This is a genomic window from Mesorhizobium australicum WSM2073, assembly GCF_000230995.2.
GTDB lineage: Bacteria > Pseudomonadota > Alphaproteobacteria > Rhizobiales > Rhizobiaceae > Mesorhizobium > Mesorhizobium australicum.
On the sequence record NC_019973.1, the window covers coordinates 2,766,972 to 2,994,426 of the forward strand.

Below are 227,455 nucleotides of genomic sequence, written 5' to 3' on the forward strand. Positions count from 1 at the left end.
AGTCCGACCCCGTCCAGACGACCAAAACCAGCGTTCATGGCGCGATCAATATGCTCGGACTGGCCAAGCGGGTTCGCGCACACATTCTGCAGGCGTCCACCTCCGAAGTCTATGGCGACCCGGAGGTTCATCCGCAGTTGGAAGACTATTGGGGCAGAGTGAACCCGATTGGCCCTCGTTCCTGCTATGACGAAGGCAAGCGATGTGCCGAGACCCTGTTTTTCGACTATTGGCGACAGCACAAGCTGAAGATCAAGGTAGCCCGTATTTTCAATACCTACGGTCCAAGGATGCGTCCCGACGACGGTCGTGTCGTTTCCAATTTCATCGTGCAGGCGCTGCAAAACAAACCGATTACGGTCTACGGCACTGGCCAGCAGACGCGTTCATTCTGCTACGTCGAGGACCTCATCGACGGTCTGGTACGTCTTATGCAGACGGCCGACGATATCACCGGTCCTGTCAATCTCGGCAACCCGGCGGAATTCACGATGCTCGAACTCGCAAATCTGGTGATCGAACTTACCGGAAGCCGATCGAAGATCAGATTTTCGCCGCTACCGGTCGACGATCCAAAGCAGCGGCAGCCCGATATCCGATATGCTTCCCGCGAACTCAAATGGAAGCCAAGAACTGCATTGCGTGCTGGCCTTGCCAAGACAATTGCGTATTTCGAGGACGTGGTTTCATCTGGGCACATTCGGCCCGCCGCAGCCGAATGAAGACGGTCCTGGTAACTGGCGGGGCCGGCTACATCGGGTCGCACTGCTGCAAGGCATTCGCGGAATCCGGATGGTCGGTTGTTGCCTTTGACAACCTTTCGCGCGGCTGGCGCGACGCGGTGAAATGGGGACCGTTGATCGAAGGCGATATTTCCGACGCGGCGGCTGTGGCGGCCGCCCTGGACCAGTATCGGCCGGACGCCGTGGCGCATTTCGCTGCCTACGCTTACGTTGGCGAGTCAGTCGAGCGGCCCGAACTTTACTACCGAAACAATAGTTTCGGCACCCTGGTCCTGCTCGAGGAAATGCTGAAAGCCGGTCTGGACAAGCTGATCTTTTCGAGCACCTGTGCAACTTACGGGATCCCGACGCGGTCGCCGATAGACGAGACGCATCGACAGTCGCCCATCAATCCCTATGGCTGGTCCAAATTCATCATAGAAAGGATGATCGAGGATATCTCACTTGCTCATGGTCTCAACGCGGTCGTGCTTCGGTATTTCAATGCAGCCGGATGCGACCCCGACGGCGAAATCGGAGAAAAGCATGAACCGGAAACACATGTCATTCCGCTCGCCATAGAGGCGGCAGTGAGGCCGGGCCGCATTTTTAGAATCAACGGCACCGATTTTGACACCCGCGACGGAACCGCCGTGAGGGACTACATCCACGTTGTCGATCTCGCGCGCGCCCACGTCCTGGCAGGGGAGAAGCTTCTCCGCGACAAGGGCGTCCACGTCTACAACCTCGGAACCGGAGCGGGTACAACGGTGAACGAACTGGTCGATGCCGTCAGCCGGGCTTCGGGAATGCGGGTTCCGCTGGTTTACGGGCCGCGCAGACCAGGGGACCCGCCGGGGCTTGTTGCTGAGGCCGGCAAGGCCAAGCGGGAACTCGGTTGGGCGGCCGAGCAATCCGCCATCGACAGGATCGTCGAGACGGCACTGGCTTGGTATCGCAGTCGATTGTAACAGATATTGCGCAAGTGACGCTACCGCGCGGTCAGCAAGCGATCGAGAGCGCCAGCCACCGCGCCGAGCGAGAAACTTCCCTCTATCCGCTTTCGCGCCGCCTGTCCGAGGCGGTCTCGCATGGTTGGATCGTCCTTAAGTTTCTTCAGCGCGTGTGCAATTTCCGCCGACTCGTCCCTTCGAACAATGAGGCCGCCGGATGCCTCGCCGTCTGCCAAGATGTCGGGTAGGCCCTGTGCGTCGGTAGCAACGATCGGAAGGCCGCAGGCCATCGCCTCCAACGGTGCGACGGGCATACCTTCGGTGCGGGACGCAGTGACATAGGCATCCGCCGCCGAAAGCCAACGCCGTATCAAGGACCGGTCCGTGGTATAGTCGCAAAGCCATCTCACATTCGGCAGTGCGGCCTCTCTCAGCAGCCTGGCAAAAACGTCTCGGTCCTGCCCCGAGCCTATGATGACCAGTTCGGACGAAGCATCACCGGAAAAGAAGGACCATGCTTTCAGGAGCACATCCAGCCCCTTACGGCGAACGTCGATGCGTCCGTGGTTGACGACGACGAAATTCCCGCGCGCCAGACAGAGGTCTTGCCGCGCCTGCTGACGTTCGATCGCTGTCCACTCGCTGGAATCGATGGGGTTGGCAATATTCGCTACCTTGAGGGCTATACGCGGGTAAGCTTTGGCGAGGCGTTCACGCTCCGCAGCCGATGCGACGATTAGGCCGCTGCAGGCACGGAGAGATGCCTGCCTGGCAATTGCCTCTATCCAGGAGAGCGTCCGGTCGCCGCCCTGGAACGTTGCATAGAGCGGAATGCGGTTACGGACTGCCAGCCAGGCAAGCGCATCAAACCGGGTATATTCGTATTCCTGAACGAGAATTGCATCACACTGGGATCGAGCGAGCACCTCCCGGAACGCCGGGAGCGGCGTCGCGGACCAGCGCCGCAGACTGTGACCCGCTGCGGAGTGACCTTGACGCGCGCGCGCGCCGGGAACGACCCAGATCGGCGCGCCCGTGCCGGCATGGTAGTGGCATTCTATCTGCGAGGCATGCTCGGAAGCGCACACAATGACCGGCCTGTGGCCGGCCAGTTGCAGGGCGGAGACGTAACCGAACAGCCAGCCGCCGGTCATCTGTTCGACGAAATCCTTAAGCCGCAATCCTATCGGATCGAGGAATTCCTCCACGACGTCGCCCCATGGAAAGAGGGCGATGACGAGGGAAGCGCGGCGGCCCATCAAATGCCCCAAAATTCATTTACGCCAGGAAAAAGCCGTCTCCGTGCCGCGTGTCGAGCGGTGGTGCAGCACGTAGCCGACAGCCGTGATCGGCGCCGCAAGAGCGTAAAGTATCTTGCGGCGACGGCGTCCCAGACGAGAAAATGCGACGTCGTGAAAGAGTGCCGTCACCGGGTTGATAAATGTGGCGCGGCGTTCCGGCGCACGGTCGAAGAGCGCTGCGAGTTCGGGATCCCAATAGCCGCGACGAACGTGACCCCATTCCTGCATCAGTTCGCTTTCATGCGGGCAATAGGGCTTCATGACGCGAAAATACGGGTAATGCCACTCCGCATGCGGCGTCGAGACAAGAACATACCCGCCTGGGCGCACGACCCTCAAGGCCTCTTGTGCGGCACTACGGTCATCCTCAATGTGTTCAAGCACGTCGAAGAGCGTCGCCACGTCGAAACTGTCGTTCGCGAAGGGGAGGTCACAGGCATCGCCGCAGACGAAGGTCGACTTCGCCCAATCTGGCTGGTGGTTGCCCAACTCGGGATCGAGATCGAGGTTAACGACTTCAGCGTTCGGATAGAGGATACTTGCCATCCCGCTGCGCCCGCCTCCAATTTCGAGTATCCGGCCGGGCCCGTCGATCGCCGCGGGCGCGACGCGATGAATTGCGCGCATCTTCTCACGGTAGAAAAGGCCGTCCGTCAGACCGTTTGGAAAGGGATTTCGAGACAGGAATTGTCCGAGCGGCGCCTTGCGGATCATCGATTTTCTTCCTCAACCAATTTGATGTTCGCCGTTTTCGCCAGCCGAAACGGACGAGGAATTGAAGACCAGCCAGCCAGCCTTCGACTTCTGCCGCGAGGATACTGGTCCTGCCGGGGGGGCCTTCGAAAAGCGCCTTGACGAATGTTCTCAAGAAATATGCGGGCAGCTGCTTCCAGATGCGATCGATGTTTCCGCGATTGCCAAAATTGTCATATTGCGTGACAAGAGCTGCGACGTGGCCCTTCATGTAGGCTCTTATTTGCCGTCGGAAGCCCGGCCAATCGCGGCGATGATGATGGAAGACAACGGCGCGAGGTTCATACAGGCAAGTCCCTCCTGCGGCCAGCAGCCGGTACCATAGCTCCGAATCTTCGGAACATCCGGCAGCACCGGCGCCGAGGCGCTCGTCGAACGAGCCTACCCGATCGAAGGCCGATCGCCGGAAGGCCATGTTGGCCCCGGCGCCGATTTTCCAAACATGCGCTCCGCTTGGCCGGGTCTCTTCGAAGAAGCGGTGGTCGAAGAGAAGCGGCACGAAGGTGGACCCAAAACCGCCCATGTCGAACTGGAAACGGCGTTGGGCGATCGTATCGAGCCGGGCTGGCAGCACCAAGCCGGTCAGTGCCTCGATGTCCCGTTCTTCGAAGGCGCGCGCGATTTCGGCAGTCCAGCCAGGATGAACCTCGACGTCGTCATCCGTGAACGCGATGATGTCTTGACGGCTTTCCCGGATGCCGGCGGATCGGGCAACACTCAATCCGGGCCGCGGCTCATGAACGAAACGGACCTCAGGAAAGCCGACACATACCGGCCGAGCGTTGCCGTCGCGGGAGTTATCAACGACGATGACTTCGCCCGGGGCGCTGCGTTGCCTTGCAACGCTTTGAAGGCACTCCGCCAGGGCGGGGCCGCGGTCGCGCGTGCAAATTACGACTGAGATGTGCTGGGCCGACGCTGAAGACGCGGTTGCAAGTTCATCAAGGCGGTCGACAAGGTCGTCGGCCCCGAGCGCCGCCGTCAAACAGAGCGCGGACTTTGGCGATCCTTCATAGGTCGCCCGCAAGGGGGCGCCCAGCGGGATGTTGCGGGCAGCCAATTGTGCTGCCGAAAACTCCGCCGCGAACTGCCGCAGACTTGCCTCGCTGTAGGGCAATTCGTCAGGCAAGGACGCTCGCATTCCCAGCGGCAAGTCCTTCCACCAGAAGATCGATAGCGAAGGGGTATCTCCCACATCGGCGTCCGCACAGGCGGAGCCGAGATCGATTTGCCTGACACGGAAGGCCTCGCCATTCACCGGTTTTGCTCCCGGATTCTCTGCACGCGGATACGTGAGCGATCATATTCGCCTGCCAGGCCGCAGATTCCACCCCACAACTCTGCAATGCCGAAACGAAAATCACGACCTTGAAGCTTGCGCGCGGCCCGTGCCAGCGCTTTCAGCCGATCGAAAAACCACCAGCAAACCATGGCACGGTGACGTGCCCTGAGCTCTCCGTCGGTCCGACGGCTTTTGACAAGAAAGGCCATCATACCAAGTCCCCATGTCCAATATTGCCGTCTCAATTGGTCGATCGTCTCGCGATGCTCGTGGTAAACGGCATACTCCGGTTCATAGATCATGGGCCGGCCTGAACGCAGCACGCGATAGAAAATGTCGAGATCGCCACCGCCAGGCAGCGGTGCTCCGGTATCGAGCGCTTCGTCGAAGCCGCCCAGCGATACCAGCAGCGTGCGGTCGAAAGCCATGTTGCAGCCGGCGCCGAGAATACCAGACCCTACCGGGTGCAGCGCATTATCGAATCGGGTGTTGTGGAATTCGTTGCGCCTGAAGCCGCGGCCAAATCCGCCCCTTCGTTCGAAAAAGATCTGCGCCTCGGTGTCCAGGCGAAGCGGCAGCACCAAACCCGTGAAGCCACCGGCACCCGGATTATCCCGGCAGGCTTTGGCAAGCCCGTCAAGCCAGTTGCGGTCGACGACCACGTCATCGTCCAGATAGGCAATCAAGCTGCCCGTGACCGAGCGAAGAGCGGCGTTTCGTGCAAAATCAAGCCCGGGCCTCGGTTCGAACACGTAACGAACGTCCTCGAAGCGCTCGACTGCTTCGCGTGTGGCTGAATCCACAGACGCATTGTCCACCACGACGACTTCGACGCTCGGAAAAGCGGTTGTGCGTCGGACGCTGTCGAGCGAACCCAGCAACCTCGAAAGACGTTCGGCGCGGTCTTTCGTACATATCGCGACGGAGAGGCTCGGCAGGGGCGATTGCCCAACCGGTCTTAGCCGCAGCAATTCCTTATCCATCTTCGCAACCAGGATGCGATCGGCAAAACGTTCATCGGCAACGGATTTCTGTCGCTCCGCCGACAGGATCGCTGCGGAGGCGAGCGCGATCATCTCAAAGCCGACAAGCCGGCCCTGCCAGCGGGCAATGAGACCAACGCCATCGTGCTCTGGCGCAAGCTCAATCGGGGCCAGCGGAATTGACAGTTCGACGTCGACGATCTTGTAGCCCATCGCCTTAGTTCGCACCCATGGCAACACGACCGAGCTGAAACTCGTGAAGTCTTGAAAAATGGCCCGCCCGCTTCAGGAGTTGATCCGGCGGACCAATCTCGATCACCCGTCCTTTCGACATCACGATGATCTGGTCAGCGGCCTGGACGGTGGACAGGCGATGCGCAATGACAACCACGGTGCGATTGTGCGAGTATTGCTCGAGGGCGATCTGGAACGCCTGTTCCGTCTCACCGTCGAGCGCATTCGTGGCTTCGTCCAAAAGGAGAATGTCGGGATTGCGAAGTATGGTCCGGGCCAGCGCGATCCGCTGCCTCTGGCCCCCCGACACGCGCATTCCCTGGTCGCCGATCTGCGTCTCGTAGCCCTCCGGAAGCGAACGGATGAAATCGTCCGCCTTCGCAATGCGGGCCGCTTGGCGCAGTTCGTGCTCACCGGCGTCGAAATCGCCGTAAGCGATGTTGGCCGCGATGGTATCGTTGAACAGGTATACCTCCTGAGACATCAGCGACAGCCGCTTGCGCCAACTGCGCAACTCGAAACCTAAGAGCGGGATACCGTCGGCGAGGACTTCCCCCGACGTCGGGTCCATGAAGCGAAAGAGCAGGGCCATGAGGGTGGATTTGCCGGCACCCGACTCGCCAACGATTGCTGTGGTCTTGCCGGCGGGGATACTGAAGGAGACATCCTGTAGCGCCAAAGGCTGATCGGGCGCATACCGAAAGCAGACATCGCGAAATTCGACGGCCGTCTTGAGGGCGGGCGCCGGCAGATAGCCTTGGCTGAGAAACGGCGTTTGCGTTGTGCGCAGGAACTCGTCCACATCCTCAATCGCGCCCGCAAGCCCGTCCAGCGCAATCTTCGACTGCAGCAATTCCCGTGTGGGAGCCTGGAGACGATAAAGCAGCGACAGGAAAGCGGCGAGAGCCGCGATTCCTATGCTTGCTGATTCCGCAATGAGAACCAGTGCACCGATCAGGATCGTGATCGAGATCTCCGAGACAGGCCCGGGGGTCGCCCAAAGCATGTCGAGCCTCAACAGACGACGCCTTACCCTGTCCGATGTCTGAACGAACCGGTCATGCTCGTAGGATTCCTGTGCGAAGGCACGGATCAATTGCAATGAATTGATGCTTTCCCACATCCTGAGGCCGAACTGCTTGTTTTCCTCGACGACGGCCTTGCCGGTCTCGTCAGCGCGTCGCGTTGCCAGACGAATGGCCATTGCTCCGAAAAGCAGGAAAATCATCGAAAAAGAGGTCAATCGGACTGAGATCAATAGCATCAAGAGAACGAAGACGACGAAGGTACAAAGGCAGATCATCAACCGGTAGGCCAGGCTCAGCCCTTGGCTGACCTTCCAGGTATTGTTGGCAATTGTCGTGATGATGTCCGTTCGCCTGTTCTCGACACGGTAGTCGATGCACGAACTTATCGTCTGATCGAAAACCCTGGATCGCAACCGGTGCGCGACGAGGCCGTCAATGTATCTGGTTACCCAGGTGTTGATGAGATGGACCGCGTTTTTGAGGACGATGCTGACGCAAAGCGCTCCGACCAGGAAGGCGGTCAGGTGTTGATGCGGGATGGGTGACAAGATCCTGTCAAACACCGGCTGCCATCTGCCGGGCTGAGGCGGCGAGGCTCCGAGGCTCTGCAGCAGGGGAATGAACAGGACGAGACCCGTACCTTCCAGAACCGCTGCGATCAGTCCAAGTCCCACCACGGTCGGCCCAGCCCAGGCTGGCGCCGCCGCCAGGCGAAAGAGCCGCCGCAATCGCGCGACCAGACTCACCAGATGCCCTCTGCGTAGGGGGGCTGGAACTCGGCGTTTTTGTTTCGGCTCCTTTTCACTCGGATTTTGACCCACCGAGGCACCAGTCGGGCTCGGCAGTAGATGTCCACCATTCTTGGCAGGCGAGAAATCGCCGTCCCTGGCTCCATTAGGAAGAGTTTCTTCATCAGGCCATACGCTGCCGAAAGCCGCCCGCAGATCAAGGCCCTTACGGCGAGCCAATGCAGCATGTCGATCAGATGATCGTCGAGATCGTCCCCGAACTGCGGGTACTTCTGGCGAAACTCGGCAAGGACAATTTCACAAGAACGAAGCATCTGCATGACATCGCTCGACATGTTGGCGTTCGTCATCCGGTAACCCACGAGGTACTGAGGGACGACGCGAAACTCGTAACTTTCGGCTATTCTGAGGCACATCAGCAGGTCCTCGCAGCCTTGTGCGTTCCTGGCCCTCAAGGAAGGGTCGAAGCCTCCCGCTCGCTCGAACGCGGCGCGTCGGACCAGCATTGAACTTCCGTTGCCAACAAAGTTCGTCCTGCACATGCGTTGGAGCACGCGACCCTCCGCATCGGGCCGGTTATGCAATGAGAATACCCGGCCGTCGCCGTCTATATCGGCGAACCAGCAATATGCCAGGCCTGCGGAAGAGCCGCCTTGCTGTAAGGTGCACATCTGAAGCGCGATTTTGGATGGGGCCCAAAGATCGTCGGCGTCCACAAACGCCAGGAACTCCGCATCGGTGGAAGCAACTCCACGATTGCGCGCATTCGCAACGCCGCCGTTCGACTGCCTTATCAGGCGGATACGGCTATCCTGTTCAGCATAGGAGGCCACAATCGAGGCAGAAGGGTCCGTCGACCCGTCGTCGACGACGACAATGTCCAGCGCCTGGTAGTGTTGCCCGCAGATGCTGTTCAGGGTCGCGCGAATCGTTCGTTCCGCATTGAACATCGGCACCACGACGCCCACCGTGGCATTGTCTTTGATCATGGGCCTCTGTTGTCTCCGCAAAAAGTTGGCTAGACAGGCAACCGGCGCCCGGCGAGCCTCTCCGCGACACGCACCCCCCGGCCTCGATGGCTCTGCCGACTACGCCGTCGTGCGGGAACCTGGAAGTGTGAGTCACGGCGGCATGCTGCACTGCAACACAAATTACACCGCAATGCGCAATATTGCTAATTTAATCATCTCTAAAGTCCGGTTTGCAGGATCAGATTTTCTTACGGCCCGAAACAGCGCTTGAACCGCCAGCGCGCGCCGTTACCGTCAACGCCGCCGTCCGGCGCGGCGTCCCGCCCACCGCTAAGCTGAGATTGGCTGTTCAAGAGGCGGGCGTCTTACTACGCAGCCTTTAATCTGACCGGGATCCTGATGAGGTACTGGCGCGTCTTCACGAACCAACCTCAGCGACCGACATAAAGCTCCGACCTGCCTTGCGACGCCAATGCGCGACGGGGAAGAGATCGGCACGGCTGCAATGAGAGACAGGACTCACCCGCAGCCGCACTCAAGCCGCGACGGTTAGCCGAGAGAGGAGGAGAGGGCGCTACTGGTTATGTGCCTATCCTGCGGGCGAAGGCGATCGCCATAGCATTGTGGCTGTGTGGACTGGCGTCATTCGAATAGACGGGTAGGGTTCGCCATGGCACCGCATCAAGCAAACCCGCCGCGTGGCCATCGTTTCTGCGCGAGAAACGCGTGCGCCAGGGGGCAGCGAGGTGCGGGGCCTGCACCTAGGAGAGAGAAGGCTCGAGCCGGCCAAGCTGTCCGCGTGGCTAGAAGCGCGGAGACATCTGAGAGCGCTGCATTCGCCCGAACGAGCCGAACCATCGGATGGCGACCATCCACCCCCGGATGACGGTGGTCCTGGCGTCGCCCTGCGTGACCCTATGAAGGACCGGCGTTGGTTCACATCGAGTTCCTGAGATCGTTCCGCGGACCTATGTCACGCAATGTCATTCACGATTCCTATCCGGCGATAGATGAAACCTTCGTCCCCTGCGGCATTGGCGACGTTGCGCCGGGTTTCATCGACCAGCGCAGCCATGCGGGCGTGTGCCTCCGACTTGATGCAGACCGGATCTGTCGCAGCGGCATCGCCGACAATCGCCAACGCCTGACATCTGCAGCCGCCCCAATCGATCTCACGCCGCTCGCAGCTTCGGCATGGCTCCTGCATCCATTCGGTGCCGCGAAAGGCATTGAATGCGGGTGAAGCGGCCCAGATGTCGGCCAGCGGTTTCGCTCCAAAACGTTCGAAGCGAAGCGAAGGAATCGTCTGCGCGGCGTGGCACGGCAATACAGTACCGTCCGGGGTAACCACTAACGCGTCGCGCGCCCAACCGCCCATGCATGGCTTGGGATATGTGGCGAAATAATCCGGCGTGACAAAATCGATGTTCATAATGCCGGCGAGCCTTTCGCGCGCGGCTGCGACGATGTCCGCCTGCCGGTCTATCGCGCCACATTCGGGCATCAGCATATCGCGATTGGCCAGCGCCCAGCCGGCATACTGCACGTTGGCGATCTCGAGCCGGTCGGCGCCCAAGGAAAGAGCCAGATCGATGAATTCGGGTACCTCCTCGATGTTGTGACGATGGATCGGTGCGTTGATGGTGAGTGGCAGCCCGGCCGCGCGGGCGCGGTGTGCCGTCTTCAGCTTCTTTTCGTGGCTGCCGCTGTGGTTGGCGACACGGTCGGTGGTCGGCTGACGGGCACCCTGAAAGCTCAGTTGCAGGTGGTCGAGACCGGCTTCGGCAAAGGCTTCGATACGGCCTTCGGCAATGCCAACACCAGCGGTGATGAGGTTGGTGTAGATACCGCGCGACGAAAGCGCGGCGATCAGTTGCTCAAGGTCGCGGCGAAGCGTCGGCTCGCCGCCAGACAGGTGCACCTGGAGAACGCCCAGATCGGCGGCCTGCGAGAACAGATCGAGCCAGGTCCGCGTGTCGAGCTCCCGATTGGCCTTCAGCAATTCGAGCGGATTGGAGCAGTAAGGGCATTGCAGCGGACAGCGATGCGTCAGTTCCGCCAACATGCCGATCGGAGGCAGGAGAGGCTCGGTCATAGTTTCACCAGAAGGTTGTCCGACCATTCCTGCAGGAAGGCGATGACGTCGGCCGCCACCGCATCCTGACCGGCGTCATAGTCGGCCGCAAGGTCGGCGATGATGTGGCCGACCGTGGATCTCCCGTCGCAGCGGCGCAAGATGTCGAGGCTGACCTCGTCCGGCCAGAAGACTTTCTCCGGCGAAAGCACGGCGAAGGCGCGCCGCACAGGGTCGTACTGGATTCGGACATGCTTCGGCAGTGACGGCGCCGATCGCAACGACACGATGGCTCTTTCGCGCAGTCCCGTCATGAGGCCGCCTTCGGGCGGAAGGCGCCGGGCGGTATGTTTCCAGGCGCGCCATAGGCATGTTGAAGTGCGTCGAGCATCGCCCACAATATGTCGCATTTGAACACCAGCGCATCGATCGCCTGCTGCTGACGTTCGGCCGTGTCGGCATGTTCTAGCACGTAGGCGAGCGCGAAGTCCGCGTCGCGTGATGCCTGTTCGGGCCGCCAGCTGAAATAGGCCAGCGTGTCTTGCGTAATGTAGTCGTATCTGGCCAGCATCGCCGGCACTCGTTCGCCGATGATGCGGGGTGAGAACATCTCCGTGAGTGACGATGCGACCGCCTCGAGCAGCGTACGGTTGGTGCAGAAGGAAAGGTAGGCGCCCACCGCGAAACGGGTCGCCGGCAGCGCCAGACGCTCGCTCCTGACCGCTTCGGCGTCGAGCCCCAGTGCGGTGGCCAGATGCAGCCAGCGCGCGATGCCGCCGCTCCAGCCGTCGTCGCCGTCATGATCCTCAATGCGTTTGCGCCACGCGGCGCGAAACGCCGGATCTTCGGCACGCGCCAGGATCATGGCGTCCTTGCGCGGAATGACGGCCTGGTAGCAATAACGGTTGAGCGCCCAGGCCTGCATTTCGGCTTTCGACAGAGCGCCACTGGTCATACTGTGATGGAAAGGATGTCGGTTGTGATAACGTTCTTCACCGACCTGCCGCAGCACGGCTTCGAACTCGCTCCTGGACAGGCCATCTTTCGCAGCCTCGTGGAAATCGCTCAAAATTCCATCTCCATCCCATCGCTGGCGACTTCCCAACCAGCCACTCTGACCGCCGCGTGTTCGGCGGAATTCTCGTCGAGAATAGGATTGGTGTTGTTGATATGGACGAAGATACGACGGCCGATTTTTACATCGGCTAAGCCGGCAATCGAGCCCTCCTCTCCAGAGATTGCGATGTGCCCCATGCGCGCGCCGGTTTTCTGGCCGACGCGGGCAATAATCATCTCGTCGTCCGTGTAGATGGTGCCGTCGAACAGCAGGCAGGCGGCATCAGCAACACGAGTGCGCAGGGCGGCATCGATGCGCGCGCAGCCCGGAATGTAGAAGATGGCGCCGCACCTGCCGGTCGCAGTGATGCGGACTCCGATTGTGTCACCCCTGTCGGAACTGAAATCGGGGCTGGGATCGGCCTTTTGCTCGAGGTAGAGCGCGATCTTCCCAGGTACGGGAAAGCTGTCGACCACCACGCCAGTTTCGCGGCCATACGCGTCGCGGATCGCCAGTTCGCCCGTTGGCCCCAGCAGGCGCCGAGATACGATCGACGGATCGAGAACGTTGAAAATCGAATTCGCCTCCAGCGTCTCCAGCACCTGTGCTGTTCCATAGATTGCGAACGGCTGTCGTTCACGCAGGCTGAGCAGGCCGGCGACATGGTCCACGTCGGCGTTGGTCAGCACCACGGCGCGGATTGGCGTCGAGCGCGGCGGCGCATCGGCTGGCGGCTGCAGTTCAGGCGTTTGCGCAATCTGCTGGCGAATGTCGGGCGACGCATTGAAGAGAACCCAGCCTGCCCCGTCACCCGACACGGCAATGGATGATTGTGTTCGTGGACGAACGCCGGGCATCCCGCTGCGAGCCGCGCGGCTCAAACGATAATTGCAATTCCACTGCGGAAAGCCACCTCCCGCCGCCGATCCGATGATCTTCACGAGCATACCATCGCTCCGAAGCCCTATGGAACTAGCAGGACGTTCTCAAAAGCAACCGCGTCCAATTTTCCTACGGACAAGGAATTGCATGCCGCCGTTGAAGGGCACATGCAATTGCAGCCTACTTCTTGGGCGGATTTTCTGCGGGCAGGTATCGCGAAATCTCTAAACCGGCGGCGACCTGACACATGATCGGTTTCTTCCAGATCTTCTTCATCGCGTTCTCCTCTTGCGCCAGCCGAACGGGCCGGTCACGCTATCGATGCCATTACCTGAAAATGGGCACTCTTGGAGGATACAACGTGTTGCAGCTTCAGTTGTTCCTTCATCACCAGCCCGGTTTTCCAAATGAACCAGCCTTAACTTTCCTCGAACAGGCGTGAAATGTCGAGCCGCAACCGGTAATCCGATCGTCAAATATGAATGCGGTCACGCCTCGTGCGTTCATAGTGATGCATGCCAAAGGCCCGAGCTAGTCGGGCGGCTGGCGCATCGGTCCCCGCCAAAGAATCGCGCAATGCGCGTGTCAAAGCTTCAGGCCGGGTGGCCAGATTTCAAGCGCGCCGTAATCGCGCGTTGCCACCGTGTCGTAGCGACCGGTCAAAAGCACCGTCGACCGACCGGTGCCGAGAAGGAGCATCGCCACGCTTCATGATCGTTCCTGATAGAAGCTAGACCAGCTGGGCGCTGGCCCGCCGGTAGCCGCAAGCGAGAAGCGGTGAGAGCAGGCGTGCCGCTCAGGGGGCCGGCTGCGACTTGGGAAAGAGCGCGGCCAAGAAACGATCAGAATTTCCAGCAGTTGGGGTCGGGGTCGGTCCTCCCTCTACCGGTCCAAGGCATGGAGCCCGCCCCAAATGCGGAAATGGGGCGGGCTCACTTTGTTGGAATCCAGGAACATTCCTTTGTCCAAAATATTAGGGTCGCTTCCATCCTGGAGCGCACATGCCGATTTTTGACGTCCCACTTGGCTTGCCCGCCTTGGGCCGAATGAGGCTGGCGCTGACGTTTCTCGTGCTGCTCGCTTTGGTCGCGCCCGGGCTTGGCGAGCCCCAGACGATGGTGATCGGCTATCTCGGCGAACAGCGCAAACCGCCTCTACCGCTCGGGCCACTGGACGAGGTCGTCACCGACGACGGCCTGCAAGGTGCCCGGCTCGGCATCGCCGACAATGCCAGCACCGGCCGCTTTCTCGGTCAGCAATTCCGGTTGCAGGAAATCACCCTCAAGCCCGGCGAGATGCCAGCCGAAGCGGTCAAGGAATTCGCGGCCGCCGGCATCAACTTCCTCATCGCCGATCTCGATGCCGCCCGTTTGCTGCAGGCGAGCGACGCTCCAGGCGCCGAGAGGATGACGCTGTTCAACAGTCGCGCTCCTGACGAGCGGCTCCGCCAGGAGGATTGCCGCAAGAACGTGCTACACACCATTCCGAGCCGCGCGATGCTCGCTGACGGGCTGGCGCAATATCTCGTCTGGAAGCGCTGGCAGCACTGGTTCCTGCTGGTCGGGGCGCATCCCGAGGACCGGGCGATGGCGGTCGCCTTTCGACGCGCGGCGACGCGTTTCGGAGCAGAGATCACCATCGACCAGCCCTGGACGTTCAGGCCGGCCAACGGGCGCGCCGACACAGGACATGTCACGCTGCAGACCGAGATTCCCGCTGCCACGCAGGTCAGCGACTATGATGTGCTCGTCGTTGCCGACGAGGCGGACGAGTTTGGCGCCTATCTCGAAGGCCGAACCGCATTTCCGCGGCCGGTCGCCGGGACGCAGGGTCTCGTCGCGACCGGCTGGAGCGCGGTCAACGAAGAGTGGGGTGCCACGCAACTCCAGGATCGCTTCCACAAGCAGGCCGGGCGCTGGATGCTGCCCAGCGACTACGCCGCCTGGCTCGCCGTGCGAAGCATCGGCGAGGCGGCAACGCGCCTGCACAGCCTCGATCCGATTGCGATCGGAAAGTATCTCCGCAGCAACGATTTCCTGCTCGCCGGATTCAAAGGACAGGGGCTGAGTTTCCGTCCGTGGAACGGCCAGATGCGCCAGCCTGTCCTGATCGCGGGCCCTCGGCTGCTCGTCTCCAACTCGCCACAGCCCGGTTTCCTGCACCAGCGAACGCCACTCGATACTCTGGGGATCGATCTGGAGGAGAGCACATGCAAGTTCTGATTGATCTTGTCCTTGCAATGTTGATTCTCGTTCCTCCCGCCTCGGCTGAGACGATCTACGTCTCCAATGAACAGGACAACACCGTCGCGGTCGTCGACGGGGCGGCCATGACCCTGCAGACAACCATCGATGTCGGGCGGCGTCCGCGCGGGATGGCGCTTTCGATCGACAAGAAGACGCTATTCGTTGCCGAAGGCGACGACAACCGCATCGATGTGATCGATCTCGCCAAACGGCAGGTGGTTGGTCGGTTGCCTTCGGGCGCCGATCCGGAATTCTTCGTTGTCCATCCGGACGGCAAGCGGCTCTTCGTGGCCAATGAAAATGACAATCTGGTTTCGGTCGTCGATATCGCGGCAGGTAAGGTCACAGGCACCATCGACGTCGGCGTGGAACCAGAAGGCATGGCAGTCAGCGCCGATGGCCGCACGGTCGCCTGCACTTCGGAGACGACGAGCATGGTTCATCTCATCGATGCCGGCACACTCGAGCTCATCGACAATCTGCTGGTCGACACGCGGCCGCGCGCGGCGGCGTTTTCGCCGGACGACAAGCAATTGTGGGTGTCGTCCGAAATCCGGGGCACCGTCGCCGTCTTCGATACCGCTACACGCGCTGAAACTGGCAAGATCGAATTCGAGGTGCCGGGTATCCGGCGCGAGGGGGTGCAAGCGGTTGGCATTGAGATGTCGCGCGACGGCACGACCGCCTATGTGGCGCTCGGCCCGGCCAACAGGGTTGCAGAGGTCGACACCAAGACGCTGGCGGTGCGGCGCCTCTATCTCGTCGGCCAGCGTCCGTGGCATGTAGCGCTATCGGACGACCAGAAGCGTCTGATCAGCGCCAACGGCAACTCGGGCGACATCTCCTTCATCAACCTTCACGATCAGGAGGTGGTGAGATCACTGCCGGTGGGGCGCGGTCCGTGGGGCGTCGTGATTGGCCCATGAACGCCCTGTCAGTCGAGGATCTAGGTCACAGTTTCGGAAGCCGGCGGGTTCTCCAGGGCGTCTCGTTCGCGGTGGCTGAAGGCAGGATGTGTATCCTGCTTGGACGCAACGGCGCCGGCAAGACGACCTTGTTCTCGCTGATCACCGGTCTCTACCACGCGCGCGTAGGATCAGTGCAGGTCTTCGGCCAAGCCATGAATGCCAATCCTTCCGCCGCGCTCGCGCAAATGGGCGTCGTCTTTCAATTGCCGACTCTCGACCTCGATCTGACGGCCGGCGAGAACCTGCGATACCATGCGGCTCTGCATGGGCTTCCCACGGAGCTGAGCAAGGAGCGCTCCAGGGAGGAACTCAGCCGCCTGGAGGTGCTGGACAGGATCGACGATCCCGCCCGCGCGCTGTCCGGCGGCCAGCGCCGGCGCGTGGAGATCGCACGGGCGCTGATGCATGGTCCGCGCCTGCTGCTGCTCGACGAGCCTACCACCGGGCTCGACGTGCCAGGACGGCGCGCGCTTGAACAGCATATGAGAAAGCTTTGCCGAGAGCGTCGCATTGCCGTTCTGTGGGCAACGCATTTCCTCGAAGAGGTGGCGGCCGACGATGATGTCGTGGTGCTGGATCAGGGCAGGGTATGCTGGGCCGGCGGCGCGGATCGCATCGCGCCCGAGCTTAATGTCGAAACCATCGCGGGGGCATTCGCCGTGCTGACGGGCTCGCCATGAAAGTCCACCACGCATTGCGCGCGCTCGACGGCATCTTGCGGCGGGAGATGTTGCGAACGCTTCGGCAGCGCGGCCGGCTGCTCTCGGCGATCATACGGCCTTTGGTCTGGCTCGCCATCTTCGCCGCCGGCTTCCGCTCGGTGCTTGGCCTGTCAATCACGCCGCCCTATCAGACCTACGTGCTCTACGAGGTCTATGTCGTCCCCGGGCTGGCGGCCATGATGCTGCTCTTCCATGCCATGGCAAGCTCGCTGGCGATGGTCTACGACCGTGAGATGGGCAGCATGCGCCTGTTGCTGACGGCGCCGCTTCCACGCTGGTATCTGCTTGCCGCGCGGCTGCTGGCGAGCGTCATCGTCGGTCTGCCGCTGGTCTATCTGTTCTTGCTGATCGCGCGTTATTGGGACGTGCGCCCGCCGTTTCTAGGCTACCTCGCCGTGTTTCCGGCGCTGGTCCTGTCAGGCCTGATGCTGGGCGCGTTCGGGTTGCTGGTATCGTCCGTTTCGACGCAGATGGAGAACTTCGCCGGCGTGATGAACTTCGTCATCTTCCCGACGTTCTTCGCCTCGACGGCGCTTTATCCTATATGGCGGCTCGCCGAGGCGGGGCCGGTGCTGGCTACGATCGCCGCATGGAACCCGTTCAGTTCGGCGGTCGAACTGATACGCTTCACGCTCTATCTGCGCTTCGATCCCGTTTCCGCCCTTGTCGTTCTCGCCTGCCTCGTCGTGTTTTTCCTGGCGGCAGTGGTCGGCTACGACCCCGGCCGCGGCCTGTGGTCCCGGCGCGGCGGCGAGGGCTGATCATTTCAGGGCGTAGAGGTAGGCAGCGATATCACGCGCCTGCTGCTCTGTGATCCCCGTCGATGGCATGGCCGTGTGCGGATTGATCTCCCTGGCCGCTCGTATCCAGCGGATCAGGTTCTCCGGATTGTTCGCCAGCACGCCGGCGATAAAGACCCGGTCGGCAGGGCTGGAATCGAGGCGCGGACCAACCTGGCCTTGTGCCCCCGGCACGCCGGGGATCGTATGGCATCCAGAGCAGCCGTTCGCGATCATGATCGGAATGGCGCGCGCTTCCAAGCCGCCGGTCGCCATGTCCGATTCGTGGCGACCACGATCGCGCCGGTCGGACCACAAGGTCGGACCCGTGTGCAGTGACGTGAAGAAGAGATGCATGACCGCGCTGCCATAGGCCTGCTGGCGGCCGGAACGCGGCAGAATCCCCCACCAGAACAGCAGGGCTGTGCCGAGACGGGCACGTGCCAGATCCAGATCGCGATACCGTGGATGACGGTTGCGTTGAGGGGGCGGCTGGCCACGGTCCAGATCGCCTGGAGAATCCTGCCGTGCGTGAGCCTTCCCGTCCCTCGGCGAAGTCCGGCCGGCAATGCCCATATCAGGGCTGCGCCGGGGCAGGCGGCGACAAGGAGCGGCGCCGCTACCGCCATCAGCAGTTCATGCTCGATCATGTGGGCCGATGATGCCGACTTCGCTTTGCCGCCCTCCGGTCATGGCGGCGACAACCGACGCGATGCCCGTCTCGGGAAAATAGACATGCTCGATCGGCTGATACGCGATCTCCCAGCCGGGCTTTGAGGGCCATTTCGACGTGATGCATCGATGGCCATAAAAGCCCAAAATCCTCAGGAGTCGGGGTCTTCAAGACATGGTTGCGAAGCGTGGATTGCCGCCCTAACGGGCAAGAGCACGTACTTTTATCGTCGGCTGCACCCGCATAAACGGCGGCCGATGGCAGAGCCTGCCCGCCATTGACGCGCTTAGCAAACGATGACGCATAAAGTTCCCAACGGCTCGTTAAGGAAGGAGAGACCACGACATACAGGCTAACGGATCGTGAATGAACGAACCGGATTGGCGTCGGTTAACAGGTGCTTCCATGAGGGACCACATTTTGTTCGCGACCGCCTTCGCTTTGCTGATCTCGTTCTCGGTCAGCGTTGCCCTCGTTTCGTGGGCGGCGCCGATCACCGCGCAAGCCATTTCGCTCGACGTGCAGAAGTACATCGACGGGTGGCAATTGTGATCGCTATGATCGCTGGACCGGAATGACCGTCCTGGCCATGCTGGAAAACCCGCCCGGCGTCAGCCGAGACGAGCTCTCTCCGTTCCAGTGCTTTGATTGGGCAATCGACAGATGTCGAACTCCACAGCGCGGGGAATGTTCCTGCGGTTGCACAGGCCGGCGTGGCGACCCAGCATCGCCAGCAAAGCGATCCATTAAAAGGCAACGGCACAGCCCGAAAGGGACCTGAGGCCAACAGGAGCGCTTAGGGCCAATTGCAATTTCTGTGCGAATCGCCTCTATTTCTTCAAGGACCAATCGCAACGCAGTTTGCTGAATTCATGGTCCCTATCCTTGATGGCGACCGGCGTGTACCCCGCCCCCCAACCCGGCGTCGGTCGCCTACTCTCAGGGCAGCTCCAAATGTTAGCTAAGTTTCGAACGCGCTGCTCCTGGTCACGGGCAGAAGTTACGGAGTGGCCATTAACGCAGGTTAATGCGTCAAGTTGGTGACGGGCTAGGGTTTGTAGTTGGTGCTTCCGATCCACTCTTCGGCAGCTTCGTCGGACACGCGGAGAGAAGCATATGAGACACAAGCGTCCCCTGATCTCAGCCTTTGATTTCGACGTCATAAAAAACGCTCTGAAAGTCATAATCGCAGCGGGCGACATCCCCGAATGCGAATGGGACAAGCAAGCTCGCAACCTCGCGAAAACTTTTTCGGGCACCAAAGCAGATGAGACAATGATCAGATTTCTGCTTGAGACCTGTCGGACGACCAACGCGTCCGAAGAGGAGCGTCTTGCCACGCTTGCGCGTGGTGCTCACGTCGAAGGCGGGCGGCGCAATATTCAGCGTTCACGCGAACTGCTTGCCCGTAGCGGTCATCCTTTGTGCAAAGGAGAAGCCGAGCGTACGGGCCCAGATGGCTCGAAACGCGAAGTTCTTTCCGATTAGATCATCAGGCGTGTTGGAACGCCCACGACCTATGACTCTCTTCGTCGATGGCGATGTCCACAACCATGTACTTTGCTCGGAGAACCCATGCCAACAGCCGAGAATGAACACGCGTGGGCTGACATCGGCACGTAAATGCGGCGTCTGGCCAGCAGCCGACCGGTGCGGCTCTTCAGAGACTTGGCAGGAGGTAGACTCGCACACTTGGCGGCGCGGCTTGGCGCCCACCCATTAGCCGGGACAACAAGATGGCGCCTTTCCCGATCTTTTTCGCAGAGGAAGTCTTTCGCTTTCGGCGATGTCGCTTAGAAAGCCAACCACTATCTTCGCCTGCTCCGACGTACAGGCATAGAAGCGCTGTTTACCTTCGGTGCGGGATCGGACGATTCCGAGTTTGGCCATGCCGCTCAATGCTGTGAAAGGGCGGTCTGTGTCCCGCCCACCAGAGAAAGTAGGTCCGACACGGATTTCTTACCATTCATCAGGTGAACGACGATCAACAATCGCTGCACGTTCGCGGCCGTACGAGCCGCAACGGATTTATGCAAATCCATCATAAATCGCATGCTCATATCTCGTTTGCGGCGATCGTGGTCGCATGGTTACGCTTGGGCATCAAAACAAAAACGAGGCGATTGAGCCTCGGGGAACCTTCATCATGCGCGAAATTGGGAGCGCTGAACCGGCACATTTCGTGATCGTGCCGCGACGCAAGACTGGGACGAAAATCCTGGGTCTCCTTGTCATTGTCCTGCTTGCAATGCTCGTCAGGGCTTTCTGGGTCGGCGACATTGCCTGGAGTTATGTCAGCACCAACCTGTTTTCGCCAAGCGTGCTCAAGGGCGTCGTCAACTCCATTATCATGACATTCTGCGCCATGGCGCTGGGCATCGTGCTAGGCGTGGTGGCCGCCGTTATGCGCATGTCGGACAATCCGGTGCTGAGGAATGTCTCGATAGGCTACGTCTGGCTCTTCCGCGGCACGCCGGCGCTTCTGCAACTGCTGCTGTGGTTCAACCTCGCGCTGATTTTTCCCACGATCGGAATTCCGGGACTGTTCTCGTTTCGAACCGTCGACATCATGACGCCCTTCGTCGCCGCGTTCCTTGGGCTGGGCATCCAGCAAGGCGCCTATACCGCCGAGGTGGTCCGCGCCGGCATTCTGGCCGTGGACAAGGGCCAGACCGAGGCCGGCCTTTCAATTGGTATGACGCCTCTACGCGCTATGCTGAGGATCGTCCTGCCGCAGGCCATGCGCGTTATCGTTCCGCCTATCGGCAACGAAACCATCGGCATGGTCAAGCTCACGTCGCTCGCCAGCGTCATCCAATATTCCGAGTTGCTGAGAAGCGTCGAGGACGTCTACTACGTCAACTCTCGCGTCATCGAACTGCTGATTGTCGCCGCCATCTGGTACATGGTCGTCGTCACTGTACTGTCCATTGGCCAGATCTTCGTAGAGCGCTACTTTTCGAAAGGCTGGGGCGGCCACGGTCAGCCCGCCGGCCAACCTCTCACCGAGGAGGCGGCGTGATGGACGCGCTGATCACGGCTGTCGGTCTGCAGAAATATTTCGGTTCTTTCCATGTCCTGCAAGACATCGACTTTGCAATTGCCAAGGGCGAGGTCGTCTGCATCATCGGCCCATCCGGCTCTGGCAAGAGCACCTTTCTGCGCTGCATCAACCAGCTTGAAAAGATCGATGCTGGATATGTCGCCATCGAGGGCGAAATCGTGGGCTACCGCCGTGATGGGAACAAACTCCATCCGTTGAGCCAAAGCGAGATCGCCCGCCAGCGGCAGTCCGTGGGCATGGTGTTCCAGCGTTTCCATCTTTTCCCGCACAAGACGGTGCTGCAAAACATCGTCGAAGGGCCGGTGGGAGTGCAGAAACGCCCCAAGAGGGATTGCATCGATGAAGCCAAGACCCTGCTCAACCGCGTCGGGCTTTCCCTCAAGGCCGATGCTTACCCGGGCGAATTGTCGGGAGGCCAGCAGCAGCGTGTGGCGATCGCTCGCTCACTCGCGATGAAGCCGAAAGCGATGCTGTTCGACGAGCCCACCTCGGCGCTCGATCCGGAGCTGGTCGGCGAGGTGCTGAGCGTGATGAAGGAGCTTGCGGCGTCCGGCACCACTATGATCGTCGTCACGCATGAACTGGGCTTCTGCCGCGAGGTGGCCGACCGTGTGCTGTTCATGGACGCCGGTCGCATCGTCGACTGCGGGACACCCGCCGAGATTCTCGAAAATCCACGAAATCCCAGAGTGAAGAATTTCATCTCTGCGGTGCTTTGAAAAACAACCTTCAGGAGGAAAAAGCCATGAAATTCATACGCATTGCCGTTTCGGCGATGGCCTTGGTCGCGGCCGGTGCTGCGCACGCCGACACCAAGCTTAACCTTGTCAACCAGGGTGAACTGCGCGTCCTGACGAACCCGATCTACCCGCCCATGGAATTCGTCAATCCCGATCAGGGCACGCTGGATGGCTTCGACGTAGACCTGATCAACGCCATTGGCAAAAAGCTCAACCTTGACGTGCTTTTCGTCACCTCCGCATTCCAGGAGCTGCAGAGCGGGCTCCAGACCGGGCGCGGCGATATGATCATCTCCGGCATGAGCGACAACGTGAAGCGCCAAGCCAGCATGGACTTCGTCGACTACATAACGAGTGGCCCAATCCTCTTCACGATGAAGGCCAACGCCGCCCAATATAAGGAAACGACGGATTTCTGCGGCAAGACCGTCGCCGGCAGCCGTTCGACCTCCTTCGGCGAAAACGTCACCGGCTGGAGCGACGCCAACTGCGTGGCCAAGGGTAAGCCTGCGATCAAGTTCGAGGGAACGGCCGATTCCAACGCCGCCCGTCTCGGCATGAAGCAGGGCCGCTACGACGCCGTGGTGCAGGGCATCGAAACGATTGCCTACCAGATCCGCCTCGAGCCGGACACCTATCAACTCGTCGGCGAACCCCTGCTCAGCAACGATACCTTCGGCATGGGCTTCAAAAAGGACAATACCAGCCTTCGCGATGCCGTGGCCGGCGCATTAGACGAACTGATCAAGGACGGCTCTTACGACGCCATGCTCAAGAAGTGGGGCTTGGTGCACAACGCGGTGCCGAAGGCCGTCATCAACGGCGTGAAGTAAGCACCGAGGCGCACCTAAATCTCCTCACTTCGCGATTTGACCGGTCATCCGGCCGGAGCGGAGAGCTTTTGTCTTTCACAATCCGCGCCCGGCTTTGCCGGGCGCGGATGAATCCCCAAACAGAATGACCACGCCATGCCGCAGTCGCCTCTTATCATCGGTTCGCTTTGGCCAGCCGGAAGACAATCCGCAGTCGGTCTCGCTTTCGACGTCGATGGGCCGACGGGAGACGCGATGCTCGACGGATCGCTGCTTTGCAACCCGCGCTATTTCACGCAGGGCGCCTATGGCCCATGGCGCGCGCTGCCGAGATTACTCGACCTGCTCGCGGCCTATGACCTCAGGGCCACCTTCTTTATCCCAACCTGGGTTGTGGAGCACTGGACCGACCGGTGCGAGCGCATCGTGGCCGGCGGGCACGAAGTTGGCTATCACGGTCACCGCCACGAGGTGTTCATTGACCTCACGGCGGAGCAGCAACGGGACGTGATGGCGCGGTCGCGCCGGATTTTTCGCGACCGGCTCGGCGTGACCCCTATCGGGTTCAGAACACCATCGGGCGATTGGAGCCACGAAACGGTGGCGCTTCTCCAGGATTTCGGCGTCATCTACTCGAGTTCCATGCGCGGCGACGACCGCCCCTACTTCCATCCTTCCGATGAGGGTCCCGGGCTCGTTGAAGTCCCGGCGCGCTGGGACATCGACGACTACACCGCGCTTGCCTACACGGAGAGGCCGGATTTCCCCGTCGGGCTTGACCGGATTGCAGACTATCGCGTCGTGGAGCGCAACTGGTGCGCGGAGTTCGAAGGCTATCACCGCGAAGGGCTGTGCTGGACGACGATCCTGCATCCGAAGGTATGCGCCAAGCCAGGGCGTCTTTCCATTCTCGAAGGCCTGTTCAAGGTGATCGCCAGCAAAGGCGACAGCGTCTGGACGGCCCGTCTCGGCGACATCGCCCATTGGTGGATCGAACGCTGGTCCGAGGCCGACAATCGAAAGCCGACGCCATGACCCCGCCACAGCCTACAATCTGGCCCAAGGGCAAAAACTGCGCCGTGATGATCGCGGTGCCGTTCGACGACGGAGCCGACGCGATAGCCGCCGCTCCCGATCTTGCCAACAGATCGAAGAGCCTGTCGGTCTGGCAATTCGGCGCAACCCGTGGCGTCGAACGGCTTTGCCGGACATTCGCCACATCGAGCGTCAAGGCAAGCTGGTTCCTGGACGCCCAAACGGCGGATCGCCATGGCGACCTGGTGCGTCGGATCGCCTATGCGGGGCACGAGATCGCAAGCAGCGGTCTTGCCTTCGATCGCTACGATGCGCTCACGCCTGCCCGGTCGCTCGACAGCCTCAAGCGCTCGAGGGACGCACTGGAAACGCTGGCGGGGAGGCACACAACCGGGTTTCGCCTGCCGCAGGGCAATTGGCCCCCAGGGTTCGACAGACTTCTGATGGAAGCGGGCTACAGTTGGTCGGCCAGCCTCAATGGCGACGACGTGCCCTACACTCATCCGTCCGGCCTTGTGGCAATTCCGGTTCACATCGAGCTGGAAGACCGGCCCTATTTCCAGTTCAATTTCGCGCCCGCCTTTCCGAAGGGGCAGGGCCGGATACCCGACTACGAAGGCGTCCTTCACAACTGGGTCGCCGAGTTCGACGCATATCGCCGCTTCGGCCTCTGCTACGTTATCCAGCTTCGACCGGAATGGAGCGGAACACCTGGGCGCATCTCGCTTGTCGAGGACCTGCTGCGTCACATCCTCAGCTTCGACGATGTGTGGCTGGCGACTGGCGCCGAGATAGCGGAGCGCCAGAAGGCGCTTGGCTCGACCGTCACGAATGATCATCCGATCCAGGTCTTCGACGCCTACCGCAAGGAGCAGGGCGTCGATGACTGAAACCATTCTGACTGCACTTGCCGACAAACTCGCTGCCACGGACTTTTCGGACTTTCCTGAAAACACGGTGCGAAAAGCCAAGCTCCATATCCTGGACACGGTGGGCGTTTCGATCGCGGGCGCGACATCCCTCGAGACGAAGCTCGCGGTCGACGCAGTTGGGTTGAAGGGCGACATAGGAGAGGCGAGCGCCTGGGGACTGCCGCTCAAGACCGACGCCCGCACCGCCGCCTTTATCAACGGCGTGTCCGCGCATGCCTTCGAACTGGACGACTCCGGCGGCTGCGACCACTCCGGCGCCGTCGTTCTGCCGGCCGTCATCGCAGCACTCGAGACGACCGGACGGGCGGTGGACGGTCGCCTGTTCCTCAAATCGGTGCTGCTTGGGTATGAGGTGGGACGCCGCGTCCTGGAGGCCTGCGGCGGCTATGAAACCCACAACGGCAAAGGCTGGCATTCTACTGGCACCTGCGGGACCTTCGGCGCTGCGGCGGCCGTGGCGACACTGTTGGGGCTGGATCGAGACGGCATAGCCTCGGCGCTAGGCTGCGCGCTCTCCTATTCGGGCGGGACCTGGGCCTTCATCCATGATGGCGGCCCTGCCAAGAAGCTTCACGCCGGCCGTGCCGCGGAGGGCGGCTACGTTTCGGCCCGGCTCGCTCGGTCCGGTTTTCGCGGGCCAATTTCGGCTTTCAACGATGTTTGGGGCGGATTTTTCCGAACCTTCGGTGACGTGCGGGCGGCGCCGGAAGAGCTCAGTCGCGATTTCGGCCAGAACTGGCGGCTCAACCGCTGCTCAATCAAACCGCACGCGACGTGCCGCGGCACGCATTCAGCCATCGACGCCATCGATTTGATGCTCGGGGACAACGGGCTGGCGAGTTCGGATGTCGCTTCGGTCTCCGTCGAGATGAGCGGCTTCCAGTTCGGCATGTGCGGCCACAAGACTGTAACCTCGCGAGCGCAGGCGCAGATGAGCCTGCCTTATGCGGTCGCGGCGCGGCTGCATTACGGCAAGGTCTCGTTGGCCGAGCTCGAGGAGAAAGCCTGGCGTGATCCAGCGATCGGCAAATGGCTGGACCGTGTGACGGTTCGCGTCGACCAGGCGATGCGCGATGAGGAAGAGCCGTCCGTGCACATCCGTACCCCTGATGGGAGCGCGTTCTCGGCGAAGGTGGAAGATCCGCTCGGCGGACCGCTCAATCCGCTGAGCGATGAACGCATCATTGCCAAATACACCGACCTTGCCGGGGCAGTGCTGCCGGAAACTCGCATTGCCGCGCTCCGCGATGAGATCCTCGGCATCGATGCCCTCGCCGATGTCCGCCCTTTCACCAACCTGCTCCAACCGTGAGATGACAATGTCCGCACTTTCGAACGCAACATGGTCGCCCCTCTTCAAGGAGGCAGTCTCGACCGACTTTCGCGACTTTCACGAATGCCTCGACCAGGACAAGCGCATCGCCATCTATGACGTCGCCGCCTCCAAGGTTCATGCCCGGATGCTAATGCGCGCAGGCGTCCTGACGCCCACGGACCACGATGCCATCCAGGTCGGTCTCGACACGATCGCTGGGGAAATCGGATCGGGTGCTTTTGCGTGGAGGAAGGAGCTCGAGGACGTCCACATGAACGTCGAAAGCCGCCTGACGGCGCTGGTCGGCGACGCCGGCAAGAAGCTTCACACCGCCCGCTCGCGCAATGACCAGGTCGCGACGGATATTCGCCTTTATGCACGAGCCGAACTCGCAGCGCTCGGCCTTGAGTTGCAGGCGCTTATCCTCGCCTTCGTCGATCTCGCGGAACCCCATGCGGCTACGATCATGCCGGGCTTCACCCACCTTCAGATCGCGCAACCGGTTACGTTCGGCCATCACTTGATGGCTTATGCGGAGATGTTCAGCCGCGATGTCGAGCGCGTTGGCCAGGCGCGCGAGCGCCTCAACGTGTCACCGCTGGGCGCCGCGGCGCTCGCGGGAACAAGCTATCCCATTGATCCTGATTTCAGCGCGCAGCAACTCGGTTTTTCGCGCGCCTTCCGCAATTCGCTCGACGCGGTGTCCGATCGCGATTACGTGGTCGATATCTGCTCGGCCGGGGCAGTCATCATGGGCCACCTGTCGCGCTTTGCCGAGGAGGTCATCCTGTGGTGTACGCCAATGGTCGATTTCATTGAGCTCGGCGATCAGTTCTGCACCGGCTCGTCGATCATGCCGCAGAAGCGCAATCCTGATCTTGCCGAGCTTGTCCGTGGCAAGGCCGCGCGTGTTATCGGCAACCTGACGACGTCGGTGGCCCTGATGAAATCTCAGCCTCTCGCCTTCAACAAGGACCAGCAGGAATCCAAGCCGCCGCTGACCGATACGTTGGAGAATGTGCGTGGCGCGGTTACCGTCACGACGCAGATGCTGCCGACGATTAAGGTCAAGGCCGCCAACATGCGCGCGGCTGCGGAAAAAGGCTATTCGACGGCGACAGACCTCGCAGATTATCTCGTGCGCGCCGGCATGCCCTTCCGGGATGCCCACCATGCGGTGGCCGCGATCGTGGGCGCGGCACGAGACCAGGGTTACGCTACACTTTCCGCGATGCCGCTTGCTGCCATGCAGGCTTTTGCTCCCATTATCTCGGAGGACGTGGTGGATGCCCTGACGACGGAAGGCTCCGTTGCCAGCCGCAACCATCGCGGCGGCACCGCACCCGTGCAGGTTCGCCGCGCCGCGGCCGAACTGCGGGTCATGCTCGGGTAATTAGGCGAGCTATTTACCTACGCGAGAACGCCTGTTTAATGACGGGTCCATCGCGGAGAATGGTTTTGAAACTGGCGTTCCAACAGAATCGGTTGCCGCCGCTGCAGACATTGCAGACCTTTTCCGTCGTCGCGGAAACCGGAAGCTTCACGCTGGCTGCCTCCGAGCTCAATCTCAGCCAGAGCGCCATCAGCCGCCAAATACAGCAGCTCGAGCATTACTTCGGCTGCAGCCTGTTCCAGCGCCACACGCGCAAAGTGGTGCTGACGGAGCAAGGAGAGGCGATCGTTCCCATCGTCAACGGATTGCTTATCTCGCTGCGCAACTCCTTCGAGGCAACACGGACCAGGGGGCGGTCGCTCACGGTGCGCATGCCGCCGACCTTCGCCCGGCGCTGGCTTCTGCCTCGACTGACGGACCTTCATGGTCGCCATCCGGGTCTGAACATCACGATCGACACTGCCTGGTTCGCCCGCCCGACCTTCGGGACCGGCGACATCGACCTGCTGGTCCTCTATGGCAACGGCCATTGGCCGGGCATGCATGTCGAATTGCTTTTGCCCGAAAAACTGACCCCGATGTGCTCGCCCTCGTTTGCCACCTCGCTTGGCAACCCAGCGCGGATCGAAAGCCTGGCCGACTGCGTGCTGCTGCACTCCAATGCGCGACAGAGCGACTGGACGCTGTGGCTGCAGGCCGAGGGCGCCTATGACCTGACGGCGGTGCGCAACCAGATATTCGACACCCAGGATTTCGCGATGACGGCAGCGGCAAGCGGTTATGGCGTCACGATGGGCGACATGCATCTTGCACGACAGGATCTGGAAAGTGGCACGCTTGTCACCCCCTTTCGGCGCATCATCGAAAGCGGCTATGGCTATTACGCGATCTGCCCGGCGCGAGAGGACGCCAAAGCACGCGTGTCCGACCTGCTAAACTGGTTGGTAAGGGAGCGGCCAACGTAAAATCCCTGCAGCATCGGTGCGGCACTGCCGGCCCCGCTCTTGTCCGCGGCGTTGATGAGATCGTAGACCGCGCGCGTCGAGGCGCCCCCGGTACCGAACATGGGACGGGAGCGACCCACCGGCGTCACCTATGTCTATGCGCCGGACCGAACGGCGGAGCGACCGGTCGCTCATCTGGGCCGGAACCCTGCAGGTCGACGGAGATGGTGGCTGTGTCGCCATCTATGACGGACGCGACCCCAGCGATCCGAATCCGGCTTTAGGCCGATCAACTTCGATAGATTGACATCGGGCATATCACCGCCGCGCTGCATGACGAACTGCGCGGTCAGTGCGGCGACTGCGGCAACCGTCCAGAGGACCAGCCGTTTCGGCGCGCCTGCCAGCAGACGCGCCCGCCGCCGCTGTGCGCCTTGCCGCTTGCGCCATTGTTTGGATTGATTGTCGTAGCGAGATCGATCCATAGCAGTCCCCGACGCCGACCACCCTGGCCAAGTGCTGTCGATCATGGGCTCCCATTGCAATAGAAGTCGTCGACGAACCGGCCGGTGGCCTTGTCCCGGCACCGCCACATTAGCGCATAGTTCTGTTCATAGAATTGATCCCAGGCCACGCCGTAGGCCGTGCGAGGTGGGCGGTAATATCCCCCGCCGTAGCCGTTGTTGGCCGCAACAGCAACGGCCGCGCTATTCCAGTCGCTACGCATTGTCAGCCTCTACAAGCCGCATGCACTTGTCCGCCGTCGCCCCGCGGCGGACTAGCAGGGCCGCTACTCTGCTTCGATATTGTTCGTCCGTGGAGGCCAATGTATGGCACAAGGCCACGGTATTCATTGCCGTGAGATCGCCATCAGATACAACAGGAGTGGTTGAGCAACCGGCCAGAAACAGCGCGGTGCTCGCAAGAGCTTGCAGTCTTTTCATTTGATTTTCCCCCACGTAAAATAATGGGGAAACTACGTCCCAGGAGTCCAGAGCTTGTTTTCTTCTGCTCAAGCATTGAATGCATAACCATTCGATGCGCAATCAAATATCAACATCCGCGTCGGGGGCGCATGTCACGCCGAGCGGGCTCAATACCACAGGCGAAGCAGCCATCACCAATGCGAACTGGAAGCTTATTGTACGGGCGTGGGCTTAAAGTGGTAGCCGACAAAATCATCAATAGGTCCCGTTAAGGCGTCGGCCTCTTGTCGAATTTTCTCATCATCCCAGTTCCACCAAGCAATGGCCAGCATCTTGGCAATGATCTCATTGGGGAAGCGGTATCGGATGATCTCGGCGGGCGTTCCCCCAACGATGGCATAGGGCGGGACATTCTTGACCACAGTCGCATGCGCAGCGACGACGGCACCGTCGCCGATAGTCACTCCTGGTAGAATGAGTGCTCTTCTGCCGACCCAGACATCGTTGCCGAATCTTGATGCCGCCCTTGCCGCCATGTCCTCCAGGGTTAGGCTTTCCAAGCATTTTTTCATGGATGTAGCAGGTCGTCGCGCAATCTGTTGGATGATTGCCGCTGCACACGAAGACCGTTTCATCGGCAATTGAACAGAATGACCCAATGCGGAAGGGGGCGTCTGGTTCGCACCCAAAAATCTTTCTGCCGTCCTCGATCCCGCCAGTCCAACGCCCGACTTCAGCATGCTTCGGCAATGGATGGCGTCTCTTCCGCAGCCAGATAGTCAATCTTGACATCAGTGGTGTTCTTTCCCCCTGAAAACCCACCTCATCGTTTTACCTGTCCTCACAGAATGGTCTCAGATCATGACAAAATATTTCGTTGACGCAAATGCGCGTACACAGGCGCCTTCGACGGTGCGGAGCCGCCGCCTGATGCCGTTGAAGTTTCTTCAGCGCAGACGACGCACGCCAGACATGGGACGGTACATCATGGAGTGCCGTGCCGGCAGTGCACCAAACAGTACCGAAATCCACTATCCAGGCCCGCATCATCGACGCCGGAAAGATGGGTGACGCATAAGCGGCACTGACGGCGAACCCGGTCTATTTCGCCCGCTGGTTCGCGCCGGACCACCCATCCGTCTATTGCGACGATCCCGACGCGTTGGCCTCGTCCAGGCCCTGGGCCTCGACCCGTCCGTCATCCTCGCGCCCTAAGCAATCCCACACTCCACCGAGGGAAACACCATGGAGCCCAATTTCAGGGGCGCTGCCAAGCGCCTTGACGAATTTAATTTGCCCAAGCTCGGCGCAACCATCGGAGTAGGAGAGGACGAAATTCATGCTTTGCTAGACGTTGAAACACGCGGTCAAGGGTTCGATAGCCAGGGGCGGCCCATCATCCTTTTCGAGCCGCACGTCTTCTATCGCAATCTGGCACCGGGCGCGCGTTTCTTGGCGGTAAAGCAGGGGCTGGCGTATCCAAAATGGGGTGACAAGCCATATCCGGCCGACAGCTATCCCATACCCCAACTCGAATTCGAACACGTGCTGGGTTGGAATGATTGGAACGAAACCCAAGACGTCTATCAGCGTGAGCGGGGCGCCTACCAACATTCCATATCTTGGGCCGAGCAAGGCTGTAGAAAGAAGGCCGAGCAGAGCCGGAACCACAAACACGACCACATTTACATAGTTCATTTCCGCGCCCGTCTGCTCGCGTGCGGACGCTACCCGTGACCTTTCATTCTAGCAAGGGCGCCGCAAACACCGAAGACAATGCCCCGTTGCCGAAAGGTGGCGGGCTTTTTTGCTTTTCGCTGGAACAGCCTAATCGAATGCAAGTTTGGGCCGACGCAGCGCACTCCAACGTTCCTTCGCGCTGCTGGCCAAGGGCAAACTTGGTCGGCCCGCGCTTTTCTGCCGAGGGGCGCGGGCTTCTGGTTGACAACACTCGCTTGCGCAAGGCAATTTCGCCGCCGAGGGTAAAGCGAGGGGAACACCCACATGAAGAAGACCTATTATAAGCCTGTTCTCACCAAGCGTGAACGTCTCTCGGCAGTCACGGCGATCGGCCCCGGCCCTTCCGTGCCGGTGCTAAAAGAATAGATCAGCTTGCCCCGAACAGGGCATGCTTGCTGTTGACAGACAGCACGGACGCAAGGCACTTTCCCTCCCGAGGGTAAAGCGAGGAGCACCACTGTGAAGAAGACATACGAAAAGCCAGAACTGAAAAAGCGCGAGCGCCTGGGCAGCATCGCAGCCCAGGTGGTCATCGTATCCGGCCTGAGCAAGACGTGATCTGCGCGATGAAAACTTACGAGAAGCCCGTTCTGACCAAGCGCGAACGACTTTCGTTTGTAACGGCTGGCCCCGGTCCATCGGTACCGCCGCCACCGCCACCGGTCCCCTGAGATCAGCCGAATGTGTTCAAGACCCGCTGGCTCACGCCGGCGGGTTTTTCTCATTCCGCTTTGGAAATTCGATCACCTTCGCCTCAGGATCCGGCTCCAGCGGTTCATGACCAGGACGTTCATGCCAGAAGACTTGCCGCAGATCGCGTTGATCGACCCGCTGACCGCAGTGCGGGCAGTTGTAGTAGTGAAGATGCTCTTCAATGTGCTGCCCTCCATGCAGTTTGCCGGGAACCGGAGGGCCAAGGTCAGATAGCTTTGTCATGCGGGTGGCAACATCCGGCCGTGCTAAATGTTCCGGAACTATTTTAGCTAAAGCTAATTGAATCGTGGTTGCGGAACAATCGCGGGGAGATCGGGTGCCGCAGTATCGGGTTGAGGTCATGGCCGCCGGATCGGCTATGTCATCGAGCATAGTCACAGCACAGTTGCCTTTCAAAGCGGCGGAGGCACAGGTTGGGATGCCTGTCACGTTCCGGCGCCAGGAAGAAAACCGGCTACGTGTCACGGAGTTGAAGGGCGAGAAGCGGACCTTCGCTTACATTGTTCGGATGAGGGCCACATGAGCACACGCGGCACCAATTTCCTCGACCGGTGAATGGCAGAGCATCTGCCGAATGCGATCACGGACGATCCGATCGCGGCGAGCGACCTCGCCAACGAGGCGATGCGAGCGGCCGAGCGCGACGGCATCGACCCGGCGGAGATCACCGACGAAGTCGGCAGCGCCTTCGAAGTCATTCTGAAGGCGATGCAGCACCGCGATGCCAGCTTGGCCGATTGACGATAGGGCTTGCCAACTATTCAAAGAAGGGGAATATAATCCTCCCTGTTGCGGCGAACCCCCTAAAACGGAGTTTGCCAATGGCTAGGTCCAAACCATCAAAACAGCTTTCCCAGGCTGAAATCGAGCGCTTTCTCATGGCGGCGGAAGCGCTGCACAAAAGCATCATAAAGCCGTTTATATCGCCACACTGCGACCATTACCGCGCGACGCGCACCCTGCATGATGCGCTGTTGAAGTCCGTGCGGGAAGTGACGGGGAAGGAAGTCGAGTTCATCCAGTGGAATACCACCGGGCCTGTGCGGCCTGCGCCTTCCTCAAGCGATTGATGTGGACGGCCCAGTTGCCGGGGGTGTGCTTGGCCTGGGGCCGGCAACCGAGGAGATCACCCCTAAGCCATGAAGCGCTAACGGGCTCGGCGCAGTCGGCGACACAGCCTGTGATAGATTGGCGAGCTATGGAGGTCTCGGGCTGCGTGCGTGAATAGCAGGACGACAAAAAGAACCACCACTGCGGATGCGAACCCGGTAACGAGAGCCATCCGCGCAAACGTCGCTGACGTCGGGATGTTCCTTACGAATCAGTAAGTCGTTGATCCGTGCAAAGGCGGCTAACCATCGGGGCCGGGTGCGAACAGCACATTTGCAGCCCGGTGGGCCTCCACCACCGAAACTAAAGGGCCGCTGCCCGCTCACCAGTAGGCAGAGGGTTTTACTAGCCGCCACTGTATGTCCCGCCGCCACCTCGCTTTCAGCCTCACACCAGCGCCGCGCGCGACCATCTCGCCTTTGTCAAGCAATTGATGTGGGCGGCCCGGCTGCCGGGGGTATACTTAGGGCTTTGGGGGCCGCCAGCCGGGCCATGCCGGCGATCCCCCACCGGCAGAAAGGGATCATGGCTTAGTATTAGCATGAGTGCAAATACGAGCGGATCAACCCGCTACGGCGTGACCTATAGCGATTCCTAGGCCGATTGCGAAGCGAACCGATCGGCCGACGCGTCTTTGCCGTCATGGCGGAGGCTGTCAGCAATCGGGAGGGTGGCGCGATTGAATAGCCGTCCCGACGTAGACTCTTGCTTTTCGGGTCCCTATCTCTGGTGCATGTGCGGACGCGTTTTCGTAAAGACCACAATCCCCGACATGGTTCGTCGGTTCGAATTCGCCCACCCTGGCGAGGTCGAACGGCTGGGCAACAGCTTCCCGCTGTGGGACGGTGCGCCAAGCCTGACCTATCCGATCATCATTCGTGAAGAGCTCTCGACCAGCATGGCCGGATTCGTCTCGGCGCGCTGGGGACTGGTCCCCGGTTGGGCTCGGGATGGTGGCGGGCGGCCGCCACCTGTCAACGCCTGCTGCGAGACCATCGCCAGCAATGGCTTGTTCCGCAAGGCTTACAATGCGCGCCGCTGCCTGGTGCCGGTCGACGGCTATTTCGAATGGCAGAAGCTGGACGCGTCGGGGAAGAAAAAGCAGCCCTACGCCATCGCGATGAAGTCTGATGAGCCCTTCGCCATGACGGGCATCTGGGAAGAGTATGCCGACAAGGTCACCGGCGAACTTGTGCGGACCTTTGCCATTGCCACCTGCGAACCGAATTCGCTCATGGCGACCATCCACGACCGCATGCCGGTGATCCTGGCGCCGGCCGACTACATGCGCTGGCTTGGGCCGGAGCAAGACCCTCGCGACCTGATGAAGCCTTTTCCGTCCGATCTGATGAAAATGTGGCCGATCGACAGCAAGGTGGGTTCGCCGCGCAACAACACCCCCGATATCATCGACGAGATCGGTCGCGGGCCTACTGATCTGTTCGACGTATAGTTTCCGGACTTTGTAGGCCGCTGCCACGACACATAGGGCATCTGATCGTAGACCCTTTGCACCCGGCTCGGTGCACTCCGCGCGGGCAACAAGTGCCGTTTGAGCTCAGCCACTTCGCGCATTGAAAAACCTTGCCGGCGCCGAGACATTGCCGGCACCCGAACTTCCTAAATCCTGCCAAGCACCACCTGCCCGCCTACCCTGAGACGGCAAGAACGTCAGCGGCATAGAATAGTTTCACCGGCTAATCGAGGTTCGAGATTTTCCCCTTCGTGAGGTGCGTCTCGATCTTGCTGAGCGCCTGCCGAATGACTTCGACCGCCTGCAGATTGAGTGCGAAGTCGAAATTACCTTCCGCCGTCTCGAAAATCAGGACGCCGATCTTCGTTGCGTCGTCCCCCAGCATGCCAATGCCAATTCCTGTGGGCATATACGGTGGTCTATCTACCATGGGTTTCCTCCTTCAGAGATAGCGTTCGCCATCATCCCGGTGCTCGAAGCAGAACCAATGCGGCTCTTGGCGATGCCGAGCAAAGCCGAATCCTCCGTGCTTCGCGCAACCCGTGTGCTCGCACAGGTGCCCTAGCACTCTGGCGCGCTCGCGCGGCACGGGCGTTATGCGTCGGGAAGCCTGATTGGTTCGTCGCTCATCTGCGGAAAGATTCCATAAGACCGCTTGACGGGCAAGAAATTTGTTCCTTTTCTGTTCTCGTGGCGCACGACCCGATCGACACGCTGGGGAAGGCGACCCGGCACAATATGCTTGTGAAGGTGGAATGCAGTTGCGGCAACGTCCGTTACTGCAGATCGGCCGATCTCATGATGGTCTATGGCGGCGGCGCTGATCCGTTGAAGCTGAAATTCGACTGCAACCGGTGAATCGATCAAGATTACGCTCCACAAGCTCGCTGCCATCGGAGTAGCTGCCCAGATCGAATGGGCGAAGGGTGTCTCGGAACCGCCTTCCCAATTTGTGTCAATTGTGAACGTCAATACGTAGCGGGCTGCATCTTGCCCGAAGGCGCCAGCTCAAAAGACGAAATGCGTGCGCCTAAGCCCGGTTTTTACCGGTTGGCTCGTCAAACCTTCCCCACCTGCTGGAATGTCCAGTATCGATTGGAACCTCCCGAGCTGCTCCGGGAAATCCCGCGCAAGGTGTCTGACCACCCGTGCATTTTCCATCAGACGGTCGAGATAGAGCCTTGCCGCCATCAACTCCAGCGCCCAGGTGCCACGAAGGCTTGCGCAGTACAGAAATTCTTCGTTCAGCAAATCAAACTCAGTTTCCATGGCGGCCAGCTGATCGGCTGTCACCCCGACAAACTTCTTTCTCGGCACGGAGGGATCCGCCAACTGCGACGCCGGAGTGAGCGTTGAGAGGAGTTGCGCATAGTGGAAGCCCATCCTCTTCAGGGCGATCATGAGCCTTGCCGCATTGAACTGCCTTTCCGGAACCATCTTGCGCAAGGACGCGAAGACCTGCGGAGGCACATTCCAATCCTGCAAAAGATCGAGAGCCTCGGGAGAAACTCCATTGACCAACGGCCTTGGCGCTGAACTGTCCGCGAGCAGGTTCAAAGTAGGCCCTTCGGTTAGGGCCTTCGGCACAGAGGCCAGGCTTTCGGCCGATAGCAGGCGACGGAACGATTCCTGCTTAATCGGATGTCGAAACACCTCTGTGATCGTCTCCAACAGATGCCGAGAGATACTCGCTTCGGCGATCATGTCCCGCGTTCTTTGGCATTCAGCCTGATAGGTTTTGCACAGCCATGGACCGGTGAACCATCTGTTGGGCTCATGCATCTTTTCCAAAAGCGCTGCGTGTCTTGTGCGGTTATTTTGCAAAATGTGGTCGGCGGCTTCCAAGCCTAAAACTACGCGGCGCACCTTCATGCGGCGTTCCCTACGAATGCTCGCTCAGCCAGCGCAACGAGCGGATCTAGTGATCGGAAAAGAAACGCATCCAGCTTCATTCCATTGTTGACATGGAAATCTCCTTTGAACCCCACGATTTCATGCATCGGAGCGATCAGGTAATCGCGAATGATCAGATTGCCCGGCTGCATGCGGATCAAGACGAAAATATCCGCCATGGCCTCTCGCACCGCCCTCGAAGACCAGCGGGGATAGGCACAATGCGAAACGCGACACCGGGCGATCGCGAGCGCTACGGTCAACTCGCCATTGATGCGGATGAGCTCCGTTTCAGGGTCCTGGGAAGCGCGGCCGCCTACCTGTTCGATCGCGACCAGCAGGTCTTCCATTGCGCGATGGCGGATAGCCTTGAGGCGCCCGTCAATTTCAATGAAATGAGACTTTCTGGGCGGCAGGCAACCGATCAGCCTGTATGCACCGAGCAGGCCTCCGAAGTGCGCGCTGTAGCGATAGCTCGAAGGGCATTCGGGCGCTGCGTTAATGATGTCGGACGACAGTTTCCCATGCCGTTTGTAGAGTTTTCGTAGGGCTGACAGCATCTCTTCATCGCTCATGTGAAGGTAGAGCGCTTTTAACGTCTGCTGTGCTTTGTCGAATAGTTGGCGACTGATGATAGGTTCAAAGGCGTTGTCCGCCCTGACCCATTGATCCGGAGGATTGTACACAGCCTTGGTTTTGAGTCTGGTGCAGCGTCTATTCCAAACGTTGTTGCCGATATACTTCTCATTGGTCAGGACACGGCGCACGCCATAGGCCTTCCAAGGCCGGCCGAAGTCGTTCAGGATCCCCCGGGCATTCAGATATTTCGCGATTTGAGGTTCGTTCTTGCATGACCTGACGAAAAGGCGAAAGATCAATCGAACAGTAGCTATCTCTTCCGGTGGCCCCGGTACGATGATCACCCGGTCTGTCTGGAAGTTCTTGTGTTCGTAGCGGGCGAGGATGAGTTTGGGCTGTCCGAACTGGTCAACCATCAGACGCCTTAGTCCAAGCCCCTGCATGCCGCCTACGTGGAAGCCCATGCGGGCCATCCTCACCTGGCCCAAAAAGACCCTCTGTGACAACATCCGGCTGTACTCTGCAGCCATGCTGCGCTTTATGGCCTTGAGTACATCGGATCCGACGGTGCCATCATTCGCGAATTGCTCGGCGCAAAACTCGATCCGTACACCCGCCATCTGACATCGATATTCGTAGGAAGCGCTTTCATCGACGCTTTGGAACCGGCCCCATCTGCTCACGTCGTAGACGACGACCGTCTCGTAATCGGCGAGTCCGTGTTCAATGTCGAACAGCAGCTTCTTGAGGCCGGGACGGCCTTCTATGTGCAGCCCGCTACGGCCGGGGTCTTCATAGGTGGCGACGATGTCGTACCCCATGACCTCTGCATAACCGCGGATTGCATCCTTCTGATTCTCAAGGGAATAAGTCTGGTGCTCGGTGGACATTCGTACGTATTGAGCCGCGCGAACCCTTCTCCTCTCCTTAGGAGGTTCGCGGGCCGCAGCAACCTTGTCCATCGCCTTGCACCATTGGGACGATTGCCAATCCTAGCGCTCAGCGCATAGCAATTCCAGTCCAGTTTAATCGAATCGTCCGTCCGGCTGGCTTCGCGCTTTGAAAACCATGGCTTTCAACTCATGGGAAACCCTGACTCACTTCGTGAGAGCCCGTGCCCCCGTTCCGCCGCAATGCGCCCGCACGGGACCGTTGATAGGGATTTCAGAGTTTTAAGGGAGATATTACATGACCTTTCACAAAGCCATTGCCGCCGTGCTGTTGGCTGGCGCTGTCGCCGGCTGCCAGTCGCAGACAGAGGGCCAGCAGCGCGCCACGACAGGCGCGCTCCTCGGCGGCGCCGGCGGCGCGCTCGTCGGCCAGGCGATCGGCGGTAACACCAAGAGCACGGTCATCGGCGCCGCCAGCGGCGCGCTGCTCGGAGCCGTCGTTGGCTCTGCCACCACCCCGCAGCGCCGCGAGGACCAGCTCTGCCGCTACCAGGACCGCTACGGCCGCATCTACACCGCGCCGTGCGACGACCGCTATTACAACGGCAATTATTGAGGCCCGCGGGCGCTGCGGAGGCCAATATACGGGCGGCTTGCCGGCTGTCCGCCGAATTGAGGAGCGTGCCGGAACCTTCAGCGCCGGAGCGTCCTAACGCCTCGCCAAACCCGATCGTGGCGCTGCTGTTGCGACGTCGCCCGCTTCGTGATCGACGTTCCCAGCGACCTGGCCAAGCCAACGCAAGGCCGACTAGATGAGGAGGTCGAGAGCGTTTTTCCCGTCACGCTCGCGCCGGACAAGGCAGTCATGATAGCGTTCCAGAACGAAAGGGACACCGGAATACGTGCCTCAAACGCGACTAGCCCTTGGACGGACAGGCGGTTGTCCGCGGACAACTGAAGTGTGGCAGACAAGGCCCGACGCGGGGTTAGGGAGGCGGACGCGTTTGCTTGGTCATGCAAGATCTCAACAGGGAGGGGCGAAGAACGCGTGCTGGTCGGCCTGACTCGACGTCTCATCGCTGACGGGTAGACGGAGGACGAGTCCACTGATTTCGCCTGCGAGCAGCTACTGCCATCTGATTATCTGGGAACTGGCTTCGGTTTCAGAAGTTCGCCCTTGAGGCATAGGCGTTGACTTCATCCGGAGCGCTGACAACGATGCCCGTTCGAATCCGTGTGGTGGAAGGCAGGACGGTGCGTCTTGAAACCATTCCGGAAATTATCGCCAAGAAGGTCTTTATCGCGGATCGCAAGCCAACCCGCGCGACATCTCCGATATCGCCGCTGCAGGCCGGTCGCAATTGGGCGAGAACCTCAACGCCCCGCGCGCGCTTCCCGAACAGGTCGCTCGCACCAAAGAGCGAATGGAAAGCCCAACCCGGAATTCGTCAGTCGCTCCATTGCGCAACTGATGATAATGCCCGACTACGAAGCATCGCCCGCCGACAGCCTGGTCGCAGCGATTGCTTTGCTCGACGACGTGTTGTCATCACCTCAAGCACTTAACCGCCTCACGGCAGCGAACAATCGGGAGCGGTCTTTCAGAGCCCGGATGCCTTGGTGCGGTTAACCCGAACGATCGCGACGCCGCTGGTACTTGCGGGTCATCTCGGCGCTGGCGTGGCTAGCTGCCTTTGCACATGGCGTTCATCAATCTCCGCCGAGGACGCGAGGCCTGCGCGCAGCTAGGCGTTGGCAACAGCTTGAATTGGTTCAATCCTTGAAAGTTGTCGAGAACTGCCATACCTTTTGCACAGGAAATATGACTCTCGATATGGTATGGTGAATATTGTGGCCCATGCACTCAAGAAACCCGAGCAGAACGGATCTCTCATCTTGTCCTATATGGACCGGAACGGGAAGATTGCGATCGAGCAGGTCGCGGACGGTTTTGGCATGTCCAAAGGCCAATTAGCCCAGACCGCCGGTCTTGCGCGCGAGACCCTTTATCGATCAGAGCGTAGCGCCACGGTAAAGACCCAGGGGCGTCTACGGGAAATGCTCGAGATCATCAGCCGCGTGTCGGATTGGGCGGGCGGCAAGGAGCAGGCGATGGCTTGGTACCGGGCTCAGCCGCTTCCAGCGTTTGGGGGACGCACCGCTGAGGCGCTGGTGAAGGACGGCAAGGCAGCAGCGGTCCGTGATTATCTCGATCACATGGCCGTTGGCGGGTTTGCATGAAGTTCGTCAGAACCTGCTACCGCGCACACGATCCACGTTGGGCATTCAAGCCGACTTCCGGCGAAGGAGCGGCGAGCCGAGGCGCCCGATTCAATCCCAAAGGCGTGCCGGCACTCTATCTGGCACTGACCATCATGACTGCGATCAAGGAAGCCAACCAGGGCTTCGCACAGCGTATCGATCCGTGCGTGCTTTGCTCCTATGAGATCGATTGTGACGACATTGCCGATCTGACAACGCAAGAGGGGAGGGAAGAGTTTTCTGTAACGCTCGAAGAGATGGCCTGCGCCTGGGCAACGGCTCTCAGCGACGGAGAGCGCCCGGCGTCCTGGTCCATTTACGACCGGTTGCGCCCTCGAAATATTGCCGGCATTGTGGTCCCAAGTTTCGCGCCGGGCGCAGAGATTGAGGATCGCAACCTCGTCCTTTGGAACTGGGGTCCGGATCTGCCGCACAAGATAACCGTATTCGACCCGAGCGGCCGGTTGCCGAAGGACCAGCTGTCCTGGCCATAACGCAGTCTCGGCATCCCAAGGCAGGGGAGGACGCTTGCGCCCTACAGTCCACTGGCCTCGGTGAGATTGACACGGAAACGATCGCGCCGGCGCTGATAGCGGCGAGTCATTTCAGCCGAGGCATGGCCGAGTTGTTTTTGCACATAGCGCTCGTCGACTTCAACCGAGGAGGCAAGCCCTGCACGTAAGGAATGGCCCGAGAATTTTGTCGCGCGATCACCTTCGGACAGGTCGCCGCGGACACCAGCGGCCAGAGCGGTGCGCTTGACCAGTCGCGCCACTTCCTGGTCGTTGAGCCGCTCGGCGCCGACCGTCTTGCCTTGGCCGGTGACGCGCCGGAAGAGGGACCATGGGCGATCCGCGCCAGCTTCAGCCAGGTCTGCAGGGCGACAACCGGGCAAGTGGCACCGGACGAGCCGCGGCCGATTTCGACCTCGCGCCAGCCGGTCTTTCCGCGCAAGGTCACCAAAATCCCTTTGTCGGGAAAGAACTCGATCCAGCCGGAAGAATCCTCGGTCTGATCGCGGCCGACGTCGAGCCAGACGATTTCGGAGCGGCGCAGAAGCCGGGGTGTCTATTGAGCGCGACTGGAATGCGTCAGCATTAGCTCAGGAATGAAATGGGGGCGCACGTGCTACCTTCACCTGGCCTGGAAAGGCTGAACGCATTTTCCGATGGCGTGTTCGCCGTACTGATCACAGTTCTAGTTTTGGACCTGCGCCCGCCGGAAGTGCCGACTCTCAAAGCCCTTCTGGCATCATGGGAAACCTGGCTTAGCTACGGTGTAAGCTATCTCTTCATTGCGATTGTCTGGGCGACCACCATCATCTCTTGCGCTACGCGAAAGAGAGCACGGCATCCTTAATGTGGTACAATTTCGCGCACCTGTTCTCAGTCTCGCTGCTCCCCCTGGCCATGGCATGGATGGCCGCAAGCGAGTTGGCACCGCAGCCGGTCGCCTTCTATGCGACCGTATTCTTCCTGGTTAACCTGACATATCTATTGTTGATCCGCGAACTCATTGATCCGTTGCCAGAGGAGGAGGTGTCACCACAAGTGCGGCGGCTCATGCGCCTACGTGCCATGATTACGCTCAGCCTTTTTGGGCTCGCCGCTATCTTGGCATTGAGCTACCCGATCGTCGGACTGGGGATCTGTAGTTGTTGCCTGGCAGTCTATCTGAAGCCCCAGGCGCGCGGGTGATAAGGAACGGACTGAATGCGGCGCGGCCACGCGACGACCTTTTGTACGGCGTCGCGCGGTGCCGATCAAGTTTCAACTCGAAAAGCCCCCCACCTTGCGGCATGGAGAGTTCTGGAGGGTGCTGGATCAAACAGTAAAGGCTCAACTTGCCGGCGCCTGTTTCGACGCGATCACGCTGGCGGCGTTCGGGACTGGGGCAGGCGACAGCTCTCGGGCGCTGCGTCGGCCTCCATCATTCCTTTACAATCTTTGCCGGAACCCGCCTGCAACTTTGCAGCGGCCAAAGAATGCTATCCGGTACCGGATCGGGGAGGATCGGCCTTTTCATGGCCTGCGGCTAATTGCCGAAAGACGGAAAGACCTAAATCTCTTTCATCACCCTGGCTGCTCGCACGAGCGATGTCCAGTCAGCGCCCATCGCTGCGACAAGGTCACGAGCATCCTCATCGGATATTCCAGTGTGGTCTACTAGCTTCCGTGCCAGCAATTCGAATGCTAATTCTATAATTGTCACAGGTCGGACCCTTCCGAAAACAGCACGACGATAGCATGCGAAAAGGCCTTCCGCATTTGCACATGTTAGATGGCCATCATGGATGTCTCATGTGCCACAGAATGTCTGTAGGACGCGTTCATCCGGGCGTGGCGGGTCAGCATAGCGTTCCATTTCCGGCTGCTCATCGAAGGGATGGCTCACGACCCCCAGAATCTCATCGAAGGGTGTGAAGTCGCCGTCCAGTGCCGTCTGTATCATCGCCTCAATGCGATGGTTGCGAGGGATGAATTTGGGATTGACGGCATGCATGACCGCCCGGCGCGTGGCTGTATCGGCTGTTTCACTGGCGATCCGCTCGCGCCACCGCACCGACCAGGCGTCGAATGCGGCTGGATCCCTAAACAGCTGCCGCGCCGTGCCCTGCCCTTCCGAGGCGTCGAGATCGTCGCCTAGGCGTCGAAAGCCGAGGGTAAAGTCGGCTTCGCCGCGAGCCAGCACATCGAGGAAATCAGCCGCGAGCTGCAGGTCCGCCTCCGCCTCGGTCAGCAATCCGAGTTTTCTGCGGAACCCGCGCTGCAACATGGCCTCATAGGAGGGCTGAAACGACCTCAGCACCTCTTCGGCTTCTGCGACGGCTTCATTCTCATCCGTGCTCATGAGCGGCAGCAGCGTCTCGGCAAGGCGCGCAAGGTTCCATGTGGCGATGCGAGGCTGGTTGGCATAGGCATAGCGGCCGACGCGGTCGATCGAGCTGAACACCGAGCCGGGGTCATAGGCGTCCATGAAGGCGCATGGGCCATAGTCGATGGTCTCGCCCGAGATCGCCATGTTGTCGGTGTTCATGACGCCGTGGATGAAGCCGACCAGCATCCAACGCGCCACCAGATCCGCTTGTGCTGTGACCACGGCGTCCAGCAAAGCGCGGTACCGCCGTGCTTGCCCTAACAAGTGCGGGAAATGACGCTCAATGGCATAGTCAGCGAGGATCTTGAGCCCCTCAGTGTCGTGGCGCGCGGCGAAATATTGGAAGGTGCCGATCCGGATATGGCTTGCCGCCACTCGTGTCAGCACGGCGCCGGGCAGCCGGACCTCGCGATGCACGGGGTCGCCGGTGAGCACCGCCGCCAAGGTTCGCGTCGTCGGGATGCCCAGCGCCGCCATCGCTTCGCTGACCACATACTCACGTAGGACAGGACCCAGTGCGGCGCGGCCGTCACCGTTGCGCGAGAACCGCGTCGGCCCCGATCCCTTCAGCTGTATGTCGCGGCGGATGCCGTTGACGTCCACCACTTCGCCAAGCAGGAGGGCGCGACCGTCGCCGAGCTGAGGCACGAAATTTCCGAACTGGTGGCCCGCATAGGCCAAGGCGACTGGCTGCAGGCCTTCCGGAAATCTGCTGCCGGCAAGCATCTCCACTCCGTCCGGGCTGGTGAACTGGTCGGCGTCGAGCCCTAGTTCCTCGGCGAGGGGTCGGTTGAAGCGGATCAGCCGAGGTTCGGACACCGGCTGCGGACCTGTTTGCGCGAAGAAGCGCTCGGGCAATTGTGCATAGCTGTTGCGCAGGGCGGGAAGCTGCATCTGGGTGCCTCGGGATTGTTCAGCAGTGGCAGGCAAGGTCACGGCGAGCTGGCTCTCAAGTGAAGGGGCCGGTCGGCCCCGTTCGGGGGGCATTCGTCGATATAGGGACGCAACGTCGCTGGTGCCATCGGATCCTCGGCTCGGCACCGGATAAGAGTTGGAATCAGACCCGGCCCTTAACAACCCGAGGCGAGGCCTGGGACCAGCATGCTGCCCCAACACGGTCGCAGCAACCCGAACATCCCGCCGAGCAGCTGAGAGCCATTGTTTCAAAGTCCAGGCCACCGTCCAATGATCGCATTCTCAACGCATTGTCGTACCGCGCCTCGAGCGGTCCCGGTCGGCGCGATCGGTTGCCGAAGGCACGTGAGATGGTGGTGGTAAGCGAACTCGGGCGCATCGGTTTGAGGTACCGGTCTGCGAGATCACGGTTTGAGTTTGGTGTTCTGATTTCATGAAGGGGTTAGCAATGCGGGGTTGCCTTACAATCGAATGCTATAGGGTCTGCTGCATGCTTTGAATTCGCCTAAAAGCCGTTCATTCAGCCGCGTCGAGGGTGAGGCCTTCGGCCTGCAGCCTCCACATGCGGGCAAATAGACCGCCCTGAGCTCTGAGCTCCGCCGCGTCTCCATCCTCGACAACGCGCCCTCCATTCATAACCAGAATGCGGTCGAAGCTGGAGAGCGTCGAAAGGCGATGCGCGACGGCGATCACGGTGCGATCGCGGAACATCTTGACCAACGATGCCTGTATCACCAGTTCGGACTCTGTATCCAGGGCAGACGTGGCCTCGTCGAGAACGATCACCGGAGCGGCTTTCAGGAACGCCCGGGCAATGCCGATCCTTTGCCGCTGCCCACCGGAGAGCTTTATCCCCCGTTCACCCACCAGAGTGTCATAGCCCTCGGGCAGCCTTGAAATGAAGGCTTCGCAGTGAGCGGCGCGGGCAGCGGCGTGGACTTCTTCATCGCTGGCCTCAGGCCGGGCGAACCGGATGTTCTCCATGACGGTCCGGTGAAACAGCAGGATTTCCTGCGGCACCACGGCCAGCGCTTCGCGAAGGCTATCCTGCGTGACCGACGCGATCGGCTGACCGTCAACCAGGATCTGGCCGCCCTGAACGTCGTAGAGCCGTTGAAGCAGGTGGACGAACGTCGACTTGCCCGCTCCGGACGGACCGACGATCCCGACCTTTTGACCAGGGGGGATGGACAGGTCAAGATTGTGGATCGCCTCGACATCGGTGCCGTAAGTGAAGGACACCTGCCGGAACTCGATGGCCCCGCCACGCGGACGAATGGCCGGCGCCTGCGGCCGGTCGACGACAGTTTGCGGCTGGCCGATGATGCGCAGCGTGTCCTCGATGAAGCCGAAATGCTGGACCATGTCAACGAGCGACAACGCCATATCGCGGGACCCGTGAAGGATGCGGAACGTCAAAGCGCTGACCAGGACCACGTCGCCGGGCGTGATTTCCCCCCGGCTCCATTGCCGGACCGCCCAGGCGAGCATGCCGCCGGCCATGACCCAAAGTGCAATGTCGTGGATGAGGCGCGCTTTTTCCGTGTACATCCAGCTGTCACGCTGGGCATCGGCTTCGGCTCGAAAGCTCGCCGCCAGCCTTGCGTGCTCGCGTGACCGGGCTGAGAACGCCTTGATGGACCACATGTTGGTGATGACATCGATCAGGCTTCCACCGACTTCGTTCGCATAAGATGCATATGTGCGGTGCAGGTGCTTTCCACGTTCCCCGAAGGCAAGCAGGCCGCCCATGATAACGACGACCGCGGACGCCAGGGCCACCGCCATCCACCAGTCGACGACCGTGAACACGATGACGGTGCCGATGAAGTCGACAGCCGGCGGCGCGACCCGCCAGATGACGATGTTGGTCAGGGCGCCGAAATTGCCCGCGGTCGCGGTAACCCGCTGGCCAAGCGAGCCCGCGAGGTTCTCGGCGAAGTACTTCATCGGCTGACCGTTCAGGAAGTCGAACAGGTCGAGCCGCATCTGAACGCCGATCGCGAGCGTCGCTTTGCAGCCGAGCCAGCCGCAGAGACGCCAGAGGATGCTCTCCACCGCGATGAGGCTGATGAAAATGGCGAGCGCTGTCTGCGCGGCCGAGCCTTCGCGTGGGCCCGCCATCGCGTCGACGAGCACCTTCATCACGTACTGGATGGCGACAGCGCAGGACGCGGCCGATATCACCAGCACGGCGAGGATGATGAATTGCGGCAGCTGCCTGCGCACATAATGCCTTATGAAGGCAGCCGACCCCTCCAGGAACGGAGGCAGCGGGCTACTTGCTTGTGGCTTCAGATACCGCATAGGTCCCTCCGGCATATGGCCCTGACGTGAGTTCGCGCTGAAGCGCCAGCAGTTTTCGGCTCTGCTCGGCCAATTCATCCTCCATGCGCTTGCAAACTGGACGCCTGCCGTGCTCCCCCCTCGGGCCGAGCAGGCCGACATCGCACATCCGTCCATTGTCCCATCCGGGGTAGTCGATGATTGGATAGAGGCAGATTCCCTCTATCTGGACGCCCCGCTGCATGGCCTCGAGGACTTCGGCCACGACATAGTGAACCCACGATGGCCTGGCCGTGCGCTCGGCGCCCGTTTCGGACATCGAGAGGGGTCGATTGTAGCGTTGTGCGACTTCAACGAGCATGTCGGCCAGAGGCTTGTAGGCGTGATGTCCGAACGGGATCGTCGGGCCGTGCAGGAGCCATTGATTGTCGGGATAGAAGTTCAAGCCGACGATATCGAGGTATTCGGGCCGGCCGCCCAGCTCCGGTTCCTGAAGCCCGGCAAGCATGTCGAGCGCTTCGAACTGACAGAGCCTGTAACGCTCCGCCTCGAGCTGATGCCCGACATCGTGAGGATAGCCGACCACATTGATCAACGGTTCCGCGGTGATGAAGCGGGCCCGGGAATCGATTCGTCGGATCGCGTCTATGGCAGCGATGGCGGCTCTTACCAGGATGCGCTTCAATTTGCCTCCAAGGCCGTTCGCGAATGGGTTGATCCGGCCGGTATCGCCACCCGCCCATGACCAGTATGAAATCTCGTTCACCGGACAGAAGTACGGCACCGAGCCGATCTCGGCGTGGATGACCAGGGCAGCGGCTTCCGCGAAGCGGGCGAAGCGCTCGACGAATTCCGGTGAGAAGATGTCGATATGGTCGGGCCATCCGTAGTGGCAGAGATCCCAAACCACCTGTGTCCCTGTGGCGTCGGCGGCGCGCAGCATTGGCAGAAAGCTCGACCAGTCGTAGTTGCCGGGCTCTTTCTCGATGAGGTGCCAGCGCAGCCCGTCGCGCACGGTGCGGATCCCCCGACGCTGGAGTTCGCGATAGTCGGTCTCGGACGCTTCGTCATGGCTGGTGGCGCGAAGCAGATCGAGGCGGACGCCATCGGCCCGGCGATGGCTCGAGCACTCGAATCCACCAAGGAAAAAGCTGTTAAACGCTGTCGGTTCTCTCATCTCGGCCTCTAGGACTTCAGTCGCTTTCTCAGCTGCCGAGGGCAGCCGAGGTCTTGTTCCAGCGAACATCACACTCCCGGAGGAAGCGTCCCATGCCGCTTGCCAGGGAGGGCATGAGTTGACCCCGTTCGCTTGCCAGGGCGGCAGGGGCGAGAACCCCGCGGCCATGATCGCCCAGCACCAGGCGCGCATCGAGACCGGCCGACTGGGCGACCTCTCTTGCCCAATCGGACCAACTGACCGCGCCGTCATTGGCGAGGTGCCATATTCCCGTCTCGCCATCGATCAACAGGTCGAGCGCGGCGTGAGCCAGGTCCGGCAGGTAAGTGGGGGAGCACACTGCGTCCGCCGGCAAGCGGAGCGAACGGTCGGCTGCGATTTCGTCCAGCAGCTGCGAAAGCACGTCTGCGGTGTTCCAGGGTCCGAAGACGGCGCTCGTGCGGATGACCAGCGCGGCGGGATGATGCTTCATCACCATCGTTTCGGCTGCCGCGTTGAGATTGCGTATGCCCGATGCCGGGGTGATGGGGCTGCTCTCGACCAAACGGTCCGTGAGCGTCTTGCCGACCAACGCATCCGACGTCACGGTCATCAACGCAACACCGGCGGCGGCACAGACCGACGCCAGCACCGCGCAATCTGCCGGCCCGTTGCCCGTCCCAATCGAGCCGACAGGACCCGCTTCGGCCCGTTGCGGAGTGGCGGCGTGGACGAAGGCCCAAGGCCGATACTTAAGCAGCAGGCGGCGCATGGAATGAGGCTCGGTGATGTCCAGCTGATTGGCGGGGAAAGCAATGAATTCCAGCCCTCGGTGGGCAGCGATCCGGCAAAAGGCGTTACCCAGCGCCGCATCCTTGCAGAGGATGAGCACCTTGCGCGCGTCTCCGCCCCCGCTGCGTTCGGCGGTGGTTTCGAAAGGTGGGCTGAAGAACCGCGTGTCCCGGCGCCACCAACCGGGACTGTCGAGAACCGGATGCTTCAGGCCGGCGCCCCCGGCCATTTCCCGTACCGCACTTCCCAGGGCGGTCATGCGCGGCGATGGACTGCGGACGTCGAAGGCTCCCGCCTCATAGGCTCCATCTTTGCGCAGCAGCAGGCTGTTCCAGTCGACGCATCCGAGCAGGGCCCAGACGGTGACGGCGGCAATGTTCTTGCCTTCGCCAGCGAGCCGATTGGCAGCGCTCCAGACTTCGTTCAGCCAGCGAAGCTGTTCGTCGCGGCTGCAGCCATGGTGAACTTCGGTTACGGCGACCGGCCGGTCATAACGCGCACAGACCTCGCGCAGGCGGGGTTCCGGCCCGTCCGATCCAAGCGGAAGATGCATCCGCACGGCGTCGAGGTCGGCATAGTGATGCCGGCCATTGCCGCCGACCGAGGCTCCAGCTGGGAGCTTGGAGCAGCGGTGGTCAAGGAAACGCTCGCTGGTCGGATAGTAGTTGACCCCCACAATATCGGGAGGGCAGGGCTCGTCGACAAAGGCCTGGAGCTCCTGCTCCGGTATCCCATGATCGATCAGGCGGGAGAACCATGGATGGCCGCGGTCGACACGGCCAAACAGCAGGTCGAACGTCAGCCAGCGGCGTTCGTTCTCATAATCCGCCTGGTAACCAAGCAATGGCGTGCTGAACGTCTTGCCGAGATCCTCGGTCTGGACGAGAGCCGCGTGCGGCGTCACCTCGCGGATCGCCCGCATGGCAAGCGCCACACCGCGGCACTGGTTGATCAGCGCACGTGCGAAATCTGGCAAGTGCCGGCGGTGGGGATACCAATGTCCATACAAAGCGCTGAAACGGGCTGTGGTCAGCGGCTCGTTCACGGGGGTGAAGCGGCGGATCTCGGGGTAGCGTTCGGCGACGCGCCGGGCATGCCGAGCCAGGAGCTCGGGAAAAGCCGGATCGAGCAAATTGGTGTAGCGGGGGCCGCTGCCATGGTGTAGCAGTCCGGCGATGACCTCGATGCCTAGCTCTTTCAGCCGCGGCATCCGTTTGTCGTGCCAGGCGAAATCGGCGGTTTCGATATTGTCCGGCGAGATCGATTCCCACAGCAGCGGGTACCGGAGCGTTCGTATGCCAAGCTGCCGGATGCGGTCCAGATCGTCCAGCCTGCCGGCATGTCCCGTCTCCGATAATTCGTCACGCCATCGGTTCCTCAACCGAATGATGCTGCACTCGACGCCTCCCCAGATCTCCGGCGTGGCCTGCATGGTCTCGGTCCGCATCGTCGCCGCCAATCATTAAATCGCTTGCAGAATGCCGCTCATCTTGGACACCGCGGTCTCAAGAGGGGCGCGGTTGTCACTGGGAACCGAGGCTTCGATTCTCCGGTAGGTGGCGAGGGCCTGACCGACGACCTGGTCCATATTGTAGTAGCGGTAGGTAGCCAGCCTGCCGACGAACCAGACGTCTTCCGTGGTACGCGCCAGGGCCTCGTACCTCCGATAGCGATCGGCGTTCTCCGCCGTCGGTACGGGGTAATAGGGGTCGCCGTCCGCCGTTGGGTATTCAAAGGTCAAACTGGTCCAGGGATGCTGCTGACCCGTTAGGTGCTTGTACTCAGTGACGCGCGTGTAGTCGTGCTCCATCGGGTAGTTCACGACGGCCACCGGCTGGTGCCATTCCTTTTGCAGCGTCTTGTGCTCGAAGCGCAGCGAGCGATAGGGCAGCCGGCCGTAGCAGTAGCCGAAATACTCGTCGACCGGTCCCGTGAAGATCAGCCGCTTGTAGGCGAACTCTTCGCGCATCTGCGAATAGTCGGTCTTGAGCATGACCTGGATGTTCGGGTGATGAAGCATGCGCTCGAACATGCGAGTATAGCCGGCGGCAGGCATGTACTGAAGCTTGTCAGTGAAATAGCGGTCGTCGCGATTGGTCCGGGTCGGCACGCGCGCGGTCACCGACTTGTCCAGTTCCGAGGGGTCGACGCCCCATTGCTTGCGGGTATAACCGCGGAAGAATTTCTCGTAGAGCTCACGCCCGACACGACTCACCACCACGTCTTCGGACGATCTGATTTCCTTGACCGGCTCGGCGCGCGCAGCGAACCACTCCTCGAGCTGCTCCGGCGTCAGATCCAGCCCGTACAGTGTGTTGATCGTTTCGAGATTGATCGGGACCGGCACCAGCTTCTTGTCGACTTCGGCCAGGACCCTGTGCTCATACGGACGCCATTCGGTGAACTGCGAAAGATGATCGAAGACCTGCTCGGAGTTGGTGTGGAAGATGTGTGGTCCATATTTATGGATCAGCAGGCCGGCCTCATCGTAGCAGTCATAGGCATTGCCGCCGACATGCGGACGCCGGTCGACCACCAGGACCCGGTCTCCCCGCTGGGAGGCGAGGCGCTCGGCGAGCACACTCCCGGCAAAGCCGGCGCCGACAACCAGCCAATCAAACATAGCTGCTCTCCGACGCATGTATCGCTTGGGGACCGGACGTGCGCCGCTCTCGCGTCTCCGTGATAAGCGAAAGCATTTCCTGCCAGGTCGACCTCCAGGACATGCCCGACAGGTGTCGATCCACCTTTCGCAGCCACTCGTCCTTCGGGCGAGCCAGCAGATGTTCGGCACGCTCTATGAATTTCTCCGCAGTATCAGCGATTTCGACCAGGCCGAGCTGTCCGTACGGCCGGACAACATCCCGGACCGAGGTCGAAATCACCGGTACGCCGGCGGCGAGGAATTCCGGGGTCTTGGTCGGGCTGATGAACTGGGTCGACTCGTTCCTGGCGAACGGCATGATGCCGACGTCCCACCCGGACAGATAATGAGGAAGCTGGTTGTAATCCCTGCCGCCCAGCCAGTGAACGTTCGGCCGGCGCGGAAGGTCTGCCGGGTCGATCTTGACCACCGGGCCGATCATCACGAACTGCCAATCCGGCCGCAAGGCTGCCATGCGATCCACCAGGTCCAGATCCATGCGCTCGTCGATGACGCCGAAGAAACCAAGCCTGGGGCCGGGGATCCTGTCCTGATCGAGAGACGGCGTACCGGCAAGGCGGGCCTTGCCGAAATGAGCCTTGTCGATGCTGCTTGGAAATGGGTGGATGTTGCGATGACGATGCTGCTTGGCCTCATAAAGGCTCTGACCACCGGTGAAGACGACATCGGCGCGCCTGAGAAGTTCGCGCTCCAGCGCCATCATCCGGGGCGGCGCCGCGCGGAAGCTCGAAAGCTCATCCATGTTGTCGTAGACGCAAAGCTCAGCGGAAATGTGCCGGCTGAGAGGCAGGGCCATGGGCGTATAGTACCACAGCAGTGCTGGCGTTGCTTCGAGGCTTTCCACCAAGCCGTCAACCAGCTTGCGTTGCGCACGCGTGATCTGCGGTCCGTTGAGATGTCTGGGAATGTGCGGCACGACCACCGTCACCCCGTCAGTGCTCGTATAGCTTTTCTGGTAGGCAGTGGTTTCTTCCGTAAAAATCGGCTCTTCGAAGAAAAATACATCGTAGCATTGGCTTGCCTGGGTTAGAATGTGCTGCGGTCTTTGAAAAACGAAGTTCCATCTAAGGTGAGAGAAGCACAATAAGCTTCTGCGGATTTGTGGCAGCCTGTGGTTGTTTTTACGCTGAAGATCGATATCCATCTTGGTCCTTAGAAATATTATGAGAGGCGTTCAGTGCCAGCCAAACCTCGCCGTCGCGCGGATGTTCCGCACGATGTATTAAATGATGCTGGCAGTGATGTTGAATTATGGTTTGCAGCCGGCATACCGCGCCGGCAGCTCTATCTCCTGACGTTCTGAGGTGGTACTCACAGAGCGGCCCCGGCCGAACGTCCCATGCAGCCGTTCGCCCGTGTTCAGGCGAGGCATCGAGCCGTAAAACGTCCAGCGCCCATGAAACATGTTCGCTCAGTCCCTCCGGATGAACTCGCCGAACAATAGCAAGCGTTGCGGCGGCGGGTGTACTGCAGGCAGAGCGAGGGGCAGAGCCAACAATAAGGGTAGCAACCCAGCTGATCTGGACGCAAGCAAACACGCGCAAGTGGCTGCAGTACACCGGCGTTGGAGCGCTGCCCTGAGATAATCCTGGCGCGACCGTCACGCCGGATGCAGACACTGCGGTGCTACCACTCCGGCACCGCGGAGATTTGTGGATGGTTGCGTGCCGCGTCCGCGATTTCTGGAATGAACTTCGTCTCGTCGGGTCGTGTCCCATCGGGTGGTGTAGCTCGGCGGTTACGAGGCCACTCACGAGCGCGGTTAGTAGCGCTGTAGCGAGTGAGCGGCGTGTCGGTGGTCATCGGCGCTTTCCGGTAGAGTTTGGTTGTTGACACCAACCCCACTTCGGAAGGACCACCGATGACCGACGACATGATGAACCTGCGCACGCTCGTGGAGAAGACCCCGGATGCCGATCTGCTGCGGGAGATGATCGGCTTTGCCGCCGAGCGGCTGATGGAAATGGAGGTTGGGGCTGCCACCGGAGTGGCTATGGCGAGAAGAACCCGCTGCGGCTCGCCCAGCGCAATGGCTACCGCGACCGGGACTGGGAGACGCGGGCCGGCACGGTCGAGCTGCGCATCCCGAAGCTCAGGAAGGGAAGCTACCTCCCGGGTTTCCTCGAACGCGCCGCATGGCCGAGAAGGCGCTGACCGCCGTTATCCAGGAAGGTTATGTGCAAGGCATCTCGACCCGATCGGTTGACGACCTGGTCAAGGCCATGGGGATGAGCGGCACTCTCCAAGAGCCAGGTCTCGCGGCTGTGCGAGGAGATCGACGGCAAGGTGAAGGCCTTCCTCGAGCGGCCGATCGAGGGCGATGGTCGGAGCGCGTACGGAACGTCAATAAGGCTCCGGCTTTGGCGCGCACAATCACGAACCCTCGACCATTCCGACACATCGAAGCGCTGCCGGAGGAGGAACTTAGCGGCGAGGTTGCAGTTCGGCCCGGGGACCTGAAGTCCTGAGGCCTAAGTGAGCAGCAGAAAGACCATGCCCGTACGATCATCCGGCATTAAACTGGCTCCGTCGGACACCTGCCTGAGTTCCGCCGCCGCGTTGCTCCTGTTGTTTTCTATCAGTCTCGCCCAAAGCTGGGCAGCGCTTGCCGGGGACACGGACACCGCGCTCATCAACTGGGCAAGAGCGAAGACCCTTCTTGTCGAGCAACTCGACCGGGAGCCGCGATCGGTAGATGCCCAGTTCAATGAGCCGACCCTGATCAGTCGCGCCGTGACACCGGTCGTTGCGCCATCAGCTGACGAGCGCGCGCGGAATGCGGCGACTAGCGACTTATACGTGCAGATATATGGGCGGCCGTCGCTTAAGAGCTTCCTCTGGACGGGTGTCGAATCCGGCAATCCCTTGACCCGCGACGAAAGCTACCGCTGGGATTCCCTCGACGACCAAGGCCTCTTTGACCACGAGCGGCGGCGTGTCTTAGCTGCCCGTCTGCTTTATCTCGGGATCCTGAACGTCAGGCTTGGCCTCTCGAACCACTTGATTGATCCGGAGCGGGACGAGACCTGGCTGGCGCATGACGGGCTGATCGACGACCTCGACCGCGCCGGCCTGCGGGTCAGCCTCGACCTGCACCATTTCGGCATCGAGGATCGGTTCCGGGTCGCCGGACCGGACGGTCGCACCAAGGGCCGGGCCAGCTACTACCTCAATCAGGACTGGCCAGCCTATTTCGCCGCCTTCTCGCGGGCGGCGATCAATCGCTATGGCCCAAGGATCAAGGCAGTGACCTTGATCAACGAGCCGGAGACGACCATCGGCTTCAACAGCGAGATGTGGAACGGGGCATTTCCGCGTTGGCAAAGCCCGTTGCACACCACCTACTACATCGAGCGTGCCGTGCAGGTCGCCAAGGCCGCCGTGCTGGCGCGGCTTGCCATAGAGGAGGAACTGGCGCCAAGCAAACGGCGCATGCTTTACATCCACCCCGAGGCAGCGGTCTTCAAGCCAGGATGGGATGAGTTCAACCGGCACATACGCTTTTTCGGCAGCGACCTGATTCTTGGAGAGGACTGGCTGCTCGAAGCGGATTTCGAAAAGCTGGAGCTAATGACGCCCGCCGAGCACCTCGCGAAATGGAACGCGACCGCGCCCTCGTCGCGCACATCCCTGGATTGGGCCATCAAGCATTATCTCGACGGCAGCCCGGCGACCGGCCGGCCGCTGCCGGACAGCCTGCAGCGGGTCCTGCATATGCTGAAGGAAGTCCAGGACCTGCATCGAAAACTAAACAGGGAGTTCAAGGTAACGATGAAGAGGGACACCGTTTTCGGGGTCGACTATTACGCTCACAACGAGGACTTCGACACGAAAGGAAAACACCTCAGTGCCGAGCCCCAGAATTATGCCGGCGAGGTCAGTTCAGGCGCGCGCGCGGGCCTCGAGGCGGTGATCACCGACTACTACAATCGCTACCACCTGCCTATGATGGTCACCGAAACCGGAACGCCCTATTTCAACTATGGCGCGCGCTGGCACCAGGAGATGCTGCTAGAATGCGCTGCGGCTGCATCGGCTGGCGTCCCGTTGCTTGCTTACTCCATCTACCCGCTGCTCGATAGCTGGGGGTGGGAAACAGCCCTGTCGGTGTCCAGGCCGCAAACCCTCCTCAACCCCTCCGGCATTTTCACGCTGGCTCTTGAACCACGACCGTTTGCCGGGCGTCTCCTGAGATCGCTGAAGGCTGGTTTTCAACCCTGAGCGCAGCCCGGTGAGCCCCGAACGCACGCGCTATAATCTCATGGTGGCGCGCGGACAATGCCGGGGAGGGCGCCCGCATCCCTGGCAACGCCTCTCTCGGGGTTGGCTGTTCCGCGACGGGCGACGATGGTGAACCCGGTTCAACCCGTTCCTCGGCGATCAGCCTGGCGCCGCAACGCCTCGCCGGTATCCACCCGGCGTGCCAGTGCCCTGCCGAGGTGCTCGCCCTCCTGCTTGGCGCCCTGTGAAAGGTCCGGCAATGGCTGGCCGTTCTCGTCGAGGAACAGCGCCACGTCGCCAAGCGCGAAGATGTCGGAACGGCCGATTACCTGCAGGTCGGATGCAACCTTCACCCGGCCGCCGCGGTCGAGCCCGAAACCAAGCCGGGCGGCCAGCGGCGAAGCGGCCACTCCGCGGCCCAGAGCGTCAAGGCCACCGGGATGACCTTGCCGCCTACCGTGATCTTCTGTGCTTCGACCGCCTCGACGCGATTGCCGAGGGGCGACCTCGACGCAGAGCCTTTCCAGGCGCAGAATCCGCCAGCTGCAGACGGTCGCCGGCATCGGCGAGTATGATGCTTGTCTTCTCCGGCCGGATGTTACGGAAGTCGCGCGCCAGGGTGTGCCGGCTGAGTTCTGCGATCGAGCCCGCGAGTTCCACGCCGGTCGGGCCGCCTCCGATGATGGCGATCGTCATTAGCCGGGATTGCTCGACTGGATAGGTTATCCGTTCCGCAAGCTCGAACGACAGCAGCAATCGCGACCGGATCGTGCCGGCATCCTCGATGGTCTTCAAGCCCGGACAACCTGAGCCCAGCTGTCCTGGCCGACATAAAACGGCTGCGAACCGGTTGCCGGGACCAGTATGTATAGGGAACCGTGGTTCCATCGGCCAGCACAAGCATCCCGCCCTCGGTGCCGATCTCAGCGACATCGCCGAAGAGGAACTGAACCGAGGGACAGCGGCCCAGTATCTTGCGGATTGGCTTGGCGATGTCAGGCGCCGACAGGGCGGCGGTTGCAACCTGATAGAGCAAGGGCTGGAACAGGTGGTGATTGTGGCGGTCGATGATCGTCACCCCCGATCTCCGCCTTCCGAGCGCCTTGGCAACCTTCAGACCGGCAAAGCCACTGCCGACCACGACGATGCGCGAATTCAAGATTCGCCCATGCCTGCTCTTGGCGAGTTGCATGCTTGATGCTCCTGTCCGGTTCGAAAGTCATAGGCTGTCAGGTATGGCTCGCAGCGATCTGAACTCAGGGCTCGCTCCGGCGGGATCGGTCCAGGCGAGGCATCCGGCAATAATTGGCGTCGTGCTGACGACTAGGGCGCCGCGCACATAAAGGATCACCAACCCGCGCCACGAGACGCGGTCGACCGCCCAGACGGTGCCGCTGCCGTCGACCCATTTCAGACGGGCGTCGGCGACTTGAATGGCCCGCATCATCGTCGCTGGTTCCATGCCGCCCCGAAAGACGATGACCGAATTGGCGGCACCGTTGAAGAGCGGGCCGGCGCCCGCTGCCAATCCTGCAAGCAAGACGATGCTGGTAAGCGCTGCCGACGCGCCGCGTGCCGGTCCGCCGCGGTTGGGCAGCACCACCACCATAAGAAGGGGCACAATGCCGAAGATGACGAGCCACGCCATATCCCAGGCGAGCGGCATGTCGCTGTTCATCTTGATCCGATGCAGCCCTAGCAGCCAATGGGACAAAACGGCATCAAAAATATGCCAGACGCCGAACCCGACCAAGGCAACCCGCAGGATCTCAGTCGTGGTCCCAGGCCGCGCGCCGGCCGCCCTCGCGGCCACAAGCAGCACTGCGCCGGCCACCGCGAGCACATACATGAAAAGGTGAAAGAGGCCGTCGGCCATGATCTGGAAGCGCAGGTTGGAGCCCGCCGGGTCGGCGAGGCCCGAGAGAAGATGATGCCATTGCAGGATCTGATGCAGGACGATGCCGTCGAGAAACCCACCGAGCGCGAAGCCGAGCAGCAGCCACCCTGCTCGGATTCTCCGATCGAACGTCTCGGCAATCGCATCCATGTCAGGACCACTGCCTCCAGGCCGGGGTGGGCCGTCGCGTAGGCGTGGACTGGTCTAGCGTGGGGTCGTGGAGGCCGTGACGCGCCTCGATCGAGAAGGCGGATATCAGCCCACCAACCACCGTCGTCAGAACCATTGCCGCAGCAATTATCGCCAGCATGAATGCTGATCCTCCTCCGCAGGGTGATGCTGCGCTAAGCCAAACCATGGCTTCCGTTGAATGTTCCAGACGCAGGTCTGTGGGGGGAACATTCAACTGCCAGCACGGTTCGGGTGCTGGTTGACGGACGGCCCAAGCGGAGACGGTCATGAGTGAACATATCGCAACAGATCTGGGCAGTCGCGACGACCACAGGCCAAGCGGCATTACCCGGTGGCTGTTCTCGACCAACCACAAGGACATCGGTACACTCTATCTGATCTTCGCTTTCCTCGCGGGCGTCATCGGTATGCTTTTGTCGGTGAGCATGCGAATTGAGCTGCAGCAACCCGGGATCCAGTTTTTCCCCGGACTGGCGTCGATGATCTACGGCTATCAAGGCGACGAGGCCATCGATGCGGGCAAGCAACTCTATAACGTCTTCACGACGGCCCACGCGCTGATCATGATCTTCTACACCGTGATGCCCGCCCTGATCGGCGGCTTCGCCAACTGGTTTGTTCCGATCATGATCGGCGCCCCCGACATGGCGTTCCCACGTATGAACAACGTTTCGTTCTGGCTGCTGCCACCGGCATTCATGCTGCTTTTGTTGTCGATCTTCGTGCCCAGCGTGCCGGGCGGCTATGGCTCCGGGACCGGCTGGTTTCTCTACCCGCCACTGTCGACCTCCGGCCATCCCGGTCCCGCGGTCGATCTGGTTATCTTGTCGCTGCACATTGCGGGTGCCTCCTCTATACTGGGGGCTATCAATTTTATTACGACCATCTTCAACATGCGCGCGCCGGGGATGACGCTGCACAAGATGCCCCTGTTTGTGTGGTCGATCCTCATCACCGGCTTTCTGCTGCTGCTAGCTCTGCCGGTGTTGGCCGGCGCCATCACCATGCTCCTGACCGACCGCAATTTCGGAACCACGTTCTTCGCGCCGGACGGCGGAGGCGACCCGCTGCTTTACCAGCATCTCTTCTGGTTCTTCGGCCATCCGGAAGTGTACATCATGATCCTGCCCGCCTTCGGCATCGTAAGTCAGGTGATCTCGACTTTCTCGCGAAGGCCGATCTTCGGGTATCTCGGGATGGTATACGCAATCGTGGCGATCGGGGCGATCGGCTTCGTCGTCTGGGCACACCACATGTACACAAGCGGAATAGGCCTCGACACTCAGCGCTACTTCACCTTCGCGACAATGGTGATCGCAGTGCCGACCGGGATAAAAGTGTTCTCCTGGATCGCGACTATGTGGGCCGGTTCAGTCAGCCTGCGGACGCCGATGCTCTGGGCGCTCGGCTTCATATTCCTCTTTACTGTTGGCGGGGTGACGGGCGTCCAACTCGCAAATGCCGGCCTCGACCGTGAATTGCACGACACATATTTTGTCGTCGCGCATTTCCACTACATACTTTCACTCGGAGCGATCTTCGGCATATTCGCGGGCTGGTATTACTGGTTCCCGAAAATGACGGGATATCTGTACAACCCACTCGTAGCTGGAATCCATTTCTGGACGACCTTCGTCGGTGTCAACCTCGTCTTCTTCCCCCATCACTTCCTTGGCCTGGCGGGCATGCCGCGTCGCTATATCGACTATCCCGACGCATTCGCCGGCTGGAACATGATTTCATCGTACGGATCATATTTGTCGGCCGCGAGTGTCGTGGTTTTCCTCTTCGGCATCTTGGAGGCTTTCTCCCGGCGAAGGGCGGCCGGCATGAACCCATGGGGAGCAGGAGCCACCACATTGGAGTGGGAGTTGACCTCTCCACCCCCTTTCCATCAATGGGACAAGCTCCCGAGAATCGAATGATGGCGGCTGCCGCGCGCGACAGGTGACGGGACGGTGCTGAGTTGGAAGGCGCGCCGCGCAGGCCGTGATCTTGAAGGGAGAACCTCCGCCTATCGGAAGCTGATCACGAGCACGGCGAAACAGCTGACGAGGGCTACCGCCCAGCAAAACAACCAGTTGGCGATCAGCAGAACCGATTTCAGCACGGTCGCGTGGCAGTAGTCTTCGATGATCGATTGCATGCCCAGCCGCATGTGGATGCAGTTGACCAAAATGAAGGCGATGAGGGCGGGTGCGACATAGATCGACCCGATGACGCGCACGACGACATCTCGAGGCTCTCCGATCAGCCTGATAACGACCGCGACGATGTAAATGACCAGGATCAACAGTGCAGCAGATGTCAGCCGTTCCAGTATGAACGCTTCGGTTCCATGTTTAGCCGATCCAAGGCCCCGCACTCGAGCCAGCGGAGTTCTGATTGAGCGCCTGTCAGCCATATTGCTTCCCGCAAATCACTTGGTGCGTTGCGCATCACCCGAGCTGTTGCTGTCCAACGCCCGATGGGTGCATAGGTTGCAAGCACGCTCTCAAGTCCAGCGAGGCGGGCTTTATAGGCTGTTAGCTGATACCCTGAACGCCATCAAATGTTCCTGCGACTGCCAGCTTTCCACAACTCGCTTTCAAGCAGCGAGATGCTGAGGCGGACCCGCATCGGTCTGCTTGACCAGCGGGGCCTTCACCGGTTCGACTCTGCGCGGCTGTAGTTCCGTTGCAACGGTGGCGCCAAACACAGGAATTTCAGCGAAACTTGGAACGGGGGAGGGGCATCGCCTGATGCGGACGGGCAAAACGAAACCGGGGTCTAGCCCGGAACAAATCATCGACGATCCGGTTCGGCAGGGTCCGACGATACTCATTCCAAATGTCGGTCATGTTGGCAGACGAAGGGAAGCTAAAGATGTCGAAATCTCTCGACTGCGCCGTTCCGAACAAAGGCAAGATGGAAACCGGCCCGAAAACATCTCCGCAACAGGATCCGGTGGAAGGCTCGCGCGAGACAATCGATCGCGAACTTGAGCGGACTGACGACGAAAACAATTCCGACGAAGCGGAACGCTTGCGCCGAGATCTGCGAAAAGAGGTGGCGGAAGAGACCGACTTGCCCGAACGCGGCTCGGCCTGAGGATCGCCGGAACCTTGCCAAGAGACATTGCGGGCTACCGTGCCCCGATGCTTCCGACGCACAGAACGGCCACTCGACGGTCATGATCACGGCCTAGCCTGTTCTATCAACGTAGGGTCGCCGAGACCAACCCCCTCTGGGACACGACCTGTCGCGGGTCGCATGCCGCCACGGTTTCGGCAACTCTGTCAGGCTGCGCCGGCCTCCCGGCCGCGCTGCGAGCGGGCAAGGTCTCGGGCTACTGCAGCGCCTCGGGGAAAGCCGCTGCGATCGCTGTAGTCGCGTGGCTTGGTTCCGTTGCGTGAGTGGCGCCCGGTCACGCCTTTCGCACCGATGATGTCGAGCAGTGCAAGACCGGCGACCATGGCAAGCGCAAGGCCCACATTGTCGCGCTTTGGGTTGTCATCCCGATACGCCGTCAGCAATGTCGCGATGTCCAGGCCGTCGCCAGCTACCCGACTCCACAACGCGGCCTGCTTGTCCACCGAAAGCGAGAGTATGCCGCTGCTTATTTCTCGCGCCCCATACGCGCGGATCAGCCCTTCCTTGCCGCTCATGCCGAGCGCGCCGGCAATCCGCTCGGCGCCAAGCAACTCGACGGCACCAAGCACGATGCTGAACCAGCCGAGCTTGCGGGCAAGGCCGTCGGAGGCGCCGACCACACTCGGCCCAGCCTTCAGCACTTTGGGATCGCCAGGCGATCGGGTGATGTTGGAAACTTTAGCAACCACGGTCATGACGATTTCCTACGGTTTCAGTACAACCTTGATGCAGCTGTCCTGCTTGTCGCGAAACACCTTGTACATTTCGGGTCCCTGCTCAAGCCCGACGGTATGGGTGATGACGAAGGACGGGTCGATCTGGCCATCTTCGATGCGGCGTAACAGATCCTCGGTCCAACGGTTGACATGGGTCTGCCCCATGCGGAACGTGAGCCCCTTGTTCATTGCCGGTCCCATCGGGATCTTGTCGACCAGGCCGCTGTAGACGCCGGGGATCGAGATCACGCCGGCCGGCCGGCAGACATAAATCATCTCACGCAGAACGTGCGGTCGATCATTTTCCATGAGCATCAACTGCTTTGCGCGATCGTAGAGGGTATCGGGCTGGGCCAGCGAGACGTGGCTTTCCATCCCGACGCAATCGATGCACTTCTCAGGACCCATACCGCCGGTGAGTTCCTGCAGCCGTTCAACGACACTTTCCTCGGCGAAATTGATGGCAATGGCGCCGCCTGCTGCGGCCATCGACAGCCGTTCCGGCAGGCAATCGATCGCCACCACCTGTTTCGCGCCGAGCAGCAGGGCGCTGCGTATCGCCATCTGCCCAACTGGGCCGCAGCCCCACACCGCAACGATATCGGTGGGCTCTATTTCGCACTGAGCCGCGGCTTGCCATCCGGTGGGAAAGATGTCGCCGAGGAAGAGGACCTGCTCGTCGGTAAGGCTGTCGGGCACCTTCACGTGCGTGGCGTCGGCGAACGGCACCCGCATGTACTCCGCCTGTCCCCCGGGATAGCCGCCGGTCAGATGAGTGTATCCAAACAGACCCGCGGTGGTGTGCCCGAACACCTTGTCACCGAGATTTTTCTTACGGTTCGTGCGTTCGCAAACCGAAAAGTTCTGTCGCTTGCACTGGTCGCACTCACCGCAGATTATGGTGAACGGCACGACGATCCGGTCGCCTTTCTTCAGAGCGCCGTTGACCCCCTTCCCGACCTCCACGACCTCCCCCATCATCTCGTGGCCCATGATGTCGCCGGGCAGCATGGCCGGCACAAAGTTATGGTAGAGGTGAAGGTCGGAGCCGCAAATCGCACAACTCGTCACCCTGATGATGGCGTCACGCTCATTCCACAATTTCCGGATCGGAAACCTGATCGCAGCGTATGTCTTCCTTGCCGTGCCAGACCAATGCCCGCATAGCTTGCTCCTCCGTCCCGGGCGCCTGGGAACGATCCGTCGAGGCAAGCAGCGGAGCGCTTAGATTGGAGCGAACAGCGTGGTGAGGCCTCTGGAGCGCTTGCAAGCGCACGTTGCGCAATTGCTCAATTGGACAACGTCTTCATCTGGGGTTCTCTACAGTGAAATCTCGCGGATCATGTCTCATCTGCTGAATGTGACAACTCAGGAGTTCTCCTGCTATGGCCGAGGCTGCATTTAAGCGCACATCTAAGCGTTAGTCAGAGCCGACATGTGGGGGCACCAATTTTCGGCGATGGGCCCGGAAGCTGACGACTGCAGCGGAGCTACCGGAGAACGGGCTTCGACAGGCGCGCTGAATGCGGGTGAAAACACACATGGTTACAGCCGCACCACCACCAGGTTCAATGCGTGCGCGGCAGCCGGAGGGGGCGCCCCGGTTGCGAGCCCTGACATAACACAAGCCCAGGCAACCACGAGCTCATTTCGGTACAGTCCTCAAGGTACCGGGCTGGCGGCGATTGCTTGGCGGAGACCATAATCCCCCACAGAGACAGCATGGGAGGGTTGTGGAATCTGCTCTCTCTAAGAGAGGCTTTGGGCCGGCGGCCGCTGGCTCGCGCCCGCGAGACTTCTTCGGCAACGAGGCAGATGCCACAAACGGCAATTGGCGATTGGACCCGTGCGGCGCTCATACGTCACCTCTCGTTCCGGGCCGGGTGCCGCGCCTTCCGGTAAGCCGCGCCTGAAGCAGCACTACGACCAGCAGGAAGAGCCCCCGGATTACGGACTGCCAGTAGGCCGAGAGGGAGATCCAACCCATCCCGTTTTCAAAGTTCAGGATGTTGAAAAGGATGCCGAGCAGGAGGACGCCGGCGAGCGTGGTCAAGACCGATCCGGACCCGCCGGTAAGCAGCGTGCCGCCCACAACCACGGCAGCGATGGCAAACAACTCCCAGCCGACGCCCTCGATCGGCTGGCCGGCCCCGAATTGCGAAGCAAGAACGACGCCGGCGAGCCCGGCCAGGCACCCGCTTGCGACATAGACGAGAAACTTGACGCGATCTGTGCGCAGGCCCATCAGCCGCGACGCATCCTCGCCACCGCCGATTGCCAGCACCGTCCGTCCCGTGCTGGTGTAGTTCAGGACGACCGATCCGAGCACGTACGCGACCAGGGCGATGATCGCCGGAATCGGGAAGATCCAGAAATTTCCTTGGCCGATGGCGGTGAAACCAGACTCGTAGGAAACCGACACCGTCTGGTTCCCGGCAAGAAGCAGCGCGGAGCCGCTTGCGGCCAGCATGGTGGCAAGCGTGGCGATGAACGGCATCAGGTTCCCGCGCGTAACCAAAAGCGCGTTGATCAGACCGGCCGCCAGCCCGGCGCCCACACCCGCCGCAAGGCCGGCCGCTATGCCGTGCGGGCTAGCCAGGGCCGAAGCGACGCTGCCCAGGGCAGCAACCGAACCCACGGACAGGTCAATGCCGCCCGTCATGATGACAAAGCACATGCCGAGCGCGACGAGCGCGAACATCGAATTGTAGCGCAGCACGCTCACCACATTGAAGAAGCCCAAGAAGCGGTCGTAGCGCAGGAATCCGAAGAGGACGAGCGCTGCAAGCGCGATGACAACACCGTAGGTGCCGATGATGCGGACCAGTCGGGCGCTGTTCATGGATTACACTCTGTGTTGCTGCTGCAGCCAGACGGCGAACGCGATGATGCCTGCCTTGACCACGAGTGCAGCGGCGTCGGGCACGCCATTGGCAAGCAGCGTGTAGCGCACCAGCTGGATGGTCAGCGCGCCGAGCAGCGTGCCGAAAATCGTTGCCTTGCCGCCGCTGAGCAGAGTGCCGCCAACCGCGACGGCCGCGATGGCATCGAGTTCCATGCCGAGCCCGACCAGATTTGCGTCGCTGGAGGAGTTGATTGCGATGACCACCAGGCCGGCCAGCCCTGCGCACAGGCCGCTGATCGCATAGACCGCGAGCTTGATCTTCGATACCGCGATGCCCGCGAGTTCCGAGGCCTCTTCATTGCCGCCGACCGCCAAGATGCTTCGTCCAAACACCGTGCGGTGAAGCGCCCACGCCGCCGCCGCGACCAGCACCGCCATTATGATGACCTGCGCAGGGATGCCGAGCGGACGGGCAAGCCCGATCCATTGGAATTGCGGCACGCGGAAGGTCTGCAGATTGCCGTTTGTCATCACCTGGGCGATCCCGCGCCCGGCGATGAACAGCACCAGCGTTGCGACGATAGGCTGGATGCGGAAGCGGGAGACCAGCCAGCCATTGAACAGTCCGAACAGGCCGGCAACGAGGATCGAGGTGATCATCGCGACGGCCACCGCCAGATAGATGTTCCCGACCGGGAAAATCGTCCCCAGGAAGATCATCGGTGCCAATGCGCCGGAAATCGCCATCAGCGACCCAACCGAAAGGTCGATCCCGCCTGTGGCGATTACCAGCGTCATCCCGACCGCGACGATAACTATCGTGCAGACCTGGGTCAGGTTGACGTTGAGCGTCTGCAGCGTCGCGAAATTGCGCGTATAGGCAAGATTGAAGGCGATGAGCACCACCAGCGCGATCACCGTGCCGTAGCGCGCCAGGAAGCCGAACAGATTGAAGCCGCGGGTTCCGGCGTCGTGGGCTGCGGATGGCCTGGTCAGATCGCTCACGCTGCCGTCCCTTCCGCCGAACTCCCATGCGCCATCGCCGCGAGCACGTCCTCCTCGCTCGTTGCCTGGCCTTCCAGTTCGGCCACGCTCTCCCCCTCGCGCAGGACGAATATCCGGTCGGCCCCTTCCAACACTTCCTCAAGTTCCGAGGAGATCATCAGCACGCCGAGCCCGTCATCGGCAAGTGTGCGGATGAGGCGCTGGATCTCGCCCTTCGCTCCGACATCGATGCCGCGTGTCGGCTCGTCGAGAATGAGCAGCTTCGGGTTCATCGCCAGCCAGCGGGCGAGCAGCACCTTTTGCTGGTTCCCGCCGGAGAGTTCCCGGACCTTCTGGTTGGGACCAGAGCATTTGATGCCGAGTTCGCGAATGAAACGCTCGACGATCTCCCGCTGCCGGGCTTCGTTGAGGATGCCGTTGCGACTGATCTTTGGCAGCAGTGCCAGCGTTATGTTCTCCGCCACCGTCATCTCCGGCACGATGCCCTCGGCCTTGCGGTCCTCTGTGCAGAAGCCCAATCCGGCCGCGATGGCGTCGGCGGCTCGCGCGGGGCGGTAGGATGCCCCTTCCATCGTCATCTCCCCGGCCTTCAGGCGGTCGGCGCCGAAGACAAGCCGGGCTGTTTCGGTGCGGCCAGCACCGAGCAAGCCGGCAAAGCCGGCGATCTCGCCTCGGCGCACGTCGAAAGTCACATCACGAACCGACTGGCCAGCTGCCAGCCCCTGCGCGGCAAACAGCACGTCGCCGATCCTGGATCGATCGCGCTCGCCGAATGCGGTCGCATGGCCCTCGACCGCCGCGACATCGCGGCCGAGCATGGCCGCGACCAGTTCCAGCCTGCCGATGTCGCTCATAGCGGCGCTGCGCACCGTGCGGCCATCGCGCATGATCGTGACCCGGTCGCAGACCTCGTAGAGCTCGTCGAGCTTGTGGCTGACGAATAGAACCGAAACGCCCTCGACCTTGAGCTGCCGGATGACGCTGAACAGAACCGAGACTTCACGCTCATCGAGCGACGACGTCGGCTCATCCATGATCACGAGGCGGGCGGAAAATCCGATGGCGCGGGCGATCGCTACCATCTGCTGCGTGGCGGTGTTGAAGTCGCTGAGTGGGTGGCGCACGTCGATGTGCATCGAAAACCGGCTGAGCAGGCGCTCGGCTTCCGCATGCATCGCCCTCCAGTCAAGCAGGCCGCGGCGGCGGTTCTCGCGTCCGAGGCAGATGTTCTCGGTCACCGAGCGAAGCGGGACGAGATTGATCTCCTGGTAGATGGTGCTGATGCCGCTGACCTGTGCCTGATGCGGAGAGCCGACCTCGAACGGCTTCTGCTCGAACAGCACCTGGCCCGCATCCCGGCGGTAATAGCCGGTGAGCACCTTGATAAGCGTCGACTTGCCCGCGCCGTTCTGGCCGATGAGGGCGTGGACCTCGCCCGGCCCAACCTGGAGCGACGCGTCTGCGAGGGCAGGGATGCCGGCAAAACGCTTCTGGATGTCACGCATGTCCAGGAGCAGCGCGGCTGGGTCCGGCTGAGCGGTCATCGGCGAACTCCGAAACCCTACCCGCCGGAGCGGGTAGGGAAGATGGCAGGAGAGTGGATATCAGAATGCAATAGCGAAGTCTCTCTTCGCATTCGTCGCGTCGAAGAAGGCATCCTCGTTCTTGATGAAGGGCGGGATCTTCTTACCGGCGGCATAGTCGGCCATCGTGGCGAAAGCCTTGGGCCCGAACAGCGGGCTGCAGGCGCAGATGGCGCCGATCTTGCCGTCGATGATCGCCTGGACGCCTTCCTTCTCGCCGTCGATCGACAAGATCAGCACATCCTTCCCGGGGGTCTTCCCGGCGGCCTCCAAAGCGGCGATCGCACCCAGCGCCATCTCGTCATTATGCGCGTAGATGATATCCGCATCGGGATGCGCCTGAAGCAGCGTCTCGGCCACCTGGCGGCCCTTGTCGCGGGCGAAGTCGCCCGACTGGGACGCCAAAATCTTGAATTCCGAGTGCTTGGCGATGAAATCGTCGAAGCCCTTCTTTCGGTCGGTCGCTGCCGACGCGCCAGTCGTGCCTTCGAGTTCGATGATCTTCGATTTTCCGTTGGCGTTCTTGACCAGCCATTCGCCGATACGGGTTGCCTCCTCGATGAAATCGGAACCGATGAAGCAGACATAGTCCTCGCCGGGCTTTGCCATAGTGTGGTCGACGTCCCGATCGATCAGGAAGACCGGGATGCCGGCATCGCGGGCGGCCAGGATGACGGGCACCAGCGGTTTGTCCTCGCGCGGAGGCAAGAAGATAGCGTCGACGCCTTGTGCGATCATCGAGTTTACGTCGGCGGCCTGCTTTGCAGACGACCCTGCGGCATCCGTATAAACCAGTTGATGGCCTAGCTTGGCGGCTTCGTCCTGCATGCTCTTGGTCTCGGCAAGGCGCCACGGATTGTTGCTTTCTGTCTGGGCGAAGCCGACCTTGTACTTGTCCTTCTTGGCCAGCGGCGGCAGCGCCGCAGAGGCGCGTGAGCCGAGCGTCAGCGCGACAGCGCCGGCGGCGGAGCCTACGAGTAGTTTTCGACGGGTAATGATCATGCTCTTTCCTCCTTGATTGTCGCTTTGTGCGAGCGTGGACTTTCCTCACGATTTCGGCCTGACGGTCTTTGCATGCTCCCGTCGGCAACCTGGATCAGTTCTATGCCGCCTCCAGGATGAAGTCGGCGCAGCGGTCGCCCAGCATCATCGCCGGCGCGGCAGTGTTGCCGGCATTGATGTTCGGGCAGGCCGACATGTCGGCAACCCGCAGATTGTCTATCCCGCGCACGCGCATCGCTGCGTCCAGTACCGCCATCCGGTCGCTGTCGGCGCCCATTCGACATGTGCCGGCCGGATGATAGTTGGTCTTGACGAAGCGCTTGCAATGTTTTGCCAGCGCCTCATCGCTGAGATCATCCTGACTCGGTACGGCGATGGCCTTGACCCGATCGGCGAGGGGCTTGGTCTGGAAAGCCTGCAGGAAATAACGCTGACCAGAGATCATGTCCCGCATGTCGTCTGGATGTTTGAGCAGATTGGGCGAAACGACTGGCATGTCCTTGGGGTCCGCCGAACGCAGCCTCACGAAACCACGCGACTTCGGCTTCACCACAACCGTCGTGACGGTAAGCCCATAGGTGTTCTCGACCAGAGTGAGGATATCGCGGTCCAGATAGACGTGCGGAACGCAGAAGGCCTGGATCGTCGGTTCACCATCCGGATCGGCCGGATTGACGAAGGCGCCGGCCTCGACGCCGGCCGACAGGATCGTGCCGGTGCCGAAGAGTTTAAAATGCAGGCCGTTCCTGATCATTCGCCAGCCTTGGCCTTGCCTGAAATAGCCGTAAGGGCCGTTTGCCGTGGCGATGATCGGGACCTCGGGATGGTCGATCAGATTCTCGCCGACCCCGGGAAGGTCGGCGACGCAGGCAATGCCACACCCGGCAAGCGCGTCGGCTGGACCGATACCGGACAGCATGAGCAGTTTCGGCGAGATGAGGGCGCCGGACGAGACAATTACGTCGGCATCCGCATAGGTGGTATGCTCGGCGCCCGATGCATCGGAGTAGACGACGCCGGTAGCCCGTCCGTTCTCGATCAGCAGCCGGTTGACAGTGCAGTTGAGCTTGAGGGTCAGCTTAGGGTCATTCGTCAGCGGCTCGATGAAAGCGTAGGCGGCGCTGCTGCGCTTTCCGCGCCGGTTCATGAACTGGTAGAAGCCGACGCCGCGCTGCGAAGGCCCGTTGAAATCATGGTTGTACGGCAGTCCCAGCCCCTGGACCGTCTGCACGAACCAACGCGAAACATCATCGATGTGGCCTGGATCCGAGACCAGCAGCGGACCTTCGATGCCGTGCAGTTGGCCGCCCAGCCGATTGTTTCCTTCCATGCCGGTGAAGTGCGGAAGCACCGCCTGCCAATTCCAGCGTACGCCGGCATTGTTGCCTCGCAGCATCTCGTCCCACTCGTCGTAGTCGGCCGAGCGGCCTCGCATATACACCTGCGCGTTGACCGAGGTGCCGCCGCCCAGCACGTTGCCTTGCGAGATTTCATGAACGCGGCCGTCGAGGTGGGCTTGCGGCTCGGTGCGGTGATAGCGCATGAACTTCGAGCCGTTGATCATCTTGAAGATGCCGGGCGGCATGTCGAGCAGGGGGTGATGATGGGAATGGCCGGCCTCCAGCAGCAGGGTTCGCCTTCCTGCTTTGACCAACCTTGCCGCCGCGACGCATCCGGCTGCCCCGCCGCCCACCACGATATGATCGTAGGTCTGCGTCATGCCTCAGGCGCCTCACGGCTTTCGAATGTACCGCGGACATACTCCCACGCCGCCGAAAGATGGTTGAGCAGTGCCCGCTCAGCGCCGTCAGGATCGCGCTCGATAATGGCCATGCAGATTTCCCGATGGCTAAGGAAATTCACTTGGTTGCGCTCGGGCGATCGGGGCATGCGCATCCACTGTGGCGACAGCCAGGCGGTGAATGCCTTGTGCACTACAGGCAGCACTGGGTTACGGGCAGTGTCGTAAAGCACGGCATGGAAAGCCACGTCGGTTGCGTAGAATTGCTGCGAGTCTGGAATAGCCGCTTCGTTCATCGCCAGCGCGGCCCTGAGCGCTGCGATGTCTTCCTTGCGAGCATGGATAGCCGCGTTGCGAGCTAGAGATCCCTCGAGGAAGACGCGCAAATCATAGAGGTTCTTCACGCCTGCCTGGTCGCTCAGCAGATGGCCGACAATTCCCTCGAGGGCGCCGAGCGCGGCGTCCAGACCGGGCCTGCGTGCAATTGGCCTGAAGCGTGGACGCGCTTCCACCAGCCCGCGGCTGGCCAGGCGCGCAATCGCCTCACGCACAACGCCCCGGCCCACGCCATATTCGATCATCAGTTCGCGCTCTGCCGGCAGGTAGCTGCCGTCGCCAAGTCTTCCCGAGGTGATCTCGGCCTCGATGCCAGCCACCATCGCGTCGGCCGCGCGGGCGGCAGTAATTGCCACGGGCATCTCACGACGGTCTCCCGCATCCAGCAAGCTTTCTTCCTCCCCAGCAGTGATGCCATTAGAAAGCAAATCGGACTAAAGCACAAGCTCATGCATGGTTTTGTAGGACCAAATGAATGGCCATGCTCAGTAGTTGGCTCGAAGGCGGTCGAATCGGTTGCCAGATGGCAAGCTCGGTGCAATTATGGTCTGACGAAAAAGATGATTGGGAAGAAGCATGAACGGCACCGAGATCAAGGAGGTCGAGACCCGGCTGTTCCGGGTCCCGCTGCGTGAGGTGATGACCGATGCCAAGCACGGCGCGCACACGCATTTCGAGCTGGTGACCGTCACGTTGAGGCTTGCCGATGGAAGCGAGGGCACGGGCTACACCTACACCGGCGGCAAGGGCGGCTATGCCATCAAGGCAATGATCGAGCATGACCTCGCGCCGTTCCTGCAGGGACGCGACGCGACCGGAATCGAGACGCTCTATGACGGCATGCTGTGGCACATCCACTATGTCGGGCGCGGCGGCATCGCTTCTTTCGCGATATCAGCGATCGACATTGCGTTGTGGGATATCAAGGGCCGGCGCAGCGGATTGCCGCTGTGGCAAATGGCTGGCCGGGCAGGGAAGACCGCCAAGGCCTATCGGGGCGGCATCGACCTGAACTTCACCCTCGATCAGCTTCTGGCCAGCATCGATTCCTATCTGAAGGCCGGCTTCACAGCGGTAAAAATCAAGGTCGGCAAGGATAATCTCGCCGATGATGTCGCCCGTGTGAAGGCGGTGCGCGAGCGCATCGGGCCCCAGACCACCTTTATGGTCGACGCCAACTACGCGCTGGACGTCCCGCGAGCGATAGAAGCAGCGAGAGCATTCGCGCCATACGATCTGCTGTGGTTCGAGGAGCCCATCATACCCGACGACTTTGAAGGTTACGCCAGCATTGCCAAGGCAACCGGTATGCCGCTGGCCATGGGGGAAAACCTGCATGTCATCGAAGAGTTCGAGCATGCCTTTGCTTGGTCTAAGCTCGGTTACATCCAACCTGACGCCTCCAACTGCGGCGGAGTGACGGGCTGGCTGCGCGTGGCAGCGCTCTCCCGCAAAGCTGGCATTCCGGTCTGCAGTCACGGAATGCAGGAACTTCACGTCAGCCTCGTTGCAGGTCAGACAAATGCCGGCTGGGTAGAGGCGCATAGCTTCGATATTGACCAATACACACTTGAGCCGCTTAGACTTCAGGATGGTTTGGCGATAGCACCCGACGAGCCTGGGGTGGGCGTGGTCTTCGATTGGCAGAAATTGGCGACCTTCACGGATACGACCGCCTGAACCGCGGCACACGGCAAGACTTCGACGGCATCAGTTTGCCTGGGCACCGTTCGTGCCTCTCATTGTGCATGTGTTGCGCCAGGACACGTCGCCGAGCACAGTGCCTTGTCGCTCCGCACGACTACGAGCTCGGTCGGCAGCAGGGAGCTATCTTTGGGTACGATGAGGGCCAGTTCTGAGGAACCAGACAGTGATCCTGCGCGGGTTGGAATCGGAATTGCGACCGGCTCAGGCTTCAGGCGTCCACTTTCATCACTGAACAGCAACGGCAGCTGTTCGGCGAAATCTGAATTGGGCTGTTATCACAGTTAATTGTCAGCCTCCGGCAACTTGGGTAACTGGTATGCAGCTTTTCAGGAGAGCCGCATGTTTACCCGGCCGTTTTCTGGAACCGAACGAAATTGAAATGCTTGCCCGAGTTGCTGAGACGATCAGTAACGAGCGCGGTGTCGCGTCCAAGTCGCCACAGCGGGAGCGCTTGGCTGCACATCTACTCAAGCTGTTCATGAACGGCTTAGCTGGGGAGTATGAATTGCTGGACGCCGAGAGAAACAGGGCTCGACCTCAGGGCACGACTGTTCCGAAGATCTCTGACAGCGCCATTGGTATCAGCGGAGCTGATTGGCATGAGCCCGCATCCATCGCGGTGACTGCTTGGCAAGGCAGGTCGCATTGACTGCGCCTTTCCGAGCGCTTTTGGCGCCGCCTCCGCTGCATTCCCACTCGAGTGTCGCCGGTAATTGGCTTGTCCGGTCAGACAACTGCTACTCCAGACCATCGGTGGCGGAATTCAAGGTGCTTCGCAGGGAACTTGGGCGCTCGTCAAAGACATGAGAGCAGTGGGAGCAGGCAATCGGGCTCGGGGGCGGAAAGCAACATGCCAAGCCGACCAGCGCAGCGCGGAGCAAAGCGCCAGACGGGAATCGCGACAGGCCGCTCCAGGGAAGCGGCCGGGTTTCGCAACGAAGATTGGCCTGCCTGCGCCGATGCGCGCGAACTTTCTTGAATTACCGTGACACTCAAGACGCGCTTGAGCGTGAGGCAGGCAAGCAGAATATTCGTGGACCAGCACCCTGATCAGCGAGCTTTGTGTGTTTCCTAGGGGTTGAAATTGTCTGATCCTGACAGGCACGCCCTCATCGTGCCGGCTTCTGGCAATTCACCCAAAAATTTGCTCATGGCATCTGGATGCGCCGCCAGTCTTGTCTGCCAGACAGACCAGCGCGTGGCCAGGTATTCGCGCGTGCAACCGCCTTCTGCGAAGATGGTAACGGGATGCGAGGGGGGCGGCCGGCGCTTGCGCCTCAAGCCCTGAAGCGACAGATCAGTGGAACATCCCCGTCGTCGCGTGGTTGGGCGCAGCGGTTAACAGGAGACGAATGAATATGATCTCTGATGTGGACACCCTCGACCTGCAAGAGAAACTGCCGAAGCAACAGCAGCATGCTCCGGGCCAGACGAACGCAATGTCGCCGCGGCCCGATCACGGGGAGCACAGTTACGAGGGGAGTGGCAAGCTTGAAGGCAAAACGGCTATTATCACGGGTGGAGACTCCGGGATCGGTCGCGCAGTGGCCATCGCTTTCGCCAGGGAGGGTGCCGATATTGTCTTGTCTTACCTGAACGAACACGACGACGCGCGCGAGACGGCCGACTGGGTGGAAAAAGCAGGAAGGCGTGCCGTTCTTGTTGCCGGCGACGTCGGGGACGAAAGGCATTGCGTAGACATAGTCGAGACGGCCATGCGTCAGTTGGGGCAAGTCGACATCCTGGTCAACAACGCTGCTCACCAAGCCACGCTTGACGATATTGCGGAGCTCTCTGCGGAAGAGTTGGATCAAACGTTCAGGACGAACATTTACAGCCAGTTCTTTCTGTCAAAAGCAGCATTGCGGCACATGGGCAATGGTGCCAGCATCATCAACACCGCGTCGATCCAGGCAGCCGATCCGTCCCCACAGCTCCTGGCCTACGCCGCCACCAAGGGCGCTATCGTGAATCTGACCAAGGGACTGTCTAAAATGGTCGCCAAGCGCGGCGTCCGTGTCAACGCCGTCGCCCCCGGCCCTGTCTGGACGCCCCTGATCCCTTCAACGATGCCACCGGAAAAGGTCGCCGAGTTCGGTCGCAACACGCCCATCGGACGCCCCGCCCATCCGGCCGAGTTGGCGGCCACCTACGTTCTGCTTGCCACGGCAGGCGCAAGCTATATCACAGGAGCTGTCATTGCGGTCACCGGTGGCCGCCTCGTGTAGTCGGTGCAGCCGTCGCCGGCCCGCCACCAGATGCTGAGTCGGGGGCGGCTCTCAGCGTGGGATCGGCAAAGAACGATCACGTTTGGCCATGGCGACGATGATCATCAAGAAGGCGAGCATGTGATCATACCCATCATGTCGTCACCAAACTTTTTGGTGATGATGATCATCCTGCCGCCGATGTTAATTGCCGGCTTTCACACTGAGGCACAGAGAACTCACGTTTGGAACCTCAGCAGCCTTCCATCTCGCATGGGCGACAGCGGCGCCGCCATTCCAAGCAGGACTCTCCGCCACAAATATGCTGAGCGGATCAGCTCACTATGTCGGTTGGCCAATTGCGCACCATGATCCATATCCTTCCGGAACAAGCCCGCAGGCGCCATACTCATGCTCCCCGCCCGTGGCGCACCGGCCCGCTGCTTTCCCCTCGTGGCAGCGGGCCATTCATTGCTTGACAAGCTTTGTCGACAAAGCCAGTTTTTTGCGCTGAGGGACAACGCGGGGGAGAGTTATCGTGAAGAAGGCCTATGAAAAGCCAGAACTGAAGAAGCGCGAACGCCTGGGTAGCATCGCTGCCCAGGTAGCCGTATCCGGCTTGAGCAACGTGTGATGTGAGAAGCCAGCGCTGATCAAGCGCGAGCGACTTTCGTCTGTAACTGCCGGGTCGGGCGTGTCGTTGCCACTGCCCGCCTGATATCTGCTGAAAAGCGTTCTCAGCCCGCTGGCTCACACTGACGGGCTTTTTTGCTATGCGCTGAAACAGCCTGATTGGATAGCTCCCCGCTGGTTCCGTGCGCTGCTGGCCAAAGGCAACTTGGTCGGCCGCGCTTTTCTGCCGAGGGGCGCGGGCCTCTAGGTCGCAGGACGTGCTTCTAGCTCAGATCGAGCCCGGCAACCGCCGAGCCTGGTCATAGATCGAGCTTGCCAGCGTCGAGTTGAGGCCCTCACTCGGCTGATCTGAAACAACCATGTCTTTCACAAAGGCCTCGAACGCGATGGATTGCCGGCAGGTTCCTGCCTGGGCCTCGTCCAGCAAGCGGAGTGCTGTCGATAGGAATGCAAATCCTTGTTCTTCCATGCCGCATCCATTGCCGCTCTGGCTTCGGCCACCGACGAGATGGCCCTCGTCGTTTGGAGGCTCATAAATCTAATCCGCACAGGCAGGAAAGCGCTCAAGGTCAACCCTACTTGATGGTGATAAGCCTTGCAAACTTTTCAGGTGGAGATTGGTTGCAGTGTTGCAGACCGGATGTCGCTCGCCGGCGAGCTGGTGATTGCCCACAGTTGACAAGAGCAATTTCGCCGCCGAGGGTAAAGCGAGGAGCACACTGTGAAGAAAACCTATAAAAAGCCAGCGCTGATCAAGCGGGAGAAGCTTGCGTCGATCGCGGCTCAGCTCGTTCCCGTATCCGGCCCGAGCAAGGTGTGAGCTGCGCGATGAAGAAAACCTATGAGAAGCCTGTTCTAACCAAGCGTGAATGTCTGTCCGCTGTTACGGCCGCGACTTCTTCGTCGATCACCGTCACAGGCCCAATCGACTAACGAAACTCTTCTTTCACCACCCGCCCGCTGGCTCCGGCCGGCGGGCTTTTTTGCTTCCGGCCGGAACCGATCCTATCGGCCCAAGTTCATTCCCCGGCGCCCCTCGACGCCCCCCGGACAGAGGCGCCTGAGAGTTGTTCGGACAGCTTTCAAGCAAAGCCCGCCACCGTTCCCTCAGTGGCGGGCTTTAGTGTGTTTAGCCGCGGCGAGGTGGATTTGAGTACCCACGTGAGACAGCGTATGGCTGAAATCAAAGATGATCCCAAGCTTCGCATGCGCCCGCGAGCTAAGGGCCGGCCTTCGCTAAGGCGGGTCTCCGCTGCCTCACGGCTATTTGCAACCCTGGGCTTTCGCAAGCGGTTACTGATCCTTGTTCATCTGATGGATGGCGAGAGATCGGTATCGGAGCTGGTCTCTTTGGTTGGTGGGACACAGACCGCCCTTTCACAGCATTTGACCGATATGGCCAAACTCGGAATTGTCAAATCCCGAATCCAAGGCCGATGGCGGTTATATTCCCTCACGTCCGAGCAGGCGAAGATGCTCGTCGGCTTCCTCAGCAACCTCGCCGACAATGACAAACTCCCGGTGGGAAAAAGATCGGGAAAGAAGTCGTCTTCTTGGCGCCCCGGGTGAGCCCGCAAACCGGAAGAATTAGCGGAACCTAATATCTCCCGGCGACTTGTGTTGAAATGAGCACGCGCGGCATCAACTTTCTCGATCAATGGATCGCCAACAACGTCCCTGAGACCGCCAAACCGGACGTCGTCTCGGTTGACGAACTCACGCACAAGCTCATCGCTGATGCGAAGGCCATAGGGATCAAGCGGGGGGAGATCGACGAGGAGGTCGACAGCCTCTATCGCACCATCCTTGGTGCCATAGCGCGTTCCCAACCCGTTTGACGGAGTAGGAGTTCGTTGAAACCTTCTTGTGCATCAGGGCTCTTTGACGTCTTCCGGCTTCAGCGGCTCGTGACCAGGCACTTGATGCCACATGACCTGTCTCAAATCGCGCATATCGACTCTCTGGCCGCAAACAGCACACATGTAGTGATCCACGCCGTCACTAGCGGGCTCGCCGCCATACAACATACCAGGATTGGGCGGGCCAAGGTTCGACAGCTTCGTCCATTCTGCGGGGTCCGGACGTTCATCGAGCCCTACTAAACTGTATTCGTAGATGGCGGCGTGCTCTTCATCGACAACCCGGAACCAATGGTCCTGCTGTACCCTCGGTGAGACCCTTTGACCCGCCGTCACCTCGGCGGCCCTCACGGGATCGTTCTCCACGACGATGCCCGATGACACCACCGTGTCGCCTTCGATCTCTTCCACCTGATACTTCGTCATCGCCGCCTCTTCCGACGGGTGGCAACGTGGTGCGCTTAGGTTTGTTGCATCGCGCCTGCGATCTGCAGCTTCGGGCTTATTGCGCACGTTCACTTCAGTTTCGTCAACGGACATATGGCCTCAACGTCCTCTAGAGACGATGGTGGGCTTTGGGGCGTAGGCTTCCCGAATCATCTTGGCCGCTTCTTCCGGGGTAATGCCGCACTTGCGGGCATAGTAAGCGGCTTCTGTTTGCACCTCGTCATCGGACTTCAGCGCAATGATAGCCTGCTTTCCTTCGTGCTTCGCCTTCTTGCCCATGTAGCGAATCATACCACATTCATGAGTACTTATTTACTGAGTATCCCAGATAGTTCGTCATGCGGCCTTCAAACACCTGGCCATGCTAATTGTTCCCGAAACCATTTTAGCTCCAATTGCTAAAAGGAGGTGCGCCGAGTAGATGGTCTGGCGTGCCCGTTCTAATCCGCAACGTCTTGCTCTCGTCGGCGATCTCTCTTCATTGGTACCGAGCCCGTTCGGGTATCGGCCGCGCCGCGCAAACTTGTTAATCAAAGCGTTATTGCTCGGGTGGCGGCTCTTAGGCCATCTGAATCCAACCTTCCACGCAGATTTGATTACCGGGAACGATTTAAGTTCTTCCCCGACAAGATTAATGTGGTGGATTTGATCAAGACTACTCTGCAGATCAAGATCGAGGAACTTCTGAATGATCCCGAGAGTACGCCGGCGTTCCCTCAACCGCACCTCTAGAATTCGTCTTGGCGCCCGCAATCGGACAAGAAGGCCCGGTTTGGGCAGAAGCTTGAAAGCACGCGACACTCTTTCACGATCCGTGATGTCGCTGAACAAAGCCAGCGAGGATACGAATTGAACCATACCTTGGTCAAAGATTGAGATCTTTTGATTAGACGCCATTGCGGCGCGCCAAGTTTGCAGAAGAGCCTCAAGATGCCATCGCGATGAAGTCTGATGAGCCCTTCGCCATGACGGGCATCTGGGAAGAGTATGCCGACAAGGTCACCGGCGAACTGGTGCGGACCTTTGTCGTTGCCACCTGCGAACCGAATTCGCTTATGGCGACCATCCACGACCGCATGCCGGTGATCCTGGCGCCGGCCGACTACATGCGCTGGCTTGGGCCGGAGCAAGACCCTCGCGACCTGATGAAGCCTTTTCCGTCCGATCTGATGAAGATGTGGCCGATCGACAGCAAGGTGGGTTCGCCGCGCAACAACACCCCCGATATCATCGACGAGATCGGTCGCGGGCCTACTGATCTGTTCGACGTATAGTTTCCGGACTTTGTAGGCCGCTGCCACGACACATAGGGCATCTGATCGTAGACCCTTTGCACCCGGCTCGGTGCACTCCGCGCGGGCAACAAGTGCCGTTTGAGCTCAGCCACTTCGCGCATTGAAAAACCTTGCCGGCGCCTAGACATTGCCGACACCCGAACTTCCTAAATCCTGCCAAGCACCACCTGCCCGCCTACTTGAGACGGCAAGAACGTCAGGGGCATAAATTAGTTTCACCGAAGCTAATCCACGTCCGAGATTTTGCCGTTCGTCAGGTGCGTCTCGATCTTGCTGAGCGCCTTCCGTATGACTTCGACCGCCTGTTGGTTGATGGCGAAATCGAAATTGCCTTCCGCCGTCTCGAAAATCAGGACGCCGATCTTCGTTGCGTCGTCCCCCAGCATGCCAATGCCAATTCCTGTGGGCATATACGGTGGTCTATCTGCCATGGGTTTCCTCTTTCAGAGATAGCGTTCGCCATCATCCCGGTGCTCGAAGCAGAACCAATGCGGCTCTTGGCGATGCCGAGCAAAGCCGAATCCTCCGTGCTTCGCGCAACCCGTGTGCTCGCACAGGTGCCCTAGCACTCTGGCGCGCTCGCGCGGCGCGGGCGTTATGCGTCGGGAAGCCTGATTGGTTCGTCGCTCATCTGCGGAAAGATTCCATAAGACCGCTTGACGGGCAAGAAATTTGTTCCTTTTCTGTTCTCATGGCGCACGATCCGATCGACACGCTGGGGAAGGCGACCCGGCACAATATGCTTGTGAAGGTGGAATGCAGTTGCGGCAATGTCCGTTACTGCAGATCGGCCGATCTCATGATGGCCTATGGCGGCGGCGCTGATCCGTTGAAGCTGAAATTCGACTGCAACCGGTGCAAGCCATCGGTCAAGATCACGCTCCTCGAGGTCCGTCCCGAGCACCTTCCCAAGAGGCTGATGATCCACAAGCCGATGAAGGTGGATGGCAAAATCACTTGGTACACGGAGAGGTTCAGGGGATGACAATCGAAGCATCGAGGCCACTCAGCCGAGACAGTAAGGCTAATCGCTAACGAAGGGCTGGCGAGGAATCTAGGTCGAACCTCCAAACCGCGTCAGCTCAGGGAGTGGGGGGCAAGAACGCGCGCGAGGCCTCGTAAGCGAGCGAAGACCGAGGTGCGAGAACCCTCTTTACGGACTTTATGTCGATTCCCATCCAATGTGGCACCGCATTGGTTACAACTCTGGTGTAGCTCTCGGCCAAACGGTGCTGTCTGGCGGGTGTTTCGTCCCTGCGTGGTGCCATTATGATTGCAAATGCCTGCGTCGCAGGAATGCGGAGATTGGAGGCGCAATGCCTTGCGATTCAAAGCGTCCACGGCTATTCAGACGCCCGTTGCTGCGGTAGCTCAGTGGTAGAGCACTCCCTTGGTAAGGGAGTAAGCGAGGGCTCCCGCTCGCTGCTGGCTCGCCCAGGTCGCCAACTACCCTGACCCCAGCTCCAGCTGGTCTAACGCGGGCGGTGCTACGCTGTTCGGGCTTCGCGCCCGCCATCGCGCTCCGCTAAGTTCGCCAGCCCATTCGCATCTTATCCCGTTCCGCGTCGAACGCCTGCCTTCCCTCCGCGGCCCAAAGGCTTCGTGCATGCTCGCCTTCATGGCTCTGCAGCTTCGCGGCGATCCAGAGCATCGCCCCATAGATGATGGCGCGATCGTCATTGGATAGCTCGACGATGCCTGCCTTGACGACCAGACCGCCGAGCTCAATTAGGTGCCGTGTGCGCTTGCGACGCTCGACCTGCCAAGTGCGCATGTCATTGCGAGCCCGCGCCGCTTGCCGGCGATTGTGGGCTGCCCGGTTGCGTTGGAGCGCCGCGAGGGTTGCGCTGAGATGCTGGAACAGTTCGGCGGGACCCGCTTTCGAAAAACATCACCCCACGCTTGGCCCATGCCTCGCGCTTTGCGGCGTCTTTCGTTTCAGCGATTGCGACCAGCGCGCCTGCGAGTTCCTCCGGGCTGAGTTGATCGGCGCCGGTTGCGATCACCAACTCGCCAAGTTGCTGCACCTTTCGTGTTTTGAGCTCCCGCGCCCTGTCTTCCAGCGCCTTCAGTTCCGTGTCGTAGTCGCGTGGTTTGCGCATGGCTGTCTCCATCTGATGTCGATGCGGCCATGATAGGGGAGCGCCTTCCGGAAGGCTTCAGGGTTGCCGAGACAGCCCGGGACGGGCTGGTCCATCCCGAGATTTTTTCGAGGGAGGGCGCGCTTATACGTCGTGCCGACGTACGCTTTGCCGTGCAAATGATCCTGTCGCGATGGCGATCTATCATCTTCACGTCAAGGTCATTGGCCGCAAGGCTGGGAGCAGTGCCGTGGCATCCGCCGCCTACCGGTCGGCCTCGCGGTTGCGGGACGAGCGGATCGAGCGCAGCCATGACTTTTTAGCCAAGCGCGGTGTTGTCCATTCGGAGGTGATGCTGCCGGAGAATGCCCCGGAAGCCTGGAGCGACCGCGAACGGCTGTGGAACGATGTCGAAGTATTCGAGGTGCGCAAGGATGCCCAGCTGGCCCGCGAGGTCGAGTTCGCACTCCCGCGCGAATTGAGCCAAGCGCAAGGCATCGAACTGGCGCGCGACTTCGTGCAAGCCGAGTTTGTCAGCCGGGGCATGGTCGCCGACCTCAATGTGCACTGGGATAGCGCAGAGGATGGCAGTCGAAAACCCCATGCCCATGTCATGCTCACCATGAGGTCCGTGGATGAGAACGGTTTTGGTGCAAAGATGCGCGATTGGAACCGTACCGAGATGGTCGAGCGCTGGCGTGAGCGATGGGCGGAGCTTGCCAATGCGCGGCTTGCCGAACTCGACATCGATACCCGCATCGATCATCGCAGTCTGGAGGCGCAGGGCATTGCCCTGGAGCCGCAAACTCAGATCGGTGCCCCGGCACAACGCATTGAGAACGGCGGCCTCGACGCTGCCGGTATTGAAGCAGATCGCGCCGAACTGCATCGCGAGATCGCGCGCAACAATGGCGCGCGCATCATCGCCGATCCATCCGTGGCGCTGGATGCCATCACGCATCAGCAATCGACCTTCACCCGAAAAGACATAGCGAAGTTTGCGCATCGCCACAGCGACGGAATGGAGCAGTTCAACGAGGTCATGGGAGCCATCGGCAACGCGCCTGATCTGATCGAACTCGGCAAGGATGGACGCGGCGACGATCGCTTCACCACGCGGCAGATGATCGAGACCGAACAGCGACTGCATCGCGCGGCGGAACGCGTGGCCGGGGCGGAGCGCCATGCGGTGAGTGACGCACATCGCGAGACAGCTTTGGCGCGGGCAGCGCAACGCGGGCTTATCCTTTCGGGCGAGCAGACCGATGCGCTTGCGCATATCACCGATGGTCGCGGTCTTGGTGTCGTTGTCGGTTTCGCCGGAACCGGCAAGAGCGCCATGCTGGGCGTTGCGCGGCAGGCATGGGCAGCAGCAGGTTATGACGTTCGAGGTGCGGCCCTTTCCGGTATTGCGGCCGAGAATCTCGAAATTGGGTCAGGCATCTCGACGCGCACCATCGCCAGCATGGAACACAGTTGGGGACAGGGCAGTGATCTGCTCACCGCTCGCGATGTCCTGGTGATCGACGAGGCCGGCATGGTCGGCACGCGCCAGTTGGAGCGCGTGCTTTCCCATGCGGCCAATCTTGGCGCAAAAATCGTGTTGGTTGGGGATCCCCAGCAGTTGCAGGCGATCGAAGCGGGTGCTGCATTCCGCTCGATCCACAAGCGCCACGGCGGCGTCGCAATCGGTCAGGTACGCCGGCAGCGCGAGGACTGGCAGCGGGACGCGACGCGCGATCTGGCAACCGGCAGGATCGGCGCCGCGATCAGCGCCTATGACACACAAGGCATGGTGCATCAGGCCACGACGCGCGACGAGGCGCGCACCGATCTCGTCGAGCGCTGGGATCGCGACAGGCAGGCGCGGCCACAGGCAAGCCGGATCATTCTCACCCACACAAACGACGAAGTGCGCGCGCTGAACATGGCCGCGCGCGAGCGCATGCGCGCTGCCGGCGATCTCAGCGACGATGTTCAGATAGGCGTCGAACGCGGCGTGAGAATCTTCGCCAGCGGCGACCGTGTCATGTTCCTACGCAACGAGCGCGGGCTCGGCGTCAAGAACGGCACGCTCGGCGTGATCGAAGAGGTCAGCACGCAGAGCATGACGGTGCAAACCGACCACGGCAGATCTGTGCGCTTTGACCTAAAAGATTATTCCCACATCGACCACGGCTATGCCGCGACCATCCACAAGGCACAGGGGATGACAGTCGACCGCACTCATATCCTGGCAACACCCGGCATGGATGCGCATGGCAGCTATGTGGCTTTGTCGCGGCATCGAGATGGAATGGACCTCCATTACGGCAGCGACGACTTCGCGACCCGTGAACGGCTTGCCCGCACGCTGTCACGCGACCGCGCCAAGGACATGGCTTCGGATTACGAGCAGATCGACCCGGCGCAAGCCTACGCCGAGAGGCGAGGCATCACCTTCCGTGAGCGCGTGGTCGAGATCGTGCGCCGCGTCTTTCCGGAGAGGCTGCGCGACAGGATCGGCGAGCTGCTGGACGGATTGCGCTCGCCCGGAGACACCGAGCCTGGGCAGGACCATGGGCGCAGGCCTGGAAGGGAAGATGTTAGCGCGCAAACTGGAGATGCTCGCCGCGCGCCTGAAAGAGAGGCTTCCGCCATGGGAACGCAGCGAGAAACCGATGCGCCGGTGGACACGGAGGCGGCGTTGCGCAGCGCTCGCACGAAGGCGCTTGTTCGTCACGCGCGTGCGCTCGACGCCGTCATGCGCACGGGAGATGCCGACGGGCAGGGGACTCCTGAGCAGTTGCGCGAATTGAGAGATGCGCGCAGCGCCTTCGAGAAGGTTCGGCCGCATGGCTGGCGCGATGCCGAAGCGGCCTACGTCAAGAACCCCGAGCTGGTTCGTGAAGCTGGAGCAGGCCGCGTCAACCGCATCGTGCTTGCTCTCCAGCTTGAGACCGAAATCCGCGCCGGACCGGATACCGATCCCGGTCGCCGCGCCGACCGTTTCGTTGAACGCTGGCAAAAGCTCGAGCGCACGAGCCAGCGCCAGTACCAGGCCGGCGACATGTCCGCCTACAGGTCAACGCGGTCGGCCATGTCCGACATGGCCAAGAGCCTCGAACGCGATCCGCAGCTTGAATCCCTCCTTGCCAATCACAAGAAGGCGCTTGGCATCGAAGTCGAGTCCGGCCGGCGTCTGGGTGTGGAACTCGCCTTCAATCAGGGCATCAGCGTGGGAAGGGGCATTGGCCTATGACAACCGGCCTATCCGCCGCCGTTGATACGCCACCGGCAGATGATATGACGAACCTGATTGCGCCCCGCATCGGTTCGTCCTGTCTGTCCCAGCGGATACCAGCAACAATCATTGAGCAGCAGGCGCGTTATGTCCGAACCGGATCGCATCATACGCCTCAAAACCGTTCTTCATCGGACCGGCCTGTCCCGTTCAACCCTCTATCGCAAGATCGCAGAAGGCACGTTCCCGGCTCAGATTAAGATCAGCATAAACGGGGCGGGCTGGCGGGAATCCGATGTCAATCGATGGATCGCCGATCCTGTTGCATGGCTAAAAGAGCGTCAGTTCTGATTGCGAGACAGACGAACGCCAGGGCCGCCGCCATTCTCTGGAATGAACTCTATCCCAGCAGCTTCGAGTGATAGCTTCAGTGCCTGCAGGATCGATTCAGATGCGGGTTTCGAACCACGTTCGAACTGCACGATAGTCCTCAAACTTACCTTGGATAAATCCGCCAGTTCCTGTTGAGAAATGTCGAGTAGCCCACGAGCCGCACGAATTTGGGCCGCACTTACCTTCATTGTTCAAATGCCCTGTTGCACAAAAAGCGCAAATATGCTTGTTTTAGGAAGCAACCGTTGGAAGTGGTGCATCCGCTTCCAACTGTCTGACCACGCCTAGGCTTTGCGGAGCTCGGATCATGGCTGATTCCGACCATAGCACGACTGTGCCTCCCGTCACGAATGGCAAAACTGCCAATGCATTGAACCGGTTGTCGGATGCAGATCCCGCGATTCTACTGCTACGAGATTGGTCGCGGGTGCAGCAAGTTTCTGGGGTCCTTTGCCGACTTCAACAACGTCTGGAGAGGCGCCTTCTCGATGCTCAAGGCTCGGAAACGATGGATAGGCAGGTCGCCTATTCGATCGCCTGCCAAGCGGAGGTTGAGGCCACAACTGTCGCTTTGAAGCTTCAGGATCGGCTACCGGCCGTACGGGCGCGGTCGCTTCTTGGCATCGTTGCCAAGCTTGAGATCATCGCTGGTGCAGATCGCGATATCGACGACCCGACGGACTTTCCTTGGCCGCATATTGCCTCGGTTCTTGATGACCTGAAGGACATAGCCGGGAGCCTGCCGTTAGAACGGCTTCGGCGATCCGCCATTCACGAGGACTGTAGGCGCTATCAAGCGATGGGCGCCAATGTCGTCAAGTCTGCGAATCCAGAGCGCTAACCTGCGTAAGGGTCGAAGAGGACGGCAGGGTACTAAGAACGAATGCCAGCTTGGCGGAACGTGGGTCACGGCGGAGGCGGGCAAATACAGCGGGAACGAGCATCAAATACCCGAACAGAAGGCGGCGCCGCAAAGCCGACGATAAACCGCAGCGAATGCAACGATCCGATGCTGTCGACACCGCAACCTTTCCAGGTGCCGATGTGAAGGAAGTCGGCCCCACCGTAGTGGTGACCTATGACTGCGAGCCCGACAGACACATAGCTTTTGCGGAGCGCATTGCCGACAAAATCTGGGACAATCGCGAGAATGTCCTCAACAAGTTCTACACGCCTAAAGAGTCGGCCGAGATTGCTCGCTGCTACATGGGTGAACGGCCGCTCATCATCGCTGACTACGCCGATAATCCGGGTGCCGGTGCGTATGGCGACGCCACCGCGCTTCTCGATGCGCTCTTGAAGGCGCGCGTCCAGAATGCGTGTTTTGGCCCAATGGTTGATGCCGGGACAGTTAACCAGCTATCCAATGCGAAGGATCGGTGATACCGTTTCCGTTTCCCTGGGCGGCAAGATGGACCCGCGCTTTGGCGGACCACCATTGCAGGTTGAGGCTAAGCTTTTGCGTCTAAGCGACGGAAAGCTTGTAGGCACCGGGCCGCAGTTGGGCGGGCTCCCATTCAGTTTTGGTCCCACGGCCGTCATCTCAGTCGGCGGAGTGAAGGTGCTCGTCGTCACTGAGCGCTCGCAGTTGCTGGATCAGGAGCAATTCCGAGCCTTTGGCATAGAGCCGACGGCACACGACGTCATCGTTGTGAAATCCCAACAGCATTTCCGCGCGGACTTTGAATCCATCGCTGGAGGGATTATCGTCTGCGATTGCGGTGCCCTGTCGACGATGGACTACGCCAAAATGCCGTTCAGGAACGTGCCGCGGCCGATTTACCCGCTCGACAAATTCTAGTGCGAGAACAAGGGACGATCCCGAGCGCCGGTACTATGTTAGGCGTGCTCGCGTCGTGCGCGGCGTAGCTAGCAGAAGGCTGGTTTCGCTCCCGGTTATGCCGCCAATCAGGCGGATGCGGCGCAGCACCGCATCGAATTCAGTCAGCGAGGCGGTTCCAAGTTCGACAACCAAATCCCAGCGGCCGTTGGTGGTATGGATAGTGGACACTTCGGGAAACCCGCCCAGTGCCCTGACGACGCGGTCGGCGGCATGCCCCTCAATTTCAATGAGCATGATACCGCGAATGCGTTGATCGACGGCGTCCGCGCGCAGCACCACCGTGTAGCCGATGATGTCGCCGGATCGTTCCAGCCGCTCCATGCGCGCCCTGACCGTGGCGCGCGAGACGCCGAGATCGACGGCAAGATCAGACACGCTGCGCCTGGCGTCATGCCGAAGCAGTGTCACAAGGCGTTCGTCGAGTGCGTCCATTGAGGTACCATTTTGATCAATTTCGCTGCCATTAAGATAAATAATGCATTTCAAGTTGCCAATTCACCTTCTTCATATCGCCGGCTCACCGTCGTCTCATCCCGGCCATTCGAAACTTGGTCGTTGGGGAAAACAATGCGTTGCAAAATCGTCGGGGCGCCAGTGCAAGATGGCGCTGGCAGGATGGGATGCGAGATGGGGCCGAGCGCGCTCAGGACCGCCGGGCTGCCCGAGGTGCTGGCCGGCCTTGGCCATATCGTCGAGGATCTGAGCGCCGTCCAGCCGCTTCCGGCAAGGCGCGTCGTGCATGGAAATCTGGCGCTGAAGGCCCTGCCCGAAATATCGGCGTGGACATTTGCCATCGCCGAAGCCGCCTATGCCGCAAGCGAGGACGCCATGCCGATCTTTCTGGGTGGCGATCATTCGATCTCGGCCGGGACCATCGCAGGCCTCGCGCGCCGGGCCGCCGAAACCGGACGTCCGCTGTTCGTATTGTGGCTCGACGCGCATCCAGATTTCCACACGCTCGACACCACCGCCAGCGGCAATCTGCATGGTGTTCCGCTCGCTTACGCCAGTGGTCAGCCCGGTTTTGGGGGCTATTTTCCGGATCTGCCGGCAGCGGTCGATCCCAAGCGTATCTGCACCATGGGCCTGCGCAGTGTCGACCCGGCTGAGCGAACGGCGCTCAATGAGGCCGGAGTAACCGTGCACGACATGCGCGCCATCGACGAGCATGGCATCGCTCCGCTGCTGCGCGCTTTCCTGGCGCGCGTGTCGGCGGAAGACGGCCTGCTGCATGTCAGCCTTGATGTCGACTTCCTCGACCCGTCGATCGCTCCGGCAGTCGGCACCACCGTTCCTGGCGGCGCGACTTTCCGCGAGGCGCATCTGATAATGGAGATGCTGTCCGACAGCGGTCTCGTCTCAAGCCTGGACCTTGTCGAGCTCAATCCCTTTCTGGACGAGCGTGGCCGCACCGCGACGCTGATGGTCGACCTGACGGCCAGCCTGATGGGCCGCCGCATCATGGACCGCCCCACCCGCAGCCATTCCGGGAGCTTTTGATCATGAACACGACGAAGCTGAACGTCGTCCCCTTCGTCAGTGTCGACCGCATGATGAAGCTGGTGATCGCCATCGGTGTCGAGCGCTTCCTGACCGAGCTCGCCAGCTACATCGAGGAAGATTTCCGTCGCTGGGAACTGTTCGACAAGACGCCTCGCATCGCCTCGCATAGCCATGACGGCGTCATCGAGCTGATGCCGACAAGCGATGGGCGCCTCTACGGCTTCAAATATGTCAACGGCCATCCGAAGAACATGCGCCAGGGCCTGCAGACGGTGACGGCCTTCGGCGTGCTCGCCGATGTCGGCAACGGCTACCCGATGCTGCTCACCGAGATGACCATCCTGACCGCGCTTCGCACCGCTGCCACGTCCGCGGTCGCCGCGAAATATCTGGCGCCGAGCGGCGCGCGCACCATGGCCATCATCGGCAATGGGGCCCAATCTGAATTCCAGGCGATCGCCTTTAAGGCGCTGACCGGCATGGATCGGCTCAGGCTCTATGACCTCGACCGGTCCGCCTCGCTGAAATCTGCGAAGAACCTGGCCGGGATGGGCTTCGACATCACCATCTGTGGGAGTGCACAGGAGGCGGTTGAAGGTGTCGGGACTATCACGACCGTTACCGCCGACAAGCAGAACGCCACCATTCTCACAGATAACATGGTAGGGTCCGGCGTCCACATCAATGCCGTCGGTGGCGATTGCCCCGGCAAGACTGAACTGCACAAGGACATCCTGCTGCGCTCTGACATTTTCGTCGAGTTTCCGCCACAAACCCGCATCGAGGGCGAAATCCAGCAACTGGATTCCACTCATCCCGTCACCGAACTCTGGCAAGTGATCGCTGCCAAGGCGCAAGGTCGGCGAGACGCCAAGCAGATCACGCTCTTCGATTCCGTCGGCTTTGCGATCGAGGATTTCTCGGCACTGCGATATGTTCGCGATCAACTGCAGGCGACCGGCCTCTATGAGGAGCTCGATCTGCTGGCCGACCCCGACGAGCCGCGCGACCTCTTTGGCATGCTGCTGAGGGCGGCCCTGCAGCCGGCAGCTTAATGAATCGGCCGAGCTAACGGAGATCGGTGACCGCGCTCATTGGTGTTTTACCTTAGAAAGAGACCTTGTCGCCGCCCTTGAGCTGCAGGATCCGCCGCGCCTCGTCGGGGGTGGCGATGGAGGCGCCGAGCCCCTCGATGATCTGGCGCACCTTGTTCACTTGCTCGGCGTTGGATCTTGCCAGCTGGCCCTTGCCGATCCACAGCGAGTCCTCCAGCCCGACGCGCACATTGCCGCCCAGCGCTATGGCCTGCGTGGCGATCGGCAACTGGCTGCGGCCGGCGCCCAGCACGGACCAATGATAGTCATTGCCGAACAGGCGGTCGGCGGTGCGCTTCATATGCGCGACGTCCTCCGGATGGCTGGCGATGCCGCCCAGTATGCCGAACACGCTCTGGACGAAGAACGGTGCCTTGACCAGGCCGCGCTCGACGAAGTGGGCAAGCGTATAGAGATGGCCGATGTCGTAACACTCGATTTCAAAACGAGTGCCGCTTTCCGCGCAGGTGCGCAGGATGTGCTCGATGTCACCAAAGGTGTTGCGGAAGATGCGGTCGCGGGAGCCTTCGAGATAAGGGCGCTCCCAATCATGCTCGAAGGTCTGGAAGCGCTCCAGCATCGGATAGAGACCAAAATTCATGGAGCCCATATTCAGCGAGGCGACTTCCGGCGCGAAGGTCGCGGCCGGCTTGACCCGCTCCTCGACGCTCATCGTCGCGGCGCCGCCGGTGGTGATGTTGATGACGCAATTGGAGCGCTGCTTGATCACCTTCAAGAAAGGCGCAAAGGCCTCGGTCGACTGGTCGGGCCGGCCGTCGGCGGGATTGCGCGCATGCAGGTGTACGATGGCTGCACCAGCCTCGGCCGCCCCGATCGCGGCGTCGGCGATCTCTTGCGCGCTCACCGGCAGATGCGGCGACATTGACGGCGTATGGATCGAGCCGGTGACCGCGCAGGTGATGATGATCTTGTTCTGGTTCGCCACTTGAAGATATCCTCGTCCTTTGAGCGCTTGGTTCACCGCGCCTTATTTCACCGCACCTTGCGTGATGCCTGAGATGAACTGCTTCGACAGCACGACATAGAGCAGGGTGATCGGTAGGGCCGCCAGCGTCAGCCCAGTGAACAGCACGCCCCAGTCGGTGGTGAATTCGCCGACGAAGACCGTGAGGCCCTGCGGCAGCGTCTTGAGATCGTCCGACGTGATCAGCACCAGCGGAAAGAAGAAATCGTTCCAGATCGGCACCGCATTCTGGATCGCGACGATGACCAGGGCCGGGCGCGCCAGCGGCAGCATGATCGAACGCATGATGCGGAATTCGCTGGCACCGTCCATACGCGCCGACTCCTCCAGTTCGCGCGGCAAAGTCCTGAGAAAGCCGGTCATGATGAACACCGCGGAGGGAATGCCCATGGCAACATAGACCAGCACCAGGCCGGCATAGCTGTCGACCAGGCCAAGCGAATCCAGCTGGATGAACAATGGAATGATGGCCAGTTTCAGCGGCACGGTCATGCCGCTCAGGAAGAACATCAGCACCAGCGCGCTCAGCCTGAACTGGTAGCGGGCGATGGCATAGGCGGCCATGGTGCTGAACAGAAGGATCAAGGCCACGGCGGCCATGGTGATGCCGACGGAATTGGCGAGGTAGCGGACGAAATTGGTTTCGCTCCACACACGTTCGGCATTGGCCAGCGAAAAGTGCGACGGCAGGGCAAAGGGCGACGAGAAGATCTCGGCATTGGTCTTGAAGGATGACATCACCATGACGAACAGCGGATAGATCATGATCAGGGCATTGATCGCCAGCATCAGCTGGATGGCCCCGTTCTTCAACAGCTCGCCGGGTTCCCTGGTGCCGACCGCTGCGCTCACAGTTCGATCTCGCGACGGCGCAGATAGCGAAGCGCGATTGCGGTAACGCCGGCAACGATGACGAACATCATCACCGCCAGCGCGCTGCCCTGGCCGAAATCTTGAATGCCTGTCGTCGTCGAGCCGAAGGCGGTGCGGTAGAAATAGAGGCCGAGCACATCCGTCGCGCCGCCGGGGGACCCGGTTAGGCCGGCCATGACATAGGGGATTTCGAACCAGTTGAAGCTGCCGATGAAGGTCAGGATGGTGACGATGGTGACGCTCGGCGCAATCAGCGGCCAGATGATGCGCGTCATCAGCACATAGTCGCCGGCGCCATCGAGACGGGCGGCCTCGATCACCTCCTTGCCGATGCGCTGCATGCCGGCGAGCAACACCAGCGTCGGGAAGCCGAGCCAGTGCCAGACATTGGCGAACAGGATGCTGCCCAACGCGGTGTTTTCATTGCCGAGCCACGGGATGGCACCGATGCCGACAAGCGCCAGCGTCTGGTTCACAAGACCAAACAGCGGATGCAGGAACAGTTTCCACAGGAAGCCGACGATGACGGCCGACAAGACGACAGGCAGAAAGACGATGACTTGGTGGATGCTATGGCCGGGCAGCGCCTTCAGCAATGCGTAGGCAAGCAGGAAGGCGGTGCCGTTCTCGAACACCATCAGGGCCACGAAGGCGATGATGTTGTGTTTCAGGGCATTGTAGGTCCAGCCGCTATAAGGCTGTTCGAACAGCACCTTGCGGAAGTTTTCGAAGCCGATGAATCCGGTCGGCTGCAGGCCGTTGAACTCATAGAAGGCAAGCCGGAAGGCCGAGAGCAGCGGCCACAGCACGAACAGCACCATGACCACCAAGGCCGGTGTCAGCAGCGACGCGATCCAGAGTGACCGGCGCCACGGGAAAGCTTTCGGGGTGTGGCGCCGGCCGCTGCTCATCTCACTTGCCCTGGAAAGGCTTGTACCATTTGGCGAGGCCGTCGGTCAGGTCGGCGGCCAGTTGGTCCGGGGTGATCGAACCCGACATCATCTTGGTGATGTCGCCCTGCAGCAGCTCCGATCCCGTCGGCTTCTGGAAACGGAAGTAGACGACATTGATATGCGGCATGGCGGTCTCGTTCAATTTGGCGACCTGGGCGAGCAGCTCGTCCTTAATGACTACGCCCTTGATCGGCGAGATGTTGCCGAGCAACGCCGAGAACTTGTCACCGAACTCCTTGGTGCCCATCCAGTTGACCAGCTTGAGCGCGGCCTCCTTGTTGGCCGACTTGGCGTTAACGGCGTAACCGCCGTCAAAGAACTTGGTCACCTGCGGCACACCGCCGGCCTTGGCCATTGGCGGGGCGACGAAGTCCATGTTTATGGCGGGGTTCTGGGTCCGGTAGCCGGCGATGTCGAAGCTGCCGCCGGCCAGCATCGCCGCCTTGCCGCTGATGAACAGCTGGCCAGCGGTGTCGTAGTCGATGCCTTCAAAACCGGGAGGCATGTAGTTGCGCAATTCGAGCAGCTTGCCGAGTGCCGCGATGTAGCGTGGGTCCTTGAAGGTGGTCTTGCCCGAGGTCAGATCTGTGACAAAGTCCTGGCCGAGGAACGGGTTGGTGAAGATGGCGACGAACATCTCGTTGAACCAGCTTGTCCCCATGCCGTTGGCCAGGGGATAGATACCCTTGTCCTTCAGCGCCTTGCTGACGGTTATGAATTCGGCCCATGTGGTCGGCGGGGTCAGTCCCGCCTTGGCGAAGACGTCCTTGTTGATGAACAGACCAAGCGTCTGCGAGGCGAAGGGCAGGGAATAGACCTTCTTGTCGGCGCGATAGGTGCCGGCCACCAGCGCATCGGCGGGCTGGTTGGCGAGTGAAGGAACCGTGGTCAGATCCTGCGGCTCGAAATAGCCTGCTTTCACGAACTGCTCGAGCCAGCCATAGGCGTGGGTATGGATGACATCGCCACCCTTGCCGGCGGCCAGCGCCGTGGAGACGATGGTCGGATAATTCTCGTCCGGGAACGACTCGAACTTCACATGGATGTCCGGGTTCTCCTTGGTGAAATCGGTGAAAAGCTCGTTGTAGGCGGCCTTGTCTTCCTGACGCCAGGTCCAGAACGAGATGTCGGTAGCGTGAGCCACGCTTGCCGTGAGTCCCCATGCGAAAGACGCGGCCGCGAGGGCCAGACCAATCCTTCTCCTGCTCATGTTGCAATCTCCCAATCGCGCTTGCTGCGCTTTCTACGACGATCACCAAATCATAGTTGTTGCCGTCTGGGAAGATAGTTTGTAAAGTTTCCTAACTAAATGATCGGACGCGGCAACCCGCTTTGTCCGGCATGCGCGGTGGATGTCTTGACCCAGAAAATCATTGCAGGCGTGGATATAGGCGGCACCAAGACGCGCATCATGGCATGCGTGGGCGAGCGCACGATCGCCGACGAGGTGCTGGTCACGGAGAGTTGGCGTATTCGGCAGATGGAAACCGATGCCACGAGGCTCGCCGACATCGTCGCCGGGTTGTGCGGTGGCGTGGCGCCCGTTGCGCTGGCAGTCGGCGCGCACGGCTGCGACACGGGTGAACAATGCCTGCGCTTCCAGGCGCTGCTGGCGAGCAGGACCGGCGGCGCGGTGCAGGTGGTCAATGACGCCGAACTGATGGTGCCCGCCGCCGGCCATAGCGATGGCATCGGCGTCGTCGCCGGCACAGGTTCCATCGCGGTGGCGCGCACGGGCCAAGGCAAGATGCTGGCGGCCGGCGGCTGGGGCTGGATCCTCGGCGATGAGGGCAGTGCGCCGGCTTTGGTCCGCGAAGCCGCCAAGGCGGTCCGCCACAGCCTCGACAGGGGCGAGGACGGCGACCCGCTGATTGCCGCACTGATGCACGAACTCGTTACTGACGACCAGACCAAGCTCGGCATCCTGCTCAACGAAACGCGCGGTGCCGCGGTCTGGGGGCGCTATGCCAATGCCGTGTTCGACGCGGCCATCGCAGGATCGGCTCTGGCCGTCCGCGTTATCAGGGAAGGCGGGGCAGGACTTGCCGCGCTTGTCGAACTGTTGATCCAACGCGGCGCCAATCCTGCTCTGGTCGTGGCTGGCGGCGGTGTCATCTCGGAGCAGCCGATGCTGATGAAGGCATTCGTCGAGGCCATGGCGGAAGTGTCGCCGGCGAGCCAGATCCTGCTGCTGCGCGAGCCGCCGGTGCTCGGCGGCGTCGCCTTGGCCCGGCGGCTGCTCGTCGGCCAGGGCTATCCTCCCACATTGGAGCTGTTTGAATGATGAAGCGTATTGGCTATCGCCCGGCGGTGACGCGCCAGACGGAAAGTCTCGAGATCGGCAGGCGCTCAGTGGCCGCGGCACTCGATGCCCTCGATCTGCGAGCCTTTGCCGGCAAGACGATCGGGCTTGCCGGCATCGGCGCCAGCTACCAGGCGGCGCTGGCCGGCGCGCTTTATCTGCGCGCCTCAGGCATCAGGGCCTTCGCCTATACGCCGACAGATCTCTATGGCCGCACGGATGCGGCCGCCGATGCCTTGATCGCATTGTCGGCCTCTGGGCAGAGCCGAGAAATTTTCGATGTGATGCGCGAGGCATCCGCGTCGCCACGCGTGGCAGTCTGCCGTGGCAGCCACAATCCGCTGGCTGATTTGACCGGCGCTGTTCTTGCCACGGATGCGGGCGACGACAATGGCGCCAGCTCGACCGGCTACACCGGGACCTTGCTGGCGCTTGGCATGCTGATCGACAGCCTTGCCGGCAACAGCTTCGACTGGACGCGTTTGCCCGGCGCGGTCGCGACCGTCCTCTCCGGCTCGGAGCATGCTGCCGGGCAGGCGGCGCGGCTGCTGCAGGGCAGAACATCCATCGACATCGTTGGCGCCGGTGTCAGCTTCGCCAATGCCGGCGAGGCGGCGATGCTGATCCGTGAGGCTGTTCGCGTGCCGGCATCCGGATGGGATACGCTTAACTATCTGCATGGACCAATGGAATCGCAGGATACGGCGACCGGATTGATCGCCATCGGCGATGGTCGTGAGGTGAAGATCGCGCAGGATGTCGCCGGCTTCGGCTGCCCATCGGTGCTGGTCACGCGGCGCATGGACGTCGTTTCGGCCGACAGGCTGGTGGTGATTTCCATCCCAGGCCTTGGCAATACCATCGCCGATGCCATTCTGGAGATCGTCGCCATCCAGCTTGTCGTCGGCGATATGCAGGACGCCGCCGGCCTGACCGACATTGTTTTCCGTTACCGGCAGACCGATACCAAGCTGAAGCCGTGGTCGCCCACGGAAGTCTGACATCCTTGTAAATTGCCAAACCGGTCACCAATGGGGCATTGAGGACGGGATGCGACTTTGAGTCGTGGCGGCGTTTTCGCTGCACCGACCGGAGACAGGATTTCAGGGCAAAGGTCGAACGGCTGAGATGACGGCTGCGGAAATCCCCAATCTGACCGACAGCGCCCGAGCCGTGCTGCGCGTGCTCGCCGCCCATGGGCCGGTCACGCGGCCGAAGCTCGGTGCCATGCTCGACCTGTCGAAGCCGACGATGTCGGCAGCTGTGTCGGAGCTGAGCGCGCTCGGTCTCGTCGCCTCGCGCGGCCTGGAACGCGGCGCCATTGGCCGCACCGCGACCATCTACGGCATCGGCTCGGGAGCGGGCTACGCGATTGGCATCGATGTCGGCGCCGCCCAGGTGCGGGCGGTTGCCTATTCGATGGACACACAGAAGCTGGCATCTGCGGAAGAACCGATTCCGGAAGCCAACGCCGGCGATGCCGACGAGGTCGGCGCCATCGTCCTGTCGGTGGCGCGCGCCACGATGGCCAAGGTCGGCAAGAGTTTTCGCGCGCTGCGGGCCATCGCCGTGGCGGTGCCGCGCATTGTATCCAATGATCGTTTCGACCGCCCTGGTGGGCCGTCCGCGGTGCTTGGCCTGCTGCGCCGTAGCATCGAGGTGCCGATCATCCTGGAAAACAACGTAAACTGCGCGGCTATCGGCGAAATGCATTTTGGCGCCGCGCAGGGCCACCGGACCTTCGCCTTCCTGCAGGTTGGCGTACGGATCGGGCTCGGCTTCATCACCGAAGGACGCTTGTTTCGCGGCGCCGGCGGTGCGGCCGGCGAAGTTGGCCGCATGCCGTTTCCGTGGTCAGCCAGCGAAACGCCCTATCGTGAGGGGCTCGAGCATTATCTCGGCTCACGGGCGCTGATCGAGCGCTGCCGTGCCGACTGGCCCGCCGGAGAGGGGGCGCCGCCAGACTCGGCCAAAGGTCTGTTCGCGCGCGCGCTTGAAGGGTCACGGCCGGCCATAGTGGCCGTCGAGCGTCATGCCGCCGATATCGGCAGGCTGGCGGCCGGCTGCATCGGCATGCTTGATCCCGGATTGATCGTGCTTGGCGGCGGTGTTGGCAGAAACCCGCTGATGACGGAAAGCGTTGAAAACGTGGCGGCGGAACTTGCATGGCCCACACGGATAGCCGTCAGTTCGCTTGAAGATGGCGGCACCGCGCTGGGGGCGGTGAAACTGGCCATGGACTACAGCCTCGGACTGATGCTGCGCGAAGGCCGGCATCCGGCTGTCGTGCTGCCGCCTCTGTCCGAGTTGCAGGCGGACGCAAGGGACACTTGGTAAGAAAAAGGCAGGCGCCGGGCGCCTGCCTTCCATGCTGGATGACGCCGTGCCTACCCGTTCGCAGCGACTTCGCGCGTCGCCGCCACGACGGCATACACCTAGGCGGTCGCCTTGGCGAATGCTTCGGTGACCGCGTCGGGTCCCTTGGCGACGCCCTAGAAGCGGATGACGGACATCGGTCATGCCGATAAAACCAAGCACGCTGCGCAGGCAGGGGACGGCGTGCCGTATCGAGGCGAAATCCAACAGCTGGATCTCATCCATACCGTCACAGAATTCTGGCAAGTTGTCGCTGCCAGGCGCAAGGTCGGCGAGACGCCATGCAGATTACGCTGTTCGATTCCGTCGGAAGTCGCGATCGAGGTTTCTCGGCGCTGCGATATGTTCGCGACCAACTGCAGGCGACCGGCCTCGACGACGAGCTCGATCTGCTAGCTGATCCCCACGAGCCGCGCCGTCTTTGGCATGCTGCTGGGCGGCCCTGCAGCCGGCAGTTTAACGCACGGCCTGCAGACCCGAACGACACTGCCGGTGCTGGTCAACTCGCCCGAAAAGGCGTCGAAGGGCGCCTCCGTCACAGGGAGCATTCTGCTTCCATCTCGGCCATATCCTGGAACTGTCGGCGTTCCGACTGTCTGCCGTACGAGCGGCTTTACGACGTCTTCCGGCGCCCGTCGGACGCACAATCGCCTCATAGGAACCTTTAAGAAAACTGGCCGTTGTTGGCGGTCCACCAGACCACAAAGGGGACCCCTTGGACCAAGATGACGCGGCACCGACACCGACTGGCGTACCTGGCTTGGACTATGTCCTGCGCGGGGGATATGCCAGATACAGATCGCACCTAATCGAGGGACGTCCAGGCTCAGGCAAGACGACGCTCGGCCTTCAGTTCTTGATCGAAGGCGTCGCGGCAGGCGAAACCTGCCTCTACATCACCCTTTCTGAGAGCAAACGTGAGTTGCTTGCCGTCGCAACTCGTCACGGCTGGACTCTCGACGGCATCGTAATTCTTGAACTTGTGCCTCCGGAATTGAGTCTCGATCCATCACAGTTGCAGACGCTGGTGCACTCTTCCGACCTGGAACTCGGCGAAACCGTTCGGTCCGCGCTGGCGGAGATAGAAACGCTGAAGCCTAATAGAGTTGTCTTCGACTCGCTTTCGGAAATTCGCCTTCTTTCACAAGGTTCTTTGCGGTATAGGCGGCAGGTTCTGGCCTTGAAAAGCTTTTTCTTACTCAACAACGCGACGGTCCTGCTTCTCGACGATCTCACCGCTGAGCATGACGACTTCAATCTGCATTCGATTAGCCACGGCGTGATCCGCATGGAGCAGCTATCGCCAATCTATGGCAGTGAACGCCGCCGTCTGCGGGTCATCAAGATGCGCGGTGTTGAGATCCGGGGTGGGTTCCATGAGTTTGTCATCCGCCCCGGCGGAGTGATTGTGTTTCCGCGCCTTGTCGCGGCCGAACATGAAGAAGGACTGCACGGTCCACCAGCCACCAGCGATAGTTCGGTCGACGCGCTCATCGGAGGCGGGCTCGACAGGGGTACCAGCACCCTGTTGATTGGCCCCTCTGGTGTTGGGAAATCCACAATCGCCTCGTCCTATGGCCATGCTGCGTTGTTGCGGGGCGAGCGCGTGCTAGTGCTCCTATTCGACGAAACCAAGCGCATCTTTCTAACGCGTGCTGCCGGTGTTGGCTTGGATCTGCAGAAGTTTGTCGACCAAGGATCGCTTCTCCTCGAACAGATTGATCCAGCCGATTTGTCGCCAGGCGAACTGTCGACCCTGATTCAAAGGGCGGTCGAAGCGTCCAACGTGCGTATTGTTGTCATCGACAGCCTCACGGGGTACTTGAACGCCCTAGCGGAACAACAGTATCTTGTCCTGCAAATGCATGAAATTTTGACTTACCTCAATCAAAAAGGCGTTGTCACCATTCTGCTGCTTGCCAATCATGGGCTCATTGGCAACATGTCCGTCCCGATTGACATCACCTACCTCTGCGATGCGGTTATGCTGCTTAGGTTCTTTGAGAGCGGCGGCCGGCTCCGACGCGCGATCTCCGTTGTCAAGAAAAGGGTCGGGCCGCATGAGGACACCATCCGGGAATTCAGGATCGGTACCCAAGGTCTTTCTGTGGGAGAGCCACTGGCGCAGTTCCGGGGGATTTTGACGGGCGTGCCACTTTTCGAGGGAAAATCCTCGGAACTTCTGGAAGATAAGGACCCGGCATGAACGCCCGTGAGGGAGACGTGCTAATCCTTGCTCCGCTCGGGCGAGACGCCAAGATAGCGGCCTCCATTCTCGCCGAAAGCGGGATCTCTACACATATCTGCAAAACCCTTGATGACGTGGTAGCAGCGCTCGAGACTGCCAGATGTCTCGTCGTCACCGAGGAAGCTTTGCTTCACGCTGATCGTACTGCGTTGGCAGCCTGGCTCGACATGCAGCCGGCTTGGTCGGACTATCCGATCGTATTGCTGGTGATGCGGGAGACGGAGTTCGACAAGCGGCTAAATTTTCTAGACCGGCACTTGATCGTCCTTGAGCGGCCGTTCCTGGCCTCCAGCTTGGTCAACTCGGTCCGCTCGGCACTGCGTGCCCGCAGCCGCCAGTTAGAAGTCAAGTCGTACATCGAACAGAAGCAAGAAGTGGCTGATCGCCAGAAATTGTTGATCCGCGAACTCCATCATAGGGTCAAGAACACTCTTGCCAACGTTCGCGCCATGATGAGCGCCACAGCGCGAACGAGCGGGCGGGTCGAAGACTTTGTCCGCGACTTTTCGGCACGAATTGTCTCCCTCGCGGACACACATTCCATTCTGACTGACGACTACTGGCAGACAGCGTCTTTGCGCCAGCTTCTTGAGGGAGAACTTCGCCATTACGACACGAGCGGGTCTTCACGGGTCGTGCTTGAGGGGCCCGATGTAGCGCTGGTGGCTGACCTTGCCATTCCTGTAGGCATGGCGTTTCACGAGCTCGCCTCCAATTCCTCCAAGTACGGAGCTTTGTCCCGGCCGAAAGGGCGGCTGGAGGTAAGTTGGTCGATAGAACGGGTCGGCGATCACCGGGTCGTTGCATTGCATTGGCGAGAAAGGGATGGACCTGCAGTACTGGAGCCAAAGCGAAAGGGCTTTGGCACGGTACTTCTGGAAAAAGTTGTCGCGGTGCAGTGCCAAGCGAAGATCAATCTAGTCTACGACCCCGATGGGTTGCAGTTCGACATGGAGCTTCCGGTGCGAGATACCCGGCTCGTTCCTGCCTACTCATAGGAACAACACGAATACCTAAAATATCTCGTCGGGCTGAGATAGGGACCGAGCTCGGAGAACTGATGCGCAGGTCTCGCCAGCTTCGCTCTCACCAAATCCGTAAAGATCGGCCCTCTCGGGCCACGCAATCCGAGATGCAGCTTTTCGACGACGGGCTGTACTGCGGCGATGATGCTGCCGGTCTGGCTCGATCCGCCGGCAGCGATCGGACAAATTTGGCAGGAGGGGTGTCACCATATTCGAACCAAGACTTTGTCGGTCGACAGGCTTGGGCGCTCGGCGGCATGCTGGATCTGCACCATCGCCGTGGCTATGCCCATTTCAGCTCCCGCAGCTTCGACGAGAGCGCTGGCGTCGGCTGAGACGCGGAGGCGCTTTGTCGTGGAAAAGCGGAAGGCGGGATAGGACGCAGTCGCCACGCCGATCAGCCATTTGCCGTCGCACTGAGAGCGAGGCTCTCGTGCCTGAACCATCCCGGTCGGCGGCAACCTCGCGTTCGAGCGCGAGCAGCGCCCGACCTCATCGAGACGCGACGGCCGACTTTTCTCAGGCATGCCCCCCATTGGTCGCCTAGTCGATCAGGTACTCCGTCAAGGCCCAGCTCATCAGGATCGAGCGCTTCGCCTCCAGCGGCAGCGTCTGATCGCGGACCAGGTCGATAGGCGATGTCCAGCCATCCGATCCGGAGGGATCGTTGCGATTGGCCGCACTGCCGAGGGCGCGGCCCTAGCTTTCCTGAAGGACGGCAAATCCGAGCCGATCAAGCACAGCATCGGAGGAAACGCGCGTAGAACTCCCGGCCTGTTCAGGCATGTCATGGAGTCGCAGGCAACGGCCGTAGCCGACCAGCGCGGTCGGCGTCTGGACGACATAGGTAAGGCCCTGCCGCTCGGCGTAGCGGATGGCCGATTCCAATGTCGGAAAGCCAAGCTCGATCTGGGCCAGCGTGTCATCGCCGCTCGTATACCCCATCAGCGGCTCGATGGACGGCGCCGTGCGGCGCTCGAAAACGAGGCGCCAGCCCTTCAAGCGTGCCTTGCCCGACGTGGTCACCGCGCGCGGCGGCTTGTAGATGCGCGCGACCGCTTCGTCCGGGAAGAGTGAGCACCCCATCGAAAGGGGCTTGTGCAGGTCGTCGTTCGACGGCCACGCCTGCGGGTTTGGTATTCGGGTTGATCTATCGACCTTTCTTGTCGTCTCCATTGTTCATCCCTCCCTGTCTGGCGAAGGATGCTGCCGGCGGCGGCAAGCTGGCCCGCCGCCGGCGCCTGCCATGTGTTAGCTCTTGATGGCGATGCGCTTGACCTGCGACTGCGCCCTCTCGCTCTTGGGCAAGGTCACGGTCAGCACACCATTGCTGAAGCGCGCGTCGACCTTGTCGTCCTTGACCTCGTAGCCGAGTGGGATGCGCCGCTCGAAGTGGCCATAGAAGCGCTCGGAGAACTGCCGGTCCTTGTCCTCCGTTTCGGAGTGTTTTTCGCCGTTTAACGTCAGCACACCGTTGTCGAGCAGGACTTCGATGTCCTTCTCTTCGAGGCCAGGTATCTCGGCTGTCACCTTGATCTCCTTCTCATTGTCGGAAATCTCGACGCTCGGCCAACCGCCGCTAAAGGCGGAAGGGGTGTTGAAAGAGGGAAGGTTGGAGCCGAACCCGCGAAAGACGTCGTCGAACAGCCGGTTCACCTCGCGATGCAGTGACAGGAATGGGTCGCGCTCGCTATCGCGGAACACAGTTGGAACCTGGTTGCCGTTGCCGCGGTTCCAGGGGATCAGATCACGGACATTCATTGTTCTTCTCCTTCTGTTGGTTCGTTTGTTTCCCGCCAGCGCCGGGGACTGCCCGACGCCGTGCCCAATTTGCGCTGTGTGAGCGGTTCAGGCGGCCTGCTTATCGGCCTCGATCTGCTTCGTCTCGACCTTGGGCCGCGCCTCGCCGGCCGCAATCTCGATCTTGCGGGGCTTCTTCTCCTCGGGAATCTTGCGCTTGAGGTCGATCGCCAGCAGGCCATTGACTAGGCTTGCGCCCATGACCTTCACATGGTCGGCCAACTTAAAGCGGCGCTGGAAAGGACGCCCGGCCATACCGCGATGCAGATACTGGCCGGTGTCCTCGCCTGCCTTTTGACCGGACACCATGAGCATGTTCTGCTCCTGGGTGATGGTCAGATCGTCCTGCGAGAAACCGGCCACCGCCATGGTTATGCGGTAGTCGTCCTCGCCAGTCTTGACGATGTCATAGGGAGGCCAGTTGTCGATAGTTTCGACGCGGCTCGCAGCCTCCAGCGCGTTCAGCATTCGGTCGAAGCCGATGCTCGACCGGAATAGGGGAGAAAAGTCGAGAGTGGTTCTCATAGCCACATCCTCCTTTGAGCAATATGGATACAAGGTCTTCTGCCACCAGATGCTCTCCGGCCGGCATACCGGCCCCGATGGCGCCGGCCGTCATCATCTAGTTCATTGGATTGGCTGTTCAAGAGGCCGGCGGCTTACTATGCCTTTAACCGGAACTCGACTGGGTGCTGATGTCTTGGCACGTCTTCACCAGCCAGACCTCAGCGACCGACATAAGATCGGACCCTGCCCCTTGGCGCAGCCCGACTGGGAAGAGATCAGCACTCTGCGATGAGCAGACCCTATTTGGAGAACGGTGAGATGCGTTTTGAAGACAAGGTCGTAATCGTCACTGGGGGCAATTCCGGAATCGGACGTGGAATAGCGCGGTACTTCGCCGGGGAAGGGGCCAGACTTGCTCTTGTCGGTCGTGACGGCACCAAGGGCTCGGAAGTGGAATCGGAGATCGCGTCTGCCGGGGGCAGAGCTAAGTTCTTTCAATGTGATCTGGCAAGCGAAGCGGCAGCGGCGGAATTGGTGGACAAGGTTGCTCAATGGGGCAGCCTGGACGTCGTCGTGAACAATGCCGGGGTCGGCTCCCGCAGGTCAGGCATCGAGGGCAATGAATCGCCGGGCCAGCGTTGGTCGAAGTTGCGCGGCCCCAATCTCGATTCGACCTACTTCGTCTCCTCCTACGCGCTTCCGGTGATGCGCGACTGCGGCGGTGGGTCGATTGTAAACATCTCGTCGACGGCCACACTGCACGGAAACTGGGGACTGTACGGTGTTGCGAAGGCGGGAGTGGAGGCGCTCACACGCTCGCTGGCGGTGGAAGGTGCGCTATTCGGAATTCGGGCAAATTGTGTCAGCCCCGGCTGGATCGCAACAGAGCTCGATGAAAAAGAACCTGCGTCGAGCACGAATTCCTCGGGCGAATGGGAAGTCCCGCCGGGTGTCTTCAACCGCATGGGAACGCCTAGGGAGATTGCTGCAGCGGTGGCCTTCCTCGCAAGTCATGAAGCATCCTTCATCACCGGTCAGACGCTTGTGGTCGATGGCGGATTGTCGATCCTCGATTACGCGTCCTTGTCGCTGCTCAAGACGCGCGGTCCTGCGCTGTTTTCGGGAAAATTGGCAGATACGTCCAACCAGCAGGAACCAAACTGAGAGAATTAAAAGCGCCCATCACCGGTGCCGGTGCGAAAGATGGAATTGGCTTTGCCAGTGCCAGGCTACTGGCGGGCTTTTTTTACGATTGCGCTCTCCGCGACCACAGGCGCGTCTCCGCTGGCGTGAGTGCGAGCCTAATGAGTTGATGGCGAGGACCCATGAATCCGGTGCTCCTGGCGCCGGCCGATTACATGCGCCAGCTTGGCCCAGACCGCCTGCGTGAAGCCATTCAGCTCTGAACTGATGAAGATATCACCGGTCGACAGCAAGGTCGGATCGCCGCGTCACAACACGCCCGACATCATCGGCGAGATCGGCGTGGGGCTGAGCGACCTTTTCGATGTCTGATCAGGCGACCAATTCCAGTAAAAGATAGTTTCCTGGCACGGCATCGGCCGGCCAATCGGCGCAACACGCTTCAATCGCAGCCTTGTTTGCCTGCATCCACACGCTCGCCGCTTCATCCTCGTCTTCATCCGGCTCCATGTCATCGTGAAAACTCGAATCGTCCCAGCCTTCCAGCGCGAACATTCCATCCGCTCCCTGTTCAGGCGATATTCCCGCCGCGGCAAAGACCGCGCTTGCTGCGTCGATGCCGCGCTGCTTCTCTTCCGGGGAAGCTCCTTTGATTTCCAGCCGAAGCCTCATGGCGCGCCTCCTGTGGCTATGTTGCCGACAGTGAACAAAATGGGAACGCATGTGTCAAGAGAATCTTGACCAGAGAGGAATATGGTCCCTCTCCGAAAGCACTGTGCTCGGGCCTACCCCGCGGCGAGAGCTTCGCTGGAGATTTCTACGATTCCCCTCCGGGGGTGTCGTCATTGTCTACCGTGGGATTGACCTGAGACGCGGAATTCACGCGCATGGTGCAGACCAGTCCCGATTTCTGGAACTTCAGAGTGACGCGCCCTGACGTGCCGGAGGCAAACACGCGCTCGAGGAGCTGCGTGCCGAAGCCCTTTCGCTCGACCGGTTCAACAGGTGGACCTCCTCGTTCGCGCCATTCCAAATTGAGCCAGCGATGCTGTTTTTGCCCGAGGAGCTTCCACTGAATCGACACCGTGCCGGTCTCGTTCGACAGTGCTCCATACTTGAGCGCATTCGTCGTCAGCTCATGAAAAGCCAGAGCGGCCGAAAGAGCGACGTTCGGCGGTAGCCAGACCGACTCGCCGCTAATGTTGAAGCGGTCGATCGGTGCGTGTGAGCTGACCGATGTGGCAACCAGATCCTTGACGTCGGCGCCACTCCAGTTCTGCTGGATAAGCAGGTCGTTCGCGCGGGCCAGCGAGACGAGACGGCTGGAGAGCGTGCGTCCTGCTTCAGACAAACTTGTGGCGTTGCGCAGTGTCTGGGAGGCAATGGACTGAACCACGGCAAGGATATTCTTCACGCGATGGTTCAGCTCATTGGTCAACAATTTGAGCTGCTCCTCGCCGCGTTTGCGTTCTGTGATGTCGAGACTGATTTGTACGGCCCCTATGATGCGGCCACCGGGGCTGCGAATTGGACGTGCGCTGGAAAGTAGAAAGCGCTCGACACCTGACGGCAGCGTGTAGGCGAACTCTTCATGATCCGTCAGCTGCCCGCGCATGGCGCGGCTAAGAGGGCGGTCTTCGCGGCTCACTACGTGCCCGTCCTTGACGGCCACGGTGTCGATGACGAGGTCGGGCCTGCCGAAGGATTTGTGCGCGTCGGTTGGCAAGCCCATGAGTTCGGCCGCGAACCGGTTGCGGATAACCTGAAGAGCCTTCGGATCGTAGGTAAACCAGACTGCCGCCGGCGCTGTCTCCAACACCGCCTCCAACTCGTAGCGCCGTTCGGCGATCGCCCGCTCTGCATCCACCATCGCCTGGGCGATGGCAGCGAACTCCGTAACCGAGGTCGACAGGGGTTCGACGCTTCGGCCATGACCCAGCGCTTCGGCCCGTGTCGCCAGTTCAGCGGTGGCCTGGGTAAATCTCTTGCCGACGAAATACCCCAGAGCAACCGAAACAAGAAGCGAAAGGAGACCTATCCCGCAAATCGCGGCAAGCGAGCGCCAGAGCGGCGCCTGCGCTGCTGAAAGCGGTACGTTTGCGGTGTAGAACCAATCAGAGTGCGGAGACCTGTAGTAGCCTGCCAGCAGCGTCGCCCCTTCGAAGTTGCGGGACGTGAATGAGCCCGAGCGCCCAACAATCTTTTCCACGTATCCGGGCAATCCGGGCTTTCCGGTCCATTCGTCGTGCAACTTGGAACGGGCAACGTAATTTCCGTCGCGATCTCCCACGCCCACCGTCCATCCTTCCGGGACGGCCCGCATCAAAACATCGCGGATCCGGGCAGTCGGTACAGAAAGTGAAAGAAGCAGGTCCTCTCCCTTCGGAGCGGGCACCCGAATGGCAACAGCCACGCGGTATTCGCCTGAGCCTTTGTCGGTGAAGACATCGCTGACGAAAACTCCGGAACGGTTGAGTTTCTCGCGGTCGACAGCTTCTATCGGTGCGACCGACGGCAAGGCTGCACCGTATCCGATTTCGGTGTTCATCAGCTGATTGCGGCCAAGATCGCGCAGGACGATCGTCCGGTCCGTCCCGTGGACAAGATCGAGCGCCTCGCGGTGGAAGCCTTGCAGATCGCCACTGGCCAGCGCGGGGGATTTGGAAAGGCCGTCGAGGATGGTTTGGAGATTTGCCAGCTCGCCCTCTACAACCAGCGACACCTGGCGAGCCGTTTGCACGGCATCCTGCTCAAAACGATATCGTTCCTGCAGTGCATATTGGCCTAGCAAGTAGCCGGCAAACAGCCACACCGGGACAACTGCGGCGGCGATCAATCCAAGCAGATGCGATCGAACTGATCGACGAGGCAAGTCCATATCCCGTGCCGGCTCAGGAACGCTCAACCATAATCAGCGGACCAGGAACAGCAAGCGTTAGTTCAAGCGAATATAATGCTTCCCTCAGCTCGTCCCGGGAACCGCAAGGATGGAAGCATCACGTGGTGCGGCATAGCGCCAGCGCTCGTCGCTCCAGCCGTCCCTTCGCGACCGGTGTGACGTAAACTCGGTGCGCGGTGGCGCACGCCATAAGGTGCCACGCCGCCGGTACTGCCGTGGGCTACTCTTTGACCGCGCCGGTCATTGACGACACGTAGTGCTCGACGAAGAAGGAATAAAGGATGACCACCGGCAGCGAGCCGATCAGGGCGCCGGCCATGAGCGAACCCCATTCGTAAACGTCGGAGCGGACGAGCTCGGTCAGCACGCCGACCGGCACGGTTTTGTTCTCGGACGACTGGATGAAGGTAAGGGCGTAGATGAACTCATTCCACGACAGCGTGAAGGCGAAGATACCCGCGCTGATCAGCCCTGGCACCGACAGCGGCAGCACGATCTTGGTCAGCACTTGCCAGCGGCTGGCGCCGTCGATGAGGGCGCACTCCTCCAGTTCGAAGGGAATGGAACGGAAATAGCCCATCAACAACCAGGTGCAGAAGGGCACCAGGAAAGTCGGATAAGTCAGGATCAGGGCAAAGGGCGTGTCATAAAGCCCGAGATTGAACACCATCACCGACAGCGGAATGAACAGGATGGATGGCGGGACGAGATAGGCGAGGAACACGGCCAGCCCGACCTGGCGCGAGCCGGAAAAGCGCAGTCGCTCGATCGCATACGAAGCCAAGACTGCGGCGACAAGCGACAGCACGGTAGCGGCGACCGAAATAATCGTCGTGTTGAGTAGCCAGCCGGGATAGGAGGTCTCGAAAAGCAGGTAGCGGATGTTCTGCAAGGTCGGGTGGACTACCCAGAACGGGCTCGATGTGTCGTAACTCGTCATTTCCGCGTTGGGTTTGATCGCGGTGATCGTCATCCAGTAGAAGGGAAAGAGCAGCACGACGACGAAAATGGCCAACGGGACATAGATCGTCACTACGCGACGCGGCATGCTTTGCAGATAGGTCATGCCACCTTCGTCGTCGCCGGCTGCATTTGCCTTGGGATCGATCAGAGCCATCTCAATCTCCGCCGCCTTGCTGCCACCTGCGTCGCTGCAGGCCGAAATAGCTGAACAGGATCGCGCCCAGCAGGAACGGGATCATCGCAACGGCGATGGCTGCGCCTTCGCCGAGCTGCCCGCCCGAAATGCCACGTTGGAAAGAAAGCGTCGCCATGAGATGTGTGGCGTTCACCGGGCCGCCGCGCGTCAGCACATAGATGAGCTGGAAATCGGTGAAGGTGAACAGCACCGAAAAGGTCATGGTGATGGCGATGATCGGCGTCAGCAGCGGCAAGGTGACATAGCGAAACAGCTGCCATCGACCGGCGCCGTCCAGCGTGGCGGCTTCGTAGAGTGATTGCGGGATCGTCTGCAGGCCGGCAAGCAGCGTTATGGCGACGAAGGGAATGCCGCGCCAGACATTAGCCGCGATTACCGAAGCGCGCGCGTTTTGCGGATCGCCAAGGAAGTTGATGTTGTGGTCGATGAGGCCCATCTGCTTGAGAGCCCAGGAGATGATCGAGAATTGCGAATCGTAGATCCACCAGAAGGCGATCGCCGACAGCACCGTCGGCACCACCCAGGGAAGGAGCACCACGGCGCGGAAAAACGATTTGAACGGCAGGTTCTCGTTGAGCAGCAACGCCAGCCAAAGGCCGAGGGCGAACTTCAGGATAGACGCGCTCACCGTGTAGAGAAGCGTGTTGAACACGGACAGCCAGAATACGCTGTCGTCCCAGAGGTATTCATAGTTCTCCAGGCCGATGAAGACGCCCGGCCTGCCGATGCGGGCGTCGGTAAAGCCGAGCCAGACGCCCAGCCCCAGCGGATAGGTCAGAAAGACCAGCAGCAGCGCCACTGTCGGCAGCATAAAGCCAAAGCTGAGCAGGCCACGGCTTTCGGCAATTCGCGACAAGAAGGAGGGGCGGGGCGGGGCGGCGGTTGTCGCGGCCATGAAAGGGCTCCTGTGGCGGGTATCGAGTGGCAGCAGTCCTTCGACTTTCGTGGACTGCTGGCGCGCGGGCCCATTGGTCCGCGCTCTCTCCTTGTGGGCGCGTGCCTTTCGGCGGCACGTCGCGACGCCTGCTGGGGCGACCGGAAAACAACAGGCGTCTTCCCCCCTCGAATGGAAGAAGACGTCCAGACTACACCCGGTAATACCTGTTGGCGCGCTTTTCGGCCTCTTCCATTGCCTCCTGCGGTGTCGCCCGACCAGTCACCGCCTTGGCGAACATGTCGACCAGCACGTAGTCGGCCATGGTCGCGGCGGACGCGTAGCCGAGCGGCCCTGCGTAGCCGTTGTTGCGCAGCGTCGCTGACGCCTTGGCATAGGGCGCATAGTTTGGATCGGCCTTCCAGATCGGATTGTCGTCGTAGGCCTTCAAGGTCTGGCAGCAATAGCCGGAAGAGCCCTTGATCCATTCCGACATCTGCGGTTCCTCGAACATGAACTGCAGATAGGCCTTGGCCGCGTTGGGATAAGGCGTGTAGTTGAAGATTACCGCCGAGGTGACCTGGTAAAGCTCCACCGCCTTGCCGATCGGACCGATCGGCAAGCTGGCCGTGCGGATGTCCTTGGCCATTTCAGCCAGCTTGGGATCCTTGTCCTTGTTGATCCGGGCTGTTTCATAGGCCGAGATACCGTTGGCGATGACCGACAGCTCGCCGGCCAGGAAGGCACGATTGTTGTTGACGTCGAGCCAGCTTTCGGTGCCTGGGATGAAGGTCTTGTAGAGGGCCTGGGCATATTCGATCGCCTTCAGCGTCTCGGGACTGTTGATCACCACCTTGCTGTTCTCGTCGACCATCTTACCGCCATGGCTCCATAAGAGCCAGTGGGCGTAGTTGTTGCCGTCACCGACGCCGTGGCCATGGGTGAAGCCGGCTGGGTGGCCCTTGGCTTGCAGAGCCTTGCACAATTCGAGGAAGCTGTCGGTGTCCTTCGGGAACTCGGAGAAGCCGGCCTCCTTGACCCAACTCTCGCGGTAGACGATCGCGTTGCCTATGGTAGCCAGCGGCAGCCCGATGAACTTGCCGTCCTTGGTGGCGTAGCTCTTTGGACCCTCGTGCCAGCCGCCATATTTCTTGCCCAGATAATCTCCGAGATCGGTCACATCGAGGAGCTTGTCGGGATATTGGAAAGGATCGTCGAACCAGACGAACATCAGGTCGGGACCCGAGCCGACATTGGCGGCGACTGCCGCCTTGGGACGAATGTCCTCCCAGCTCTCCTTGTCGACGCGCACCTCGACACCGATAGCCTCGGTGAATTTCTTCGTCTGCGCCAGCCAGGCGTTCTCATCGCCCTGGACGAATGGTGACCAGCGAAGGAGCCTGAGCTTGGCTCCCTTTTCGGGCGTGAATTTCGGCCCATCCTGGGCAAGAGCTGGCGTGCCAAGCAGCCGGCTACCGATTGCCCCGGCCGCCGCAGCACCGGCACTGGTGCGGATCACGTCTCTTCTGGTGTATCTCATGGCCATTTCCTCCTGTTTGATTGGCTGACCTCGGCATGTTCAAAGCCGGCGACCCGTATCTGCGTCAAAGAGATGGACCAGGCCTGGCTCGGCGGCGAGCCTGACAGTTTGGCCCGGCTGGAACGGGTGGCGCTCCCGAAAAGTCGCGACGATCTCTTCGCCACCAGGCGCGCGGCCGATGATCTGCAACTCCGACCCGGTCGGTTCGATGACGGAGATGGTGACGGGAAAGCCTTGGTCGCAGAGGCGCAGATGCTCTGGCCGGATGCCAAGCACTACTGGACCTCCACTCAGGCCTTGCGGCGTCCGCGGCAAGTGTACGGCGACGCCGCCGCTGCCTTCAAAGCCACTGGCACCAATGCGCCCTGTCAGCATGTTCATGGCTGGAGAGCCGATGAACATCGCGACGAAAAGATTGTCCGGGCGGTCATAAAGATCGAGCGGGCGCCCGATCTGCTCCACATTGCCGTCATGCATGACGACGATCTTGTCAGCCATCGTCATCGCCTCGATCTGGTCGTGAGTGACATAGACGGTCGTGGTCTTCAGGCGCTGGTGCAGTTCCTTGATCTCAGCGCGCATCTGTACGCGCAGCTTGGCATCGAGATTGGAGAGGGGCTCGTCAAACAAGAACACCTGCGGGTCGCGAACGATCGCCCGGCCCATCGCCACGCGCTGCCGCTGCCCGCCCGAAAGCTGCCGGGGATAGCGCGACAGAAGCGGCGTGAGGTTGAGAATTTCCGCGGCACGTGCAACCTTGGCATCGCTCTCCTGCTTCGAGGCACGCTTCAACATCAGGGAGAACGCCATATTCTCTCGCACCGTCATATGTGGATAGAGCGCGTAGTTCTGGAACACCATGGCAATGTCGCGCTCCTTGGGGGCGACCGCGTTGACAACGCGCCCACCAATGGCGATCTCGCCGCGCGTGATGCCCTCTAGCCCCGCGATCATGCGCAACAGCGTCGACTTCCCACAGCCCGACGGGCCGACGAGCGTGACGAACTCGCCATCTTCTATGTCGATGCCGACGCCATGGAGAATCTCGGCGGCGCCGAAGGACTTATAGACATCGCGGATCGCAACGGACGCCATCGATTACCTCCCGGGCGATGAGACGCCTGCAGGAAGACGTCCACTTTACATACGCAGCTTCCGGTCTTGCCGCGCCCCTCCATCTGAAGTGGTAGCGCTACCAGCAGTGCGTGTAAAGCACGGCCGGATCTCCCCCGGACTGAGGGATCTAGATCGGGTTTCCAATATTTCGAGAGGCACTCGGCCGCTCCGGACAAGCGCAGCATTCCATCGGACATCGCGGTCTCATCCTTGTGCACTCCGATTCTCCAAGTATCGCGGAACGAGGCGGCGGCTAGACCGGGAGTGAAACGGTTGCGCGATCTGAGGCGGCTCGTCGCTCTACGACCCGGAGCCGGGCGGCAGGCGGTTAGTCTATCTACGGACCCCGCTCAACGCGTCAGGCGCACAATGCTTCCGACTGGCAACCCTCGATCGGTCCCCTCCAAATAATCCCGCGTCCGATGGGTTTGGTGATCCCATTTTGAAGCCCTTTCCGATCAAGGGAAGAGAATCGGGTACCTGACAATCGGTAAGACGAATACGGTTCCACCCGACAGGGCAACTAACCCATCCGTGACGGACATCCGAGGGCGCGATCAAACCCAAGGCGGCTCTGCGGCGGGGCAAAGGCCGATTCGGTACGATACTCCTGTCGACGTTATGTCGGCCGACTTTCCCGGACCGGCGCAACTGTTTGTCCGCAAGCCAAGTATGTCCCTGAAACTAGAAAGATCATTAGCGTCGAATCTAGAATATCGTGGCCGACAAGGATACCTGTCAGGCCACCGACAAGATAAACTATCACTGTGACTACGACCATGGTCGCCCCGAACCGCTCTAATGGATCGGCACTAAGGCGAAGAACCCTCGTTGCGTTCGAGATCGCGACGATGAAGATCGCCGCCAACGTCAGCGCGCCCACAAGTCCGGCCTGTACCAACGCTGTCAGGAAGCCGTTGTGAAAATGGTTGAACCCCTGACTCGCCCCATATTCTTTTTCGAAACCCTGCTGCGAAATCGCCCGGCTGGCGGACATGCCGTGGCCGAATAGTGGCGATTCGCGAAACGCATCGATCCCAATTTCCCAGAGCCCAACACGAAGGCCGAGCGGAGTGGAATGATCACCTTTGGTGGCTAAAGCTTTCCAGTCGTCGAACAGGAAATGAGTGCGCCGTACGATGATTGGAAACGTGATCACCGCAGTGAGCAAGCAGCAGGCGCTGGCAATCACCAGCGCCCGCTTCATGTTCGATCGCGTAAATCTCTTACGATTGATCGCAAGGACGGCGACAATGGCGATCAGCAAGGCCACCCAGATCATGCGCGAGCCAGAATAGGCGGTCGCTACAACGCCGGCGAGTATGGCGGCGGTGAGTGTCTTCCAGGCTTTCTCTATTCCCGACACGGCGCCCGTAAGGCACATTATCACGGCAAGGCAGGTGACGGTCGCAAACACGATCGGATTTCCTGCTCCTCCTTCGGCCCTCAGCATCCCGATCCAGTAGTATTGGACGATGGTCAGCGCCAGCGCACCGACACATGCTGCCGCGCTGGCCAGCACGGCAATGCGTGCGAGCGTCGCCTTGTCGGTGATGCTCCAGGTCGAGTAAGAGATCGGGAACAGCAATAAGGTGGTCAGTGGCAGGAAGTGGGTTGCATCGGCCCGCAGGGTGCCGTTCACGATTGAGGCCAGAACCATCGCCGCGCAATAGGTATAGATCGCAAGCGTCATGGCAAGCGTCGGCCGGTCGATGTTCAAGCGGCGTCGCTTGGCGGCCAGCAACACCACCGACCAGAGCGCTCCACCATGAAATACGAAGCTCACCACCGATCCGAGCACTGCCGGCGAAAAAAAGCAGATCATCGAGAAGTAGCGGTTGACCTGTTCTGCCGTCAGGTGGCGCCGCAGCGATCTAAACGCGTTCAATGCCTTGGCTTCGCGCTTTTGCGGGTCGCGTGCGAATCGTTCGGCTGATCCTTGCTCACCGTGTTTGGCCCCCGTGCTCGAATCCGTATAGCCGCTCGCTTGGGTATCTGGTAGTGTGGATCCGTTTCGCTCGCCATCCGGCTCTATGAGCAAAACCCGGTCTGGACGCGTGTTCAGGCTGCGGCAGCCGATGAAGCTCCTTGGGCTGCTTCCCGCCACGATTGAAACATCAAGACGTCCCAAAGCAGATACTGGTTGTTTCGGCGTCCGGAGAGGTGTTCCGACCAAGCGCGCCGGATCGCATCCGGCCTAAAGAACCCGTCTTCCCGCAATCGGCGCTCGTCGAGCAGCGCCTCTGCCCATTCGCGAAGCGCGCCACGCAACCAAGCGTCGATGGGCACGCCGAAGCCCATTTTCGGACGTTCGACAAGCGCCTTCGGAACATGTCGGTAAAGCAGTTGCCTGAGCGGCCACTTTGTCTGGCCGCCGGCTCGCAGGATGGAAAGCGGCAGCGAAAATGCGAAGCTTATCAGACGGTGATCAAGCAGCGGCACGCGGGTCTCGAGGCCGACTGCCATCGCCGCGCGATCAACTTTGACCAGGATGTCGTCCGGCAAGTAACTCATCATATCGATATACATCATCCGCTCGACGTTGCCTGGCAACGATGGAAGCGCCTCCAATCCAGTCAGCATGGTAGGCGGCTCTGCCGCATCCGGGATGATCTCGGTTGGTTCCCAATGCGAGCAGAGACGGCGGTAGACCTCGTCCATCGTTTGCAGTGAAAGAACCGAGGCCGCCTTGTGGATCTTGTCTCCGACGCGCTCACGGCGAAAGCGTTGCGGCAGAAGCGGCATGAGCCCGCCTGCGACACTGTTGTAGAGACCAGGTGGTGGCAGCGTTGCCAGGTTGGCCGATGCGCGCCGCAGGCTCATCGGGATCCGGGAAAGCTTGTTCCAAACAGTATCGGCAAGTGCATAGCGCGTGTAGCCGGAGAACAACTCGTCGCCACCATCTCCCGACAAAGCCACGGTGACACTGCCACGCGCCAATTTGGAGACAAGAAACGTCGGAATTTGCGAGGAGTCGGAGAAAGGCTCGCAATAAATGCCAGGCAGTTGGGGCACCACATCGAGCGCGTCCCGCTCGCTGAGATAAAGTTCTGTATGATCGGTGCCGAGGTGGTGCGCTACTTGCTGGGCATGGTTAGCCTCGTTGTAGCCCATTTGGTCAAATCCGATGGTGAAGGTCCGCACCGGTCGTGAACTGATCGACTGCATAACCGCTACGATGGAGGAAGAATCGATGCCGCCAGAGAGAAACGCGCCGAGCGGAACGTCCGCGATCATCTGCGCCTCGAGCGCGCGGCGAAGATGACGCTCGACTTCGTCTACCGCCTCGTCGGGGCTTCCCTGAAAAGTGTCGCGCTGGCCCTGTTCGGCGACTTCCTTGGCACTCCAATAACTCTCGACGTGCGGCTCACGCATCGGGTCCGAAAGAACAAGGACGTGGCCGGGTCTTAATTTCCGGATGCCTTGATAAATGCTGTAAGGGGCAGGGATGTAGTTGTGGCGCATCAGCAAAGCCAGCGCATTCCGGTCGATGTCCGGGCGCCAATCCGGGAGTGGTTGGAACGCCTTGAGTTCTGAAGCAAAGGCGAACGCCTTGCCGATCCGGCCGTAATATATCGGCTTCTCCCCCAGGCGATCACGTCCGAGAGTAAGCGTTCTACCCCTGCGGTCCCATAAGCCGAAAGCAAACATGCCAACGGCCAGTCCAAGGGCCTTTTTGGTTCCAAGCTCTTCAATCGCAGCCAGAAAGGTCTCGGTGTCGGAATGACCACGCCAAGTATGAGCACCGAATTCCCGGTCCAGATGCGCCCGAATCTCCCCGTGATTGTAGATTTCGCCATTGAAAACGATGACATAGCGACCGCTGTGCGAAATCATCGGCTGCGCGCCGGCCGATGACAGGTCAATGATTGCCAGGCGGCGTTGACTGATCGCGACCCCGGCCTCCGCGTCAGTCCAGACGCCGTCGCCGTCCGGTCCGCGATGCCGGATCATGTCCGCCATACGGCGCACGCTTAAGGAGCCGCCGCTTGTCGCGGCCGCTCCACCCACAATACCGACGATACCGCACATCCTGCGTTACAGCTCCACAATGACCTAGGCTCTCTTCTCTCTCTGCCGGGTCAGAGAGGCAAGCCAACTGCTATAGGGCCGTCCGTTTGAAACACCATTCGCCACAGCCGGTGCCAAAAAGGCCAAATCCAGGCACTACGTTGAAGCGCCGCTTGGTGCTAAACCCAAGTTTTTTCAGGGACGTCTCCAACTCTTCGGCTGAGGTGGATTGATAGGGGTAGCCACCTAGCCAGTCGTCCACATCAGCCAGGAACTCCATGCCACGGCGGGCGCGATAATTCTTTACAAATGCGATCGTGTCTCCATGGCGAAGCGTCCTAGCCAACAGGTGGGCCGTGACGAAGACCGCTTTGACCGGAGGCCGCAGCCACCGATGAGACGAGTAGAGCCTTTTTTCGACTGTCCAAAGTCCGCAAAGCGGTGTCTTCAGGTAAATCGCAATCGCAAATTTTCCGCCGTGACCTACGAGGCCGGCCGCGTTGCTGATCGCCCCCCACATGTCTCCCGTGTGATGCAGGACGCCCCACGAATAAACGACGTCGTAGGTTGCGGTCGGAAGCGACGCTTTGTCGAGGACGTCGGCTCGTTTCACACTCCATTGGGCTTCTGGTGCGAAGCGAGAAAGCACGGCTTTGGTCGTTTCCACACACTCGGTGTCATAGTCAATGGCGTCAACTTTCGCCGCCCCCAGCCGAAGAGCGGCCGCGGAATGCAGGCCCGATCCGCAGCCGATGTCGAGAAATGTCTTCCCCTCCAGGTCACCAAGCAGGCGGCGAAGATCCGCGCAAGCTCGGTCCAGATGCTCGTCCTCGAAGCGCGCGGCAAGCGCAGACCAGTTGCGGCCGAAATCGTATCGAGCGTTCATAAGCTTCCCACCATCGCCCCTTCCCAACACCGAAGCCGTGGCTGATTCTGATAGAGGTGCTGAAGCCAAAGCGTTCAGCCGGTCGAGCCGCGCCTGCCACTTGCCACATGGGACCTGAAGTCAGGTGCGTCGGCCATCAGAATGGACCTGCTTGATGTCGCTGTATATCCCATTGTTAAATGTAGGCTGAGCCTCACAGACTCCAATATTTTAAACTGTCAGGAATCTCGTTCGGCTTAAGAGCAGACTTGATGTCGAACAGTGTTCCGCCTTGCTTGATCATTTGAAAAAGACGCGTTCTCTCGCTGGTGAGATAAACCTTGTGAGGTACCGCCAAAACAAGCGCCTGCAAGTCGCCTATCTCATTAATCGGCAGGATTGTCTCGCCATGGTCGCGTAAAGCGGATTCAGTATCTGCAAGAGGATCGTGAACTTTGGGCACGATTCCGAACTGTCTTAGTTCCTTGACCATGTCGAAAACGCGGCTGTTACGCAAATCCGGGACGTCTTCCTTGAAGGTCAGTCCGAGAATGCCGACCGAAGCGCCTTTGACGGGTATGTCCGACCGGATCAGCTGTTTGACGATCTGTTGGGCAACGAAGGCTCCCATGCCGTCATTGATGCGGCGGCCAGCGAGGATGATCTGTGGGTGGTAGCCTTCGGCCTCCGCCTTGGCGGTCAGGTAATACGGATCGACGCTGATGCAGTGGCCGCCGACGAAGCCCGGCTTGAAGGGAAGGAAGTTCCATTTTGTCGAGGCGGCATCGAGGACATCTTGCGTGCGGATATCAAGCCGTTCGAAGATCATTGCCAGTTCATTCATCAGCGCGATGTTGAGGTCGCGTTGCGTATTCTCGATAACCTTCGCTGCTTCGGCCACCTTGATCGATCCCGCGCGGTAGACGCCGGCGTCGATGATTTGGCCATAGACTCTCGCTACGCGCTCCAGGGTCTCGGCATTCTCACCGGAGACGACTTTGATGACCCGTCGCAGCGAGTGTTCCTGATCGCCAGGGTTTGCCCTTTCAGGCGAGTAGCCCAGCGCGAAGTCATGAGGATGCCGCAGGCCGGACATATGTTCGATGATCGGGCCGCAAAAATCCTCGGTCACGCCCGGATAGACCGTCGATTCGAAAACGACGACTGCGCCCTTGCTCACAGTTTCACCGACAAACTGCGATGCCAGTTTCAACGGCGCAAGATCGGGAGCACGGTTGATGTCGATAGGCGTGGGCACAGCAACAATGAAGAAAGTCGCGCCTTTTAACATCTCCCGGTCGGTCGTAAGCACGATCGAGGATTCCCTGAGCGCCGCAGTGTCGACCTCTCCCGTGCGATCAACGCCGCGAAGCAGTTCCTCGATCCGGCGTTCGCTGATATCGAAAGCTATCGTGCCCGGGAAAACCTTCCCAAACGCCACGGCTACCGGTAGGCCGACATATCCCAGGCCTATAACGGCGATGCGTTCGGACATCCGCGGATTCCAGAGCCATTTATGCGTTGGGCGCTTCTATGACAGGCCGCTCGCAAATTCAACGATGTGTCATTGCAAGCGGGAAGTCTCCGCTCACAATGATCCCTGAGCAATGCGAATGTCGCCACCTGAAGATCGATGTTGTGGATAAGATGCGGCAGGATTGGGTTTCGCGTGTTCCAGACCCTACAACAGCGCAATGGTCTGACAAATTGGCCAAGAACCTGAACGCATGGATCGTATCGTTGTTGTCGTGAGCGAGCCCAAATCCCTTGCAACCACGCGGGGACATCTTCTGCTCGCGCTGCGCGCTGCCGGATACGAAGTGCATGCTCTGGCGCCGCGCGATGCCACGACCGTTCGTTGGCTGTCCGAGAACGGCATCCTCTTTCACGCGTTGCCAATGGAACGGGCTTCTATTGCGCTATTCGGCGACACGTCGTTGGCTTTTCGTCTTTACAACAAGCTGCGAGAGCTCAAACCGCGTGCCGTCCTGACCTGCGCGATCAAGCCAATCGTGTATGGCATGCCCGCGGCGCTGATTGCGGGGGTGCCGCGCCGGCACGCGCTTATCACAGGCCTCGGCTATGCGTTCACGGACCGTCACAAATCTCTACGGTGGAGGATCGTCAATGCGGCGGCCCGGCTTCTTTATGGCGCGAGCCTGCGTGTTGCCACCACTGCCACCTTTCAGAATCTCGATGACCGGGATGACTTTCGTCGCCTGGGACTACTCGGGCGCACACCGGCCAATGTCGCCAACGGTTCGGGTGTAGACCTTGAACGCTTCAAGGTCGTGCCATTGCCGGAGAAGCCGCGGTTTCTCATGATCGCACGCCTACTTCGCGATAAAGGTCTCGCGGAATATCTGGGTGCGGCGAGGCTGGTGAAGGCGGTTCGCCCAGAGGCTCGTTTCGACCTGGTCGGCGACCGGGATCCAAATCCAGCGGGATTTCCAGCGTCGGAGATTGAGGCAGCCGTCACAGACGGAACCATCCACTACCACGGGCCTGTCGATGATGTACGCCGACTGATCGGCGATTCTCGCATCTTCGTGCTTCCATCTTACCGGGAGGGTACGTCGCGATCGGTCCTGGAGGCGATGGCAATGGGGCGCCCGGTGATCACGACAGATGCGCCGGGTTGTCGTGCGCCGATCATCCCCGGCGTGAACGGCCTTTTGGTGCCGGTTGGCGCCACGCCTTCCTTGGCGCAAGCCATGATCCGCTTGATCGACAACCCAAACGAAGCCGAGTACATGGGCAAGAACAGTCGATCGATCGCAGAAGAGCGCTATGATGTTCACAAAGTTACAGCTCACATGATGGAAATTATCGAAACCGGGCACCAAGCCGCAAAATGACCTTTGCAGGGAATCCATCCTCAAATCGCTACGAATTCGGGGCTAATTGGGCGTCCTTCATCGATAGGCACTATTCGCCTGAACGCCGTCGGATGGCGGCACAGAAGCTCTTGTCATTCCTCGGCAGACAGAGCCTCGAAGGAATCCACTTTCTCGATATCGGCAGCGGCAGCGGACTGCACTCGCTTGCTGCCTTGGACGCAAAAGCGGACAGGATACATTCATTCGATTTTGACCCGCTTTCGGTAAGCACAACCGGCAAGCTGCGCCATTTGGCCGGTGACCCGCCGAACTGGAATGTTGAACGCGGCGACGTGCTCGACATCGACTACCTGAACAAGCTGGGCACCTGGAACCTGGTCTATTCCTGGGGCGTGCTCCACCACACCGGTGCCATGTGGCAGGCAATCGAAAATGCGGCGCGCACGGTTGCGCCCGGTGGTCTATTCTTCATCGCTCTTTACTCATCGAATGTCGTGAGGCCTTCGGCGCAATTCTGGCTCGACGTGAAACGGCGATACAATGCCGCCAACCCCCACCAAAGACGCTGGCTGGAATATTGGTACATCTGGCGCTTCGGGCTCGGTCGCAATCCATTGCGACTGCTCTCGCTTGTGAAGCAGATCTACGAGAAAAAAAAAGGTCGCGGCATGAGCTATATGACCGACATACGCGACTGGCTGGGCGGCTGGCCAATGGAGTTTGCCGACGACCAGGCGGTGATCGACTTCCTGAACAGACGGTTCGATTTCGAGCTCGTCAGGATCTCCACAGGGGAAGCTTGCACTGAATTTCTTTTCCGGAACCCGATCAAATCGACCTCTAAACCGAACTGAGGGAACGGCATGCAACAACAAAGTCAAGCGCGTCATTGGGTCGATGCGGCGAGACACATTTCAAGCGCTCTGGTCGCCGTTTTTCGTCCATATATGCGGCCGGCCGTCTTCGAGGGTCACGATTTCATCGCAATTTTCCACCGTCGTGAGGCGGTGCGCGATGATCAGCACCGTCAGGTCGGCGGGTAATTCCCGGATCGCCTCCATGACCGCGGCCTCGGTCTCCATGTCGAGCGCGCTCGTGGCTTCATCGAACACAAGCACGGAAGCCTGCTTATACAAGGCCCGAGCGATGCCGATGCGCTGGCGCTGGCCACCCGATAGACGAACCCCACGCTCGCCCACCCGCGTTTCATAGCCCTGGGGCAAGCCTTCTATGAAATCTGCCAAAGCGGCCTGCTGCGCGGCACTGCGCAAGCGCTCACGATCGATCATGGCAGGATCGATGCCGAAGGCGATATTGTCGGCGATGGAAGCGTCGGCGAGGAAGATGCTTTGCGGCACATGCGCGATTTGTGTTTGCCACGCCCGCCGAGTAGCGCCATCCAGCTTCTGGCCGTCGATCTCGATCGCTCCGCCGGTCGGCTCGAGCAAGCCCATTATGAGATCGACTGCCGTGCTCTTGCCGCTGCCTGTCTTGCCTACGAACCCGATCTTGGTCCCTTTCGCGATCGTGAGATTGAACCGCTCAAGTATCGCCGGTTGGTCAGAAGCGTAACGAAACGACAGATCCTTGAGCATGATCGCGCGATCGAATGGGAGGCGCTTGGCCGGCGGCTGGTTCCACTCTGGGCCAACTGGTGCCTCGAGCGCCTGAAGCACGACTTCAGCGCCGGCAAGATTGCTCAGTATCAGCGCCCAATTGCCGTATACAAGCTGCATGGAGGGGAGCAGGCGCTGCGCTCCAAGAACAAATGTTCCCAGTATGGGAAGGACTTGGCCGGGATCGTTCGAGCGGGTGATGAGGAAATAGGCAAGCGCCGCTATGATCACCATCCCCGCGGCTTCGATCGCGAAACGCGGCGCGCCCGCCGCAAGCGCGTTGGTTGCGTTCGCGCGCTGCAGGCGTGAGTCGAGTTCGCTGTATCGCGAGAGAAAGTACGGTTGGGTGTCGTTGATGATGACATCGCGGATGCCACCTAGTCCCTCCTGGACAGATCGGATGCCTTCGGCCTGTGTGGTGGCGATAATTTGTGCATTCCTCTTGAGGTGCTTGCGGATGACAAGCGACATGGCGAGGTAGACCGCGCCAAAGCCCGCGAAGATAACGAAGGTGATGAACGAACTTAGAGCAAAAAGGGCGGCGACGATAAAGAGACCGATGATTATGCCGCTAATTGATTGCAACAGTGGCAGCATTACACCCGCGGTGATGGCTTGAACCTGCCGGAGCGCGGCCAACACAGAACTGGAGTTGCGCGAAACGTGATAGCTGTAGGGCTGGCGGAGTATTTGGTCATAGACCTTCACGCCGACCTCGTGTCCGAGCGAGAAGACATAAGAATTCGTGGCCCAGGCAAGGAATATGCGCACAGCGCCGGCCATGATCGCGACCACCGAAAAAACAACGGTTAGACCGAGGAGGCTGTCTGCAGAGCCGGTCAGCCGAAAGCCGACAAGCTGGCGTGCGAGGAACGAATCGCCGCCAACCGCCTCGGGATTGGCGATGCGCGCGAGAAACGGCAACAAGGCACCCAAAGTAGCAGCTTCCGCAAGTGCACCGAACATCATCAAGACAAGGAGGCCGAAAAACTGCCTCTGTCTAATTTTCGATACCTGCCGCCACAAGCGTCGCAGTGTGTCGAAAGTGCTGCCCGAGTTTCGGTTTCCGCTCAATGCCAAATCGATGTCCGCATCCAGCGCGCTCAATGCACACGTTCGTAGCTCCACGACAAGTCACAACCGATGCCCATTGACAATTTTGTCGCGGAAGCAGGAAGGTGAAGTGTCCACAACTCTGCGTAATGGCGAGAGAGACCGCGATTGCGGTGAAGTGATATGCTTCAACCATGAGCGACGCTATAAAGATTCGGGATCGAAAGCAGCGGCTGACCTTGATTGCGGCATTGCTTCGCACACTCGGCGTGTTCTCCGCCGGGGTAGGGAGCGCGCTTCTGTTCTTCGTCTCGGCATACCCGCTTGGATTGGTCAGCGCCTACCCCGCTCCCCCCGCTGCCGCAATTGAGGGGCCGCTGGGGTTTGCGCAGAAAGTGGCAAACGTCGAGGATCTCTACCGGCGCCAGAGCGAGCCAATGCAGGCGTATCTCGAGCGTCTCACGACGGCCGTGGCGGGTGGAATGGTGCACTATTGGACAGAAGGTGACCGCTGGGCGGTCGCTGATGTGCCCTACACGCGGATCGGGATTTTCGACAACTACCTGCTCTGGATCCTGAGCTTTCGCCCAGAATATCGGCAAACTCTTCAGAATTATGAATTCGTGACTCCCCGCAAAGCACTCGATCGGGGCTATGGGTTCTGCTCCCAAGTTTCGAAGATCGTCTACTCTGTCCTCGCCGATCAAGGCATCGAAGCCACGATCTATAGTGTCCCCGAGCACACTGTGGTTGAGTCCAACGGCAGCATTCTGGATTCCGACTACGGTGTCTTCGTTCCTCACTCGCTCGAGGACGTGCAACAAGACCCGTCGATCATCGACGACTATTACGCGCAATTCGGGCCGATGCTGCCTCTGTTAAGGAGGGCGTATGGTCAGGCCTGGCAGCCGCTTGGCACCGCCGAAGACTTCAACAGCGTACGTGCCTACGAGGCAAAGTTCGAGCGCTTGAAATGGGCTCCGCCGCTGGCGTTTCTAGGAAGCGGTGTCTTGCTCGCGGCCATTGGCATGCTGCTCCGGCACCGTGAAAGGCTTGCTCGGCTTGTGCCGGCGCGGGTTCGCAGAACTGCTCGGTCGAGTTAGTTGCTTGCTCGAGACCCTTTGCAGAGCTCATGGTCCGGCAGAGACTGCCGCTTACAGACCGCCGCCTCTTGTGGCTAGCTGGGAACACCAAAAAGGCGGCGGGGCGGATGATGCTGCGAGATAAATTATCGATGACGGATGCTGAAGCCCAAGAACGCGTTACCGTGCGTTCGGCACCAGTGGCGAAAAGGCCTCGCCGCAAGGTGCTCTTTGTTGTTGGGACGCTTGATCTCGGCGGCACGGAAAGCCAGCTCGTGCTGCTTGCCACGGAGTTGAAGAAGCGAGGCTGGAACGTCGAGGTCTTTGCGCTTTCACAGGGCGGCGTTCTGGCCGAAACACTGCATCGCGCAGGAGTGCGGATATCGTACGGGTTTCACCGAGCGACTCCGTCGCGAACGTCGATATCGGCCACGGCGGAAGCCAAATCAAGCTTTGCCCCGAAGACGCGGCCGAGCCTGAAGGCGATGCTGGTTCTCGGCGCTGCGGTCACTTCGCTGGTCATTCGCACTGCTTTGACGCGGCCGCGCGTTGTCCACGCCTTCTTGCCTTTGACCAACTTCCTGGGCGCTCTCGCAGGACGATTTGCCTTGGCACCACTCGTCATCACTTCGAGACGCGGTCTGGGCAATCACCAGGAGCGCTGGCCGCGGCTGAAGCGTATGGATCGCATCGCCAACCGGCTCTCACATGTGGTGGTTGCGAACTCGCATGCAGTCGCGGCCGATATGGCGGCTCGCGATGGCTACGATATCGACCGCGTCCGTGTGATTGCGAATGGTCTCGATCTGGGTCGCTTCGATCATATCGGCCGCCGACGAGGCGACATGCGGCGCCACCTCGGTCTCGAGGCCGACGACGTCGGCATCGTCATAGTCGCCAATCTGATCCCGTATAAAGGACATGGCGATCTCATCAACGCGTTTGCTCTCGCCAGCAAAAGTCGACCGAAGCTAAGATTGTTCGTGGCAGGACAGGATCGGGGCATCGGGCCGGGTCTGAACGACCAAGCCGAGCGCCTCGGGATTGGGTCGAAGGTACGACTGTTGGGACTGCAGAATGATGTCCCGAGCCTGCTCGCCGGCATGGATATCGGTGTGATCGCCTCCCACGAAGAAGGTTTTTGCAACGCTTTGATGGAAAAACTCGCGGCAGGTCTTCCCGTCGTCGCTACAAATGTCGGAGGAAATCCGGAAGCTGTCGCGGGTATGCCGGGTTGTGTCCTGGTGATGCCTCGCGACCCTACCGATCTGGCTCGCGGGCTCCTTGCCGTTATTGACCAGTTGCCGGAGCCGGCCGCCGATCGCGAGTTTCGGCAACGGATGATGAGAGAGCGCTACTCGGTCGGATCCATGGTCGATGCTTATGAACGCCTCTATATCGAGGACAATAAATGAGCGGGACTGCTCTCTCTGAACGCTCAAGGAATTCGGCGCGTCCGATGCGGGCGATCTTGCCCCGCCTCGCCGCCGGCCTGTGCGCATTTACCATAGTCATTTATCAGTCCTGGTTCATGCCATACTTCCTGCCCTTCTTCACGGGACGGGACGAGTTTGCGAGGCTGGTTTTCCATGCGATCTATGGTGGCGTGCTGATTGTTTCGATCGCCATTCTTGCGACGCGTCGGGACGTGCGTAGCGCAATTCTTCTGATTGTGATCGCCGCCGCCATGGCAATCGTCCCGGTTACGTTTCATCCAGTCGGGATCGTAGCCAAGTGTTACCTGATCACGCTTTTCCTCGGCGGCGCGGCGATTGTCCTCATGCTTGCCTCGGCGCCGGCAATCGTGTTGCGCCTCTCGGCATCAGTCACAGTGCTCAATGCGCTGGTTTGCTTCCTCGATCTCCTCTTTGGCAACGGCTTCACCAACACTCCCGGCCGGGCCGCCGGTTTGGCGATCAATCCCAACGTCGCAGCGGCCGGACTTCTGCTTGGCGCTGCCGCGAGCTATCGCGCCGTCGCACAAAAGTGGCGCGCTAGCTTCCTTGTTCTTGTAGCCATAACGCTTTTTGCGACGCTTTCGCGCTCGACCCTTCTTGCCGCCTTTGCAACGGTGGCTGTGCCCATCATCGTTCGCATTTGGCAATGGTTGCGCAGCGGCCGTCACATTCAAATCGATCTTGGGGGCTGCGGCCGTGCGTCCATCGTTGCGTTTGCACTGCTGGGAGCTACCGGCATCGCATTGGCCACAAATGCGTCTTTCCGAATTGCGATGCGGGAATCCTTTGCCGGGATATTGTCTGTAAGCACAGCGCTCGACGAAGCATCGGAGGCTATAGATCGATCTCCGCCTGCCGCTATAGTGCCAATTGCGCCATCGCCGGAAGGGGGGTGGGTAGATCAACCGGCTGCGCCTGGGGCGAGTTCTGCCAGCATTGTCACGCCTCCCGCCGAACCCGCGACCAGTTCGGGCCATCCCAAAGCTGGTGCATCTGCGGATGCCGTAACTTCGTCTCCTCTGGCACCCGGTATCGCGCCACCGCCGGCGGTCACCCAATCCACGAACGTCGCCAAGATGCAGGCGCTCGCCGATCGGCTGACGAATGAAGGCGAGAGGAACTCGATTTCGGCAAGGGCTCTCTTTCTCGAGCGGGGCTTGCTCGCCTATCGAGAAGGTGGTTTCTTCGGCAGGGGACTTGAAGACGCGCAAGCCCTCGCGCCCCACAACACCTTCGTCCTGTTTGCAATCGCATTTGGTCACCTTGGCTGGATGATTCCGATTGGCTTGGTCTGCTTTGCCTTCTGCTTTTCAAGGAACGCCGGCGATCTTGCCCTCGGTGTCGCAGTGGGAGGGGTGATGCTGACCTCGCATGACCTCTTGTTGACACCGAGTCTTTTTCTTCCGATTGCGCTTGGGATTGGCGGCATGCTCGCGGCAACGAAAGTGGCTGCCGAAAAGCCAACACCAACAGGTAAAGGGGAGCGGTGGAGCTTTACTTGCGGAACCGTCGTCGGTGTCGCCGCGTTCGGTGCCGGCTGTGTCGCGATATTGGTCGTCACACCACCGCTTATTATCGGACGGCTGCAGAACGAGACCGTGTTTGCCGCGCGGGGCGGATTCGAAACGCTGCTTCCGCGGCCGCAATTTCCCGGCCTTTTCCAATTAGACAACCTGTCTGGCATTCCGTCTTCGCCAGCATCCTATCTGCGCGAAAACGGGACATCGTTGCGTCGCATAGGCTGGTCTTCGCATTCATGGCCGGCCGTCGGGCACGGCGAGTATACTTTTCGCCGGCGCGATGCTGTGCTGTTTGCGCCCACGGATTCGAGCGACCCTCGCAGCAATGAGCGAACCTACGAAGTCGCCGTCCCGCTTTCGATAGGGGCCCTCTGTTTCGCTCTTCTAGGCACGATCATTTTATGGTCTGTTGCGACGGTGGTTGCCGTGACATTAACAGATCGGTCTGCAGCCTCCGGATAATTTTCGGAACGACAAGCCTCGCGCCGAAGATCGACAGGTGGTGGTCGTCGACGTATAGACTGTGTCCAGCGTCGTCTGTCCCACGACATTCCGTCGCCGAGCATATGGTCTCGATTGGGTCTACGAGGTCGAAACCGGGATGCGCCCCCGCGAAAACTCGAAACGCCGCTTTGAAGGCGACATGCTCTACCCGCGAGGGCATTTGGCAGGGCAAGGGGATATAGGCCGGTCTCAGCCCGCAAATTAGATTGGTGTTCGGCGCGTGCCCGATCAAGATGACCGGACCACGAAAACTAACGTAGAGTTTAGCGATATCGGCAAGCATTGCTGGGAACAGCTTCGCCAGATCAGGCATATCCACAGGGGCGCCGGTGCCCTTCTGTTCAAGGAGATTGCGATATCCAGGCCATCGCTGGCCTTGGATGATGGCCACGATTCCACCTGTCTTCATCCACCGCGCAGCTTGATCGTTTGCGGCCCGGCAGTGCCGCGTGACTGCGCCACTGGGTCGGGTCTGAAGATCGGCACCGAAGTAGCAGTTGCCCGCTTGCGCCAGCAGAAAGTGGAATTCCCGTCCCCCGAGCTCTTCCAGAGCGCGTGTGTAGTGGTCAACGTGCGAGTCTCCAACCACCAGGATTTTCTCTGAGCTTTGAAGGTTTCCGAACTCGCAGAAATCTACGCATTCCAATGAGCCGGTGATCGCCTTCAAGGCTACACTGTCGGCGAGTTCTGCTCCCGCGGCGGTGGAGTGGAGACGCCAAGGCATACCGTCAGACATCGCGTAGCTGGCGAATGAGAATGAAACCAGGCCAGCCAAAGCAAGTCCGAGGAGTCCGACGAAGCCACGGCCGGCATGATAAGGCTGCTCGACGGCGTGAAACATCAAGATGGCCAAAGCGAGGGACACGAGCCCGACAAAGATGGTCTCGGTCGGCAGCAGTGGTCGCAGGAGGCCATATTCCCAAAACACAATCAGGGGCCAATGGACCAAGTACAGTGAGTAGCTGATGCGTCCGACATACCCGAACGGTCGATTGCGCAACAAAAGTCCTGCCCATCGTGAGCGGTCCGCATGCAGGACCATCGCGGCTCCGATAGCAGGCGGAAGCTCATTCCACGCCGGAGCGCCCAAGTTGCTATCGCGAACGAATATTGTGCCCAAAATGAGAGCCAGCCCAAGCAACACGAGGAACTCGTGAACGATGACGGGCCGCGGCTTCGGAAGCCACACCAACCCCGCGCCGCAAGTGAACTCGAACACGCGAAAAGGCGTGTTGTAGAAGACGGTTGCACGGCCGTCCGCGATCCACTCAGCCGCGCGCGTGCGTGAAAGCAGCCAAAATGATCCATCCTGGAATACGAGGACTAGGCAGAAGCTTAAGGTGGCGATTGCCATAACTAGCCAAACCATCCGCCGTGGGAATAGTGCTAGCAAAACCGAAAGCAGGGGGGGCCAAGCGAGATAGAACTGCCACTCTACACTCAGTGACCAGGTATGCAGGAGAGGCTTCATGCGCGTTGCGAGGTCGAAATAGCCCGACTCGCGCCAAAAAAGGATATTCGACAAGCCGAAGTTCGCAGCCAGGACAGAGGTAGCGAAGCTTTCCAGATGCTGAGGTGCAAACAAAACAAATGCGGTGACGCAGGAAAACGCCTGTGTCGCGAAGAAGGCTGGCAGGAGGCGGCGAGCCCGGCGCGCATAGAACCGCGCGAGACTGAAGCGTCCTGATTCGATGTCGGCTGCAACAATACGTGTGATCAGAAAACCGCTGATCACGAAAAATACATCGACGCCGACAAAGCCGCCGGAAAAACCCCAAACTCTTAAATGGAAAAAGAGAACCGCCACGATGGCGACTGCTCTAAGCCCGTCTATGTCCGTGCGATGATCATCTGGCCTGTCGGTTGCGGTGAACACGGTAGACGAGCGGGAGCCTTGCTCTTGGGGCAGGATGACCTTCTTATTCTGCAAGGTCCGCCAACTCGAAGATGCGGCTTTGCCACGCGGCATCGGGCTCAGTTGCTCTTGCTGGACGTGTGCGGCGACGCGGTATCCGCAGCCGATAGCTGGTTTTGCTCTAGGCCAGTGGCAAAAACAGAATAGAGGCCCATCCTGCGTGCAAGCACGTCGTCGGTCTCCGTCCTCAAGTTTCTGCGCAGATGAGATCCGTCGCGGTAGATGAACTCGCCGTTGACGTAGGAGGCGCACTGCCTGTTCGGACACATCCCTTTAAGCGGATCGACAAAGAACACCCCATTTTCATTCGCAAGCGATCCCAGCGCAGTCACCATTGGCGACCACACCCGCAGGATTTGCTCGCTGTCCATGGTGGTCGAGCAACGTCTCAATATCGTGCTTTCACGCATCGCGGCACAGGAAGTCAGATCCACGCCGGGTCCTGGCACCTGTCCGATGATTTCAACGCGCCGATCTGGGCTTTTGATTTCCTTGACGAGGCTGCGCAAGCCATCGCGCAACAACAGGACTTTATCTGCCTGGCGCCCATCATCAGCGACGACGTCTGTGTAGCCAAGGCTTGTCCAGGCTGCGGACAGCACCACGAGATCCAAGTCTCTGCGCTGCCTCAGCATGCTGACCACCGCTTTACGAGACGATGCGCAGCTTTCCCGGTACAGGGGCAGTTCCGGGAACTGGCGATGGACACCTTCTCCGAAAGCGGCCGGGCAGTCATGAAAAAGGAAGAAAGCGGTATTCTCCCTTTGACCCACCATATCGAACAGTGGGGCAAGATGCTCTGCATGGCTGTCGCCCCACAGCATGGCGTGGCGTGAAGCTTTGTCCCACCGCGCTCCGAAGGTGCAGAAGGTGCTGCCCAGTTCAGGGATGCTGACCGTCTGCGGACACGGCCAGCCCCACATCACATCGAGGCTGCGCATTGCCTCGGCTTCCTTCGAAATCCTGCTGGTGAAACCGCCGGCTTTGAAGATCGCGTTGCCGCTTAGGCAAACAATCATCGCGGCGGCACCACCGGCGGCGAATGCCCACGATGGAGGCGTCCGCAGACGGCGAAGGGGTTGCTCGACGAGGCGCCAGGATAGATATGCCGCCAGCCATGCTGCAGCGACAAGGATGGACGCCTCGGCCGCGCTCGGCATTGCGTTCCCTGCATAGTGACGAAAAAAGACAAGCATCGGCCAGTGCCAGAGATAAAGGCTATAAGAAATTTTGCCCGTGGTCCGCAACGGAGCGCTCGCAAGCAGTGCCGAGATCATTGACTGCGAACGCGGCCAAATGAGCAGGACAGCGCCGATCACGGGCGCGAGAGCGTTCAGGCCGGGGAACGGTTGGCTCGGCGACAGCCAGATAGCACTCGCGGCGATCAGGCAAATCCCGGCCAGTGCGCAAAGTTCGGAAGCGCCTCGGCCGCGAATAGGCGCCGCAAAGACCAGCAGGCCACCGAGAGCCAGTTCCCAAGCTCGGCTGAATGGAACATAAAATGCCTGTTTCGGATCGATTGCCACCAGATGCAGGCTGATCGACAAGCTGATCAGTGCGACGACACAAATCAGCGAGATGATCGGCAGAGGGGTGCCACGTGCTAACCGGTTCGCAACCAGGAGCAAAACGGGCCATACTAGGTAGAACTGCTCTTCGACTCCAAGTGACCAGAGATGGAGGAGGGGCAGAAGCGTCGACTCCCGGTCGAAATAGCCCGTGTTCCAGAGAAAGTAGTAATTGCCCAGCCCGACCGTAGAATATGCTGCACTGTGTCCTAAGCCGGCATAATCTCCAGGGAGCAACAAAAACCACCCCGCCACGAGCGAGAAGCAGATCGTTACCAGCATGGGCGGCAGAATGCGGCGCATGCGCCCGGCGTAGAATGCCCTCAGTGACAGCCCATGGCCTTGGCCCACCAAAAGGCGCGTGATCAAGTAGCCAGAAATAACAAAGAAGATATCGACGCCGACGAACCCTCCCGGCAAACCGGGCACACTGAAATGGAAAAGAATGACGGCGATCACTGCGATTGCGCGCAATCCATCGATGTCAGGCCGATAGTCGAGCTTCAAAGCTCCCCCCGAATATCCCGCGGCCTCATAGCCTATTCGCGCGATATGAGTCGATGACCGAACGTACACAGTGACGACACTCGCGGTTCGACTTACAAGTCGCATTTTGAGAAACGTGGGGATACTCCCACAATTTGTTTCGCGCTAGAACGACGAAAACCTAACATGGGAACGCATCTGCCGGAATCAGTTCGGCCTCCTTGACCACGGTCGTCGGACGCAGAATTTCGGATAGGTCCTCGTTCGTGGACAATATCGCGGGCGGCGAGAACTCCCTTGCTTGAGAGAAACGGGTTGTTCACCTTGTCCATGAATGTATAGAAAGACTGTCCCGTGCGTTGCGAGGCCGCGGGTTGTTCTGGAGGATGGCAACTGTGGACAACCATAGCGCGGACACGGTTGAATTCGGCCCGCAAACGCATCTGTTGGTTACTGGCGGCGCAGGCTTCGTAGGGTCGGCACTCGTCGATATGTTGCTGACGCGCAGTTGCAGCGTGACCGTTGTCGATGATCTCTCGAACGGCTTGCTTGGCAATCTCCCCGCTGGTCACCCTCGGCTGACGATCCGTACCTTCAGGGTTGGCGATCCGGCTTACCATGCGGCGATCCGGGATGAAGTTGGCTCGGCCGATGCCGTGTTCCATCTGGCCAGTCCGATTGGCGTTGAGCGCGCTCACAAGGAACGCTTCGCCGTCACCAGCGGCATTCTCGAATCGGGCTGTTCAATCGTTGAAGCATGCCGGCTGCACAGGCGTCCCCTTCTTTATACATCGAGTTCGGAAGTTTACGGCTCCGGCCGGGACCGGCCAATCACAGAGTCGGATCCAGTTATGACGGATCTTCGACCGCGATGGGGCTACGCCGCCGCCAAGGCAGCTGTCGAGCATCTGGTTGCTGGACTGTTTTTTGAGTTGGGCATTCCTACTTGGATCGTTCGGCCGTTTAACATGGCCGGACCGCGCCAGCGCTCTGCGACCGGCCTCGTATTGCCAATGTTTGTCAACGCAGCGTTGCAGGGCCGACCCCTCGTGGTTCACGACGACGGCGAGCAGAGGCGTGCGTTTCTTCACGTAGCCGATGCCGCGGAGGGGTTGCTTCTTGTGATGCAGTGTCGGTCGTTGCAAGGCCGCCCAGTCAACTTGGGCGGCAGCGAGGCGGTTCAGATTGGGAATCTTGCAAGGATGGTGGTTGACGCCACCAAGACGAATGCGCCCATTGTAATGAAACCTTCCAGTGCGGTCTTTGGTGAGCGGTTTGCCGTAACGCACGACCGAGTGCCTGACACAAGTCTATTGACCACCATGACCGGATGGCGAGCACTGCGAAGCACCAAACAGACGGTGGCCGATTGCATCGAGCACATGCGTGCCGAGCGAGCAATGGCTTGACACCTGGTCCATTGCTCCCGTTCATTGGGGCCTTGCTCATATCGGCTGCTTGTGTCTGCCCGTTTGCGCGTCTGGCGAAACGCATCGGAGCGGTCGCGACGGTCAAGAGCGATCGGTGGCACACAGCAGGCGAGGTTCCCCGACTGGCAGGGCCTGCCATACTGATCGCGATGTCTCCGTGGCTTCCGTTCGAGCATATTCTTCTGCTGGCTGTTTTCTGCCTGATCGGCGCGCTGGATGACGTACGATCCCTTTCGGCCGGGGCAAAGGCGGCGGCGTTGGCTGGGGCCGCTATTTTGGCTGGCATTGTCACAGGTCTGTGGTGGGTGCCGATCGTCATTTGGATAGCTTGCAACGCCGTAAACATGCTCGACCATGCCGATGGGCTTGCAGCGAGTGCAACCACGGCCTCCTTCCTCGGCCTGGGCGGCGATATCGGCATGGCCGGCGCGGGGGCTTGCCTCGGGTTCCTTTGCTTCAACTATCCGCCCGCCCGCTTGTTCATGGGGGACAGCGGCAGTCTTCTCCTCGGGGCGGCAGTCGTGCTTCTTGCTTCGACAAGAGGTTTTGACGCCTCGTTGGCGTGGATTGCCGTCCCGCTGATTGACGCGATATTCGTAACAACTCGACGCTTGCTACAGGGGCGGAGGCCCTGGATCGGCGGCACCGATCACCTCGGTCACACGTTGATTCGGCTTGGTGTGAACCGTCAGGTTTTGCCTGCTATTTATGGGGCGGCGGCGTTGACGGCAGGGCTTATTTTCTGCTGCGGTTGATCAGTAGGCCGCTTTTGTATTCGCGATGCTGGCAATGAGACAACTTGGCTGTGAACTCATAAACCCGGATTGCCCGAGAGATGGGGTCGAAACGGACTTAGCGCGATTTTGAAATAGGACTACCGCAAGGGTTGCCACCCGGCCCGACACTGCTCTTCGCTTTCTTCAGTTCGCATACTACGGCGAAAAGAGCCGGGAACTCCTCGGACGGTCCGATAGCGTGGCGCACAAATGCGGTGATGGCTTTGCCTTCACGCTCAGCTTGCCGAGAACGCGTCTCACCAGTGCTATCCCAAACCGTCAATACCGCGGCAAGATGCTGTTTGATTGGTATTGCTGCCGTGCAAAAATTGGTTTTAGAAGGCTTGAGGTTCCGATCACAAACGACAGAAGCTTCGTTAACCCTCAGTTGCATCGAATGAAGTTGGTCGGAGACGCGTTCACCGCCAACGGTGAAATGGTTGTCGAACGCATCAAATTTCCTGTCGTCGACGACATAAAAGCGATTTTCCGGCATCGCCTGCTTAAGCGCCGCCCATGGGTCATCGCAAACGGACTTGGACCATTGCCGGCTAAGCCGAGCACAGATCCTTTTGAACGGCTGCGGGTCGAGGTCATTCCATCCATACGCATATACCTCAATCTCAAGCTGATCGATCTTCGCCGCGCCTTGGGGGTTGGTGGCAGCCTTGCGAAACGCCTCCAAGCGATCTGTCGCCGCGTGGCGATCTTGCTGTCTGTTTAGCGAGAATGACGGTTTCGCGGCGACATAACCGGTGAGCGAAATAAAGGGCAAGACGAGAGGCACGCCGCCGACAACGACATGAGCATCGGACGCGAGAAAATCGATGTCAGCATCCGAGACATGTTTTGGCGAGGGCGAGCACGATTCCAAGATGGCGCCAAGCATCACGAGGCAAGCGAGAAAAACGAACGAAGACAAGGAACGTCGCGTCATTCTTCGCCTCTACATGATGCCGATTGCGGAAGAGTTAGCTGTCGTCACTGAATTGTCGCAACGACTGCAGTGGGTCGTTTCCGACTAGCGGCTTTCATATTGCCGCGAAATCCGATTCGCCTCAGCATGACCCGGATATGATCGGACCGATTTCGAATGGATCGTGATCGAGCCGAAGTTGCCCAACAACCTGCGACGAGTGCCGCGCGTCGATGACCGGCGGGAGCTCAGCGGCCTCTTCTGGATGCTGCGATCCGGTGCGCCATGGCGCGATCTGCCAGAGTGATACGGCGCGTGCACCACCTGCCACAACCACTTTGTCCGATCGCAAAAAGCAGATGTGTGGGACCGCCTCGTGGCCGCATTGCCAAAGCACATGACGCGGAGGTCCAGATGATCGACACCTCATTGTTCGCGTCCATCAGCAGGGCGCGACGGCAAATGGGGGTCGAGATTATTGTCTTGGTCGTTCTCGAGCCGGGCTGGCAACCAAAATCCATGATCTTGTCGACGCCCAAGCGGATCAAGATGCGCTGACGGCAGGCCGGAAGTGCGACACTGCCTCCGCAGTCGACTTGATCAGGGATTTGCCCGAGCGTGCCATGCTGCTCGCCGTGCGAACGCCTTGCGAGGGATGGCAGTGTGAATACTAGTTGCCGGCCAGTTCTGTGCATTCTTCATGCAGTCCGCCGATTTCCTGACATAAGTCGACCCGCCCAAGGCGATCGTCGCCCTCTTCAATCCCCATACGCCTGTGGTAGGCAGCGACAATATTTTTCAACTGCGATATTCTGCCGGCCCGGTGCCCGCTGGAATATGCCATACCCGCGATGCCACCGCACAAAGCGATTGCGAGCACCGCAGTTTTGCCTTTCATTTAGCTCCGCCCCTGCGAATCGTGTCACGAAGTACGAAGTCGATATTACTCCGCCGACATTGGGAGGACTGCAAATGGAAGATGCATTGGCCGCCCTGTTGACGAGTTTCCACAGGAAGTGGGACACGTGGGCGCCGGCAGCAGGCATGTTTATAGCTATTGCGGCGTGCCTTGTCTGGACAGTCTACCTCCCGATCGTGGGTTTGCGCCACCTGATGGGCTGGTAACTCTGCGACTGAGCGTCGTCTCTCGGCCAGTCGCCGTCCCAAATTATTGGCGCAACAGCGGGCGTGTTGAACGTATCTGCGCCAAGCCAAGCTGGATGGGCTGGATGTCGATGGTCTTGGCCGAGATCGGTCGCCTCAAGCTGCACCACGGCTGCCTTTGGCCGGGTTCAGTCTGGTCGGCCCGACGCTCCCAATCAGGGCATTCGCGGCCGGCGGCTGGAGCCCGCTCGTCTTCATAGACGCCGCTCGTCGCCCCTCACGTGATCTCCTCGTGGCATTGGTCCGCATCGCTGCCGCTATCGGTGCATGCCTGTCAGAGCGCTGGCGCGGTAGAGCGACTTGGCCGCCCAGCTTGGATGATACATTGTCGAGCCTTTCTCCAGCCGAACCAGTGACAATGTGATTGTCTTCGAGCCCCCGAGCCTGGGAAATCGTTCCCTGCCGACGCGCGCGCCGTCGACGCCGGTGCGGGTGATCCATGCGCGACCTGGCCTCGCAGTGCCGCAGCAATACCGCTTGCACGTCTAGAGCCGCGCCAACCGGCCGCCATCCACGTTGAGCGCCGCGCCGTTGACAAAGGCGGCGTCGTCTGAAGCGAGAAAAGCGGCGGCTGCGGCAATCTGCTCCGGCTTGCCGACATCTTCCGGGCTGATGGATTCGACGCCTGACTTGATGTTTGGATTTTCCCAAAGCATCGGTGTGTCGATGGCCCCAGGCAGGATGGCATTGGCGCGTATGCCACGCGCCCGGCCTTCAATCGCCGTGGACCGGGTGAGCGACAGTAGCGCCGCTTTCGCCGCTGCGTAAGGGGCAACATGCGGCGTCGTTTCAAGCGCGTGCACGCTCGAGATGTTCACAATCGACCCGCCATGGGTCATGTGCGCGAATGCCTCACGCGTGAAATGGACTGCCCCCAGCAAGTCCACACTCAGCACCTTCAGCCAGTCGGCGCTGGTGAACGCCTCGATGGGCTTGAACATTATCAGGCCGGCGTTGTTGACGACGATGTCCAACCTGCCAAATCGCGCGAGGGCCAGTTGACAGCACTGCCCGACGGCAATCTCGTCTGAAACGTCGCAAACCGAGACGGCGGTGTCCGGCGCGCCGGCTTTTCGGACTGCCTGTGCGGCCGCCTGCGCACTGCCTCCATCCAGGTCGGCGATGATAACCCGGGCGCCTTCGGCGCCTAAGCGGGTCGCGATGGCCAGCCCAATGCCGCTTGCGGCGCCAGTCACAATCGCGCTCTTGTCAGCCAGGCGCATCGGGTTTCACCTTGTCCTTGGAGGGTTCCAGCGGTTCGGCCCCAGCTTCGGCGATCCGGTCCACATGCAAAAGGCCCCGCGCATAGTCCTGCTGCGCGCGAACACTTGGGTCGTCCTGCTCGGACGGCAAAAAGACGGGCAAAGCGAGGCAGACACTTTGGGTGGCGAGCAGCTTGTTCCAGTTGGCGATGAGCGCCTTGTATGCGGTTCCCACCGCCCTGGGGTTGCGGTCCAGATCATAGAGGCCGACCGCATTGACCCTTCCGTTGTTCTCTCGCAGGGCGCTATCCCAGTCCACCTGATCGGTCAGCGAGTACCAAGTGAAGCCCACGATAGGTATACCATCGTTGCGGATCCTAAGGACGTTGGCCCACTCTTTCCACAACCAGTAAACGGCTTCGTCCCCGTTCGGCCCTTCGCGGATGTTTGTCTCTGTATGCATCACAGGCAGGCGGTAACGGTTGAAATACTGGCGCGTAATTTCGTCATAGCCGAACACCTCGCCGGAAGCCGACGTGGTTCCGTCCGCCCAAACCCGGTGCTCGTTGGTCTGGTAATAGTCAGTGCCCATCACGCAATGCCTGCGCAAATGGTTTTCCAGGAAAAAGCTGTACTCCTGCGCGGTCATCCCGTTTTCGAGCAGGTAGCGATAAGTGCGCGCGTCGACGTCATGCCCGTAATTGAGGTCGAGCGATAGGAAACGCTGGCTATTGAAGCGCTCCGCCTTGCCGATGGCCTCGGGGGAGTCGGCGTGGAAGTATTCCGAGGATTCACTTTGAATGAAGATAGCGTCGGGCCTCACTTGCAGGATTGCCCGCATCGCCACCACGTTGCCCTTCACGATATGCTTGAGGGCGGTGACGAAGGCCGTATCGGTGCTCAGTTGCTCGTTCCACCAACCCCAGCGCGCTGAAAAGGTGGCGCAGATGAACATCTCATTGACCGGCGTGTAGAGCTGGATCCAAGGAAAGCGGGTTGCGAAGTCGTGCGCGTAACGTTCAAACAGCCGCGGAAAATCCGGGTTCTGGAAATTGCCCACCCAGTCTGGAACGCCGAAATGGCAGAGGTCGACGATCGGAAGAACATCCCTGGCCTTCAGGTCAGCGAAGGTCTCATCGGCGAAGGTCCAGTCATAGTGTCCGTCGCCCAACCAGGTCTTGTGAATTGGAGGCCCGTAGCGGAGAAAGCGAAGACCCAGTTCCTGGAGCAGCTCGAAGTCGGTGCGCCATTGCTGGTAGAAGCGACATTTCTCCATTTCGTCGACCCGCTCCCGTCCTCCATTGATCGTGGGAGCGCTGTTTTCAATGCCGGTGGCAAAGACGAAATTGAACATCAAAGGTCCTGAGCAGCCAAGCTGCAGCAATTTCGTAACGTCCAGCTTGCAACGCAGTTCCGGGCCGGCAGGTCAGCACGACTTTCGGCGATACGCGACTACGGTACCGGACGGACGGCGGGTCTCGCCAGCTATATGCGACCTGCGTGTTCAGTTCCTGCCGTTCGAGCCCGGGTGAAGCGGATTGCCGCCGAAGGTGATTGCGTCACATATCCACGCGACGAGATCGCCAGGCGATGTGGGATTGCGATCGTTGATTTTTCCGCCTGGATGGACGGGCGCCAAGGGGAATGCAAAGCGAGGCAGGCATTTATAGGACCAATCTCCCGTTCGATCGAATGATGGCAACTGAGGAACCACCAGTTAGGTTCCAACTGATGCTTTGGCGCGCGCGGTGGTGTTTCGCTCGCTTCGCGCTTTTGCTCGGCACCGGAAATTTCGACAGGTGGAGATGCAATGCGGTGAGGCCGCAGTCTCGAGGTTCAGCGATGGGTCATGTGCAGAGCACGAGGGCGAATTGTCTCCTCGATGCGTTCAGCTCGATTGGACGATGGACTTCTTTTTTGCCGCACGAGACGCGCGGAAGGCGGGCCGAGGCCATCGTCACCCTCTTTCCGTTATGCCTTGTTTTGCTGTTCGCATCTCCCGCACACAGTCAGCGGGCGCCTGACGCCTCAGCGCCTCTCCCAGCCAGCGACAGTTCGTCCGATGCATTTACGGAACACGTCGATGTCGGCAAAGAGCCGGGCAAGGCACCGGCAAGGGCATTCGGATCCCACGCAGTTGGAGAGCTGGTGCCCAGCGAAGCACAGGCACCCGACGCAGAGGCACAAACGCCGCCAGGCGAAAATCAGGAGATGTTACGACGCGAATTGGCTGCCGCGCGAGCGGAGCTAGCCAAGCAAGCACAAGCTCTAAAAGAGCAGCAGCGAAAGGACGAAGCCCTTTCGCTCGATCTGCAGACGGCGCAACGGGCCATCGAAAGCTTCAGGGCCGAAGCCACTCTCTGGGGCGGTGACAAGCCCGCCGCCGGTGCAGCCCAGCCCTCCAAGGACGTCCCCGAGACTGCGGTGACGCAAGCTCTTGACGACGAACGGCACAAGGTTGAGCTCTTGGGACAAGAGCTCACAACGGCTCACCGAACCATCGAGGCCCTCAAGACAGCCGCAAATGCGGCCGCGGTCGAGCTGGCCAACGCCAATAACAACCGTGAGGCGGCCGAAGCAGGTCTACGGCAAACTGGAGAAGCGCTCGAGCTGGAACGCAACCGAGCCGATTCAGCTGCCCGTGACCTCGACGTCGTTCGCAAGGAGCGCGACGCTTCAAACCGGACCTCGGTAGGGTTAAGCGCGGCGCTGGAAGAAGAACGTGAACGGGCGACCGGTCTGGCTCTGAGCCTGAGTGCCGCGCGCGAGGCAATCGACGACCTCGCGACCAGGAACCGGCCTGCGGCTGCAGCGCACTCGCGAATGATCCATAAGCCGGCAGGTGTGGTTGCACGTGCACCACCCAGATCAGGTGTTGAACCGAGGCGCAAACCGGGCTCGCGAGAAAAACAGAAACAGGCTGCTGTCTTGGCCCCGCTCTCTCTTCCCCTCGCATTGCTGCCGACCCGACCACCGAAAGGGCTCGACCCGCGCCAGTGAACAGACCGTGGAGCCGAATATATGCCGAGGTCAACATAGCAATGAAACAGTACGTCGCCGCCGCCCTGATGATCGGGATTGAAATCGGACCTGCCTGCGCTCTCGACAAAGGGGTAGGCGCCAGCGTCGGCGGAATCGGAGTCGGCGCCGGAGTAAACGCCGGTTCGCAAGGCGCTTCGGTCGGGGTGGGAGCGAGGGTCGGCGATGCAGGGGGATCACATGTCGGAGCTTCGGTTAGCGCGGGCAAGGGAGCAGTCGGCGTTGGCGTTGGTGCCAGCGGCAATGTCGGCGACGCAGGCGCAAGCGTTTCGACCAGTATTGGTACGGGCGATGATCCGGCGGCCGACGACGGGTCGCCTACCGGCAGCGGCAGTCCAGCCACCACACCCGAAGGAACGGCTGGGCCCACCGCCGCTGCGGCCGCCAGGAGTGGTAAGCAATCGATTGTCTTGCCACCGATTCTTAAGCCATCCATATCTGCTGAAGGCCGCTTCACCGACGGCTATCCTGTCAAGCCTCAGAGACCCCTGAGATCGAAGCCCGGTATACCAGCTGCTGTTGTGCAAGCCTGCCGCTCCGCGATCACATCCGCCGCCACACCGCTTGGCGCCGTCCGCGTCAGGGCCTTAAGCGCAGGGTTGTTGCATCGACGTGGGGGTACGCTCACGGCACCAATCAAGGTGCAAATAGATTATGCAGGGCAAGGGGGCGTCGAGGTTCGGCAGGCCGAGGTCGATTGTCGACTGGACATGGCGGGCAGGGTCACGGCGATAAAATGAGAACTGGTTGGCCACGTTCGAACGCCGCGCCGTTCGGCTGAATGGGAACTACCGCATTTTGCGATGCTTGTTGCAAAGCCAGTGAACATCGTGATTTCTAAGTGACCACCGGGGGCGGGCCATGGGGCATGTCAGGTACTTCATTTCAAAGACCGGTGACCAATGGCTGGTCCGGTTTGACGGCAAGGACTATCCCTATTCAGCGTATACGGAGGCCGTGCGTGCGGCTGTCAAGGCAGCCAGCAGTGTCTCGGCCACTGGCTACGGTGCCGAGGTATTGGTTCAAGGCGTCGACGGGAAGTGGCGAACGGAATGGCCCATTGATTGAGTCGGAGCGTCCTGCGCTGACGGCTGTGCTGCGCGTTGGCGCTCATCTGTTCGTGTTTGCGGCCGCGCCTTTGTGGCGACCTTTTGATCGGCTCACCTTCGATGGGAAGCTATAGGTCAAGCTGTCGACCAACATAGCTATCCTCCTGACACACGCCGGCGATGCTTGGTCTGCCCGGTAGGCTGCACAATTCAGCTGCGGCACAAGCGCCGTGTGCCTCGTCTCAACCAATATTTCGAAGAACCGATGCGCGGCTTTACTGCGGTGACCAGCCCGGTTCGAAAACATCACATTGGAAACCTTGTAGGAAGTCGGGCGTTATGGCTGACCTCTATCAAGTGAGCCCTCTATCAAGTGAGCAAAGAGTGCCTGACCACGCCAAATCATCGTCAGCCCTCCATGGCGATCCCCCGGCGGCGGCAGCCACCACCGCATGGGCGGATCGCAAGGAGTTGGCGTCGGCGGCGTTCGAGCGCACGCGCATGCCCATCGTCATCACCGATGCTCGGCAGGCTGACAATCCCATCGTGCTGGCCAACAGGGCCTTCCTGGATCTGACCGGCTTTACATCCGATGAAGTCCTGGGTCGAAATTGCCGCTTCCTACAAGGGGAGGGAACATCGCCTACGGCCGTTGCGGAAATTCGAGCGGCGATAGAGCGTCAACGCGAGGCGAATGTAGAGATACTGAACTTCCGCAAGGACGGTTCGCCGTTCTGGAACCAGCTCCATCTGAGCCCCATCAAGGACGATGAAGGCGGCCTCCTCTACTACTTCGCCTCGCAGATCGACGTAACCAAACATCGTATGATCCAGAGCCTGGAGGCGTCGGAGCACCGCCTCCTCATGGAGGTCGATCATCGCGCAAAGAACGTTCTAGCGGTTGTCGATGGTATCGTTCGGCTGAGCAAGGCAGACAGTGCACCGCTCTATGCAGCGGCCGTTCAACGCCGGGTCCAGGCTTTGGCGGTCGCGCACGCCCTATTGGCCGAGCGCGGCTGGCGCGATGTGCCGCTGGACGAAATCGTCTCCAGGCAGGTCGCCCATTTCGCGTCTGGCAGGACAGCAATGACTGGTCCTGAAGTTCTGATCCCAGCGGTGGTCGTTCAACCTCTGGCTCTCGTCGCCCATGAATTGATCGTCAACGCCGCCACCCATGGAGCTCTCGCCCAGGATACGGGGCGGCTGCAGGTCAGCTGGCAGGCGGCCGGCCATCATGGCGGCTTTTACCTGCGGTGGGAAGAAAGCGGCAGACGTAAAGCTGGATCTCCGCCAGGGGAGCCCGGCTTCGGAACGACCATGGTCAATGCAATTGTCCAGAAGCAGCTTCAGGGTGAGATCCTGCGGGATTGGACATCGGACGGTTTGAAAATCAACATAAGCATCCCGGGCACGGCTGCCCTTTCGACAGCCAAGGGTGCCTGAGACGCTCGTTGATCTCAGCCCATTTTCCCATAGCGACATGGCAGGCCGGGCCCCGCTAGACGAACGTTTATCAACAAGTCTGGCCGTGAACTATTTCATCAAGCCGGCAGCGCGAAGGGCGCTTTCGATATGCTGACCAGGCAAAGCCGTTGGACCGCTGCGTGGTTCGAAGGGCGCGTGCGCGACCACCAAAGGGGAGTGTCCAACCGACGTTGCCGGTAAACGCGCATCTGGGGAGGGGCCCGCAGAGCCCGCATCTTCAAGTCCCCAGAATCGGGAGATGAGCGAGGTGGACGATATGCCAGTGTCGATCATAAAGGATCCAGCCTGACTCAATCCGTCCGCGGAGTCCACGGGTGTCCCGTGCGCCATGCCCGAGATCAGGTACGACTCGATGACTTCCTCATTTGCGGCGTTCTTCCAGACATCGCGGCGGTAGCCCTGATGCACCTGTGTCTCGCATTGCCCTCTACTTTGCCCGAACAATGTGAGCCACTGCCCGACGAGCTGATCGGAGTTGATCGGACTGACTGTTGTGTCGGCGCTTCCATGCCACACGGAGAGTTTCGGCCATGGTCCGCAGTGACCGGAAGCTTGCTGGACGGTCGTCGCCAATCGCCTTGCGGTGGGGGCGCCTTGACCTCGCATGCGGTCGAAAGCCTCCGCCAGGTTGTTGGCGCTGCCATAGGGTAGACCGGCTACGATGGCCCCGGCCGCAAAGACTTCAGGGTAAGTCGCCAGCATAGCGGCGGCCATTGCCCCGCCGGCGGAGAGTCCGGTGATAAAAATCCTGGTGCGGTCGATGTCGTGAGCGGTGACCACGGCCTCTATCATTTGGCGGATCGAAAGCGCCTCACCGGAGCCCCGTCGGGTGTCGGCCGGGACAAACCAGTTGAAACAAAGATTGGCATTGTTGCTGCGCTGCTGTTCTGGAAAGAGGACGGCAAAGCCCATGCGATCTGCCGTCCTCGACCAGCCGGCGCCGCGGTCATAGGATGCAGCCGACTGTGTACAGCCATGCAGGACAATCACCAGAGGGGCCTTCGCCGCAAGGTCCTTGGGGCGGTATGTCCAGGCCCGCAACTTTCCGGGGTTTGACCCGAACACCTGGAGTTCGGAAATGCGCTCGTTTTCGTCAGGACCATTCAAGACGCCATCCATCTGTTTTCGCCGAGCTGCCAAGCGTGCAATGGTATCGGCGAGACTTCTCATGTCGGTATCCTTTGGCGGGCGGGTCCAACAAGCGGAACGCCGTGTTTCCAGGTTGGTTGCTGCAGTGCAGCATAATTGCTTGCAACCACGATCCGCATGGGGTGGTGGGGGGCCTCTGCCTCCGCGAGATAAAAGCCCCGCGCCTTTCTCAAACCGTGCTGCGTCAGGCCTTCCACAAGTCCGGACAACTTTGCCTCAACGGGCCATCATCCGGGCTAGACATTGCGCCGAGGCCGCCGTCCGACGATCGCCAAAACGGCTTTGCCGCGCCGGCAATGATTCCGGCTTCGGTCGAAGCAAGTCGAAACGGGTTGACACGGGGCATGCCGTCTCGCCGTGGACGACGGCCAGAAGTGCCACGCGGGAGCGGAACATCAGAGCTTGCTAACGGTTCTACTTGGTGGATTTCCAATTGAGAGGACGATCGTGTCAGCCTTTGAATTCGTCTATTTTTCTGGTCTCACGGGGAATGATCTCCTGGGCGGTGTCGTCTCGTTGTTGGCGTGCTGTGTTCTCTACAACGTTATCGCGGAGGATCGCCCGCACCGGTGAGCCCGGACCGCAACAGGTGGATCCTAGATCGGCCGCTCTCCACATTCGAGGTCGCATGCGGATGATTTCTATTTCCCATCGTGGGACCCACTCCGTCAGCTCTCGTCGGCCGATGCCAGCACTTGCGGACTACCGCAGCCACCCGCCCGCAGTTTCTCTCCGCATTGAGGACCCCCCCCGCTGCAGCCCGTGAGGAAGACTTACGAGGGACGCGTTCTGAGCAAACCTGCACGCCTGTCTGCCTTGTGAGCACGACATCTCCGGCCATGATCGTGACCAACCGGCTGACACAAACAAGACCGTGGCATTCCGCCAATCAAGCCCGCTGGCGGCCTGCGGAACTTTCCTGCGCGGAGCGAATTGAGCCACGGCGGCCGATTCCCTATCAGAATCCGCCGCTGACCAAAGACCCAATCTTGGTCGGCCCGCGACTCCTCAGGAAGGCGCGGGCCAATACTTTGGCACTTTGGCAGGATTCGGGTGCGCGGCCTCGGGGTGATTTGAGTACCATGTGAGACAGCGGCTCGCGGAAATCAAAGCTGGTCTTGCCCTTCGCAGAGACCCGCGAGCGAAGGGTAGGACTTCGCCAGGGCAGGGCAGTTTGTGCGTTGCCTCAGGGCTGCCGAGCAGGCGCGGAGCCCGGAGATCTGCCGTGCTCTCGCGAAAACAGAACCGTCATGAGATCAAGATTGTGTAGGACGAGGTGCGCTTGCAGGAACTTTTCGCACCCATTTCTGAACTACAAGACCGATATGCTCATTCTGGATGATGAACTAGCCGGCGGCGGCCGCAGGGCCGTCGGCGTCACAGGACAGGATGACGGTCACACGACCGAGCGCAGGCGCATGGATTAGGCGTGGCTGTCCGGGGAGGATCGCGACGATGATGAGTCCCGCTCCTCCTCGACGTTGAAAACGATGCTTGCTCGAAAGGCAAGATCGCCGCCCTCGTCTCGTACGACGATCGCCAATTTGTGGTGATCACCGTCTGGAAGGGCGTCTTTGGTCATCTCCGCCAAAGCTTTGATCGCCTCATATTTGACCGCGGCAAGGTCTTGGCATTCCGTTCCCTCATCGTCAGGGAATATCGTTCCGTTGTCGTCGAAGTCGAAATAGTAGAGCGCCATCGCCGACCGAACTGGAGGGCTCGGCGTTTGTTCCTCGCTCTGGCCCTGATGATCCATTACAGGAGACAGCGTCAACCACTCTCGCACGCGTGAAAAGCGCAACACCAGCCCTCGGCGAGGCTCCGCGCCCATTACGCTTCAGTGCCTTCATTTGTGCGACTATGAGAAGCGGGTGCGCGGCCAAGTTCAGCCCAGTGCAATGCCTGTGCGGACAATCCCGAGCTTCAGTGTCGCGAAAGATGGTATCGTGCCAAATTGCCTGTAGCGGCGTCGAACTTCTCCGGCCAATCAGCTGGACCCCGTGTCTGGTTCGGTTTGGCCGACCGTGCGGATGCTCCGACTAACCGATCGAACATTCGACGTCCGCTGAAATATCCCCGAGATGAGGCGATCGATGGCCGATTGACTGCGGGGCTGGCAAGCAGAGTTTCGTCGGCTCGGCGCCCGGAAGGAGAGTTGCCTGAAGACGCCGAGCCTAGCCAGCGAGATTAGCGGGGGGCCGCGTCCTCTCGCCGGCTAAGAGGTTATGCGCTCTCTTAGGCACTCGTGAAGCATTCGAATGCACTAAGAGGCCGGGACATTTCTGCCTGAAATCCGACTTGCTTAGCCATTTCATCTCGGGAGGAATAAACTGGGCTGTTCAATCGTCTGCTCGAGAAGGACCTGACCCTATAGTCTCGGCACTGCATAGCCCAGCTGGCCCGGACGGGCTTGGATTAAGGCCGTTACGACGTTCACCTGCAGTCGCTTCACCAAAGGGTAGGCTTCTCTCACCAGCGAGAAGCCTGCGATGTTGCCAGGGGGGCAGCGATTTCTGATCTCTCCTGGAACATTGTGGGGGTCGAAGCACTTCGGCAGTTGCACTGTTCTCCATTCTCAGTGCGTATTCCCATGGTGTTTGTCTCGCCCGCTGCTGAAAGGTGGCGGGCCTTTTTTATTTTCGGCCGAGAAATGCTTGAGCGTCTTTCTGAGGACTCCTGGTCAACCCTCTGGCCACACCAGACCGTCATAGTAATGTTGCAGGGCGGATGATGCCGCCCGTCGCGCGACATGAGTTTCCATCCTGATCGCGTTGCGCTCGATGTCGATAACATCCCGCAGCCTGAGTGCGGCCGCTGGACCCGAGCTTCGACACGTGCGTAACTGCCAACCCTGCGGTGCATGAGATTGGTGCCGCAGGCGACCTCCTGAACATGCGCAGCCGCGGCCCAGTTCACGGCAATGCGGCCACCGAGCTCGTTTCTGGAACATGTGTCGGGACATCCCGGAGCCTGACGCTTATCCTGCTGCGGCGCCTTCCCCATCTGCCGCGGGCCAAGCCGCTGCCTTTTATGCAACATGTGGGAACCTGATATTCGTCGGCTGGTTCGAGAGGCGGCAGCTCCCGTGCTGCTGGTCAGGTCCCCAATACTTGGCCGGGCCCGCTTCCCTCGCCAGTGAGGCGGGCCCACTGCATCGGCAAAGGCGTCCGGCGCCATCGTTTGGAAGATGACCATAACTGGTTGGGCGCCCGTGGGCGCGGGTGACGATTTTTAAGGGACCGATATGCGTCGCAAGATCGACAAGCTAAGGCACGAACGGACTGACCGGGAATCTCGCGTCGTCATCGAGGCGGAGCATAAAGCTAGCGAAGCGAAGACGACAAACGGGTCGGTTCTGACGTTGAAGAGGAGCCAATGGTACTGCTCGATCTAGAAGAAGGTCTCGAAGAAGCTGGCTTCCCGTCTGCTGGTATGAGTAGCGCCACGTAAGATCTGTCTTCGATACCGACCCGGACTTGATCAGCGCTCTTATCTCGGACATCCGGCTGGGTGATGGACAATCCGGTTGGGAAGTTGCCCGGCATGTGCAGCAATCCAATGCGATGATCCCGGTTGTCTATATAAGCGGGGACAGTGTTCCTGGCATTGGGGCGCCGAGGGTGTCCTAGAAAGTATCATCACGAAGCCGTTTTGCTTTGCCTCAGGCCATCACCGCCCTTTCCATGCTGCTCAACCAGCAACATCCGCACCAAACGAGCCAGGCGCGTAGGCGCTCTCGATTGCCTCACGCGCGTACGCGCCAAAAGGTCGAGGCGGTGCCTTCTGCTAATCTGGCAATGCCTTACCAGTTGTTTGGTGAGTAGCCCGGGGCCTCACCGCGCAATACGGCCCACAGCCCACCCGAGCGAGATAGCCACGACGAACCCCAGAAGTACGGCCGTAAAGAACCACATGAGGCGTTCCTTCGCTCGTTGTACGAGCATCAACGCGGCAAGCGATTTATAGTTGCAGGTCCGCGGGGCAGCGGTCCGCTCGGGCGCCCGCCGACGCCGTGGAGCCGCATATCTGGTGGTCGGTCTCTCAGTGGGTCCTTGTTGGACGTAGTTGCCACCCCTCGATGGACCGTTCCAGGTCGGTGGATCTCGATTGCGTGGTGGTAGGCGTCGCCCAGGAAAGCAGGGCAAGGCTGACCGAGAAGGAGATCAGCAAGGCGAAGGCGGTCGCGAGCAAGACATGGTCCCTGTTGAAAGCGGGTACAACCACCGCCAATCCGGTTCGTTCATTCGCAGTCTGCTTGCTCGTGAGTCATGGTTACCGCGCCGTTAAGAACGGCCGCGCGCCTTTGCAACTTGGAGGCAGCCTAGGGCTGGGCGGCGAGCCCCTTCAGCAGCTTTCTAAACGCCGCCGGATTGCCAATAACCGCTCTGCCTCACTTGGAACCTTTTTTCGCCGCGCGGATTGCTGTGCATGACAAAAACCCCAGAAGTTGCTCCGCCCATCCTAGCCGAGACCAGCCCGGACCGTCCTGTCAATTGCGAGGTCGCTCTGGAATCCGCCTTCGCGGCCCTTGTCGCCACCTCCATCGGCCAGGGATGGACCCCGGAAGAGACGGCCGAAACGCTGCACAAGCTGGCCATGGAGCATCTCGAACAGCTCAAGGCCATAACGGCCTAATCGCTCCGGCGTGGCTCCGGAATTTTGACACGCCACATGTCGAATTATTTGCATTCAAATGAATTTCACGACGCTATAGATGCTGCCTCAACGTTCTGGGAGGAGAGCATGGCTCCGCATGAGCAGCATGCCGTTGAAATTATCCGCGAGAAGAAATGGACCGTGCGTGTAACCGCCTATGGCAGCGCCATCACGTTCACTTTCGAATCTGAAGAGTACGCTCGCTCATACGCGGACGGGCAGGCGTTCCGCCTCGGAGTCGACGTTGTCGAATTCAAGAAATGCGCCTAGCTGCAGATCAGCGAACTTTTTCCCGCAGTTCCTGTTGGCCCTGAGGGGGAACTTCGGACGCAACGGCTTCAGATCGCCACCCTGCTCAGGCCCAGCCTGCGCAGGCAGTCGGCCGGCGCCAGGATGCGGGCAGGCGGTCGTAACGGTCGCCATCTGTCGTTGGGCTCACAGCTCGCGATCGCCAGCGCGCGCACGAGTTCGCCGGTTGCGTTATCGGAATACTTCCTCTCAAACTAGACTTCGGGAAACTGTCATGGACTTCATGGCCCTGGGAGGGTGTTTCCTTTTATACCGGCTCCAAAATTCTGCCGTTTGAAGTCGCCGTCGACGGTACCAGAGAACCCGGGCTTTATCGCGGGGAAGTATGCCATTGCTGCCGATGGGCTCACGGCGAGCATTGACGGCTAGTTGGCCAGCCCCTTCCCGAGTTCAGCCCCGCGCCGGACTCAGCCCGCCGAGGCGAAGCGGCATGCTGTGCAACAAAGCGAAGCGAACCACGTTGCCCCCTCAGGAGTGGAGGAACGAAGATGGCAGACGACAAGAGCAAGAGAGACTCTCGGGACCGGAACCGCGTCTCGGTCGAAGAAGACTACGAGGTGCGATATCTCGCTGAGAAAGCCGCGATTACGGCCCAGCAGGTCCGCGACCTCATTAAGCAAAACGGTAATAACCGCGGCACGCTGGAACGCGGAGCGAAGAACTCAAAGGCTCGCTGAGGCCAAGATGGCAAGGTACCAGGTGGAAGAGATCTACGGTGACACCGTCGTGTCGTCTGGCGTCGTCGTGGAGGACGATCCGATGAAAGCAGCCGAACAGGCTGCCGGGCAAAGAGTGTCCCTAAGCCCGCCGACCGGGGGCGTCGATGAGTTTCTTCGCGGCTTGGACGAGCCGGACGCAATAAGTTTGTACGGCAGAAAACCAGACCTTCACACAGGCGCTCAACGACGCACCGCGCGACGTTCTACACCGACTTTGCCCAAGATTGACCAGCGGCGACGGGCTGCGCTTGAAAGTTGTTCAAACAACTCTCCAGCGCCTCGATCCGGTAACGCATCAAAAGGGCGCAAGACTTGGGCCGGCGGCACAAAAAGCTTGACGCACCTTCGATGCGGGCGAGGTCTGCCGGCGCGCTCGACCTAGCCACCAGCGGGGCAGGATGCCGCCGCCGAGTTCCTGCTTGGTCGTGTACCCGGACTTAACTATGCGGGCCTCTTCCCAGATGCTCTTCGACAACTGCATGACACGCCTGCTGAATGGGTAAGCGCAGTCAATCCGGCTCCCGCGTTAGACGCATGGAGCCGGACCAAAGAGCGATCAGTCCTCCTGCTGGATAACGACGGGCCGATTGTGGTGGTGACGGTGCATCGAGCGAGTGATGACGACGGTATCACGGCGGTGATGCCGATGGCGCCACGAGCGATGGCCGTTGTCATAGAATGCTTCCTGGCCGTGATGTCGGTGGTGAAGACGGCCACCTTCGTCATTGTATATGACGGTGGCACCATGGTGATGTCGGTGATGTGTTGAAACCACCACGTCAGCCTCGGCAGCAGAAGCGACCACCGGAGCCGCAAGCGAAAGAGCCAAAGCGCTCAGAATCAAGACCTTCATTTTGCTATTCCTGTATGCCTGAAACACGTCCCTTCACGAAGCCAACGAGGCAGGGGTGTCTTTGTTCCGGTCTGTCCCCCGGGTTCGTAGGGGCCATCCCTCCAAAGCTGACTCGCGTCGATGCGCACCGTTTGATCGGTTAGGCCACGTGTGGACGAAGCCGATGCGGGGGACTGGAACAGGTGTGAAGGTGATCCCGGTTTGCGGCTTGGGTTCACCGGTCTGGCGATGCGGCGGGCGTTTCTTGTCAGCCCGCGGCAGGCGAAGCGGGCCCGGGTGCGTTGCCGCCTTGGTTCTGCTCGGGGGCAACCTGCGGTGTCGGTTGCCGCGAAGCGTTTGACAAGGGTGCGAATATAAAGAAGGCGAGAAGGCCTAGAAAAACCAGGGCGATCACGACCACGGCCCAGCTCGCGATCCGAGCTGTACCTCGCCGTTCCTGATTGCGTGAGAGATCGTTGGTCATTGAGTGTCCTTTCGGGATCGAATGGTCGGATCCCATCGGCGCCCGAACTTCAATTGAGCGCTGATGTTCCTTTCATTCGGAAAGACCAATGCTAATGTCAGGCTGATCCCGAAGGATCACTTGCCAAGGCAGAGAGCAGCGCGCCGCGCCGAGCAAGAGGTCGACGTGAAGGCTTCCCGCGGAAGCGGCTGCATGGAACAATCCATCATGCCCAGATTTCTCGGAGCCGCCGGCCACAGCGTGGAGAATGCTCCAAGCCATTGGATGGCCGCAAAAGTGACGGCGCTGCTGCGCCGCGAACTCCCGCCAGCCACATCCGCCTCACCTGGCATCGTCAACACCCCTGATTTGCGCCGGGTTGCCCGGTGTTCTTTCGGCGATTTGAATCGGCACACCAGTCCACTGCCAAACGGTCGTAGCTGGTGTGCGAAAGAACTGGATGTGGCCACGGGTGCCGGCAACCTCTATCCGCGGCCATGACTCTGCGATGCTGTTCCGGTCAGTGCCGTAGGACCGTATTGCCTGAGCAAGGACGACGATCGTGTCGTATCCTTCCAGAGCAACGAAGGAGGGCGCCTCGCCCAACTTCTCCCGCAGGGCCCTTTCGACGCGTGAGCCTAGCGGGTCGAGGTGTCCGGGTCGATAGCGCAGGAAGGGGATCGCAGCGCTATCTTCGCCTAGCAATGTGGCCCATTCAGCGAATTCTGGTTGCCCAGCTGGAGCGCCGATCTTGATCGTGGACAGGCGACCGTCATTGCGAACTGACTTGACGATTGAGATTGCTGGCTCTGGCTGGCCTACAAGAAGAAGAAGCACTGTCGCGCGATGGTGGATGAGTTGGTCGCACAACATTGACGGGTCCAGCGAGCTCATGCTGATGTCCGATAACGTCGCGCCGTTGGCTTCAAGGTGATCACGCAGAATGTGAACGCCAGATGCCCAGTAGACGCTCTGCTGCGATGCAACTGCGATCCGATCGTGACCAGCGCGCGACAGGAAGTCGGCATATGTTTGCCAGCCGCGAGACTGCGGCGGGGCAAGACGTGCGACCCACTTGGTTGCTTGATCCGTTAGCCTGTCGAGTACCGCCGACGAACAGAGAAAAGGGAGTCCGAGCTCGTCGGCCCTGACAGCCGCCGCGCGAGCAACGACACTGTGATACTCTCCCGCTATCGCTACCACGCCCAAACGGGCCAGTTCATCCACTGCCGCGACGGCCTTCTGTGGATCGGCTGCAGTGTCTCGCACGAGCAGCTCAAGCGCCTTGCCGCCGACGCCACCAGCGCTATTGATTTCGCTGACAGCTAGCTGAAGGCCCGCAAGCAAATGTCTGCCTGCCTCAACCCAGCCGGGGCGAGTCAAAGGGACGAGTGCTCCGATTGTGGTCGTTTCTTCGGAGCCCGGATCAGTCGATGCCATTCAGTATCTCCTGGTTACGCAATCCTCACCGCGTGCCCAGCTACAGCGCACATGCCTCGACCGATAGAGACAGTCGGACCTAACTCCAACGATCTGTACCATCGCCACTGCCGACACAGTTCCGATGCGGCAGGTCTTAGTGGACTGGCTACCGGCGTCGACAATCCCGCCGCCACCGACACGAGGCAAAGTTCGATGGCCACTGCTCGCAGATCCTAAACGCTTGTACTGAGTGACGCTTAGCGGGTTGTGAGGCAGAGGGTGTGCCAAATTCACCGTCTGAGCAGTAAATGCCCGAAAAACACTTGGTCGTTGACGCCTGTTTGGGCATCTGGTCCGGGCTGATTTGCGGCCAATTCCAGGCAGCTAGTGGAGACTAGGTGTTGAGACCCCCGGAACGGTGAGTGTGTTGTGTTTGCTTGGGGCGCGGCGGTCGATTGGCCTTCATCCTGCCAAAGGAGACGGTCCGGAACCTTGCTACCCCGATTACGTTTTGACTTCATATCAGACGAAGGAGGCCACACATGGACTGGAACCGCGTCGAAGGGAACTGGAAGCAGGTCAAAGGCAAGGTCAAGGAACAGTGGGGCAAACTCACCGACGACGATCTCGACCGCATCGCCGGCAAGCGCGATCAGCTCGAAGGCAAGATTCAGGAACGTTACGGCCTGGAGAAGGATCGCGTCCGCCGTGACGTAGACGATTGGTACGGCATGCAGGGCTGGTAACCATTCGCCAAAGAAGCCCCACAGCCCGCGGCTCTGGCGGACGATCTGCGCCGATGGGATAGCGCGGGCTCTTCGCCTTTAGCATTTTTTACTCGTCCACGAGGCCGGGCTTCAGCCATTCGGCCTTGTCACTCACCGGGTCACCAGCCTTGCCTTGCACGCAATTGTGGAAGCGATTGCGCTTGTCTGACGAACGCACCGCAGGCTGAGCGGCTGCTCAAGAGCTTATGCGAAATTCCGCGCAGGCCGCTTTCAGCGGCTCGATGACCATCAGTCATACTGCCGCTCGGCAGCGCCCCCTGTGTCCTTCCAGCACACGCACTCTGGCATTCGTCTTGCAAAGCCGCTTCATCTTGGGAGAAGATGAAATGGCTCTATCCAATCAGCTGCTTGAGGAAGACCTGACCTTTCAGTGTCCGAGCTGCAAAACCCCACTGGTCAGGAAAGGCTCCTGGGTCAAGTCCGTAACGACGTTCACCTGCAAGCGATGCGGCGAAAGGGTACGGCTCTCGTACAGCGAGAAGCTTGAAATTTTTCGGTTGGGTGCCGCTGCGCGCGACACTGGAAGCTAACGTCGCGTTGTCTTCGTTGCGCATGTGTTTAAACGACGCCGGCCGATGGCCACGATGCTAATTTCAATAAGCTGGCAAAGGTCAGTTAGGCTCGGCGGTTTGCCCCTGCGAGAGAAGCCACCGAGCTGCCTGTCAGACAGGCCTCCCACGCGGGCTGCAACATCCGGCCCTGCGGAAGTTCCGGAAACGGCGGACCGGTTGTGTGCTCGCAGGTGCTCATCGCCCAGGTGCCGGGTGCGGTGGAATGAGCCGTTCAACGGGAGTTAATCAGCGTCGATAATGCCGTGACAATCTGTGCCATGAAAAACGGTTTCCAGATGATGATGCTATTCGACGCCCCTTCCGCGCCCCAGTGTGAGGCAGTGTCGCCGGTCGCGTAAACGACTGGCAAGTTTGGATTTGCCTGCCGAATATGTCGAGCGACGTCCCAACCTCGCTTTCCCGGCCCAGACGGATGTCCGCGACGAGAACCCGGATTCTTGAGGGGTCGACATCAAACGCCTCAATCGCGCTCGCGGCGTTGCAGGCAGCAACGACGTTGAAGCCGGCCTTGGTCAGCGCGACATCGAGGCCAAGCAATATGACAGGCTCGTCTTCAACCACCAGGACTTTGCCGTCATGCATCATGGACCATCCCTTCATGTCGGCTTGTCCGCCAGCGGCGCCTTTCTGATCGGCGCCTTGTACGCGCTCACCAGCCTGACGACGGCGGCATCGATTGTGACTGGTACGCCCAGATTCACCGTCACGCGGTTTTCGTCGATGTGGGTGACGTTGCCAATCAACTCGATATGCTGCCCCTTCTGTACCTTCGTTGTATGGTCGATCACCGAGTGGGGTTGCCCATAGGAAGGGATGGAAACGCTCACCCGGTCCTCAGTGACCCGCTTGCGCACGGTTGCCGTGATCACGACCTCGTCGCCGATATTGATGCCCTTTGCCATAGCCGTGAGTCTGGGGCGAATAACGGCTTCGTCAAGCAGATGCTAATATGAATTGTCTGGCGAGGCCGAACCGCCCGCTTGCCGGCCGTCCAGTATGTCGCTCCAGCACACGCGCTCTGGCATCGTCTTGCACGGACGCATTCGCCGGCTGCGCAACAACACCGCTCGCCAAACTGATGATCATCGGGCGCAAAACGCACCATTTGGGAGGCGGCGGCCGACGACTGGCATGAGTCAGGCTACCTAGCCAGCCAGAGGAACAACTGTGTCCAGCCCGCGAACGACCCGCGCGAGGCGCGCGTCTCTCAAGTCCTTCTCCAAGCAACAACAAGGCGGCTACCCTAGCTTGGAGGGCCGAGGGATTCGTAATGAAGCCGACGCTACCTGGCCGCGCCTGGAGGGGGGCTCAGCAACCGACCCAGTGGAGAAGGATCGACCCTGCCGACCAAGTGCACGAGACATTTGTCACATCACTTCCTATCCAACAATCGACCGATATGCTCTAGCGACGTCAGTTTGTTCATCAGGCCAGCCTTTGAAAGCCTAGGTGCATGGTCGAGACGCGGTCCGTGTTGGGGTCGCCTCGATGAGAGCGAGTTGATCTTGGCACCGAGCGTTTCCTCAAGCGTGCGGGCAACGCCGTCGGCCCCCAGCAGAAGCATAGGCAGACGGTAGGCCACGGCCCAGGCACGCCAGTCGGTGGCAACAAGCTCGAGCTCGTCGGACACCAGTAGCGGCACCGTCAGCATCGGATCATTGTGCAGAAGCTTGAGCTCCGCTGTGAATCTTCCATTTGGATCCTCCATTGCGCAGGCGGCCACTCCGCGGAAAACCTTGGCGGGGAGGGCAATGATTGCCGGCATGCTGCTCACATTTTGCGTGCGGCGGACCACCACACCACGCTGGTTGAGCGTAAAGGTCACGTCGCCATAGTTGTCACTTGTGGTGTAGCTCACCTGCTCCGGCAGGCGCGACGGGTCGAGACGCCTGTTGCGGCCGGTCCAAGAACTCTTCTCCGGTTCAGTATGAGTCCGCTCACCGTCGTCCATCATTTTCACCTGGAGAGAGAAGGCGCCGGAAGCACAGCAGCCAACCAATGCCCAGAGTGAGCCCCCCTGCGGCGCCGCCGTCTTCGGCTTGCATCCAGCAACGGCAGCGTGCCTTGGCCATCTGTGCCTCCTATTGAGGCGGAACCGGACGTACCCGGCTCGAACGCTCAGCACATGTCCTAGTGCCAGATAAATAGGAGCGGATTCTGTATTAGCCACTACTAATTCATGTCAATTTTTTGGTAACTCTCGGCGTCGGCCCAGTGACGGCGCTCTCCTTCCAGACGCGATCGACCATCGGTCGCGCTTCCGCCTTCGCGTGATATCGCGGCCTCACGTTGAAGGTCAGCTGTCGTGCTTCCCTGGTCACAAGCGAACCGACCGCTTCGGCCCCCAAGCTGTCGGTCGGCAACGCGGCGATGTCGGCCGTTGAGGCCCGCTGCGCCGATTCTCAAAAGCGGACATCATCAACGACAGCGCAAGGATGCAGCGCAAGGATCACATCGCTGCTTCCTGCTCCATTTCTTTCACGTCCTGAAAGCGGTCTGCAATCCGTGGGTGAACCCGTCCGCCGTCCGCCGCGCCGATGGCCACGACGATCTCGTCGGCTGCCGGGCCGTCGGCGATCTGGAAGTTGGCGGTGATGAAATGCGAGCGGCGGCCGTTCTCGCTCTTGTGCATCATCGGCAAGGACAGCAGCGCGCCTGGCGCGTTGCGCGTGTTGCAGAATTCGAGATAGGTCGTGCCGCCGACCGCGTCGCGAAACACATTGCCGAACCGCAGCGTATGGATCATGGCGGAGGCGTGTTCGATCTCGCCTGCGACGCCCACGGCGGCGGCCTTGCCGTAGCTCTCGATGCGCTCGGCAGGCATGAGCTCGAGCAGGCGCCGCGTGAGCTCATGCCCCAGGCGCGGTGCGATGGCGACAATGTCCGGCCGCAGGTTCTCGACGAAGCCGCGCCCCGCCCATGGATTGCGTAGCACGGCCGCGACGACGATCGACTTTACAGGCTTAGCGCCCGCCTTGCCGCCTTCAATGTGCACTTCCTCGATGAAGGTGCAGACTTTTCGCAATTCCATGATCTCAGGCCCTGTTGGTGGAAGCCCAGCCTAATCAGGCCCGGTGAGCTGGTATTCCTCCGGTTCGTAGGAAGAATCGGCGTGCACCCCGCTTGGAAGCGGTGTAGCATTCGTATATCCGCGACGGCTTAAATGGCCCCTTCGCGAGGCGGAAGACCGGGCGTGGACCACGAGTCGCAAATTCTCTCTTTGCGGGACGCCGCCAGCCTCATCAATTCGGGTGGCGATCTCCAGTCCGTGCTGCGCGACCTCGTGCTGGCAGCCTGCCGCCATGCCAAATGGACGCTGGGCTCGATCATGAGCATCGATGCGCCGCATGGCCACGCCTATGTCATCGTGCGCCATGATCCGACGCTCATCCAACGCGCGCTGCCGGACCGCTGGGAACTGGCGACCAGTCCTTCGATCGTCGCGCTCAACCGCAATGAGCCGGTCTATATCAGGGATGCGCGGGTGTCGGAGGAGTTTCCGGGTTATCGCCGCGAGGCGTTCGAACGCGACTATCGCAGCGTGCTCGTCATGCCGATGAGCTGTGTCGATGAAGACGGCCGGCCGATGGTGCTGACCGTGGTCTCGCGCGAGATCACCGAAGTGAGTGCCGAGGATATCGCCTTCATCGGCATGATCGTGCATTTGGGCGAGATCGCGGTGGAGAAACAGCATCGGCTGCGCCAGGAAAAACAGGCGGGCGAGCGTCTGCAGCGCGCCTTGCAGGCGCATACCTCGCTTCTGCAGCAGGCGCTGTCGGAAGGATCGGTGGTCTCGCTCGCCGACAAGGTCGGCGAGCTGTTGCCCAACCCCGTGGTGGTCATCGATTTCCACGCCAATCTGGTCGTGGCCGGTCGCTCGCCGAGCCAAGCGCATTTCGATGCCGCGACCTGGCGCCAGGCAGTTGGCGGAGTGCTCAACCGGCAGATCGTCAAGGTCGCGCGCGGCGCGTCGGAAGCGCGCCAGGACGAGACTTTGTTCGTCGACGACGGCAAGCATCGCCTCAAGCTTTCGGTGCGCGTAGAGCCGTTGACAATCGACGACGAAGTGGTTGGCGCGCTGATGATTTTTCCGACGCCGCAGCAATCCGGACAGCTCGACCAGATGCTGATCGACAGCGCCAAATTTGCGCTCAGCGTGCAAATGATGCGCAGCTTCGTCCGCTTCCGTTTCGAGACCAGATCGCTGACCGAGCTTTTCCTGGAAGTCGTGGAACGCCGCTGGCGCGATGAGGCCGACATAGTCAACCGGGCACGGCGGCTGGGGCTCGACCTGACCGTGCCGCAAAGACTTATTGTCGTCGACTACGCCGATACGGCAAAGGACGGCGGCGGGCTTGCCGATCCCCATCATGCCCTTGTCCGCCTTCTGGAACAGGCAGGCGTGGCGGGCACGGTTGTCGCCGTGGAGGGCGGTCTTGTCTGTCTCGTCGCGGGCGATGCCAGGGAGAGCATGCGCCTGGCGAAATTGCCGAACACAATCGCCACGGAGTTTGGTCGCCATCTCGGCCGTGAGCCGGCGGTGCTGGTTTCCGAGGTCTGTGCCTTGCTGGCCGATTATCCCACCGCCTGGGAGCGTTCCCGACGCATGATCCGCATCGGCCGGTCTTTTGGGCGCACCGGCGTTTTCGCCGGCCAGGATTTCGGTCCGCTGCCGATGCTGGTCGCGGCCGCCGATGTGCCCGATGTGCGCAACTTCGTCGACAAGAGCGTCGGCGCCTTGATCGCGCATGATCGCGAGCACGGCACGCCTTATCTGGACACGTTGTTTGCCTTTCTGCGTGAAGGTTGCCGCAGCCAGGCTTGCGCCGACGTGATGGGGCTGCATGTCACCACCTTGCGCTATCGCCTGTCGCGCATGGAAGAGCTGTTCGGGATCATGCTCGACACGCCAGAACAACGTTTCGCGGCCGAGCTGGCGATCCGCCTCAGCGGCATCATCGACAGCCGCGTGCCTGAAACCCGCTAGTACCACTCCATCCCGACATTGCCGTCGCTATCCGCCGCCAGGCGCGGGCTTATCGCGCTCCTGCTTGCTCGGGATGGCAGCAGCCAGTCGCGAACTCTTTCCTACAGATCCGAGGAAGAACCGGTGCCGCCTCCTGCCTAGCCTTCGTCCGACGATGTGGAGGAAGATAATGGCGGACGCGGTGGCACAAAGGATGATCGACCCGATCGCTTTGCGTCGCGCCTTCGGCACCTTCGTGACCGGGGTTACGGTGATCACCACGCGTGACAGCGACGGCAATCCACGCGGCATGACGGCCAATTCCTTCACCTCCGTCTCGCTCAATCCGCCGCTACTACTGGTCTGTGTTGGCAAATCGGCGGCGAGCTTTGCGGCCTTCAGTGAAAGCCGGTCCTTTGCTGTCAATTTCCTACATGAGGGGCAGGCCGATGTCTCATCGGTGTTCGCATCGAAGGCTGCGGACAAGTTCCAGTCAGTGAACCATGATCGCGCCCACACCGGCGCGCCGATCCTCACCGACAGCCTGACTTGGTTCGATTGCACCGTTCACAATCGCGTCGAGGCCGGCGACCACGTCATCCTGATCGGTCAGGTGCAGGCGTTCGGAACCAGCCCGTCAGCGCCGCTCGGGTTTTGCCGCGGCCGCTACGCCAGCGTGAAGGATCCCCTGCCGGCCGGTTGGCTGGCCTCGCAAGACATGATCATCGGCTATCTGGTTGAGGCTGGCGATCGCATCCTCTTGCGCAACGACGGTAGAGGCGGCTGGATGTTGCCGACGGCATGGCGCCGCAAAGCGGATAGCAACCTGATCCTAGATGGCGGCGAGGCGCTGAGCCTCGTTCCCGAAAACACCTTCCTCTATTCGGTTTTCGACGTCGCCGACAGCGATCCCGGCTATCTGATCTACCGTGCCGAGCTGAGCCCCGAGAGTGCTGAAGCCGCCCTGCCGGATGGTCACGCCTTCTTTCCAGTCGACATGCTGCCGTACGAGCAGATCGCTACGCATGAAGTGCGCGTTATGCTGCGCCGCTATGCGCGCGAGCGGCAGGACAAGCGCTTCGGCATCTACATGGATACCGGCGACGGCGGCCGTGTCGCAATGATCGACGGAAAGTCGCAATTGTGGACGCAGGCCGCGTCCAAATGACGAGACACGCGGGACAGACATGAAAACGACGGTCGCATCGCTCGAAGGCTCGCGCCAGAACCTGTTCATCAACGGCGCGTTCACGGCGCCGAGGAGCGGACAGTATATCGACAGTTTCGACCCGACCACCGGCAGGCCCTGGTACCAGTTTGCCGAGGCTGGGGCCGAGGATGTCGGCGCGGCTGTGGACGCGGCGCGCTCTGCTTTCGCAAATCCGGCCTGGCGGCGCATGACCCAGACTGATCGCGGCAGGCTGGTGCGCCGCCTGGCGGAACTGGTCCTCGACAACGCCGACGCGCTGGCGCTGATCGAGACGCGCGACAATGGCAAGCTGCTCAAGGAGATGAGGGCGCAGATGCGCGCCATGCCCGACAGCTACACCTACTTCGCCGGCATGGCCGACAAGCTGCTCGGTGACACGATTCCCGTTAACAAGCTCGACATGCTCAACTTCAATGTGCGCGAGCCGATCGGTGTCGTAGGCATGATCACGCCGTGGAACTCGCCGCTGATGCTGCTCACCGGCACGCTGGCGCCGTGCCTGGCGCTCGGCAATACAGTGGTCGTCAAGCCATCGGAGCATGCCACGGCCTCGACGCTGGCGCTGGCTGAACTGATCATGGAGGCCGGCTTCCCCGCCGGGGTCGTCAACGTGGTAACCGGCACCGGCGCTGTCGCCGGCGACGCGCTGACCAGGCATCCAGGCATCGCCAAATTTGTCTTTACCGGCTCGACCGGAACCGGGCGGTGCATTGCAGCCAATGCGGCGCAGAACCTCATCCCCTGCTCGATGGAGCTTGGCGGCAAGTCCCCTCACGTCGTCTTCGGCGACGTAGACATCGAGCATGCCGTGAACGGCGTTGTGTCCGGTGTCTTCGCGGCCGCGGGCCAGACCTGCGTCGCGGGCTCGCGCTGTTTCGTTGAGGCGAGCGTCTATGAGCTTTTCATCGAGGCTCTGGTCGAACGCACAAGGCGGGTGCGGGTCGGGCTGCCGATGCTGGAGGACACCGACATCGGCCCCCTCGCGCTCTCGGCACAGCTCACCAAAGTGGAAGGCTATGTCGCTTCCGGTGTGCGCCAAGGCGCGCGGATCGCGGCCGGCGGCAAGCGTCCGCAGGCGGACGAGCTTGCCGGCGGCTGGTATTTCGAGCCGACGGTGATGACCCGCGCTGAGAATGGCATGGAGTTCATGCAGGAGGAATTGTTCGGTCCCATCGTCGGCGTCATCCCGTTCTCGTCGGAAGACGAGATGATCCGGCTCGCCAACGACACGCGCTACGGGCTCGCCTCCGGCATCTGGACACGCGACATCAACCGCGCACTGCGCTTCGCCCGCGATGTCGAGGCGGGCACCGTCTGGATCAACACCTATCGCGCCTCCTCCTTCATGTCCGCCAACGGCGGCTTCAAGGAGAGCGGCTATGGGCGGCGCGGCGGCTTCGACGCCATGGAGGAGTTCTCGCGCCTGAAGAACGTCGTCATCGACTATTCGGGTGCCATGCAGGACCCGTTCGTCATCCGCCTTCGCTGACCAAGACCCCGACCCAACGACCGGGAGACCGACATGAAATTCGCCGTATCGCTCACCATGGAGCGCTTCTCGCCCGATATCCCGATGGAGCGGGTGAAGACCAATCTCCTGGACCTCGCGCGGATGGCTGACGAGGGCGGTTTCGAAACGCTATGGACTGCGGAGCATCACACGATCGAATGCACGATCTCGCCCAACCCGCTGATGACGCTGACCTGGCTTGCCCAGCACACCGAACGGATCCGGCTCGGCACCTCGACGCTGGTCGCGCCCTACTGGAGCCCGATCCGGCTGGCCGGCGAGGCCGCGCTTTGCGACCACCTGACCGGCGGACGGCTGGAATTCGGCATCGCGCGCGGCTCCTATCAGTACGAATTCGACCGCATGGCCGGCGGCATGCCGCAGCAGGAAGGGGTCGCTTATCTCAAAGAGCTGGTGCCGGCGGTGACGAGGCTGTGGGCCGATGACTATGCCCATGACGGTCACTACTGGAAGTTCCCTGCGGCCGCCGGCGTACCGAAGCCGCTGCAGAAGCCGCACCCGCCGATCTGGGTGGCCGCTCGAGACCCGGGCACATTCGACTGGGCGGTCGGCATCGGCGCCTCGATCCTGTCGACGCCGCTCTCGGCACCGGCGGCGGAGATCGCCGTGCTGGGCGAGAAGTTCCGCAAGGCCGTCGCCGATCATCCGGAGGTGCCGCGGCCGCGCCTGATGATGCAGCGTCGCACCTGCGTCTACGAACGGGCGCAGGACTGGGAGGTCGCGGTCGGGCATGCCATCGACTATGGCCGCGCCTTCGAGAACCTGTTCCAGAACATCGGCACGGTGCGCAGCGGCTTTCCCGAAGCCGTGCCCTACGACAGCGTCAAGGGCAAGGACAACTACAATCCCGAAAACATCCGCCGCAACCTCATGTTCGGCACGCCGGACGAGGTGATCGAGAAGCTGCTCGACTATGAGGCGGCGGGCGTCGACCAATATTGCCTCGGCCTGACGTTCAACCTGCCATTCGAGCTGCAGAAGAAGACGATCAAGCTTTGGGTGGACGAGGTGATGCCGGTCTTTGCCGCGCGCGAGCGCGACAAAAAGCGCCATATGGCGAGGGCGTGAGGATGGCACGTTCCGGCCAGCTCGATGTCGAAGGCGTGCTGCTCAACTGGCGCCTCGAGGGCGAGGGCGGCGCGCCGTTGGTCTGCATCCATGGCGTCGGCTCGTATCTCGAAGCTTGGAATGGCGTGGCCGAGCGGCTGAGAGACCGTTTCGCGGTTCTTACCTTCGATTTGCGCGGCCACGGCCGCTCAAGCCGGGTCAAGGGCCGCTACGAGATCGATGCTTTCGTCGCCGAGACGCTCGCGCTGGCCGATCATGTCGGGTTTGCCACTTTCAATCTGGCTGGGTTTTCCTTGGGCGGTTTGATCGCGCAGCGCCTCGCGTTGACGCATGCCGAACGCCTGCAAAAACTGGTGCTGCTGTCGACGGTCGCAGGCCGGACGCCAGAGGAGCGACACGCCGTGCGCGGCCGGCTGGCGGAGCTGATGGCGAGCGATGCCTCGGCGCATCACGCCGCCTCGCTGTCGCGTTGGCTGACGGAAGATTTTCAGAACAGGAACCCTGAGATCATCGCAGAACTGCGCCGGCGCGACGCCGAAACCGACCGTGACTGCTATGTCGCTGCGTATCGCGTTCTCGCCGAAACCGATTTCGGCGGCATCCTCGACCGCATTACCTGCCAAACCCTGATCGTGACGGGCGCGGACGACCAAGGGGCCAGTCCGCGCATGGCGCGGCTGATGCACGAACAGGTGCAAGGTTCACAAATCGCCATCCTGCCCAGGCTTCGCCACTCGATCCTGATCGAGGCGCCGGCTCTCGTCGCCGACACGATGGCCGATTTCCTGCTGGGCGTCGATCGCGCGAGAGCGGCCGTCGCCCATGCGTAGCGATCTTCGCGGGGCAGGAGAGGGCGTTTTGGCCAAGGCGCCGGGCGACACGCGTCGGCAACAGGCCAAGGCTTTCCCCGTGAGCGAGGGAATGACGGCCGCAGACATCCTCCGCGGCAGCGGAAGACCGGCTAGGCCCGGGCGTCGCTAAATCCGCGAGCCATCGGGAGGATGCCGATCTCGTCGGCGAGGGATTGGGAAGTCATGACCGCCTGAACGGCCATGAGCGCATGGGACTGAACAAACAACAGGGGAATACGCACATGACATTCTGGAACAGACGACAAGTGGCGATGGCCGCGCTGGCGCTTGCGCTTGGCGCATATCCTGCCCACGCCGGCGCGGTGCTCGACCGCGTGACCGCGGCCGGCACGCTCAAGGTGGCGACCGATGCCAACTGGGCCCCGCAGTCCTTCGTGAACGCCAACAATGAACTCGACGGTTTCGACGTCGATGTGGCCAAGGCGATAGGCAAGCATCTCGGCGTCAAGGTCGACTTCGTAACGCCTGGCTGGGACATCATCACCGCCGGCAACTGGGCGGGCCGCTGGGACATGCATGTCGGCTCGATGACGCCGACCAAGAAGCGCGCCGAGATCTTCGATTTTCCGGCTGTGTACTACTACACGCCCGCGGCGGTCGCCGTGCACAAGGACAGCAAGGCCAAGACCCTGGCCGATCTCAATGGCAAGGTGGTTGGCGCCACCAGCACCTCCACCTTCGAAGCCTATGCCAAGAAAGATCTGGCGCTCGACGCCGCCGGCGCACCGGCCTTCGAGTACAAGCTCAACCCGAAGGAGGTCCACTCCTACGAGAATTCGACGACCGCCTTCGACGACCTTCGCCTCGGTGACGGCGTGCGCCTGGACGCCGTGGTGTCGTCGCTGCCGTCGATCCTCGATGCCGTGAAGGCCGGCTATCCGATCAAGCAGGTCGGCGATCCGGTGTTCTACGAGCCCCTGGCGATCGCCATCGAGCACGGCGATCCGGAATTGTCGGCCAAGATCGCCGACGCCGTCAGATCGATGAAGGCGGACGGCACTCTGAGCAAGCTCTCGGAAAAATGGTACGGCCAGGATTATTCGAAGACGAACTAATCTCTCAAAAGGCGGCCTGCCACTGCAGGCCGCCGAACCGCCGGTGCTCAAATATGCTCTACCCGGATACCGTCGAGGCCGAACGCCTCGTTCACAAGCCCTGGTTCGTGGCGACGATGTTCGGCATCGTCCTGCTGGTCTTCATGGCGTTCAACATGTCTGGCACCGGCTTTGCCGAACTCATGCGTCCGGTAATCGGTGAGCCGTCGATCAGCGGCCTCTACGGCCGCTTCGCCATCGGCTTCGCCATAGCGGTGATCTTCACGCTGAACGTCGTCCTGATCGGCTTCGCACCGCTCAAGCTGCAGATCGGCATCGTCTGGCTGGAACTGCTGCTCCTGTTCATCGCGTTCTTCGAAACGTTCCACCTAAGCCTGCCATTCATCCGCGAGAAGCTGCCGTTCCTGATCAGCCAGGGCGTCGTCACGACGCTCTACGTCTCGGCGATCTCCATCGTCATCGCTTCGCTCATCGCGGTGGCGGGCGCTGTCGCCAAGCTCTCCAACAATGGCTTCGCCTACGCGATCGCCAGCTTCTACACGTCCTTCTTCCGTGGCCTGCCGCTGCTGATGCAGGTCTACCTGATCTATCTAGGGCTGCCGCAGCTCGGCTTCGTGATCAATGCCGTTCCCGCCGGCATCCTTGCGCTGTCGCTGTGCTACGGCGCCTACATGACCGAGATCTTCCGCTCCGGAATCCAGAGCATCGATCGCGGTCAGTGGGAAGCATCGCGCTCCATGGGTTTCGGCTTCGCGCTGACCATGCGCCGCATCATCCTGCCGCAGGCGTTGCCGGTCATCATTCCGCCGACGGGCAACCAGTTCATCTCGATGCTGAAGGATTCCTCGCTGGTCTCCGTCATCGGCGTCTGGGAATTGATGTTCCTGGCCCGCACGCTCGGCCAGAAGACCTTCCAGCACATGGAGACACTGATTTCGGCCGCCATGATCTACTGGGTGCTGTCGATCTGCCTTGAGCTGATCCAGTCGCGCATCGAGCACCACTTCCGCAGGAGCAAGGTGCGATGAGCGCTCAGGCCATAATCGAAGCCAGGACCGCATCCAAATGGTACGGCCAGTTCCAAGCGCTGAAGGACATCAACCTGACGGTCCACAAGGGCGAACGCATCGTCATCTGCGGGCCGTCCGGCTCGGGCAAATCGACATTGATCCGTTGCTTCAACCGCCTTGAGGCGCATCAAGCCGGCGACATCGTCGTCAACGGCGTTGCCCTGCATGGCAGGATGAGCAACGTCGCGGCCGTCCGCTCCAACGTCGGCATGGTCTTCCAGCACTTCAACCTGTTTCCGCATATGACGGTGCTGATGAACTGCATGGCCGGGCCGATGTGGGTCAAGGGCGTTTCGGTGGCCGAGGCGCGCAAGACCGCTCTCCAGTTCCTCGAACGGGTCCGCATTCCCGAGCAGGCGAACAAGTTCCCGGTCCAGCTTTCCGGCGGCCAGCAGCAGCGCGTGGCGATCGCCCGCAGCCTGTGCATGAAGCCCGATGTCATGCTGTTCGACGAGCCCACATCCGCGCTCGATCCTGAAATGGTCTCCGAGGTGCTGGAGACGATGACCGGACTGGCGCGCGACGGGATGACCATGGTGTGCGTGACGCATGAGATGGGCTTTGCGCGGGCAGTCGCCGACCGCGTCATCTTCATGGACGCCGGACAGATCGTCGAGGAGGGCACGCCCGACGCGTTCTTCGGCAACCCGCGCCACGACCGAACCAAGCTGTTCCTTAGCCAGATTTTGAAGCATTAGCCATCTTGGAACTGGCTGCGTTTCGATTTGAAATGCGGGAGACGGAAAGTCCACTGCCGGCCCCGGAGCGGAATGTCAACTTTCTGGCCCATTCATCAGACAATCGGACAGTCCGCTATCGACCCCGTTCCAGCCGTCAAGGGTTCGTCTTATCTTGCCCGCCCTATACCCTCGACTGGCCGGGGGCTCTCGTGCGCCGAGCCGGAGCACTATCCGGCGGACAAGGACGCCAGGGGCGGTCACAGCCCCAGTGCCGCAGCGACCCGTTCCTGGAAATACTGCACTCCCCGCTCATGCCGCCCCGAGAGTGGGCCGGAGCTATAGGCCCCTGCGGCATAGTTGCGATGCGTATCGGCGCAGATGGAGTAGTCCTCGCGTACCACGGCCAGGGTGCCTTGCACGGATTTCGCCCTGCTCTCGGTTGCTTCTGCAGAGGTGTCGGCAAAGAAGAAATGGTAGTGCTGGTCTGTGTGATGCGGTGAGGTCGGGTTGATCCGGCTAACGTTCATGCCGCCATCGAAAAGCGACAGCGTCCAGTTCGGCCACATCCAAAGCCATTTACCGCGATAGAATAGACCGTCTTTCGGCGGTGCGGTCATCCGGACATAACCGGGATGGGCAGTGGTCTGGAAAGCTTCGAAGTCGATGGCAGCGTAGAACGAGGGATGCGTGCCAGGGATGTGGTAGCCTTCGACGAAATTGTCGGTGTAGATCTTCCAGTTCGCCGCAAAGCTGACGGTGGCCTGATCGGTGGCGGCATAGGTCTCCAACGGCTCGTCCGCCAGTTCGGCGGGCAGAGAGCCAAGTTGCTCCAGAAGACTTTCCTTCGGGTCGAGTGCCGCGAAGAGCAGCCCGCGCCACTCGGACAATTGCACCGTCTCCAGCGGCCAGTCCTCGGCGATGATCGCGGGATCCTTGCCATACCATGGGGCCTGCACCAGCCGTCCGGTGTCGGCAAAGGACCATTTGTGATAGGGACAAACGATCAGCCCACATTTGCCCTCGCCATCGGCCAGAAGTTTCGCCCCCCGGTGGCGGCAGACGTTCTTAAATCCGCGCAAGGTCCCGTCCCGGCCCCGGATGGCGAAGATCGGCGTACCGGCGATGTCGATGGCAAGGTATTGACCGGACGTCGCGACCGAGGCGACTGGCCCCATGAACTGCCAGGTGTGCGCGAAAATGTTGCCCCGTTCCTGCTGCCAGATATCATCCCGGACATAAAGCGAAGGGTCCAGATTAAGGTATTGCACGGGCGGAGTGTCGAGTGGCAGGTGGTTGGGCCGCAAGGTGTCTGGCGTCATAGGCTAACCCTCGAATTGCTGCAATCCTGTCGTAAGTGGGGCGACATCGCAAGGGAATGGGCTCTGCTGCGCACAGCCTGCGCGGTCCCAACTCGGCTGCTCTAAAATCATGCTGATATCTGCCCCTAAAGCGGGCTTCAAACCCGCTTTTTGGAGAAGGTCCACACCATCAGCGGATATTCGTCGTCGTTGGTTAAGTCTCGCCATAGCCCATACGCCCTAACAGGACCGCCAATATGGGCTCTGGCGCAGGCTTTGTTGCCCCAACCAAAGGCCTGCACGTCGTCCGGGGCGAAGCCGCCTTCGACCATTAGCTGCTTAAGCCCCGCTGGCGTCCAACGGTTGTAGTCATGCGGGCGCGCATGCACGCGGAACAGGAAGGGTGTGGCCACCATCGCCCAGCCGCCGGGCTTGGTCATGGCGTGGATGTTGGCTGCGGCCGCTTGCGGGCGCTGCACATGTTCCAACACCTGGTCAGCGATGACGATCGAATATTGCTCCTCGGTCCGATCCCGGCAGATGTCGAAGTCTGGAAAGTCCACCGCGCGATAGTCCGGGCACAGCGCCCGCCAATAGCGGTTCCAGCCTGGCGAGATCTCGATCACATCTCGCGACTTGCGGTTGGCCGCTTCGATGAACGCGGTAAAGGCCTCGATCTGGCGTATGCGCAGCCAGTTGCGGCTGTCGTAGCGAAGCAACCGCTTGGCAACGTGTTTGCCGCGATTCCTCAGGGCGCCAGCAAAGCTAGTCATTATCGACCTCCTCCTGTCCGCCTAAGCAAAATATAGCAGCACGAAGTGCGGAAAAGATGACGTCCTCAATCTTTCACGGTCGCGGAGCTGAAGGAGATGCTGCCCCCTCCAGCCACGCAATCTCGTAATCAGTAATTGCGGTTGTAATGGCGCGGTCGTCACAGGGTGCGGTGCCGATGCGCCCGTAGCACTCCTGGTGGCGGCAGAGCTGGTCTTCGCGCCGCTGCGGCGTTGCGGCGGAGCCGACCACCGCACTGATCAGGGCGCCGCCAGCGGCACCGATCACCGTGCTCTGTGTCGCCGCCGATCGCCTGTCCGAGCAGCGCGCCTCCCCGGGACCAACACGGGGGAGAACGAAGCCGAGTGCGGTTGCATAGCGCTGAACGGCCGCGCGCCGGCTCACGAGGTGAGACAGGTTTTCCGATGGTTGAAGGCAATGGCTTCCAAAGCGGAAAGCGTCGCCCGGATATTATCGGCTGGTCTTCAAGGCCTACGATGGTGGCAAGCGCGCCATGAGCACCGGTGGTGGCGCATGATCCAGCGACGACGGCGCGGAATAGCCTCGTCATCCCAACCAGGCCGGTTGCGTGCAGCGCAAGTACCCGCACAGCGAGCCTGCGTGCTCCTGCGATGTCGGAGTCGGCGGTGACCACCCGGAAGTCGCGAAAGGACACGAGTAGTGGATGGCTTGTGCCCTCGTTGTGAATCCATTCGAAAGTGGGGAAAGGATGCGGCTGCATGCTCGGGCTCTGCGCTCACGACGGCCGCAACAAGCAGGTGGAACAAAACAAGATCAAATGCATTCCCCATGCCAAGACAGGAGATCGCAATGGAAGACTCGCGCGCAAAACCCGATGCAAACGTCGAGAAAGATCCCGACGAATGGGTGAGTGGTGACGACCCGATGACCCCATCCCAAGCGTCTTATCTGAAAACCCTGTGTGAGCAGGCTGAGGATCAGGAAAGCTTTGCAGACAACCTCAGCAAGGCAGAGGCCTCCAAGCGCATAGATGCACTAAGGGCAAAGCTGAAACTTTAAGCACCAGCTCGGGCGCTCTGTCTTTACCGCCTCGACCTTCCGTCTCGCGCGGGCAGGCCTCATAGTCGGCTGGGGAGCGGGTCGGGATTGCCAAGCCCTTCCTGATATTGCTGGCAATCGCGGAACTTTTGGCAAGGCGAGACCTTCTCCATATTCGAAACCACAGGAGGAACGAGTGGCCAATCTAGGAAGACTTGCGATCGCTATGCTGGGGGTTCTGGCTTATCAAAACCGCGACAAGATTGCCGAGGCGATCCGCGGAGCGGGCGATCCCAATAATCCCCAGGGCGGGATACTGGACCAGGTGTCCAAGGGCGTATCCGGCACGGCGCTCGGCGATATTCTCGACCGCTTTAGAAACGCAGGCGCCGGGTCGAAGGTAGACTCCTGGGTCGGCACCGGGCCGAACCAGCCGATCGAGCCGCACGAGGTGGTAACGGCGATCGATGCGCCGACGCTGGAAGCACTCTCCCACCAGACCGGCCTCTCGCGCGAGGAGCTGATTGCAAGGATCACCAGGGATTTGCCCGACGCGGTTAACCAGATGACCCCAGACGGCACCCTCCCAGCAGACGACCGAACAAATGCTCCAGACCAGCCCAACCTGCTCGACGACGTGCCTTCCCGGCCGATACAAAGCTAATTCCACATGACGGAAGCGGACTGGAGAGGTGCGAAACCGAGGAGATTGGATCGAGCGAGCAATGGCAGCCGGAAAGTAGGGACAAGCGAAACGCCTATTGTGGATCGCCAGACTGCGAGGGCAATCGCCGAGCTCGACCTCTTGGCAGTGCTGCTTGATTCGCGCTGGCGAATCCCGGGTACGCCAATTCGGTTCGGACTGGATGCTCTGGTAGGCCTGGTGCCTGTGCTGGGAGATACAGCAACCGGGTTGATCTCGGCTTACATTGTGCTGCGAGCCCGCAAATGCGGCGCTGGGAAGCTGTTGGTTGCTCGGATGTTGGCCAATGTGCTGTTTGATACCGTCTTGGGAAGCGTGCCCGTCCTCGGATCGATCTTCGATGTTTACTACAAGTCGAACAACCGCAACATCCGCCTGCTTCGTGGCCATCTAAGCCGTCAGGTTGCTGAACGGTAGTTCGCAGGGCATCACCCATGCGGCGTTCGCGACCGGGAAGCGGCCGGTGTTGGCCGGAGACGATGCCGTTGCCGCCAACTTGGAATGTTTCATCCAGCCGCACTCTCGGAACTGGCTGCGGAATCTGCGCCACCTTTGTCGATGTGGGTTCAATGAGTTCGGCAAAATCGGTGAAGACCGATCTTTGTTGCGCCGCTGGCAAATCTGCGCAGCGATCAGGTGATCGGTAAGGTCGATTCCGACAAAGACAGCCAGCGCTTTGCTGAGGTGATCGGAGCTATGCCGCTTTTGCGCCGGATGCCTAGGAACCATGAACCGAGCTGCTGGTTTGGACAGCACGCCGGGTGGTCGGCGTGGCAGTTAATGGAGAAACCCAATGACACGAGCATTCACGACTACAGTATTGGCGGCCGCGTTCGCTATGCTCGCCCCGTCCGCCTTTGCGCAATCGGCGGATGTTCCCAAGCCCGCATCACCAGCCCAGGATCGGACGGCGGACGAAGCCGGACAGAACCAGCAAGCAATGCGTCAAATGATGCGCGAGATGATGGATGAGATGCTGCAGGAAAAAACAGCAAAGGATCGAGACCCCGAGGCAGATTGGCGACACAGGGGCCCAAGGCTTCAGGACGACGAGATGAGCGATCGTGATACGGGACGTATGAAGCACGGCCGCAGGGCGGGAGCCGATATGATGCAGGGTGCCAAAATGAGGATCATGTTCGCCATCATGGACACCGACGGTGATGGTACACTGTCGCGGACGGAGGTTCAGGATTTCATCGGGCGAATTTTCAACGCTGTCGACGAGGACGGCGATGAAAGCGTCGACATGCAGGAACTCCAATCCTTTTTCCGTCCCGGAGGAGACCAGGACCGACGTTAGCACCGACAGGTTGTACCTCGGCCTGCTCGACGTCTGAAGCTAGGGCCCACAGGAGATGGCTCGGAGCACGGTATTTGGCTCCCCACCGTCTCATGCTCCGCCGATACTCGGTAGGATCAACGGGGTAAAGACCTGCGCAGAGCTCGCACGAGGCTGGACGGCTGTGCCCGTCGACGACCATAGGCCAAGCGTTCCAAAGAAGTGGCTCTAGGCAAGCATTGCGAGGTTTAGGGGCAAACATGCATCTGGTCCAGATTCTGCTACCTCGCGCCGACAACGCAGGAAAGCCCTTCGCCAAGCAAGAGTTTGACCGTGTGAAGGAGGAGCTCGCGCTCCGCTTCGACGGTGTCACCGCGTATTTGCGCGCGCCTGCGGAAGGTGTGTGGAGGCAGGGAGCAGACGAGATCGTCATCTTCGAGGTTATGACTCACGAAGTCGATCTGCCCGATTGGCAAAGGCGGCGTTCGGAATTGGAGCGGCGGTTCCGCCAGGAGCAGGTTGTGATTCGATATCTGCCGATGGCTTTGGTCTAGCGCCTGCGGCAATGGTGTGGCCCAGACGATGACCGAGTGCATGCCGCTTCACGTCTGAGGTATACTGCAGGGCAGCTTCGGACTCAGTGCGCCAAACCGCTGATTCAAACTCAGTCAACGGTGGCTCGGCTGTCCTCAAAGGACGATGGCTAGCTGACGGTCTGCACTTCCTGACGGCCACTTTGACAAGATAAACGCCTAGCTCATGCGAGCGGTGCGCATATCGTCAACGACGTCTGGGGTCTGCAGCGCGAGCCCGACATTGCGCGGGTGGCGGCCGATACCGGCGCCGGGCTCGTCATCATGCATACCGGACGGGATCGCGACAAGCTGCCCGATGTGATCGCCGACCAGCTGGCGTTCTTGGGAAAATCGCTTGAGATCGGGCGCGGGCAAGGTGTCGCTGACGGCCATATCGTGCTCGACCCCGGCTTCGGCTTCGCCAAGGAGACGGCGGAGGAAAACCTCGATCTGATGGCACGGTTTGCCGAGCTTGGCGCGCTCGGCTTCCCGCTGATGGCCGGTACGTCGCGAAAGCGTTTCATCGGCACCGTCACCGGCCGCGACGCTGCCGACCGGGCGGCCGGCACGGCGGCGACCAGCGTCATTCTCCGGCTCAAGGGCGCGCATCTGTTTCGCGTCCATGATGTCGCAATCAACGTGGACGCGCTGGCGGTGGCGGATGCTATGCTGGCGCGGGAAACCGGATCGGAACGCTGAGCCATGTATGTCATCCGCATGAAGAATTGCGCCTTCTTTGCCCGGCATGGCGTGCTGGACGAGGAAGAAGCGCTGGGGCAGCGCTTCTATGTCGATGCCTCGCTCACCGTCGAGCCGGGACGCGCGCTCGTCGATGACGCCATCGGGGAAACGGTGAATTACGGCGTCGCCTTCACCGTCATCGAGGAGATCATCACCGGACACCGGCGCTTCCTGATCGAGGCGCTGGCCCTGGAAGTCGCGAAGGCTCTCAGCGGGCGCTTTCCCCAGATCCGGAAAGCCGAGGTCACCGTTCGCAAGCCCAATGCGCCGGTGCCTGGCGTGCTCGATTACGTCGAGGTGACCGTTGTCTGGCCCGAATAACACCGTCTATCTGAGCCTCGGCGGCAATCTGGGCGATCCGGCGGCGTCGCCCTCAAGCTCACTTCCTGTAAATTTGCATGTTGGAAGATCCCTCTGGACAGGGTTCGAACTGCCTCAACCCTGGCTTCGTCACCGCACCGCACCTTCTGCCGCCCAGCGTCACCGGTCAGCCGCCGGCGAGACGGACGACGTGTCAGGGCTCGTTGTTGCCCAGACGCACTGCTACTTGGTGGGGTATCACAAAGATCCGCTTGCCTTAACACACGTTAGTTTCTTCCGCTTGCTTCCAACTTATAAAGTCGAGCGATGAGTGATCCCCGTCAAGCACGCAAGGTCTATTTGGAAGCAGCTCACTTCGCTAGCCGTCGGGCCCGGGCGAGCGCTGAAGACTTGCTTCGTACGATTGAGGAGACAAGGCGCCTTATCCAAGCGTCCCGCGACTTGCTGTCGCGGCTCAAAGCGGCTGAGCTTCGAACCTGATCACCACCTCCAGAACCGCTCTGATCTGCTGGCCGACTATGTGGAAAAATTCGCGTGCGGCAGGGCGTCCCTGCCCATCTCAGGCCGGTGCTGTGATTGGCTTTCGCTGGGCGGCTTCCAACCGGGGAAGCACTGTGCCCTCGGTACCAAAGACTTTGCCAGTGTCTCCGAGGTCGAAGAAGCGGGCCTTTCGGGCGTGCGAATGAGCCGATAGTTGGAGGTTGGTTGCGTGGAAAAGGTCACGCTCATCGGTTCGCTGGCAGCACTGTGCTCAATGACCAGTTTTGCCCCGCAAGCCTGGAAGATCATCAAGACCCGGGACACGGCTGGCATATCGGCGTGGATGTATGCCATCACTGCGCTGGGCTTCGCGCTGTGGCTGACTTTCGGCATCATCAAAGGCGAATGGCCCATCATAGTCACCAACGCTGTCTGCCTCGTGCTCGCCACTTTTATCCTGCTGATGAGGGTCCTTCCCAGTTCCAAGAGGGACATGGTGGCGGACGCAATCGATCCTTCGCCTGGCTCCGAGAGGCCTCGCCCGCCCGCGTCCTGAGGCCTGTCTCGTTAGCTTGACCCCCGGCCCTACAGAGTTCGCCCGCGTTGGTGGCGTCTCGCCGGTATGGCGGGGATGTCACGTGCCACAGAAGGTCTGCAGAACGCGCTCGTGCGGCTTGGGTGGTTCCGCGTAATAGGACAGTGTGGGCTGTTCCTCGAACGGCCGTGACACGACTTCCACCAATTGCTCGAAGATTCGGAAGTCATCGTCCTCCACCGCAGCCTTGATCATTGCCTCGACGCGATGGTTGCGAGGAATGAACTTGGGATTGCTGCCGTGCATCGCGGCTTTGCGCGTCGAGGTGGCGCTGCCGTCCCGCGCCAAGCGATTTCGCCAGCGCATCGACCAGGCATCGAAGGGGCCGGGATCCTCAAACAGCCGCCTCGCGGTAGCTTGGGCGCCAGGGATGTCGAGGTCATCTCCTAGCAAGCGGAAGGTGAGCGTGAAATCCGCTCGCCCACGCGCCATCACATCCAACAGATCGTTGGCAAGGTCCAAGTCACCGTCAGCTTCATTCAGCAGCCCAAGCTTTGCCCTGAACCCGCGATGTAAAATAGCTTCGTAGCGAGCGTGAAATTCCCCTAGTGCCTGCTCGGCCTGCGAGATTGACTCACCCTCGCGCTCGCTCAGGAGCGGCAGCAGAGTCTCGGCGAAGCGTGCCAGATTCCAGACTGCCACCCGAGGTTGGTTGCCGTAGGCGTGCGGCCATGTTGATCGATGGAGCTGAACACCGCTTGCGGATCATATGAATCCATGAACGCGCACGGTCCATAGTCAATCGTCTCTCCGGATATCGGCATGTTGTCGGTGTTCATGACGCCGTGGATGAAGCCGAGCAACATCCACCGCGCCACCAGTTCCGCTTGCGCCGCGATCACAGCCTCGAGCAGAGCCAGGTAAGGTCTCGGTTTCCTGGCCGCCTCAGGAAAATGACGCTGGATGGCATAATCGGCAAGGAGCTTCAGCGCTTCTATGTCGTTGCGGGCGGCAAAGTATTGGAAGTGCCGATACGGATATGACTCGCTGCCACCCTGGTCAGCACGGCCCCTGGCAGCCGGCGCTCCCGGTAGACTGGGTCCCCGGTAAGCACCGCCGCAGGGCCTCGAGTGGTCGGTCTGCCGAGCGCAGCCATTGCTTCGCTGACCACGTATTCACGAAGCACCGGACCAAGCGCAGCACGGCCATCGCCGTTGCGCGAAAATCGGGTCGGTCCTGAACCCTTCAGCTGGACATCCCGACGCACTCCGTGCACATCGACGACCTCGCCCAGCAGTGCTGCGCGTCCGTCGCCCAGTTTGGGGACGAAGTTGCCGAATTGGTGGCCAGCGTAGGCTAAGGCTATAGGGTGCAGTCCATCTGGAAAATTCTTCCCGGCAAGCACGGCGATCCCAGCAGGGCTCCCGAGCTGATCGGGATCAAGCCTTAACCCCAGAGCTAAGGGGCTCGTTCAGCCGGATTAGCCTGGGGTTTGAAACCGGGTGGAGAGGGGCACGCGCGAAGAAATGATCCGGTGACTGGGCATAGCTCTGCTGAAAGGGCCAGATCGGGCTCCGCACGGCTGATCCGGCTGTGGATGAAGGCATGAGGTTCTCCTTTGCTGTGGCAGAGGTCGTAACCATGTCGATCACTGCGTCGATGCCGATGTCAACCCGCGGCCGCCGGCTCGCTCCCGGTTCATCCCGCGGCTTTGTTGGCTTTCCCGAACTTCTGCTCCGGTGCTGCCGCCGCACCCGCGCTCCAAACGCCCGCAGCGCGCCCGGCTCGCTAAGGCGTCGTTCCCTGCCCTGTGCTACCGCACGCGCGGCTACAGCATTGGTCTGCTTGGGTTTCAAAGGGGCGGCCTGCATTTCCCTAACCGCCTTCTCGGGTCGCAGGGCACTGCTCCAGTGCTCCTGCTTCACCTTGTGCTTTGATCGGGCCATCTGTGGAGAACCGAATGCCGCCCGCTTCAAATGCATTTCGAATCGCTGAAAGTTTACGAGGGCCAGGCACTCGCCGACCGCTTTCGAAATCTCGTATCGCACCTTCGCTGAGGCCTGACTTCACGGCGAGCCGCACCTGCGGCCAATTCAGCAGACCTCGCGCTATCCGCGATTGCTCCGGCGTCAGATCAGTCACTGAACTCTCGCCATCGAGCCCGACATGCATCGAACGGCCCCAGGCTGCTCCCCAGGATGCGTCTCAGCGCGGCCAACCGCGACGACGGCGACATCACGGCCGCCCATATCTGCGCGAGCCAGGTCTGCCGGTTCCTAACCAGTTCTGAGCCTCTCCGAGGAGGAGGTGTCTGCCGCTGCGAGACGTCGAGCGAGAGGGCTGGGGTTCTACGTCTCGTGCGCATCGGGGGCCCGGAGATGAAAATTGGACGCATTGGCGAATTGGAGGTGGTGGTCATGAGGTCCTCGATCAGGTTCTCCGAACCGAAATCAACCCGATTTGTTCCGGCTCGATGCCCATGACGGCCGCAGCATAAAGAAAAGCCCGAGCGGAAACTGCTTAGCATTCCTCGCTACGCACTTCGACGCCCTCGGCTTCGCCGCGGGGAGAGAAATGAGCCTGGAATATACGTCAAATGTCTATAGTCAGGATCCCGTCCTATGACGCTTGAACCTGATCGCGGCATTGTTCAAAAGCTCGTGAAAGGGACTGGAATCACAGCGCCACAGCGCGGGAGTTCATATCGCTGCTCGGGACGAATTGCGCATCCTCGTCCGAGAGGCGAAAGCGCTGGCGAAGGGTCCAGGCGCCCCGGAACTGCAGCCGGTGAGTTGGCAAACGCCTCGGGCCCTTTAACAGGTCCTTCCCAGACCGGGTGCAAGGAACATTAGCGCCCGGCCCAAGTTCGGCACGTAACGCAATCCGGTCACAAAAATTGACACAGGCCACTTCCCCGAGCATTTTGACCCGTAAGCTTCAGATAATCTGTGATCTGACGGACTCAGATATCGGTGTATTGGAGGGAATTCAATTCCAGAAGCGGGACTTTCAGGCCAATCAGGACATTGTGCGCGAAGGAGATCGTCCCACCCATTCATTTGTCATCCTGGAGGGTCTGGTCGGGTCCACAAAATTGACTGGGGAGGGTAAACGGCAGATCACGTCGGTCTTTGTTCCGGGCGACATTCCTGATCTCCACGGAATGCACCTGTCTGTTTTGGATTGCACCTTCACACCACTCACGCGCGTCAGGGTTGGCTTCATGCGGCATGATGCGCTGCGGGCCATTTGCGACCAACATCCTTCGATAGCGACGGTGTTTTGGCGCTCGACGCTGATCGACGCGGCTATATATCGAGAGTGGGTCACCAACGTTGGAAGGCGCGACGCGTATGCCCGTATGGCGCATATTCTGTGCGAACTCATCGTCCGCCTTCGCTCTATGGGGCTTATCAAGGACCATGTGGCGGAGCTTCCGATTAGGCAGGCGGAACTTGCCGACGCCTTGGGCTTGTCGGCCGTGCACGTGAACCGAACGCTGCAGGATCTTCGAGGCGACGGACTGGTTGTTACCGAGGGCTCCCGATTTCACGCTGTTGACTGGCCTGGCCTCGTTCGAGCCGGAGACTTTGAAACCGGCTACCTTCACCAAAGGAACGCGACGAGCTTGTGAGGGTGGAGGTGGGTTCGATGGCGAGATATTTCTTTGACACCTATGAAAGCGATGCGCTCATCAAAGATGAGACTGGCATCGAATGTGGGGGGATCGAAGCCGCACGAAACGAGGCGCTAGCAGGTCTAATCGACTTGGCTAGAGACTCGCTGAAGGGCGTCGACGGACATCAATTGGCGATTGAAATTCGGGACGAGAATGACAAGAAGCTGGTCAGGCTGAGCCTCTCTCTTCAAATGCTGCTAACGCGCCGTCCTACTGCTCCGACTGCCGAGCGGTGATACGCGACACAGCGGGGGGTCGAGACGTCATTACAGCGAGCAGGTTTTGCGTAAGCCGACCGGTGCTGGCGGCAGTCGCAGCCCAATCAAAAGATGTCAAAACATCTGCTGCAAGCGCACAAGGCTCAAAAGCAGCGAGAAAATCCAAGTGAAGACGCTTCAAAGCAAGCCGGCAGCATGTTGGTAGATGGCACGCCCTATTGCGGTAATCCAGAGCACCAGCTGGGGCGCGTGGCACAGGCAATTCGATTGTCGGATTGATACCAACTACCCTTCACTTATCATTTGAGCTTGCTCGGTCCGATGCCCGGCTTAGTCTGTAAACGGCTCTATCAGTCCGGCCTGCGGACGCTTCAAAATTGACTCTGGTGCTTTATGCGTTCGCGCCTCCGTCGATGGTCAGCGCGGCTCCGGTGACGAACCGCCCCAGAACAGGCATGGAAGTCATGCTTCAAGACCAAACCGATAGCCGAAAAATTCTCCAGTTTGCGGCAGATGAACTTTCCGACGCAACAGATCCACGCCTGATTGCCGCGCTCAGATTGGTCGCCCGCTCCTATCGAGCGCAATCCGTCGAGGCTGCAGATGATCTGGTGGAGCTCACGCTGCGCACCGCCATTCAGGAGGTGGAGGGGCGACCCGAGGAAATCAGTCTGTTCAACTGGCTCAGCGCTATTATGGCGCGATATCGAAAGTGAGAGTGACGGGGGCCGCCGGCCCGCTCCCAACCTGCAGGCACGTCAAATTGCCTTTCCGATGCACCCAGAAGGCGCCGCGTCTTGCTCGTCCAGGCAGGTGGGGCATGCTCGTCGGGAGCGGTGGTTGCAAGAGTGCCGCTGTTTGAGATCCCACTGCCGGATCGTGACCCTTTGCGAGCGCCACCCAATGCTGAAATTGCCCGGCATGATGGAAAACCAAATTTAAGTACTTTCTACTAGGATCGGCCGAGGGTTAGTCCCGGGAAAGGTATTTGGGTCACTTGGCCAGCACTGCATCCAGTCTCAGCCGGTTGAGACACTCGGTATTTTCTTTCGCGAACCTGCCGGCGGCGATCGCTTTTGTGGTGCTTGTGATCTGCGCCATTCTCGCCGACCGCGAAAACAGGATCGTTTCAGACCAATTGGCGCGCGCCGACGTCTTGGCCAAGGTGAACATCATAAGGGCCAAGCTGGAAGGCAACATCAACGGTAACCTCCAGCTTACGCGCGGCCTCGTTTCGGCGATCGTGAGCGAGCCCTATATGGGGCAACAGAGGTTTGCGGCACTGGCAAGCAACCTGTTAGAGCAGGAATCTCAGCTGCGCAACGTCGCCGGCGCGCCTGACCTCGTTATCTCGCTCATGTATCCAATGGCTGGCAACGAAAAGGCCATCGGCCTCGATTACCGCAAGAGCGATGCCCAACGCACCGCCGCCCTCAGGGCGCGCGACCTGCGGGTGCCCGTGCTGGCCGGTCCAGTCGACCTGGCGCAAGGAGGGCAGGGCTTCATCGGCCGCTTTCCGGTGTTCGTGAAGACGGCGGGGGGCGGCGATCGCTTCTGGGGCATCGTCTCGGTCGTCGTTGACGTCGAGCGCCTCTACAAGGCAAGCGGGCTTACCGACGGTGATCTCGACATCGAGATCGCCCTGACCGGCAAGGACGGCCTTGGCGGGACGGGTGATCGCTTCTTCGGTGGCGAGAGTATAACGCGCGCCAACCCAGTGACCGAGACAGTGCATCTGCCGTCCGGTTCCTGGCAGATCGCGGCGATCCCAAAAGGTGGCTGGGCCGCATCGGCGAAGAATCCCTGGACCTTGCGGGCCATCATGGCATTGGCGGGGGCGCTTGTCGTGCTACCCATTCTCGTTGCGGGGCGGCTGTTCGGCGAAAGGCAGAAAAACTTCGCCGAGCTCAGGCGATTGTCCGGTCGCCTTGAACTCGCGCTGGATGCGTCGGGGATCGGTGTCTGGGAGCACAACATCGCTACCAACGAGCTGGTGTGGGACGACCGTGTCAACGAAATATACGGTAAGCCGGCTGACCGGAAGCCGCGCGGCTATGATGACTGGGCGTCAGTGATTCATCCGCACGACATCGAACGGGCGCAGCAGGATTTCGATGCCGCGGCGGCGGTGAAGGGACCCTATTCCTCGCAATACCGGATTGTCCATCCGAATGGCGAGATCCGGCATGTGCGCACGCGCGCGACCTATTTCCAGGAGCGCAACGACACGCCCAGGATGATCGGCGCCGAATGGGACGTGACAAGCGACGTCGTGCTCAACGAAAACCTTGTGCGAGAAAGGCAGTTGTCGGAGCTCAGGAACGCCGAGCTTGAAGTGGCCAAGGCGCGCATCGAACATGTGGCGCTCCACGATTCGCTCACCGGTCTGCCGAACCGCCGCTATCTCGACGACATGCTGGCGACGAGCACGCGTCCGGGAGAACGAACCGCGCTCCTGCATTTGGATCTCGACCGCTTCAAGCAGATCAACGACACGCTCGGGCACGCCGCCGGTGACGCCATGTTGATGCATGCCTCGAAGGTCATCACGGCTAATGCGGGACGAGCTGACTTCGTCGCGCGCATTGGCGGCGACGAGTTCGTGGTCATCTGTGCCAGGCGCGACGACGCCGAGCTCGCCGCACTGGCCGACCGCATCATCGAGGAGATGCGGCAACCCGTCGATTTTCGTGGCCACCAGTGCCGGTTCGGCGTTAGCATCGGCATTGCGACGAATACGGGCGAGGGGCTCGACGCACGGCAGCTCCTGGTCAACGCCGATCTTGCCCTTTACCGGGCGAAGAGCCGGGGCCGAAACCGCTACGAGTTCTTCAATGATGAGCTGCAAAGTGAAATCGTGGAGACCAAGCGGACCGCGGACGAGATCCTGGGTGGCCTCGAGCGCAACGAATTCATCGTTTTCTACCAGCCGCAGTTTGACGCCGGCACGTTGGAAATTGTCGGCGTGGAGGCCCTGGCACGCTGGCAGCACCCGACGCGCGGGATCCTGGGCCCTGACGTCTTTTTGAGGGTAGCGGAGGAGCTGAACGTCGTCGCGCTGATCGACCGAACGGTCCTCAAAAGGGCGTTGGCCGATTTTGAGCGCTGGCAGCTTCAGCACCTCGACATTCCACACGTTTCGGTCAACGTCTCGGCACGCCGGCTTGAGGACAAGGACCTGATCGATGGCCTTCGCAAGCTCAACATCGGCGAAGGCACGGTCTCGTTCGAACTTGTCGAGTCCATCTTCCTCGATGAGAATGACGACCTCGTCGCCTGGAACATCGAGCACATCAAGGACCTCGGTATCGACATTGAGATTGACGACTTTGGCACCGGCTACGCCTCGATCGTCAGTCTGCTCAAGCTTCAGCCGCGCCGACTGAAGATCGACCGCCAGCTGATCACACCCATCACCAGCTCGCTGCCGCAACGGCGTTTGGTGTCATCCATCATCGAAATCGGGAAATCGCTCGGAATCGAGGTGGTGGCCGAAGGCGTCGAGACGATGGAGCATGCGCGCATCTTGAAAGATCTCGGCTGCGACCTGCTGCAGGGCTACGCGCTCGGCCGCCCGATGGACGCCAAGGCTCTAGAACGCTTTGCGCAATCTCGCAAATGGCCGGCCACGGGATAGGTGCTTCTAACGACCTCCGGGCGTCGCTCCGCTGGACGGCAAGTGAGCGTACGGTCAGGGCCTCTAGCTGTGGTGGACTCACGGATGTGGTGGACCCACCGAGCCTCGCGTGATGATTGCGGTCCGCAGGACCAGCCTTTCCGGCGGTTGGATATCGCCTTCCAGGCGACGAATGAGCAGTTCCGCGACGCTATGGCCAAGTGCATAGACCGGCTGGTCGACGACGGTGATCGGCGGAGTTGTGACCCCGGTCCAATCCGCATCGTGAAAGGTGATCAGCGAAACGTCGTCGGGAATCTTCATGCCGCGTCGGCGAATAGTCCGCAGGGTTTCCAGTGCAATGACACTGTCAGGCGAGATTGCCACGGGAAACGAACATCCCTTGTTGGCCAGATTCCGCCCAGCCCGGTTCGGTTGAGGAACCGTCGAATATGCTATCGACTCTCAATTCTTGAGGGACGGCAACGATCTTGTCTATCCATCCTGCGTGAAAACTCGCTGGGCTGAAGCCGCCCGAGGGTGACCTCGCAACGACCTGCGAAAACATAATCAGACCGGACTAATGTCCGAGGCTGCAGCTCAATCACGGGTAAGGCCTGGATGCTCGCCGGGGGCTCTGAGGTCCCCCAACCTGGGAACAAACTGGACCGTCCTACGTTGGGCAGCAAATGGAACAGCTTGGATCAGATTTGGCGGCGATGGCGCAACCTGGCTACTGGTTGGCTATGGTGTTTTTGTTCGCCCCTTACGCAATCGGCGTTTTGTTGCTGATCAGGTCGTGCCACTGCCTTTGACTTATCCGCCGGCGTTGATCTGCAGAGCGCCACGGTGATAGTGCAATGCACGACTGACCGAGTTCGCGCGATCAGTCACGTGTGACGAGCAGTCCGAGGTCTTCTTGCAGAGCTATCCGCACCCGCGCCCCAATTCCAGCCGGCTGGCGACTCCCTGCCGTGAGGATTGGTCGAGCTACCTGTGTCGATCGGCCCTATGCCGTCTGCGCAGGCTCATTGAGGTCGAACTCGATAACCAGTCCTCGATCGATCGCAGCTCTGGCAATAAGCGTTGCCAATTCACGATCAGAAGCGAGGCTTTCGCGGAAAACTGTTCGTATCGCCACCACGGCCGCCGATACTGACAGCGGCCAAGGTTTGCCTCGCCTGCAGTCAATATAGTGCTGAATAAGGTAGTCCAGATCACGGCGCTTTTGGCTCATCGCAGCCTCCATTCCTCGTGAACGTACAAGAACGAGCCCCGGCCGCACTTAGATTTGTTAAAGGCCCCGATTTGTTTTGCTCGAGAACAATTCAGCACAAGGGTGCTTGGCTAAGGAGAAGGTCCATCGTCTGATCGGAAGCTCTCGCCTTGGCTGCTTCCGGTTGTCGCCTTCCTAGGTGGTTGTCGCCCCTACCATTGGGAGCCGCTGCCCTGCTCGTCTCAACTCGTCACCAAACGCGACGGCGCTGACGGCAAGTTTCGGACCGCGTCCTGGAACACAGCGTGGCTCTCTTGGTTTGGTCGCCAACGAATGCCAGTGACGCGAAAGAGAACCTCGATGCCCTCTGCGACGGCCGCAACTGTTTGGAGCGCCTCAGCCAGCACCGGCACCTGTTCATGAACGATGGTCTCGAATCACTGGCAAAAGCTATCGGCCGCGGTAGTGCAATCCTCTTCGTCGGGGCGGGTGTCTCGATCAGCGTTGGGCTTCCGTCTTGGGAAAAACTGATCGAGCAGATGGCAAAAGAACTTGGGATCGATGACGAGTTTTCGATGCGCCGCGACCGATTTCAAACTCTGGCCGAGTACTATCGGATACGGCATGGCAGCATCGGACCACTGCGCAGTTGGATGGACAGAAACTGGTCGGTCGCCAAGGATCGGATAGAAAAATCGGAGTTGCATCGCCTCATCGTGATGCTCAATTTCCCCATCATCTATACCACGAATTACGACCGCAACTTGGAACTGGCGTTCGAAATATACGGTCGACGATACGTCAAGGTGGCCAATGCACGGGATGTAGCTCAAGCCCGCCAGGGGGTTACCCACATCGTCAAGTTCCATGGCGACTTCGACGAGGATTCTTCTCTTGTCCTGACCGAAACGGATTATCTTGACCGGCTTTCCTTTAATTCCCCACTCGATGTGCGGTTTCGTTCCGATGCACTTGGCAGCACGATCCTGTTCATAGGCTATAGCCTCTCCGACCCGAACATCCGGTTGCTGTTGCATCGCCTGTGGCAAACCTGGCATCGATCTGGGTATGAAAAAGATCGCCCTCCTTCTTTCATTTTCATGACCAGCCGAAATCCTGTGGAGGAGGCGGTGCTTGGGCGTTGGGGTATTTCAGTGGTCGTCGGCGAACTCGATGATCCGCAAGCTGCTCTGGTGAATTTCCTCAGTCAATTGGCGGAAGCGGTTGAGCATGAGCCGAAGTTTCACCTGGCGGAGCCTGGTGGAACAATGCCGGCCGGGCGCACAAATGGAACGTCCGGCTCGGAGGGAGGTTAGGCGGGCCTCTCGAAGGAGCCCGCTAGATGGCAGAGAATTCCGTCCGAAATTTCAACATCAATTTCGGTCCCCAGCATCCTGCGGCGCACGGCGTGCTACGCTTGGTTCTCGAGCTCGACGGCGAGGTCGTCGATCGTGTCGACCCTCATATCGGCCTGCTTCATCGCGGCACCGAGAAACTGATCGAAACCAAGACTTATCTCCAGGCGCTGCCATATTTCGATCGTCTCGATTACGTGGCACCGATGAGCCAGGAACATGCCTGGTGCCTTGCAATCGAGAAACTGATGGGCCTAGCCGTGCCGCGGCGTGGCCAGCTGATCAGGGTCCTGTTCAGCGAGATTTCGCGGATACTTTCTCATCTGCTCAATGTCACCACCCAAGCCATGGACGTGGGAGCACTGACCCCGCCCTTGTGGGGGTTTGTCGAACGCGAGAAACTGATGGTCTTCTACGAGCGGGCCAGCGGCTCTCGGATGCATGCCGCTTATTTTCGTCCAGGCGGCGTGCATCAGGATCTGCCGCCAGACTTGATAACAGACGTCGGCAATTGGATCGACCCGTTCCGCAAAACCGTGGATGACCTGGACAGGCTGCTGACGGACAACCGCATCTTCAAACTTCGCAACGTTGACATCGGTCAGATCTCGCAAAGTGACGCCTGGGCGTGGGGTTTTTCAGGCGTGATGGTGCGGGGATCAGGTGCCGCCTGGGACTTGCGGAAGTCCCAGCCATACGAGTGCTATGCCGAGATGGACTTCGATATACCCGTCGGCAGGAACGGCGATTGTTTCGACCGCTACCTGGTGCGCATGGAGGAGATGCGCCAGTCGGCCAAGATCATGCGGCAATGTATAGACCTGCTCGCAAGCGAAGGACCTGGGCCGGTTTCCAATAACGACGGCAAGGTCGTCCCGCCCAGACGTGCGGCCATGAAGCGTTCGATGGAGGCTTTGATCCATCATTTCAAGCTCTATACGGAGGGCTTTCGTGTGCCGGCCGGCGAGGTTTACGCGGCGGTGGAAGCGCCGAAGGGGGAGTTTGGCGTCTACCTCGTGGCCGACGGCACGAACAAGCCTTACCGATGCAAGCTGCGTCCTCCGAGCTTCGCTCATCTGCAGGCAATGGACCTGCTCTGCCGTGGCCATATGTTGGCCGATGTCACGGCCATTCTAGGTTCACTGGACATTGTCTTGGGCGACGTGGATCGATAGCCCTGCGGATCCGCCAGCCCAGCCGATGGCGATAGGTTTTCAGCAATGATGCCGGCGGTATCCTCAAGCTGGCCGCCGGATGTCTTTATTGCTCTTGAATTGCGCCGACCATGGCGGGCTTAGCCCGCGACGGCATGATGATGGTGTGCGTCACGCATGAAATGGGATTTGCTCGCGCGGTGGCCGACCGCATGACCTTCATGGATGCCGGCCAGATCGTCGAGGAAGGCAAGCCCGACAGCTTCTTCGGGAGCCCGAGCATGCCCGGACCAAGCCGTTTCTCAGCCAGATTTTGAAGCAACTGACGCGAATTTTGCTAAGCCGCAGCCGGCGAGTTAGTGTGTCCGAGACACACTCTCATTTTTATGCTTTCCCTGGACATTCGCAGGGCGGCACAGCATTCATTGCTGTCGCATGTGAGGGTGAATTGGAAATCGATGGCCTCGAGGCTCTGATAGACGTGCCCAACGCGGCAGCGGTGGAGCACGCGCGAGAGCTGTTAACACGGCTAAGGAGAGGTCAGACGCTGCAACCGACACGATCGATCAGTTTCTGCTCGATCTGATGACGTTGAACTTTGTCGTCGAGTCCTGCCACCCGCAATTCCATGCGCCGGTCCGGAAAATGGCGCGAATTTGAGTGACAATGCTCAAGTTACTATGCGGAGCTCCCGCCTGAGAGCGCCCGCTGCGCCCGGCAACAGTTTCGACTTGCCGCTATCCAGCAGGAACTTGCCGACACGATGGGGATGTCGCTCGTCCACATGACCCGGACGCTTGACCCATTAATACGGGGATGTCACCCTCGGCGATTGAACTGCCCGAAGAGCGGGCGACCGATGCCGGGCTGGGGAGCGGGGCAACGTCGGTCGCCGTCAAGGACAGAGACCATTGATTCAGCAAACTGCGTTGCGATTGGTCCTTGGAGAAAAAGAGGCGATTCGCACAGGAATAGCAACTGGACCCAAGTGCACGTTTGAACGGAGCGAGCTCGTCTCGTCTGTTACCTGCGTGGGTTGTTTCAGGGCCGCGCGTCGGACACTGTTTAACCGAATTGCCGCCTGTCGACGGACTTCTGCACGTCGAAAGATATGAGCTTGCGCGGTGATTGGCGCGGCCTAAGAAACGAGGGCCATGCTGACCGAGCATGAAATCAGTGAACCAAGGCGGGTCGTCAGTAAGGGCAGATCCGCACGCGTTCCAACACCCGGTGGTGATGGTGCCAGTGCCTCAACAGCTTGACCCGGCAACGGCGGTAGTGATGCCTGGAGTAGCGGTGCGGATACCGTACCATATAACCAGGATAGTCACTGTAGTACCGCGGGCCGTAATAACGGCCGCCATAGTCGTAGAACGGAGCCCCGTAGAACGCGCCGCCCGAAAATGGGCCGAAGCCACCGAACGGGCCAACGCCGAGGCCAGGCAATCCCCATGCATCCGCCGGGGCGACCGTGGCGGCCGCGGAGGCAACAGCGATCAATGAGGCAAGTAGCAGCTTTTTCATGGCAACCTCCTAAAGGCTGATTAACTGCTAAACGACCGCAGGAGGCCTGAGTTCCCGATCGCTAATGTTCGCTGGGTTCGCTCGAGCCCATCGGCTGGCTTGCCGCACCGAGGACGCAAATAGTTCCCCAGGCGGCGTTTGTCGGACGGTGGGCGACCGGGCGCGCAGCCTGTCGGTCGATCATCACCATCGGCGTGCGTCCATCCGTTGCCGGAGGCTGAGCGCCTGCAGGTGAAGGCTGAACCAGACATGCCGAGTCGTGAGTGGATCGGTTCCGATACGTTCGGAGCGCTGTCTTTCGCCGCGCCGAGGTGGACTTGAGCTTTCACCACGCCGACCAGACAGGCTCGAAGGCATGGTCGCCAGGCGTCCCACCAGCGCGTATCGCAGTGGGCCAACGATGAACCGCCGGATGATCAAGATGGACATCATCCGCGTGCAGGGCGAGTCCGGCAAGCGTGCCATGGTGCTCGTGGCCATGGACTGCTGCGCCGGTGGCGTCTTCGTCGCTTTTCCAGGCTGACAAACAAAGCGCTTGCAGGAGCCTTGCATGGAAAGCTCGGCAGTGCAGCCCTTGTCGGTCCTGTGAAGGTCCTGAACCGCGAAGAAATGCTGCTCGATGCAAGGCTTGGACGACCAGTAGAGACACTGCGGTTCGGCCAACGGCCTACGCCGGCGCAAGCAGCGACCTTGTGATGAGCGTTAAGCTCGCCTCATAGACGCAGCCCCCGGTGTTGTCGCGGACCATACCGCAAAATCGTTGAGGTCTGCCGGTAGCGGATGGTCTGCCACTATTGCAGGCAGAAGCCGCTATCGCTTCCTCGCGCATGTCGCACGGGCTCATGTCGACGCCCAGATCGTCGCGGGTGATCTGTCCATTCTCAATCGTGTCGAAGAAGTACAGCGTCATAGCGTTGGTGAACCCGCCGGATTGGGCTTGGTTCCATCATGGTTTTGTCCGGCACTTACCGCTCGTATCGCCGTCTGCTAAGATTGTCGCGTTTCTGGCGGCCCGGTATTCCGATTCCCAAGGCAGCACCTCGAAGTCGGGCTGGTATCTAGACGCTCTGTAAACGTCCTGCGATAGGTAACTGCACCCGGTTCCCTCTCTCACGCAGACAAATGCTGGGACGCCTGGGCACCGGTAAAGGCCAATCGTGTGCGAAACGAAACTCTTCATAGTTGTAGGCTTTTCATAGCATGCGATGCGTTGAACGGCATCAAAGAACCGAACGACCTCGGTGCGCGCCTGGTCTGTGTCATGGCCGCGTTCAATAGCGACTGACAACAGATGCTTAGCCGTTTCGTCCCAAAGAAGGGCCGCTTCATCGTTCGGAAGCCGAGCTATTGCGTCCGCGACGACTTTCACGGAGGAAAGCTCTCGGCTGACGGGAAAGGCTGACACTGACATGGGCTGAACCCTTCGAGTCTGTTACACCCGCGGGGCGTATTTCAGGTGGCGGGAACAGGCTAAAACAACAGCCTCTGCCAGAATACTTCAGCTCGACAACTATCCACCGCTTTCATCAGCCCCATGCCAATTCGCCGCCTCCTCGTGCTCAAGGAACCCGCCGGGCTGGCACCGGATGCATGCAGCGGCCGCTGACCCAATCGGTCCAGCCGTCGGTAGGCGAGCCCGTGCGCGGCGAAGGCTTCGCACACGTCCACGGGCCCCTGGGCGACTACGGCGCGCGTTTGTGAGTCCTGGATCGGGGCGGTCGATCTCTTGTTTAGCGGGTTGAAGGTCCTACCCGCGCGGTTTGTAGCGCTACGGGAGCGGGTGCTTGGCCTTACCGAGGCGAGGAGGGAGAGACTTACGATTTCACGCAACCAAGTCAGTTTGCCAGCATTGATATCTGGAAACGCCGGAGGAGGCTTGTGCTACATCATAGCGTGCCCCGGGAATTTGAGATCGGTGACGAGGTCGCGTTGACAGGCACCGTCACCTCGATACTGCCTAGCGGACGGGCCCTAGTAAGCATTCCGTCCTATGAGCAACCCTATTCGGTTGACCCGCCACCCAAAACCCGCGCTGGAGATGAGGTCATTCTCGTCGGCGACATCATCCGCGTCGATCACAAAGCCGACAAGTTGACAGTGCGGATTGATTGCGGGGGTATAATCACTGTCGGACACTCTGCGATCATCAGGTTGAGAAGGCACCGTCGGCCCTTGTCACGCTGACGCCCACAAGCTGCAAAGTGCAGCACGATGAGGTGGATTTGCTCGAGCGCCATGCCGCGGTAAGGTATCGCCCAGCTTGAGGCCGACTTTCCATGGCCGGCAGTGGCCTGTGGCGGGTTCGCAGGTGGCCGCAGTCTGCAAGCGCTAACTTTGTTCGTTGGGCTCACCAGCTTGTGCGGTACCCGCGTCCGAAACGGAGCCTCGCCGCGGTTCGCCTGTTGGTGAAAGACGGCCCTGCTCACGGCCTATTTGTTTGCCGAATTTATACGCCAGACAGAGGGCACCGAATTGAACGAGTAAGCGTATCATGGAGGTCTCCTTTCTGGCCATCAAACCAACCCTGTGCGTTTAGGTTCCAGTTCTTTGCTGGAGGCTGAGTGCTGAGGCGCAGGGCAACGAGTTCGGTGGGTTGTGCGAGAGGAAGTCGACGACGGCCCGGCGCTCGCGGGGGGTCGAAACGACGGGTGAAGTTCCAGGTCGCGCGTGGTCACGTCAATGTTCATAGCCCTGGGCTCCGTGCTCGCTCCAGGAGCGACAATCCCGCACTTTTGCCAATCGCGTTCTTGGCCACGTATCGGGCGCGCTTTGCGGCCGTCGCTCAACCCGGTGAAGCCTCACCCAAGGGTCGCTGGCTTCCGTGTTCAAAAGAGTAGGTGTGAGTGAATTCGGCACCCAGAAGAAAAATCAGCGACGAGTAGTAGATCCAGAGCAGCACAATGATTAACGCGCTGGCGGCTCCGAATGAAGATCCTATGGCGCTGCTACCCAGGTACAAGCCGATCAGGCTCTTGCCGACCGTGAACAGCGCGGCTGTCACAAACGCTCCGAACCACACGTCGCGCCATTCCAGATGGCGGTCCGGAAGAACCTTGTAGATGGTGGCGAAGAGCACTGCTATCAGCAGGTAGGAAATCAAGATATTCAGCCCTTCGATCAAGATGGATCCGAACGGCAAAAGCCGATTGATCGTGTCCCCTAGCGCGGTAATGGCGGCGCTCACAGCAAGAGAAACGATCAGCAGGAAACCGAGGGCGATCACCAGTCCCAAGCTGGCCGTCCGGGCACGAATGAATCGAGGGATCGAGCCTCCCCGGGGTTTTGCTTTCCAGATCTCATTCAAGGCCGTCTGCATCTCACCGAACACGCCCGATGCTGTCAGCAATAACGTCACCAGGCCCACAATGGTAGCGATGGCACCAGACGATGGGTTGGATGCACTTTGCAGTGCGCTTTGTATGACATCCGCGCCTTGACTGCCCATCAGGCCTGTCAGTTGTCCCGCGACGGCGTTGCGCGCTGCGCCCTGTCCAAATACCAAGCCTGCTATAGCCACCACCAGCAACAGAATGGGTCCCAGAGAGGTCACCGCGAAGAACGCCATTGCGGCGCCATGGCTGAAAGCGCTGTCGCCGATGAAGCCGGCCACGCTCGATTTCGTAATTCGCCAAGCCTTGTCCAGCATCTCTTTTTCCCGCTACCGATTACGAAACCTAAGTGGTCAGAAGTTGCGCCCCGCGCGGTGACCCTCTCAGGCCCGATCACCTGTGGATTTTGTTCCGTGGCGGCGCGAAGGTCAGATGGTCAACCGCCATCGCTGTCCAACAAGAAGATCGGTTGATTGTTCCTGTCGAGTTAGTGCGGGTTCAATGGCGCTGGACAACCCCATGCAGGGCGTCACGCCGAGGCGGTCCGCCGGAGTGATACGGCAAGGCGTAGCGGCCGGGCTCCGACATTTTACCGGTTTGGACTCCGACAAGATCAGGATGCGAGCCACCAGTTTGGAAACGCGAACACTCCCCGAGCCGTGAGGTCTGAGAACTGACAGAATTTCGGTGGTGACGAGCAAGACGATACCGATCGCTGCTAGAGCCATGATCAAGATCATCGCGGCCTCGAAACTTCCTCCGACCCGGCCTATGTGGTCCATCATATTGAGGCTCCGCTACGGCGGCCTATTTTCCGTTTGCGAACAAAGACGGAAAGCTGCTCCAGCGGAATCACCAATGTTAGCGCATCCGAAAAATCGGGCCGCACACGACTTGGCGCTCGCCACCGCGATTCTGCCGATCTCTTCGGAAGGCCGCTTCCGCGACACTGTGGGCAGGTCATCGTGGAGCCGTCGCACTGGCCCTGGTGGACGCCGTGAGGGCAGCATTGCCGGCACTTGCCACCTGCCCGCCGATCGGAGAGGCAAGAATGCAAGCAGGAGGAATTCGTTTCGGCTAATTCACGCTCCGCCACCGCCGTTGAGAGGGTTGGAAGCGGATCTGTGTAGGCGGTGGCCTTCACATGCTGCAAGAGAAACACGACTGGGGACATAGCGGGTCGGTGTCACAGCCGACGAGCTGCACGCCCTGGGCTTGCCGCACCTCAAGCCCCGGGTTCGTCGGTGTCGGTGCCTATGTCAGTTCATAGTAGAAATCGCAGATCAGGTCCGCCACCTTGACGGCTTCAAAGTCCGTCATATGGGCGGTTGTCTCGATGGCGACCGTTTCAATGTCATCCTGGTCGGCGGCAAGAAGGTCCAAAATCCTCGCGAACTTGAACTTGAGCTCGCGGTCGCCCTCGAATTCATCGAGCGTGACATGCAAAACATTTAAGTTTGCATGGATCAATCGTGTTTGGATGGGATCGGAAGAAGCGGCTAGCGTGCGAACTGCCGCGAAAAAATGCTCGCGCGCATTGGCGTATTTGTCGTCCATATTGTCAAACCTTATGATCAGTCGATGCGCCCTGGACGTGGGCGGGAAGGTCGGCTTAAGCCTTGGCTCAAACTGAGTCAAATGTGGCGCACGGTGGGCACGTGACCGGCAAACGCCGGTGCCGGCCGCGCATGCTCGAACGAGGCCGGCTACCGGTCCACAGCATTTCCCGATGATGTCCCGCTGTCGCCCAACCATTCCGGACGGCGGCGACCGAGTAGTAGAGCCCTACTGTGCCGACGGAACGGGTGGCGGCTTCGTGTGTTCTTACTGACGGCTGACAAGGAGCAATGTCATGGCGGCACCCCGCGCGGTTTGGAATGGCTTCCTGAAGATCGGGTCGGTTTCGTGCGGCGTAAAGATTGTCGGTGCAACCAGCGAGGCCTCCAAGATCCATTTCAAGATTTTGAACCGCCAAGATGGGCTGCCCGTCAAAAGCGCGTATGTCGACGAAGAGACTGGCGACATCGTGGACGGCGAGGACCAGGTCAAGGGTTACGAGGTGGACAAGGACCATTTCATCAAGGTCGAGCCGGATGAGATCAAGAAACTAAAGCTGACATCGGCCCACACGCTTGAGGTGGATGCATTTGTCGCAATTGAGGACGTCGACACACGATATCTGGAAAAGCCCTATTATTTGATCCCGGCGGACGGCGCCTCGCTCGAGGCCTTTTCGGTTCTTCGTGACGCGATGGCGAACAAGCGCGTGGCCGCACGCTCCTGCGTGGTGCTCTATCAGCGCGGGCGCGAGGTGCTGATCCAGCCCTTCCAGAAGGGCATGCTGCTGACCGAGCTGCGCACTCACAACGAGATGACGTCGGAAAAGACCGTGTTCAATGGCTTGGAAAATCCCAAATACGATGAAGACCTTCTTGAGATAGCCGGGCTGTTGATCGACAAGAAAGTCACCAAGTTCGATCCGTCGAAGTTCGAAGACACATATGAGGACGCGTTGATCGCCATGATCGACGCTAGGCGCAAGGGCAAAGCGCCGCCCAGGCCCGCGCCCGCGCCAAAAGAGAACGTCATCGACCTGGCCTCGGTGCTTCGCAAGAGCCTTGCCAAGGAAGGCATCAAGGGCGGCACCAAATCAAAGGGCCGAAAGTCGGCATAGTGATGGTGCGTAGTCGCGCGTACCCGGTATCAGCTCTGTTTCCGTACGAAACCCGCAGGCGACAGATGGATCCGGGTTTGCCGCCGGCGGTGTCTTGTTCGGCCGCCTCTCTTGGTGGAGACTGTGCGGCTCAAAGCTCGTGTCAGGGCGGCGCCTATTCCATGTCTGGGACATCCGCCGATGACAAAGAGGGCTGTGGCGGCCGTCGTCGCCTAATACACGGTCCGCGTCTCGGGTCCAGGCAATCACGCCGACATGCTTCGAGGCGAGCGTTTTGGCGCTCCTGATCGCCCGCTTCTCGCTTTGCTGATCAGTCTGGCCATCACCCGTGAACAGTTCTCCATCTTGGCTGCGGTCGATGCCACGACAATGATGAGTTTCGGGTTGTTCTGAGAAGGCGGATCGCAGTGGGACACCCGGCACAGTCCCAACTTTCGAGCGCGAACATCTCAGCTGCTGTCGCTGCGGAGATGCGCGCTGCCGCAAGCTCATTGGCGGCCTCGATGGCGCGCTGCTCCTCTTTTGAGGAAGCTCCTTCGATCTCCAGCTGAACCTCATCGTTCGGCGCCTGTCGCCAGCGGGCCAATGTAAACGAAATGAGAACAAAGAGTCGGGCACGGCCTTGACGGGGTAGGAATATGTTCCTTATTCGTGGAATAGATGAGCAGCAGAGCTTGTGCCAAGGCGCCAAACGCGGTCGGGCGACGGCCAGGCTGCCCGGCCGATCTGACCGGAAAGATCCACCCGCCGCGAACCAAGAGGATGTACAAAATGCACGACCTGATCGCCTTCTTCCAAACGAATGCAGCATTGGTCATCGGCAACCCGATAACGTTTGCCACCTTCTCAGTGCTGTTCGGGAGCGGAGGATTCATCGCAGGGCGCTACTTTCTGACCGAGCGCATCGCGAACTTGGAAAGCCGGATCATAAGGCGCGATGGAGAAATCGCAGCGCTGAAAACTGGAGGTAGGAAAAAGGCTGAAGAGCCGTCGCTCATCCCAATAATCGGCACGTCGGTGATTGAGAGCAATGCAACGCCGCTGCTGGGAAAATGGCCGGACCGGCGCCAATCAGGGAAACTGTCAGCGCCGCCACGGCAACGTCGTGCCTAACAATCTGGCTGATTAGGACCCGTTTAGATCAACGTTCAACCAGCGAGAAACCATGTCTCGCTTCGTGAGACAGCCCGCCGCCGTTCCGCCGCAATGCCGCAGCACTTGGCGCGGTCGGCCCTCGCGGCCTCAAGGAGGTTCCTCAGATGAGACTCAACAAAGCGGTTTTGGCTGTCCTGATGACGGCAGCTCTGGCAGGCTGCGAAACGCAGACGGAGGGCCAGCAGCGGGCAACTACGGGCGCTCTGCTTGGCGGCGCCGGCGGCGCCCTGGTCGGCCAGGCTATTGGCGGCAACACGAAGAGCACCGTGATCGGCGCGGCCGGCGGCGCGTTGCTAGGAGCAGTGGTCGGCTCCGCCACCACCCCGCAGCGTCGTGAGGATCAGCTCTGCCGGTACCAGGACCGCTACGGCCGAATTTATACCGCGCCGTGCGATGACCGGTACTATAACGGCAATTATTGAGAAGGCGCGGTAGGCTCGCTCGATGGTATGTTAATGCGCCACGCATCTGTGGCGCATGAACAGAGACACCGCTGTGCCTGTACAGGAGGGGCACATGCGAGGCGGTTGACTGGGTATCTGGTCGGGATTTGCTTGGCCATTGTGAGCCAATCAGGTCCTGGGCCAATGCGATGTTACGATTTGCGCAAGGGCCAGATCGAACTGAATCGGGACAACTCCGACGTCGGACGCCGGCCCGAGACCGTTCAGCGCCCGTCCCCGCCAGGTGAGGTCAGCAGCCAGGTGTTCGGCAAGCCATGGCGAAGGATTTCGAGGTGATGCCGGCTCCCGCTTCCTGGCAGGCCGACGGGTTTATGACAAAGTCCGTACCTGCTCGATGGCCTGGCGCAGACGTCGGATTCCCGCTTCGCTGTCGGCCTTGTTGCAGGCGGCATAGCCAAGCACGAGGCCATTCCCGGAGGATGACCAGTAATATTTCGAAAGCGGCGATGCGTTGACACCGAGTTTGTCGGCGCATTGCACGACCGCCCGATCGTCGCAACTTCCGTGAAGCGAAGCAACGACCTGGATTCCGGCTTCCGCCGCCGAAAGGGTCATGTGATCGGCCAGTTCGGTCTGGCACAATTCGTAGAAAAGCTTGCGGCGCTCGGCGTAGATGCGCCGCATGCGCTTCAGATGGCGGGTCATGTGGCCTTCATCGATGAAATCGGCCAGTGCTGCCTGCAGCAGGAGGGGCGCGAACTGCCCAGTGGTGCTCAGCGCATGCGGAATGCCCTCGCACAAGGCGGCGGGCAGGACCATGAACCCCAGCCTGAGCGCCGGAAACAGCAACTTGGCAAACGTACCGACATAGATGACCCGGTCCGCGCAATCCATGCTCTGTATGGCGGGCACCGGCCTTCCTTGAAATCTGTACTCACCGTCGAAATCATCTTCAATGATCCAGGAATTGTTGCGCTCGGCGATTTCGAACAGCCGCAGCCGCTGGTCCATGCGCATCGTGATTCCCAAGGGGTGCTGGCAGGCGGGCGTCACATAGATCAGGCGCGGTGAAATCTCGGGCTGGCTCATTTGCCATCCATCGCGGTCGACAACAAGCGGCACAATGTTGGCGCCAGCGACGGTGAAGGTTGCCTTGGCCGCGTAGTAGCCCGGTTCCTCCAGCCAGACTGTGTCGCCCGGATCGAGCAGCAGACGCGCCAGCAGATCGAACGCCGCCTGCGCCCCCGTCGTTACGACGATCTGTTCGGGAGAACATCGCACCCCTCTGGCCGAGGTCAGGTAGCCGGCAATCGCCTCCTTGAGCGCCGGCAGGCCGGTCACATGATAGGTGCCGAACAACATGTCGGCGCCAAACGTTGCCCGGCGTGCGAGCAGCCTACCCCAGACGCCAAACGGGAAGTTTTGTGGGTCCGGCATGCCCGGATGAAAGGCGAAGCGCCCTGGCGCTCCATGATGGAAGGGTTGCTGCATCAGGCTCTCGCCGCGCCTCGAAAGCGGGCGGCGGATCGCTACGGCCGTGGGTTTGCCACCTTGATCGGTCGAGTTCACGGGCAGGTCGATGACCACCGGTCGCGCGCCCTGCCGGTTCGTAAGATAACCTTCCGTCGCCAGTTGGTCATACGCAGCCACGATAGTGTTGCGGGCGAGGCCCAGATCCTCAGCCAGCGCGCGCGTCGACGGCAATTCCGATCCCGGTGCCAGACGACGCTCACGGATCATCGCGGCAATCTGCCTGTAGAGCTGGCGATGAATCGGTTCATCCACAGCCCGATTGATCATCAGCGCGTCCATCGGAAAGCCTTGGCGCTTACGCCTCGATAGCTGCATGGGAAAAGCCTCGCGGGATGAGAGCGGATCGAGCTTAGACGAGCGCCGCGCGAAGTGAAACTGGCACCTTCACTTCTCACCGAACTGGCTCTCGCGATGGAGACAGATCGGCGCTTAAATGAAAGGAAGAGGGAACAACGGGCCCAGACACCACGAGCCGACGCCTTCATCGACCTGATTGGTTTTGATGAGGCACCGCCAGCAAATGGCCCGGCCTGTCCGATGAGGAACGATGATGGCTGTCTGCATAGGCATAAATCCGATTACCTGGAGCAATGACGATGTGCCCGAGCTGGGCGGAGATACCCCACTCGAGGTCTGCCTTTCCGAAACGGCCGAAGCCGGCTACGCGGGAACGGAACTCGGCGGCAAGTTCCCGCGTGCCAGCAAGGACCTCGCCGTGGCTCTCGCGACCCATGGTCTTAGACTGGTCTCCGGCTGGTACGATGGCCGGATCTGCGAAAAGGAGGTCGAGGAGGAGTTCGACGCCATCCTGCCGCATCTGACGCTGCTGCGCGACCTCGGCGCCAAGCACGTCGTCTACGCCGATACGTCGCGTGGCCGCCATGGCGCCATTCACGATCCGATCTCGCAGCGTCCCAAGCTCGCCGACGACGAGTGGAGATCCTACGGCAAGAAGATAACGCGACTGGCTGAACGGGTCGCCGATTTTGGCGTTGGCATGGCCTTTCACCACCACATGGGGACAATCGTCGAGACGGATCACGAGATCGGCAGGCTGATGGCCGGTTCAGGGCAAGCCGTTGGCCTCCTCTATGACACCGGCCATTGCCTGTTTTCCGGCGGCGATCCCGAGACGTTGCTGCGGCGTCACATCGGCCGCGTCGTTCACGTGCATTGCAAGGATGTGCGGCCCGATGTGCTGAAGCGCGCTCGCGCCCTGGATATGAGTTTCATGGGCGCGGTGATGGAAGGCATCTTCACTGTGCCCGGCGATGGGGCAATCGACTATTCGACGCTTTTGCGGGTGCTGGCTGACAATGGCTATGCCGGCTGGCTGGTTGTCGAGGCCGAACAGGATCCGAGTAAGGCCCATCCCCTTACCTATGCAAGGATGGGCTATCGCAACCTGCACGACCTGGCCCTCAGAGTCGGTTTCCAGGTCGAGGAACGGGAGAACTGATACGCTTAGGGCGCGCTGGGGAGCGGCAATGAGTTCTGTCCTGTACCAAAGTGTGGTCAAGAACTACGGCGCGCTGAACGTCTTGCGCTCGCTTGACCTCGCAGTCCCCGACCACATGTTCCTGGCGCTGCTCGGTCCTTCGGGTTGCGGCAAGACGACGGCGTTGCGCATCCTTGCCGGTCTCGACATGCCGAGCGCCGGCAAGCTCTTCATCGGCGAGCGTGACGTGACCCGGCTGCAGCCGCGCGACCGCGACATCGCCATGGTCTTCCAGAGCTATGCGCTCTATCCGCAGATGACCGTCGGTGAGAACATCGGCTATCCCCTTTGGATTCGCGGCATGCCGGATGCCTCGCGCCGCGCCAAGGTCGACGAAGTCGCCGCGGTCCTCGAGATCGGCCACCTGCTCGATCGCCGGCCGCGCCAGCTTTCGGGCGGGCAGAGGCAGCGCGTGGCGCTTGCGCGCGCCATTGTTCGCGATCCGGCCGCTTTCCTGATGGACGAGCCGCTGTCGAACCTTGACGCACGCCTGCGCCTGACCATGCGCGGCGAGATCAAGCGGCTTTGCCAGCGGCTTGGCGCAACAACCCTCTACGTCACGCACGATCAGGTCGAGGCCTTGACCATGGCCGACTTCGTCGCGGTCATGCACGCCGGTGAACTGCAGCAGATGGCGCCGCCGGCCGATATCTACGACCGCCCGGCCAACCGTTTCGTTGCCACCTTCGTCGGCAACCCGCCGATGAACATTCTGCCGGTCGCGCTTGCTGAACAATGCATCGCAGTCGGCGGAGCAATGGTTCCGATACAGGTGCCCCGGCTGGCGACATGCCGCGCTGCCCGCGCGGTCGAGATCGGGCTGCGGCCCGAAGACATGAGTGTTGCAGCACCCGGCACGCGGGCCACGTTGCCCGGCGAGATCTATGTCGTCGAACCGATGGGCAACGAGACCTTGGTCAATGTCCGCATCGGCAGCGTCAATGTCTCGGTTCGTGCCGGCCGCGACTTCAGGGGGAAGGTGGGCGCCAACATCGGGCTCACTTTCGATGTGTCGAATGCATGCTTCTTCAATTCCGCCGGCCTGACGGTCGTCCACAGGGTCAACAGTGATGGAGAGTGAAATGACGCAGTCCAGCATTAGCAGACTTACTCGCCGTACCGTGCTCAAGGGGGGAATTGGCCTTGCACTTGCCACGACGGCCCTTACCGCACTGGGCCTGCCTGTCCCGGCGAGCGCCGCCGGGAAGAAGGTGATCATTGGGGCCTTCGCCGATGGCGGCCTGACGCCGTTCAAACAGAAGATCATCCCACTGGCCAAGGATGCCGGCTTCGACATTGAATTCCTCGAGGATGAATATGGCGTAACGCTGGAGAAGTGGTTCGCCGACGCCAAGAACAGCGCCGGCCAGTACGACCTCTATCTTCTCGATGATCCATGGGTGCCGCAGTTCGGCGCCGCCAATGTGCTCGAGGATCTTGGAGCGGCCGGCATCGATGGCGGCGACAAGGACTGGATCGGCTCGATGATCGACATGGGCTACTGGCCGCCTCAGAAAGGCCCGCGCGTGAAGGGTTTTGAAACCGCCGCGCCGGCGCTCATCTGCGTGCCGTTCGTCGGTGATCTGCAGACGCTGACTTACCGCAACGATGTCTACACAGGCGGCGCGCCGAAAACCTGGGACGAGGTCATCGCAAAGGGCAAGGAAGGCGTGGCGGCGGGCAAAATCAAATATCCGGTCGTCTTCCGTGGCGTTTCCGGCAATCCGATCGTGACCAGTTGGTACCCGGTCTTCCTGTCGTTCGGTGGTTCCTTCTTCGACGACAAATGGAACCCGGTCTTCAATTCCGCCGAAGGCAAAGCCTCGGCCGAATTCTTCGTCGGCACCATGAAGCAAAACGCGCCGAGCGGCGTCGTCGAGTTCGACTCGGACCAGGAAGGCGCGGCGATCCTCGGCGGCGAAGCAGGTGCTATCATCCAATATTCCGGCAATGCGCTGAAGGCCGACGATCCGACGCAGACAAAGGTGGCTGGCAAGCTCGACTTCGGAGTCGTGCCGAAGCAGACTGCGGCGATTGCCCAGATGGGTATCTTCATTGCCGGCATTCCGAAATCGGCGCCCAACAAGGCCAACTCGGTCGAGTTCCTGAAATGGTATGTCAGCGCCGGCGTCCAGGCCAAGCTGTCGGAAGCAGGCTCCATCCCGGTCAAACGGAGCGCCTTCGGCGTCGCCAAGCCCGGCAACCGGCTGATCCCCGTCGCCTTGCAGCAGCTCGACGCTGGCGCGCTGCCGAGGCCGCGCACGCCAGATTGGGCCAAGGTTGAGGAACTGCTCGGCATCGAGCTCAACAAGGCGCTCCAGGCTGGCTCGGGTGGTGGGGCCGCATTGGACACCGCCGCCAAGCAGGTCAAGGATTACCTGTCTTCGGTCGGCTATTACTGATGCCAAACGGCGGGACGCAGAATCGCAAATACCGTCTGCAGGGGGCGGGGCTCGACCTCGCCCTCCCTTATCTCATGCTGGCGCCAGGCCTGCTGGTCGTGCTCGGCGTGCTCGTCTATCCCTTGTGGGACGGCCTGCGCGCCAGCACCAAGGCCTATCGTTATGGCTCGGTAGTCGCCGATGTCGGCATGGGGAACTACATCAAACTGTGGAGCGATCCCCAGTTTTTGAATTCGCTGTTGGTGACGGTTAAATTCGTCGCCCTGTCGGTCACCTTCGAGGCAATTCTGGGCTTTGCCCTGGCGCTGTTTTGCCTGCGCGAATTTCGCGGCATCCGCCTGCTGAGAACCATCTTGATCATCCCGATGGTGATAACGCCGGTCGTGGTCGCCATCGTCTTCCGGCTGATCTATGCCAGCGACGCGGGCATGCTGACGGCAGTCTCCGAGTGGATGGGCGGCGGCCAGGTGCAAATCCTCGGAAACCCCCTCAAGGCCTTCATCGGCCTTGTCGTGCTCGATGTCTGGGAATGGACGCCACTGATGTTCCTGATCCTTTTGGCCGGCCTGCAGTCGCTGCCGCATGAACCCTTCGAGGCCGCTCGCGTCGACGGCGCCGGCATCTGGCGGGTGTTTGCCGATCTTACCTTTCCTATGATGCGGCCGGTGCTGGCGATCGCCATCGTGCTGCGAACGATCGACGCCTTCGGCACGTTCGACCAGGTGTTCGTGCTCACCCGGGGCGGACCGGGCGAGGCGACGCGGCTCGTCTCGATCTATGGCTACGACACCGCCTTCAAATTCCAGCAGACGGGCTATGCGGCCGCGCTGTTCGTGACGATCGGGCTGGTCGTGCTTGCGCTGGCCTTGAGCGCCGTGCGGCTTCTGCGCAGGGTCGATGCATCATGAACAATCGTCTGACGCGGATCGGGTTCATGAGCGCCGTATTGGCCATCGTGCTCCTGCCCGTCTACTGGCTTGTCTCGACATCGCTTAAGTCCAATCGCGAAATCACCCAGGAAGGCACGCTCTATCCACATGTTCCGACGCTGGATAATTATATCAGGTTGTTCACGGAAAAGCAGTTCGGCGCCTATCTGACCAACTCGCTGGTGGTGACGTTCTTCTCCGTGACGATCGCCTTGATCGGTGGCGCCCTGGGCGCCTATGCGATCGCCCGCTTTCGCTTGCCTTTCATGATGGAGCGCAAGGTCGGCTTGTTCCTGCTGACGCTGCGCATCGTGCCGCCGGTCGTGATCCTGATCCCGGTCTATTTGCTGATGCTCAAGCTCGGCCTGCTCGACAGCTGGTTGGGTTTGATCGCCACCTACACCGCCTTCAACATCACCTTCTGCGTCTGGATGATGGAGAGTTTCTTTCGGGAAATCCCCGTGGATCTCGAGGAAGCCGCCATGGTCGATGGCGATTCCCGCTTCGGTGCGTTCCGGCGCATCACGCTGCCGCTGGCAGCTCCCGGCCTCGCGGCGACCGCTATCTTTGCAGTGCTTGTCACCTTCAACGAATTCCTTTTCGCTCTGGCGCTGACAGCCACGCCCCGGGCGATGACGATGCCACGCGGCACCGCCACGCTGATCGGCCGCATCGACACCGACTGGGCTTCGATGTCGGCCGCCGGCGTTATCGGCGCGTTGCCTATCGTCGTCTTCGCGCTGCTGGTGCAGCGCCATCTGGTGCGCGGACTCACCATGGGAGCCGTGAAATGACGACCCGGCTGGGCAGCCGCTCACGTCAATCAGTCGCTGTCCCGGCCAGGCTAACGGCCGCCCCGGCACCATGCTGCCTTTTAGGAAAATCAAAGAGATGATCGATGTCTGTCTGTTCGGAGCGGGCCTTATCGGCCAGGTACATGCGGCCAACCTCGCGCGCCACCCCCGCGTGCGCCTGCGCTACATCGTCGATCCGAACCCCGAGGCTGCATCGAAGGTTTCGGCCCTGACAGGGGCCGAAATCGCCGACACCCAGACCGTAATGAATGACCTATCGATCCGCATGGTGTTCATTGCTTCGGCAACGAGAACGCATGCCGACCTGGCCATGGCCGCGGCCGCCAAGGGCAAGGCGATTTTCTGCGAAAAGCCGATCGATCTCGATCTCAAGCGCACCGATCAATGTCTGGCGGCTGTCGAGAAGGCAGGTGTGCCCTTTCAGATCGGATTTAACCGTCGGTTCGACCCCAGTTTTCGGGCGCTGAAGGCGCGCCTTGCGCAAGGCGAGATCGGTGCCGTTGAACAGGTCATCATCACCAGCCGGGATCCGGAACCGGAAACCGAGGAAGCGCTGGCGGGGGGAGGGGGGGTCTTTCGGGAGATGACCATTCACGACTTCGACATGGCGCGAAACCTGTTGGGCGAGGAACCGGTCGAGCTCTTCGCGACCGGGTCGTCGCTTGTCGCGCCGCAATATGCCAAGCTGGGGGACTACGATACCGCGATGTTCGTGCTGCGCACGGCGTCGGGCCGGCAATGTCACATCAACAACAGCGTCAGGGCCGCCTACGGCTACGACCAGCGCATCGAGGTGCATGGCGCCGACGGGATGCTGCGGGCCGGCAACAGGGTGCCGACATCGGTTGAAATGTCAGGCGCGAAGGCGATATCGCACGACAAACCCTATTACTTCTTCGTTGAGCGCTATGCCGAGTCCTACGCGGCCGAGATCGATCATTTCATTATCTGCGTCGAAACGGGGCGACGGCCCGACGTCACGGCAAGCGACGGCCGCAAGGCGATGATCCTGTGCGAGGCAGCGCTTGCCTCCGCCAAGTCGGGCAGGCTCGAAACCGTCAGATTTTAGTGCAATCGAAACGAGGAGCTTCCAGATGAAGATCGGAATGATCACGGACAGCCTCGGCGACCTCTCTTTCGACGAGATGTTAGCCGCCTCGGCCGAGCTTGGGCTTCAGACATTGGAGTTCGCGTGCGGCAACTGGTCGTCGGCGCCCCACATCGACCTGCAGGCCATGCTCGCGAGCGCTGCCACGCGCAAGGAGTTCGTCGCCAAGATCCGGGATCACGGGTTGACGATTGCTGCTCTCAATTGCTCGGGCAATCCGCTGCACCCAGGCCCGCAGGGGAAGGTCCACCATGGAGTGACACAGGACACCATTCGCTTGGCAGGCCTGATGGAGATCGACCGTGTCGTCATGATGTCAGGCCTGCCGGGCGGACCAGGTGACGCCAACCCGAACTGGATCGTCACCGATTGGCCGCCGGAATGCCTCAAGATCCAGCGCTATCAGTGGGAGGAGCGCATCATTCCCTACTGGCGCGACCTCGTGGCTTTTTCAAACAACCTCGGCATTCACAAACTATGCTTGGAGCTGCATGGCCATCAGGCCGTGTACAATGTCCAGACATTGTTCAAGCTGCGTAACGCTGTCGGCGAGACCGTCGGCGCCAACTATGATCCCAGTCACCCGCTGTGGATGGGGGCGGATCCGATTGCCGGCATTCGCACGCTCGGCTCGGCCATCTACTATGTCCACGCGAAGGATACCAGGATCGAGCCCATCGCCGCAGCCATCGACGGCACGCTGGATCCGCGTCCACCAAACCTCTATGCCGAACGAGCCTGGAATTACATCACACTCGGATACGGTCACGGTGAGACCTGGTGGCGGCAGTTCTGTACCGCGCTCAAGCAGGTTGGCTATGACGACGTCTTGTCAATCGAGCACGAGGACATGATGTTGACCCCGATGGAGGGTATGCGAAAATCCGTTGCGCTGCTGCGCAACGTCGCAATCAATCTTTCTTAGTCGGCGACTTGCCGAAGTTGGCTGTAAGAGCATCGCGCGCGCCCTCGTCACTGGAGGTGACCGCGATGGCAGCTTCGACGGCTGCCACTAACTCATCCGGGTTAGATGGCTTGCCGAACGCAATGCCGCGACTGAATACTTCATCCCGGCCGTCGGGGTCGCTGCCGGTGTGGACAATGAACGGCACGCCGCGAGCTACCAGCGTCCCTCGCGCGATGACGAAGTGCGGGTTCTCGGTGTGTTTGACGCGGCGCGAAAGAAGCTGCCATTGAACTTCGTCGGGGGAGGCGGTTCAGTTTGTCGCGAACGCGTCGGTGCTGGGCTACGATGTTCGCTCTGCGATGATCTTCCATGGGAACGCGGGAGTTCCAAGCCTGAGAGCGCAGGAGTGCGAGCAACTTTGGGCGAAATATGGCACGCTGCTCGTAAAGTCGGACTGCAGTTCTTGACGGGGCGGCTCGGTTTCAGCGCGGCGGACCGAAGGCCTTTGGCGGCGCTCAGGTTGCGCCGCGGTGCTCTCCCCCTCCGATGGACATGAGGATTGGTTAGAACGGCTGCGACCGCAGCCTGCAGCCGCCCCGACGCATGTGCCGGCTTGTCGATCAGGGCGGCGGCGGCAAAATTGGACAGCACTGACACAACACAGCGGCATTGGCTTTATCTCGTTCAATCAGGCTGCTTTCCTGATGGCTGCCTTGAATGGGTGATCCATGGTGAAGGCGTCTGGACGCACCCCCCGCTCAACCTGGCCCCATGTCACAGGGTGGGCGATCGGAAATGTGGGGCGTGCGCGTGGTGAGAACGCGCCCACGGCCGTGTTGCCTCTTCCGTTGCGAAGGTAATCAATGAAAATACGTCCCGTTCTTGCCGCCGGCGCAGCAGACAAGAGGTAGCGGTCAGGATGTGCGTCAGCGAGGCACCGGGCAAGCGATTTGGCGAGTTGCCGCGCGTTGTCGTGGGTCATCTTGGTCTCAAGAGGAGCCATCACATGGATGCCCTTACCGCCGGTCACCTTGGCCCAACTCTTCAGACCTGAAGCCTCCAGGATGTCGCGAAGCGCCAGCGCCGCTTCGATCACCTGCTCCCACTCGACGCCCTCGCCAGGGTCGAGGTCCAGCACGACGCGGTCGGCCCGCTCGATGTCGTCGATGGTGGCGTTCCACGGATGAAGTTCGATAGCATCCATCTCGACCAGCCCGAGCAAACCGGCGAGATCATCCACCCACACGCGCACACCCTCCCCACCCTCGCGCTTTCTGATGCGCAGCTGGTGCACGGCGCTCGGGATATCCGGCAAGGGACCCTTGTGATAGAAAGTGGTCCCGCTCGCGTGGCGCACCAGCTTCAGTGGTCTGTGGCCGAGATGGACCAGCGCTTGCTCGGCAACCTGTTCCCAGTAGCGCATAAGGGCTTCCTTGGACGGCGAGACCGCGTCAGGCAGGAGCTGAAGAACGTTCTCAGGGGGCACTGCGTGTCCCTCGGCCCTGTTCCGCCGCTTCGATGCGGCGGGCGGCTTTGCGGGGATCGCGACGAGATCTTCACGAAGGCCCTTGAATACCGCTTCGCGCAAGATGCCGCGGTCGGTGACGCTGCTGAACTGCACCTCGGCCAGAACGTCCGGCCTGACCCATGTGGCCTTGGGCTTGTCGATCGGGTCCGACAATGGCGAGTTGTCGACAATCAGCGGGTCCAGTCGCTCCCGGACCTGTCGCGCGATGCTCAAGCTGAAGCCACTCTGGGCTTTGCCGGCATAAAGCAGCCGGTCGCCTTCGCGCCTGCCGATGTAGAGCGAGGCGATCCGGCGCGGCCGAGCGCCAAGCTTCTCGACGAAAGCCACTACAGGAAAGGTGTCGCTCTTGATGCATTTGACCTTGACCCAGCTTGTCTGGACGCCGGAGCGATAGGGGGAATCGGCGCGCTTTGACACTATGCCTTCCAAGCCCATGCGGCAGGCATGCGCGAACATGTCCTTGCCGCTCACCTCAAGATGTTCTGCATAGGTCAGCGTCGGCGCTGAATCTTTGAGCAGCTTCTCCAAGGCGGTCTTGCGTTCCAAAAGCGGTTGCTGCCGAAGATCGCTGCCGTTCAGGTGAAGCAGGTCGAACGCGTAGAAGATGAGCCTCGGCGAACCCGGATTGCCCAGCTCCCGTTCCAACGCTTGGTAGTCCGGAAGGCCTGTCTCGCCCAGAACAACAGCCTCCCCATCGATGATCGCGGACTTTGCCCGCAGGCTCGCCGCCGTCTGAACGATTCTCGTGTACCGCCGGGACCAATCGTAACCCCGGCGCGTGAAGGCTCGCGCTGTTCCGCCCTCCACAATGAGTTGGGTCCGGTATCCGTCATACTTGATCTCGTGAAGCCAGTTGCCGCCGTCAGGAGCCTTCTCGACCAACGTTGGCGATTGGAACTCGATAAACGACAGCCGGTCTTCGGTCTTACCCATGCGCACCCGAACTCCTGGAATGGGGAGTCAAAACGTGAGACGGCAATGAGTTCCGATAATTTTAGCGAAATTGCATATACCGGCAATGGCGATGTGTCCGCTGAGAGACAGGTCGCGCTACTAACCTAGCCGCGCAATTTCACCAGGCGCTTGGTACCGCGCGATACGTCCCGACCGACGAACCGAGACGCGGATCGGTTGATCTGAAAGGCAGGTTTGCGGTCCCAGATGCCGGCGCAGTTCGGTGCCCCCGCAGCGTCCGGCTCTCGCTGGTTTTCATACTTTCGTCGCCGCTGCTCCGCGCGATGCGGCGACCCCGAACGCCAGGCTGCCGGGGAAGGGCACGCACCCGGGCTTCTCGCGCAGGCCTTTTAACGGTCCAGAAGTCTTCATCGCCTATAGCGATCTCATGAAACTGCTGCGACATTTTGCCGAGCCGACCCGTCGTCTCTTCATGGTGCGAACGGCTTTGCCCGTCATCGCGCTGACACTGCTCATTGCTGCGATCACCACCGGGTTATTGCTTTGGTCCACGATCCAGACCGACCGCGTCGCCGCGGCGCGGCAGAAAAGCCTGGTTGCACTGATTATCTCCAAGCTGGAGAGCGCAGTGGCACATGATCAGGAAAGCGTAACGGTTTGGGACGACGCCGTTAAAGCGCTGCGCAGCGGCGATGCGAAATGGCTTGATACCAATCTCGGCAGCTGGATGCATACCTATTTCGGTCATGACCAGGTTTATATTCTCGATGCCAATGATGCGCCCGTTTATGCGTTCACCGACGGTTCGACCGCTGACCCTGGCAGCTACCGCGCCATACACGCGACCACGGAGCCTCTCGTCCAGACGTTGAGAGCGAGACTGAAACGAGGGGACACCGAAGGTGTTACCGAACAGGTGCTCACCATAGGTGCGTCCGACATGGCCGTTATCGCCGGCCATCCCGCGGTCGTCAGTATCAAACCTGTGGTTTCCGACAGTGGCCACATCGCGCAGGTGCCAGGCCAGGAATTCCTGCATGTGGCCGTTCGTTATCTCGACGGCAGTTTTCTTACCTCCTTGCGGCAAGACTATCTGCTCGATGGCGCCCGATTCTCCTGGGACAGTAACCTTGCTTCCGGCGAGGCTTCGTATCCCGTTGTCGACCGATCTGGACCTATCGGCTTCTTCGTTTGGCGGCCATACCGCCCGGGAGCCTTTGTCCTCTTGCAACTCGTGCCCGTTCTCGTCGCCTTGTTTGGTCTGGTGCTGGCGGGTGTCATCATGGCCCTGATAGGCTTTCGCAAGCGGACGTTGAAGCTGATCGAGACGGAGGACCGAATCTACCACCTCGCTCACAACGATCTGCTTACAGCGCTGCCCAATCGCGGTCAGTTCAACGAGCGTCTGGCAGATGCGCTGGCGCGCCTGCCGTCGACGGGCGAGCAACTCGCGATTCTTTACCTCGACCTCGACCGCTTCAAGCAGGTTAATGACAGCTTTGGCCATCCGGCGGGTGACGAGCTGCTCAGGGAGTTCGCGGACCGGCTAAGACGGCTGACGACTGAAGCCGACACCGTGGCGCGTCTTGGTGGCGATGAATTCATCATCATCCGACGCGCGGTTGGCGGCGAGAACGACGTCAAGGCGCTATGCGAGCATTTGATCGAGTCTGCCCGTCGGCCGTTCGAGGTCGCCGGGGTGCAAGTCTTTGTCGGCGTAAGTGTCGGGGTAGCGGTTGCACCCAAGGACGGGGTGGACACGGTCGAGTTGGTGCGGAAAGCCGACGTGGCGCTCTATCATGCCAAAGCCGGGGGCCGCAGCAGCTACGCCTTCTTTGGACACGAGATGGATCTGACGCTGGCCATGCGCAAGGGCATGGAACAGGACCTGCGCAACGCGCTGGATGCGACCGGCCGGATCCAGGTCCACTATCAGCCGCTATACGCCGCCGACACAAACAGGATGACCGGTGTCGAAGCGCTGGCCCGCTGGTCTGATGCGGAGCGGGGCTGGGTTGCACCGGATTTGTTCATACCGCTATCCGAGGAAGCAGGGCTGATTGAAAAGCTTGGCGAACTGGTTCTCAGACAGGCGTGCCTTGACGCGGTGGATTGGCCCATCGAGACCTTGGCTGTGAATGTGTCGGCCTTGCAGCTGAACAATCCCAGTTTCGCCATGCGAGTGACCAGTATCTTGTTGGAGACGCACATGGATCCGCGGCGGCTCGAAATCGAAGTTACCGAAAGTGCTCTGTCGGAGCGCCGGAGCGAATGCCGAAACAACATCGAGGCTCTGCGCAGCATCGGGGTGCGCTTTGCACTCGACGATTTCGGCACCGGCTTCTCCTCCTTGGGAAGACTGCAGACGCTGGAAGTCGACAGGATCAAGATCGACCGAAGCTTCGTGCAGGGCTTTGGTCACTCCAACGGTGACGAGGCCATCGTTCAGGCGATTATCAACCTGGCCCGCGCGACCGGACTTAGCACCACTGCCGAAGGGGTGGAGACCGAAAGCCAATGCGATTACTTGCGCAAGCTCGGCTGTGACCAGCTCCAAGGCTTTCTGCTGTCCAGGCCACTGCCCAAGGGGGATCTTCAAGAGCTTTTCGGGGGCGTATCAGCGCGCGCCTCCGCTTAGGAAGCCCAGCGGTGGCGAGCCACAGAAGCTGCCATCCGCAGCGGCTGGATGACGGGGCCATCCACCGGGCCGGCTTAGCAGCCCTGGACCTTCAGTGATTTGACCATGCGAACGATAAGCGGATCATAGGGGACCTTCTCGTTGCGAGCATAGTTGACCGTAAACAATGCCGCTCTGTCCCCGCAGATCTTAATAGCCCGGACATACAGGATTTGACCGTCCTTCAGTCCCGAATAGCTCGCCCACTGCGGGGTCACTCGCTTGTAGGTCACCTTCCAGCCGTCGTTCTCGTTCACGGCGATGCGATGCTCGATCTCGGTGCGAAAGCTTGCCTTGCCGAGTTGCGCCCCCCAGACCGCAAGAAATGCTTTGTTTTTGCCCTCAAAGGCTGCTCCTTGATCGGAGCGCTGGGCAAGCACAAACCCCGGGGGGACGTCGAATACGAATCCGAGACGCTTGATCCCAAACCCCTCCCATTGTTCAGCACCCAGCAGGGAAGTGGGGATCATAGTGGCCAAGCTGAGCAGAAAATAGAGCAGACGTTTCATGGGTGTAATCCTGTCGTCTTGTGGCCTGCGCCATGCCGGGCGCAGACCCGCCGGCCGTGGCGGAGGGCCAGCATCCGCGGCTCCAAAGCCAGCGGACCTTTTCAAATCTGACGTGGCGCTGTTTGTTCCATTAGGAACTGGGAACATCCCGGTACGCGCGTCGTGGTCGTTTCGATAGGTGAGGTTTGCCTTTGCCCCGCAGCAACCCCCGGCAGGACGCGATCGCCGTCACCTTGTCGGACGCGGCAACGGGTTTCGCGCTGATGGCAGAATAGTAGCCGGCACCAGCGCCAACATAACGATACGCTCGCCTGCTCGCGGCGCGGCTTGCGAAAGTAGCAAGGCGTGGCGTGACGGTTGTCCGCTGTTGATGTGGCCGTCGGGAACGATCCCGGCTTTTTAGGAAAGGTCGAGACACGCCTTGCATTGAAGGTTAGCCCTTCTCCTACGACTAGCAGAGGCTTTATTTTATCAACAGCTTAAAGGGGGGCCGCCAATGTCGACTAGCAACCGCTGGGGCCGTGGGGTTGTCGCGGCCGGCTTCACCTTCCGGCGTCGCCCTCAGCATCTTCGCCGCACCTTTTCCTCCATGTTCTACTCCTCTTTGTCGCGCGCGGATACCATGTTGGCGCCCGCCGCCTTCGGCATGTCCGCTTCACCCTGAATGATTTCGACAGCAGACAGCTTTCGCCCCGAAGCGGTCGATAGGCTGTTCTACAATTGGCCACTGCCTGGGGTTCTTGGTTCTTGAAAGCTTTTCGAACTTTCTGGGTCGCGCCATCACCCGAACTGCGGGCACCTGTGAAGGACTTCGGGTGCACGAATCTGCCGTGGGCAAGCTTAATCGATGCGCTCACAGCGTGTGGCCGGGTTTCCGGGGGGTAAAACGACCGGCCCGCCAACGCGTGTTAAAGGCGCGGCGCCACGGCTCATAGTTCCCGCGATCTGGATTAGCGCCTAACAGCGAAACATCTACAGGTAATTATCTCGATCTTTGGCCTTCTCGGCTTGGCAATCAACCTTCCTCACAGCGGCCCTGTGGTAAGCGCCTTCGAATACGCGGATAGCCCTTTCGAATTTGTCCCGATCAGGCGCCAAGAGCTTATCTAGCCCGTGGTACAAAAGGATGGAGACAGCCATCATAGCTTTTCCACTTTCGCTAGGTCTCAGCGCCGGGCACTTTTTCAACACGCCATAGATGTTACCTGAAATGGTTGCAGCCCGATGCAATTTTCCGTCTGCCATACGTGCCAAGTAACTGATGTTTTGCTGCTCTCCCTGCCCGGCTGAAGCAGTCGATATTGTGAAGCAGATACCTGCGACGACCGTTACCCAAATGCGGCTCAATGTTTCCCCCTTTTTTCAGTCAACTGGCCCCCACCAGGCGCGTGGTCCCGGAATGAGGTGGTGCGGGTTGACCTTGAAGATTGATGGATCGTTTGTCCATGCATCGCAGATGACCTGGTAGAGGGGTGGTCGCCACTGCAGCGCCTTGAGCTGTTTGGCGCGCTAGGCGGTGACGAAGGCCAGGGCATGGGGCCTCAGGCTTTCCAGATCTTCGTCGTGGTAGACCTTGACGGCGGCGTCCTTGATCGTGCGGTTCATCCGCTCGGCCTGGCGAAGCCTTTTTGCGGCGTGCCTTTTCATGGCTGCTCCATTAGTCCCAACGTCGCCAAGTTGGACGGTTGCCGAATGGCAGCTATCCGCTGACCTTACACAACAGCGGACGGTCGTTCGGCCCCAACCAGTCGAGCTTCCCTTTGGTCAACAAGCCTTTATCGACTCTTTTTGTAGGATAAGGTAGAGACACGCCTTGCATTGAACACTAGCCCTTCTCCTGGTCCGAAGGTTCGCCAGACCATACGAGATCATACGAAGGATACGGGTTGGCTAGCCATCCGGCAAGCCATTGTATTTGTTGGGGAAATTCACACCCTCCGGGCCCACCATTGTTGTTATTTACCAATAGCGTACGGGCAAGTTCGCCCGCGGGTTCGCCAAACGGGATATTACCGTCCCGGGAGCACAATGATCGTGACGCAGAAAGGGATCACCCTGAAAGACGTGGCCGCCGCGGCCAACGTTTCGCGCGCCACGGCGGCGCGGGCGCTCAACAGTTATGGTTACGTCGGCGACGGTACGGCTTTGCGCGTGCTGGAAGCCGCCGAGCGACTGGGCTATCGCGCCAACCTCGTCGCGCAGGCCCTGCGCAGCGGGCAACTGCCGATCGTCGGCTTCATTCCCGGCGACATCCAGAATCCGTTCTTCGCGCGCATTGCCCATGATATCGAGGCGGAACTGCGCAGGCATCGCCACAATCTTCTGATCGCCAGCAGCGAAGAGAATGTCGAACAGGAAAAGGAACTGCTCGAAAGCCTGCGTTCGCTCAGCATCCGTGGCTTCATTCTCGCGCCGACCTCGGCGACGGACAGCCAGCATATCGTGCAGCTCGCCCGTGAGGGCACGCCGGTCGTGCTGATCGACCGTGTCGTCAAGGAAGTGCACTGCGACAGCGTCGTCGTCGACAATGAAGGCGGTGCGCGCGCGGCCGTGGACTACCTGGTTGCCAATGGCCATGAGCGCATCGGCCTGTTGCGGGACGAATCGCGCATCTTCACCGCGCAGGAGCGCCTTGCCGGTTACCAGAACTCGCTTGCGGCGCATGGCATTGCCCTCGACCCGTCGCTGGTCAGCGTGTCACGCTCGACCGTGGAACATGCTGTCGAAGCCACCATTCGACTGTTCAGCCGCCGCGATCGTCCGACCGCCCTGTTCACCGTGGACAGCCTGATGACCCAAGGCGCGTTGCTCGGCCTGCGCTCGATGGGACTGTCCATCCCGCATGATGTTTCGCTGGTCGGGTTCGACGATTTCAACCTCGCCACCTTCACCGATCCCCAGATCACCGTCATTGCGCAGCCGACAGCCGAAATAGGGCCGCTTGCCGCCAAAATGCTGCTCGACCGCCTGGCCGGCAAGAAGCTGGCCCCGCGCCACACGCGCTTCCCGACCCGTCTCATCGTTCGCGGCTCGGTCTCGCGGCTGCACGGGCGCTGATCGCCCGATCCAAATAGGCTCTTCCGCGAATTGGTCATGCGAGGGGGCTTGCCAACCTCTGAAATGCGTGCGTTAAATATGTGAGATCGATCTCACAATCAGCCTGATCGATGGTGGCCGCGGCGATCGCCGGCGGTGCCTGCAACGAGCGGACGCCCTGCCGCAGCGAAATACGAGGAAGACCTGCATGCTCAATTTGGACAAAGACCGCTTCATCAAGATCCAGAGCGGAGCCGTCTCCTTCGCCGGAGAGGCGAGGGCGCTCATGCACCGGCTGCTCGCGGATGGCGTCGAGCGGCTCTATTTCATGGGGACCGGTGGCGTGCAGCTTCTGACCCTTCCAGCGATCGAGCTGGCCGAGCGCCGGACGAGCTTCCCGGTGCGGGGAGAATATCCGGCGCAGGTCGTGCTTGATCCGCCCGCCGGGCTGGACCGGAAGTCGCTCGTGGTCATCCCGTCGCTGTCGGGCACGACCAGGGAAAGCGTGCAGCTGCTTTCCTTCCTGAAGCAGAGAGGCGTGCGCACGCTCTCGCTCACCGGCCATTCCGACACGCCACTTGCCAGGGAAGCCGATTTCACCTTCACGAACTTCGCGGAGGACGACACCTCTTCGGAGTCCTTCTATCTGCAGTCGCTGCTGATCGTGCTGGCACTGCTGGCGGAGCGCGGCGAATACGAGGACTTCGACGCCACGGTGGCCGAGCTCAAGAGACTGCCGGAACTGCTGGTTGGGGCAAAGGCGGCCTATGAAGACAGCGCGGCGAAACTCGCCGACACGATCAAGAACGAAACCTATCACATCTTCACCGGCGCCGGCTCCGTCTGGCCGCAAGCCTACTATTACGGCATGTGCATTCTGGAAGAGATGCAGTGGATCAGGACCAGACCGGTCCATGCCGCCGATTTCTTCCACGGCACGCTGGAGCTGGTCGAACCGGGTGTGAGCGTATTCCTATTCAAGGGGGAAGATGCCAGCCGTCCGCTGGGTGATCGCGTCGAGAATTTCATCAAGCGATACACCGACAAGGTGCACGTTCTCGATGCCGCGTCGGTCGAACTGCCCGGTATCTCGCCTGCTGTCCGCAAGCTGATCTCGCCGATCGTGCTGGCGACGTTGCTGGAACGGGTGAGCGCGCATCTGGAAGTGTTGCGCAATCACCCGCTGACGACGCGCCGCTACTACAAGCGCGTCGAATACTGATCACCTCACCTCATAAAAACGAAGAAGGGAACTGATCATGAAATATTCAACACAGGCGGCAATCGCCGCGCTTGCCGCGGCATCGGCACTGGGCCTGACAATGGGACAAGGTATCGGCGCCGAGGCGGTCCAGGCCGATCCGAACGCGAAGGTCGATTACCAGGGAACGCTGTCGGTCCTGACGAAATTCGGCGCGCAGCAGCTGGCGCCGTATTTTGTCGGCGTCGCCCAGGACTATGAGAAGCTTCATCCCGGCGTGAAGGTCGAACTCATCCAGGAAAGCGACGACAGCGTCAAGGACAAGACCAAAACGCTGGTCGCGTCGAACTCGCTCCCGGACATCTACTTTTCCTGGACCGGCAGCTGGGGCGGAAATTTCGTGCGCGGCCATCGCGCCGTCGACCTGACCCCGGTCATCGGGCCCGATACCGAGTGGGGCAAGACACTGACCCCGGCGGCCGTTCAGGCCTTCATGTACAATGGCAAATACTACGGTATTCCGCTCTATCTCGACGCAAAGTTCATGGGCTACAACAAGCAGGCTTTCTCCAAGCTCGGCCTGAGCGCGCCCAAAACCTTCGAGGAGCTCCTGTCGTCCTGCGAGACGATCCGGAAATCGGGCATGACGCCGATCTCTTTCGGCAACAAGGAAGCCTGGCCGGCAATCCACTATGTGGGGCAGCTGCTCGCCTACGACGTTCCGCAGGCGGTACTCGAGAAGGATTTCGACCCCGGCACGGCGGACTATAGCGACCCGGGCTATGTCGCCGCGCTCACCCAGTACAAGCAGCTCATCGACAGTTGCACGGATGGCGGCGCCTCGGTGAACGGCACCTCCTATTCGTCGGCCATCCAGACCTTCAGCAACACGAAATCGGCCATGTACTACCAGGAAATCATCGAGTTCGATCAGAGCGCGTCGGCGGATTCCGCTTTGAAAGTATCCGATCTGGGCTTCTTCATCCTGCCTGTGCCGAACGGCGCGAAGGGCGACGCGAAAGCGATCGAAGGCGCGCCGGAGGGCTATATGATCAGTTCCGCCTCCAGCAACATCCCGCTGGCGATCGACTTCATGAAATTCGTCACGTCCAAGCAGAATGGCCAGGTGCTCTCGGCTCCGCCCTACGGGCAGCCCAGCGCGACCATCGCCGGGGCGTCGGAAGCCAACATGAACCCTTCCGTCGTGGCCGGCCTCAAGGAGATCGCCTCCGCTTCCTACCTGATGCCGTGGCTGGACACGGTGAACCCGCCGCGCGTGGCCTCCGCCTGGCTGTCCAGCCTCCAGGCCCTCACCGGCGGCTCGATGACGCCGGAACAGGTCATGGAGCAGGTCAAGCAGGCGGCCGCGGCATCGAAATAGGCCAATGGCGAATCCCGGTCTGGCCAGAATGGAAGGCGCTGCCTTGAGCAACGCCAAGGGCGAGCCGGCGGCGAAAGCCGGCCGCCGGTTCCGCCACTGGGGCTCGCTCCGGTGGGTCGCCGTTGCGGTGATCCTGGTCGGCTGGTTCGTGTATTACCCGATCGTCGACAACTTCATCGTCAGCACCACCGACGAGGATATTTTTACCGGCGAGACCACGAATATCGGTCTCGCCAATTATGAGCGGCTGCTGCACGACCCGGTCGTCTGGGTGGCGTTGTGGAACAACACGCTCTACGCGTTGATCTCCATCGTCTTCCAGGTCGGCGGCGCCTTCGTGCTGGCGGCGCTGATCGAGGGGCTGGGCAGCGAGCGGCAAAGGCGCTTCTGGCGGGCGGTTTATTTCATTCCTTCCGCGATCTCGATCACCGTGACCGGCCTGCTGTTCTATTTCATCTACCAGCCGGATATCGGGCTCTTGAACGCCGGGCTCAGGCGCATTGGCCTGGAACAACTCATCCAGCCCTGGCTCGGCGGCGAGCACACGGCGATCTACGCGATCATCGCGATGAGCCAGTGGCAGGGCTTCGGCTATTCGACGCTCCTGTTCGCGATCGCGATCCAGAAGATTCCGCGCGATCTCTATGATGCCGCGGTCATGGACGGAGCCGGACCGCTGCGCAGGCTGTGGAGCGTGACGCTGCCGCTGACCCGCGAGATGACCGGCCTGATGATCATTGTCACCATCACCGGCGCGTTCCAGGTGTTCAACGAGGTCATGGTCATGACCGCCGGCGGCCCCAACAACCGCAGCCAGGTGCTTGGCACATGGCTTTACCAGCAGGGCTTCATCCAGAACAATTTCGGCTACGGCGCCGCGATCGCCGCCGTGATCTTCGCCGTGACCATGATCACCGGAGCGGCCCAGCTTTGGTACACCAGGCGCCGGAGGGTCGAGCTGTGACGGTGATGGCGGCCAGCGGGCGGACCGCGCGCCCGGCCTTCGGGAGCGCTCTTGCGAAAGCCTTTCTGTACTCGTTCCTGATCTGTCTCGGCATCGTCGTGCTTTATCCGCTGGTCTGGATGGCGCTCAACGGCTTCAAGGATAATGGGCAGATCTTCGGCGACCCGTTCGCGCTGCCGTCGCGGTGGACCTGGGGCAATTATGTGCAGGCCTGGAACCGGGGCGTCCGCGACTATCTGGTCTCGAGCCTGCTGGTGACCGTCGCTTCAGCGATCTGCACGGTGCTGATCAGCGCCTGGACCGCCTACGGGCTGACGCGAACGCCAATGCCCGGCAAGCCGCTTATCGTCGGTCTGGTTCTTGGCGGCCTCATGCTCAGTCCGACCGTGGCGCTGATCCCGCTGGTGCGGATGCTGCAGGCCATCGGCCTCTACAACACCTACTGGGCGCTGATCATCCTCTACACGGCGTTCCGGATTCCGTTCAGCACCTTCCTGATCCGCGCCTACATGCTTGGGCTGCCGAAGGATCTCGACGAGGCGGCCCGCATCGACGGCGCCAGCGAGGGGCAGATCTTCTGGCGCATCATCCTGCCGCTGTGCCAGCCGATCATCATCTCCTGCATCATCCTGCACGTGCTGTTTGCCTGGAACGAGTATTTGTTCGCGATGGTCTTCACCAATGGATCGGCGGTGCAGACGCTGCCCGTCGGCCTCACCTCGCTGATGTCCAAGAACGGCACCAATTACGGCGTCGTCTTCGCGGCGATGACGATCTCGGCCCTGCCGATCGTCCTGCTTTTCTTCGCCGCACAGCGGTACTTCATCCGCGGCCTCTCCGAAGGCATCGGCAAATAAATCACCGGGAAGGACATCCATGTCGCAATTCAAGGTCGACCAGTTGATTGGGGCCAACTTCGCCTTCCAGCATTACGCATTCGAGCGCGTTGCCGAGATCCTTCGCGGCTTCGGCTTCAAGGAGATCGAGCTTTGGGGCATCGCGCCGCATCTCGACCTGTTTCATGCGACAGACGCGCATGTTCGATCGGTTCGCGAGATACTTGCGCAGAACGGACTGACGGTCTGGTGCTTCACGCCCGAGCAGGTGATCTATCCGATCAACATCGCGTCGGGCGACGGCGCATATCGCCGCGACAGCGTCAGGCGGTTCTGCCGCGCGGCGGACATATGCGCCGAACTGGGCGCCCGATATTTGTTCCTGACGTCCGGGCGTGGATATGAACACGACCCGCCGCAAGAGGCGTGGGCACGGTCGGCCCAGTCGCTCGCGGAGATCGCCGCCCATGCGTCCTCGCTCGGCGTGCGCTGCCTGCTCGAGCCGCTGCAACGCGTCGAAACCAACGTCGTCACCAATGCGGCGGGCCTGCGCGAAATGCTCGACCAGATCGGCGCCGACACTATGGACGTGGTCCTGGACACCGTCGGCATGGCCACTGCCGGCGATACCGTGGCCGACTATGTCAGGCTGTTCGGGCCGCGCCTCGCGCATGTGCAGATCGTCGACGGGCTGCCGGCGGGGCATCTTGTCTGGGGCGACGGCAAGCTTCCGATCGGCCAGTACCTCGACGACCTCGCCGCGTCGGGCTATCGGGGGAAACTGACCTTCGAGCCGTTCGGAAATGGCTCCTATGCTCTGGACCCGGTCGCGGCGTGGACACGCAATCTCAAGGCGATCGAGCCTCACATGACGCGGGCGCCGACAGCAGCATGACCGGAGGAGCACCGCCCAATCTGGTCGCCGTCGGTGACAACTGCCTCGACGTCTATCTCAACAAGGACCTCCTGACCGTGGGCGGGAACGCCCTCAACGTGGCCGTTCAATGGCGCCGCAATGGCTGGAGCGCACGCTATTTCGGCGCCGTTGGCGATGATCCTGAAGGCGAGATAACGCTCCGCGAGATCGAGACCGCCGGGCTGTCCCGCAACGATGTCGAGATGATCTCCGGCGACACGGCTGTAACCTTGCTGCGCGACCAGTCGGGCGACCGTACTTTCCTGTTCGAATCCTTCGGCGTCGGCGAGAATTACATGCCCGCGCCGCGCAACTGGCAGGTCATTTCGAAAGCCGATTGGGTGCATCTGGGCACCAATGCCAACGAGGATCTCGTGCGCCGCCTGGTTCGCGAGCGCGTGCCGTTCAGTCTCGACGTCTCGACCGCGCATCTGGCCTTGCCGCTGGAGGGCGTGCCTCTGGTCTTCGCGTCCGGTCCAGACGAGCCGAGCGTGCCGGTCGAGCCCCTCATGACCGCGCTGCGGTCGGCCGGGGCGCGCCAGGTCGTGCTCACCTGCGGCAGCCGCGGCGCCTATTTCGGCGACAGCCAAGGCGTTCGCCATGTCGAGGCGTCGCCGACCGCCGTCGTGGACACGTGCGGTGCGGGAGACAGCTTTATCGCCACCTTCATCACCGCGTTCTGCTTCGCGGGTCTCGATGCCGACGATGCCATGCGAAAAGCCTCTCTCGACGCCAGCAGGACCTGCACGCATCTCGGCGGCTTCCCGCAGGAACCGCGCCCCATCCCCGACTGGCTGCCGCTGAAATATGCCGACGTGATCAATCGCGAGACGAGGGTCTGACATGGCCACTTTACGGATGAGACAGCCGGCGGTCGCGGCGACAGCCGATCGGTCGTTCTGGCTGCAGGACATTGCCGCTGCCCCGGCGACCAAACCCTTGGTCGGCGGCGAGCAGGCCGACGTGGTGATCGTCGGCGGCGGCTATACCGGGCTGTGGACGGCGTTGCGGATCCGCGATCTGGCTCCCGAAACCCGCGTCATGGTGATCGAGGCCGATCAGTGCGGCTCCGGCGCTTCGGGGCGCAATGGTGGACAGGTGCATTCCTGGTTCGCCGAGCTCGATCAGATCAGCGCCGTCGTCGGCGAGGAGGAGGGGCGGGCGCTTTGCGCCGATAGCGTCGATGCCATCGCAGAGCTGGAGAAACTTCAACGCGACGGCACGATCGATATGGATCTTCGGCTCGACGGCTGGCTGTGGACGGCCAGTTCCTTGGCCCAGGAGGGAGCCTGGAACCGCGCTGTCGCGATGGCCGAGGCAGCCGGGGCCAACCGCTTCCGGCAGCTGACCGGCGAGGAGATCAAGCAGCGGACCGGGTCTTCCGCCTCCTATGCCGGCGTCGTCGAGGCGAATGCCGGAACCGTGCATCCAGCCAAGCTGGCCACCGGCCTGCGCGATCTGGCGATCGCTCGCGGCGTGGTCGTCCATGAGCGCAGCCCCGTCACCGAAATCGTGCCCGGCAGGACCTGCCTGGTCCGGACCGCGCAGGGCGAGGTGCGGGCCGGGAAGGTCGTGCTGGCGGCCAATGCCTGGCTGTCGGCGCTGCCCGAACTGCGACGGCATCTTTACGTGGTCGCGAGCCAGGTGGTCGCGACCGCGGAAATCCCTGACTTGCTCGACCGGATCGGCTGGCGAGACGGAGCCTCCATCTGCGACGCGCAGCGCCAGGTCCTCTATTACCAGCGCACTCCGAAAGGCCGGGTGGTCTTCGGCCGCGGCAGCGGCAACATCGCCTATGCGGGCAATTTCGGCCAAAGCTTCAACCGCAGCCCCGAACACGGACGGGACAATATCCGCGAACTGGCCCGCGTCTACCCCGAACTGCGAGGGGTGGCGATCGACTATGATTGGGCGGGCCCGATCGACTGCGTGCCGGAGCATGTCCCCGTCTTCGATCACTTGAAGGGTCATCCTAACATTTTCTTTGGCATGGGCTACAACGGGACCGGCATTGCCCAGACCCCAATCGGCGGCCGCGTCCTCGCCAGCCTTGTTCTGGAACGGAAGGATCGCTGGAGCAGCAGTGGGCTGGTGGGGCTCGATCGGCGCAAGACGATGCCTCCGGAACCGTTCCGCTATCTCGGCGCCAAGCTTGTGCGCGCCGCGATCGCGCGCCGGAACGACGTCGAGATCCGCAATGGGATGCCAGGCGCTCTAACGCGATTCCTGTCGGAACGCACGCCGGGCGGCGGGGGCTAGGCATCTTTAGACCCGCAAGGACCTGTTGTTGCGCCTTTCTGGTGAACACGGGCGCGGACGCTGGCGGTCCGATTATCCGAACGCCCTTCAGCTTTCCTTGTTGAGGTCGCCCGCGCCGGGAGTAATAGTTGCCCGGAAATTCGCGAGGAGGAAGGGATGACGGTGAATTTCGACCCGAGGGCGAAGGCCACGTCGCTCTACCATGGCGAATTCCGGCCGATGTTCATCGACGGCAAGTGGGTCGCAGCGCAGTCCGGCGAGGTGATGCAGGCGCTGAATCCGGCGACCGGCGAGGTGCTGGCGACGGTGCCGCGTGGCGGAGCCGCCGATGTCGATGCAGCGGTCGCGGCGGCGCGCGCGGCTTTCGAAGGACCCTGGTCGAAATTCTCGCCCTATGAGCGGCAATGCGTGCTGCTCAGGATCGCCGACCTGTTCGAGACACATTGGGAAGAGCTCAGCGTTTGCGACACGCTCGACATGGGGCTGCCGATCACGCGCACGCTGGCCAACCGGCGCCGCGTCATCGGCATGCTGCGCTTCTATGCAGGCATGGCGACGGCGCTGCATGGCGAGGCGATCGACAATTCCATTCCGGGCGAAATCGTCACCTTCACAAGGCGCGAGCCGGTTGGCGTCGTTGGCGCGATCATTCCCTGGAACGCGCCGACCGCGGCCTCGATCTGGAAGATCGCGCCGGCGCTCGCCACGGGCTGTACCATCGTGCTGAAACCGTCCGAGGAGGCATCGCTGACGCCGCTGCTGATCGCCGGGCTGATGCAGGAAGCCGGCGTGCCCGACGGCGTCGTCAACATCGTCACCGGTACCGGGGCCGAAGCGGGCGCGCGGCTCGCCGAACATCCCGACGTCAACAAGATCGTCTTCACCGGCTCGACGCTGACAGGTCAAGCGATCGCGCGGGCTGCTGTCACCAACCTCAAGCGCGTCTCGCTTGAGCTTGGCGGCAAGTCACCGATCATTGTCTGCCGCGACGCCGACATCGACAAGGCTGTCCCAATCGCGGCGATGGCGGTGTTCGTGCATTCGGGCCAGATCTGCATTGCCGGCTCGCGCCTGTTCGTGGCGCGCGAGATCCATGACGAATTCGTGCGCCGGCTGGCGGAGTTCGCCGGAAAACTGCGCATCGGCCACGGCATCGAGGCGGAGACCGAAATCGGGCCGCTCATCAATGCCAGGCAGGCCGGCAAAGTGGAAGGCTACATCAAGGCCGGCAGCGACGAAGGCGCCCAACTGGTCGTCGGCGGGGCGCGGCTGACAGGCGAACTCTATGATGGCGGCAACTTCATCGCGCCGACCGTTTTCGGCGCGGTGTCGGACACCATGACCATCGCGCGGGAGGAGATTTTCGGACCCGTTATTTCAGCGATGCCGTTCGACACGCTGGACGAGGCCGTCGCGCGCGCCAACGCGACGCCCTACGGGCTTGCGGCCGGCGTCTTCACCACCCACCTCGGCACCGCGCACAAGCTAGCCCGCCGCATCAAGGCCGGCTCGGTCTGGGTCAACATGTACCATGCCATCGATCCGGCCGTGCCTTTCGGCGGGATGAAGATGTCCGGCCATGGCCGCGAGGGCGGCATCGAGCATCTGCACGAGTATCTGGAGACCAAATCCGTCTGGATCCAGACGGATTGAGGGCGTGGCGATGTTCAGGTGAGGGCGCCCGCGGTCCGGGCCCGTCGCCGACTGCCGCGCATCGGCCGGAGCAAGGCCCTTGTTCAGGAACTTTTCGTCATCTGGCGATTTTCGATATAAGATCGAATCCCGAACAGAAGGGTGTTTGCGATGACGACGAAACGATTGGCGATCTGCGCTCTTGCTCTCGCGATGGGCTTCGGCATGTCCTCGTTGGCTTTCGCGGGCGCCAAGCACCGTCATCACCAGGACGAACAGGAGCGCTACGTTCCCGCCAATGACGATCTCATCGACTTCCTCTTCGGCGGCCCGCGCTACTATGACCAGCAGTTGTTCACAACGGCCGCTGGAGCCTGCTCCTACCACCGGACTGGTCCGGACGGTTTTGCGATAAACAAGATCAACGATCACCACTGCGGAAAATGACCGGCGGACGTTTCGTCCGCGATCAGGTTAGCACGTTGCGAACGTGACACGGTCCGCCGGCGCGGCCACGCGCCCGGCGTAACATTGCGATCCGCCCCGTGGCGTCTACGAGGCTCGTATCAGCTTGCCATAGCGCTTGATCAGCCGGTCGCGCTTGAGGCGGGTCAGTCTGTGCGTCCAGAACAGCCCGTCGAGCTGATCGATCTCATGCTGATGGCAAACCGCCAGCAGGCCCTCGGCGTCCTCGAACCGCTCATTGCCATCCAGATCCTGATAGCGAACGCGGATGCGGGCGTGCCGCTCGATGTCGTCGGTGACACCGGGCATCGAAACGCTGCCTTCCTCATGACGGATCATTTCGGTCGAGGCCTGGACGACGGACGGATTGACATAGATCGCCGGTTTTGCCGCGGAAGGGAGCTGGATGACGACCAGGCGTTTCAGAATGCCGATGTGCGGGGCGGTGATACCGATTCCGGGGGCCGCGCGCATGGTGTCGATGAGGTCGCTGGCCAAGGCCTGCAGATCGTCGTCGAACAGCTCCACGGGTTGGGCCACGGCGCGAAGGAGGGGATTGGGGAATTTTACGATCGACCGAACTGTCATGGACCTCGCCTCAACTCGGCAAGCCTGCGCGGATTTCTGCGTCATGTTCGCCGCGCATGGGGCTCTTGGCCGGTGTCTTTTGTTCCCATCCCGAAAAGCGCGGCGCGGCCGCCGTCTGCAGGACACCGTCCACTGTCAGCCATGTGCCGCGCGCGGCCATGTGCGGATGCAGGGCCGCTTCATGGGGGCTGAAGACCGGACCGACACAGGCGTCCGAGCCCGCGAACAACTTGACCCACTCGTCGCGAGGTCGCGTGGCGAAAATCGCCGCCAGCCGGTCGCAAAGCCCGGGCCACACGTCGCGATCGAACTGGCTGGCGAATTGCGGATCGGCGGTCAAGCCAAGCCTGTCGAGGAAGAGCGCGTAGAATTTCGGCTCGACGCACTGGACGCTGATAAAGCCGCCATCCGATGTCCGGTAGACGCGGCACCAATGCGGTCCGTCGAGAAGGCTGCGGCCGCGGTCGGCGGCAAGCGCGCCGGACTGTGCGAGCGACATCAGCAGGTTCATCATATGGGCCGAGCCGTCGACGATCGCCGCGTCGACGACGATGCCCTGGCCGCCGGCGCGCGCGTTCATCATGGCGGCCAGCATGCCGATCACCAGATAGAGCGCCCCGCCGCCGACGTCGCCGACGAGCGTCGGTGGCGCCATGGGCGGCTCTCCCGGCAAGGAGCCGTACCAGAGCGCGCCGGACAGGCCGATATAGTTCATGTCGTGGCCGGCGGTGCCGGCCAGCGGACCGTCCTGGCCCCAGCCGGTCATGCGGCCGTAGACCAGGCGCGGATTGGCCGCGATACAGACCTCCGGGCCAAGCCCGAGACGCTCCATGACGCCGGGCCGGAACCCCTCGATCAACCCGTCGGCGGTGGCGATGAGGCGCGTCAGCAGGGCCACGTCGTCCATATTCTTCAGGTCGAGCGCGATGGAGCGCTTGCCGCGATCGAGCAGCGAGCGCTGGGGCGCGCCCGGCTCCCTGCGGTGGACGACGATGACATCGGCGCCGAGGTCCGCGAAAAGCATGCCGGCGAAGGGCGCCGGTCCCAGCGCCTCGATCTCGACGATGCGGATTCCCCTGAGCATCCATCCTCTCTGGTGTTGCGCGTTTAAGCTATTGCGGAGGGCGACGGTGTGTAACCCTGTTCTTTCGCCATTGAAGCATGTGCCGCCCGCATATACTTCAGGACCATGAAAAAAATTGGTTTCCTGTCATTCGGGCACTGGTCGCCCTCTTCGCAATCGCAGGTGCGTTCGGCATCCGACGCGCTGTTGCAATCGATCGATCTCGCCGTCGCCGCCGAGCAGTTCGGCGCCGACGGAGCCTATTTCCGCGTGCATCACTTCGCCCGCCAGCTCGCCTCGCCATTCCCGCTGCTGGCGGCCGTCGGCGCCAAGACCAGCCGCATCGAGATCGGCACGGCCGTTATCGACATGCGCTACGAGAATCCGCTCTACATGGCCGAGGATGCGGGTGCGGCCGACATCATCGCCGGCGGCCGGCTGCAGCTCGGCATCAGCCGCGGCTCGCCCGAGCAGGTGATCGATGGCTGGCGCTATTTCGGCTATGTGCCGCAGGAAGGCAAAAGCGACGCCGACATGGCGCGGCATCACGCCGAGGTGTTCCTCGATACGCTGCGCGGCGAAGGCTTCGCGCAGCCCAATCCACGGCCGATGTTCCCCAACCCGCCCGGCTTGCTCAGGCTCGAGCCGCATTCGGAGGGCTTGCGCGAGCGCATCTGGTGGGGCGCGGCGACCAACGCCACCTCTGAATGGGCGGCGAAGCTCGGCATGAATTTGCAGAGCTCGACGCTGAAATTCGACGAGAGCGGCAAGCCGTTCCATGTCCAGCAGGCCGAGCAGATCCGCATCTATCGCGAGGCTTGGAAGGCGGCCGGGCATGAACGCGAACCGCGCGTCTCGGTCAGCCGCAGCATCTTCGCGCTGGTCGACGACCGCGACCGCGCCTATTTCGGGCGCGGCAATGAGAGCCGCGACCAGATCGGCTTCATCGAGGAAAATACCAGGGCGATCTTCGGCCGCAGCTACGCCGCCGAGCCGGACGTGCTGATCAAGGAATTGGCGCAGGACGAGGCGATCGCCGAGGCCGACACGCTTTTGCTTACGGTTCCCAACCAACTCGGCGTCGACTACAACGCCCATGTCATCGAGGCGATCCTCACCCAGGTCGCGCCGGCGCTAGGCTGGCGCTGACCCGTGCGGGGAGCGGTCGTCGGTCTAGTGGATCGAGGGAGGTTGCCGCATGTCCAGGAAAGCCCTGATTGCCTGGGGAGGCTGGGAAGGCCACACGCCAGAGCGCAGCGCCAAGATCATCCGCGACATGCTGGAGCGTAACGGCTTCGCGGTCACGCTCGGCGAGGGGACAGGGATGTTCGCCGATCCGAACCTTGCTTCATTCGATCTCATCGTGCCTGTCATCACCATGTCGACGATCGAAAAGGCCGAGCTGAACAACCTGACGCAGGCGGTTCGCCTGGGGACCGGGCTCAGCGGCTTTCACGGCACGATGGGCGACAGTTTTCGCACGGAGCCCGACTACCAGTTCATGACCGGCGGCCAGTGGGTCGCGCATCCCGGCAACATCATCGACTACCATGTCGTCATCACCCGGCCGGACGATCCGGTCACGAAAGGCGTCAGCGATTTCGCCTACCGGTCGGAGCAATATTACATGCATGTCGACCCGGGCAACGAGGTGCTGGCGACAACCACCTTTACCGACGCGCATTTTCCCGGGATCGACGGCGTGGTCATGCCGGTCGTCTGGAAGCGTCGCTATGGCGCGGGCAAGGTTTTTTACAGTTCCCTTGGCCATACGGCGGATGAGTTCGCGGTGCCGGAAATGGCGCTAATCACGGAGCGCGGTTTGCTGTGGGCCGCGCGCGACTAGCCTACCAGTCCGCGACGCGGTCGCCGCCGGTGAATTGCGCGCTTTTGCCGGTGTATTCGAAGAGTTCGATCTTCACCCCGTTGGGGTCGCGCAGCCAGGCCTGATAGGTGTCGTCGCAGGCGTGTTTCTTGGCGGTGACGTCAACGCCCATGGATGCGATGTGCGCGATCGCGGCGTCGATGTCTTCAACTTCCAGGCAGAAATGGTTGATCTGATCCGTCTCGCTGAACCGCGCGCCCTCTTTCTGGAAAACCTCGACATGGCTGCGGCCACCGCAATTGAGGTAGAAGCCGAAAACCGTGCCATCGCGCAGGAAATTGAACTGTATGTCCATGGCAAGGACATTTTCATAGAAGCGCCGTGTTTCTTCCAGGTCGTTGGCGAAAATGCAGACATGGGCGAGTTGCTTGACTTTGATCATGGCTGGGTTCCGTGGCTTGGCCCGTTGTGCATGGTAAGGCGGCCCGTACGGCGCATCATCACTCGATTCCGCCGGTGACCACATAGGCGCCGGCGCTGCGTCCATCCTGTAGCCGCACCACCGCCGTGACGATCGAACCGTATGAGCCGCGCCAGACGCTGTGAAAGCGCCGATGCTCGACGGCAGGAACGAGCGCCCGCCCGCTGAGCCGCGTGCCGGCTTGGTGCATGTCAATCGCCTGGCCGTTGACATGCACCTTGAGGCTGGCGTGCTCCGCTTCGCTTGCCTCGACAGCCAGGTCGATTGTGACCGTGATCTCGTCGTGATCACCGGACGCGCGCATTTCAGCTGTTAGCGCGATTTCCACTATCGGCGCCTTGCCATTGCCGGCTTGAGTACGCTGGCGCGAAAAGACATCATCAGGCAATTCAGGCGTGCGCGGCGGCTGGGTGCGGCGCTGCGTGGAACGCTCGAAATCGCCGGCCATGCAAAGCAGCCTTTCATCGTCATAGGCCTTGCCTGCGAAGGTCAGGCCGACCGGCATGCCGATGTCGGCCATTGTGCCCATCGGCACGGTGACGGTCGGGATGCCGAAATGGCGCCAGACCAGATTGCCGTTGGCGACCCAGGTGCCGTTGCGCCAGGCCAGATCGGCTGACGCCTCGTTGACGTCGGCGTCGGCCGGGCCGACATCGGCGGCGGCCGGCAGGACCACGGCATCGAGGCCTTGTGCGTCCAGCCAGTCCTCGAAGTCGATGCGTCTTGTTGCTTCGAGTCCCTTGATGCCATCTGCGATCGTGGGAATGTGGGTCAAGGGCGCGACGCCGAGCTTTGCCCGCTCGACATATTCGGCCAGATCGAAGCCGCCTTCATAGCGGTCGGGCAGCGTGCCCGGTGGCTGCGGGAAGATTTTTGGGCCGTCGACCGAGGCGAGATCGGGCAGAGCAGGGTCGGCGTTGGCCCGCAGGAAATCGTCCCAGCCCCAGATGCAGAGATCCCAGATTTCGCGGTCGGCGAAGTTCCCGGGCACCAGCCCACGCTCGACCATGGTCCGCGCGCCTGGGCGGTCGCGCTCATAGTTGGAGACGACGGGAAAGTCGACCTCGACCACTTCGGCGCCGAGCCGCCGCAGATCCGCGGCCGCCTGTTCCCAGAGATCAAGTACCGAGGCGCGGGTTTCGATCGGGCGATCTATTTCTGCGTCGCGGCCGATATACATTCTGGGTACGCCGAGCCGCTTGCCCTTCAGCGAACCCGCAAGCGTCAGGTCGGTATAACGTCGTGGCCGCATCCCGGAGCTTTTCGGCAGCGCCACCCAAGGCTGGGCGCGCCAGAAATCGCCTCGCGTTTCCGGATCGTCGGCGACGATGACGTCAAGCAGTTCCAGCATGTCGGGCACGCTGCGCGTGTGCGGCACCACGACATCCATGGTCGGCACCAAGGGCCAGTTGCCGCGCACCGAAATGACGCCGCGCGAGGGCGTGTAGGCGACCAGCGCGTTGTTGGTGGCCGGCGCACGGCCGGACGACCACGTCTCTTCGCCGAGCCCGAAGGCGCAGAAGCTGGCCGCCGTCGCGGTGCCCGAGCCGTTGGAGGAGCCCGACGCGAAGGCGGCGGTCAGATAGTCGCCATTGTAGGGGCTTTCAGCGCGGCCATAGACGCCGCGCTGCATGCCGCCATTGGCCATGGGCGGCATGTTGGTGAGGCCGATCAGCACCGCGCCGCCGGCGCGCAGCCGGGCGATGGTGAAGGCGTCCTCATTGGCGACGAGATGCTCGAAGGCGGGCGAGCCGGCAGCCACCGTCAGGCCTTTGACCTTGTAGCTGTCCTTGGCGGTGTAGGGGATGCCGTCGAGCGGGCCAAGCGTCTTTCCTTGCCGGCGCCGCTCGTCGGAAGCGGCGGCATCCTCGAACATTTCAGGGTTGAGCACCGGCACGGCGTTCAGCGCGATGCCGTGCCGGTCGAAATACGCGATCCGCCTGACATAGGCCGCGACCAGTTCGACGCTGGTGATGGCGCCGTTGTCGAGCGCTTGGCGCAATTGGTCGATCGACGCTTCGATGAGGTGAAGGCTGGTCTCGGTCATCATTGGCCCCAGTGTCTGTACGCCATGGATGAGCGAGGCCGCCGGCTTCGGCAAGAGCCAATTGGAACTCTTTCGCGCCTCCCCGAAAAAATCGATTTTTTAGGCAACCTCCGACGGGCGCGTGCGTTGCTGCGTTCCGGGGAAGGTTGAGGTTTGCATTGGACCGTTTCGAGATTTTGAATGAGCCGACAGGCACCTATTCCATTTTCGACAGATACACCGAATTGCCGGTGACGGTGCAAGGCAGGATTTTGATCGGGCTCTGCCGGCACGAAGTGCCGCTTGCCTTGCTCCGCGCCATGGATGGCGACGACAGCGGGATGCCGTCGCTTTCCCCGTTGGGCGGCTGTCGATCATACGAACATCAACGAGACGACTTGCAAGCGTGAATGAACACTCGCATAAGTTGCGGCAAGGCATACAGCATGAAGAAAATGGTGCCGTTATCGTAGCATGAAAGGGGAATCATGCCTGACCAGATTGCGCTTGTCCGCGCGGCCATCGCGCGGCTGCTTTCGGAAAAAACCGGGGCTCCCGTGATTTCGATGAGGGAGAGTATCGCTGAACTGCCGGCGATATCGGGTGCGCCGCTGACCACCGAAAGCCTGCAGGATCTGCTGCTGGAAATGGCGGAGGTGCGCGGGATGATGGTGGCGCTCGATGTTTAGCAACTACTGGGGAAAGCGCAACGCGCTTTCCCCAGAGAACCGCTAAGCCCTAGTTGCCTAGGTGTCTAGTCCTGGGATTGCCCTCGGTCGGCTGGCAGCGGCCGGTCGCGGCCTCCCTCGATCGCCCTGTTCCGCGCCGGTTCAAGCGTACCGTCGCCGTAGATCATGCGGCCGGCGCGGAAGGTGGCTCGCACACGTGGCACCGGCTGGCGGTCGGCCACGACGAGATCGGCCAGCAGCCCAGCTTCGATGGCGCCGCGATCGGTGAGCCCGAGTGCGGCGGCCGGGTTGGCGCTCGTCAGCGCCGCCGCCTTCGCCAGGCCACCGTCGCTCAGTTTCGCCAGGCCGAGGACGGCCGGCAGGATCGAGGCCGGGTGATAGTCGCTGGCCAGCATGTCGAGCAACCCGGCCTCATAGGCCTGGCGAGCGGAAAGATTGCCGGAATAGGATTCTCCGCGCAGCGCATTGGGCGCGCCCATGGCCGTATACATGCCCAGCCGGCGGGCTTCCCGCGCCGCCTCCAGCGTCACCGGAAATTCGCTGAGCACGGTTCCCAGGCCGTGGACGAATTCCACCTTTTCCAGCGTGTCGTCATCGTGCGAGGCGAGCACGATGCCGCGCGCGCGGGCAAACGCCGACAGGCCCTGCAGCGTGCCGAGCACACCGCCATGCCCGTTCCGATCGGCCATGCGCTTGCCGACGACCTCGGATACGTCGGCAATGGACATGCCGCGCTCCTTGGCCAGGCGGGCGATATACAGTTCGACGTCGCGGTATTGTCCCTGGCCGGGCGTGTGATCCATCAGCGAAATCAAATGCAGCTTGCCGGCATCCATCAATCTTTCCAGCACGCCGACAGCCGCGCTGAACGTCACCTCGAAGCGGGCATGGATGCGGTGATCGACCAGAAGGTGGTCTTTCAGCCCGGTGATGGTCTCGATGATGGACGATGTGTGTTCTTCCGAGCGCAGCAAGGCGGCCGTGGCGCTGTTGCCGATGAAGGAGAGCGCGGCATAGGCGGTGGTCACGCCGCAGGAGGCCAGCCGCTTGTCGAGCTCGGCGATGCCGATTTCCATCGGCACGTGGACCCCGCTGCGCGGCTCCACTTCCCGTTCCACCATGTCGCCGTGCATGTCGATGAAACCAGGCAGCAGCAGGCGGCCGCCGCCGACGAAGTCGGCATTCTCGACAGGCTGGTCGCGGATCTCCGCGATCAGGCCGTCTTCGATCCTGACCGCGCCATTGGCAATGACACGGTCGCGCAGCACAATCTCGAATTCGCTCAACCACAGATCCTGTTTTGTCGGCTGATTCCGATGGGGTGCGGCCCTGTCCGTCCGTTCAAGCATGGTCGTCTCCGAAAACAGCATTCCACATGTCCCGATCGCCCTCCGGCCGGCGGTTTCAAGGCGTGTCATGTGGATGGTTCATTCCCGAGGATCGGATAAGCTCAGTTGGTGACAGCTTTGTGTAGGACAGGCGGGTTGGGCCGCCGTGCTGCCACCGGGTGGGCAATCGCAAGATGTGATACGAGACGCACGTTGGCTACCTACGTCAGGAATGCGCCGCATTTCGGACGTATAAATTGTCTTCGCCAAGTCCTGATAGCAGACATTGCAAGGAGGACTGCGGAGGTCGCGGCCGCGCCAAGACTCCTCACCGTGCCCATCGTGCTTTGAGCCACCACAAAGTGCAAACGCGTGGCCGAAATGGCTATCCGTGGCTGGTCACCCGCCAGCGCCGGACGGCGCCCCACTGACGGAAAAGAACGCGAGCACGCCGGGCATCCCGCTCGCTTCCATCTCGCCATAATCTTCGAATGTCAGGCCGGAGCCAACCACGAGATCGCGCACCGTCCGCGACGCGATGATCTCGCCCGGCCGGGCATGGTCGAGCAATCGCGAGGACAGCTCGATCGCGATGCCGGTGAAGTCATCGCCGCGCTCCTCGCATTCGCCGGTGTGGACCGCGGAGCGGACATCCAGACCGGATTGTCTCAGGCGATGGCGGATCGCGATCGCGCACTGGATCGACCGCGTCGGTCGTTGGAACACCGCGAGCATTCGGCTTGGCGAGCGCCTGATCTGCCTGCCTTCGGCGAGAAGTAATTGGCTTCTGATCTCGTCTGCGTGTCGCTCAATCAGATCTGCGCCGGAGTCAGAATGCGGGTCGCTTATCTCCAGCGACAGCACCGACACCAGGAGCCGTTCGCCCGGTGTCGCCTGGAGAGCGTTGG

Annotated in this window: 207 protein-coding genes and 12 pseudogenes (2 of these 219 only partly in view); 117 read left to right on the forward strand and 102 right to left on the reverse strand. The window is 60.8% G+C overall.

The features are described from left to right. Positions 1-722, forward strand: the 3' portion of a protein-coding gene (locus MESAU_RS13225; protein ID WP_015316531.1) for a UDP-glucuronic acid decarboxylase family protein. It extends 253 nt beyond the left edge of the window; 722 of the gene's 975 nt are visible here — the last part of the coding sequence; its start codon lies off the left edge, out of view; the stop codon is at positions 720-722. After that, positions 719-1,693, forward strand: coding sequence for a UDP-glucose 4-epimerase GalE (gene galE, locus MESAU_RS13230; RefSeq protein ID WP_015316532.1), 975 nt, complete (start codon positions 719-721; stop codon positions 1,691-1,693). Before MESAU_RS13225 ends, galE begins: the two co-directional genes overlap by 4 nt. 20 nt (positions 1,694-1,713) lie before the next feature. On the opposite strand, the gene MESAU_RS13235 is transcribed toward galE, so the two are convergent. The 10 genes from MESAU_RS13235 to pqqB all read right to left on the reverse strand — a co-directional run bounded on the left by MESAU_RS13235 (position 1,714) and on the right by pqqB (position 13,054). Next, positions 1,714-2,934, reverse strand: a complete 1,221-nt coding sequence (locus MESAU_RS13235; RefSeq protein WP_015316533.1) for a glycosyltransferase family 4 protein — start codon at positions 2,932-2,934, stop codon at positions 1,714-1,716. Positions 2,935-2,949: 15 nt separating this feature from the next. Continuing rightward, on the reverse strand, positions 2,950-3,690 hold the full coding sequence (locus tag MESAU_RS13240; protein ID WP_015316534.1) for a class I SAM-dependent methyltransferase: 741 nt from the start codon (positions 3,688-3,690) through the stop codon (positions 2,950-2,952). After that, on the reverse strand, positions 3,608-4,987 hold the full coding sequence (locus MESAU_RS13245; protein WP_083882987.1) for a glycosyltransferase family 2 protein: 1,380 nt from the start codon (positions 4,985-4,987) through the stop codon (positions 3,608-3,610). The genes MESAU_RS13240 and MESAU_RS13245 overlap by 83 nt, the downstream gene beginning before the upstream one ends. Then, positions 4,984-6,207 carry a glycosyltransferase family 2 protein gene (locus tag MESAU_RS13250; RefSeq protein WP_015316535.1) on the reverse strand — a complete coding sequence of 408 codons (1,224 nt, stop codon included), beginning with the start codon at positions 6,205-6,207 and terminating at the stop codon, positions 4,984-4,986. The genes MESAU_RS13245 and MESAU_RS13250 overlap by 4 nt, the downstream gene beginning before the upstream one ends. A gap of 4 nt (positions 6,208-6,211) precedes the next feature. Continuing rightward, positions 6,212-8,002: an ABC transporter ATP-binding protein gene (locus MESAU_RS13255; protein WP_015316536.1), complete on the reverse strand. Its 1,791-nt coding sequence runs from the start codon at positions 8,000-8,002 to the stop codon at positions 6,212-6,214. Next, positions 7,999-8,994, reverse strand: a complete 996-nt coding sequence (locus MESAU_RS13260) for a glycosyltransferase family 2 protein (protein ID WP_015316537.1) — start codon at positions 8,992-8,994, stop codon at positions 7,999-8,001. The genes MESAU_RS13255 and MESAU_RS13260 overlap by 4 nt, the downstream gene beginning before the upstream one ends. 955 nt (positions 8,995-9,949) lie before the next feature. Then, on the reverse strand, positions 9,950-11,071 hold the full coding sequence (gene pqqE / locus MESAU_RS13265; RefSeq protein ID WP_015316538.1) for a pyrroloquinoline quinone biosynthesis protein PqqE: 1,122 nt from the start codon (positions 11,069-11,071) through the stop codon (positions 9,950-9,952). After that, the gene (gene pqqD / locus MESAU_RS13270) at positions 11,068-11,364 is read right to left on the reverse strand and encodes a pyrroloquinoline quinone biosynthesis peptide chaperone PqqD (protein ID WP_015316539.1); all 297 of its coding nucleotides are present in this window, start codon (positions 11,362-11,364) and stop codon (positions 11,068-11,070) included. The genes pqqE and pqqD overlap by 4 nt, the downstream gene beginning before the upstream one ends. Further along, positions 11,361-12,119: a pyrroloquinoline-quinone synthase PqqC gene (gene pqqC, locus MESAU_RS13275; RefSeq protein ID WP_015316540.1), complete on the reverse strand. Its 759-nt coding sequence runs from the start codon at positions 12,117-12,119 to the stop codon at positions 11,361-11,363. The genes pqqD and pqqC overlap by 4 nt, the downstream gene beginning before the upstream one ends. Beyond that, complete coding sequence (gene pqqB, locus MESAU_RS13280; RefSeq protein ID WP_015316541.1) at positions 12,116-13,054, reverse strand: pyrroloquinoline quinone biosynthesis protein PqqB; 939 nt, start codon at positions 13,052-13,054, stop codon at positions 12,116-12,118. The genes pqqC and pqqB overlap by 4 nt, the downstream gene beginning before the upstream one ends. Positions 13,055-13,990: 936 nt before the next feature. Between pqqB and MESAU_RS13290 the strand changes: the two genes are divergently transcribed. The 4 genes from MESAU_RS13290 to MESAU_RS13305 are packed head-to-tail and all read left to right on the forward strand — an operon-like array spanning position 13,991 to position 17,686. Then, positions 13,991-15,211 (forward strand): ABC transporter substrate-binding protein, encoded by a 1,221-nt coding sequence (locus tag MESAU_RS13290; protein ID WP_015316542.1) that lies wholly within the window; start codon positions 13,991-13,993, stop codon positions 15,209-15,211. Beyond that, complete coding sequence (locus tag MESAU_RS13295) at positions 15,199-16,161, forward strand: PQQ-dependent catabolism-associated beta-propeller protein (protein ID WP_015316543.1); 963 nt, start codon at positions 15,199-15,201, stop codon at positions 16,159-16,161. Before MESAU_RS13290 ends, MESAU_RS13295 begins: the two co-directional genes overlap by 13 nt. Beyond that, a complete protein-coding gene (locus MESAU_RS13300) occupies positions 16,158-16,883 on the forward strand; it encodes an ATP-binding cassette domain-containing protein (protein WP_015316544.1) in 726 nt (241 codons plus the stop codon). Before MESAU_RS13295 ends, MESAU_RS13300 begins: the two co-directional genes overlap by 4 nt. Further along, positions 16,880-17,686, forward strand: a complete 807-nt coding sequence (locus MESAU_RS13305; protein WP_015316545.1) for an ABC transporter permease — start codon at positions 16,880-16,882, stop codon at positions 17,684-17,686. The genes MESAU_RS13300 and MESAU_RS13305 overlap by 4 nt, the downstream gene beginning before the upstream one ends. Here MESAU_RS13305 and MESAU_RS13310 read toward each other — a convergent pair whose 3' ends face one another. Then, complete coding sequence (locus MESAU_RS13310) at positions 17,687-17,980, reverse strand: c-type cytochrome (RefSeq protein WP_342447701.1); 294 nt, start codon at positions 17,978-17,980, stop codon at positions 17,687-17,689. Continuing rightward, on the reverse strand, positions 17,938-18,354 hold the full coding sequence (locus MESAU_RS31845) for a cytochrome c oxidase assembly protein (protein WP_342447702.1): 417 nt from the start codon (positions 18,352-18,354) through the stop codon (positions 17,938-17,940). The genes MESAU_RS13310 and MESAU_RS31845 overlap by 43 nt, the downstream gene beginning before the upstream one ends. Positions 18,355-18,782: 428 nt before the next feature. Between MESAU_RS31845 and MESAU_RS31150 the strand changes: the two genes are divergently transcribed. The 10 genes from MESAU_RS31150 (at position 18,783) to MESAU_RS13355 (ending at position 28,633) form a co-directional block, all read left to right on the forward strand. After that, positions 18,783-18,929: a hypothetical protein gene (locus MESAU_RS31150; protein ID WP_015316546.1), complete on the forward strand. Its 147-nt coding sequence runs from the start codon at positions 18,783-18,785 to the stop codon at positions 18,927-18,929. A gap of 564 nt (positions 18,930-19,493) precedes the next feature. Further along, on the forward strand, positions 19,494-19,865 hold the full coding sequence (locus MESAU_RS31155; protein ID WP_015316547.1) for a hypothetical protein: 372 nt from the start codon (positions 19,494-19,496) through the stop codon (positions 19,863-19,865). A gap of 658 nt (positions 19,866-20,523) precedes the next feature. Beyond that, positions 20,524-21,399 (forward strand): amino acid ABC transporter permease, encoded by an 876-nt coding sequence (locus tag MESAU_RS13320; protein WP_015316548.1) that lies wholly within the window; start codon positions 20,524-20,526, stop codon positions 21,397-21,399. Then, positions 21,399-22,160, forward strand: coding sequence for an amino acid ABC transporter ATP-binding protein (locus tag MESAU_RS13325; RefSeq protein ID WP_015316549.1), 762 nt, complete (start codon positions 21,399-21,401; stop codon positions 22,158-22,160). The genes MESAU_RS13320 and MESAU_RS13325 overlap by 1 nt, the downstream gene beginning before the upstream one ends. Before the next feature lie 56 nt (positions 22,161-22,216). After that, positions 22,217-23,014, forward strand: coding sequence for an ABC transporter substrate-binding protein (locus MESAU_RS13330; protein WP_245262965.1), 798 nt, complete (start codon positions 22,217-22,219; stop codon positions 23,012-23,014). Positions 23,015-23,248: 234 nt separating this feature from the next. After that, a complete protein-coding gene (locus MESAU_RS13335; protein ID WP_245262966.1) occupies positions 23,249-24,028 on the forward strand; it encodes a polysaccharide deacetylase family protein in 780 nt (259 codons plus the stop codon). Further along, positions 24,025-24,918 carry a polysaccharide deacetylase family protein gene (locus MESAU_RS13340; RefSeq protein ID WP_015316552.1) on the forward strand — a complete coding sequence of 298 codons (894 nt, stop codon included), beginning with the start codon at positions 24,025-24,027 and terminating at the stop codon, positions 24,916-24,918. The genes MESAU_RS13335 and MESAU_RS13340 overlap by 4 nt, the downstream gene beginning before the upstream one ends. Then, positions 24,911-26,272, forward strand: coding sequence for an MmgE/PrpD family protein (locus tag MESAU_RS13345; RefSeq protein WP_015316553.1), 1,362 nt, complete (start codon positions 24,911-24,913; stop codon positions 26,270-26,272). The genes MESAU_RS13340 and MESAU_RS13345 overlap by 8 nt, the downstream gene beginning before the upstream one ends. Before the next feature lie 7 nt (positions 26,273-26,279). After that, positions 26,280-27,668, forward strand: a complete 1,389-nt coding sequence (argH, locus tag MESAU_RS13350) for an argininosuccinate lyase (protein WP_015316554.1) — start codon at positions 26,280-26,282, stop codon at positions 27,666-27,668. A gap of 59 nt (positions 27,669-27,727) precedes the next feature. Further along, positions 27,728-28,633 (forward strand): LysR substrate-binding domain-containing protein, encoded by a 906-nt coding sequence (locus tag MESAU_RS13355; protein WP_411908852.1) that lies wholly within the window; start codon positions 27,728-27,730, stop codon positions 28,631-28,633. A 1,117-nt stretch (positions 28,634-29,750) separates the two neighbouring features. Here MESAU_RS13355 and MESAU_RS31725 read toward each other — a convergent pair. Next, a complete protein-coding gene (locus tag MESAU_RS31725; protein WP_245262968.1) occupies positions 29,751-30,098 on the reverse strand; it encodes an LbetaH domain-containing protein in 348 nt (115 codons plus the stop codon). A 685-nt stretch (positions 30,099-30,783) separates the two neighbouring features. Between MESAU_RS31725 and MESAU_RS30085 the strand changes: the two genes are divergently transcribed. Both MESAU_RS30085 and MESAU_RS30090 read left to right on the forward strand, forming a co-directional pair. Further along, the gene (locus tag MESAU_RS30085) at positions 30,784-31,275 is read left to right on the forward strand and encodes an N-acetylmuramidase domain-containing protein (RefSeq protein WP_015316557.1); all 492 of its coding nucleotides are present in this window, start codon (positions 30,784-30,786) and stop codon (positions 31,273-31,275) included. A 267-nt stretch (positions 31,276-31,542) separates the two neighbouring features. Next, the gene (locus tag MESAU_RS30090) at positions 31,543-31,644 is read left to right on the forward strand and encodes a hypothetical protein (RefSeq protein WP_015316558.1); all 102 of its coding nucleotides are present in this window, start codon (positions 31,543-31,545) and stop codon (positions 31,642-31,644) included. A 336-nt stretch (positions 31,645-31,980) separates the two neighbouring features. On the opposite strand, the gene MESAU_RS31850 is transcribed toward MESAU_RS30090, so the two are convergent. Next, positions 31,981-32,421, reverse strand: coding sequence for a hypothetical protein (locus tag MESAU_RS31850; RefSeq protein ID WP_245262969.1), 441 nt, complete (start codon positions 32,419-32,421; stop codon positions 31,981-31,983). A 126-nt stretch (positions 32,422-32,547) separates the two neighbouring features. Here MESAU_RS31850 and MESAU_RS13380 point away from each other — a divergent pair, with 126 nt between their 5' ends. The 3 genes from MESAU_RS13380 to MESAU_RS13390 all read left to right on the forward strand — a co-directional run bounded on the left by MESAU_RS13380 (position 32,548) and on the right by MESAU_RS13390 (position 34,555). After that, on the forward strand, positions 32,548-32,733 hold the full coding sequence (locus MESAU_RS13380; RefSeq protein ID WP_041163360.1) for a DUF768 domain-containing protein: 186 nt from the start codon (positions 32,548-32,550) through the stop codon (positions 32,731-32,733). 80 nt (positions 32,734-32,813) lie between these two features. After that, positions 32,814-33,062 carry a hypothetical protein gene (locus MESAU_RS13385; protein WP_015316560.1) on the forward strand — a complete coding sequence of 83 codons (249 nt, stop codon included), beginning with the start codon at positions 32,814-32,816 and terminating at the stop codon, positions 33,060-33,062. A 773-nt stretch (positions 33,063-33,835) separates the two neighbouring features. Further along, the gene (locus tag MESAU_RS13390) at positions 33,836-34,555 is read left to right on the forward strand and encodes an SOS response-associated peptidase (protein ID WP_041163361.1); all 720 of its coding nucleotides are present in this window, start codon (positions 33,836-33,838) and stop codon (positions 34,553-34,555) included. Between the two features lie 244 nt (positions 34,556-34,799). Here MESAU_RS13390 and MESAU_RS30100 read toward each other — a convergent pair whose 3' ends face one another. The 4 genes from MESAU_RS30100 to MESAU_RS13405 form a co-directional block, all read right to left on the reverse strand. Next, positions 34,800-34,961, reverse strand: a complete 162-nt coding sequence (locus MESAU_RS30100; protein WP_245262970.1) for a hypothetical protein — start codon at positions 34,959-34,961, stop codon at positions 34,800-34,802. 209 nt (positions 34,962-35,170) lie between these two features. Continuing rightward, on the reverse strand, positions 35,171-35,443 hold the full coding sequence (locus MESAU_RS31485) for a hypothetical protein (RefSeq protein ID WP_167331103.1): 273 nt from the start codon (positions 35,441-35,443) through the stop codon (positions 35,171-35,173). 141 nt (positions 35,444-35,584) lie between these two features. Beyond that, positions 35,585-36,448 carry a plasmid partitioning protein RepB C-terminal domain-containing protein gene (locus MESAU_RS29585; protein ID WP_015316564.1) on the reverse strand — a complete coding sequence of 288 codons (864 nt, stop codon included), beginning with the start codon at positions 36,446-36,448 and terminating at the stop codon, positions 35,585-35,587. Continuing rightward, positions 36,445-38,010, reverse strand: a complete 1,566-nt coding sequence (locus tag MESAU_RS13405) for a recombinase family protein (protein WP_015316565.1) — start codon at positions 38,008-38,010, stop codon at positions 36,445-36,447. The genes MESAU_RS29585 and MESAU_RS13405 overlap by 4 nt, the downstream gene beginning before the upstream one ends. 226 nt (positions 38,011-38,236) lie before the next feature. Between MESAU_RS13405 and MESAU_RS13410 the strand changes: the two genes are divergently transcribed. After that, a complete protein-coding gene (locus MESAU_RS13410) occupies positions 38,237-38,554 on the forward strand; it encodes a YMGG-like glycine zipper-containing protein (RefSeq protein WP_015316566.1) in 318 nt (105 codons plus the stop codon). 985 nt (positions 38,555-39,539) lie between these two features. Here the strand turns inward: MESAU_RS13410 and MESAU_RS31855 are convergent. Continuing rightward, positions 39,540-39,683, reverse strand: a pseudogene (locus MESAU_RS31855) (integrase); the annotation flags it as partial. A 94-nt stretch (positions 39,684-39,777) separates the two neighbouring features. Here MESAU_RS31855 and MESAU_RS13420 point away from each other — a divergent pair. Next, complete coding sequence (locus tag MESAU_RS13420) at positions 39,778-40,179, forward strand: MbcA/ParS/Xre antitoxin family protein (RefSeq protein ID WP_015316567.1); 402 nt, start codon at positions 39,778-39,780, stop codon at positions 40,177-40,179. Beyond that, entirely contained in the window at positions 40,176-40,694 is a 519-nt protein-coding gene (locus MESAU_RS13425; RefSeq protein WP_015316568.1) for an RES family NAD+ phosphorylase, read from the forward strand. The genes MESAU_RS13420 and MESAU_RS13425 overlap by 4 nt, the downstream gene beginning before the upstream one ends. 41 nt (positions 40,695-40,735) lie before the next feature. Here the strand turns inward: MESAU_RS13425 and MESAU_RS30105 are convergent. Continuing rightward, positions 40,736-41,256, reverse strand: a pseudogene (locus MESAU_RS30105) (tyrosine-type recombinase/integrase); the annotation flags it as partial. 57 nt (positions 41,257-41,313) lie between these two features. Here MESAU_RS30105 and MESAU_RS31860 point away from each other — a divergent pair. Both MESAU_RS31860 and MESAU_RS31865 read left to right on the forward strand, forming a co-directional pair. Beyond that, positions 41,314-41,559 (forward strand): TMEM175 family protein, encoded by a 246-nt coding sequence (locus tag MESAU_RS31860; protein WP_224592515.1) that lies wholly within the window; start codon positions 41,314-41,316, stop codon positions 41,557-41,559. Beyond that, positions 41,559-41,897, forward strand: coding sequence for a hypothetical protein (locus MESAU_RS31865; protein ID WP_245262971.1), 339 nt, complete (start codon positions 41,559-41,561; stop codon positions 41,895-41,897). Before MESAU_RS31860 ends, MESAU_RS31865 begins: the two co-directional genes overlap by 1 nt. 601 nt (positions 41,898-42,498) lie before the next feature. Here the strand turns inward: MESAU_RS31865 and MESAU_RS13440 are convergent. The 6 genes from MESAU_RS13440 to MESAU_RS13465 all read right to left on the reverse strand — a co-directional run bounded on the left by MESAU_RS13440 (position 42,499) and on the right by MESAU_RS13465 (position 52,035). Then, positions 42,499-43,971 (reverse strand): protein adenylyltransferase SelO, encoded by a 1,473-nt coding sequence (locus tag MESAU_RS13440; RefSeq protein WP_015316570.1) that lies wholly within the window; start codon positions 43,969-43,971, stop codon positions 42,499-42,501. A gap of 537 nt (positions 43,972-44,508) precedes the next feature. Beyond that, entirely contained in the window at positions 44,509-46,299 is a 1,791-nt protein-coding gene (locus MESAU_RS13445) for an ABC transporter ATP-binding protein (protein WP_015316571.1), read from the reverse strand. Then, entirely contained in the window at positions 46,271-47,524 is a 1,254-nt protein-coding gene (locus tag MESAU_RS13450; protein WP_174361966.1) for a beta-glucosidase, read from the reverse strand. Before MESAU_RS13450 ends, MESAU_RS13445 begins: the two co-directional genes overlap by 29 nt. Beyond that, the gene (locus MESAU_RS13455; RefSeq protein WP_041163363.1) at positions 47,484-49,673 is read right to left on the reverse strand and encodes a sugar nucleotide-binding protein; all 2,190 of its coding nucleotides are present in this window, start codon (positions 49,671-49,673) and stop codon (positions 47,484-47,486) included. The genes MESAU_RS13450 and MESAU_RS13455 overlap by 41 nt, the downstream gene beginning before the upstream one ends. A gap of 15 nt (positions 49,674-49,688) precedes the next feature. Continuing rightward, a complete protein-coding gene (glf, locus tag MESAU_RS13460) occupies positions 49,689-50,849 on the reverse strand; it encodes a UDP-galactopyranose mutase (protein ID WP_015316574.1) in 1,161 nt (386 codons plus the stop codon). Continuing rightward, the gene (locus MESAU_RS13465; RefSeq protein WP_015316575.1) at positions 50,842-52,035 is read right to left on the reverse strand and encodes a glycosyltransferase family 1 protein; all 1,194 of its coding nucleotides are present in this window, start codon (positions 52,033-52,035) and stop codon (positions 50,842-50,844) included. The genes glf and MESAU_RS13465 overlap by 8 nt, the downstream gene beginning before the upstream one ends. Before the next feature lie 866 nt (positions 52,036-52,901). On the opposite strand from MESAU_RS13465, the pseudogene MESAU_RS13470 reads away from it, so the two are divergent. Together MESAU_RS13470 and MESAU_RS13475 are read left to right on the forward strand one after the other, a co-directional pair. Continuing rightward, positions 52,902-53,359 (forward strand): annotated as a pseudogene (locus MESAU_RS13470) (transposase). Positions 53,360-53,384: 25 nt separating this feature from the next. After that, positions 53,385-55,112 carry a hypothetical protein gene (locus MESAU_RS13475; RefSeq protein ID WP_015316577.1) on the forward strand — a complete coding sequence of 576 codons (1,728 nt, stop codon included), beginning with the start codon at positions 53,385-53,387 and terminating at the stop codon, positions 55,110-55,112. 140 nt (positions 55,113-55,252) lie between these two features. Here the strand turns inward: MESAU_RS13475 and MESAU_RS31490 are convergent, their stop codons facing one another. The 4 genes and pseudogenes from MESAU_RS31490 to MESAU_RS13485 form a co-directional block, all read right to left on the reverse strand. Next, positions 55,253-55,522 (reverse strand): NAD(P)/FAD-dependent oxidoreductase, encoded by a 270-nt coding sequence (locus MESAU_RS31490; protein WP_051041272.1) that lies wholly within the window; start codon positions 55,520-55,522, stop codon positions 55,253-55,255. A 43-nt stretch (positions 55,523-55,565) separates the two neighbouring features. Continuing rightward, entirely contained in the window at positions 55,566-55,907 is a 342-nt protein-coding gene (locus MESAU_RS31870) for a hypothetical protein (RefSeq protein WP_051041273.1), read from the reverse strand. Positions 55,908-56,046: 139 nt separating this feature from the next. After that, positions 56,047-56,304 (reverse strand): annotated as a pseudogene (locus MESAU_RS32385) (FAD-dependent oxidoreductase); the annotation flags it as partial. A 27-nt stretch (positions 56,305-56,331) separates the two neighbouring features. Then, entirely contained in the window at positions 56,332-57,159 is an 828-nt protein-coding gene (locus MESAU_RS13485; protein WP_015316578.1) for a DUF2243 domain-containing protein, read from the reverse strand. Between the two features lie 308 nt (positions 57,160-57,467). On the opposite strand from MESAU_RS13485, the gene ctaD reads away from it, so the two are divergent. After that, on the forward strand, positions 57,468-59,126 hold the full coding sequence (ctaD, locus tag MESAU_RS13490) for a cytochrome c oxidase subunit I (protein WP_015316580.1): 1,659 nt from the start codon (positions 57,468-57,470) through the stop codon (positions 59,124-59,126). Between the two features lie 89 nt (positions 59,127-59,215). Here ctaD and sdhD read toward each other — a convergent pair whose 3' ends face one another. After that, positions 59,216-59,605 carry a succinate dehydrogenase, hydrophobic membrane anchor protein gene (gene sdhD, locus MESAU_RS13495; protein WP_015316581.1) on the reverse strand — a complete coding sequence of 130 codons (390 nt, stop codon included), beginning with the start codon at positions 59,603-59,605 and terminating at the stop codon, positions 59,216-59,218. A gap of 425 nt (positions 59,606-60,030) precedes the next feature. On the opposite strand from sdhD, the gene MESAU_RS13500 reads away from it, so the two are divergent. After that, positions 60,031-60,291 (forward strand): hypothetical protein, encoded by a 261-nt coding sequence (locus MESAU_RS13500; protein WP_041163365.1) that lies wholly within the window; start codon positions 60,031-60,033, stop codon positions 60,289-60,291. Between the two features lie 188 nt (positions 60,292-60,479). Here MESAU_RS13500 and MESAU_RS13505 read toward each other — a convergent pair whose 3' ends face one another. The 8 genes and pseudogenes from MESAU_RS13505 to MESAU_RS13540 all read right to left on the reverse strand — a co-directional run bounded on the left by MESAU_RS13505 (position 60,480) and on the right by MESAU_RS13540 (position 69,989). Further along, a complete protein-coding gene (locus MESAU_RS13505) occupies positions 60,480-61,028 on the reverse strand; it encodes a hypothetical protein (RefSeq protein ID WP_015316583.1) in 549 nt (182 codons plus the stop codon). Between the two features lie 9 nt (positions 61,029-61,037). Further along, a pseudogene (locus MESAU_RS13510) lies at positions 61,038-62,214 on the reverse strand (zinc-dependent alcohol dehydrogenase). A 690-nt stretch (positions 62,215-62,904) separates the two neighbouring features. Then, complete coding sequence (locus MESAU_RS13515; RefSeq protein ID WP_015316585.1) at positions 62,905-63,891, reverse strand: ABC transporter permease; 987 nt, start codon at positions 63,889-63,891, stop codon at positions 62,905-62,907. Positions 63,892-63,894: 3 nt separating this feature from the next. Beyond that, positions 63,895-64,890: an ABC transporter permease gene (locus MESAU_RS13520; protein ID WP_411961426.1), complete on the reverse strand. Its 996-nt coding sequence runs from the start codon at positions 64,888-64,890 to the stop codon at positions 63,895-63,897. Between the two features lie 5 nt (positions 64,891-64,895). Further along, the gene (locus tag MESAU_RS13525) at positions 64,896-66,443 is read right to left on the reverse strand and encodes a sugar ABC transporter ATP-binding protein (RefSeq protein WP_015316587.1); all 1,548 of its coding nucleotides are present in this window, start codon (positions 66,441-66,443) and stop codon (positions 64,896-64,898) included. A 60-nt stretch (positions 66,444-66,503) separates the two neighbouring features. Beyond that, complete coding sequence (locus MESAU_RS13530) at positions 66,504-67,484, reverse strand: ABC transporter substrate-binding protein (protein WP_015316588.1); 981 nt, start codon at positions 67,482-67,484, stop codon at positions 66,504-66,506. 100 nt (positions 67,485-67,584) lie between these two features. Then, complete coding sequence (locus tag MESAU_RS13535) at positions 67,585-69,204, reverse strand: GMC family oxidoreductase (protein WP_015316589.1); 1,620 nt, start codon at positions 69,202-69,204, stop codon at positions 67,585-67,587. After that, positions 69,201-69,989: an FCD domain-containing protein gene (locus MESAU_RS13540; protein WP_245262973.1), complete on the reverse strand. Its 789-nt coding sequence runs from the start codon at positions 69,987-69,989 to the stop codon at positions 69,201-69,203. Before MESAU_RS13540 ends, MESAU_RS13535 begins: the two co-directional genes overlap by 4 nt. Before the next feature lie 148 nt (positions 69,990-70,137). Between MESAU_RS13540 and MESAU_RS13545 the strand changes: the two genes are divergently transcribed. The 3 genes from MESAU_RS13545 (at position 70,138) to MESAU_RS13555 (ending at position 73,496) form a co-directional block, all read left to right on the forward strand. Beyond that, positions 70,138-71,241: a mandelate racemase/muconate lactonizing enzyme family protein gene (locus MESAU_RS13545; protein ID WP_015316591.1), complete on the forward strand. Its 1,104-nt coding sequence runs from the start codon at positions 70,138-70,140 to the stop codon at positions 71,239-71,241. A 343-nt stretch (positions 71,242-71,584) separates the two neighbouring features. Beyond that, on the forward strand, positions 71,585-71,917 hold the full coding sequence (locus tag MESAU_RS30115) for a hypothetical protein (RefSeq protein WP_174361967.1): 333 nt from the start codon (positions 71,585-71,587) through the stop codon (positions 71,915-71,917). Between the two features lie 709 nt (positions 71,918-72,626). Continuing rightward, the gene (locus MESAU_RS13555; protein WP_015316592.1) at positions 72,627-73,496 is read left to right on the forward strand and encodes an SDR family oxidoreductase; all 870 of its coding nucleotides are present in this window, start codon (positions 72,627-72,629) and stop codon (positions 73,494-73,496) included. A gap of 880 nt (positions 73,497-74,376) precedes the next feature. Here MESAU_RS13555 and MESAU_RS13560 read toward each other — a convergent pair. Then, positions 74,377-74,577 carry a hypothetical protein gene (locus MESAU_RS13560; RefSeq protein ID WP_041163367.1) on the reverse strand — a complete coding sequence of 67 codons (201 nt, stop codon included), beginning with the start codon at positions 74,575-74,577 and terminating at the stop codon, positions 74,377-74,379. A 704-nt stretch (positions 74,578-75,281) separates the two neighbouring features. Here MESAU_RS13560 and MESAU_RS13565 point away from each other — a divergent pair. Beyond that, complete coding sequence (locus MESAU_RS13565; protein ID WP_051041275.1) at positions 75,282-75,677, forward strand: ArsR/SmtB family transcription factor; 396 nt, start codon at positions 75,282-75,284, stop codon at positions 75,675-75,677. Between the two features lie 56 nt (positions 75,678-75,733). Next, positions 75,734-75,946 carry a DUF768 domain-containing protein gene (locus tag MESAU_RS13570; RefSeq protein ID WP_015316594.1) on the forward strand — a complete coding sequence of 71 codons (213 nt, stop codon included), beginning with the start codon at positions 75,734-75,736 and terminating at the stop codon, positions 75,944-75,946. 33 nt (positions 75,947-75,979) lie between these two features. Here the strand turns inward: MESAU_RS13570 and MESAU_RS29600 are convergent, their stop codons facing one another. Next, a complete protein-coding gene (locus MESAU_RS29600; RefSeq protein ID WP_157163638.1) occupies positions 75,980-76,507 on the reverse strand; it encodes a hypothetical protein in 528 nt (175 codons plus the stop codon). Between the two features lie 6 nt (positions 76,508-76,513). Next, a complete protein-coding gene (locus MESAU_RS13580; RefSeq protein WP_224587830.1) occupies positions 76,514-76,693 on the reverse strand; it encodes a hypothetical protein in 180 nt (59 codons plus the stop codon). Positions 76,694-77,346: 653 nt separating this feature from the next. Here MESAU_RS13580 and MESAU_RS13585 point away from each other — a divergent pair. Then, positions 77,347-77,688 (forward strand): annotated as a pseudogene (locus MESAU_RS13585) (SOS response-associated peptidase); the annotation flags it as partial. A gap of 245 nt (positions 77,689-77,933) precedes the next feature. Here MESAU_RS13585 and MESAU_RS30120 read toward each other — a convergent pair. After that, the gene (locus tag MESAU_RS30120) at positions 77,934-78,095 is read right to left on the reverse strand and encodes a hypothetical protein (RefSeq protein WP_245262976.1); all 162 of its coding nucleotides are present in this window, start codon (positions 78,093-78,095) and stop codon (positions 77,934-77,936) included. A gap of 29 nt (positions 78,096-78,124) precedes the next feature. Here MESAU_RS30120 and MESAU_RS31880 point away from each other — a divergent pair, with 29 nt between their 5' ends. Further along, positions 78,125-78,694 carry a hypothetical protein gene (locus tag MESAU_RS31880; RefSeq protein ID WP_245262977.1) on the forward strand — a complete coding sequence of 190 codons (570 nt, stop codon included), beginning with the start codon at positions 78,125-78,127 and terminating at the stop codon, positions 78,692-78,694. Positions 78,695-79,234: 540 nt separating this feature from the next. On the opposite strand, the gene MESAU_RS13600 is transcribed toward MESAU_RS31880, so the two are convergent. Further along, the gene (locus MESAU_RS13600) at positions 79,235-79,483 is read right to left on the reverse strand and encodes a conjugal transfer protein TraD (protein ID WP_015316600.1); all 249 of its coding nucleotides are present in this window, start codon (positions 79,481-79,483) and stop codon (positions 79,235-79,237) included. A gap of 1 nt (position 79,484) precedes the next feature. Next, on the reverse strand, positions 79,485-79,811 hold the full coding sequence (locus MESAU_RS13605; protein WP_015316601.1) for a conjugal transfer protein TraD: 327 nt from the start codon (positions 79,809-79,811) through the stop codon (positions 79,485-79,487). A 172-nt stretch (positions 79,812-79,983) separates the two neighbouring features. Here MESAU_RS13605 and traA point away from each other — a divergent pair, with 172 nt between their 5' ends. Then, entirely contained in the window at positions 79,984-83,031 is a 3,048-nt protein-coding gene (traA, locus tag MESAU_RS13610; RefSeq protein WP_015316602.1) for a Ti-type conjugative transfer relaxase TraA, read from the forward strand. Between the two features lie 129 nt (positions 83,032-83,160). After that, positions 83,161-83,364, forward strand: a complete 204-nt coding sequence (locus tag MESAU_RS13615) for a helix-turn-helix transcriptional regulator (protein WP_015316603.1) — start codon at positions 83,161-83,163, stop codon at positions 83,362-83,364. Here the strand turns inward: MESAU_RS13615 and MESAU_RS30125 are convergent. Next, positions 83,355-83,594 carry a helix-turn-helix domain-containing protein gene (locus MESAU_RS30125; protein ID WP_041163368.1) on the reverse strand — a complete coding sequence of 80 codons (240 nt, stop codon included), beginning with the start codon at positions 83,592-83,594 and terminating at the stop codon, positions 83,355-83,357. The genes MESAU_RS13615 and MESAU_RS30125 overlap by 10 nt on opposite strands. A 119-nt stretch (positions 83,595-83,713) precedes the next feature. Here MESAU_RS30125 and MESAU_RS31660 point away from each other — a divergent pair, with 119 nt between their 5' ends. From MESAU_RS31660 to MESAU_RS32225, 3 genes are all read left to right on the forward strand, one after another. Continuing rightward, positions 83,714-84,247 carry a hypothetical protein gene (locus MESAU_RS31660; protein ID WP_015316604.1) on the forward strand — a complete coding sequence of 178 codons (534 nt, stop codon included), beginning with the start codon at positions 83,714-83,716 and terminating at the stop codon, positions 84,245-84,247. 155 nt (positions 84,248-84,402) lie between these two features. Next, positions 84,403-84,789 carry an MlrC C-terminal domain-containing protein gene (locus tag MESAU_RS32220; protein ID WP_051041276.1) on the forward strand — a complete coding sequence of 129 codons (387 nt, stop codon included), beginning with the start codon at positions 84,403-84,405 and terminating at the stop codon, positions 84,787-84,789. Then, positions 84,773-85,207, forward strand: coding sequence for an MlrC C-terminal domain-containing protein (locus tag MESAU_RS32225; RefSeq protein WP_051041278.1), 435 nt, complete (start codon positions 84,773-84,775; stop codon positions 85,205-85,207). The genes MESAU_RS32220 and MESAU_RS32225 overlap by 17 nt, the downstream gene beginning before the upstream one ends. Before the next feature lie 33 nt (positions 85,208-85,240). Here the strand turns inward: MESAU_RS32225 and MESAU_RS13635 are convergent, their stop codons facing one another. Further along, on the reverse strand, positions 85,241-85,681 hold the full coding sequence (locus tag MESAU_RS13635) for an Lrp/AsnC family transcriptional regulator (RefSeq protein ID WP_015316605.1): 441 nt from the start codon (positions 85,679-85,681) through the stop codon (positions 85,241-85,243). Positions 85,682-85,816: 135 nt separating this feature from the next. Between MESAU_RS13635 and rocF the strand changes: the two genes are divergently transcribed. Together rocF and MESAU_RS13645 are read left to right on the forward strand one after the other, a co-directional pair. Then, on the forward strand, positions 85,817-86,749 hold the full coding sequence (gene rocF, locus MESAU_RS13640; RefSeq protein WP_015316606.1) for an arginase: 933 nt from the start codon (positions 85,817-85,819) through the stop codon (positions 86,747-86,749). A 2-nt stretch (positions 86,750-86,751) separates the two neighbouring features. Further along, positions 86,752-87,807 (forward strand): ornithine cyclodeaminase, encoded by a 1,056-nt coding sequence (locus MESAU_RS13645; RefSeq protein ID WP_015316607.1) that lies wholly within the window; start codon positions 86,752-86,754, stop codon positions 87,805-87,807. A gap of 52 nt (positions 87,808-87,859) precedes the next feature. Here MESAU_RS13645 and kce read toward each other — a convergent pair whose 3' ends face one another. From kce to MESAU_RS13665, 4 genes are read right to left on the reverse strand one after another with little or no spacing between them, the layout of a single operon-like run. Beyond that, positions 87,860-88,792 carry a 3,5-dioxohexanoate:acetyl-CoA acetone transferase gene (gene kce, locus MESAU_RS13650; RefSeq protein WP_015316608.1) on the reverse strand — a complete coding sequence of 311 codons (933 nt, stop codon included), beginning with the start codon at positions 88,790-88,792 and terminating at the stop codon, positions 87,860-87,862. A 42-nt stretch (positions 88,793-88,834) separates the two neighbouring features. Next, complete coding sequence (locus MESAU_RS13655; protein WP_015316609.1) at positions 88,835-89,683, reverse strand: carbohydrate ABC transporter permease; 849 nt, start codon at positions 89,681-89,683, stop codon at positions 88,835-88,837. After that, positions 89,680-90,615, reverse strand: a complete 936-nt coding sequence (locus tag MESAU_RS13660; RefSeq protein ID WP_015316610.1) for a carbohydrate ABC transporter permease — start codon at positions 90,613-90,615, stop codon at positions 89,680-89,682. The genes MESAU_RS13655 and MESAU_RS13660 overlap by 4 nt, the downstream gene beginning before the upstream one ends. 1 nt (position 90,616) lies before the next feature. Then, positions 90,617-91,867, reverse strand: coding sequence for a sugar ABC transporter substrate-binding protein (locus tag MESAU_RS13665; protein WP_015316611.1), 1,251 nt, complete (start codon positions 91,865-91,867; stop codon positions 90,617-90,619). 138 nt (positions 91,868-92,005) lie between these two features. Between MESAU_RS13665 and MESAU_RS13670 the strand changes: the two genes are divergently transcribed. The 7 genes from MESAU_RS13670 to MESAU_RS13700 all read left to right on the forward strand — a co-directional run bounded on the left by MESAU_RS13670 (position 92,006) and on the right by MESAU_RS13700 (position 98,943). Further along, positions 92,006-92,941 (forward strand): BadF/BadG/BcrA/BcrD ATPase family protein, encoded by a 936-nt coding sequence (locus MESAU_RS13670; RefSeq protein WP_425339441.1) that lies wholly within the window; start codon positions 92,006-92,008, stop codon positions 92,939-92,941. Then, positions 92,938-93,960 carry an SIS domain-containing protein gene (locus MESAU_RS13675; protein ID WP_015316613.1) on the forward strand — a complete coding sequence of 341 codons (1,023 nt, stop codon included), beginning with the start codon at positions 92,938-92,940 and terminating at the stop codon, positions 93,958-93,960. Before MESAU_RS13670 ends, MESAU_RS13675 begins: the two co-directional genes overlap by 4 nt. 127 nt (positions 93,961-94,087) lie before the next feature. Next, positions 94,088-95,296, forward strand: coding sequence for an ROK family transcriptional regulator (locus MESAU_RS13680; RefSeq protein WP_015316614.1), 1,209 nt, complete (start codon positions 94,088-94,090; stop codon positions 95,294-95,296). A 165-nt stretch (positions 95,297-95,461) separates the two neighbouring features. Further along, positions 95,462-95,731, forward strand: coding sequence for a hypothetical protein (locus MESAU_RS13685; RefSeq protein WP_041163369.1), 270 nt, complete (start codon positions 95,462-95,464; stop codon positions 95,729-95,731). Between the two features lie 319 nt (positions 95,732-96,050). Next, on the forward strand, positions 96,051-97,541 hold the full coding sequence (locus MESAU_RS13690; RefSeq protein WP_015316615.1) for an ATPase domain-containing protein: 1,491 nt from the start codon (positions 96,051-96,053) through the stop codon (positions 97,539-97,541). Beyond that, positions 97,538-98,581, forward strand: coding sequence for a sensor histidine kinase (locus tag MESAU_RS13695; RefSeq protein ID WP_015316616.1), 1,044 nt, complete (start codon positions 97,538-97,540; stop codon positions 98,579-98,581). The genes MESAU_RS13690 and MESAU_RS13695 overlap by 4 nt, the downstream gene beginning before the upstream one ends. Before the next feature lie 134 nt (positions 98,582-98,715). Continuing rightward, positions 98,716-98,943 carry a hypothetical protein gene (locus tag MESAU_RS13700; protein WP_041163370.1) on the forward strand — a complete coding sequence of 76 codons (228 nt, stop codon included), beginning with the start codon at positions 98,716-98,718 and terminating at the stop codon, positions 98,941-98,943. 364 nt (positions 98,944-99,307) lie between these two features. Here the strand turns inward: MESAU_RS13700 and MESAU_RS31890 are convergent, their stop codons facing one another. The 3 genes from MESAU_RS31890 to MESAU_RS13715 form a co-directional block, all read right to left on the reverse strand. Next, positions 99,308-99,784, reverse strand: coding sequence for an ETC complex I subunit (locus MESAU_RS31890; protein WP_015316617.1), 477 nt, complete (start codon positions 99,782-99,784; stop codon positions 99,308-99,310). A gap of 75 nt (positions 99,785-99,859) precedes the next feature. Beyond that, a complete protein-coding gene (locus tag MESAU_RS13710; protein ID WP_015316618.1) occupies positions 99,860-100,369 on the reverse strand; it encodes an Hsp20/alpha crystallin family protein in 510 nt (169 codons plus the stop codon). A gap of 87 nt (positions 100,370-100,456) precedes the next feature. After that, positions 100,457-100,933, reverse strand: coding sequence for an Hsp20 family protein (locus MESAU_RS13715; protein WP_015316619.1), 477 nt, complete (start codon positions 100,931-100,933; stop codon positions 100,457-100,459). Between the two features lie 300 nt (positions 100,934-101,233). Here MESAU_RS13715 and MESAU_RS13720 point away from each other — a divergent pair, with 300 nt between their 5' ends. Further along, complete coding sequence (locus tag MESAU_RS13720; protein WP_015316620.1) at positions 101,234-102,079, forward strand: SDR family NAD(P)-dependent oxidoreductase; 846 nt, start codon at positions 101,234-101,236, stop codon at positions 102,077-102,079. Positions 102,080-102,430: 351 nt separating this feature from the next. Here MESAU_RS13720 and MESAU_RS31190 read toward each other — a convergent pair whose 3' ends face one another. The 10 genes from MESAU_RS31190 to MESAU_RS13770 all read right to left on the reverse strand — a co-directional run bounded on the left by MESAU_RS31190 (position 102,431) and on the right by MESAU_RS13770 (position 116,017). Further along, entirely contained in the window at positions 102,431-102,730 is a 300-nt protein-coding gene (locus tag MESAU_RS31190) for a hypothetical protein (RefSeq protein WP_015316621.1), read from the reverse strand. A 145-nt stretch (positions 102,731-102,875) separates the two neighbouring features. Further along, entirely contained in the window at positions 102,876-104,894 is a 2,019-nt protein-coding gene (locus MESAU_RS13730) for a sensor histidine kinase (RefSeq protein ID WP_245262978.1), read from the reverse strand. 283 nt (positions 104,895-105,177) lie between these two features. Then, the gene (locus MESAU_RS13735) at positions 105,178-106,074 is read right to left on the reverse strand and encodes a carbohydrate ABC transporter permease (RefSeq protein ID WP_015316623.1); all 897 of its coding nucleotides are present in this window, start codon (positions 106,072-106,074) and stop codon (positions 105,178-105,180) included. A gap of 1 nt (position 106,075) precedes the next feature. After that, on the reverse strand, positions 106,076-106,927 hold the full coding sequence (locus tag MESAU_RS13740) for a carbohydrate ABC transporter permease (protein WP_411909919.1): 852 nt from the start codon (positions 106,925-106,927) through the stop codon (positions 106,076-106,078). 274 nt (positions 106,928-107,201) lie between these two features. Beyond that, complete coding sequence (locus tag MESAU_RS13745; protein WP_015316625.1) at positions 107,202-108,530, reverse strand: ABC transporter substrate-binding protein; 1,329 nt, start codon at positions 108,528-108,530, stop codon at positions 107,202-107,204. Positions 108,531-108,569: 39 nt separating this feature from the next. Then, the gene (locus MESAU_RS13750; RefSeq protein ID WP_015316626.1) at positions 108,570-109,625 is read right to left on the reverse strand and encodes an ABC transporter ATP-binding protein; all 1,056 of its coding nucleotides are present in this window, start codon (positions 109,623-109,625) and stop codon (positions 108,570-108,572) included. Positions 109,626-110,265: 640 nt separating this feature from the next. Beyond that, the gene (locus MESAU_RS13755; RefSeq protein WP_245262979.1) at positions 110,266-111,753 is read right to left on the reverse strand and encodes an O-antigen ligase family protein; all 1,488 of its coding nucleotides are present in this window, start codon (positions 111,751-111,753) and stop codon (positions 110,266-110,268) included. Next, the gene (asnB, locus tag MESAU_RS13760) at positions 111,708-113,678 is read right to left on the reverse strand and encodes an asparagine synthase (glutamine-hydrolyzing) (RefSeq protein WP_015316628.1); all 1,971 of its coding nucleotides are present in this window, start codon (positions 113,676-113,678) and stop codon (positions 111,708-111,710) included. Before asnB ends, MESAU_RS13755 begins: the two co-directional genes overlap by 46 nt. A gap of 70 nt (positions 113,679-113,748) precedes the next feature. Beyond that, a complete protein-coding gene (locus MESAU_RS13765) occupies positions 113,749-114,543 on the reverse strand; it encodes a class I SAM-dependent methyltransferase (protein ID WP_015316629.1) in 795 nt (264 codons plus the stop codon). Between the two features lie 193 nt (positions 114,544-114,736). Then, the gene (locus MESAU_RS13770) at positions 114,737-116,017 is read right to left on the reverse strand and encodes a nucleotide sugar dehydrogenase (RefSeq protein WP_015316630.1); all 1,281 of its coding nucleotides are present in this window, start codon (positions 116,015-116,017) and stop codon (positions 114,737-114,739) included. A 232-nt stretch (positions 116,018-116,249) separates the two neighbouring features. On the opposite strand from MESAU_RS13770, the gene MESAU_RS13775 reads away from it, so the two are divergent. Both MESAU_RS13775 and MESAU_RS13780 read left to right on the forward strand, forming a co-directional pair. After that, the gene (locus MESAU_RS13775) at positions 116,250-117,380 is read left to right on the forward strand and encodes a glycosyltransferase family 4 protein (RefSeq protein WP_015316631.1); all 1,131 of its coding nucleotides are present in this window, start codon (positions 116,250-116,252) and stop codon (positions 117,378-117,380) included. 92 nt (positions 117,381-117,472) lie between these two features. Continuing rightward, positions 117,473-118,216: a class I SAM-dependent methyltransferase gene (locus MESAU_RS13780; RefSeq protein ID WP_051041282.1), complete on the forward strand. Its 744-nt coding sequence runs from the start codon at positions 117,473-117,475 to the stop codon at positions 118,214-118,216. Between the two features lie 60 nt (positions 118,217-118,276). On the opposite strand, the gene MESAU_RS13785 is transcribed toward MESAU_RS13780, so the two are convergent. Next, positions 118,277-120,085, reverse strand: coding sequence for an ABC transporter ATP-binding protein (locus MESAU_RS13785; protein ID WP_157163639.1), 1,809 nt, complete (start codon positions 120,083-120,085; stop codon positions 118,277-118,279). Between the two features lie 140 nt (positions 120,086-120,225). Here MESAU_RS13785 and MESAU_RS13790 point away from each other — a divergent pair, with 140 nt between their 5' ends. The 3 genes from MESAU_RS13790 to MESAU_RS13810 all read left to right on the forward strand — a co-directional run bounded on the left by MESAU_RS13790 (position 120,226) and on the right by MESAU_RS13810 (position 124,552). Beyond that, a complete protein-coding gene (locus MESAU_RS13790; RefSeq protein ID WP_041163371.1) occupies positions 120,226-121,134 on the forward strand; it encodes a hypothetical protein in 909 nt (302 codons plus the stop codon). Positions 121,135-121,241: 107 nt separating this feature from the next. Next, complete coding sequence (locus MESAU_RS30130) at positions 121,242-122,528, forward strand: glycosyltransferase (protein WP_015316635.1); 1,287 nt, start codon at positions 121,242-121,244, stop codon at positions 122,526-122,528. Further along, entirely contained in the window at positions 122,525-124,552 is a 2,028-nt protein-coding gene (locus tag MESAU_RS13810; protein ID WP_015316636.1) for an O-antigen ligase family protein, read from the forward strand. The genes MESAU_RS30130 and MESAU_RS13810 overlap by 4 nt, the downstream gene beginning before the upstream one ends. Here the strand turns inward: MESAU_RS13810 and MESAU_RS29620 are convergent. Then, positions 124,485-126,524, reverse strand: a complete 2,040-nt coding sequence (locus tag MESAU_RS29620) for an acyltransferase family protein (protein ID WP_051041284.1) — start codon at positions 126,522-126,524, stop codon at positions 124,485-124,487. The genes MESAU_RS13810 and MESAU_RS29620 overlap by 68 nt on opposite strands. A 44-nt stretch (positions 126,525-126,568) precedes the next feature. Next, on the reverse strand, positions 126,569-128,584 hold the full coding sequence (locus MESAU_RS13820) for an acyltransferase family protein (RefSeq protein ID WP_051041286.1): 2,016 nt from the start codon (positions 128,582-128,584) through the stop codon (positions 126,569-126,571). 374 nt (positions 128,585-128,958) lie between these two features. Here MESAU_RS13820 and MESAU_RS13825 point away from each other — a divergent pair, with 374 nt between their 5' ends. Beyond that, positions 128,959-129,972 (forward strand): NAD-dependent epimerase/dehydratase family protein, encoded by a 1,014-nt coding sequence (locus MESAU_RS13825; RefSeq protein WP_015316639.1) that lies wholly within the window; start codon positions 128,959-128,961, stop codon positions 129,970-129,972. A gap of 32 nt (positions 129,973-130,004) precedes the next feature. Next, entirely contained in the window at positions 130,005-130,748 is a 744-nt protein-coding gene (locus tag MESAU_RS13830; RefSeq protein ID WP_245262980.1) for an MraY family glycosyltransferase, read from the forward strand. Between the two features lie 97 nt (positions 130,749-130,845). On the opposite strand, the gene MESAU_RS30135 is transcribed toward MESAU_RS13830, so the two are convergent. Next, the gene (locus MESAU_RS30135; RefSeq protein WP_015316641.1) at positions 130,846-131,706 is read right to left on the reverse strand and encodes a hypothetical protein; all 861 of its coding nucleotides are present in this window, start codon (positions 131,704-131,706) and stop codon (positions 130,846-130,848) included. Between the two features lie 160 nt (positions 131,707-131,866). Here MESAU_RS30135 and MESAU_RS31895 point away from each other — a divergent pair. Continuing rightward, positions 131,867-132,275, forward strand: a pseudogene (locus MESAU_RS31895) (IS5 family transposase); the annotation flags it as partial. A gap of 80 nt (positions 132,276-132,355) precedes the next feature. Here MESAU_RS31895 and MESAU_RS13845 read toward each other — a convergent pair. The 3 genes from MESAU_RS13845 to MESAU_RS13855 all read right to left on the reverse strand — a co-directional run bounded on the left by MESAU_RS13845 (position 132,356) and on the right by MESAU_RS13855 (position 135,405). Beyond that, a complete protein-coding gene (locus tag MESAU_RS13845; protein WP_015316642.1) occupies positions 132,356-132,583 on the reverse strand; it encodes a hypothetical protein in 228 nt (75 codons plus the stop codon). 751 nt (positions 132,584-133,334) lie between these two features. Continuing rightward, complete coding sequence (locus MESAU_RS13850) at positions 133,335-134,072, reverse strand: SDR family NAD(P)-dependent oxidoreductase (RefSeq protein ID WP_015316644.1); 738 nt, start codon at positions 134,070-134,072, stop codon at positions 133,335-133,337. Further along, complete coding sequence (locus MESAU_RS13855; protein WP_015316645.1) at positions 134,059-135,405, reverse strand: family 1 glycosylhydrolase; 1,347 nt, start codon at positions 135,403-135,405, stop codon at positions 134,059-134,061. The genes MESAU_RS13850 and MESAU_RS13855 overlap by 14 nt, the downstream gene beginning before the upstream one ends. A gap of 794 nt (positions 135,406-136,199) precedes the next feature. Between MESAU_RS13855 and MESAU_RS31200 the strand changes: the two genes are divergently transcribed. From MESAU_RS31200 to lov, 3 genes are all read left to right on the forward strand, one after another. Beyond that, positions 136,200-137,051, forward strand: a complete 852-nt coding sequence (locus MESAU_RS31200; RefSeq protein ID WP_157163643.1) for a hypothetical protein — start codon at positions 136,200-136,202, stop codon at positions 137,049-137,051. 900 nt (positions 137,052-137,951) lie between these two features. Next, positions 137,952-138,158 (forward strand): DUF2188 domain-containing protein, encoded by a 207-nt coding sequence (locus tag MESAU_RS32390; RefSeq protein WP_015316648.1) that lies wholly within the window; start codon positions 137,952-137,954, stop codon positions 138,156-138,158. Between the two features lie 320 nt (positions 138,159-138,478). Beyond that, positions 138,479-139,582, forward strand: coding sequence for a blue-light-activated histidine kinase (gene lov, locus MESAU_RS13870; RefSeq protein ID WP_015316649.1), 1,104 nt, complete (start codon positions 138,479-138,481; stop codon positions 139,580-139,582). A 90-nt stretch (positions 139,583-139,672) separates the two neighbouring features. Here lov and MESAU_RS13875 read toward each other — a convergent pair whose 3' ends face one another. Beyond that, positions 139,673-140,794, reverse strand: coding sequence for an extracellular catalytic domain type 1 short-chain-length polyhydroxyalkanoate depolymerase (locus MESAU_RS13875; RefSeq protein WP_015316650.1), 1,122 nt, complete (start codon positions 140,792-140,794; stop codon positions 139,673-139,675). Between the two features lie 1,402 nt (positions 140,795-142,196). Continuing rightward, positions 142,197-142,547 carry a DUF6894 family protein gene (locus MESAU_RS13880; protein ID WP_157163644.1) on the reverse strand — a complete coding sequence of 117 codons (351 nt, stop codon included), beginning with the start codon at positions 142,545-142,547 and terminating at the stop codon, positions 142,197-142,199. Between the two features lie 2,322 nt (positions 142,548-144,869). On the opposite strand from MESAU_RS13880, the gene MESAU_RS31205 reads away from it, so the two are divergent. The 4 genes from MESAU_RS31205 to MESAU_RS13895 all read left to right on the forward strand — a co-directional run bounded on the left by MESAU_RS31205 (position 144,870) and on the right by MESAU_RS13895 (position 146,415). Then, the gene (locus MESAU_RS31205; RefSeq protein WP_157163645.1) at positions 144,870-145,205 is read left to right on the forward strand and encodes a hypothetical protein; all 336 of its coding nucleotides are present in this window, start codon (positions 144,870-144,872) and stop codon (positions 145,203-145,205) included. Further along, on the forward strand, positions 145,202-145,408 hold the full coding sequence (locus MESAU_RS13885; protein WP_015316653.1) for a hypothetical protein: 207 nt from the start codon (positions 145,202-145,204) through the stop codon (positions 145,406-145,408). The genes MESAU_RS31205 and MESAU_RS13885 overlap by 4 nt, the downstream gene beginning before the upstream one ends. 36 nt (positions 145,409-145,444) lie before the next feature. Beyond that, a complete protein-coding gene (locus MESAU_RS13890) occupies positions 145,445-145,699 on the forward strand; it encodes a hypothetical protein (protein WP_224592417.1) in 255 nt (84 codons plus the stop codon). A 527-nt stretch (positions 145,700-146,226) separates the two neighbouring features. Beyond that, on the forward strand, positions 146,227-146,415 hold the full coding sequence (locus tag MESAU_RS13895) for a DUF3606 domain-containing protein (RefSeq protein WP_015316656.1): 189 nt from the start codon (positions 146,227-146,229) through the stop codon (positions 146,413-146,415). Between the two features lie 598 nt (positions 146,416-147,013). Here the strand turns inward: MESAU_RS13895 and MESAU_RS30160 are convergent. Together MESAU_RS30160 and MESAU_RS13900 are read right to left on the reverse strand one after the other, a co-directional pair. After that, positions 147,014-147,310, reverse strand: coding sequence for a hypothetical protein (locus MESAU_RS30160; RefSeq protein WP_083882993.1), 297 nt, complete (start codon positions 147,308-147,310; stop codon positions 147,014-147,016). Between the two features lie 784 nt (positions 147,311-148,094). Beyond that, on the reverse strand, positions 148,095-149,192 hold the full coding sequence (locus MESAU_RS13900) for an ABC transporter substrate-binding protein (protein ID WP_015316661.1): 1,098 nt from the start codon (positions 149,190-149,192) through the stop codon (positions 148,095-148,097). Positions 149,193-149,716: 524 nt separating this feature from the next. Here MESAU_RS13900 and MESAU_RS13905 point away from each other — a divergent pair. Beyond that, a complete protein-coding gene (locus tag MESAU_RS13905; RefSeq protein ID WP_015316662.1) occupies positions 149,717-149,920 on the forward strand; it encodes a CsbD family protein in 204 nt (67 codons plus the stop codon). 839 nt (positions 149,921-150,759) lie between these two features. Here MESAU_RS13905 and MESAU_RS13915 read toward each other — a convergent pair. From MESAU_RS13915 to MESAU_RS13930, 4 genes are all read right to left on the reverse strand, one after another. After that, positions 150,760-151,119, reverse strand: a complete 360-nt coding sequence (locus MESAU_RS13915; RefSeq protein ID WP_224585510.1) for a response regulator — start codon at positions 151,117-151,119, stop codon at positions 150,760-150,762. An 11-nt stretch (positions 151,120-151,130) separates the two neighbouring features. Beyond that, complete coding sequence (locus tag MESAU_RS13920; protein WP_015316664.1) at positions 151,131-151,436, reverse strand: hypothetical protein; 306 nt, start codon at positions 151,434-151,436, stop codon at positions 151,131-151,133. Between the two features lie 470 nt (positions 151,437-151,906). Next, entirely contained in the window at positions 151,907-152,485 is a 579-nt protein-coding gene (locus tag MESAU_RS13925; protein ID WP_174361968.1) for a DUF6101 family protein, read from the reverse strand. A gap of 498 nt (positions 152,486-152,983) precedes the next feature. Next, entirely contained in the window at positions 152,984-153,565 is a 582-nt protein-coding gene (locus MESAU_RS13930) for an amino acid synthesis family protein (RefSeq protein WP_015316666.1), read from the reverse strand. A gap of 162 nt (positions 153,566-153,727) precedes the next feature. Here MESAU_RS13930 and MESAU_RS13935 point away from each other — a divergent pair, with 162 nt between their 5' ends. From MESAU_RS13935 to MESAU_RS13970, 8 genes are all read left to right on the forward strand, one after another. Then, complete coding sequence (locus tag MESAU_RS13935; RefSeq protein ID WP_015316667.1) at positions 153,728-155,521, forward strand: helix-turn-helix domain-containing protein; 1,794 nt, start codon at positions 153,728-153,730, stop codon at positions 155,519-155,521. A gap of 169 nt (positions 155,522-155,690) precedes the next feature. After that, entirely contained in the window at positions 155,691-156,668 is a 978-nt protein-coding gene (locus tag MESAU_RS13940) for a flavin reductase family protein (protein WP_015316668.1), read from the forward strand. Between the two features lie 19 nt (positions 156,669-156,687). After that, positions 156,688-158,199 (forward strand): aldehyde dehydrogenase, encoded by a 1,512-nt coding sequence (locus MESAU_RS13945; protein WP_015316669.1) that lies wholly within the window; start codon positions 156,688-156,690, stop codon positions 158,197-158,199. Positions 158,200-158,232: 33 nt separating this feature from the next. After that, positions 158,233-159,309, forward strand: coding sequence for an LLM class flavin-dependent oxidoreductase (locus MESAU_RS13950; protein WP_015316670.1), 1,077 nt, complete (start codon positions 158,233-158,235; stop codon positions 159,307-159,309). A 2-nt stretch (positions 159,310-159,311) separates the two neighbouring features. After that, on the forward strand, positions 159,312-160,139 hold the full coding sequence (locus MESAU_RS13955) for an alpha/beta fold hydrolase (protein WP_015316671.1): 828 nt from the start codon (positions 159,312-159,314) through the stop codon (positions 160,137-160,139). A 263-nt stretch (positions 160,140-160,402) separates the two neighbouring features. Beyond that, on the forward strand, positions 160,403-161,236 hold the full coding sequence (locus tag MESAU_RS13960) for a transporter substrate-binding domain-containing protein (protein ID WP_015316672.1): 834 nt from the start codon (positions 160,403-160,405) through the stop codon (positions 161,234-161,236). A gap of 53 nt (positions 161,237-161,289) precedes the next feature. Next, positions 161,290-162,264: an amino acid ABC transporter permease gene (locus MESAU_RS13965; protein ID WP_015316673.1), complete on the forward strand. Its 975-nt coding sequence runs from the start codon at positions 161,290-161,292 to the stop codon at positions 162,262-162,264. Next, positions 162,261-163,004, forward strand: a complete 744-nt coding sequence (locus MESAU_RS13970; protein ID WP_015316674.1) for an amino acid ABC transporter ATP-binding protein — start codon at positions 162,261-162,263, stop codon at positions 163,002-163,004. Before MESAU_RS13965 ends, MESAU_RS13970 begins: the two co-directional genes overlap by 4 nt. Positions 163,005-163,243: 239 nt before the next feature. On the opposite strand, the gene MESAU_RS13975 is transcribed toward MESAU_RS13970, so the two are convergent. The 3 genes and pseudogenes from MESAU_RS13975 to MESAU_RS31900 form a co-directional block, all read right to left on the reverse strand. Further along, a complete protein-coding gene (locus MESAU_RS13975) occupies positions 163,244-164,305 on the reverse strand; it encodes an aromatic ring-hydroxylating oxygenase subunit alpha (RefSeq protein ID WP_015316675.1) in 1,062 nt (353 codons plus the stop codon). A 137-nt stretch (positions 164,306-164,442) separates the two neighbouring features. Then, complete coding sequence (locus tag MESAU_RS13980) at positions 164,443-165,057, reverse strand: class I SAM-dependent methyltransferase (protein ID WP_015316676.1); 615 nt, start codon at positions 165,055-165,057, stop codon at positions 164,443-164,445. A 128-nt stretch (positions 165,058-165,185) separates the two neighbouring features. After that, positions 165,186-165,389, reverse strand: a pseudogene (locus MESAU_RS31900) (hypothetical protein); the annotation flags it as partial. 497 nt (positions 165,390-165,886) lie between these two features. Between MESAU_RS31900 and MESAU_RS13985 the strand changes: the two are divergent. From MESAU_RS13985 to MESAU_RS14020, 8 genes and pseudogenes are all read left to right on the forward strand, one after another. Beyond that, positions 165,887-166,096 (forward strand): DUF3072 domain-containing protein, encoded by a 210-nt coding sequence (locus MESAU_RS13985; protein ID WP_015316678.1) that lies wholly within the window; start codon positions 165,887-165,889, stop codon positions 166,094-166,096. A 175-nt stretch (positions 166,097-166,271) separates the two neighbouring features. Beyond that, the gene (locus MESAU_RS13990) at positions 166,272-166,739 is read left to right on the forward strand and encodes a YidB family protein (RefSeq protein ID WP_015316679.1); all 468 of its coding nucleotides are present in this window, start codon (positions 166,272-166,274) and stop codon (positions 166,737-166,739) included. A 6-nt stretch (positions 166,740-166,745) separates the two neighbouring features. Further along, positions 166,746-167,195, forward strand: a complete 450-nt coding sequence (locus tag MESAU_RS13995; protein WP_015316680.1) for a DUF4112 domain-containing protein — start codon at positions 166,746-166,748, stop codon at positions 167,193-167,195. A gap of 376 nt (positions 167,196-167,571) precedes the next feature. Further along, positions 167,572-168,081: an EF-hand domain-containing protein gene (locus MESAU_RS29625; RefSeq protein ID WP_083882994.1), complete on the forward strand. Its 510-nt coding sequence runs from the start codon at positions 167,572-167,574 to the stop codon at positions 168,079-168,081. A 239-nt stretch (positions 168,082-168,320) separates the two neighbouring features. Then, positions 168,321-168,614: a hypothetical protein gene (locus MESAU_RS14005; protein ID WP_015316681.1), complete on the forward strand. Its 294-nt coding sequence runs from the start codon at positions 168,321-168,323 to the stop codon at positions 168,612-168,614. Positions 168,615-168,809: 195 nt separating this feature from the next. Further along, positions 168,810-169,334 (forward strand): annotated as a pseudogene (gene folP / locus MESAU_RS14010) (dihydropteroate synthase); the annotation flags it as partial. A 3-nt stretch (positions 169,335-169,337) separates the two neighbouring features. Beyond that, positions 169,338-169,697: a dihydroneopterin aldolase gene (gene folB, locus MESAU_RS14015; RefSeq protein ID WP_015316682.1), complete on the forward strand. Its 360-nt coding sequence runs from the start codon at positions 169,338-169,340 to the stop codon at positions 169,695-169,697. A 709-nt stretch (positions 169,698-170,406) separates the two neighbouring features. Beyond that, positions 170,407-170,733 (forward strand): SemiSWEET family sugar transporter, encoded by a 327-nt coding sequence (locus tag MESAU_RS14020; RefSeq protein WP_015316683.1) that lies wholly within the window; start codon positions 170,407-170,409, stop codon positions 170,731-170,733. A 78-nt stretch (positions 170,734-170,811) separates the two neighbouring features. Here the strand turns inward: MESAU_RS14020 and MESAU_RS14025 are convergent. Together MESAU_RS14025 and MESAU_RS30175 are read right to left on the reverse strand one after the other, a co-directional pair. Next, positions 170,812-172,319, reverse strand: a pseudogene (locus MESAU_RS14025) (protein adenylyltransferase SelO). 268 nt (positions 172,320-172,587) lie between these two features. Continuing rightward, a complete protein-coding gene (locus MESAU_RS30175; RefSeq protein ID WP_083882996.1) occupies positions 172,588-172,884 on the reverse strand; it encodes a helix-turn-helix domain-containing protein in 297 nt (98 codons plus the stop codon). A 751-nt stretch (positions 172,885-173,635) separates the two neighbouring features. On the opposite strand from MESAU_RS30175, the gene MESAU_RS14030 reads away from it, so the two are divergent. From MESAU_RS14030 to MESAU_RS14045, 5 genes are all read left to right on the forward strand, one after another. Beyond that, entirely contained in the window at positions 173,636-174,346 is a 711-nt protein-coding gene (locus MESAU_RS14030) for a Crp/Fnr family transcriptional regulator (RefSeq protein ID WP_245262981.1), read from the forward strand. A 17-nt stretch (positions 174,347-174,363) separates the two neighbouring features. Continuing rightward, complete coding sequence (locus MESAU_RS14035; RefSeq protein ID WP_015316685.1) at positions 174,364-174,627, forward strand: DUF6894 family protein; 264 nt, start codon at positions 174,364-174,366, stop codon at positions 174,625-174,627. Positions 174,628-174,720: 93 nt separating this feature from the next. After that, positions 174,721-174,888 (forward strand): hypothetical protein, encoded by a 168-nt coding sequence (locus MESAU_RS31215; protein ID WP_157163647.1) that lies wholly within the window; start codon positions 174,721-174,723, stop codon positions 174,886-174,888. Positions 174,889-174,986: 98 nt separating this feature from the next. Then, entirely contained in the window at positions 174,987-175,325 is a 339-nt protein-coding gene (locus MESAU_RS14040) for a hypothetical protein (protein ID WP_157163648.1), read from the forward strand. A gap of 311 nt (positions 175,326-175,636) precedes the next feature. Continuing rightward, positions 175,637-178,246: a bifunctional diguanylate cyclase/phosphodiesterase gene (locus MESAU_RS14045; RefSeq protein WP_174361993.1), complete on the forward strand. Its 2,610-nt coding sequence runs from the start codon at positions 175,637-175,639 to the stop codon at positions 178,244-178,246. 78 nt (positions 178,247-178,324) lie between these two features. Here MESAU_RS14045 and MESAU_RS31905 read toward each other — a convergent pair whose 3' ends face one another. Next, positions 178,325-178,612 carry a substrate-binding domain-containing protein gene (locus MESAU_RS31905; protein WP_280739572.1) on the reverse strand — a complete coding sequence of 96 codons (288 nt, stop codon included), beginning with the start codon at positions 178,610-178,612 and terminating at the stop codon, positions 178,325-178,327. Positions 178,613-179,234: 622 nt separating this feature from the next. After that, entirely contained in the window at positions 179,235-179,462 is a 228-nt protein-coding gene (locus tag MESAU_RS14055; RefSeq protein WP_015316687.1) for a hypothetical protein, read from the reverse strand. Positions 179,463-179,860: 398 nt separating this feature from the next. Between MESAU_RS14055 and MESAU_RS14060 the strand changes: the two genes are divergently transcribed. The 3 genes and pseudogenes from MESAU_RS14060 to glnQ form a co-directional block, all read left to right on the forward strand. Beyond that, positions 179,861-180,757 (forward strand): SIR2 family NAD-dependent protein deacylase, encoded by an 897-nt coding sequence (locus MESAU_RS14060; protein WP_245263007.1) that lies wholly within the window; start codon positions 179,861-179,863, stop codon positions 180,755-180,757. A 26-nt stretch (positions 180,758-180,783) separates the two neighbouring features. Then, complete coding sequence (locus MESAU_RS14065; RefSeq protein ID WP_015316689.1) at positions 180,784-181,971, forward strand: NADH-quinone oxidoreductase subunit D; 1,188 nt, start codon at positions 180,784-180,786, stop codon at positions 181,969-181,971. A 107-nt stretch (positions 181,972-182,078) separates the two neighbouring features. Continuing rightward, positions 182,079-182,269, forward strand: a pseudogene (gene glnQ, locus MESAU_RS30185) (glutamine ABC transporter ATP-binding protein GlnQ); the annotation flags it as partial. Between the two features lie 875 nt (positions 182,270-183,144). Here the strand turns inward: glnQ and MESAU_RS30190 are convergent. The 5 genes from MESAU_RS30190 to MESAU_RS14085 form a co-directional block, all read right to left on the reverse strand. Beyond that, positions 183,145-183,474, reverse strand: coding sequence for a hypothetical protein (locus MESAU_RS30190; RefSeq protein ID WP_015316690.1), 330 nt, complete (start codon positions 183,472-183,474; stop codon positions 183,145-183,147). Between the two features lie 946 nt (positions 183,475-184,420). After that, positions 184,421-184,885, reverse strand: coding sequence for a DUF6074 family protein (locus MESAU_RS31910; protein ID WP_015316692.1), 465 nt, complete (start codon positions 184,883-184,885; stop codon positions 184,421-184,423). 1,371 nt (positions 184,886-186,256) lie between these two features. Next, positions 186,257-187,120 (reverse strand): YihY/virulence factor BrkB family protein, encoded by an 864-nt coding sequence (locus MESAU_RS14075; protein ID WP_015316694.1) that lies wholly within the window; start codon positions 187,118-187,120, stop codon positions 186,257-186,259. A 111-nt stretch (positions 187,121-187,231) separates the two neighbouring features. Further along, positions 187,232-187,588: a hypothetical protein gene (locus MESAU_RS14080; protein ID WP_157163649.1), complete on the reverse strand. Its 357-nt coding sequence runs from the start codon at positions 187,586-187,588 to the stop codon at positions 187,232-187,234. A gap of 469 nt (positions 187,589-188,057) precedes the next feature. Then, a complete protein-coding gene (locus MESAU_RS14085; RefSeq protein WP_015316695.1) occupies positions 188,058-188,360 on the reverse strand; it encodes a hypothetical protein in 303 nt (100 codons plus the stop codon). A 295-nt stretch (positions 188,361-188,655) separates the two neighbouring features. Between MESAU_RS14085 and ku the strand changes: the two genes are divergently transcribed. The 3 genes from ku (at position 188,656) to MESAU_RS14100 (ending at position 191,054) form a co-directional block, all read left to right on the forward strand. Then, complete coding sequence (ku, locus tag MESAU_RS14090) at positions 188,656-189,477, forward strand: non-homologous end joining protein Ku (RefSeq protein WP_015316696.1); 822 nt, start codon at positions 188,656-188,658, stop codon at positions 189,475-189,477. A 771-nt stretch (positions 189,478-190,248) separates the two neighbouring features. After that, positions 190,249-190,590, forward strand: coding sequence for a hypothetical protein (locus tag MESAU_RS14095; protein WP_015316697.1), 342 nt, complete (start codon positions 190,249-190,251; stop codon positions 190,588-190,590). A gap of 146 nt (positions 190,591-190,736) precedes the next feature. Beyond that, positions 190,737-191,054, forward strand: a complete 318-nt coding sequence (locus MESAU_RS14100) for a YMGG-like glycine zipper-containing protein (RefSeq protein WP_015316698.1) — start codon at positions 190,737-190,739, stop codon at positions 191,052-191,054. Between the two features lie 351 nt (positions 191,055-191,405). Here MESAU_RS14100 and mocR read toward each other — a convergent pair whose 3' ends face one another. Further along, a complete protein-coding gene (gene mocR, locus MESAU_RS14105; RefSeq protein ID WP_015316699.1) occupies positions 191,406-192,884 on the reverse strand; it encodes a rhizopine catabolism transcriptional regulator MocR in 1,479 nt (492 codons plus the stop codon). Between the two features lie 235 nt (positions 192,885-193,119). Here mocR and iolE point away from each other — a divergent pair, with 235 nt between their 5' ends. The 7 genes from iolE (at position 193,120) to MESAU_RS14140 (ending at position 200,246) form a co-directional block, all read left to right on the forward strand. Continuing rightward, positions 193,120-194,028 carry a myo-inosose-2 dehydratase gene (gene iolE, locus MESAU_RS14110; protein ID WP_015316700.1) on the forward strand — a complete coding sequence of 303 codons (909 nt, stop codon included), beginning with the start codon at positions 193,120-193,122 and terminating at the stop codon, positions 194,026-194,028. A 28-nt stretch (positions 194,029-194,056) separates the two neighbouring features. Further along, a complete protein-coding gene (locus MESAU_RS14115) occupies positions 194,057-195,148 on the forward strand; it encodes an ABC transporter ATP-binding protein (RefSeq protein ID WP_015316701.1) in 1,092 nt (363 codons plus the stop codon). Between the two features lies 1 nt (position 195,149). Beyond that, entirely contained in the window at positions 195,150-196,469 is a 1,320-nt protein-coding gene (locus MESAU_RS14120; RefSeq protein ID WP_015316702.1) for an extracellular solute-binding protein, read from the forward strand. Further along, positions 196,469-197,377 carry a carbohydrate ABC transporter permease gene (locus MESAU_RS14125; protein WP_015316703.1) on the forward strand — a complete coding sequence of 303 codons (909 nt, stop codon included), beginning with the start codon at positions 196,469-196,471 and terminating at the stop codon, positions 197,375-197,377. Before MESAU_RS14120 ends, MESAU_RS14125 begins: the two co-directional genes overlap by 1 nt. 26 nt (positions 197,378-197,403) lie before the next feature. Further along, positions 197,404-198,192, forward strand: coding sequence for a carbohydrate ABC transporter permease (locus MESAU_RS14130; RefSeq protein ID WP_157163650.1), 789 nt, complete (start codon positions 197,404-197,406; stop codon positions 198,190-198,192). A gap of 97 nt (positions 198,193-198,289) precedes the next feature. Beyond that, a complete protein-coding gene (gene iolG / locus MESAU_RS14135) occupies positions 198,290-199,282 on the forward strand; it encodes an inositol 2-dehydrogenase (RefSeq protein WP_015316705.1) in 993 nt (330 codons plus the stop codon). Between the two features lie 25 nt (positions 199,283-199,307). Then, positions 199,308-200,246 carry a sugar phosphate isomerase/epimerase family protein gene (locus MESAU_RS14140; protein ID WP_015316706.1) on the forward strand — a complete coding sequence of 313 codons (939 nt, stop codon included), beginning with the start codon at positions 199,308-199,310 and terminating at the stop codon, positions 200,244-200,246. Here the strand turns inward: MESAU_RS14140 and MESAU_RS31220 are convergent. After that, complete coding sequence (locus tag MESAU_RS31220) at positions 200,233-200,433, reverse strand: hypothetical protein (protein ID WP_157163651.1); 201 nt, start codon at positions 200,431-200,433, stop codon at positions 200,233-200,235. The genes MESAU_RS14140 and MESAU_RS31220 overlap by 14 nt on opposite strands. Before the next feature lie 483 nt (positions 200,434-200,916). After that, positions 200,917-202,689, reverse strand: coding sequence for a DNA ligase D (ligD, locus tag MESAU_RS14145; protein ID WP_015316707.1), 1,773 nt, complete (start codon positions 202,687-202,689; stop codon positions 200,917-200,919). Between the two features lie 244 nt (positions 202,690-202,933). Between ligD and MESAU_RS14150 the strand changes: the two genes are divergently transcribed. Continuing rightward, the gene (locus tag MESAU_RS14150) at positions 202,934-205,309 is read left to right on the forward strand and encodes a putative bifunctional diguanylate cyclase/phosphodiesterase (RefSeq protein ID WP_245262983.1); all 2,376 of its coding nucleotides are present in this window, start codon (positions 202,934-202,936) and stop codon (positions 205,307-205,309) included. A gap of 74 nt (positions 205,310-205,383) precedes the next feature. Here the strand turns inward: MESAU_RS14150 and MESAU_RS14155 are convergent, their stop codons facing one another. Both MESAU_RS14155 and MESAU_RS30215 read right to left on the reverse strand, forming a co-directional pair. Continuing rightward, positions 205,384-205,857 carry a hypothetical protein gene (locus tag MESAU_RS14155; RefSeq protein ID WP_015316709.1) on the reverse strand — a complete coding sequence of 158 codons (474 nt, stop codon included), beginning with the start codon at positions 205,855-205,857 and terminating at the stop codon, positions 205,384-205,386. A gap of 1,362 nt (positions 205,858-207,219) precedes the next feature. Then, a pseudogene (locus MESAU_RS30215) lies at positions 207,220-207,474 on the reverse strand (hypothetical protein); the annotation flags it as partial. Between the two features lie 411 nt (positions 207,475-207,885). On the opposite strand from MESAU_RS30215, the gene MESAU_RS14165 reads away from it, so the two are divergent. The 10 genes from MESAU_RS14165 to MESAU_RS14210 all read left to right on the forward strand — a co-directional run bounded on the left by MESAU_RS14165 (position 207,886) and on the right by MESAU_RS14210 (position 218,529). Further along, positions 207,886-208,914 carry a LacI family DNA-binding transcriptional regulator gene (locus MESAU_RS14165; RefSeq protein ID WP_015316711.1) on the forward strand — a complete coding sequence of 343 codons (1,029 nt, stop codon included), beginning with the start codon at positions 207,886-207,888 and terminating at the stop codon, positions 208,912-208,914. A gap of 187 nt (positions 208,915-209,101) precedes the next feature. Continuing rightward, on the forward strand, positions 209,102-210,115 hold the full coding sequence (locus MESAU_RS14170) for an SIS domain-containing protein (RefSeq protein WP_015316712.1): 1,014 nt from the start codon (positions 209,102-209,104) through the stop codon (positions 210,113-210,115). A 37-nt stretch (positions 210,116-210,152) separates the two neighbouring features. Then, on the forward strand, positions 210,153-211,475 hold the full coding sequence (locus MESAU_RS14175; protein WP_015316713.1) for an ABC transporter substrate-binding protein: 1,323 nt from the start codon (positions 210,153-210,155) through the stop codon (positions 211,473-211,475). Between the two features lie 4 nt (positions 211,476-211,479). Further along, positions 211,480-212,439 (forward strand): carbohydrate ABC transporter permease, encoded by a 960-nt coding sequence (locus MESAU_RS14180; protein WP_041163386.1) that lies wholly within the window; start codon positions 211,480-211,482, stop codon positions 212,437-212,439. Positions 212,440-212,444: 5 nt separating this feature from the next. Further along, positions 212,445-213,296 carry a carbohydrate ABC transporter permease gene (locus MESAU_RS14185; protein WP_041163763.1) on the forward strand — a complete coding sequence of 284 codons (852 nt, stop codon included), beginning with the start codon at positions 212,445-212,447 and terminating at the stop codon, positions 213,294-213,296. 19 nt (positions 213,297-213,315) lie between these two features. After that, on the forward strand, positions 213,316-214,170 hold the full coding sequence (locus tag MESAU_RS14190; protein ID WP_015316716.1) for a sugar phosphate isomerase/epimerase family protein: 855 nt from the start codon (positions 213,316-213,318) through the stop codon (positions 214,168-214,170). Further along, positions 214,167-215,033 (forward strand): PfkB family carbohydrate kinase, encoded by an 867-nt coding sequence (locus MESAU_RS14195; RefSeq protein WP_015316717.1) that lies wholly within the window; start codon positions 214,167-214,169, stop codon positions 215,031-215,033. Before MESAU_RS14190 ends, MESAU_RS14195 begins: the two co-directional genes overlap by 4 nt. A 1-nt stretch (position 215,034) precedes the next feature. Continuing rightward, on the forward strand, positions 215,035-216,450 hold the full coding sequence (locus MESAU_RS14200; protein WP_015316718.1) for an NAD(P)/FAD-dependent oxidoreductase: 1,416 nt from the start codon (positions 215,035-215,037) through the stop codon (positions 216,448-216,450). A 156-nt stretch (positions 216,451-216,606) separates the two neighbouring features. After that, positions 216,607-218,103 carry an aldehyde dehydrogenase family protein gene (locus MESAU_RS14205; RefSeq protein WP_015316719.1) on the forward strand — a complete coding sequence of 499 codons (1,497 nt, stop codon included), beginning with the start codon at positions 216,607-216,609 and terminating at the stop codon, positions 218,101-218,103. A gap of 150 nt (positions 218,104-218,253) precedes the next feature. Then, complete coding sequence (locus tag MESAU_RS14210) at positions 218,254-218,529, forward strand: hypothetical protein (RefSeq protein WP_015316720.1); 276 nt, start codon at positions 218,254-218,256, stop codon at positions 218,527-218,529. 105 nt (positions 218,530-218,634) lie between these two features. Here the strand turns inward: MESAU_RS14210 and MESAU_RS14215 are convergent, their stop codons facing one another. Beyond that, positions 218,635-219,135, reverse strand: a complete 501-nt coding sequence (locus MESAU_RS14215; protein WP_015316721.1) for a peptide deformylase — start codon at positions 219,133-219,135, stop codon at positions 218,635-218,637. 10 nt (positions 219,136-219,145) lie between these two features. After that, complete coding sequence (locus MESAU_RS14220) at positions 219,146-220,219, reverse strand: CaiB/BaiF CoA transferase family protein (protein ID WP_015316722.1); 1,074 nt, start codon at positions 220,217-220,219, stop codon at positions 219,146-219,148. Positions 220,220-220,324: 105 nt separating this feature from the next. Here MESAU_RS14220 and MESAU_RS14225 point away from each other — a divergent pair, with 105 nt between their 5' ends. Both MESAU_RS14225 and MESAU_RS14230 read left to right on the forward strand, forming a co-directional pair. Next, positions 220,325-221,347 (forward strand): LLM class flavin-dependent oxidoreductase, encoded by a 1,023-nt coding sequence (locus MESAU_RS14225; RefSeq protein ID WP_015316723.1) that lies wholly within the window; start codon positions 220,325-220,327, stop codon positions 221,345-221,347. Positions 221,348-221,396: 49 nt separating this feature from the next. Continuing rightward, a complete protein-coding gene (locus MESAU_RS14230; protein ID WP_015316724.1) occupies positions 221,397-222,044 on the forward strand; it encodes a ThuA domain-containing protein in 648 nt (215 codons plus the stop codon). A 1-nt stretch (position 222,045) separates the two neighbouring features. On the opposite strand, the gene MESAU_RS14235 is transcribed toward MESAU_RS14230, so the two are convergent. Next, positions 222,046-222,465, reverse strand: coding sequence for a VOC family protein (locus tag MESAU_RS14235; RefSeq protein WP_015316725.1), 420 nt, complete (start codon positions 222,463-222,465; stop codon positions 222,046-222,048). Positions 222,466-222,523: 58 nt separating this feature from the next. Continuing rightward, positions 222,524-224,551, reverse strand: coding sequence for an amidase (locus MESAU_RS14240; RefSeq protein WP_041163764.1), 2,028 nt, complete (start codon positions 224,549-224,551; stop codon positions 222,524-222,526). Positions 224,552-224,709: 158 nt separating this feature from the next. On the opposite strand from MESAU_RS14240, the gene MESAU_RS14245 reads away from it, so the two are divergent. Further along, on the forward strand, positions 224,710-224,940 hold the full coding sequence (locus MESAU_RS14245; protein ID WP_041163387.1) for a hypothetical protein: 231 nt from the start codon (positions 224,710-224,712) through the stop codon (positions 224,938-224,940). A gap of 78 nt (positions 224,941-225,018) precedes the next feature. Then, a complete protein-coding gene (locus MESAU_RS14250; RefSeq protein WP_015316727.1) occupies positions 225,019-225,219 on the forward strand; it encodes a hypothetical protein in 201 nt (66 codons plus the stop codon). Between the two features lie 65 nt (positions 225,220-225,284). On the opposite strand, the gene MESAU_RS14255 is transcribed toward MESAU_RS14250, so the two are convergent. Both MESAU_RS14255 and MESAU_RS14260 read right to left on the reverse strand, forming a co-directional pair. Next, positions 225,285-226,511: an alpha-D-ribose 1-methylphosphonate 5-triphosphate diphosphatase gene (locus MESAU_RS14255; protein ID WP_041163765.1), complete on the reverse strand. Its 1,227-nt coding sequence runs from the start codon at positions 226,509-226,511 to the stop codon at positions 225,285-225,287. 435 nt (positions 226,512-226,946) lie between these two features. After that, positions 226,947-227,455 carry the final stretch of an alpha/beta fold hydrolase gene (locus MESAU_RS14260; protein ID WP_015316729.1) on the reverse strand. It continues 1,057 nt past the right edge of the window, so 509 of the gene's 1,566 nt are visible here — the last part of the coding sequence; its start codon lies off the right edge, out of view; it ends in the stop codon at positions 226,947-226,949.

What these genes read in the sequence shown, in the direction of transcription:
- MESAU_RS31190 (WP_015316621.1), bottom strand. Translation starts at nt 102,730, where the DNA reads ATGAGGCTTCGGCTGGAAATCAAAGGAGCTTCCCCGGAAGAGAAGCAG.
- MESAU_RS30090 (WP_015316558.1), top strand. Translation starts at nt 31,543, where the DNA reads ATGAAGAAGACCTATTATAAGCCTGTTCTCACCAAGCGTGAACGTCTC.
- MESAU_RS14180 (WP_041163386.1), top strand. Translation starts at nt 211,480, where the DNA reads ATGGCGAATCCCGGTCTGGCCAGAATGGAAGGCGCTGCCTTGAGCAAC.
- MESAU_RS13750 (WP_015316626.1), bottom strand. Translation starts at nt 109,625, where the DNA reads ATGGCGTCCGTTGCGATCCGCGATGTCTATAAGTCCTTCGGCGCCGCC.
- MESAU_RS13405 (WP_015316565.1), bottom strand. Translation starts at nt 38,010, where the DNA reads ATGGACAAGGTTGCTGCGGCCCGCGAACCTCCTAAGGAGAGGAGAAGG.
- MESAU_RS30190 (WP_015316690.1), bottom strand. Translation starts at nt 183,474, where the DNA reads ATGAAAAAGCTGCTACTTGCCTCATTGATCGCTGTTGCCTCCGCGGCC.
- MESAU_RS14215 (WP_015316721.1), bottom strand. Translation starts at nt 219,135, where the DNA reads ATGACAGTTCGGTCGATCGTAAAATTCCCCAATCCCCTCCTTCGCGCC.
- MESAU_RS14125 (WP_015316703.1), top strand. Translation starts at nt 196,469, where the DNA reads ATGCCAAACGGCGGGACGCAGAATCGCAAATACCGTCTGCAGGGGGCG.
- MESAU_RS13580 (WP_224587830.1), bottom strand. Translation starts at nt 76,693, where the DNA reads ATGGGCAAGAAGGCGAAGCACGAAGGAAAGCAGGCTATCATTGCGCTG.
- MESAU_RS13720 (WP_015316620.1), top strand. Translation starts at nt 101,234, where the DNA reads ATGCGTTTTGAAGACAAGGTCGTAATCGTCACTGGGGGCAATTCCGGA.
- MESAU_RS30100 (WP_245262970.1), bottom strand. Translation starts at nt 34,961, where the DNA reads ATGCTGGGGGACGACGCAACGAAGATCGGCGTCCTGATTTTCGAGACG.
- MESAU_RS13570 (WP_015316594.1), top strand. Translation starts at nt 75,734, where the DNA reads ATGAGCACGCGCGGCATCAACTTTCTCGATCAATGGATCGCCAACAAC.
- MESAU_RS13710 (WP_015316618.1), bottom strand. Translation starts at nt 100,369, where the DNA reads ATGAATGTCCGTGATCTGATCCCCTGGAACCGCGGCAACGGCAACCAG.
- rocF (WP_015316606.1), top strand. Translation starts at nt 85,817, where the DNA reads ATGCGTTGCAAAATCGTCGGGGCGCCAGTGCAAGATGGCGCTGGCAGG.
- MESAU_RS13300 (WP_015316544.1), top strand. Translation starts at nt 16,158, where the DNA reads ATGAACGCCCTGTCAGTCGAGGATCTAGGTCACAGTTTCGGAAGCCGG.
- MESAU_RS13310 (WP_342447701.1), bottom strand. Translation starts at nt 17,980, where the DNA reads ATGGCGACCGGCGGCTTGGAAGCGCGCGCCATTCCGATCATGATCGCG.
- argH (WP_015316554.1), top strand. Translation starts at nt 26,280, where the DNA reads ATGTCCGCACTTTCGAACGCAACATGGTCGCCCCTCTTCAAGGAGGCA.
- MESAU_RS13960 (WP_015316672.1), top strand. Translation starts at nt 160,403, where the DNA reads ATGACATTCTGGAACAGACGACAAGTGGCGATGGCCGCGCTGGCGCTT.
- MESAU_RS13505 (WP_015316583.1), bottom strand. Translation starts at nt 61,028, where the DNA reads ATGACCGTGGTTGCTAAAGTTTCCAACATCACCCGATCGCCTGGCGAT.
- MESAU_RS31860 (WP_224592515.1), top strand. Translation starts at nt 41,314, where the DNA reads ATGGGGGCGCACGTGCTACCTTCACCTGGCCTGGAAAGGCTGAACGCA.
- MESAU_RS30135 (WP_015316641.1), bottom strand. Translation starts at nt 131,706, where the DNA reads ATGACGCGACGTTCCTTGTCTTCGTTCGTTTTTCTCGCTTGCCTCGTG.
- MESAU_RS32220 (WP_051041276.1), top strand. Translation starts at nt 84,403, where the DNA reads ATGCAACGATCCGATGCTGTCGACACCGCAACCTTTCCAGGTGCCGAT.
- MESAU_RS14100 (WP_015316698.1), top strand. Translation starts at nt 190,737, where the DNA reads ATGAGACTCAACAAAGCGGTTTTGGCTGTCCTGATGACGGCAGCTCTG.
- MESAU_RS13770 (WP_015316630.1), bottom strand. Translation starts at nt 116,017, where the DNA reads ATGTCCGAACGCATCGCCGTTATAGGCCTGGGATATGTCGGCCTACCG.
- MESAU_RS31865 (WP_245262971.1), top strand. Translation starts at nt 41,559, where the DNA reads ATGTGGTACAATTTCGCGCACCTGTTCTCAGTCTCGCTGCTCCCCCTG.
- folB (WP_015316682.1), top strand. Translation starts at nt 169,338, where the DNA reads ATGTATGTCATCCGCATGAAGAATTGCGCCTTCTTTGCCCGGCATGGC.
- MESAU_RS13615 (WP_015316603.1), top strand. Translation starts at nt 83,161, where the DNA reads ATGTCCGAACCGGATCGCATCATACGCCTCAAAACCGTTCTTCATCGG.
- MESAU_RS13930 (WP_015316666.1), bottom strand. Translation starts at nt 153,565, where the DNA reads ATGGAATTGCGAAAAGTCTGCACCTTCATCGAGGAAGTGCACATTGAA.
- MESAU_RS13965 (WP_015316673.1), top strand. Translation starts at nt 161,290, where the DNA reads ATGCTCTACCCGGATACCGTCGAGGCCGAACGCCTCGTTCACAAGCCC.
- MESAU_RS13890 (WP_224592417.1), top strand. Translation starts at nt 145,445, where the DNA reads ATGTCGAATTATTTGCATTCAAATGAATTTCACGACGCTATAGATGCT.
- MESAU_RS32225 (WP_051041278.1), top strand. Translation starts at nt 84,773, where the DNA reads ATGCGAAGGATCGGTGATACCGTTTCCGTTTCCCTGGGCGGCAAGATG.
- traA (WP_015316602.1), top strand. Translation starts at nt 79,984, where the DNA reads ATGGCGATCTATCATCTTCACGTCAAGGTCATTGGCCGCAAGGCTGGG.
- MESAU_RS31150 (WP_015316546.1), top strand. Translation starts at nt 18,783, where the DNA reads ATGAGGGACCACATTTTGTTCGCGACCGCCTTCGCTTTGCTGATCTCG.
- MESAU_RS14080 (WP_157163649.1), bottom strand. Translation starts at nt 187,588, where the DNA reads ATGATGGACCACATAGGCCGGGTCGGAGGAAGTTTCGAGGCCGCGATG.
- MESAU_RS30115 (WP_174361967.1), top strand. Translation starts at nt 71,585, where the DNA reads ATGCAGCTTTTCAGGAGAGCCGCATGTTTACCCGGCCGTTTTCTGGAA.
- MESAU_RS14060 (WP_245263007.1), top strand. Translation starts at nt 179,861, where the DNA reads ATGAACGATGGTCTCGAATCACTGGCAAAAGCTATCGGCCGCGGTAGT.
- MESAU_RS13700 (WP_041163370.1), top strand. Translation starts at nt 98,716, where the DNA reads ATGCAGCTTTTCGACGACGGGCTGTACTGCGGCGATGATGCTGCCGGT.
- lov (WP_015316649.1), top strand. Translation starts at nt 138,479, where the DNA reads ATGGCTGACCTCTATCAAGTGAGCCCTCTATCAAGTGAGCAAAGAGTG.
- MESAU_RS14155 (WP_015316709.1), bottom strand. Translation starts at nt 205,857, where the DNA reads ATGAAACGTCTGCTCTATTTTCTGCTCAGCTTGGCCACTATGATCCCC.
- MESAU_RS13305 (WP_015316545.1), top strand. Translation starts at nt 16,880, where the DNA reads ATGAAAGTCCACCACGCATTGCGCGCGCTCGACGGCATCTTGCGGCGG.
- MESAU_RS13660 (WP_015316610.1), bottom strand. Translation starts at nt 90,615, where the DNA reads ATGAGCAGCGGCCGGCGCCACACCCCGAAAGCTTTCCCGTGGCGCCGG.
- MESAU_RS30125 (WP_041163368.1), bottom strand. Translation starts at nt 83,594, where the DNA reads ATGAAGGTAAGTGCGGCCCAAATTCGTGCGGCTCGTGGGCTACTCGAC.
- MESAU_RS13450 (WP_174361966.1), bottom strand. Translation starts at nt 47,524, where the DNA reads ATGTTCGCTGGAACAAGACCTCGGCTGCCCTCGGCAGCTGAGAAAGCG.
- MESAU_RS13535 (WP_015316589.1), bottom strand. Translation starts at nt 69,204, where the DNA reads ATGACGCAGACCTACGATCATATCGTGGTGGGCGGCGGGGCAGCCGGA.
- MESAU_RS13685 (WP_041163369.1), top strand. Translation starts at nt 95,462, where the DNA reads ATGACGGACATCGGTCATGCCGATAAAACCAAGCACGCTGCGCAGGCA.
- MESAU_RS13995 (WP_015316680.1), top strand. Translation starts at nt 166,746, where the DNA reads ATGACGGAAGCGGACTGGAGAGGTGCGAAACCGAGGAGATTGGATCGA.
- MESAU_RS14175 (WP_015316713.1), top strand. Translation starts at nt 210,153, where the DNA reads ATGAAATATTCAACACAGGCGGCAATCGCCGCGCTTGCCGCGGCATCG.
- MESAU_RS30175 (WP_083882996.1), bottom strand. Translation starts at nt 172,884, where the DNA reads ATGCATGTCGGGCTCGATGGCGAGAGTTCAGTGACTGATCTGACGCCG.
- MESAU_RS14165 (WP_015316711.1), top strand. Translation starts at nt 207,886, where the DNA reads ATGATCGTGACGCAGAAAGGGATCACCCTGAAAGACGTGGCCGCCGCG.
- MESAU_RS13955 (WP_015316671.1), top strand. Translation starts at nt 159,312, where the DNA reads ATGGCACGTTCCGGCCAGCTCGATGTCGAAGGCGTGCTGCTCAACTGG.
- MESAU_RS13250 (WP_015316535.1), bottom strand. Translation starts at nt 6,207, where the DNA reads ATGGGCTACAAGATCGTCGACGTCGAACTGTCAATTCCGCTGGCCCCG.
- MESAU_RS13605 (WP_015316601.1), bottom strand. Translation starts at nt 79,811, where the DNA reads ATGCGCAAACCACGCGACTACGACACGGAACTGAAGGCGCTGGAAGAC.
- MESAU_RS13780 (WP_051041282.1), top strand. Translation starts at nt 117,473, where the DNA reads ATGGCGGCACAGAAGCTCTTGTCATTCCTCGGCAGACAGAGCCTCGAA.
- MESAU_RS30130 (WP_015316635.1), top strand. Translation starts at nt 121,242, where the DNA reads ATGATGCTGCGAGATAAATTATCGATGACGGATGCTGAAGCCCAAGAA.
- MESAU_RS13695 (WP_015316616.1), top strand. Translation starts at nt 97,538, where the DNA reads ATGAACGCCCGTGAGGGAGACGTGCTAATCCTTGCTCCGCTCGGGCGA.
- MESAU_RS13600 (WP_015316600.1), bottom strand. Translation starts at nt 79,483, where the DNA reads ATGCGCACTTGGCAGGTCGAGCGTCGCAAGCGCACACGGCACCTAATT.
- MESAU_RS14075 (WP_015316694.1), bottom strand. Translation starts at nt 187,120, where the DNA reads ATGCTGGACAAGGCTTGGCGAATTACGAAATCGAGCGTGGCCGGCTTC.
- MESAU_RS13680 (WP_015316614.1), top strand. Translation starts at nt 94,088, where the DNA reads ATGACGGCTGCGGAAATCCCCAATCTGACCGACAGCGCCCGAGCCGTG.
- MESAU_RS13380 (WP_041163360.1), top strand. Translation starts at nt 32,548, where the DNA reads ATGGCAGAGCATCTGCCGAATGCGATCACGGACGATCCGATCGCGGCG.
- MESAU_RS13500 (WP_041163365.1), top strand. Translation starts at nt 60,031, where the DNA reads ATGTCGGTCATGTTGGCAGACGAAGGGAAGCTAAAGATGTCGAAATCT.
- MESAU_RS14085 (WP_015316695.1), bottom strand. Translation starts at nt 188,360, where the DNA reads ATGGACGACAAATACGCCAATGCGCGCGAGCATTTTTTCGCGGCAGTT.
- MESAU_RS13735 (WP_015316623.1), bottom strand. Translation starts at nt 106,074, where the DNA reads ATGGCTCTGATCGATCCCAAGGCAAATGCAGCCGGCGACGACGAAGGT.
- MESAU_RS13530 (WP_015316588.1), bottom strand. Translation starts at nt 67,484, where the DNA reads ATGATCATTACCCGTCGAAAACTACTCGTAGGCTCCGCCGCCGGCGCT.
- MESAU_RS13390 (WP_041163361.1), top strand. Translation starts at nt 33,836, where the DNA reads ATGTGCGGACGCGTTTTCGTAAAGACCACAATCCCCGACATGGTTCGT.
- MESAU_RS30160 (WP_083882993.1), bottom strand. Translation starts at nt 147,310, where the DNA reads ATGAAGGTCTTGATTCTGAGCGCTTTGGCTCTTTCGCTTGCGGCTCCG.
- MESAU_RS13325 (WP_015316549.1), top strand. Translation starts at nt 21,399, where the DNA reads ATGGACGCGCTGATCACGGCTGTCGGTCTGCAGAAATATTTCGGTTCT.
- MESAU_RS13905 (WP_015316662.1), top strand. Translation starts at nt 149,717, where the DNA reads ATGGACTGGAACCGCGTCGAAGGGAACTGGAAGCAGGTCAAAGGCAAG.
- MESAU_RS13950 (WP_015316670.1), top strand. Translation starts at nt 158,233, where the DNA reads ATGAAATTCGCCGTATCGCTCACCATGGAGCGCTTCTCGCCCGATATC.
- mocR (WP_015316699.1), bottom strand. Translation starts at nt 192,884, where the DNA reads ATGCAGCTATCGAGGCGTAAGCGCCAAGGCTTTCCGATGGACGCGCTG.
- MESAU_RS32390 (WP_015316648.1), top strand. Translation starts at nt 137,952, where the DNA reads ATGGGGCATGTCAGGTACTTCATTTCAAAGACCGGTGACCAATGGCTG.
- sdhD (WP_015316581.1), bottom strand. Translation starts at nt 59,605, where the DNA reads ATGGCTGACAGGCGCTCAATCAGAACTCCGCTGGCTCGAGTGCGGGGC.
- asnB (WP_015316628.1), bottom strand. Translation starts at nt 113,678, where the DNA reads ATGTGCGGTATCGTCGGTATTGTGGGTGGAGCGGCCGCGACAAGCGGC.
- MESAU_RS14205 (WP_015316719.1), top strand. Translation starts at nt 216,607, where the DNA reads ATGACGGTGAATTTCGACCCGAGGGCGAAGGCCACGTCGCTCTACCAT.
- MESAU_RS13895 (WP_015316656.1), top strand. Translation starts at nt 146,227, where the DNA reads ATGGCAGACGACAAGAGCAAGAGAGACTCTCGGGACCGGAACCGCGTC.
- MESAU_RS13900 (WP_015316661.1), bottom strand. Translation starts at nt 149,192, where the DNA reads ATGGCATCGACTGATCCGGGCTCCGAAGAAACGACCACAATCGGAGCA.
- MESAU_RS13240 (WP_015316534.1), bottom strand. Translation starts at nt 3,690, where the DNA reads ATGATCCGCAAGGCGCCGCTCGGACAATTCCTGTCTCGAAATCCCTTT.
- ku (WP_015316696.1), top strand. Translation starts at nt 188,656, where the DNA reads ATGGCGGCACCCCGCGCGGTTTGGAATGGCTTCCTGAAGATCGGGTCG.
- MESAU_RS29585 (WP_015316564.1), bottom strand. Translation starts at nt 36,448, where the DNA reads ATGAAGGTGCGCCGCGTAGTTTTAGGCTTGGAAGCCGCCGACCACATT.
- MESAU_RS14120 (WP_015316702.1), top strand. Translation starts at nt 195,150, where the DNA reads ATGACGCAGTCCAGCATTAGCAGACTTACTCGCCGTACCGTGCTCAAG.
- MESAU_RS14235 (WP_015316725.1), bottom strand. Translation starts at nt 222,465, where the DNA reads ATGATCAAAGTCAAGCAACTCGCCCATGTCTGCATTTTCGCCAACGAC.
- MESAU_RS13665 (WP_015316611.1), bottom strand. Translation starts at nt 91,867, where the DNA reads ATGAGCAGGAGAAGGATTGGTCTGGCCCTCGCGGCCGCGTCTTTCGCA.
- MESAU_RS13385 (WP_015316560.1), top strand. Translation starts at nt 32,814, where the DNA reads ATGGCTAGGTCCAAACCATCAAAACAGCTTTCCCAGGCTGAAATCGAG.
- MESAU_RS13290 (WP_015316542.1), top strand. Translation starts at nt 13,991, where the DNA reads ATGCCGATTTTTGACGTCCCACTTGGCTTGCCCGCCTTGGGCCGAATG.
- MESAU_RS14240 (WP_041163764.1), bottom strand. Translation starts at nt 224,551, where the DNA reads ATGACCGAGACCAGCCTTCACCTCATCGAAGCGTCGATCGACCAATTG.
- MESAU_RS14065 (WP_015316689.1), top strand. Translation starts at nt 180,784, where the DNA reads ATGGCAGAGAATTCCGTCCGAAATTTCAACATCAATTTCGGTCCCCAG.
- MESAU_RS31910 (WP_015316692.1), bottom strand. Translation starts at nt 184,885, where the DNA reads ATGTCAGTGTCAGCCTTTCCCGTCAGCCGAGAGCTTTCCTCCGTGAAA.
- MESAU_RS13475 (WP_015316577.1), top strand. Translation starts at nt 53,385, where the DNA reads ATGCCCGTACGATCATCCGGCATTAAACTGGCTCCGTCGGACACCTGC.
- MESAU_RS13740 (WP_411909919.1), bottom strand. Translation starts at nt 106,927, where the DNA reads ATGCTGCCGACAGTGGCGCTGCTGCTGGTCTTTCTGACCTATCCGCTG.
- MESAU_RS13845 (WP_015316642.1), bottom strand. Translation starts at nt 132,583, where the DNA reads ATGAAAGGCAAAACTGCGGTGCTCGCAATCGCTTTGTGCGGTGGCATC.
- MESAU_RS13260 (WP_015316537.1), bottom strand. Translation starts at nt 8,994, where the DNA reads ATGATCAAAGACAATGCCACGGTGGGCGTCGTGGTGCCGATGTTCAAT.
- pqqD (WP_015316539.1), bottom strand. Translation starts at nt 11,364, where the DNA reads ATGACGGGACTGCGCGAAAGAGCCATCGTGTCGTTGCGATCGGCGCCG.
- MESAU_RS14005 (WP_015316681.1), top strand. Translation starts at nt 168,321, where the DNA reads ATGCATCTGGTCCAGATTCTGCTACCTCGCGCCGACAACGCAGGAAAG.
- MESAU_RS29625 (WP_083882994.1), top strand. Translation starts at nt 167,572, where the DNA reads ATGACACGAGCATTCACGACTACAGTATTGGCGGCCGCGTTCGCTATG.
- ctaD (WP_015316580.1), top strand. Translation starts at nt 57,468, where the DNA reads ATGAGTGAACATATCGCAACAGATCTGGGCAGTCGCGACGACCACAGG.
- MESAU_RS14250 (WP_015316727.1), top strand. Translation starts at nt 225,019, where the DNA reads ATGCCTGACCAGATTGCGCTTGTCCGCGCGGCCATCGCGCGGCTGCTT.
- MESAU_RS13340 (WP_015316552.1), top strand. Translation starts at nt 24,025, where the DNA reads ATGACCCCGCCACAGCCTACAATCTGGCCCAAGGGCAAAAACTGCGCC.
- MESAU_RS14035 (WP_015316685.1), top strand. Translation starts at nt 174,364, where the DNA reads ATGGCGAGATATTTCTTTGACACCTATGAAAGCGATGCGCTCATCAAA.
- MESAU_RS14185 (WP_041163763.1), top strand. Translation starts at nt 212,445, where the DNA reads ATGGCGGCCAGCGGGCGGACCGCGCGCCCGGCCTTCGGGAGCGCTCTT.
- MESAU_RS13420 (WP_015316567.1), top strand. Translation starts at nt 39,778, where the DNA reads ATGGTGAATATTGTGGCCCATGCACTCAAGAAACCCGAGCAGAACGGA.
- MESAU_RS29600 (WP_157163638.1), bottom strand. Translation starts at nt 76,507, where the DNA reads ATGTCCGTTGACGAAACTGAAGTGAACGTGCGCAATAAGCCCGAAGCT.
- MESAU_RS13295 (WP_015316543.1), top strand. Translation starts at nt 15,199, where the DNA reads ATGCAAGTTCTGATTGATCTTGTCCTTGCAATGTTGATTCTCGTTCCT.
- MESAU_RS14170 (WP_015316712.1), top strand. Translation starts at nt 209,102, where the DNA reads ATGCTCAATTTGGACAAAGACCGCTTCATCAAGATCCAGAGCGGAGCC.
- MESAU_RS13975 (WP_015316675.1), bottom strand. Translation starts at nt 164,305, where the DNA reads ATGACGCCAGACACCTTGCGGCCCAACCACCTGCCACTCGACACTCCG.
- MESAU_RS13810 (WP_015316636.1), top strand. Translation starts at nt 122,525, where the DNA reads ATGAGCGGGACTGCTCTCTCTGAACGCTCAAGGAATTCGGCGCGTCCG.
- MESAU_RS13635 (WP_015316605.1), bottom strand. Translation starts at nt 85,681, where the DNA reads ATGGACGCACTCGACGAACGCCTTGTGACACTGCTTCGGCATGACGCC.
- MESAU_RS13485 (WP_015316578.1), bottom strand. Translation starts at nt 57,159, where the DNA reads ATGGATGCGATTGCCGAGACGTTCGATCGGAGAATCCGAGCAGGGTGG.
- MESAU_RS13560 (WP_041163367.1), bottom strand. Translation starts at nt 74,577, where the DNA reads ATGGAAGAACAAGGATTTGCATTCCTATCGACAGCACTCCGCTTGCTG.
- MESAU_RS13445 (WP_015316571.1), bottom strand. Translation starts at nt 46,299, where the DNA reads ATGCGGTATCTGAAGCCACAAGCAAGTAGCCCGCTGCCTCCGTTCCTG.
- glf (WP_015316574.1), bottom strand. Translation starts at nt 50,849, where the DNA reads ATGTTTGATTGGCTGGTTGTCGGCGCCGGCTTTGCCGGGAGTGTGCTC.
- MESAU_RS13565 (WP_051041275.1), top strand. Translation starts at nt 75,282, where the DNA reads ATGGCTGAAATCAAAGATGATCCCAAGCTTCGCATGCGCCCGCGAGCT.
- MESAU_RS13555 (WP_015316592.1), top strand. Translation starts at nt 72,627, where the DNA reads ATGATCTCTGATGTGGACACCCTCGACCTGCAAGAGAAACTGCCGAAG.
- MESAU_RS13920 (WP_015316664.1), bottom strand. Translation starts at nt 151,436, where the DNA reads ATGGCAAAGGGCATCAATATCGGCGACGAGGTCGTGATCACGGCAACC.
- MESAU_RS13885 (WP_015316653.1), top strand. Translation starts at nt 145,202, where the DNA reads ATGACAAAAACCCCAGAAGTTGCTCCGCCCATCCTAGCCGAGACCAGC.
- MESAU_RS13915 (WP_224585510.1), bottom strand. Translation starts at nt 151,119, where the DNA reads ATGATGCATGACGGCAAAGTCCTGGTGGTTGAAGACGAGCCTGTCATA.
- iolE (WP_015316700.1), top strand. Translation starts at nt 193,120, where the DNA reads ATGGCTGTCTGCATAGGCATAAATCCGATTACCTGGAGCAATGACGAT.
- MESAU_RS14115 (WP_015316701.1), top strand. Translation starts at nt 194,057, where the DNA reads ATGAGTTCTGTCCTGTACCAAAGTGTGGTCAAGAACTACGGCGCGCTG.
- MESAU_RS13235 (WP_015316533.1), bottom strand. Translation starts at nt 2,934, where the DNA reads ATGGGCCGCCGCGCTTCCCTCGTCATCGCCCTCTTTCCATGGGGCGAC.
- MESAU_RS13645 (WP_015316607.1), top strand. Translation starts at nt 86,752, where the DNA reads ATGAACACGACGAAGCTGAACGTCGTCCCCTTCGTCAGTGTCGACCGC.
- MESAU_RS13940 (WP_015316668.1), top strand. Translation starts at nt 155,691, where the DNA reads ATGGCGGACGCGGTGGCACAAAGGATGATCGACCCGATCGCTTTGCGT.
- MESAU_RS13775 (WP_015316631.1), top strand. Translation starts at nt 116,250, where the DNA reads ATGGATCGTATCGTTGTTGTCGTGAGCGAGCCCAAATCCCTTGCAACC.
- MESAU_RS13525 (WP_015316587.1), bottom strand. Translation starts at nt 66,443, where the DNA reads ATGACCGCTCAGCCGGACCCAGCCGCGCTGCTCCTGGACATGCGTGAC.
- MESAU_RS13745 (WP_015316625.1), bottom strand. Translation starts at nt 108,530, where the DNA reads ATGAGATACACCAGAAGAGACGTGATCCGCACCAGTGCCGGTGCTGCG.
- MESAU_RS13440 (WP_015316570.1), bottom strand. Translation starts at nt 43,971, where the DNA reads ATGCAGCTTCCCGCCCTGCGCAACAGCTATGCACAATTGCCCGAGCGC.
- MESAU_RS14130 (WP_157163650.1), top strand. Translation starts at nt 197,404, where the DNA reads ATGAGCGCCGTATTGGCCATCGTGCTCCTGCCCGTCTACTGGCTTGTC.
- MESAU_RS14055 (WP_015316687.1), bottom strand. Translation starts at nt 179,462, where the DNA reads ATGAGCCAAAAGCGCCGTGATCTGGACTACCTTATTCAGCACTATATT.
- MESAU_RS30085 (WP_015316557.1), top strand. Translation starts at nt 30,784, where the DNA reads ATGGAGCCCAATTTCAGGGGCGCTGCCAAGCGCCTTGACGAATTTAAT.
- MESAU_RS31215 (WP_157163647.1), top strand. Translation starts at nt 174,721, where the DNA reads ATGTCAAAACATCTGCTGCAAGCGCACAAGGCTCAAAAGCAGCGAGAA.
- MESAU_RS14200 (WP_015316718.1), top strand. Translation starts at nt 215,035, where the DNA reads ATGGCCACTTTACGGATGAGACAGCCGGCGGTCGCGGCGACAGCCGAT.
- MESAU_RS13855 (WP_015316645.1), bottom strand. Translation starts at nt 135,405, where the DNA reads ATGTTCAATTTCGTCTTTGCCACCGGCATTGAAAACAGCGCTCCCACG.
- MESAU_RS13980 (WP_015316676.1), bottom strand. Translation starts at nt 165,057, where the DNA reads ATGACTAGCTTTGCTGGCGCCCTGAGGAATCGCGGCAAACACGTTGCC.
- MESAU_RS14195 (WP_015316717.1), top strand. Translation starts at nt 214,167, where the DNA reads ATGACCGGAGGAGCACCGCCCAATCTGGTCGCCGTCGGTGACAACTGC.
- MESAU_RS13970 (WP_015316674.1), top strand. Translation starts at nt 162,261, where the DNA reads ATGAGCGCTCAGGCCATAATCGAAGCCAGGACCGCATCCAAATGGTAC.
- MESAU_RS13515 (WP_015316585.1), bottom strand. Translation starts at nt 63,891, where the DNA reads ATGAACAGCGCCCGACTGGTCCGCATCATCGGCACCTACGGTGTTGTC.
- MESAU_RS14095 (WP_015316697.1), top strand. Translation starts at nt 190,249, where the DNA reads ATGCACGACCTGATCGCCTTCTTCCAAACGAATGCAGCATTGGTCATC.
- ligD (WP_015316707.1), bottom strand. Translation starts at nt 202,689, where the DNA reads ATGGGTAAGACCGAAGACCGGCTGTCGTTTATCGAGTTCCAATCGCCA.
- MESAU_RS13345 (WP_015316553.1), top strand. Translation starts at nt 24,911, where the DNA reads ATGACTGAAACCATTCTGACTGCACTTGCCGACAAACTCGCTGCCACG.
- MESAU_RS14220 (WP_015316722.1), bottom strand. Translation starts at nt 220,219, where the DNA reads ATGCTCAGGGGAATCCGCATCGTCGAGATCGAGGCGCTGGGACCGGCG.
- pqqB (WP_015316541.1), bottom strand. Translation starts at nt 13,054, where the DNA reads ATGCTCGTGAAGATCATCGGATCGGCGGCGGGAGGTGGCTTTCCGCAG.
- MESAU_RS31890 (WP_015316617.1), bottom strand. Translation starts at nt 99,784, where the DNA reads ATGGAGACGACAAGAAAGGTCGATAGATCAACCCGAATACCAAACCCG.
- MESAU_RS31845 (WP_342447702.1), bottom strand. Translation starts at nt 18,354, where the DNA reads ATGATCGAGCATGAACTGCTGATGGCGGTAGCGGCGCCGCTCCTTGTC.
- MESAU_RS13410 (WP_015316566.1), top strand. Translation starts at nt 38,237, where the DNA reads ATGACCTTTCACAAAGCCATTGCCGCCGTGCTGTTGGCTGGCGCTGTC.
- MESAU_RS13545 (WP_015316591.1), top strand. Translation starts at nt 70,138, where the DNA reads ATGAACGGCACCGAGATCAAGGAGGTCGAGACCCGGCTGTTCCGGGTC.
- pqqE (WP_015316538.1), bottom strand. Translation starts at nt 11,071, where the DNA reads ATGACCGAGCCTCTCCTGCCTCCGATCGGCATGTTGGCGGAACTGACG.
- MESAU_RS13320 (WP_015316548.1), top strand. Translation starts at nt 20,524, where the DNA reads ATGCGCGAAATTGGGAGCGCTGAACCGGCACATTTCGTGATCGTGCCG.
- MESAU_RS13425 (WP_015316568.1), top strand. Translation starts at nt 40,176, where the DNA reads ATGAAGTTCGTCAGAACCTGCTACCGCGCACACGATCCACGTTGGGCA.
- MESAU_RS13875 (WP_015316650.1), bottom strand. Translation starts at nt 140,794, where the DNA reads ATGAGAAGTCTCGCCGATACCATTGCACGCTTGGCAGCTCGGCGAAAA.
- MESAU_RS14210 (WP_015316720.1), top strand. Translation starts at nt 218,254, where the DNA reads ATGACGACGAAACGATTGGCGATCTGCGCTCTTGCTCTCGCGATGGGC.
- MESAU_RS13850 (WP_015316644.1), bottom strand. Translation starts at nt 134,072, where the DNA reads ATGCGCCTGGCTGACAAGAGCGCGATTGTGACTGGCGCCGCAAGCGGC.
- MESAU_RS13790 (WP_041163371.1), top strand. Translation starts at nt 120,226, where the DNA reads ATGAGCGACGCTATAAAGATTCGGGATCGAAAGCAGCGGCTGACCTTG.
- MESAU_RS13765 (WP_015316629.1), bottom strand. Translation starts at nt 114,543, where the DNA reads ATGAACGCTCGATACGATTTCGGCCGCAACTGGTCTGCGCTTGCCGCG.
- MESAU_RS13455 (WP_041163363.1), bottom strand. Translation starts at nt 49,673, where the DNA reads ATGCGGACCGAGACCATGCAGGCCACGCCGGAGATCTGGGGAGGCGTC.
- iolG (WP_015316705.1), top strand. Translation starts at nt 198,290, where the DNA reads ATGATCGATGTCTGTCTGTTCGGAGCGGGCCTTATCGGCCAGGTACAT.
- MESAU_RS13355 (WP_411908852.1), top strand. Translation starts at nt 27,728, where the DNA reads ATGGTTTTGAAACTGGCGTTCCAACAGAATCGGTTGCCGCCGCTGCAG.
- MESAU_RS14230 (WP_015316724.1), top strand. Translation starts at nt 221,397, where the DNA reads ATGTCCAGGAAAGCCCTGATTGCCTGGGGAGGCTGGGAAGGCCACACG.
- galE (WP_015316532.1), top strand. Translation starts at nt 719, where the DNA reads ATGAAGACGGTCCTGGTAACTGGCGGGGCCGGCTACATCGGGTCGCAC.
- MESAU_RS13985 (WP_015316678.1), top strand. Translation starts at nt 165,887, where the DNA reads ATGGAAGACTCGCGCGCAAAACCCGATGCAAACGTCGAGAAAGATCCC.
- MESAU_RS14225 (WP_015316723.1), top strand. Translation starts at nt 220,325, where the DNA reads ATGAAAAAAATTGGTTTCCTGTCATTCGGGCACTGGTCGCCCTCTTCG.
- MESAU_RS13465 (WP_015316575.1), bottom strand. Translation starts at nt 52,035, where the DNA reads ATGGATATCGATCTTCAGCGTAAAAACAACCACAGGCTGCCACAAATC.
- MESAU_RS30120 (WP_245262976.1), bottom strand. Translation starts at nt 78,095, where the DNA reads ATGCTGGGGGACGACGCAACGAAGATCGGCGTCCTGATTTTCGAGACG.
- MESAU_RS13715 (WP_015316619.1), bottom strand. Translation starts at nt 100,933, where the DNA reads ATGAGAACCACTCTCGACTTTTCTCCCCTATTCCGGTCGAGCATCGGC.
- MESAU_RS13675 (WP_015316613.1), top strand. Translation starts at nt 92,938, where the DNA reads ATGATGAAGCGTATTGGCTATCGCCCGGCGGTGACGCGCCAGACGGAA.
- MESAU_RS13335 (WP_245262966.1), top strand. Translation starts at nt 23,249, where the DNA reads ATGCTCGACGGATCGCTGCTTTGCAACCCGCGCTATTTCACGCAGGGC.
- MESAU_RS13330 (WP_245262965.1), top strand. Translation starts at nt 22,217, where the DNA reads ATGGCCTTGGTCGCGGCCGGTGCTGCGCACGCCGACACCAAGCTTAAC.
- MESAU_RS14190 (WP_015316716.1), top strand. Translation starts at nt 213,316, where the DNA reads ATGTCGCAATTCAAGGTCGACCAGTTGATTGGGGCCAACTTCGCCTTC.
- MESAU_RS13945 (WP_015316669.1), top strand. Translation starts at nt 156,688, where the DNA reads ATGAAAACGACGGTCGCATCGCTCGAAGGCTCGCGCCAGAACCTGTTC.
- MESAU_RS14140 (WP_015316706.1), top strand. Translation starts at nt 199,308, where the DNA reads ATGAAGATCGGAATGATCACGGACAGCCTCGGCGACCTCTCTTTCGAC.
- MESAU_RS13925 (WP_174361968.1), bottom strand. Translation starts at nt 152,485, where the DNA reads ATGGACGACGGTGAGCGGACTCATACTGAACCGGAGAAGAGTTCTTGG.
- MESAU_RS31660 (WP_015316604.1), top strand. Translation starts at nt 83,714, where the DNA reads ATGGCTGATTCCGACCATAGCACGACTGTGCCTCCCGTCACGAATGGC.
- MESAU_RS31155 (WP_015316547.1), top strand. Translation starts at nt 19,494, where the DNA reads ATGAGACACAAGCGTCCCCTGATCTCAGCCTTTGATTTCGACGTCATA.